General features: G+C 47.7%; 172 protein-coding genes, 7 tRNA genes, 1 other RNA gene and 1 pseudogene (1 of these 181 only partly in view). 84 read left to right on the top strand and 97 right to left on the bottom strand.

Annotation, left to right across the window (positions count from 1 at the left end; all coding sequences use genetic code 11):
* Positions 1-163: 163 nt before the first annotated feature.
* Positions 164-799, bottom strand: coding sequence for a VTT domain-containing protein (locus ACBP46_RS03835; RefSeq protein WP_371015396.1), 636 nt, complete (start codon positions 797-799; stop codon positions 164-166).
* A 116-nt stretch (positions 800-915) separates the two neighbouring features.
* Here ACBP46_RS03835 and mutL point away from each other — a divergent pair, with 116 nt between their 5' ends.
* Entirely contained in the window at positions 916-2,799 is a 1,884-nt protein-coding gene (gene mutL, locus ACBP46_RS03830) for a DNA mismatch repair endonuclease MutL (RefSeq protein ID WP_371015395.1), read from the top strand.
* Positions 2,799-3,731 carry a tRNA (adenosine(37)-N6)-dimethylallyltransferase MiaA gene (gene miaA / locus ACBP46_RS03825; protein WP_371015394.1) on the top strand — a complete coding sequence of 311 codons (933 nt, stop codon included), beginning with the start codon at positions 2,799-2,801 and terminating at the stop codon, positions 3,729-3,731. The genes mutL and miaA overlap by 1 nt, the downstream gene beginning before the upstream one ends.
* Positions 3,732-3,799: 68 nt before the next feature.
* On the opposite strand, the gene purM is transcribed toward miaA, so the two are convergent.
* Positions 3,800-4,849, bottom strand: coding sequence for a phosphoribosylformylglycinamidine cyclo-ligase (gene purM, locus ACBP46_RS03820; protein ID WP_371015393.1), 1,050 nt, complete (start codon positions 4,847-4,849; stop codon positions 3,800-3,802).
* A 226-nt stretch (positions 4,850-5,075) separates the two neighbouring features.
* On the opposite strand from purM, the gene ACBP46_RS03815 reads away from it, so the two are divergent.
* The 3 genes from ACBP46_RS03815 to folK are packed head-to-tail and all read left to right on the top strand — an operon-like array spanning position 5,076 to position 7,641.
* On the top strand, positions 5,076-5,774 hold the full coding sequence (locus tag ACBP46_RS03815) for an HAD family hydrolase (protein ID WP_371015420.1): 699 nt from the start codon (positions 5,076-5,078) through the stop codon (positions 5,772-5,774).
* A gap of 6 nt (positions 5,775-5,780) precedes the next feature.
* Entirely contained in the window at positions 5,781-7,160 is a 1,380-nt protein-coding gene (gene pcnB, locus ACBP46_RS03810) for a polynucleotide adenylyltransferase PcnB (RefSeq protein ID WP_371015392.1), read from the top strand.
* Positions 7,141-7,641 (top strand): 2-amino-4-hydroxy-6-hydroxymethyldihydropteridine diphosphokinase, encoded by a 501-nt coding sequence (gene folK, locus ACBP46_RS03805; protein WP_371015391.1) that lies wholly within the window; start codon positions 7,141-7,143, stop codon positions 7,639-7,641. Before pcnB ends, folK begins: the two co-directional genes overlap by 20 nt.
* 53 nt (positions 7,642-7,694) lie before the next feature.
* Here folK and ACBP46_RS03800 read toward each other — a convergent pair whose 3' ends face one another.
* The 7 genes from ACBP46_RS03800 to ACBP46_RS03770 all read right to left on the bottom strand — a co-directional run bounded on the left by ACBP46_RS03800 (position 7,695) and on the right by ACBP46_RS03770 (position 15,462).
* Complete coding sequence (locus tag ACBP46_RS03800) at positions 7,695-9,206, bottom strand: tripartite tricarboxylate transporter permease (protein WP_371015390.1); 1,512 nt, start codon at positions 9,204-9,206, stop codon at positions 7,695-7,697.
* A 2-nt stretch (positions 9,207-9,208) separates the two neighbouring features.
* On the bottom strand, positions 9,209-9,643 hold the full coding sequence (locus tag ACBP46_RS03795) for a tripartite tricarboxylate transporter TctB family protein (protein ID WP_371015389.1): 435 nt from the start codon (positions 9,641-9,643) through the stop codon (positions 9,209-9,211).
* Between the two features lie 57 nt (positions 9,644-9,700).
* Complete coding sequence (locus ACBP46_RS03790; RefSeq protein ID WP_371015388.1) at positions 9,701-10,702, bottom strand: Bug family tripartite tricarboxylate transporter substrate binding protein; 1,002 nt, start codon at positions 10,700-10,702, stop codon at positions 9,701-9,703.
* Between the two features lie 83 nt (positions 10,703-10,785).
* Positions 10,786-12,240, bottom strand: coding sequence for a sensor histidine kinase (locus tag ACBP46_RS03785; protein WP_371015387.1), 1,455 nt, complete (start codon positions 12,238-12,240; stop codon positions 10,786-10,788).
* Complete coding sequence (locus ACBP46_RS03780) at positions 12,212-12,889, bottom strand: response regulator (RefSeq protein ID WP_371015386.1); 678 nt, start codon at positions 12,887-12,889, stop codon at positions 12,212-12,214. The genes ACBP46_RS03785 and ACBP46_RS03780 overlap by 29 nt, the downstream gene beginning before the upstream one ends.
* 223 nt (positions 12,890-13,112) lie before the next feature.
* Positions 13,113-14,636, bottom strand: a complete 1,524-nt coding sequence (locus ACBP46_RS03775; protein WP_371015385.1) for a fumarate hydratase — start codon at positions 14,634-14,636, stop codon at positions 13,113-13,115.
* Between the two features lie 58 nt (positions 14,637-14,694).
* A complete protein-coding gene (locus tag ACBP46_RS03770) occupies positions 14,695-15,462 on the bottom strand; it encodes a crotonase/enoyl-CoA hydratase family protein (RefSeq protein WP_371015384.1) in 768 nt (255 codons plus the stop codon).
* Positions 15,463-15,698: 236 nt separating this feature from the next.
* Here ACBP46_RS03770 and glyQ point away from each other — a divergent pair, with 236 nt between their 5' ends.
* From glyQ to ACBP46_RS03735, 7 genes are all read left to right on the top strand, one after another.
* On the top strand, positions 15,699-16,607 hold the full coding sequence (glyQ, locus tag ACBP46_RS03765) for a glycine--tRNA ligase subunit alpha (RefSeq protein WP_371015383.1): 909 nt from the start codon (positions 15,699-15,701) through the stop codon (positions 16,605-16,607).
* Complete coding sequence (gene glyS, locus ACBP46_RS03760) at positions 16,607-18,742, top strand: glycine--tRNA ligase subunit beta (protein ID WP_371015382.1); 2,136 nt, start codon at positions 16,607-16,609, stop codon at positions 18,740-18,742. Before glyQ ends, glyS begins: the two co-directional genes overlap by 1 nt.
* Positions 18,742-19,278: a D-glycero-beta-D-manno-heptose 1,7-bisphosphate 7-phosphatase gene (gene gmhB, locus ACBP46_RS03755; protein WP_371015381.1), complete on the top strand. Its 537-nt coding sequence runs from the start codon at positions 18,742-18,744 to the stop codon at positions 19,276-19,278. Before glyS ends, gmhB begins: the two co-directional genes overlap by 1 nt.
* The gene (locus ACBP46_RS03750; RefSeq protein ID WP_371015380.1) at positions 19,278-20,012 is read left to right on the top strand and encodes a lysophospholipid acyltransferase family protein; all 735 of its coding nucleotides are present in this window, start codon (positions 19,278-19,280) and stop codon (positions 20,010-20,012) included. Before gmhB ends, ACBP46_RS03750 begins: the two co-directional genes overlap by 1 nt.
* Positions 19,993-20,781 carry a M48 family metallopeptidase gene (locus ACBP46_RS03745; protein ID WP_371015379.1) on the top strand — a complete coding sequence of 263 codons (789 nt, stop codon included), beginning with the start codon at positions 19,993-19,995 and terminating at the stop codon, positions 20,779-20,781. The genes ACBP46_RS03750 and ACBP46_RS03745 overlap by 20 nt, the downstream gene beginning before the upstream one ends.
* Positions 20,782-20,798: 17 nt before the next feature.
* Positions 20,799-21,194 carry a lactoylglutathione lyase gene (gloA, locus tag ACBP46_RS03740; RefSeq protein ID WP_371015378.1) on the top strand — a complete coding sequence of 132 codons (396 nt, stop codon included), beginning with the start codon at positions 20,799-20,801 and terminating at the stop codon, positions 21,192-21,194.
* A 74-nt stretch (positions 21,195-21,268) separates the two neighbouring features.
* Positions 21,269-22,498 carry a nucleoside recognition domain-containing protein gene (locus tag ACBP46_RS03735; protein ID WP_371015377.1) on the top strand — a complete coding sequence of 410 codons (1,230 nt, stop codon included), beginning with the start codon at positions 21,269-21,271 and terminating at the stop codon, positions 22,496-22,498.
* On the opposite strand, the gene rsmA is transcribed toward ACBP46_RS03735, so the two are convergent.
* The 3 genes from rsmA to ACBP46_RS03720 are packed head-to-tail and all read right to left on the bottom strand — an operon-like array spanning position 22,495 to position 27,058.
* Positions 22,495-23,283 (bottom strand): 16S rRNA (adenine(1518)-N(6)/adenine(1519)-N(6))-dimethyltransferase RsmA, encoded by a 789-nt coding sequence (gene rsmA, locus ACBP46_RS03730; RefSeq protein ID WP_371015376.1) that lies wholly within the window; start codon positions 23,281-23,283, stop codon positions 22,495-22,497. The genes ACBP46_RS03735 and rsmA overlap by 4 nt on opposite strands.
* A 7-nt stretch (positions 23,284-23,290) precedes the next feature.
* The gene (locus ACBP46_RS03725) at positions 23,291-24,676 is read right to left on the bottom strand and encodes a peptidylprolyl isomerase (RefSeq protein WP_371015375.1); all 1,386 of its coding nucleotides are present in this window, start codon (positions 24,674-24,676) and stop codon (positions 23,291-23,293) included.
* A complete protein-coding gene (locus tag ACBP46_RS03720) occupies positions 24,677-27,058 on the bottom strand; it encodes an LPS-assembly protein LptD (protein WP_371015374.1) in 2,382 nt (793 codons plus the stop codon).
* Positions 27,059-27,195: 137 nt separating this feature from the next.
* Between ACBP46_RS03720 and ACBP46_RS03715 the strand changes: the two genes are divergently transcribed.
* The 3 genes from ACBP46_RS03715 (at position 27,196) to ACBP46_RS03705 (ending at position 29,699) form a co-directional block, all read left to right on the top strand.
* Positions 27,196-28,230, top strand: a complete 1,035-nt coding sequence (locus ACBP46_RS03715) for an aminoglycoside phosphotransferase family protein (protein ID WP_371015373.1) — start codon at positions 27,196-27,198, stop codon at positions 28,228-28,230.
* Positions 28,230-28,925: an N-acetylmuramate alpha-1-phosphate uridylyltransferase MurU gene (murU, locus tag ACBP46_RS03710; protein ID WP_371015372.1), complete on the top strand. Its 696-nt coding sequence runs from the start codon at positions 28,230-28,232 to the stop codon at positions 28,923-28,925. Before ACBP46_RS03715 ends, murU begins: the two co-directional genes overlap by 1 nt.
* 72 nt (positions 28,926-28,997) lie before the next feature.
* Positions 28,998-29,699, top strand: coding sequence for a DUF6776 family protein (locus ACBP46_RS03705; protein ID WP_371015371.1), 702 nt, complete (start codon positions 28,998-29,000; stop codon positions 29,697-29,699).
* Between the two features lie 50 nt (positions 29,700-29,749).
* Here ACBP46_RS03705 and ACBP46_RS03700 read toward each other — a convergent pair whose 3' ends face one another.
* From ACBP46_RS03700 to ACBP46_RS03690, 3 genes are read right to left on the bottom strand one after another with little or no spacing between them, the layout of a single operon-like run.
* Positions 29,750-30,532 carry a MetQ/NlpA family ABC transporter substrate-binding protein gene (locus ACBP46_RS03700; RefSeq protein WP_371015370.1) on the bottom strand — a complete coding sequence of 261 codons (783 nt, stop codon included), beginning with the start codon at positions 30,530-30,532 and terminating at the stop codon, positions 29,750-29,752.
* Positions 30,533-30,564: 32 nt separating this feature from the next.
* Positions 30,565-31,230 carry a methionine ABC transporter permease gene (locus ACBP46_RS03695; RefSeq protein ID WP_371015369.1) on the bottom strand — a complete coding sequence of 222 codons (666 nt, stop codon included), beginning with the start codon at positions 31,228-31,230 and terminating at the stop codon, positions 30,565-30,567.
* Entirely contained in the window at positions 31,227-32,237 is a 1,011-nt protein-coding gene (locus tag ACBP46_RS03690; RefSeq protein WP_371015368.1) for a methionine ABC transporter ATP-binding protein, read from the bottom strand. Before ACBP46_RS03690 ends, ACBP46_RS03695 begins: the two co-directional genes overlap by 4 nt.
* Positions 32,238-32,477: 240 nt before the next feature.
* Here ACBP46_RS03690 and ACBP46_RS03685 point away from each other — a divergent pair, with 240 nt between their 5' ends.
* Together ACBP46_RS03685 and ACBP46_RS03680 are read left to right on the top strand one after the other, a co-directional pair.
* A complete protein-coding gene (locus tag ACBP46_RS03685) occupies positions 32,478-32,699 on the top strand; it encodes a hypothetical protein (RefSeq protein WP_371015367.1) in 222 nt (73 codons plus the stop codon).
* Between the two features lie 44 nt (positions 32,700-32,743).
* Positions 32,744-33,514: a hypothetical protein gene (locus ACBP46_RS03680; protein ID WP_371015366.1), complete on the top strand. Its 771-nt coding sequence runs from the start codon at positions 32,744-32,746 to the stop codon at positions 33,512-33,514.
* A gap of 93 nt (positions 33,515-33,607) precedes the next feature.
* On the opposite strand, the gene ACBP46_RS03675 is transcribed toward ACBP46_RS03680, so the two are convergent.
* The 3 genes from ACBP46_RS03675 to mnmD form a co-directional block, all read right to left on the bottom strand.
* Positions 33,608-33,683, bottom strand: a tRNA-Lys gene (locus tag ACBP46_RS03675).
* A gap of 165 nt (positions 33,684-33,848) precedes the next feature.
* The gene (locus ACBP46_RS03670; protein WP_371015365.1) at positions 33,849-36,032 is read right to left on the bottom strand and encodes a glycoside hydrolase family 31 protein; all 2,184 of its coding nucleotides are present in this window, start codon (positions 36,030-36,032) and stop codon (positions 33,849-33,851) included.
* Between the two features lie 103 nt (positions 36,033-36,135).
* Positions 36,136-37,962: a tRNA (5-methylaminomethyl-2-thiouridine)(34)-methyltransferase MnmD gene (mnmD, locus tag ACBP46_RS03665; protein WP_371015364.1), complete on the bottom strand. Its 1,827-nt coding sequence runs from the start codon at positions 37,960-37,962 to the stop codon at positions 36,136-36,138.
* Positions 37,963-37,999: 37 nt separating this feature from the next.
* Between mnmD and ACBP46_RS03660 the strand changes: the two genes are divergently transcribed.
* The 4 genes from ACBP46_RS03660 (at position 38,000) to mgtE (ending at position 42,094) form a co-directional block, all read left to right on the top strand.
* Positions 38,000-38,851, top strand: coding sequence for an inositol monophosphatase family protein (locus ACBP46_RS03660; RefSeq protein ID WP_371015363.1), 852 nt, complete (start codon positions 38,000-38,002; stop codon positions 38,849-38,851).
* Between the two features lie 84 nt (positions 38,852-38,935).
* Positions 38,936-40,147, top strand: coding sequence for a M20 aminoacylase family protein (locus ACBP46_RS03655; protein WP_371015362.1), 1,212 nt, complete (start codon positions 38,936-38,938; stop codon positions 40,145-40,147).
* Between the two features lie 77 nt (positions 40,148-40,224).
* Positions 40,225-40,626, top strand: a complete 402-nt coding sequence (locus tag ACBP46_RS03650; RefSeq protein WP_077734670.1) for an acyl-CoA thioesterase — start codon at positions 40,225-40,227, stop codon at positions 40,624-40,626.
* A 1-nt stretch (position 40,627) separates the two neighbouring features.
* Complete coding sequence (gene mgtE, locus ACBP46_RS03645; protein WP_371015361.1) at positions 40,628-42,094, top strand: magnesium transporter; 1,467 nt, start codon at positions 40,628-40,630, stop codon at positions 42,092-42,094.
* Here the strand turns inward: mgtE and ACBP46_RS03640 are convergent.
* From ACBP46_RS03640 to ACBP46_RS03620, 5 genes are all read right to left on the bottom strand, one after another.
* Positions 42,091-42,990, bottom strand: coding sequence for a CobW family GTP-binding protein (locus ACBP46_RS03640; protein WP_371015360.1), 900 nt, complete (start codon positions 42,988-42,990; stop codon positions 42,091-42,093). The two genes, mgtE and ACBP46_RS03640, sit on opposite strands and share 4 nt — an antisense overlap.
* Positions 42,977-44,608, bottom strand: coding sequence for an amidohydrolase (locus ACBP46_RS03635; RefSeq protein WP_371015359.1), 1,632 nt, complete (start codon positions 44,606-44,608; stop codon positions 42,977-42,979). The genes ACBP46_RS03640 and ACBP46_RS03635 overlap by 14 nt, the downstream gene beginning before the upstream one ends.
* Positions 44,605-46,014 carry a sodium/glutamate symporter gene (locus ACBP46_RS03630; protein ID WP_371015358.1) on the bottom strand — a complete coding sequence of 470 codons (1,410 nt, stop codon included), beginning with the start codon at positions 46,012-46,014 and terminating at the stop codon, positions 44,605-44,607. The genes ACBP46_RS03635 and ACBP46_RS03630 overlap by 4 nt, the downstream gene beginning before the upstream one ends.
* A 189-nt stretch (positions 46,015-46,203) precedes the next feature.
* The gene (secA, locus tag ACBP46_RS03625) at positions 46,204-48,933 is read right to left on the bottom strand and encodes a preprotein translocase subunit SecA (RefSeq protein ID WP_371015357.1); all 2,730 of its coding nucleotides are present in this window, start codon (positions 48,931-48,933) and stop codon (positions 46,204-46,206) included.
* Positions 48,934-49,059: 126 nt separating this feature from the next.
* Positions 49,060-49,956, bottom strand: coding sequence for a M23 family metallopeptidase (locus ACBP46_RS03620; RefSeq protein WP_371015356.1), 897 nt, complete (start codon positions 49,954-49,956; stop codon positions 49,060-49,062).
* A gap of 13 nt (positions 49,957-49,969) precedes the next feature.
* Here ACBP46_RS03620 and ACBP46_RS03615 point away from each other — a divergent pair, with 13 nt between their 5' ends.
* Positions 49,970-50,455, top strand: a complete 486-nt coding sequence (locus ACBP46_RS03615; protein ID WP_371015355.1) for a DciA family protein — start codon at positions 49,970-49,972, stop codon at positions 50,453-50,455.
* Between the two features lie 30 nt (positions 50,456-50,485).
* On the opposite strand, the gene lpxC is transcribed toward ACBP46_RS03615, so the two are convergent.
* From lpxC to rnpB, 16 genes are all read right to left on the bottom strand, one after another.
* Positions 50,486-51,412: a UDP-3-O-acyl-N-acetylglucosamine deacetylase gene (lpxC, locus tag ACBP46_RS03610; protein WP_371015354.1), complete on the bottom strand. Its 927-nt coding sequence runs from the start codon at positions 51,410-51,412 to the stop codon at positions 50,486-50,488.
* A 124-nt stretch (positions 51,413-51,536) separates the two neighbouring features.
* Positions 51,537-52,736, bottom strand: coding sequence for a cell division protein FtsZ (gene ftsZ / locus ACBP46_RS03605; RefSeq protein WP_371015353.1), 1,200 nt, complete (start codon positions 52,734-52,736; stop codon positions 51,537-51,539).
* A gap of 94 nt (positions 52,737-52,830) precedes the next feature.
* Positions 52,831-54,057 carry a cell division protein FtsA gene (gene ftsA / locus ACBP46_RS03600; RefSeq protein WP_371015352.1) on the bottom strand — a complete coding sequence of 409 codons (1,227 nt, stop codon included), beginning with the start codon at positions 54,055-54,057 and terminating at the stop codon, positions 52,831-52,833.
* A 13-nt stretch (positions 54,058-54,070) separates the two neighbouring features.
* Positions 54,071-54,880 carry a cell division protein FtsQ/DivIB gene (locus ACBP46_RS03595; protein ID WP_371015351.1) on the bottom strand — a complete coding sequence of 270 codons (810 nt, stop codon included), beginning with the start codon at positions 54,878-54,880 and terminating at the stop codon, positions 54,071-54,073.
* Positions 54,880-55,827, bottom strand: coding sequence for a D-alanine--D-alanine ligase (locus ACBP46_RS03590; RefSeq protein WP_371015350.1), 948 nt, complete (start codon positions 55,825-55,827; stop codon positions 54,880-54,882). Before ACBP46_RS03590 ends, ACBP46_RS03595 begins: the two co-directional genes overlap by 1 nt.
* The gene (gene murC, locus ACBP46_RS03585; protein ID WP_371015349.1) at positions 55,824-57,233 is read right to left on the bottom strand and encodes a UDP-N-acetylmuramate--L-alanine ligase; all 1,410 of its coding nucleotides are present in this window, start codon (positions 57,231-57,233) and stop codon (positions 55,824-55,826) included. The genes ACBP46_RS03590 and murC overlap by 4 nt, the downstream gene beginning before the upstream one ends.
* Complete coding sequence (murG, locus tag ACBP46_RS03580; RefSeq protein ID WP_371015348.1) at positions 57,230-58,300, bottom strand: undecaprenyldiphospho-muramoylpentapeptide beta-N-acetylglucosaminyltransferase; 1,071 nt, start codon at positions 58,298-58,300, stop codon at positions 57,230-57,232. Before murG ends, murC begins: the two co-directional genes overlap by 4 nt.
* Entirely contained in the window at positions 58,297-59,493 is a 1,197-nt protein-coding gene (ftsW, locus tag ACBP46_RS03575) for a putative lipid II flippase FtsW (RefSeq protein WP_371015347.1), read from the bottom strand. Before ftsW ends, murG begins: the two co-directional genes overlap by 4 nt.
* Positions 59,490-60,953: a UDP-N-acetylmuramoyl-L-alanine--D-glutamate ligase gene (murD, locus tag ACBP46_RS03570; protein WP_371015346.1), complete on the bottom strand. Its 1,464-nt coding sequence runs from the start codon at positions 60,951-60,953 to the stop codon at positions 59,490-59,492. Before murD ends, ftsW begins: the two co-directional genes overlap by 4 nt.
* Positions 60,950-62,122, bottom strand: a complete 1,173-nt coding sequence (gene mraY, locus ACBP46_RS03565) for a phospho-N-acetylmuramoyl-pentapeptide-transferase (protein WP_371015345.1) — start codon at positions 62,120-62,122, stop codon at positions 60,950-60,952. Before mraY ends, murD begins: the two co-directional genes overlap by 4 nt.
* Positions 62,112-64,880 (bottom strand): bifunctional UDP-N-acetylmuramoyl-L-alanyl-D-glutamate--2,6-diaminopimelate ligase MurE/UDP-N-acetylmuramoyl-tripeptide--D-alanyl-D-alanine ligase MurF, encoded by a 2,769-nt coding sequence (gene murF / locus ACBP46_RS03560; RefSeq protein ID WP_371015344.1) that lies wholly within the window; start codon positions 64,878-64,880, stop codon positions 62,112-62,114. The genes mraY and murF overlap by 11 nt, the downstream gene beginning before the upstream one ends.
* A 2-nt stretch (positions 64,881-64,882) precedes the next feature.
* A complete protein-coding gene (locus tag ACBP46_RS03555; protein ID WP_371015343.1) occupies positions 64,883-66,619 on the bottom strand; it encodes a peptidoglycan D,D-transpeptidase FtsI family protein in 1,737 nt (578 codons plus the stop codon).
* The gene (gene ftsL / locus ACBP46_RS03550; protein WP_371015342.1) at positions 66,616-66,915 is read right to left on the bottom strand and encodes a cell division protein FtsL; all 300 of its coding nucleotides are present in this window, start codon (positions 66,913-66,915) and stop codon (positions 66,616-66,618) included. The genes ACBP46_RS03555 and ftsL overlap by 4 nt, the downstream gene beginning before the upstream one ends.
* The gene (gene rsmH, locus ACBP46_RS03545) at positions 66,915-67,979 is read right to left on the bottom strand and encodes a 16S rRNA (cytosine(1402)-N(4))-methyltransferase RsmH (RefSeq protein ID WP_371015341.1); all 1,065 of its coding nucleotides are present in this window, start codon (positions 67,977-67,979) and stop codon (positions 66,915-66,917) included. Before rsmH ends, ftsL begins: the two co-directional genes overlap by 1 nt.
* Before the next feature lie 12 nt (positions 67,980-67,991).
* Positions 67,992-68,420: a division/cell wall cluster transcriptional repressor MraZ gene (mraZ, locus tag ACBP46_RS03540; protein ID WP_371015340.1), complete on the bottom strand. Its 429-nt coding sequence runs from the start codon at positions 68,418-68,420 to the stop codon at positions 67,992-67,994.
* 275 nt (positions 68,421-68,695) lie between these two features.
* An RNA gene (rnpB, locus tag ACBP46_RS03535) (RNase P RNA component class A) lies at positions 68,696-69,089 on the bottom strand.
* A 56-nt stretch (positions 69,090-69,145) separates the two neighbouring features.
* Here rnpB and ACBP46_RS03530 point away from each other — a divergent pair.
* The 7 genes from ACBP46_RS03530 to ACBP46_RS03500 all read left to right on the top strand — a co-directional run bounded on the left by ACBP46_RS03530 (position 69,146) and on the right by ACBP46_RS03500 (position 76,778).
* Complete coding sequence (locus tag ACBP46_RS03530) at positions 69,146-70,942, top strand: ATP-binding cassette domain-containing protein (protein WP_371015339.1); 1,797 nt, start codon at positions 69,146-69,148, stop codon at positions 70,940-70,942.
* 224 nt (positions 70,943-71,166) lie between these two features.
* The gene (locus ACBP46_RS03525) at positions 71,167-72,099 is read left to right on the top strand and encodes a siderophore ABC transporter substrate-binding protein (RefSeq protein ID WP_371015338.1); all 933 of its coding nucleotides are present in this window, start codon (positions 71,167-71,169) and stop codon (positions 72,097-72,099) included.
* Positions 72,100-73,098 (top strand): ABC transporter permease, encoded by a 999-nt coding sequence (locus ACBP46_RS03520; protein WP_371015337.1) that lies wholly within the window; start codon positions 72,100-72,102, stop codon positions 73,096-73,098.
* A complete protein-coding gene (locus ACBP46_RS03515) occupies positions 73,089-74,048 on the top strand; it encodes an iron chelate uptake ABC transporter family permease subunit (RefSeq protein WP_371015336.1) in 960 nt (319 codons plus the stop codon). The genes ACBP46_RS03520 and ACBP46_RS03515 overlap by 10 nt, the downstream gene beginning before the upstream one ends.
* A complete protein-coding gene (locus ACBP46_RS03510; RefSeq protein WP_371015335.1) occupies positions 74,045-74,803 on the top strand; it encodes an iron ABC transporter ATP-binding protein in 759 nt (252 codons plus the stop codon). Before ACBP46_RS03515 ends, ACBP46_RS03510 begins: the two co-directional genes overlap by 4 nt.
* Positions 74,804-74,891: 88 nt before the next feature.
* Positions 74,892-75,494 carry a TetR/AcrR family transcriptional regulator gene (locus ACBP46_RS03505; RefSeq protein ID WP_371015334.1) on the top strand — a complete coding sequence of 201 codons (603 nt, stop codon included), beginning with the start codon at positions 74,892-74,894 and terminating at the stop codon, positions 75,492-75,494.
* 129 nt (positions 75,495-75,623) lie between these two features.
* The gene (locus ACBP46_RS03500; protein WP_371015333.1) at positions 75,624-76,778 is read left to right on the top strand and encodes an MFS transporter; all 1,155 of its coding nucleotides are present in this window, start codon (positions 75,624-75,626) and stop codon (positions 76,776-76,778) included.
* 65 nt (positions 76,779-76,843) lie between these two features.
* Here ACBP46_RS03500 and pyrC read toward each other — a convergent pair whose 3' ends face one another.
* Entirely contained in the window at positions 76,844-77,908 is a 1,065-nt protein-coding gene (pyrC, locus tag ACBP46_RS03495; RefSeq protein ID WP_371015332.1) for a dihydroorotase, read from the bottom strand.
* A gap of 15 nt (positions 77,909-77,923) precedes the next feature.
* Positions 77,924-79,126 carry a M20 aminoacylase family protein gene (locus ACBP46_RS03490; protein ID WP_371015331.1) on the bottom strand — a complete coding sequence of 401 codons (1,203 nt, stop codon included), beginning with the start codon at positions 79,124-79,126 and terminating at the stop codon, positions 77,924-77,926.
* A gap of 142 nt (positions 79,127-79,268) precedes the next feature.
* On the opposite strand from ACBP46_RS03490, the gene ACBP46_RS03485 reads away from it, so the two are divergent.
* Positions 79,269-79,574 (top strand): SWIB/MDM2 domain-containing protein, encoded by a 306-nt coding sequence (locus ACBP46_RS03485; protein WP_371015330.1) that lies wholly within the window; start codon positions 79,269-79,271, stop codon positions 79,572-79,574.
* A gap of 68 nt (positions 79,575-79,642) precedes the next feature.
* The gene (locus ACBP46_RS03480; RefSeq protein WP_371015329.1) at positions 79,643-80,440 is read left to right on the top strand and encodes an alpha/beta fold hydrolase; all 798 of its coding nucleotides are present in this window, start codon (positions 79,643-79,645) and stop codon (positions 80,438-80,440) included.
* Between the two features lie 74 nt (positions 80,441-80,514).
* Here ACBP46_RS03480 and ACBP46_RS03475 read toward each other — a convergent pair whose 3' ends face one another.
* The 6 genes from ACBP46_RS03475 to mog all read right to left on the bottom strand — a co-directional run bounded on the left by ACBP46_RS03475 (position 80,515) and on the right by mog (position 85,897).
* On the bottom strand, positions 80,515-81,528 hold the full coding sequence (locus ACBP46_RS03475) for an L-threonylcarbamoyladenylate synthase (protein WP_371015328.1): 1,014 nt from the start codon (positions 81,526-81,528) through the stop codon (positions 80,515-80,517).
* On the bottom strand, positions 81,521-82,690 hold the full coding sequence (locus ACBP46_RS03470; RefSeq protein WP_371015327.1) for a 5-(carboxyamino)imidazole ribonucleotide synthase: 1,170 nt from the start codon (positions 82,688-82,690) through the stop codon (positions 81,521-81,523). Before ACBP46_RS03470 ends, ACBP46_RS03475 begins: the two co-directional genes overlap by 8 nt.
* On the bottom strand, positions 82,690-83,193 hold the full coding sequence (gene purE / locus ACBP46_RS03465) for a 5-(carboxyamino)imidazole ribonucleotide mutase (RefSeq protein WP_371015326.1): 504 nt from the start codon (positions 83,191-83,193) through the stop codon (positions 82,690-82,692). The genes ACBP46_RS03470 and purE overlap by 1 nt, the downstream gene beginning before the upstream one ends.
* A 4-nt stretch (positions 83,194-83,197) precedes the next feature.
* Positions 83,198-84,076 carry a phosphoribosylaminoimidazolesuccinocarboxamide synthase gene (locus ACBP46_RS03460; RefSeq protein ID WP_371015325.1) on the bottom strand — a complete coding sequence of 293 codons (879 nt, stop codon included), beginning with the start codon at positions 84,074-84,076 and terminating at the stop codon, positions 83,198-83,200.
* A gap of 54 nt (positions 84,077-84,130) precedes the next feature.
* Positions 84,131-85,195: a class II fructose-bisphosphate aldolase gene (gene fba / locus ACBP46_RS03455; protein WP_371015324.1), complete on the bottom strand. Its 1,065-nt coding sequence runs from the start codon at positions 85,193-85,195 to the stop codon at positions 84,131-84,133.
* 78 nt (positions 85,196-85,273) lie between these two features.
* On the bottom strand, positions 85,274-85,897 hold the full coding sequence (gene mog / locus ACBP46_RS03450) for a molybdopterin adenylyltransferase (protein ID WP_371015323.1): 624 nt from the start codon (positions 85,895-85,897) through the stop codon (positions 85,274-85,276).
* Positions 85,898-86,108: 211 nt separating this feature from the next.
* Between mog and ACBP46_RS03445 the strand changes: the two genes are divergently transcribed.
* Together ACBP46_RS03445 and ACBP46_RS03440 are read left to right on the top strand one after the other, a co-directional pair.
* Positions 86,109-86,957 (top strand): NAD-dependent epimerase/dehydratase family protein, encoded by an 849-nt coding sequence (locus ACBP46_RS03445; RefSeq protein ID WP_371015322.1) that lies wholly within the window; start codon positions 86,109-86,111, stop codon positions 86,955-86,957.
* Positions 86,947-88,308, top strand: coding sequence for an MATE family efflux transporter (locus ACBP46_RS03440; protein ID WP_371015321.1), 1,362 nt, complete (start codon positions 86,947-86,949; stop codon positions 88,306-88,308). The genes ACBP46_RS03445 and ACBP46_RS03440 overlap by 11 nt, the downstream gene beginning before the upstream one ends.
* Positions 88,309-88,359: 51 nt before the next feature.
* On the opposite strand, the gene ACBP46_RS03435 is transcribed toward ACBP46_RS03440, so the two are convergent.
* Genes ACBP46_RS03435 through tkt form a run of 3 tightly spaced genes read right to left on the bottom strand, consistent with a single transcriptional unit; the run spans position 88,360 to position 92,688 of the window.
* Positions 88,360-89,556 carry a phosphoglycerate kinase gene (locus ACBP46_RS03435; protein ID WP_371015320.1) on the bottom strand — a complete coding sequence of 399 codons (1,197 nt, stop codon included), beginning with the start codon at positions 89,554-89,556 and terminating at the stop codon, positions 88,360-88,362.
* Between the two features lie 56 nt (positions 89,557-89,612).
* Positions 89,613-90,629, bottom strand: coding sequence for a type I glyceraldehyde-3-phosphate dehydrogenase (gap, locus tag ACBP46_RS03430; protein WP_371015319.1), 1,017 nt, complete (start codon positions 90,627-90,629; stop codon positions 89,613-89,615).
* 13 nt (positions 90,630-90,642) lie between these two features.
* The gene (gene tkt / locus ACBP46_RS03425; RefSeq protein WP_371015318.1) at positions 90,643-92,688 is read right to left on the bottom strand and encodes a transketolase; all 2,046 of its coding nucleotides are present in this window, start codon (positions 92,686-92,688) and stop codon (positions 90,643-90,645) included.
* Positions 92,689-92,852: 164 nt separating this feature from the next.
* On the opposite strand from tkt, the gene ACBP46_RS03420 reads away from it, so the two are divergent.
* Complete coding sequence (locus ACBP46_RS03420; RefSeq protein ID WP_371015317.1) at positions 92,853-93,599, top strand: 16S rRNA (uracil(1498)-N(3))-methyltransferase; 747 nt, start codon at positions 92,853-92,855, stop codon at positions 93,597-93,599.
* Here ACBP46_RS03420 and ACBP46_RS03415 read toward each other — a convergent pair whose 3' ends face one another.
* From ACBP46_RS03415 to ACBP46_RS03405, 3 genes are all read right to left on the bottom strand, one after another.
* Positions 93,600-94,064 (bottom strand): barstar family protein, encoded by a 465-nt coding sequence (locus ACBP46_RS03415; RefSeq protein WP_371015316.1) that lies wholly within the window; start codon positions 94,062-94,064, stop codon positions 93,600-93,602.
* A 185-nt stretch (positions 94,065-94,249) separates the two neighbouring features.
* A complete protein-coding gene (locus ACBP46_RS03410) occupies positions 94,250-96,544 on the bottom strand; it encodes an NADP-dependent malic enzyme (RefSeq protein WP_371015315.1) in 2,295 nt (764 codons plus the stop codon).
* Positions 96,545-96,652: 108 nt separating this feature from the next.
* Positions 96,653-97,543 carry a hypothetical protein gene (locus tag ACBP46_RS03405; RefSeq protein WP_371015314.1) on the bottom strand — a complete coding sequence of 297 codons (891 nt, stop codon included), beginning with the start codon at positions 97,541-97,543 and terminating at the stop codon, positions 96,653-96,655.
* A gap of 53 nt (positions 97,544-97,596) precedes the next feature.
* Between ACBP46_RS03405 and ACBP46_RS03400 the strand changes: the two genes are divergently transcribed.
* A complete protein-coding gene (locus ACBP46_RS03400; RefSeq protein WP_371015313.1) occupies positions 97,597-98,754 on the top strand; it encodes a pyridoxal phosphate-dependent aminotransferase in 1,158 nt (385 codons plus the stop codon).
* Here the strand turns inward: ACBP46_RS03400 and ACBP46_RS03395 are convergent.
* Positions 98,751-99,584: a transglycosylase SLT domain-containing protein gene (locus ACBP46_RS03395; RefSeq protein WP_371015312.1), complete on the bottom strand. Its 834-nt coding sequence runs from the start codon at positions 99,582-99,584 to the stop codon at positions 98,751-98,753. The genes ACBP46_RS03400 and ACBP46_RS03395 overlap by 4 nt on opposite strands.
* A gap of 78 nt (positions 99,585-99,662) precedes the next feature.
* Here ACBP46_RS03395 and ACBP46_RS03390 point away from each other — a divergent pair, with 78 nt between their 5' ends.
* Positions 99,663-101,207, top strand: coding sequence for a UbiD family decarboxylase (locus tag ACBP46_RS03390; RefSeq protein ID WP_371015311.1), 1,545 nt, complete (start codon positions 99,663-99,665; stop codon positions 101,205-101,207).
* Between the two features lie 50 nt (positions 101,208-101,257).
* On the opposite strand, the gene ACBP46_RS03385 is transcribed toward ACBP46_RS03390, so the two are convergent.
* The 5 genes from ACBP46_RS03385 to dacB form a co-directional block, all read right to left on the bottom strand.
* The gene (locus ACBP46_RS03385; RefSeq protein ID WP_371015310.1) at positions 101,258-101,680 is read right to left on the bottom strand and encodes a hypothetical protein; all 423 of its coding nucleotides are present in this window, start codon (positions 101,678-101,680) and stop codon (positions 101,258-101,260) included.
* On the bottom strand, positions 101,680-102,066 hold the full coding sequence (locus tag ACBP46_RS03380; protein WP_371015309.1) for a phage holin family protein: 387 nt from the start codon (positions 102,064-102,066) through the stop codon (positions 101,680-101,682). The genes ACBP46_RS03385 and ACBP46_RS03380 overlap by 1 nt, the downstream gene beginning before the upstream one ends.
* 59 nt (positions 102,067-102,125) lie before the next feature.
* Positions 102,126-102,443, bottom strand: a complete 318-nt coding sequence (locus tag ACBP46_RS03375) for a DUF883 family protein (RefSeq protein WP_371015308.1) — start codon at positions 102,441-102,443, stop codon at positions 102,126-102,128.
* 175 nt (positions 102,444-102,618) lie between these two features.
* Complete coding sequence (upp, locus tag ACBP46_RS03370) at positions 102,619-103,260, bottom strand: uracil phosphoribosyltransferase (protein WP_371015307.1); 642 nt, start codon at positions 103,258-103,260, stop codon at positions 102,619-102,621.
* A gap of 78 nt (positions 103,261-103,338) precedes the next feature.
* A complete protein-coding gene (gene dacB, locus ACBP46_RS03365) occupies positions 103,339-104,772 on the bottom strand; it encodes a D-alanyl-D-alanine carboxypeptidase/D-alanyl-D-alanine endopeptidase (protein ID WP_371015306.1) in 1,434 nt (477 codons plus the stop codon).
* Positions 104,773-105,047: 275 nt separating this feature from the next.
* Between dacB and queA the strand changes: the two genes are divergently transcribed.
* The 10 genes from queA (at position 105,048) to lnt (ending at position 116,189) form a co-directional block, all read left to right on the top strand.
* Positions 105,048-106,112 (top strand): tRNA preQ1(34) S-adenosylmethionine ribosyltransferase-isomerase QueA, encoded by a 1,065-nt coding sequence (queA, locus tag ACBP46_RS03360; RefSeq protein ID WP_371015305.1) that lies wholly within the window; start codon positions 105,048-105,050, stop codon positions 106,110-106,112.
* Positions 106,109-107,245 carry a tRNA guanosine(34) transglycosylase Tgt gene (tgt, locus tag ACBP46_RS03355; protein WP_371015304.1) on the top strand — a complete coding sequence of 379 codons (1,137 nt, stop codon included), beginning with the start codon at positions 106,109-106,111 and terminating at the stop codon, positions 107,243-107,245. The genes queA and tgt overlap by 4 nt, the downstream gene beginning before the upstream one ends.
* 65 nt (positions 107,246-107,310) lie before the next feature.
* Positions 107,311-107,652, top strand: a complete 342-nt coding sequence (gene yajC / locus ACBP46_RS03350) for a preprotein translocase subunit YajC (RefSeq protein WP_371015303.1) — start codon at positions 107,311-107,313, stop codon at positions 107,650-107,652.
* A 65-nt stretch (positions 107,653-107,717) separates the two neighbouring features.
* On the top strand, positions 107,718-109,595 hold the full coding sequence (gene secD / locus ACBP46_RS03345; RefSeq protein WP_371015302.1) for a protein translocase subunit SecD: 1,878 nt from the start codon (positions 107,718-107,720) through the stop codon (positions 109,593-109,595).
* 2 nt (positions 109,596-109,597) lie between these two features.
* Positions 109,598-110,542 (top strand): protein translocase subunit SecF, encoded by a 945-nt coding sequence (secF, locus tag ACBP46_RS03340; RefSeq protein ID WP_371015301.1) that lies wholly within the window; start codon positions 109,598-109,600, stop codon positions 110,540-110,542.
* A 191-nt stretch (positions 110,543-110,733) separates the two neighbouring features.
* Positions 110,734-112,134, top strand: coding sequence for a tRNA (N6-isopentenyl adenosine(37)-C2)-methylthiotransferase MiaB (gene miaB / locus ACBP46_RS03335; protein WP_371015300.1), 1,401 nt, complete (start codon positions 110,734-110,736; stop codon positions 112,132-112,134).
* Positions 112,134-113,129: a PhoH family protein gene (locus ACBP46_RS03330; protein WP_371015299.1), complete on the top strand. Its 996-nt coding sequence runs from the start codon at positions 112,134-112,136 to the stop codon at positions 113,127-113,129. Before miaB ends, ACBP46_RS03330 begins: the two co-directional genes overlap by 1 nt.
* 5 nt (positions 113,130-113,134) lie before the next feature.
* Positions 113,135-113,617, top strand: coding sequence for an rRNA maturation RNase YbeY (gene ybeY / locus ACBP46_RS03325; protein ID WP_371015298.1), 483 nt, complete (start codon positions 113,135-113,137; stop codon positions 113,615-113,617).
* A 65-nt stretch (positions 113,618-113,682) separates the two neighbouring features.
* Positions 113,683-114,567, top strand: coding sequence for an HlyC/CorC family transporter (locus ACBP46_RS03320; RefSeq protein WP_371015297.1), 885 nt, complete (start codon positions 113,683-113,685; stop codon positions 114,565-114,567).
* Complete coding sequence (gene lnt / locus ACBP46_RS03315; RefSeq protein ID WP_371015419.1) at positions 114,567-116,189, top strand: apolipoprotein N-acyltransferase; 1,623 nt, start codon at positions 114,567-114,569, stop codon at positions 116,187-116,189. The genes ACBP46_RS03320 and lnt overlap by 1 nt, the downstream gene beginning before the upstream one ends.
* Here the strand turns inward: lnt and ACBP46_RS03310 are convergent.
* The gene (locus ACBP46_RS03310; protein WP_371015296.1) at positions 116,081-118,204 is read right to left on the bottom strand and encodes a putative bifunctional diguanylate cyclase/phosphodiesterase; all 2,124 of its coding nucleotides are present in this window, start codon (positions 118,202-118,204) and stop codon (positions 116,081-116,083) included. The genes lnt and ACBP46_RS03310 overlap by 109 nt on opposite strands.
* A 375-nt stretch (positions 118,205-118,579) precedes the next feature.
* Between ACBP46_RS03310 and ACBP46_RS03305 the strand changes: the two genes are divergently transcribed.
* The 7 genes from ACBP46_RS03305 to ACBP46_RS03275 all read left to right on the top strand — a co-directional run bounded on the left by ACBP46_RS03305 (position 118,580) and on the right by ACBP46_RS03275 (position 121,314).
* Positions 118,580-118,655: transfer RNA gene (locus ACBP46_RS03305), tRNA-Ala, on the top strand.
* A gap of 58 nt (positions 118,656-118,713) precedes the next feature.
* Positions 118,714-118,789, top strand: a tRNA-Glu gene (locus ACBP46_RS03300).
* Between the two features lie 26 nt (positions 118,790-118,815).
* Positions 118,816-118,892 (top strand) — tRNA-Asp (locus ACBP46_RS03295).
* Between the two features lie 59 nt (positions 118,893-118,951).
* Positions 118,952-119,027: transfer RNA gene (locus ACBP46_RS03290), tRNA-Glu, on the top strand.
* A gap of 26 nt (positions 119,028-119,053) precedes the next feature.
* Positions 119,054-119,130: transfer RNA gene (locus tag ACBP46_RS03285), tRNA-Asp, on the top strand.
* Positions 119,131-119,419: 289 nt separating this feature from the next.
* Positions 119,420-120,469, top strand: coding sequence for a biotin synthase BioB (gene bioB, locus ACBP46_RS03280; RefSeq protein ID WP_371015295.1), 1,050 nt, complete (start codon positions 119,420-119,422; stop codon positions 120,467-120,469).
* Positions 120,470-120,471: 2 nt separating this feature from the next.
* Entirely contained in the window at positions 120,472-121,314 is an 843-nt protein-coding gene (locus tag ACBP46_RS03275) for an EamA/RhaT family transporter (protein WP_371015294.1), read from the top strand.
* A 1-nt stretch (position 121,315) separates the two neighbouring features.
* Here ACBP46_RS03275 and ACBP46_RS03270 read toward each other — a convergent pair whose 3' ends face one another.
* Together ACBP46_RS03270 and ACBP46_RS03265 are read right to left on the bottom strand one after the other, a co-directional pair.
* Positions 121,316-122,662, bottom strand: a complete 1,347-nt coding sequence (locus ACBP46_RS03270; RefSeq protein ID WP_371015293.1) for an MFS transporter — start codon at positions 122,660-122,662, stop codon at positions 121,316-121,318.
* Between the two features lie 72 nt (positions 122,663-122,734).
* Positions 122,735-123,220: a peroxiredoxin gene (locus ACBP46_RS03265; RefSeq protein WP_371015292.1), complete on the bottom strand. Its 486-nt coding sequence runs from the start codon at positions 123,218-123,220 to the stop codon at positions 122,735-122,737.
* A gap of 250 nt (positions 123,221-123,470) precedes the next feature.
* Between ACBP46_RS03265 and moaC the strand changes: the two genes are divergently transcribed.
* Genes moaC through ACBP46_RS03240 form a run of 5 tightly spaced genes read left to right on the top strand, consistent with a single transcriptional unit; the run spans position 123,471 to position 126,448 of the window.
* On the top strand, positions 123,471-123,974 hold the full coding sequence (gene moaC / locus ACBP46_RS03260; protein WP_371015291.1) for a cyclic pyranopterin monophosphate synthase MoaC: 504 nt from the start codon (positions 123,471-123,473) through the stop codon (positions 123,972-123,974).
* Positions 123,975-124,011: 37 nt separating this feature from the next.
* The gene (locus ACBP46_RS03255) at positions 124,012-124,266 is read left to right on the top strand and encodes a MoaD/ThiS family protein (protein WP_371015290.1); all 255 of its coding nucleotides are present in this window, start codon (positions 124,012-124,014) and stop codon (positions 124,264-124,266) included.
* A gap of 1 nt (position 124,267) precedes the next feature.
* The gene (locus ACBP46_RS03250; RefSeq protein ID WP_371015289.1) at positions 124,268-124,729 is read left to right on the top strand and encodes a molybdenum cofactor biosynthesis protein MoaE; all 462 of its coding nucleotides are present in this window, start codon (positions 124,268-124,270) and stop codon (positions 124,727-124,729) included.
* Positions 124,707-125,219, top strand: coding sequence for a molybdenum cofactor biosynthesis protein B (gene moaB / locus ACBP46_RS03245; RefSeq protein WP_371015418.1), 513 nt, complete (start codon positions 124,707-124,709; stop codon positions 125,217-125,219). Before ACBP46_RS03250 ends, moaB begins: the two co-directional genes overlap by 23 nt.
* Before the next feature lie 23 nt (positions 125,220-125,242).
* Positions 125,243-126,448 (top strand): molybdopterin molybdotransferase MoeA, encoded by a 1,206-nt coding sequence (locus ACBP46_RS03240; protein ID WP_371015288.1) that lies wholly within the window; start codon positions 125,243-125,245, stop codon positions 126,446-126,448.
* On the opposite strand, the gene mobA is transcribed toward ACBP46_RS03240, so the two are convergent.
* The 3 genes from mobA to ACBP46_RS03225 are packed head-to-tail and all read right to left on the bottom strand — an operon-like array spanning position 126,445 to position 129,270.
* Complete coding sequence (mobA, locus tag ACBP46_RS03235; RefSeq protein ID WP_371015287.1) at positions 126,445-127,068, bottom strand: molybdenum cofactor guanylyltransferase; 624 nt, start codon at positions 127,066-127,068, stop codon at positions 126,445-126,447. The two genes, ACBP46_RS03240 and mobA, sit on opposite strands and share 4 nt — an antisense overlap.
* Entirely contained in the window at positions 127,068-128,165 is a 1,098-nt protein-coding gene (gene moaA, locus ACBP46_RS03230) for a GTP 3',8-cyclase MoaA (protein ID WP_371015286.1), read from the bottom strand. Before moaA ends, mobA begins: the two co-directional genes overlap by 1 nt.
* A complete protein-coding gene (locus ACBP46_RS03225; protein ID WP_371015285.1) occupies positions 128,146-129,270 on the bottom strand; it encodes a substrate-binding domain-containing protein in 1,125 nt (374 codons plus the stop codon). Before ACBP46_RS03225 ends, moaA begins: the two co-directional genes overlap by 20 nt.
* A 178-nt stretch (positions 129,271-129,448) precedes the next feature.
* On the opposite strand from ACBP46_RS03225, the gene ACBP46_RS03220 reads away from it, so the two are divergent.
* The 5 genes from ACBP46_RS03220 to ACBP46_RS03200 are packed head-to-tail and all read left to right on the top strand — an operon-like array spanning position 129,449 to position 135,534.
* Complete coding sequence (locus ACBP46_RS03220; RefSeq protein ID WP_371015284.1) at positions 129,449-129,943, top strand: NAD(P)H-dependent oxidoreductase subunit E; 495 nt, start codon at positions 129,449-129,451, stop codon at positions 129,941-129,943.
* On the top strand, positions 129,940-131,505 hold the full coding sequence (locus tag ACBP46_RS03215) for a formate dehydrogenase beta subunit (protein ID WP_371015283.1): 1,566 nt from the start codon (positions 129,940-129,942) through the stop codon (positions 131,503-131,505). The genes ACBP46_RS03220 and ACBP46_RS03215 overlap by 4 nt, the downstream gene beginning before the upstream one ends.
* A gap of 11 nt (positions 131,506-131,516) precedes the next feature.
* Positions 131,517-134,420 carry a formate dehydrogenase subunit alpha gene (fdhF, locus tag ACBP46_RS03210; protein WP_371015282.1) on the top strand — a complete coding sequence of 968 codons (2,904 nt, stop codon included), beginning with the start codon at positions 131,517-131,519 and terminating at the stop codon, positions 134,418-134,420.
* A gap of 3 nt (positions 134,421-134,423) precedes the next feature.
* Positions 134,424-135,275, top strand: a complete 852-nt coding sequence (gene fdhD, locus ACBP46_RS03205) for a formate dehydrogenase accessory sulfurtransferase FdhD (protein WP_371015281.1) — start codon at positions 134,424-134,426, stop codon at positions 135,273-135,275.
* Positions 135,276-135,279: 4 nt separating this feature from the next.
* Complete coding sequence (locus ACBP46_RS03200; protein ID WP_371015280.1) at positions 135,280-135,534, top strand: formate dehydrogenase subunit delta; 255 nt, start codon at positions 135,280-135,282, stop codon at positions 135,532-135,534.
* Here the strand turns inward: ACBP46_RS03200 and ACBP46_RS03195 are convergent.
* The 3 genes from ACBP46_RS03195 to ACBP46_RS03185 form a co-directional block, all read right to left on the bottom strand.
* Positions 135,523-136,602, bottom strand: coding sequence for an acyl-CoA thioesterase/BAAT N-terminal domain-containing protein (locus ACBP46_RS03195; protein WP_371015279.1), 1,080 nt, complete (start codon positions 136,600-136,602; stop codon positions 135,523-135,525). The genes ACBP46_RS03200 and ACBP46_RS03195 overlap by 12 nt on opposite strands.
* A 97-nt stretch (positions 136,603-136,699) precedes the next feature.
* Positions 136,700-137,161: a universal stress protein gene (locus tag ACBP46_RS03190; RefSeq protein WP_077734556.1), complete on the bottom strand. Its 462-nt coding sequence runs from the start codon at positions 137,159-137,161 to the stop codon at positions 136,700-136,702.
* Between the two features lie 84 nt (positions 137,162-137,245).
* Entirely contained in the window at positions 137,246-137,587 is a 342-nt protein-coding gene (locus ACBP46_RS03185) for a TIGR01244 family sulfur transferase (RefSeq protein WP_371015278.1), read from the bottom strand.
* Between the two features lie 137 nt (positions 137,588-137,724).
* On the opposite strand from ACBP46_RS03185, the gene ACBP46_RS03180 reads away from it, so the two are divergent.
* Positions 137,725-138,135, top strand: a complete 411-nt coding sequence (locus tag ACBP46_RS03180; RefSeq protein WP_371015277.1) for a group III truncated hemoglobin — start codon at positions 137,725-137,727, stop codon at positions 138,133-138,135.
* On the opposite strand, the gene ACBP46_RS03175 is transcribed toward ACBP46_RS03180, so the two are convergent.
* From ACBP46_RS03175 to ACBP46_RS03130, 10 genes are all read right to left on the bottom strand, one after another.
* Positions 138,132-139,139, bottom strand: a complete 1,008-nt coding sequence (locus ACBP46_RS03175; protein ID WP_371015276.1) for a cytochrome-c peroxidase — start codon at positions 139,137-139,139, stop codon at positions 138,132-138,134. The two genes, ACBP46_RS03180 and ACBP46_RS03175, sit on opposite strands and share 4 nt — an antisense overlap.
* Before the next feature lie 227 nt (positions 139,140-139,366).
* The gene (gene ychF / locus ACBP46_RS03170; RefSeq protein ID WP_371015275.1) at positions 139,367-140,458 is read right to left on the bottom strand and encodes a redox-regulated ATPase YchF; all 1,092 of its coding nucleotides are present in this window, start codon (positions 140,456-140,458) and stop codon (positions 139,367-139,369) included.
* Positions 140,459-140,510: 52 nt separating this feature from the next.
* The gene (locus ACBP46_RS03165) at positions 140,511-141,290 is read right to left on the bottom strand and encodes a CPBP family glutamic-type intramembrane protease (protein WP_371015274.1); all 780 of its coding nucleotides are present in this window, start codon (positions 141,288-141,290) and stop codon (positions 140,511-140,513) included.
* On the bottom strand, positions 141,287-141,880 hold the full coding sequence (gene pth / locus ACBP46_RS03160; RefSeq protein ID WP_371015273.1) for an aminoacyl-tRNA hydrolase: 594 nt from the start codon (positions 141,878-141,880) through the stop codon (positions 141,287-141,289). The genes ACBP46_RS03165 and pth overlap by 4 nt, the downstream gene beginning before the upstream one ends.
* An 88-nt stretch (positions 141,881-141,968) precedes the next feature.
* Entirely contained in the window at positions 141,969-142,598 is a 630-nt protein-coding gene (locus tag ACBP46_RS03155; protein WP_371015272.1) for a 50S ribosomal protein L25/general stress protein Ctc, read from the bottom strand.
* Between the two features lie 75 nt (positions 142,599-142,673).
* Positions 142,674-143,624: a ribose-phosphate pyrophosphokinase gene (locus ACBP46_RS03150; protein ID WP_371015271.1), complete on the bottom strand. Its 951-nt coding sequence runs from the start codon at positions 143,622-143,624 to the stop codon at positions 142,674-142,676.
* A 122-nt stretch (positions 143,625-143,746) separates the two neighbouring features.
* Positions 143,747-143,823, bottom strand: a tRNA-Gln gene (locus ACBP46_RS03145).
* Positions 143,814-144,752 (bottom strand): 4-(cytidine 5'-diphospho)-2-C-methyl-D-erythritol kinase, encoded by a 939-nt coding sequence (gene ispE, locus ACBP46_RS03140; RefSeq protein ID WP_371015270.1) that lies wholly within the window; start codon positions 144,750-144,752, stop codon positions 143,814-143,816. The genes ACBP46_RS03145 and ispE overlap by 10 nt, the downstream gene beginning before the upstream one ends.
* A 1-nt stretch (position 144,753) precedes the next feature.
* Positions 144,754-145,323 (bottom strand): lipoprotein insertase outer membrane protein LolB, encoded by a 570-nt coding sequence (gene lolB, locus ACBP46_RS03135; RefSeq protein WP_371015269.1) that lies wholly within the window; start codon positions 145,321-145,323, stop codon positions 144,754-144,756.
* Complete coding sequence (locus ACBP46_RS03130; protein ID WP_371015268.1) at positions 145,320-147,089, bottom strand: tetratricopeptide repeat protein; 1,770 nt, start codon at positions 147,087-147,089, stop codon at positions 145,320-145,322. The genes lolB and ACBP46_RS03130 overlap by 4 nt, the downstream gene beginning before the upstream one ends.
* 82 nt (positions 147,090-147,171) lie before the next feature.
* On the opposite strand from ACBP46_RS03130, the gene mutM reads away from it, so the two are divergent.
* From mutM to ACBP46_RS03110, 4 genes are all read left to right on the top strand, one after another.
* The gene (mutM, locus tag ACBP46_RS03125) at positions 147,172-148,005 is read left to right on the top strand and encodes a bifunctional DNA-formamidopyrimidine glycosylase/DNA-(apurinic or apyrimidinic site) lyase (protein WP_371015267.1); all 834 of its coding nucleotides are present in this window, start codon (positions 147,172-147,174) and stop codon (positions 148,003-148,005) included.
* 138 nt (positions 148,006-148,143) lie between these two features.
* A complete protein-coding gene (locus ACBP46_RS03120) occupies positions 148,144-149,103 on the top strand; it encodes an MBL fold metallo-hydrolase (protein ID WP_371015266.1) in 960 nt (319 codons plus the stop codon).
* A 60-nt stretch (positions 149,104-149,163) separates the two neighbouring features.
* Complete coding sequence (locus tag ACBP46_RS03115; protein ID WP_371015417.1) at positions 149,164-150,786, top strand: FAD-dependent oxidoreductase; 1,623 nt, start codon at positions 149,164-149,166, stop codon at positions 150,784-150,786.
* 15 nt (positions 150,787-150,801) lie between these two features.
* Positions 150,802-151,002 carry a DUF2783 domain-containing protein gene (locus ACBP46_RS03110; RefSeq protein ID WP_371015265.1) on the top strand — a complete coding sequence of 67 codons (201 nt, stop codon included), beginning with the start codon at positions 150,802-150,804 and terminating at the stop codon, positions 151,000-151,002.
* On the opposite strand, the gene ACBP46_RS03105 is transcribed toward ACBP46_RS03110, so the two are convergent.
* Positions 150,999-151,703: a phosphatase PAP2 family protein gene (locus ACBP46_RS03105; protein ID WP_371015264.1), complete on the bottom strand. Its 705-nt coding sequence runs from the start codon at positions 151,701-151,703 to the stop codon at positions 150,999-151,001. The two genes, ACBP46_RS03110 and ACBP46_RS03105, sit on opposite strands and share 4 nt — an antisense overlap.
* Positions 151,704-151,710: 7 nt before the next feature.
* Positions 151,711-153,132, bottom strand: coding sequence for an FAD-binding oxidoreductase (locus tag ACBP46_RS03100; RefSeq protein ID WP_371015263.1), 1,422 nt, complete (start codon positions 153,130-153,132; stop codon positions 151,711-151,713).
* 106 nt (positions 153,133-153,238) lie between these two features.
* On the opposite strand from ACBP46_RS03100, the gene ACBP46_RS03095 reads away from it, so the two are divergent.
* Complete coding sequence (locus tag ACBP46_RS03095; protein ID WP_371015262.1) at positions 153,239-154,621, top strand: phosphomannomutase/phosphoglucomutase; 1,383 nt, start codon at positions 153,239-153,241, stop codon at positions 154,619-154,621.
* Positions 154,622-154,671: 50 nt separating this feature from the next.
* Here the strand turns inward: ACBP46_RS03095 and ACBP46_RS03090 are convergent, their stop codons facing one another.
* The 8 genes and pseudogenes from ACBP46_RS03090 to ACBP46_RS03055 form a co-directional block, all read right to left on the bottom strand.
* Entirely contained in the window at positions 154,672-155,844 is a 1,173-nt protein-coding gene (locus ACBP46_RS03090; RefSeq protein WP_371015416.1) for a glycosyltransferase family 4 protein, read from the bottom strand.
* Between the two features lie 114 nt (positions 155,845-155,958).
* Positions 155,959-156,987: pseudogene (locus ACBP46_RS03085) on the bottom strand (glycosyltransferase); the annotation flags it as partial.
* A gap of 8 nt (positions 156,988-156,995) precedes the next feature.
* Positions 156,996-158,114 (bottom strand): glycosyltransferase family 4 protein, encoded by a 1,119-nt coding sequence (locus ACBP46_RS03080; RefSeq protein ID WP_371015261.1) that lies wholly within the window; start codon positions 158,112-158,114, stop codon positions 156,996-156,998.
* A gap of 7 nt (positions 158,115-158,121) precedes the next feature.
* Positions 158,122-159,270 carry a glycosyltransferase family 4 protein gene (locus tag ACBP46_RS03075; RefSeq protein ID WP_371015415.1) on the bottom strand — a complete coding sequence of 383 codons (1,149 nt, stop codon included), beginning with the start codon at positions 159,268-159,270 and terminating at the stop codon, positions 158,122-158,124.
* A gap of 15 nt (positions 159,271-159,285) precedes the next feature.
* On the bottom strand, positions 159,286-160,638 hold the full coding sequence (murJ, locus tag ACBP46_RS03070) for a murein biosynthesis integral membrane protein MurJ (RefSeq protein WP_371015260.1): 1,353 nt from the start codon (positions 160,636-160,638) through the stop codon (positions 159,286-159,288).
* Positions 160,629-161,675 carry an SDR family oxidoreductase gene (locus ACBP46_RS03065; protein ID WP_371015259.1) on the bottom strand — a complete coding sequence of 349 codons (1,047 nt, stop codon included), beginning with the start codon at positions 161,673-161,675 and terminating at the stop codon, positions 160,629-160,631. The genes murJ and ACBP46_RS03065 overlap by 10 nt, the downstream gene beginning before the upstream one ends.
* 9 nt (positions 161,676-161,684) lie before the next feature.
* Positions 161,685-162,959 (bottom strand): Vi polysaccharide biosynthesis UDP-N-acetylglucosamine C-6 dehydrogenase TviB, encoded by a 1,275-nt coding sequence (tviB, locus tag ACBP46_RS03060; RefSeq protein ID WP_371015258.1) that lies wholly within the window; start codon positions 162,957-162,959, stop codon positions 161,685-161,687.
* Positions 162,960-162,989: 30 nt separating this feature from the next.
* A complete protein-coding gene (locus tag ACBP46_RS03055) occupies positions 162,990-164,147 on the bottom strand; it encodes an MraY family glycosyltransferase (protein WP_371015257.1) in 1,158 nt (385 codons plus the stop codon).
* A gap of 345 nt (positions 164,148-164,492) precedes the next feature.
* Between ACBP46_RS03055 and ACBP46_RS03050 the strand changes: the two genes are divergently transcribed.
* Positions 164,493-164,681, top strand: a complete 189-nt coding sequence (locus tag ACBP46_RS03050) for a 4-oxalocrotonate tautomerase (RefSeq protein ID WP_371015256.1) — start codon at positions 164,493-164,495, stop codon at positions 164,679-164,681.
* A gap of 16 nt (positions 164,682-164,697) precedes the next feature.
* Here the strand turns inward: ACBP46_RS03050 and ACBP46_RS03045 are convergent, their stop codons facing one another.
* Positions 164,698-165,603: a LysR family transcriptional regulator gene (locus ACBP46_RS03045; protein ID WP_371015255.1), complete on the bottom strand. Its 906-nt coding sequence runs from the start codon at positions 165,601-165,603 to the stop codon at positions 164,698-164,700.
* A gap of 112 nt (positions 165,604-165,715) precedes the next feature.
* Between ACBP46_RS03045 and otnI the strand changes: the two genes are divergently transcribed.
* From otnI to ACBP46_RS03030, 3 genes are read left to right on the top strand one after another with little or no spacing between them, the layout of a single operon-like run.
* Complete coding sequence (gene otnI, locus ACBP46_RS03040) at positions 165,716-166,504, top strand: 2-oxo-tetronate isomerase (RefSeq protein WP_371015254.1); 789 nt, start codon at positions 165,716-165,718, stop codon at positions 166,502-166,504.
* A 9-nt stretch (positions 166,505-166,513) separates the two neighbouring features.
* Positions 166,514-167,404 (top strand): 2-hydroxy-3-oxopropionate reductase, encoded by an 891-nt coding sequence (locus ACBP46_RS03035; RefSeq protein WP_371015253.1) that lies wholly within the window; start codon positions 166,514-166,516, stop codon positions 167,402-167,404.
* The gene (locus ACBP46_RS03030; protein WP_371015252.1) at positions 167,397-168,674 is read left to right on the top strand and encodes a glycerate kinase type-2 family protein; all 1,278 of its coding nucleotides are present in this window, start codon (positions 167,397-167,399) and stop codon (positions 168,672-168,674) included. The genes ACBP46_RS03035 and ACBP46_RS03030 overlap by 8 nt, the downstream gene beginning before the upstream one ends.
* A gap of 298 nt (positions 168,675-168,972) precedes the next feature.
* On the opposite strand, the gene coq7 is transcribed toward ACBP46_RS03030, so the two are convergent.
* Positions 168,973-169,680 (bottom strand): 2-polyprenyl-3-methyl-6-methoxy-1,4-benzoquinone monooxygenase, encoded by a 708-nt coding sequence (coq7, locus tag ACBP46_RS03025; RefSeq protein WP_371015251.1) that lies wholly within the window; start codon positions 169,678-169,680, stop codon positions 168,973-168,975.
* A 114-nt stretch (positions 169,681-169,794) separates the two neighbouring features.
* Between coq7 and ACBP46_RS03020 the strand changes: the two genes are divergently transcribed.
* From ACBP46_RS03020 to ACBP46_RS02980, 9 genes are all read left to right on the top strand, one after another.
* Positions 169,795-170,217 (top strand): OsmC family protein, encoded by a 423-nt coding sequence (locus ACBP46_RS03020; RefSeq protein ID WP_371015250.1) that lies wholly within the window; start codon positions 169,795-169,797, stop codon positions 170,215-170,217.
* Entirely contained in the window at positions 170,217-171,020 is an 804-nt protein-coding gene (locus ACBP46_RS03015; RefSeq protein ID WP_371015249.1) for a thymidylate synthase, read from the top strand. Before ACBP46_RS03020 ends, ACBP46_RS03015 begins: the two co-directional genes overlap by 1 nt.
* Positions 171,021-171,023: 3 nt before the next feature.
* Positions 171,024-171,509, top strand: coding sequence for a dihydrofolate reductase (locus tag ACBP46_RS03010; RefSeq protein WP_371015248.1), 486 nt, complete (start codon positions 171,024-171,026; stop codon positions 171,507-171,509).
* A gap of 156 nt (positions 171,510-171,665) precedes the next feature.
* The gene (locus tag ACBP46_RS03005; protein WP_371015247.1) at positions 171,666-172,823 is read left to right on the top strand and encodes a methionine aminotransferase; all 1,158 of its coding nucleotides are present in this window, start codon (positions 171,666-171,668) and stop codon (positions 172,821-172,823) included.
* 199 nt (positions 172,824-173,022) lie between these two features.
* Entirely contained in the window at positions 173,023-173,772 is a 750-nt protein-coding gene (gene glnH, locus ACBP46_RS03000; RefSeq protein WP_371015246.1) for a glutamine ABC transporter substrate-binding protein GlnH, read from the top strand.
* Positions 173,773-173,820: 48 nt separating this feature from the next.
* Positions 173,821-174,477 carry a glutamine ABC transporter permease GlnP gene (gene glnP / locus ACBP46_RS02995; RefSeq protein WP_371015245.1) on the top strand — a complete coding sequence of 219 codons (657 nt, stop codon included), beginning with the start codon at positions 173,821-173,823 and terminating at the stop codon, positions 174,475-174,477.
* Entirely contained in the window at positions 174,474-175,214 is a 741-nt protein-coding gene (glnQ, locus tag ACBP46_RS02990; RefSeq protein ID WP_371015244.1) for a glutamine ABC transporter ATP-binding protein GlnQ, read from the top strand. The genes glnP and glnQ overlap by 4 nt, the downstream gene beginning before the upstream one ends.
* Complete coding sequence (locus ACBP46_RS02985) at positions 175,214-176,233, top strand: C45 family autoproteolytic acyltransferase/hydolase (RefSeq protein WP_371015243.1); 1,020 nt, start codon at positions 175,214-175,216, stop codon at positions 176,231-176,233. The genes glnQ and ACBP46_RS02985 overlap by 1 nt, the downstream gene beginning before the upstream one ends.
* Before the next feature lie 5 nt (positions 176,234-176,238).
* Entirely contained in the window at positions 176,239-177,171 is a 933-nt protein-coding gene (locus ACBP46_RS02980) for a MurR/RpiR family transcriptional regulator (RefSeq protein WP_371015242.1), read from the top strand.
* A gap of 23 nt (positions 177,172-177,194) precedes the next feature.
* On the opposite strand, the gene gcvH is transcribed toward ACBP46_RS02980, so the two are convergent.
* The 7 genes from gcvH to apbC all read right to left on the bottom strand — a co-directional run bounded on the left by gcvH (position 177,195) and on the right by apbC (position 188,231).
* A complete protein-coding gene (gcvH, locus tag ACBP46_RS02975) occupies positions 177,195-177,569 on the bottom strand; it encodes a glycine cleavage system protein GcvH (RefSeq protein ID WP_371015241.1) in 375 nt (124 codons plus the stop codon).
* Positions 177,570-177,578: 9 nt separating this feature from the next.
* Positions 177,579-178,790, bottom strand: coding sequence for an NAD(P)/FAD-dependent oxidoreductase (locus ACBP46_RS02970; RefSeq protein WP_371015240.1), 1,212 nt, complete (start codon positions 178,788-178,790; stop codon positions 177,579-177,581).
* Between the two features lie 6 nt (positions 178,791-178,796).
* Complete coding sequence (locus ACBP46_RS02965; protein WP_371015239.1) at positions 178,797-181,058, bottom strand: Orn/Lys/Arg decarboxylase N-terminal domain-containing protein; 2,262 nt, start codon at positions 181,056-181,058, stop codon at positions 178,797-178,799.
* Between the two features lie 12 nt (positions 181,059-181,070).
* On the bottom strand, positions 181,071-181,634 hold the full coding sequence (gene dcd, locus ACBP46_RS02960; protein WP_077734508.1) for a dCTP deaminase: 564 nt from the start codon (positions 181,632-181,634) through the stop codon (positions 181,071-181,073).
* Positions 181,635-181,724: 90 nt separating this feature from the next.
* Positions 181,725-185,336 carry a translocation/assembly module TamB domain-containing protein gene (locus ACBP46_RS02955; protein ID WP_371015238.1) on the bottom strand — a complete coding sequence of 1,204 codons (3,612 nt, stop codon included), beginning with the start codon at positions 185,334-185,336 and terminating at the stop codon, positions 181,725-181,727.
* Positions 185,336-187,123, bottom strand: a complete 1,788-nt coding sequence (locus ACBP46_RS02950; protein WP_371015237.1) for an autotransporter assembly complex protein TamA — start codon at positions 187,121-187,123, stop codon at positions 185,336-185,338. The genes ACBP46_RS02955 and ACBP46_RS02950 overlap by 1 nt, the downstream gene beginning before the upstream one ends.
* Positions 187,124-187,145: 22 nt before the next feature.
* The gene (gene apbC, locus ACBP46_RS02945; RefSeq protein ID WP_371015236.1) at positions 187,146-188,231 is read right to left on the bottom strand and encodes an iron-sulfur cluster carrier protein ApbC; all 1,086 of its coding nucleotides are present in this window, start codon (positions 188,229-188,231) and stop codon (positions 187,146-187,148) included.
* Positions 188,232-188,323: 92 nt separating this feature from the next.
* Here apbC and ACBP46_RS02940 point away from each other — a divergent pair, with 92 nt between their 5' ends.
* Both ACBP46_RS02940 and metG read left to right on the top strand, forming a co-directional pair.
* A complete protein-coding gene (locus ACBP46_RS02940; protein ID WP_371015235.1) occupies positions 188,324-188,608 on the top strand; it encodes a hypothetical protein in 285 nt (94 codons plus the stop codon).
* 118 nt (positions 188,609-188,726) lie between these two features.
* A protein-coding gene (gene metG, locus ACBP46_RS02935) for a methionine--tRNA ligase (RefSeq protein ID WP_371015234.1) crosses the window boundary here: on the top strand, positions 188,727-189,760 show its beginning. 1,039 nt of this gene lie beyond the right edge of the window; the window shows 1,034 of its 2,073 coding nt (coding positions 1-1,034); its start codon is at positions 188,727-188,729; its stop codon lies off the right edge, out of view.

The raw sequence follows: 189,760 nt of genomic DNA, 5'->3' as shown, positions 1-189,760 counted from the left end.
AAATTAGCACGGGCCATGCTTAGTGGCATCCAAGATTATTTTAAAAATGGTGCGGCCTTAGCTCAGCGTGGCTAATCACAGCACTTTCTCTGCATAAAAAAGACCCCAAAAAGTTAAGTAGCCCTGCAACTTTTTGGGGTCTTTTTATTAAAGCGGCGTTTTATTATTTGCGACGCGTTTTGATAAAGCGCCACCCTACTCCAAGCACCACTGGCACAACGGCTGCCGCTAAGCCAAGCAACACAATAGTGCTTAGGTGTTCTTTAATAATAGGCACATTACCAAAAAAGTAACCTAGAGTAATTAAGCCGAAAATCCACAAAGCCGCCCCAAGCACATTATAAAACTGGAACAGCCACACTGGCATACTGCCCACCCCCGCCACAAAGGGGGCAAACGTACGAAATACAGGTAAAAACCGCGATAGCACAATAGTAATGCCGCCGTATTTGGCATAAAAAGCCTGAGTCTTGATTAAGGCCTTTTTATCTAAAAAACGAGACTCCGTAGTAAACACCTTGGGGCCAATGTAACGACCCACATGATAGTTCACTGTATTGCCTAATACGGCCCCCACAAAGAGCAAACAAGCCAATAAAAATGGATTTAATGCGCCCGTAGCACCAAACGCACCGGCAATAAACAATAAGGAATCACCGGGTAAAAAAGGGAGAATAACAAGCCCAGTCTCACCAAAAATAATTAAAAACAATATGACATATATCCAAGCGCCATACTGCTCAACCCAAATACCTAAATACTGATCGATATGGAGCAGCATGGTTAAAATCTCTGGCATGATATCCCTTCAAGAGCACAAATCATTAAGGCAAGAACAAATACAGCAAGCATTGTACGTCAGTTTTAATACTGTGCATGCACTACAATGGTGACTAGATTTAATATTGTAAAACTATGACCTATCGCCCTATTCAACCTCTTCCTCCCGTCCTTGTTAGCCAAATTGCCGCTGGTGAAGTCATCGAGCGCCCAGCTTCTATTTTGAAAGAATTACTGGAAAATGCGCTAGATGCGCAAGCCAAAAATATAGAAATTCGTCTTGATGGCGGTGGCGTAAATCGTATTGCCGTGAATGACGATGGCACGGGTATTCCTAAAGCAGAACTACCCTTAGCCTTGACTCAACACGCCACCAGTAAAATTCGCTCTCTGGACGAGTTAGAAAACGTAGCGTCAATGGGGTTCAGAGGCGAAGCGCTCCCATCTATTGCCTCCATTGCAACGCTTAGCATACGGTCTCGCACGGCAGATCAAGATCATGCTTGGGAACTACAAGCAGGACAAACGGAACCCCAACCTAGCGCTGGTCCTCAAGGCACCCGTATTGATGTGCGCCAGGTTTTTGATCATATTCCTGCTCGTCGTAAGTTTTTGCGCAAAGAGGCCACTGAACTAGGGCATTGTATTACTGCCGCTGAGCGCATTGCTTTGGCTTATCCTCAGGTCAGTTTTCGTATTTTCCATAACAACAAGCCCAGTCGTCACTGGCCCGCTGGCACGATTCAAGACCGTGTTATGCAAATCTTAGGAACTGAGTTTGTAGAGCAAAGTGTAGGCCTAGAGGCCGAAGCCGGCTTAATTCGTCTAGAGGGGTTAATAATTCGCCCCGCTTTTGCTAAGCCCCGCACCGATCAAAACTACACCTTTGTGAATGGCCGCTTTGTGCGTGATCGCGTTATGACCGCAGCGATTCAAAGCGCTTACAAAGACGTATTGCATGGCGACCGCAAACCCGCTTATATTTTGTATTTATCCATTGACCCCCACGCCGTAGATGTCAACGTACACCCTGCTAAACATGAGGTTCGCTTCCGTGAATCCAATGCGGTGTTTGGCTTTATAAATAAAGCCCTCCAAGAAGCTTTAGCGGAAAACCAAGCCGAGCGCATCCAACACCTGACGGCTGCTGCCCCCCTTACCCCTGACGCTCAGAACAGTGCACCTTTTGCACCACCGGCTTCTGCGCCATCAACGGGGTTTCGTTCTACTAGCGGTGGCTACAGCAGCATGCCGCGCTATCAACAGCGCATTGATTTACACGAGCAGCCTGTACCCAAAGCCGAACAATGGCAACAGTTTTATGCGCCGGCGGATCAAAGAGTGAACTCAGAAATTGCGCCTGCGCTTGACCCCGTTGCTTTGCCTACGACCAACGCCCAAACCTTACCTCAACAGATTACTGAAGCAGGCACAGACTTACCTATGGGTATGGCCTTAGCCCAATTGCATGGGGTCTATATCTTATCCCAAGTTAAAAACGGTCTGATCTTAGTTGATATGCACGCTGCACACGAGCGCGTGGTGTATGAAAAACTTAAACAGCACATGAATGAGCGCGAGCTGCCTATGCAGGAACTGCTAGTACCCGTCGCATTTAACTGCTCCCAAACAGAAAGCGCTCTGGTCGAAGAGTACCAAGAGCAACTTGAAAGCCTAGGGCTTATTATGCGTCCCACCGGCCCCTCCTCTGTTTCCGTTCGAGCTGTTCCCGCATTATTAGCTCACGCCGATATCGAAGCCTTAGCACGAGGCGTATTAGCCGATTTAAATCGTTTTGGTAATTCGGCTAGACTCGAGGCCCAACGCAACGAGCTACTCTCTACCATGGCGTGTCACAGTTCAGTGCGTGCCAATCGGCAGTTAAGCATTACCGAAATGAATGCGCTGTTACGAGCTATGGAACAAACAGAGCGCGCCGACTTATGCAACCACGGCCGACCCACCTGGTTTTACTGGAGCATGGGCGATTTGGACAAACTTTTTCTACGAGGTCAGTAATGGCAGCGCCCACTGTAATTTGTTTAACAGGCCCGACTGCTGCCGGTAAAAGCGCATCAACCCTCGCTCTGGCACAGCGTTGGGATATAGAAATTATTGTCATGGACTCGGCCACCATCTACACAGGAATGGACATAGGCACGGCCAAACCATCCAAAGCCGAACAAGCCGCAATACCACATCATTTACTTGATATTCGTGACCCCGCTGAATCGTATTCAGCGGCTAGTTTTGTTCATGATACGGAACGCTTAATCGATGAGATTCATCAACGGCAACGGCATGTGTTGCTATGTGGGGGTACCTTGCTTTACTACAAAGCGTTGCGTGATGGCCTGAGTCAACTGCCCGAATCCACTCCCGCCATACGTGCCGAACTGGATGCCGAGGCGCTGTCAAAAGGATGGCCTGCGTTGCACGCTGAACTAGCAGCCATTGATGCCGCCACAGCAGCCCGTCTTGCTCCTAATGATGGGCAACGTATTCAACGAGCCTTAGAAATTTATCGGGTTAGCGGCAAGCCCATGTCAGTTTGGCTAAAAGAAAAACCACCTCGCCCTGTTCAGCAACGCGATTACGTTACAATTAGCCTAGAACCCACGGAACGACAACTGCTTAGTCCTCGTATTCAAGCGCGTTATCACCAAATGGTAGATGAAGGCCTTGTGGCTGAAGTAGAGCAACTGTATGCACGCCCTGACCTACACAGCGGCTTAGCTTCAATTCGTAGTGTAGGCTATAGGCAAATTTGGGATCACCTTGCGGGCGAACTATCACTAAATGAAGCGGTAGAGCGAGCAGTCAGTGCAACGCGTCAGCTAGCCAAACGCCAAATGACTTGGTTACGCTCCATGCCCGAACGAGAGCAAGTGGACTGCATGAACCCAGATCGTGCAGATCTCGTCGTAGATTTAGTCGCTAAACACTGGTAGTACGTTTTGTATGGACCCAAAAAAGCCTCTGCAAAGCAGAGGCTTTTTGACACGGTAACGCAGACTAATTAAGCAATAACTACGCTTGCCTCGTCCGCCTTGCGCTCGGTAATCTGGCCCAATGCAAAGACGGTTTCGCCTTGGGCTGTAAAAGCTGCTTGTATGGCTGCGGCCTGATCTGCCGGCACCACTACAATCATGCCAATACCACAGTTAAAGACGCGCCACATTTCCTCGTCGGCTACCCCTCCATTTTCCTGTAACCACTGAAACAAAGGAGGTAAGGTCCAAGCATTGCGATCAATATGCGCGGCGGTATGTTTAGGTAACACACGCGGTATATTTTCCAACAGACCACCACCAGTTACGTGCACTAAACCTTTAATTGCTGTAGTGAATTCGTTTAAAACGGCTAACACAGGCTTTACATACAAGCGTGTAGGAGCCATGACCAGATCAACAAAAGGCGTACCATCTAGTTCGTCGGTAGGCCGCACATTAGCATGTTTTAATATTTTACGAATTAAAGAATAACCGTTTGAATGCGCACCACTGGAGGCTAAGCCTAGCACCACATCGCCAGCAGCAATTGTTTCACCAGTAATAATTTTGGATTTTTCCACAGCGCCTACGGCAAAGCCTGCTAGATCGTACTCACCGTCGGGATACATGCCAGGCATTTCAGCCGTCTCACCACCAATAAGCGCGCAACCCGATAGCTCACAGCCTTTGGCTATGCCTGCTACTACATCGGTAGCGGTATCTAGGTCTAATTTGCCACAGGCAAAATAGTCTAAAAAGTATAAAGGCTCTGCACCTTGGACCAAGATGTCGTTAACGCTCATGGCTACCAAGTCTATGCCTACGGTATCGTGGCGCTGCCACTCGAAAGCTAAGCGCAATTTTGTACCTACGCCGTCGGTACCCGATACCAAAACTGGCTCTTTGAGGTCTTTGGGTAGCTCGAACATAGCACCGAAACCGCCTAGGCCTGCTAACACGCCAGGACGCATAGTCCGTGCAGCTAAAGGTTTAATACGAGAGACGAGCTCGTCGCCCGCTTCGATATCGACCCCAGCATCGCGGTAGGTCAAAGATACGGATTGATTGTTTGTCATGAATAACGCCGTGGGAGAGGTAAAATTACTAAACGTACAAATTGTACCTTAGCTATGGCACACTAGCCGTAGCCAAAAATTCTATTTTAATGTGTATTAACTAAGTCTGCAGCTTTTAAACACAGTCACTGCGGTTGCTTTGTATAATTAGCACACATAGGATAACTATTTTCTTTTCTTTATTTCGTCTCTAGGCCGTTGGGCCGTTGCTTTGTGAGCTCGCATGATATCCCCACAAAACCTCGCTTTGTTCGACTTAGATCATACCTTGTTACCCTTAGATAGCGATTATCAATGGGCCGACTTTTTAGCACGCACAGGGCGTATTGGTGACCCCATCGAAGCACAACGCCGCAATGACGAGCTGATGGATCGCTACAATGCCGGCAATCTTAGTGCTGAAGAATCCGCTGCTTTTATGCTGGGACTTATTGCCAACCAACCTCGTGAAACCCTGCTCGAGTGGCAACAGGTCTTTATGGAAGAAGTGATTGCACCGGCTTTGCTGCCCCAAGCTCATGCCTTAGTCCAACAGCATATGGCTCAGGGTGATCTCTGTGCCATTGTCACGGCAACGAATGAGTTTGTAACAGCTCCTATTGCCAAGGCGCTGGGGTTTGAACACTTAATCGCCACCATACCCGAAGCCCAAGAGGGGCTATTTACTGGTCGTATTGCAGGGGTTGCGTCGTATCAAGCCGGTAAAATTGTTCGTGTTGATCAGTGGCTACACGAGCTAGGCTTAAAGCGGGATCAATTTGAAAACGTGTGGTTTTACAGTGATTCACCTAACGATCTGCCGCTTATGGAGGTCGTGACTCACCCGGTAGCCACCAACCCTAGCGCCACACTACGACAAACTGCCCAAGAACGAAACTGGAAAATCATTGATCTCTTTGACGATCTACTGGATGCTAAATCGTAACTACGCATGTTAACTCAAACAATAAGAAACTTTGTTTCTCGACTTTTCTCCGCTGCGCCCCCTACACCTAAAGGGCCGCAACGCTTAGGTGTGGCACAACACCATATTGATCGTCGCCTCGTATCGCGTCATGCCATTAAGGTCTGCGAAGTGCTCCAAGACAAAGGCTATGAAGCCTATATCGTCGGTGGTGCTGTGCGTGACCTTATTGTTGGGCTAGAACCCAAAGACTTCGACGTGGCTACCAATGCCACCCCCGAGCAGGTGCGTGCCTTATTCAGACGTGCCCGTATTATTGGTCGCCGCTTCAAACTAGTGCACGTGGTCTTTGGCCGTGAAATTATTGAAACGTCCACCTTTCGTACCGATGCCAAAGAAACGGAAGTTGTCGATGCGCACGGCCGCATTCTTCAAGACAATGATTACGGCGAGCTCAAAGACGATGCATTACGGCGCGATTTCACCTTAAATGCGTTGTATTACGACCCCACCACAGAAACAGTCATCGACTACCACAATGGGGTGCACGACTTAACTCATCGCACAGTTCGTATTATTGGCGATGCTACCACACGCTATCGTGAAGATCCGGTACGTATGCTGCGTGCCATTCGTTTTGCAGCCAAGCTGGATGCCGTCATTGACCCCGCAACCCATGCCCCTATTACCCAGCTAGCAAACTTAATCAATCATGTTCCCGAGTCGCGCTTATTTGATGAAAGCATCAAGCTTCTTAGTTGCGGCAACGCGCTACAGTGTTTAACTCTTATCCATCAGGAAGGCCTGCATCAGCATTTATTTCCCCAGCTTGATGCGCTACTAAAAGACGAAGCAGCCCTCGCATTTATTGACCATGCTCTAGCACGTACCGATAGCCGTGTACGTACTGGGCGCACAGTAAGCCCTAGCTTTTTATTTGCTACCCTTTTATGGCCTACCGTAAAACAAAAATGGCTTGCTTATCAAAAACAAGGTCAACCTGCAGCCCAAGCCATTGCCCAAGCCAGTGACGATGCACTAGCCCTCCAAGCCAGAGCTATGCCCATCCAAAAACGCTTTCAAGCGGATATGCGTGAAATTTGGTTTACTCAAGCACGCTTTGATCGTGTCAATAACCGGGCTATTTGGCGCATGCTTGAGCAACCTCGGTTTCGTGCTTCCGTCGATTTTTTACAATTACGCGCTGCAGTGCGTGAGGTGGATAGCGTAGAAGCACAATGGTGGATGGACCTAGCTAATGCCGACACAGATCAACGTACCCTACTGATCTCTGAGCGCACCCCTCCATCACGCACAGGCACAGGAAAGCGCCCGCGCCGCCGCACACGTCGTCCTCGTCATAGTACCTCTACTGCACAGACCCATAATGACAAACTTAAACCCTAACCCAACCGTGGCTTATATAGGCATGGGTGCCAATCTTGGCGATGCCATTGGCACCTTACTCAATGCCTGTGATGCATTGCATCAGCTAGAGCACACCTCAGAAGTGCGTATCTCGGGCTTTTACCAAACTGCCCCAGTAGATGCTGATGGCCCCGATTACATTAATGCCGTGGCAGCACTTTCTACCCGCTTAACTGCTCCTGCATTATTAGAGGCCTTGTTTGCCATTGAAAATAAGTATGGCCGAGAACGTAGCTACCCCAATGCGCCTCGCACCTTAGACCTAGACTTATTGCTGTATGGAAACGAGCAGTTTGCGCTTCCAGAGCTAACAGTACCCCACCCTCGCTTGCATTTACGTGCTTTTGTTTTATATCCATTAGCCGAGTTAGCGCCCACATTACAGTTGGCTCAAGGCTCTATTAAAGATTTACTACAACGGGTTGCTGATCAACCCATTCGCCCCTTAGATCAAGACTAGCATGGGGTTTGCTTAAATAAAAAAGTCCACCTTTAGGTGGACTTTTTAATGGCTTAATTGTTTGATTTAAATTTACGCTTCAGTTTTAACAGTAAAGGCACACCCAAAACAGCTATTGCCGCAATCCAAAACCCTTTACTAATACCACTTTCTATCAAAATCGATAAGTCACCGTTAGTCATTGACAAAGCACGTCGCAAATTCTGCTCCATCAAATTGCCTAATACCACGCCCAAAATAAGGGGGGCCATAGGGATATTCACTTTACGTAAAAAATACCCGACTAAACCCAAGAGGCTAATGGCAACCAAATCAAAAGTAGTAGCATTGATAGCATATACACCAATAAAACTGATGCTAATAACCAAAGGTACTAGTAACCACACCGGCAAAGACAATACTTTAGAGAAATAACGTACCAAAGGGATATTTAAGATCACCAAAATAATATTGGCAACAAACAACGAAGCAATAAACCCCCATACCAACGCAGGCTGCTGCTCAAACAATACAGGACCAGGCGTAATGTTATAAAGCGTTAACGCCCCCATCATTACTGCTGTAGTGCCTGACCCAGGTACACCTAAGGTCAACATAGGAATAAATGAACCTGTAGCTGCGGCGTTATTTGCGGCTTCAGGTGCAGCCAAACCACGCAAGTCACCCTCACCAAAGCACGAGTTGGGGTCTTTAGCAGCTATTTTTTTCTCATTGGCATAGGTTAGCGCAGAAGCCACACTGGCACCTGCACCAGGCAATACACCTAAGCCAAACCCGGTCACAGCACTACGTAGTGTGGCAGGCAACGTGAACTTCAACTCTTGCAAATTAAATAATTTACGCTCGCTCTGTGGGTAGGTAATTTTTGCCCCAGTTAAGCTGTTTTCCAATAGTTGTAGCATTTCACTGACTGCAAATAGAGCAATCACCACCACAATAAAACTTAACCCATCAGCCAAATTAGGTAGATCAAACGTAAATCGGTACAAGCCAGAGTTCGAATCCACCCCTATAGTGGAAATAAGCAGCCCCAATAACGCGGCAATCAAGCCTTTGATAGGATCAGCCCCTAACAATCCTGTTAAACAACAAAAGGCAAACACCATCAACGCAAAATACTCTGCTGGACCAAAGGCCAGTGCCCAGTTTGCAAGCAAAGGAGCGAAAATGACAATACCAAAAAAAGCTAGCATTGAGCCTAAAAAAGACGCCCAAGCGGATAAAGACAACGCGACATTCGCTAGCCCTTTTTTTGTTAAAGGGTAGCCATCTAAAGTAGTCATAACAGCGGCTGCATCACCCGGCACATTAATCAGGATGGATGCAATGCGACCACCGTATTCTGTACCTACATAGACAGCAGCTAACAAAATTAAGGCTGACTCGGGGGGCATCTGTAAAGCAAATGCAATGGGAATGAGCATAGCCACCCCATTAATAGGCCCTAAACCCGGTAATAAGCCGATAACGGTTCCAAAGAAAGACCCTAATAAAGCAATGAGCAAATTGTATGGGCTAGTTGCGACCTCAAAACCCATTGCGAGATATTGCGTGATATTACCCATGGCTATACACCTAATAGACCTGCGGGCAACACTACATCCATTACCCGATCAAATAACCAATACAAACTACCTGCCATCAATACAGCGCTTAAAAGCAATGGACCTGTGCGCCCACCAAATAGTTTTCCTAATAAAAACACCATCAATATGGTTGCCACCACAAACCCTAGTGGTTGAAATAGCAAGGCATACACCAAAATATAAGCAAACAACAGTAGAATTTTTCTATGGGTACCTTGGGGTAAACGGGGTGCAATAAATTGATTTTTTACAACTAACACTAAGCCGCATAGTGCTAACAAGGCTCCTATTAACATAGGAAAAGCGCGTGGGCCCAATGGTTCATAGGAAAATGCCGGGACCATATCATAGGATTGCCAAAAAACCACTGCCGCAATCACTAAGCAAAACAGACCTAAAACTCTATCACTCATCATGTATTACCTTAATAGAGATAGAGCACCGCTCTACCTCTGTTTAACTCGGCAGTAACCTTATTTCACTAAGCCAAACTCACTGGCTAATTCCTCGTACTGATCAACTTGTTTATGGATATAGCTATCTAACTCTGCTCCGGTCATTGAAAAAGGAAATAATCCCAATTGCAGACGCAGTGCCTCATAGCCTTCTGCCGACATAGCATTATCAAAGGCTTCTACCCACCAGTTATAGGCTTCATCACTTACTTTAGGCCCTACATAAAACCCACGGATAATAGGCCACTCGATATCAAACCCTTGTTCTTTAGCAGTGGGTACATCCTCAAATATGCCGGGCAAACGTTCTTCACTATAAACAGCTAACAAACGGATAGGTGCCCCACCTTCGATAAGAGATAACACCTCTGCCGCATCACCCATAAACACTTGAATATGACCACCACGTAAAGCAGTTAGTCCTTCACCACCACCTTCAAAGGCAACAAAGCGCATGTTTTTATGATTCACATTTGCTGCTTTAGCAGTCAAGGCCGCTTTCATCCAGTCTTGACTACCCACTGTTCCTCCGGCACCAAATACTACTTTGGTGGGGTCTTCACTGAGGGCATTCATTAAATCATTTAAATTTTGAAATGATGAATCGTCACGTACTACTGCTACTCCGTAATCCGTACCAATAGCGGATAACCAACGTACAGCATCGCTGTCATAACGCCCAAATTTCTTTTGAGCTAAGTTCAATAGCGACCCGCTGGAATAGGCAACAATAGTGCCAGGCTCATTATTACGCTGCGTCACAATGGAGTTGTAGGCCACTGCCCCAATACCTCCAGGCATATACACAATACGCATGGGCGCTTTTAACTGCTCGGATTGCTCTAGCGCTTGCTTAGCTAAACGACACGTCAAATCAAAGCCACCACCAGGTTGAGCTGGCGCAATGCACTCGGGGCGTGTGGGCTCCTCAGCATGTGCACTGAAAATAGACAATGACAATACAGCTGCAGACGCAGCCAGGCCTATAAGTTTTGTTACTTTTCTTGTGCTTAGTTTCACGGTATGGTTCTCCTCAAACATACGTAGTATTACGTTTATCTGACCACACCTTACCTAACCAAAGCTTTCGATTAGCTTTCGGTTTACGATTCCGGCTTAATATCTAGGGTAAACACTAATGAGGCAGCTAAGCCGCTGTGTGTAGCTGAAGGTCCCAAAACTAGCCGCCCGCCATGTAATTCAACAATAGACTTAACTATTGCTAAACCCAAGCCCGCACCATTTTGATCCTTTCCTTGTGTGCCACGCCTAAAGCGATGTCCAGCGGTACGTAAGTCTCGCTCTGACATACCCACGCCTTCATCCTCAACACAAATTAGAATTTGTGCTGCATTAATACGTTTGAGGCTGATATATACCGTGGCCTGTATTGGACTATAGCGCAACGCATTATCCAGCAAATTCACAATCGCCTCTTGCAATAAAATGGGGTCGCCCTTTAATAAAAAGGGGCCAGTCTCCACTTCAAGCTGCACATCAATGTCTTTGGTTAAAGCGACTATTTCTAAATGATCAACGCTTTGCCGTAGCAAATAGTGCAAATCCACCATTTCTTTTAGAGCGTAATCTTGTGTGGTTGCAGTATGTTGTACGCGCGCTAAATTTAATAGTTGATTAGTTAAACGGGTAGCACGACGAATAGTATTTGCCATAGCCACTAACGCCTGTTTAACTTCGGTGGGATCAGGCTCACGCAAAGCAAAACTGACTTGAGTTTTTAAAATACTTAATGGCGTACGCAATTGATGTGAAGCATCATGCAAAAACTGATGTTGTCGTTTATTTTGATCAAGCACTCGCCCCATCAGATGATTGAGCTCAGTGACTAAAGGAACGATTTCCTTGGGTAGATCAGCTACCTCTAGTGGGCGTAAATCGCCCGCATTGCGTTTAGCCAAACGACGCCTCATCTGTTGCATTGGCACAAGCGCGCTCATGATGCCCAAGGCTAAAATAGATGCTGTCCAAATCAAAGCAAACACATCCCGCCAAATAGAACGCCAGACCAAACGCTCTAAGAAAGCTTGACGCTCTTCTAATGACTCCCCCACTTGTACAATTAGACGACGCGTGTCTTTAGGATCATCCGCCATCATAGGACGTAGCAGCGTAGCAGTACGCACCATCTGACCGCCTAAGTACTCCCCTGTATGGAAATAAATCTGATTTTCATTAGGAATATGAGCTGGGCGCGGTAATTCTGAAAAACCAATTTCAGCTAAGCCGTCATCTATGGCTACATGATAATAGGCTTGTCCATCTACCGCCATGTGAAAGAACTCCAATAACCGGTAGGGTTCCTCTAGGGCCAAGCCACCTTGCTCAGTAGAGATATTGGCATTAATCGATTGCAATACGCCCGCTAATGTTCGGTCGTAAGCACTTTCTGCTTGTTCTGCTAATAAATCCACTGAAAGCTGTAGACTAACCGCCATCCCAAAAAACAACGTAGGCAGCACCCAAAGAAAAAGAGTTTTACGTATACTTTTTGGACCGAACCATGGTTTTTTATTGCTGCTCAACCTCTGCCAAAACATAGCCAACTCCTCGCTGCGTCAAGATATGCACCCCACTATTTTGAATTTTTTTACGAATACGATGAATTAATACCTCGACCACCTCGAGATGAACCTCTTCATCATCAGTAAACACACGGTGTGCTATGTATTCCTTGTTCACTGGCTCATTACTGCGCTGCAATAACACCCTTAGCACAGCACGCTCACGGGGCGACAGTTCTAACAGTTGCTCATTTAAATAAAAAAGTTGACTACTGCTGTCAAAACATAATGGACCACATCGCAATAGGGTATGTTGCTGACCTCGGCTGCGACGGATTAAAGCAAACAGACGAGCCTCTAATTCCTCAAGTTCAAAGGGTTTGCTTAAAAAATCATCTGCCCCCAAATGCAACAAGCTAACCCGTTCATGCAAAGCACCTCGGGCTGTGAGTATTAATACCGGCGTGCGTACGTCTTGTTCACGCAACCGACGTAATACCTCCTCGCCACTCAGCGAAGGCAAGCCCAAATCCAACACAATGGCATCGAACTCTTCAACCTGCAAACGTTTTGAGGCGAGTAAGCCATCAGCAGCCCAATCCACAATAAAGCCCGCACGCTGCTCTAGAGCTCGAACTAACCAGTGCGCTAACTCTTTTTCATCTTCAATCAATAAAATTCGCATTTGCTTTCACTATGATGACGGGTTTTATTTTAGCCTTGACCACTGTGGACAGCGTGTAATAGCTCAAACCAAACGCATACGTTGGCTTTAAAGAAAAAACACTAGTGCTCTATAGCAAAGACCTACGAAATACGTGCACCACTCTACACGGTAGAAGCTATTATCCTATGCTAAACAGAGTAAAAAAACCCCGCCTAGGCGGGGTTTTCATGGTTGTCCCTAATTAAGACGCCACAATGGGAATTTCTTTAATCAGTTGACGCCAATGAGCTGGCCCGGTGTTATGTACCGATACACCTTGAGAATCCACCGCTACCGTTACCGGCATGTCTTTAACTTCAAACTCATAGATGGCTTCCATGCCAAGGTCTTCGAAGCCCACTACCTTTGCTGTTTGAATGGCTTTAGACACTAAATAAGCGGCTCCGCCCACAGCCATTAAAGAAGCTGATTTGTGTTTTTTAATGGCCTCGATGGCTTTAGGGCCGCGCTCGCCTTTACCAATCATGGAAATTAAACCTGTTTGACCTAGCATCATGTCAGTAAAACTATCCATACGGGTAGCGGTGGTAGGACCGGCAGGGCCTACCGCCTCGTCACGCACTGGATCTACAGGACCCACATAGTAAATAACACGGTTTGTAAAATCGACAGGCAACGGTTCACCCGCTGCCAATAAGGTTTGAATGCGTTTATGTGCTGCATCACGACCTGTTAAGACTTTACCAGATAATAGCAAGGTCTCGCCTGGCTTCCAGCTAGCCACCTCTTCGGCGGTAAGCGTGTCCAAATTGACTGGTTTGGATTTATTGTAATCGGGTGCCCATTCTACTTCAGGCCAAACATCCATGGAAGGTGGGGTTAACGTAGCAGGGCCTGAACCATCTAACACAAAGTCCACATGACGGGTTGCCGCACAGTTTGGAATCAGCGCCACAGGCTTAGAAGCAGCATGGGTGGGGAATGTATGAATCTTGACATCCAATACTGTAGTTAACCCCCCAAGACCTTGAGCCCCTATACCTAACTCATTCACACGGTTATAAATTTCAATGCGCATTTCTTCGAGTTTGTTTTGGGGGCCACGCTCTAGCAGCTCAAACATGTCAATGTCATCCATCAATGACTGTTTAGCCATCAGCATGGCTTTTTCCGCTGTGCCACCTACACCAATACCCAGCACACCAGGAGGACACCAACCTGCACCCATTTGAGGCAGTTGTTCTACCACCCAATCAACAATGGATTCGCTAGGGTTAAGCATCGCAAAACGACTTTTGTTCTCAGAGCCACCCCCTTTAGCCGCTACGCCCACCTCTATAGTGTTACCTGGCACCAACTCAACATTCACAATACAGGGGGTGTTATCACGTGTGTTTTTACGCGCGAAAATAGGATCGTCTAACACTGAGGCACGTAAAGGATTATCTGGATTGGTATAACCTTGGCGCACCCCTTCGTCACAGATTTCCTGTAAAGAACGCTCACTGTCAAAACGGACATTCATGCCCACTTTTAAAAATACGTTGACTACACCGGTATCCTGACACATAGGACGTTTGCCCAACGCTGACATACGTGAATTAGTCAAAATCTGCGCAATAGCGTCTTTAGCTGCTGGGCTTTGCTCTCGCTCGTAGGCGCGGGCCAAATGTTGAATATAGTCTTCAGGATGGTAAAAACTAATGAACTGCACTGCATCCGCCAGGGATTGGATTAAATCGCTTTCTTTAATGAGTGTTGTCATGATGTATTGTATTAATTAAACAAACGGCTTTGCGGTGACAAAGCCAAAACAAACAGGATTATTTTCCTTGCCAAATAGGTTTGCGTTTTTCTGCAAAAGCAGTAGCACCTTCTTTGGCGTCTGCTGAAACAAAAACGGCATCAATGCGGGGGCGCTGCAAATCAAACATATGTTCTTGGGGCCAGTCTTTAGACTGAGAAATCACTTGTTTAGCCACCTGCACCGCCATTGGGCCATTTTCCTTAATACGAGCCGCTAAGTCGAGTGCCCCTTGTAGAGCCTCGCCGTGGGGCACGACTCGGTTAATTAGCCCCCACGCCGCTGCTTGTTCCGCGCTGAACATATCACCGGTTAAGACCAGCTCCATGGCTACCACGTATGGAACGCGAGCAGGCAAACGCAACATGCCGCCTGACCCAGGCACAATACCGCGTTTGGTTTCAGGCAAACCAAATTTAGCGCTAGCCCCCGCTACAATCATGTCACAAGCCATGGCAATTTCTAAGCCCCCCGCTAACGCATAGCCTTCAATGGCTGCAATTAGCGGTTTACGTGGGGGTTGCTCACAAATGCCAGCAAAGCCACGACGACCCACATAAGGGCGCTGGCCGTCTTTAGCAAATGCTTTTAAATCCATCCCCGCACAAAATGTATTATTTGCGCCTGTTAAAATCCCAACAGTAAGATCTGGATTGGCGTCCAGCTCATCTAATGCTGCTGCTAACTGTACTGCCGTTTCGTAATTCACTGCATTACGAGCCTCAGGACGATTTAGCGTAATGATTAGCACTTGATCTTGAATGTCTACCTTTACCAATTCTGCCATGGTGCTCCCTTTTCATTCAGGTGTATTTGAAAAAAGCGACTTAATTTACTTTATCGATCAGTTCAATCTAAACTGTTTATCATACGATCTTTTTACTTCTTATTCGGCTTTTGCCCGCCTTGTGTCCGCAACACAGATCTCTAATCATGGCAAAATAGCGTAAAGCTATATCTCAGCCCGCACAAAAGGTAAAATTCTTTATTTTGCGGACACAACGTTTATTTGGCCTACTTGCAATGCTTACCTTTCAACAACTCATACTGCAACTCTCTCACTACTGGGATCAACAAGGTTGTACCTTGTTGCAACCCTTTGATATGGAAGTCGGCGCGGGTACCTCTCATACCGCTACTTTTTTGCGTGCTATAGGGCCCGAGCCGTGGTCTGCCGCCTATGTACAACCGTCCCGTCGCCCTACAGACGGACGCTATGGCGACAACCCAAACCGCTTACAGCATTATTACCAGTACCAAGTCGTCTTAAAACCTGCACCCGAAAACATTGTCGATCTATATATAGGCTCCTTAAAATCCATCGGCATTGATCCTAAAGTCCACGATATTCGCTTTGTAGAAGACGACTGGGAAAATCCAACCTTAGGTGCATGGGGCTTAGGTTGGGAGGTCTGGTTAAACGGTATGGAAGTCACCCAGTTTACGTACTTCCAACAAGTAGGCGGTCTAGACTGCGTGCCTGCTACTGGCGAGATCACTTACGGACTCGAACGTTTAGCCATGTACCTACAAGGCGTAGAGAGCGTGTATGACTTGGTCTGGACCAAAAACAATCAAGGCAAGGTTATTTATTATCGTGATGTGTTTCATCAAAACGAAGTGGAACAATCCACTTATAACTTTGAGCACGCTAATACCGATATGCTGTTTGCTCACTTTAATAACCACGAAGCTGAAGCCAAAAAACTGATTGATCTACCTTTAGCTCTACCTGCTTACGAACAAACCCTAAAAGCAGCCCATACGTTTAATATGCTAGATGCACGAGGCGCTATTAGTGTGACTGAACGCGCTGCTTATATTGGTCGTATCCGTAATCTAGCCCGTGGCGTAGCCCAAGCCTATTACACCTCTCGCGAAGAACTTGGTTTCCCCATGCTGCCTAAACAGCCAGCTCAGGAGAACCGCTAATGTCTGAACACACTATGTCTACACGCTCTCTACTTGTTGAACTGCAAACCGAAGAACTGCCCCCTAAAGCCTTAGAAAAAATGGGCGTAGCATTTGCCGATGGCATTGCAAAGGTATTGCGCGAGCGCCATCTTTTAGCTGACGACAGCCAGGTCACTGAATACGCCACCCCACGTCGTCTTGCTGTCCATATTACTAACGTCGCCCACCAAGCCGCAGATCAAGCCTTTAGCGAAAAGCTCATGCCAACCAAAGTCGGTATTGATGCCCAAGGCCAAATGACAATGCCGCTACAAAAACGTCTAGAGGGCAAAGGATTAGCTCATCTCAGCTTGGCCGACTTAGAAATTAAATCCGATGGTAAACAAGACTATTTGTATGCCAATGGCATGGCTACCGGTGCCTATTTATCAGATGTTATTAACGAAGCAATCGATTACGCTGTCACGCACCTTCCCATTCCCAAGGTTATGCGTTATCAACTGAATGACGGGGTCACCAGTGTACGTTTTGTGCGTCCTGCTCATGGGTTGGTTGTGTTGTGGGGTGATGACGTTTTACCTGCCCAAACCCTAGGTCTAGAGTCTGGTCGTCAAACGCTAGGACACCGCTTCATGACGGACGCTCCCCTAAGCCTCCACTCTGCAGACAGCTATGTAGAACAGCTTGAAAACGACGGCTGGGTCGTACCCTCGTTTGCCAAACGACGCGAACAAATTCGTCAACAACTGGACGCTGCTTGCGCCCACTACCACGCCAGCTTGGGCAACGACCCCGAGGTGCCCGCGTTACTCGAAGAGGTTACCGCTTTGGTCGAACACCCAACCGTCTATAAAGGCGAGTTTGACCCCGTGTTTCTCGAGGTTCCTAGCGAGTGTTTGATTTTAACCATGCGTTTAAATCAACGTTATTTCCCTCTTTTTAACCCTGACACCCAAGCATTAACGCATCAGTTCCTAATCGTTAGCAATATGCACGTCGATGACCCGACCCATATTATCGAAGGCAACCAGCGCGTTATCTTGCCTCGTTTAGCCGATGCGCGTTTTTTCTTTGAAACAGATCGCAAGCAGCAGTTGGCTGATCGCGTCCATAGCTTAGAAAACAGTGTCTATCACAACAAACTGGGTTCACAACGCGTGCGCGTAGAACGCTTGCGTCGTCTTGCTACCTATCTGGCCGACCAGCTCGGCGCTGATCGCAATTTAGCTGATCGTGCGGCTCTGTTAGCCAAAGCCGACCTAAACACCTTAATGGTAGGTGAATTCCCCGAGCTACAAGGTATTATGGGTGCCTACTATGCAGAGGCTGATGGTGAGGATGCGGCTATAGTTAATGCCTTAAAACATCAATACGAGCATCGTATTCATCAAGCTGTTAGCTCAGAAAACATAATCGCTACCTTATTGTTTCTAGCAGAGCGCGCTGAAACCCTTATCGGCATTTGGGGCATTGGTCTAGCACCTACCGGCGAGCGTGACCCCTATGCATTACGTCGTGCCGCGCTGGGCCTAATCAGTGCTTTTGAACAACTTAATCAAGGGGGCTATTTCGCTAACCACTCCTTAGATTTACGTCAGCTATTGGAATACAGCGCAGCGGGTTTTGAGCCGGGTGTCTTAGCCGATAATACCGTTGACGAGGTAATAAACTTTATCTACGAGCGTTATCGCAACCAATTAGTACAACACGCAGATCGCAAAGTCGTTGAGGCCGTATTAGCGTTGCAACCTCCTCTACAGCAGGTTCAAGCACGTGTACAAGCTTGTATTGCTTTTGCACAGCGCCCAGAGGCCGAGTCACTGGCTGCAGCCAACAAACGGGTTAGCAATCTATTACAGCGTCACACAGAGGCTATCCCCCCCTTAGATCCACAACTACTTCAAGAGTCCGCCGAGCAAGTCCTAACACAACAGTTAAACCAACTCGCTCCTGTAGCTCAACAGCAATTTAACCAAGGAGACTTTAGCGCCTCATTAGCCACTCTTGCCGCTGCTAAAGACCCCGTCGATCAGTTTTTTAATGATGTCATGGTAATGGCTGAGGACCCTGCCTTACGCAATAATCGCCTTGCTTTATTAAAACAGTTACACCAAGCCATGAATCAAGTGGCTGATCTTTCCTTGCTTGCCTAGTGAAAACCGCTATTTTAGATCGCGATGGAGTCATAAACTATGACTCCAGTGCTTTTGTGAAATCACCAGAAGAGTGGGTTGCCTTACCTGGCAGCCTAGAAGCCATCGCACGCCTTAACCATGCGGGTTGGCGTGTGGTTATTGCCACCAACCAATCCGGTTTAGCACGTGGTTTATTTGACATGGATACATTAAATGCCATGCATTTAAAATTACGTCGTGAGCTGGCAGCGGTTGGGGGGCACGTAGATGCTATTTTTATCTGCCCCCACGGCCCAAACGATGGGTGCTCATGTCGTAAACCTTTATCTGGGTTATTTACAGAAATACTGCATCGCTACGATTTAGATCCTAGCCATTGTGTTTCTGTAGGTGACTCATTGCGTGACTTACAGGCCGCTGCCCAGGTCGGCTGTCAAACAGCTTTGGTACTGACAGGCAATGGCTTAACAACTCAACAGCACTCCCTGCCTTCGGGCACAACGATCCATGCTGATCTAGCGGCTACGGTCAATTACTGGTTAACCTCTTTCTAATGCTGTATCTACGCGCTTTTATTTATCAGCTTTTCATGATCATTACGGTCATCCCGTATGCGTTTGCGTGTCTACTCTGGGCTCCCTTGCCGTTGCACTGGCGTTATACGCTGACTTCAGGCTGGCCCCGCTTAATGATTTGGGGAGCCAAGTGGATTCTTGGGCTACGTTGGCGCATGATCGGTACTGAGCATTTACCTGACGGTGCTGCTGTCATTCTCTCTAAGCACCAGTCAGCGTGGGAAACCTTATTTTTTACAGCACATATGCCGCGTGATGTCTGCTTTGTGTACAAACGTGAGCTCAACCGTGTTCCTTTCTTTGGCTGGGGCTTAGCCTTATTGCGTATGATTCCTATTAATCGCGCCAAAAGTCGAGATGCGTTTGAGCAAGTAGTGCAACTGGGACAGCTGCGTTTGAATGAAGGGCGTTGGCCTTTACTCTTTCCCGAGGGCACACGGGTAGCCCCTGGAAAAACCGTGCGCTATAAACAAGGCGGTGCGGCATTAGCGGTACGATGTCAGGCCCCTATTATTCCCATTGCTCACAACGCCGGTGAGTGTTGGCCACGCAACTCGTTTATTAAAAAACCGGGGCTTATTACCGTTTCTATAGGCCCATTAATTTCCACCGAAGGCCGTACCACCGCAGACGTTAACAAAGAAGTCGAAACCTGGATTGAAACAGAAATGCGGCGTCTTAACCCTGAACGCTATGACGCTACAACTACTTAAACCCGCTAAACTGCCGCCTCAAACGCAATGGCATCACACCGAGCTGAATACACAACGTATTGGTTATCTATTACGACGTTCAGCTCGCAAAAGTATTGGCTTACGTGTTAGTGATGAAGGTCTGATTATTACCGCCCCGCACTGGGCTGCTGACAGTCAAATCCACGAGGCATTACAGGCAAAAAAAGCATGGATTCTACGTAAGCTATCTGAACGCCAAGACCGTTTAGCTCAACAAGCCATGAGTCAAACTATCTGGCAAGACGGCGGACACCTGCCCTATTTAGGCATAGCAGTTCAGCTACAGCTCAACCCGCTATTGCGGCAAAGTGTATTTAGTGGTGAGCTACACGCACCCCAAAAAGGTGATAGGCTGTGTTTAAACATAGATCTAAACGCCGACAGCCAACGCATTCAAGACCTTTGTCATGTTTGGCTGCAACAACAGGCTAAAAGCTATCTAGAACAGCGTATCCAGCATTTTTTGCACCACTGCTCTTATGCTGATCGCTTTAGTCGTTTACGTTTGGCTAGCCCCCAAAAACGTTGGGGGTCTTGTTCAAGTGCTGGGGTCATCATGTTAAATTGGCGGCTTATTCACTTCGAGCCTCAGGTAATTGATTACGTGGTTGCTCACGAAATCGCTCACCTTAAACAAATGAATCATGGCCCGCTTTTTTGGCAAGAGGTCGAGCGCTTATTACCCGACTTTTACGCGGCTCGCCAGCAGCTAAAGCAGTTTGATCCTGCAAGCCTGCCTTTGTTTTAACTTATTCAAGGAAAATTATGCGCTTATTACATACCATGTTACGCGTAGGCAATTTAGAACGCTCTTTAGAATTTTACACAGACGTATTAGGCATGAAACTGTTACGTCAAAAAGACTATCCAGATGGCAAGTTCACACTGGCTTTTGTGGGCTACGGCGATGAAAGCAATACCACAGTATTAGAACTCACGCACAACTGGGATACCGAAAGCTATGATTTAGGTAACGGTTATGGTCATATTGCGATAGAAGTTGAAGACGCTTATAAAGCCTGTGATACCATCAAGGCCAAAGGGGGCAAAGTGGTCCGTGAAGCCGGCCCTATGATGCATGGCACCACCGTTATTGCATTTGTCGAAGACCCCGATGGCTATAAAATCGAACTTATCCAAGCCAAAGGCCGCAATGATTAAATCCTAACTGGATTTCAATTCAGAGGCGGGCTTAGGCCCGCTTTTTAGTGGACTTTTCTCACCGCAGCGCTCCTATGTTGAATACCCTCTGGTTACTTTTTTTCTTGTTTGCTGCCTTGAGCGGTGCTTACCATTGGCTCTTTTTAGATCAGCCTGAAATTTTCGGAGCCATGGTACAAAGCCTATTCACCATGGCTGAGTTGTCCGTACAAATTATGATTGTGCTGTTTGGCACCTTGACGCTGTGGATGGGTTTTCTGCGTATTGCTGAACAGGCTGGTATTATCGATCGTCTTGGTTATTGGCTTACCCCTCTTTTTAAGCGCCTTATGCCAGGTGTTCCTGCTGGTCATCCTGCTCTGGGTCTGATCACCTTGAATTTTGCGGCAAATGGCTTAGGCCTAGACAACGCCGCCACCCCCATCGGCTTACGTGCTATGCACGCACTTCAAGATCTAAACCCAGACCCTAAAACGGCCACCAATGCCCAAATTCTTTTTCTGGTATTAAACACCTCGTCGCTTACGCTGATTCCGGTCAGCATTTTTATGTACCGTCTACAGCAAGGTGCACCCGACCCTACCATGGTGTTTTTACCCATTTTGTTAGCCACTAGCGCATCTTCCTTAGTGGGATTAATCACGGTCTGCCTTGTGCAGCGCATCCGTCTTTGGGACCCTGTACTCTTACTTTGGTTAGGCACGCTGATGGCACTTTTTGCCTTTTTTATAGCAAGCCTAACCACCCTAAGTAGTGTTGCCTTAAACCAAGTCTCGTCTTTGCTTGGCAGCCTAAGCTTATTGCTAATTATTTTTTGTTTTTTATTTGTAGGTTGGCGCAAAAAAATCCCTGTCTACGACAGTTTTGTGGAAGGGGCTAAAGGGGGTTTTCAGGTTGGCAAAGAACTGCTGCCCTATTTAGTCGCTATGTTGTGTGCCATTGGTTTATTACGTAGCTCTGGTGCCCTAGACATAGTGCTTAGCGGTATACGCTGGGGGATTGACGGCTTAGGTTGGGACAATCGGTTTGTAGATGCTTTACCCACCGCACTGATGCGTCCTTTTTCGGGCGGCGCATCTCGAGCACTACTAATAGAAACCATGCAGCACTTTGGTGTAGACAGTTTTGCTGCATTGTTAGCAGCCACTTTCCAAGGCAGTACGGAAACCACTTTTTATGTACTGGCCGTGTATTTTGGGGCGGTTGGCATTCAACGCGCCCGTCATGCGGTACCATGCGCTCTATTAGCCGATGGTGCCGGCATGATCGCTGCTATTGCTGTAAGTTACTGGTTCTATGGCTAAGTCTGTGGTGCCAATACCGGTGTCAACGCATCGCTTAGGGCAATGTATTGGTGCAGGCTTAGGTGCTCGGCCCTATCCGTAGGATCAATGCCTACTTGTTCCCAATCAATATGTGGTGCCCATTGCGCTAAAGTACGACGCAACATTTTGCGACGCTGGCTAAAGGCTTGAGCCACGACTTTTTCAAAAACCATCGCATTTTTGGCTTGGGGACGATCAGCTTTCAGGGGCCGCATCCGCACAACGGCTGAGGTCACCTTGGGTGCTGGATCAAAAGCTTCAGGAGCCACATCAAAAAGCTTTTGCATCCGGTAGCGAGCCTGCAGCATGATTGATAAACGACCATACAACGCATCGCCTGGCTTGGCGACCATGCGCTCAATCACTTCTTTTTGCAGCATAAAGTGTTGGTCTATTATTTGATCGGCAAACTGCATCAAATGAAACAGTAGCGGACTAGAAATGTTATACGGTAGATTGCCGACAATACGTAACCCGGACCCAAACTGGGAAAAATCTACCGTCAACACATCAGCCGAAATAATACTTAATTGCTCTGCACTATAGCGTTTTTGTAGGTATTGAACGAGGTCTCTGTCAATTTCTATGACCTGTAAATGCTGCACCGCTAGCATTAATGGCTGAGTCAGCGCAGACATACCAGGCCCAATCTCAATCAGCTTATCTTGCGACTGCGGATCTATTGCACGCACGATTTGGTGTATAACCCCCTCATCGTGCAAAAAATTTTGACCAAAACGCTTTCGTGCCTGATGTTGCTGCATGGAATTCCTATCTACGATGGCCTGAACTGGCCTGTGGGTCTATACGATTATCAATAAATGTTTGGCTACGCACTTGGCTGAACCAATCATCAAAAGCGGGCTCAACACGCTGCTGAAGTAGCATTTGACGCGCTTGCATACGGCGGTACTCATTGCCCACGTTGCGCTCACGATGCTCATCAACTCGGATTAAGTGCCAACCGAACTGGCTGCGTACCGGAGCACTAATTTGTCCGGGAACCAGTGCATTCATGGCTTCCTCAAAGGGAGGAACAGTTTCGCCTGGATTTAACCAACCCAGATCACCCCCTTGTGGTGCAGACGCATCCTCGGAATAAGCACGAGCCAGGTCTTCGAAGGACTCACCTGCACGTATACGATCTGCTAATTGCTCAATACGCATCTTGGCTTGCTCATCTGAAGTAATTTGGTCGAGCTTAATTAAAATATGATGGGCTCGTGTTTGTGTAACCACCATCTCGTTTTCGGCTTCGCCTAAGCCTTGGCTTTGTCCACGCTGCAACACTTTTAAAATGTGATAGCCGGCCCCACTTTGAACTAGCTCAGCCACTTGACCTGTACTGGTGTTTTTTACTGCTGAAACAAATATATCAGGCCAGCCCTCGAGAGGACGAGCACCTAGTACTCCGCCCTGAAGCGCTTCTTGACCGTCTGAGTTGGCTGCAGCCAAACCAGAGAAGTCCGCCCCACTGCGTGCTTGACGTAATATATCCTCGGCCTTTTGACGTAGTTGGGCTTGAGTTTGTCGGTCTGCTCCGGCTGGAATGCGTATTAAAACTTGGGCTAGCTCAATCACCTCTTGTGCTGCAGGCGCACTGTCTGTACCACGGGGATCTATGCCTTGGCTTTTGAGCAGAGCATCCACTTCGGATTCAGATACATTAATGCGTGGATCAATCACGCGTTGGCGAATCTGATCCACTAAAACCTCTTGGCGTAAACCATCAAGATAACCGTCCCAAGTCATCCCACCTTTTTCTACCTCGTGACGTAACTGCTGGGAAGTGAGGTTATTACGTGAAGCCACCAACTCGACGGCCTCGTTAACATCGATGGCAGCAGGATCCACCCCCATTCGTTTGGCTTCTTGCGTTAAGATGTGCTCATCAATTAAACGCTGTAATACTTGTTTTTGTAAGGTTTCAGACTCAGGCAGCGGGATTTGTTGAGCGTTAAGGTTTTTCATCACCTGCGCCACTTCACTATTAAGTTGACGTAAGGTAATTACCTCGGTATTTACTACAGCTGCAATACCGTCTACTGCTTTATTGGTTTCAAAGTCAGACTCTACCGCATAAACCGTATTTACACTCCAAGCCCCGCTTACTGCCAGTGCTAACACCATTGAGCGTGTTAATTTCTGTACATCCATTTATTCGTACCTCTCAAAAATCGTTTTCTCTGGTAGGGAGGGGTTGACCGACTCATAACCTACAATGCGCTCTCTGAGCAAGCTCATTGGATCTGTGCCTAATGAGCCTAACCCTGACAACTCTAACTGTAAAAACACGGCGCTGTTGCTTTTTTGAGCAGATACGGCATAACGCTGCACTACAAAGCGTCCAGTCCAACAGCAATCACCCTTGTATTCAAAGCCTAATATCGTTTGCGTACTGCGTTTTTCTTGGAGCGAGTAATCCACTCTACCCAACGCATACACACGGTTTGTTAAAGGCCATTGTGTAGTCAAAGACAACTGTTCCTTTGTTTTATTGTCATCGGCATGCACAAACGTATAGTCGGGGTTATCAAAAGCACGCGGGTCGCGTTCGTAGCGATAGGCTGCTGATAACGTGGCTAAACGTTTAGGATGCCAGTTTACACTGGTATTTATGCGATTGCGACTAAAGCGATCCGCATTCATTTGCGCATCTAAGCGCACATTAAACTGATCGGTTAGGGCTGCATAGGCCCCAAACAAATAATCGGAGCGAGCTTGTTTGGGTGAGTGCTCATTTGGAGCAAAGGTATGCAAAAACACCCGTTGATCATCAAAATGAAAACGTTGTGCCAGTTCAAGGCGCACACGCTCAAACCCTGTATCGGCATCTAACCAGCGTGTGGTTAAGCCTGCAGTTAATTGGTTCGCATTGGCGATGCGGTCCCAACCACCACTGTAAATGTTTTCGCTAAAAGCTTGAGAAAAGTTAAACGTAGCAATACCAGTATCTAAGGTAGGTATAGCATTTTGATCGCGGTAAGGCACATATAAATAATATAAGCGAGGCTCTAGTGTTTGAATGGAGTCAATATCAAACAAGCGCGTCTCGCGTTCAAATGTCATACCCGCATCGACTGAGTACACAGGCACTGAGCGCATAACATTACGTTTTAAGTTACGTTGGGCGACATCGCTAACCGTGTCCCACGCAGTATCGTAATGGCTTAAATGCAAACCTACTTTAGGAGTCACATACCAACCGGGCTGCATGTAGGAGTACGCCACAGTAGTATAAGAGGCCACGCGGGTACTATTGGGCGCTAAACGTTCAGTTCTATATCTGTCAAAAGCAGATAAGCTACCGCTGTAGTAAGGCATCACAAAATGGGTTGCCGAGTTTTTGGAAACCACATCAAAACCACCCCAATTGTACCGAGCGCCTTGCAACTCTAGCTGTGGCAAACGATTGTATTGTGGACGGCTATATCCTGCGGCTTGGTCTTGTAGTGTTTGGTACTGTGAAGCCGACAACGCTGCAGAAAAGTATTTGGCTCCGGCCCAAGAAAAACGTGCATGGCTACGTAACTCTGTGATGGAGGCTTCATTTAAGCCAAACGTAGAAAAATTTCTGAAGTAATCGTCATCTGACACACGACTGTATTGATAATCAAACCCAAACCCATTCCCTAAATCATGGTTGTGCTCAGCATTAAAAGCCCAACGATCGGTTTTGGTTTCTTTGTCGTTATTTAAGTAGGAGCCTGTAATAGTACCTAGGGATCGTGGTGTCAAATAGCGGAACTCCCCTTGCAACTGCAAACCGCGTTTACTGAGATAACGCGGTGTTAATGTCGCATCGTAATTAGGCGCTAAATTAAAGTAATAAGGAACCGAGAGCTCAAGACCACTGTTTGATGAATACCCGTATGCGGGCACCAGCAAGCCACTTTTACGCTCTTCTCGTAAAGGAAAAGTTAAATATGGCGAGTAAAGAATAGGCACATTTTTAAAGTACAGCACCCCATGCTTTGCTACACCTGTATTCGTATCGTTATGCAAATCGACTTGGGGCGAACGAATAAACCATGCAGGTGCTGGACAGGGGCAACCACTGTATTCGACTGTGGTCATACGTAGGTGATCTTTAGAAAGTAGCTGTGCCTCGTCAGCCTGACCTGCCCCACCCGAGCCCCCAAAGTAAAAATGTGGGGCCGCTATGGTTCCTGTTTCATTTTGGATGTTGTAATCAATGGCTTCGCTACGAATAATCGTGCCATCGCGTAACAAACTGCCTTGGCCCCGAATAGCTAAGTCACCTGAGTTTTGGTTAAAACGGATCGTGTTACCTTTAGCAATCGAGTCTATACGACGCACCTGTGCCGAGCCGGTTAACAAGACCGAGCCCTCCTCAGTGCTTTCAATACGATCAGCGTTAAAATAGGCTGACATATTATCCTCGCTGACCTCGTGCAGGCGCAAATGCGTTGCTGCTTTAAATTGCGGCACTCGAGGTTCCGAAGAAAAAGCAGGCTGTAACGTACTATCTAGACCTAAACCCGCTAAAATAGTTAGGGCAAACCAAATCGTTCGCACAAGCTGTGTGTCCTTTGAAAATTCTTAACTAAGTCATTCTTGCCATACCGACTTAGAAATACAGTTGCCTATTATAGATAAGCCAGACGCTTCGCGGCACGTTAACACGTTAAATTTATTTGCTTGAGTCACTTTTTATGCAAAACACTGCTCATCCTCGCTTTCAACAGCTGGTTCACTGGCTTGGCACTTTACCGCCGTCCTTAGGGTTAAACATAGATCAGTTACAGCCTGCATCTAGCGATGCAAGCTTCAGACGTTATTACAGACTACCTGGTACTGATCAAAACTACATTATTATGGATGCGCCACCTGCCCAAGAAAACAATGCTGCTTTTATTGATGTGCAGGGTCGTTTAGCGCAAGTGGGTGCCAAAACCCCTACTATATTAGCTTACGAAGCCGAACAAGGCTTTATGCTTTTAAGCGACTTGGGTACCCAAAACTACTACCAAGCGTTACAAACTGACCTTAACCCCGCTGTATTACAAGGCTTGTATCGTTTAGCTATTGAGGAATTAGTACGGGTGCAGCAAGCAGACACCACTGGGCTCAAAGTCTATGATGCTGCCCGCATGCTTGAAGAGCTACAGCTATTTGACCAATGGTATATACAACAATACTGCAACACCACGCTTAGCCCTGATGAGCGAAAAAGCTTAGACCAGGTCTTTACTATTTTGGTTTCTGACAACGTCAAACACGGTTCGGTGCTTGTTTTACGCGATTTTCACTCCCCTAATTTAATGATGCCCACAGATGCCAGCTTGCAGCCTGGGCTTATCGATTTTCAGGATGCGGTGATCGGGCCTATTACCTATGATTTAGCCTCGTTGGTTATGGACGCACGCCATACATGGGATGAGGAACAGCAACTGGACTGGGCGATTCGCTATTGGCAAGCTGCACACCATGCTGGTTTACCTATTGCTACGGATTTTGCTGATTTTCACAAAGCCTATGAGTGGATGAGTGTGCAACGCAACCTACGTATTTTAGGGGTATTTAGCCGTTTATCAATTCGAGATGGCAAGCACCATTATCTCGAGCATATTCCTCGTGTAAATCAGTATTTGCGTCAGGTGTTTAGCCGCTACGAAGAATTTAATCCATTACGTCGTCTTTTTGATCGCCTTGAAAATAAACAAACTGTCTTAGGGTTAACGATTTAATGTCTTTACGTGCCATACTTTTAGCCGCCGGCCGAGGGGAGCGTATGCGTCCCCTAACAGATAGCACCCCTAAGCCCCTACTCAAAGTACAGGGCAAAGCCTTAATCGAATGGCATATTGAGCGTTTAGTGGCTGCCCACATCACGGAAATAGTGGTGAATCATGCGTGGCTAGGTGCCCAAATAGAAGACTACCTCGGAGACGGCTCCAAGTGGGGAGCCCGTATTAGTTACTCTGCCGAATCCTCTGCTCTTGAGACTGCCGGAGGCATTAAGCAAGCCCTACCTCTGTTGAGCTCAGCTCCTTTTTTAGTGATTAGTGCAGACATTTGGAGCGACTGGAACCCACAACTAGCGCATTATTTAGCCCAAAGCTTAGCTTCCCAAGCCGCCAAAGCCCATCTCGTACTGGTGCCCAATCCCCCTCATCATACTCAAGGCGATTTTAGTCTAGTCGCTGGACGCGTTCAGCCGCATGCTGGTGTGCAATCTTATACTTACAGCGGCATAGGCGTTTTTGACCCGTGCTTTTTCGACTCTGTGCCCTCCCATACTCCTATGCCTTTGCGTACGCCGTTGCAGCATGCCCTTGAGCAAAACCATGTACTCGGTAGCGTGTACACAGGCACATGGATGGATATAGGCACCCCAGAACGATTGAAACAAATAGAACAAAACTTGGCGGCAAAAGCGTAACACGCTATCATTTCTGACAGCTTTTGCGTTTTTTGCCATTCACCTATTTTATCTACAGGAACGATTTGCCTCATGCTAGGTTCCAAACGCCCTACATTTAAACCTACTGCTTATGGCTACACCCGTCGTAAACGCCGTATTCCTCGTTGGCTGGTTCTTATGATTACCGGCATGGTCTTGGGTGCAGGCGGCCTTTTATTTATTCAAAAAAGCTACGGTCCCCCTATGTTAACCGTAGAGCAATCTCAACAGCTGCACGATGAACTCAATGCAGCCAAGGCAGAAAATCAACGTTTACAATCGCGCATTAACCTTGCCGAACGTGAGCGTGACACTAGTCTAGCCCAAGTCTCTGAAGCCACGGAAAAACTAACTCATCACGACGCTATTGTTTCAGCTCTTGAAAAAGACTTAGTACTCTTTGCCGACGCTATGCCCGCTGACCCGCGTGGTACATCGCCCGGCATCCGCGCTGCTGACTTTACAAACAAAGACAATGAACTGGACTATTCTATCTTGCTAATGCAAGACAGCGACAAAGCTGACACCACATTTAAAGGCACACTCAGCCTAAATATCCAAGGTCGTTATCCAAATGGTCGCACTGGCTATTTTGATTCTGAGCCCGTCTCTGTCGAGCTTGGACGTTACACACACGTCCAAGGCGCTGTAGAGCTTCCCTCTGGCATGACTGCTCGTCAAGTCACCATTCAGGTTTATCCCCAAGACAACACACAACGCACAGCTGCTATGCGCATTATTAACGTGCGCTAACAAAAAAAGCCTGAGCTTATGAACTCAGGCTTTTTTGTAGGCATTTTTAATTAAAATGCAGGAACAATTGCGCCTTGGTATTTGTCTTCAATTTGCTGGCGCACAGCGTCAGAATGCAACGCTTCTATTAGTTTTTTCACGTCTTCTTGATCCGCTTTTTCGGCAGTGGTTACTACAATATTGGCATAAGGTGAGTCAGCACCTTCAATAAACAACGCATCTTTTAATGGGTTTAACCCAGCTTCAAGTGCATAGTTAGTATTGATCAAAGCCAAATCCACGTCGGCTAAAACACGGGGCAAGGTAGCTGCTTCGAGCTCTTTAAATTTAAGATTTTTTGGGTTTTTAGCTACATCACGAGAGGTGGCAAGAATATTGCTTGGGTCTTTTAACTCAATTAACCCCTCTTGTTGCAATAACAACAAAGCACGAGCACCGTTAGATGGGTCGTTAGGCAAAGCCACTAAAGCCCCGTCTTTTAGCTCGGACAAATCTTTAATTTTATTAGAGTATGCACCAAACGGCTCTACGTGAACCAAAGCAATAGACACTAACTCAGTTTTGTGCTCTTTGTTGAAAGTATCTAAGTAAGGCTTATGCTGAAAAAAGTTCACATCGATTTGATTATCAGCCACCTGTACATTGGGCTGCACATAATCCGTAAACACTTTAATATCTAAATCTACGCCCTGCTGAGACAGGGTAGGTTTCACAAACTCCAATAGCTCAGCATGAGGTACTGGCGTTGCTGCAATGGATAACTTGCCTGCATGGGCAGACCCCATAGCCAAGGCGGCAACAGACAAAGTCAAAAGAGGTAATATTTTTTTCATAACGTTGCTCCTGCGTAACAAAATAAAGAAGGTTACTGCGTTTTTCTTTGAATCTTAGCCGCTAGCTTATCGCCTATCATCTGCAACAATTGGACTAATACCACTAAAATTAAAACAGTAATCAACATCACATCGCTTTGATAGCGTTGATAACCAAAGCGCACGGCTAGATCACCTAGCCCACCGCCACCAATGACTCCTGACATAGCGGAATAACCTATTAAAGTAATAGCGGTCACAGTGATAGCAGCTAGAATACCTGTGGTGGCCTCGGGTAATAAGGCCATGGTAACGGTTTGACGCGAGTTAGCCCCCATCGCTCTGCAAGCCTCAGAGACACCAGGGTCCACCTCACGTAATACAGTTTCAATCAAGCGTGCAAAAAAAGGCGCTGCACTAGCTACCAATGGGGGGATTGCGCCTTGTACTCCTAGGGCGGTCCCAGCTATCGCACGCGAGAGAGGAATCATTACAATCAATAGAATTAGAAACGGCACCGAGCGCAACACATTTACTAAAAATGATAAGCCCTGATAAGTCCAGCGGTTTTCTAAAAGCTGCCCTTGCGCGGTTAAAAAAAGAATAACACCCAAAGGTAAACCAATAAGCACGGTAAATATCAAAGAGGCCCCTGTCATAACAAAGGTCTCTACGGTTGCACTCCAAATCAGTGCCCAATCCATATTGCTAAAGCTCATGCCCGTAACACCTCACATGTTACATTATGCTGATCAAGCACAGTTTTGACTTGTTCCCATTGGCTTAAATCGCCTTCAACGGCAACCACTAACTGCCCATAGGGTGTTTGTTTAATACGACTGACAGCACCCTGCAAAATACTAAAATCCAAATTAAACTCTCGACTAATCCGACTAAGAATAGGGGCAGATGTAGATTGCCCTTTAAAACTCAAACGCAATAAACGCCCCTGCACCTGCTCAGCGAGCTCGTGCCAACTGCCATCATCCATACCACTTTCAGATAACAGGCTTTGGGTTGTGGCATGCTGTGGATGCAGAAACACATCTAACACAGGACCACATTCGACTAATTCACCCATATCAATCACTGCCACTTGGTCGCAAATGGTGCGAATCACATCCATACTATGCGTAATTAATACAATAGTTAAACCTAGTTTTTGATTAATTTCCGCCAATAAACGCAAAATGGACTGCGTGGTTTCTGGGTCAAGCGCTGAGGTGGCCTCATCACATAACAATAACTGTGGCTGATTCGCTAACGCACGAGCAATACCTACCCGCTGTTGTTGCCCACCTGATAACTGGCGTGGGTATTTATGGACATGGTCCTGTAACCCTACTAGCTCTAATACCTCTAGAGCACGCGCTCGTTGTGCCTTGGGCTTTAACCCTGCAAGCCGTAAAGGAAAGCACACATTGTCCAAGACGGTACGCATTTGTAATAAATTAAAATGCTGAAATACCATACCAATTTTTTGACGCATTAAACGCAACTCAGACTCTGGCAGCGCGCTTAATTCAGTCTGCTGTAACCAAACACGCCCTTCAGAAGGCCGCTCTAAGAGATTTAATAAGCGAATTAAAGTGCTTTTCCCTGCCCCTGAACGCCCGATAATTCCATATACCTCACCAGCTGGTATATGCAGATTAATATCATTTAAAGCAATAATACTCTTATTGCCAGATGCGTATGTTTTATAGATATGCTCTAAACGAATCAAAGAAATTTCCTACCCATTTTCTTAGCCAAATTTCTGGCGACTTCTAGTAAGACCTAAACGCGTACTTTGTTCCAAAATGTAGAGGAATGTGATGTAGACGTATAAGCCTTAAAAAAATGTTAATATAACTACAAGCTTATAAAGAGTTATCACCCCTGGAAACTCATAATAAAAATGTCGACTTGTTGCAAAAACACACATTACTTTTGAGTGCGGCACTATTCTTTTTCAGGATCCACTATGCAAGCTATTGTTACCCGAACCCTTTGTGATCATTGTTTAGGTTTACCTGTAGCAAAAACCTCTACACAGCCTCATAATGGGCTGAAATTGGTGTCTCAGTACACCCCAACCCCAAATGGTGAGTCTGAAGCCAAGTTTGTCTGTCACACCTGTGATACGGTCTGGCTACATCGTAAAAACAAATGGGGTTCGTGCGAGGGCTTTAGGCTAAACCCCTAACTATGTTAGGCTTTATGCATCCCTAACTGTTAGCTAGGATTTGCATGTCTGACTTTACTCGCCCCTCACAAAGCCAAATAATCCACCAGGCCATGCGTGCTTTACAGCAAACATGGCTTGTTGCTGCTCAATTGCAAACACCTCTGCCACCGTTTCTGCTTCAACGCAGTGTTGCTATTCTAAAAGCTCTACAAAAATATACAACACATGAGCAAGTTCTACTGCTATTAGAGCACGCAAAACAACAGCTCACTCTACTTTTAAATGATACCGTCTCTACGCCAGCTCTGCTAAGCCAACCACCCCAAGCTCAGTATGTACCCTGGTTTGACACTTCATTCCCCTACCCCGCTACTCTAGCCGATCTCAGTTTAGGTGCTCAGTGGCATCAACAGATTAAATCCAGCCATGACGATCCGTTTAAACGTCTTGCATTGGCGTTAGCTAAACTACCCTATCGTTCCGCCTACCAGGAAGCCGTTATAGCACTTCGTGCTGTGATTCGCTCAGAGCCACAATATAAAAATGCGGCTCTTGAGCTATTGTATTGGCTTGCAGCCAGTGCTTCTTTTCTTGAGCACCCTCAACTGCGCCCCTCTGGGGAAAAAATTTTAGAAGCTTTAGCTGGGCACGAGCTCCAACAGCTCTCTGTTAACTACCAAGAGCTAGGTCTGGCTCAACTGCCCTTATTAAATCAAACTGACCAAAAACAGCTTATGCAGTATTTTGGTGCTCCTACCCAAGCCCGCACTTTGCGCGATGTACATAGCAACGCATGGCAAGCCTATGAAAAACGTCTACATAGCGCGGACTAAACAAAAAAAGCCCAATGGTTAAAAAAAACCATTGGGCTTTTGCATAAAGCAAAACGCCACTTATAAAATAAGTGGCGTTTTTGTATTCGTTCGTGGTGGGTCGTGCGCGACTCGAACGCGCGACCAACGGATTAAAAGTCCGCTGCTCTACCGACTGAGCTAACGACCCGACCGAAAGATGTAATTATTGCACCTATTCAAAATACTGTCAAGGGTTTTTTAATCAATTAAAAAACAAACGCAATAAAAACCGTCTTGGCCTAGGGCAAATACCTATATGCCCTGAACCAAAGACGTAACTATAACATGAAATTTAGCTTTGTACAGCTTTTTTTTAACGTGCCCGTGAAATTCGCACTTCAGCGCCGCGACGTTTAACCTCTAGGCCTTCAGATGGCAAGATTTTTAAACCCTCTAGCCCTTTGATGTAGCTAGAACCTTGCATTTGCATAACACGTATTTTATTACGCATTACAGCAGGACTATGCTCGGGCATACCAAACATCCAGACCTCTTCAAGCAAACGTGCAGAGTTGAACTCAGAGGTATTCAGTGCGGCAGGGCCTAAACACAACATATGACCCTCACGCCCAAAAACAGGTAATCGATCTAAACCTGCTTCGATTTCCCAACGCGTCCCCCCTTCGTAGCGCCATCCGGTGGAAAGATCCCACCAGTCGCTACCCTTGGGCAGATAAACCTCGGTTTTTGTACCGGGCTTAACAAAGGGTGCAACCAAAAGCGTAGAACCCAACATGTACTGATGCGGCCAGGCATTAACCTCGGGGTCGTCGGGAAACTCGAGCACTAAAGCGCGCTGTACAGGTAAACCGCACCGTACTGATTCCTCGATAATACCTAACACATAGGGCACCAAACGGTAGCGCCAACGTAACCAATGTGCCACGAGCTCTTGAGTTGCTGTATCAAAAGATTGTGGCATTAAGCCCGGTATCGATTGAAGATGAAAGTTGGCTGAAAACACAGCCATAGACAACCAACGTATAAATAGCTCGGGGGTCATGGTGTCTACAGGGTGATGCACCGAACCAATTTGATGGGTTTGCGCAGTTATACCGCTATTGCCCACAGCAAGAGCTGCCTGCAGAGTTTGGATTAAGCCTTCCCAGTCGTTGCTTACATCGGGACCGAGCTGCCAAGCAAAACGGTGCGCTGATGGATATAAAGCGCGACTAGCTACCAGACCTTCTTGGGGCGTTTTATGGCCTGCAAAGGCATCAAATAAAGCTTGACGCACCAATAATGGATACACCGTGCGTAACATAGCCCCGCACTCGTTACCACGAGCTGTAATGCCATCTGGAATCACAAAACTCGAGTCACTAATGACCGCCCCCAAGCCTTCATCAAAAGACTGGCGTAAACGCTCTACCCATAGTTTGTAGGCGTCTTTATGTGTTAGGTCGAGTAAACCAAAATCGACCCCGCCTGTGGTGGCGTTGCCTGCAAAAACATGTGCCGCACCATCGTCGTCATTTAATAAAAGCCAACCACGGTCTTCCCACTCGTCAAACATAGCCGTTCCGCTTAATACCCCCGGAAACAATGTAGCAGCTAGCTTGAATTGGGCCTCTTCGGTCTGGGTCATGGTTTCACGCAGTTCACCTATACGTGACTCGTCCCACTCGAATAACGGACGATCCGTACTGAAACCAAGCACAGCAGGCGCAGCAAAGTTGACTACGTCTATGCCTACATTTAGCTCTTTAAGCTGTTGAACCTGTTGATATGAGTCGGTTAAGTGTTGGCCGTCGGCCTGATCTAACCACACCCCCATCGGCCATAACCCAGGTTGACCGGCTCGCCCTGTGAGAGCGGTGTACTGATTAAGTATTTCTGTAGGAGCCCCAACAAAAATAAACATATCTAACACAGGGGCCTCGACACTAAGCACATAATGGTCTGCTTGTGTATGGGCTACATCATGCTGCACACGTTCGAAGGTGTTGACATACACCCCCCACCCTTTACAGCTCCAGGCTAAGGGCAGCACTCGGTCTTCGGCACGGTCGGAAACTAGCACACTGCCACGGCGGTTTAAATCTGCGGTGGTTTCACCTAGACCGTACACCCCTTCAGTTGGATCTAACTGGATATCGAATTGCCAGTGTTTGCCTGAAGTGAGGGATTGGCTTTGCAATAGCAGCTGGTCGCCACTATAAACTCGTAAGGCAAAACTGTCTTTATCTAACTCAACAACACAGTCTCCTTGTTCGACTCGCCAACCTTGGTCTTGGTCTATGACCTGGAGCTCGCCCACGGCATCTAGACGCGCTAGGAGCATTTCAGCATACTGCTGAGCACGTGGGGTTACACGTTCGGGCTGAATGTGTTTTAATGTGCCAAAGCGCAAACGAAACACCCCCGGAGCGTGGGCTTCGATACGCAATATTTGGTCGTCAGCAGCTGAAAAGTCAGCGCTGGATGATTTAGTAGATATTGAACTTAGAAGATTAAACAATTGCGTCACATCATCAGAGTGAGTTTTGGACGGCACAGTGCGATCCTCAAGGGCTAGGCCCAAAACAAAATTAAAATACTATTTTGACGTATATTTGCAAGACTGCAAAGCCACATCAAACCAATCTTTATCCTTGCTATTATCGCAGGTATAGCGCGCAGGATAAATCACGTTCTATTACAGCTGGCTCAGATGCCAAATTTGTGCTAATAAAATCAGCAGCCAATGCCGCCCAACTAAAGCCGTAGGAACCATAACCCACATTGAGCCACAGACCCGGCAGTGCTTGGGCAACCACTGGTAGATGGTCAACTAATGCCGCACGCTGCCCTTGCCACATAGATAATGCAGGGGCAGACGCCTCAACTGGCACCAGCTCTGATACCTTATTCATAATATGGGCATGCGCTTGGGACGCAGACATAAAAGAATCGTCCTCGTAAGTACTGCCTACCACATAGGTTTTCTCGTCCACAGGCAACACATAGCCCTGACCTGCCACAATACAAGAAACAGGCGTACCTAGCGCAGCTGCGCCCACTACACTGCTTTGACCATTTATCCTATCCATGGTTAGCAATCGCTCTGCCTGCGGCAATAACGGTGCTAGCAAGCCTGTAGACTGACCCGCATTAGCTATAACAAGGTGGTCGGTACAGATTTGACCATGCTGCCTTGTGTGCGCCACCCACCCGTGGGTTTCATCTGAATGCACGGCTGTTACGCAATCGGCTGTCAGAGTAATAAGCGGATGAGTCAACAGCTGGGATATTAGCCGCTCTGGATTCACCACTATCGCCTTAGGAAAAAAAGCGGCAGCATGCCGTAATGGATAGCGCATGTCTCCAATTTGTGAACCAGCTGCCCTATATTGTACCCAATCCGGATCAAAGGCTAAATTTTGTATAGTATGACGTAAATTTTCAGCCTCCGCTGAGTCTACGCTAAGTACGGCTGCACCTGTAGTAAAAAGGCTTTGCTCAAAAAACGGCTGCCACCGTTGTCGGGCACGCAATACTCCGGCCCGACTCAATCGAGCACGGGGCGCATCATCACTGGTTAACAAGGGCGTCATAGCCACAGCCTGATGTCCTAAATGAGCTGCACCAGCGCCCTGACTAAAATAAGGGTCCAGCACGTGTGACGCAATGCCTCGTTGCGCTAACGCGTAAGCTGTTGCGGCCCCCGCAATACCCCCGCCTACAATCACTACTGGCTGCAAGGGTTTAGGTAAATAGCGTCGCCCTAAATGAGGCCGCAAACGCGCTTTGATCATATGACGTTTAAAAGCAAAGCCAGGACACCGCTCTACAATAAAACCAGCATTTTGTAAGTCACGCCGTACCTGAGCCGCCGAACACCATGTTGCCGCCGTCGCATTGGGGGCTGCCATACGCACTAACTGACCAAATAGTTCGGGTGCCCACATGGCTGGATTTACGCGCGGAGCAAACCCATCTAAGAAAAAAGCATCTGCTTGGCACTCCATGCGCTTAGCTCCTTGACTGATCTCACCAAAGTACAAGGTCAGCGTGACTTGCCCACCCTCAAACTCTAAACGGTGAATACCAGGCACTAAAAGCGGCCATTGGGCTAATAACTGATCCGCTAAATGGCGATGGGTAGCGGGAGTTGGGCCTAGCATAAGCGCAAGATCGTGCGCATAAAATGGATGCGCTTCAAAGGAAACGAAGTGCAAGCGTTGGCTACGCTGCGGGTCGGCACGCCAAGCCGCCCATGTCGCAAGAAAGTTATTACCTAAGCCAAAGCCAGTTTCCAAGATGGTAAACTGCTCTTTTTGCTGCCACCGCTCGGGCAGCCCATTTCCAGCCAAAAACACATACTCTGCTTGGTTTAATGCCCCCGAAGCCGAATGATATAAATCATCGTAACGATCACTACATGCTAGCCCCTGCTCGGTAAAGCGTGGCGTAGCTGGAATTAAAGGCTGAAACGCACGTGTCATACAAATTCAAACAAATCCATTATCTAAACGACTAATTATGAAACTACCTCGAGATCTACAAAGCCATCTTGCTACGGCGATTACTGCCGCTCAAGCTGGAGCCGCTATTTTACAAGCCTATGCCGCAAACCGCAGCGAACTTGTTATTGATACAAAAATGCGTAACGATCTGGTCTCGCAAGCCGACCGAGAGGCCGAGCAAGCCGTCATTCTCGTGCTTCAAGAACAAACACCTGAGTTTGGCATTGTGGCTGAAGAAAGCGGCGGCACGGCTAGTCAGCTAGCAACGTGGTGCATTGACCCCTTGGATGGCACCACTAATTTTCTCCATGGAATTCCGCACTATGCGGTTTCAATTGCTCTGATTGGTCATGCTGGCACCGAAGTCAATGGGGTGGTGTTAGAGCAAGACACACCCATTGTGGGAGTGGTGTACGACCCCAATCGCGACGAAATGTTTAGCGCATTTCACCAAGGCGGCGCTTGGCTTAATGGGCAACCTATACGTTGCTCTCAGGCACAGAGTCTTGCTGATAGCGTCGTTGGTACCGGTTTCCCCTTTCGGGATTTCAGCTTTGCTGATCAATACATGCCGACCTTACATCAAGCCATTGAGTCCACTCGTGGATTGCGTCGCCTAGGCGCAGCAGCACTGGATTTGGCATGGGTGGCGTGTGGGCGTTTTGATGCTTATTGGGAAATGGGGCTGGCACCATGGGACGTTGCAGCAGGAACAGTTATTGTACGAGAAGCCGGCGGTATTAGCGACGATATGTATGAACAGCAGCCTTGGCCAGAGCGCGGTTACATCTATGCGGGCAATCACAAAACAGCGCCTGAACTCTTAGCTTTATTACAGCCTCATCTGGTTTATCCAAACCAAGCCTAAGCAAAGAGCAAACAAAAGATAAAAGTTGCTGCATAATAGACCTATGCAGCAATTTTTATATTGATATTTTTGATGCAGGTGCCCATGACAACTCTACCCCCTTTTACCTCTTGGCAAGACGAATTCACTGCCATTCGCCGCGATCTACACCAGTACCCAGAGCTTGGTTACACCGAATACCGTACTGCCGATAAAATTGCACAGTACCTTGAACAATGGCAAATTCCATTGCACAGAGGCTTAGGCGGCACAGGCGTTGTGGGTATTTTAAAAGGGGAAGCTGGCCCAGGGGCAGCAATTGGTTTACGCGCCGATATCGACGCCCTCCCTATGCCCGAGCAAAATACCTTTGCGCATAAAAGCCAACACGAAGGCATTATGCATGCTTGTGGTCACGATGGTCATACCACCATGCTTTTAGCGGCAGCCCGTTATCTATCCCAGCACCGCGACTTTAGCGGTACCATTTATTTTATTTTCCAGCCTGCCGAAGAAGGCCTAGGTGGCGCAAAGAAAATGATTGACGACGGTTTGTTCACGCTATTTCCTATGGATGCCGTGTTTGGTCTGCACAATTGGCCCGGCATGCCTGCTGGTCACTTTGGTTTACGCACCGGCGCTATCATGGCATCAAGCAGCACATTTAGTCTGCAAATCCAAGGCAAGGGCGCACACGGTGCTATGCCCAATCTAGGTGCAGACCCAGTCATAGCAGCCATCAGCATCGCACAAGGTCTACAAACCATTATCAGCCGCAACCTAGACCCGCTTGAGCAAGCGGTGCTTAGTATTACTCAAATTCATGCTGGCTCGGCAGATAACGTCATTCCGGATCACGCTGAATTACGCGGTACAGTACGCACATTTAGCAACGAGGCCTTGGATCTCATTGAAAAGCGCATCCACGAACTCAGTACTCAAACAGCTCTAGCTCTAGGTTGTACAGTACAGTTTGATTTCGATAGACGTTATCCCCCTACCATTAACCATCGCGAGCCCACCGAGTTTTGTGCTCAGTTACTTCAAGAGTGGCGCGGGGCTGACCAGGTAACCTACCCTGTACAGCCATCGATGGGTGCCGAAGATTTTTCTTTTATGCTCGAACAGGTGCCAGGTTGCTATTTATTTTTAGGCAATGGCGATGGCGATCATCGAACGCAGGGCCATGGGTTGGGGCCGTGCACTTTACATAACGGTAGCTATGACTTTAACGATCAACTTATACCTATCGGCGCTACTTATTGGGTGAAATTAGCCACCTCATGGCTCAACGCACACAGCGGCACCAAAACGTAAATACAATAAAACTTTCGCAGCAAGATGTGGGCTTCTAGGTACAATACTAGCATTTGTACTAATAAGAAGGAGCCTCTATGAGCACTGCTCTAATTTCTATTCCTAAAGACCAAGACCCTGTATTGCGTGTCATTCCTATGCCTGGCGATGCCAATATGCATGGTGATGTATTCGGCGGCTGGATAATGGCCCAAGTGGATATAGGGGGCTCAGTGCTTGCTTCACGTCGTGCTCAAGGACGAGTCGCAACCGTAGCGGTCAACTCTTTTACTTTCAAACAGCCCGTTTTTGTGGGTGACTTACTTAGCGTTTACGCCAAAATAATCAAGACTGGCACCACCTCCATCACCGTCGAGGTAGAAGTCTATGCCGAACGCAAGCTCTTGCCAGATGAAACAGTCAAAGTCACCGAAGCCACCTTAACCTATGTTGCCACTGATGACCAACGACGCAGCCGCCCTCTACCTCTAATCGAATAATATGACTCAAGCCACTGCGACCACAGCACCATCCAAAATACGCCGTTTAGACCCTGAAGACGCTCAGCTTGCTTTGCAGCGTTTGCACAGCATTTTAAAGCGCCAAGAAGTGGTCAACTTACTCTCCGAGGATGCCGAGCAAAATGAGCATTCTGAAGAGCTCACTCAGTTAACCCATCGCCATCACGAAGAAGAAATCCGGGCCATTATCAATAATCTGCACCCAGCAGATATTGCATTTATTCTGGAATCTTTGCCTGAGCCCGAGCGCCAGCTCGTTTGGGATCAAGTTTCAGACGAATACGATGCCGACGTGTTGTTAGAAATTGAGGACTGGGTTCGAGAGTCCTTAATTAAATCGATGGATACCGAGGAGCTTATCGCCGCAGCCTCAAACATGGATGCGGATGAAATTGCAGACCTCGCACCCGATCTACCTCCAGACGTTATTGCCGAAGTCCAAAAAGGGCTTACCGACGCCGAGCGGGCCCAGCTAATTGCCGCAATGGGTTACCCCGAAGACTCTGTGGGTGCCATCATGGACTTTGAAATGGTGCGGGTGCGCGAAGACGTTACTCTAGAAGTAGTACTGCGCTATTTACGTAGGCTTCAAGAGCTACCAGACCACACTGACCAAATTTTCGTTGTTGACCGCGGCGATCGCTTACAAGGTACCTTATCGCTGACCACTTTATTGGTTTCTGATCCAGAAAGCTTGGTTTCCAGCGTAATGAGTACCGACTATTTTTATTTACACCCTCTGAACCCAGACACGGATGCAGCCAATGCTTTTGAGCGCTATGACTTAGTTTCGGCTCCTGTTGTGGATGATTATGGTCGCCTCATTGGGCGTGTTCCCATTGATGAGGTCATTGACGTACTCCAAGAGGATTCTCAAGAGCAAGAGCTTTCACGTGCCGGTCTTCAAGAGGAAGACATTTTTGCTCCTGTGCTAAGCGCTTTACGCAACCGTGCGCCCTGGTTATTAATTAACCTATGTACTGCGGCGACCGCGTCTTTTGTGGCTTCGCGTTTTGAAGACACGGTTAGCCATATTGTGATCTTGGCCTTTTTAATGTCTATTGTGGCTGGTATTGGCGGCAACTCAGGCAATCAAACCATGACCATGATTATTCGGGCGATGGCTATGGGGCGCATTACCGGTGCCAATATTTGGCCCTTAGTAAAACGTGAGCTGTTGGTAACGTTTCTAGTGGGTGCCTGTGGCAGTCTAGTGACAGCAGGGTTTGCGTGGTTTATTTCGCGCTCAATTCCTATTGCACTGGTTATGATGGCGGCCATGATTGGCAATATGTTGGTAGGGGCTGCTTTAGGCGTATTAATCCCCACCCTGCGGAGCCGTTTTGGCAAAGACCCCGCAGTGGGCTCCTCTGTGTTATTAACTTTTGGTACAGACTCGCTAGGCTTTTTTATCTTTCTTGGCTTAGCAACAATCTTTTTGCTTTAAGCTACGGTTACCGTTTGGAGTGTGTTTAAGCGTTGCATTAACCGCTCCAAACCCGTCGCATCCATTCCAATAAACACCAATTGAGTTTGGGCTATGGGACGCGCGCTGGGTGTGATAGCACACTGCGTTTTGGTCCACTGCACCACCCATCCTCGCCCAGTTTCTGCCAGCAATACCCCTTTGGCTCGATACAATATCTCGGCAAACTCCTCTAACAGTGCACGCACCTCATCCACAGCAAGCACTTGATCTGACTCAAAGCTTATACTGTGCCAGCCGTTGGATTGGGCTAACACAGAACGAGTCTGTGATGGCGTCATAGCAGGGGCAGGCGTAACAGCACTAGCATAGTCGTAATGCTGTTGGGCTTGGCTTTGGCTAAGTAATTGTTGTAGGCAATCGGGCAAAGATTGGTCCACAGTCAGCCGGTTAAATACCAGCTGCGTGGCACTCAAAATTTGTTCTGCCCATACTGTATTGACTCGGGCATCCGCTGCATGCAAAGCGGCTAATGATACATCGACAAAACAGCGCACCTCTGCCAGCTCAAAACGCTGCGCCACACGTATCATGTCTGCTACACGTGCCGCATTTGCGACCCCACTTAGCTCTATAAATAATGCTGCAGGCGCGGGCTCTAGACGCCCTATTTCGGCTAGCTTCTCTGCCATGCTAGCGCCTAGAGTGCAACAAACACAGCCGTTATTTAAGCGAATCACATCGTCATCTTGATAAGCAATTAAGCTCGCATCGATATTAATCCGCCCAAAATCATTCACCAACACTATGCTTCGTGCTGGAATGTCGGATTGCAGCAATTGGTTTAAATAAGTGGTTTTACCCGAACCTAAAAAACCAGTTAATAGAGTTGTCGCAATAGCTTTAGGGCTTTTCATGACAATGGACCTCGCCCCCTAGCACCGTCGCTAAGACCTGTACCTCAAGCAAGTCATCAGTATCTATGGCGTATAAATCTCGGTCTAAGGCCACCATATCAGCAAACTTACCTACTTCCAAACTACCCACTTGATCGTCCATGTGCAAAGTATAAGCCGCACCCAATGTCATCAGCTCTAGCGCCTCGGGAATGGTTAAAGCCTCGTGCTCGCCCAACACGTGACCACTCGCGGTTTTACGTGCTACCGCACACCACATAGAAAACAAGGGCCCCAAAGGGGTAACAGGAGCATCACAATGCATAGCCACCGGTATACCTAGTTGTCGTGCGGAACGCAAAGGCTGCATACGACGAGAGCGCGTATAGCCTAAGGTTTTTTCTCTATGAATATCGCCCCAATAATAAATATGATTCACAAACATATTTAAACAAACCCCTAGCTTAGCCGCACGACGCATTTGTGCTTGGCTAATAAACTGGCAGTGCTGCAGGGTGTGGCGATGATCGGCTCGATACCAAAGCGATTGCGCTTCTTCAATGGCGTCTAACATAAGCTCAACGGCTTCATCGCCATTCGTATGAATATGCATTTGCAGGCCGGCCTGATGATAATCCAACACAATTTGTTTAAGCGTTTCAGGCGGTGCATTCCAAATGCCATTCTCATGCCCATTATGATAACCAGGCCACAACATACGCGCTGAAAATCCCTGTATAGAGCCGTCTGTCATCACTTTCACTAGACCAAAATGCAATTTCGTATTGTTTAGGTCTTGGCACGCGGCAATACGTTCTATACCTTGATGATTTTGCCAATCCAATGCACCCATAGCGGGCACCAAGCGCACTGGATATTGGGGTTGCTGACTGCTTTCCACTAAAGCAGCTACACCTTGATCCGATAAAGGATTATAAAGATCGGTAATAGTAGTAATACCAGTACGCTGCGCCGCTTTGCCATAGTTTTGCAACGTGGCTAGACTGGCAACCTCTTCAAACACACTGCGCCCCAAGGCCTCAAATACCGCATGCATGGCAGCCATTTCTCGTAGCTCACCATTCGGTTGGCCGTGTGCATCGCGCATTACCCCTTCCAAATCGGGACTATCTGCCAAGCGGGTCTGCGCCAACATGGCACTATTTACGGTCATCAAATGCAAATTGGCATGGAAAATAACCACAGGGCGATCAGGCACCACGGCATCAATAACCTGTTTATCCAGACGCTCACCGTCAAAATACACAGGATCAAAGCCCCATGCTACGAGTGGCTCTGCAGGCGCTAACGTTTGTGCGGCTTGTGCTAGGCGTTCTTGAATAGCTGCCAAGCTGGTGTTACCTGGGCAGAGCTCACCTTGGGGAGTATGACGAGGAAAATAGCCCAAATACACATAGTTCCACATTGCCCCCTCAAGTGCATGACTATGCCCTTCAACAAACCCAGGATACAAATAAGCATCCTCAAAACGGGTATCTAATACATACTCACCTATATCAGCGATGTCCTCTAAGGAACCGACTGCGAGTACCTTGCCATCCTGAACAGCCACATGGGTGGCGCTAGGCAAAGAAGGGTCTAAGGTAATAATACGTTTAGCAGAAAAAACGGTGATCACAACTTACCTCCTAGTACAGCACGCTGACTACTCTGCGCACCGCTTTTTTTCATCATTAATAAAGGAATGAGTACCAAGGGGATCACTGCCGTCGCAGCGAATGCCATTAAATAGGTGCTTGGGCTTAGTGATGGCGCAATAGGAGTCACAATAAAAAGCAACGGTGTATTAACCACCACAATGGCAAGATTAAAAAATGCCAACTCTTTAGCTACCGAGGTACTGAAGTCTGCATCTAACAAGCGCAACAACAAAAGCCCAGTACCAGTAGAACCAGTACAACAACCGAACGAGGTTAAAGCACGTTCAGGACCTAACTTGCCGCTCCAGTTACCCACATACCAGCACAAGACAAAGGTGGCGACGGTCACAGCTACCGTTACTAATAAAATCGGCACAATCAACGCATAAAGCACAGAAAATGAAATGCTCATGATAGTACCAACCACCATGAAATCTACCGAAGCCCCTGTTAAGCGTTTTAAGCTCTCATCATCAATAAAATGGCCCCATCCTTTGTAATCGATCACCCAACGCATCAATACACATATACCTAGGCCGTGCACAAAAAACATATTATGGCTAAAGAGTACGCCTAGGCTAATTCCTAGTGGCTCTTTACCTGCCACTACCCCTTGCATCATAACCAGCCAAAAATGAGTCAGCATATAGGCCAAGCCCAACAAACCAATATGCCACGCTAAGCTGTCCATATTGGCGCTATGGGTAACTAAGCGCGTTTCAGTCTTACCTGCACCATTGTGGAAATAGCCCAGCAAAAACTCATCATCAATCGTGGATTTTTTATTTAAATTTTTACCACTACGAATCACTTTGCGTGCAGCGGGCACACCCACAATAAACGCCACTAAAAAGCCCAGTGAAGCATAAATTAAGCCGACTTGTGTAGCATTGACCAAGCCATAATCTTTTTCCCAAATACCGCCATAGGTTAAGGCTTGACCAGGACCTTGAGTGAAACCATGGGTAATTAGCGCACCAAGCATAGGCCCAACTTGGCTGCCAGTGATTGCGTCATACGCATAAATAATGCCGTAACCGATAAGAGCTTGCATCCCTAAACTGGCCGTCCAAATTAGCGTTAGCCACAGGCCCCCTTTGACGATGCTATCCCCTGCTAACTTTTTATCCTTGCTGCTACCCGTTAAGCATAAGGACATAAAGCTCAGAGTAAAAAAATGAAAGGTTAGCGCGTTAAAGTCATCAGGACTATAACCAGGCAGTAAGTCAAAGCTCAGTAAGACAAAGCCTATACCGCCACCTAATATACTGGCTGGTACTAAAGAATTCTGAAGAAAAGGGATTTGGCGTCTAAACACGCCTCCGATCACCAACATAAGAGCCATCAGGGCAAATGCAATTACCCCCTGAAAAGTACCATCCATACCTACCCCTTTGTGAGACAAATTGTACTGATTAATGCAAAAAACATCAGCAAGCCTTAATAGTGCCTCTCTAAGGAAAGTAGCAGAATAGGCATATACCCCTAAATGAATCTCATTTTTTGAAAGAATAGGTCCCAAAAAAAACCGCCTACGGTTTCCCGTGGCGGTGTGATGTATGTAAAAATACCTTTAACTTAACTTGCCATGGCAATGTTTGTATTTTTTACCACTGCCACATGGGCAGTCATCGTTGCGACCTACCCGAGGCAAATCAGCGGCTGGCACCGCCGCCGTATCGGCCTGCGCAGCTTGATCAGCGCTGAGTGCCTCGTCATAGTCTGCAGCGTGTACACGTACATTTTCTAGCTCAACCGCAGGTGGTGGAGTGGCTTCCGCAGGTGCTTGGATTTGTACGGTAAGCAATGTGCGCACCACCTCGTCACGAATACGATCAAGTAGCTCGGCAAACAGCTCGAAGGCTTCGCGCTTGTATTCCTGTTTAGGGTCTTTTTGAGCATACCCACGCAAATGAATACCTTGGCGCAAGTGATCTAGAGCCTGAAGATGGGCTCGCCATTGGGTATCAATGGACTGCAACATAATGGCACGTTCAAAGCTACCCCATTGCTCTAGACCAACCAAGGCGACTTTTTCATCTAGTGCTAGCTTAGAGGCCTCGACAACGCGGTCTAATAGGTCTTCTTCGGAAAGATGGGTTTCTTTTTCCACCATTCCCAACACATCGACCTCTAGATGGAACTGACTGGCTAGAGCGGTTTGTAAGCCAGAGATATCCCACTGCTCTTCCATGCTTTCCTCGGGCACATACTGATGGAAGAAATCCGTTAGAGACGCTTCGCGCATATACGCAATATTGGCGCTAATATCGGTGGACTCCAGTACCTCGTTACGCTGTGCGTAAATGACTTTACGTTGATCGTTAGCCACGTCATCAAACTGCAGCAGCTGTTTGCGAATATCAAAGTTGCGAGCCTCAACCTTGCGTTGGGCTGATTCTATAGAACGCGTTACCATACGCGCCTCGATAGGCTCGCCCTCGGGTAAGCGCAAACGCTCCATAATATTGCGGACACGATCCCCAGCAAAAATGCGCATTAGCGAGTCATCAAGAGACAGATAAAAACGCGATGAACCGGGATCACCTTGGCGACCTGCCCGACCACGTAACTGATTATCAATACGACGTGACTCGTGGCGCTCGGTACCAATAATACGTAAACCACCCGCCGCCTTAACCTGCTCGTTAAGCGGACGCCATTCGGCACGGATGGCTTCGATTTGTTCGGCTTTTTGCTCGGGGCTTAGGTTTTCGTCGTCTTGAACTGCCGTCACAAAACGCTCTATAGAACCACCTAATACAATATCTGTGCCTCGGCCAGCCATATTCGTGGCGATGGTTACACTGCCCGGCTTGCCTGCGTCGGCAACAATTTGAGCCTCGCGTTCGTGCTGTTTGGCATTTAATACCTCGTGCGGTAGGCCTTCGGCTTGGAGTAAGCCAGCTAAGAGCTCAGAGTTTTCAATACTAGTAGTACCAACCAAAACAGGCTGACCACGCTCATAACAGTCTTTGATATCAGCCAAAATAGCCGCGTACTTTTCTTTGTCTGTTTTGAAAACCTGATCGTTTTGATCGACCCGAACCATAGGACGGTTGGTAGGAATGATGACCGTTTCCAAGCTGTAAATTTCTTGGAACTCAAAGGCCTCGGTATCAGCAGTACCTGTCATACCCCCTAACTTTTCGTACATACGGAAGTAGTTTTGGAAGGTAATAGAGGCCATGGTTTGGTTTTCGCTTTGAATGGCAACGCCTTCTTTGGCCTCGACAGCTTGGTGCAAGCCCTCGGACCAACGACGCCCTGACATCAAACGACCAGTGAACTCGTCAACAATGACAATCTCATCGTTTTGAACCACATAATGCTGATCACGGAAAAATAAATTGTGGGCACGCAAAGCCACCATAATATGGTGCATAAGCGAAATATGTCGTGGCTCGTATAAGGATTCACCTGCAGGCAATAACCCCAATTCGGTTAGAATCTTTTCGGCTTTTTCGTGCCCTGCTTCGGACATATGAATTTGCTGGGCTTTCTCATCAACCCAATAATCGCCCTCGGGCTCGGGCTCTTGGGGTTTGGGTTCTTCTTGCATGCGAGTCAGCATAGGCGGCACCACATTAATCGCTTGGTACAGCGCTGTGTTGTCGTCTGCTTGGCCTGAAATGATCAAAGGCGTACGCGCCTCGTCAATCAGGATGGAGTCAACCTCGTCCACAATAGCAAAATGCAAGCCGCGCTGACGACGCTCGGACGCATGGTATTCCATGTTATCGCGCAAGTAGTCAAACCCAAACTCGTTATTTGTACCGTAGGTAATATCGGATTGGTAAGCGGCTTTTTTTTCCTCGTTAGACTGGTTTGGCACCACTACGCCTACCGTTAGCCCAAGGAAATTATAGAGCTTGCCCATGGTTTCAGCATCGCGGCGTGCTAGGTAATCGTTGACCGTAACCACATGCACCCCTTTACTGGTTAGTGCATTGAGGTACACCGCTAGGGTTGCCATTAAGGTTTTACCCTCGCCCGTGCGCATTTCGGCAATCTTGCCATTGTGTAACGCAATGGAGCCAAGTAACTGCACATCAAAGTGACGCATGTTGTACACGCGTTTAGACCCTTCGCGCACTACAGCAAAGGCTTCAGGCAGCAAAGAGTTTAACGATTTACCATCGGCCAGGCGCTGACGAAACTCAGCTGTTTTTGCCCGCAATTCGTCATCGCTTAGGGCCTCGAAGGTGGGTTCAAGCGCGTTGATCTGTGCAACCTGCTTGCGGTACTGTTTAAGCAGCCTATCGTTGCGGCTACCGAAAAGCTTTCTGAGCAAAGAAACCATTCTTGTATCGTATTGGTAAGATTCACAGCATGTAATACTACATGCCTACTCCCATTCCTATTATTCGGGTTAAGGGAAAACTGGCAACATAACAATACAGTTTAACGCAGCTAGATGCCAAAAAGACTATTTTGTCGTATCGGATTGAACCAATAGCGTATCAGAATACTCTTTAGGTAGAAATAAAATTGGGTCTAAAGGCTGATCTTCAAGACGCACCTCGAAATGCAAATGCGCACCCGTGACCTGTCCGGTGGCCCCGACTCGGGCTATGAGCTGTCCTTTTTCGACCACATCCCCTAATCGCACTAAAATGGATGAGGCATGCGCATAACGCGTTATCAAACCATCGCCATGAGCAATTTCTACCGTCTTGCCATACCCACTACGATAACGCGCCTCTGTCACTATACCACCTGAGGCTGCCACAATAGGCGTGCCTACGGGCGCAGAAAAATCCATGCCTTCGTGTAAAGTGTGGCGTCCGGTAATGGGATGACGTCGCCACCCATAACCAGAGCTAACATAACTACGATGAACTGGGTGTATAGCTGGAAAACGCGCTTGATTACCTAAACGTTGGCTTAATACGGTATCAAGCATTGTGAACCAGTCTTGGCGCTCAGACAGACTATAATATAAAGTATCTAGCTCTCGGCCTAGATCCTGAGCACTGCTTAGTTTTGGGGCGAGGTCTTCCTGTTCCATTTGTTGCAATAGCTCGGGGTCTGTGTATTGAACACCCGCATGCTCAGCAATACGCCGGCCTAAACTTTCCATTTCAATGACCTTGGCTTGTAGGTCGCCTAAACGTTGGGCTAACTGCTGTACACTTTGTTGTACATATAAAGCATCACGTTCTTGAGCCTGGTTTAATAGCACCACTTGGGTAGGGTCCAACTGTTTTGTACCCATTTTTGATTGGACTAAAGCCCCCGCTACGGCGGAAACGCTAATTCCTAAACCAATGGCCAAAGTCCGCAGAGCTTTTAAGCGTAGCCGCGAATTCTTTAACTTATTCAAACAATTAATCCTTATGTCTAGGGCTTTTTTTAAACGCTTCAGTACTCGCTCTAGTGAACCAGCCAGCCCTATTGCTGGGTGGCTGAAACAAGATCCCAAACAGATCCTGTCTACAGCACAACATTATTTAGAGTTAGAGCAATTTATTCATAGCCAACTTCCGGCTGCAATGCGCAGCTGCAGAGTGGCTCATATAGATAGACAAACAGTGACCCTAGCAGTTCCCAGCGCTGCGCATGCCACCAAACTACGGCAAATGCTGCCTACGCTAATTGCTAAGCTAAACCAATCTGTTTGGAAGTGTAATCAAGTCCAACTACAGATCCAATCCGTACTTTTTACGGGTATGGAACCCTTAGGACAAGTACGTCAAGGTGGGGCGGGCATTGATGGCACAGGGCTTGCTGCATTTGAGCAGCTAAATCAATCTTTAGAAGAAGGCCCTTTAGCACAAGCGGTAGAACGCTTGTTAAATAGACATACCAAGCATAAAGGCTGAGCCTTGGCATCAGCCCTTAACCATGCGTGATTAATAAGCGTGTTTCCATTCGCGCACATACGGCACAGAGGCCGGTGCTTCTTCGGTATAGGTAACGAGTTCCCAGCTGTCAGACGCTGCTAGCAACGCACGCGCTAACTGGTTATTTAAACCGTGACCTGATTTACACGCTACATAACGTGCTACTAAAGGATGACCGATTAAGTATAAATCGCCAATAGCATCCAAAATTTTGTGTTTTACGAACTCGTCCTCGTAACGCAAACCATCTGCATTAAGAACTCGAAACTCGTCCATCACAATGGCATTATCTAAGCTTCCACCACGCGCTAAGCCCGCGGCACGCATAGCCTCGACTTCGCTGGCAAAACCAAAAGTACGCGCTCTGGCTACGGTTTTAACGTATGAGTCTTTTGCAAAATCGACCTCAGCAAAATTTGCTGTTGCATCAATCGCAGGATGCCGGAAATCGATAGAAAACTGTAAACAAAAACCGTCGTAAGGCTCGAGTCGGGCCCATTTGACCTGCTCGCCCTCGCCTTCTCGGACCTCGATGGGTTTTAACACACGTAAAAACTGTTTGGGTGCAGGTTGCTCTTGGAGCCCTGCTGAACGCAACAAGTACACAAATGTACCCGCACTGCCGTCCATAATAGGAACTTCTTCGGCAGAAATATCTATGTGCAAATTATCAATGCCTAAGCCAGCCAAAGCGGACATTAAGTGCTCTACAGTAGAAACACGTACACCGTCTTTTTGTAAAACAGAGGCCATTGTTGTCCCCCCCACATAGTGGGCTTGGGCGGGAATAGTCACTACAGGATCGAGATCAATACGATGAAACACAATACCAGTATTGGGCTTGGCAGGGCGTAAAGTAATTTCTACTAGACGACCCGAATGCAAGCCTATTCCTTTGGTGCTTACAACGGTGGCTAAAGTGCGCTGACGTAACATAGATAATGAAAATAAATACTATAACACCCGATATTATAAAACATACTAAACGAACCGGCTCAAAGGGTCAGTTAGATAATGTATCTAACTGACCTGCGAGAGCTCACCTATCGGGGTTAGGTGATTAATCGGCTTGCTTACGTAAGTACGTAGGAATGTCAAAACGATCCATGCCAGATGTTTCTAATGCCCGTACTTGCGAAGAGGCTTCAGTGTTGCGTGTACGCATAACTGATGGAATTGAAGGAGGTGTCACCTCGGCTTCGGGCTCTTGGGTAGTAACAGGCTCGGACACGGCAGGCTCATTGTCTGTTCCTGTGCGTAGCACTGGCTCTGCAACAGGAGTTTGAACTAACTGGGGACGAGCTTGTTGACGTCCTAAACCCGTTGCCACAACGGTTACGCGTAGGCTGTCGCCCATGCTGTCGTCATAAGCTGTACCAAAGATAACGTGCGCGTCTTCGGCTGCGTAACTTTGGATAATATCCATAATTTCACGCGTTTCACGCAGTTTAAGATCGCGACCTGCTGTGATGTTAACCAACACACCACGTGCACCATGCAAATCAACGCCTTCAAGCAATGGGCAGGCAATCGCGCGCTCTGCGGCTTCACGAGCACGACCTTCGCCAGAAGCGACGGCTATACCCATCATGGCCTGACCTTGCTCGCCCATAATAGTTTTCACGTCTTCAAAGTCAACGTTAACGTTACCTTCGACGTTAATAATTTCAGCAATACCCGCACACGCATTATGTAATACGTCATCGGCTACTTTAAAGCAGTCTTCTTGGGTTGCGTCATCATCCATTAAATCGTAGAGGTTTTCATTCAGCACTACAATTAATGAATGTACATGTTTTGATAACTCGGCAATGCCAGAGTTTGCGGTATCCATGCGGCGACGTCCTTCGAAGTGGAATGGCTTGGTCACCACACCCACTGTAAGGATGCCTAGCTCTTTGGCAACCTCAGCCACAATAGGGCTAGCGCCTGTACCGGTGCCTCCGCCCATACCTGCAGTGATAAACACCATATGAGCCCCGTCTAGGACCTTACGGATTTCATCACGCGCTGTTTCTGCTGCCGCCCGACCTTGGTCTGGCTTAGCACCTGCACCAAGGCCAGATCGACCTAGGGCAATTTGAATAGGTGCTTCGCTGCTAGCCAGTGCTTGTGCATCTGTATTAGCACAAATAAATTCAACGCCTTGCACACCTGAATGAATCATATGTGTGACTGCATTGCCACCTGCGCCACCTACACCGATTACCTTGATAACGGTTGAGTTACCGTTGGTATCTAGTATTTCAAAGTTCATCATTTAGATTCCCTCGCTTTAATATTGGCAAGAAAACGTCTTGCCTCCCCGATAAACCACATTGACTGCAATCATCCTTTGTAGCAAAGTCTGACCCTTAATTCATAAACCATTCTTTGGCTTTTGCAACCATATTTTTAAATCGGCCTTCTTTACGGGTGACTTTGCGGCCCTGACCGTGCTCTTGACGAGCCTGGCACAACAAGCCCATAGCGGTAGAAAAACGTGGATTGCGCATCATATCGGCCAAACTACCCTGATAGATGGGCATAGCCACCCGCACTGGCTTTAAAAACACATCCTCAGCTACTTCGGCAATACCTGGCAAAAGTGCTGTACCACCAGTAATCACTACCCCCGAAGCCAATAAATCCTCGTACCCGGACTCACGCACGCTTTGCTGCACCAACTGGAACAGCTCCTCTACGCGTGGCTCTATAACTGCGCCTAAAGCGTGGCGTTTGACTTGGCGATTAGGGCGATCGCCCAAACCCGGCACCTCAATCAACTCTTGGGGCCCAGCAATTTCCTCGCGGGCCAAACCATAACGTAACTTAATTTCCTCGGCATCAGGCATGGGGGTACGCAACATCGTTGCAATATCATTGGTAATTTGATCGCCTGCTATAGGAATAACATGAGTATGACGTATTGAGCCACCCGTATATATAGCTATATCAGTGGTCCCGCTGCCAATATCGATAAGTAAAACCCCTAATTCTTTTTCGTCTTCGGTTAAACACGCCAAACTGGAGGCTAATGGCGCAAGCATTAGCTCTTGCACTTCTAAGCCACATCGACGCACGCATCGCTCAATATTTTGGGTGGAGGACACAGTGGCTGTCACAATATGAACACGCACCTCAAGCCGGAACCCGCTCATTCCGATAGGGTCTTTAATGTCCTCTTGGGCGTCCACAATGAATTCTTGTTCCAGCACATGTAATACTTGCTGATCAAGCGGAATATTCACAGCCTGGGCTGTTTCAATAACTCGAGCTACATCGGTAGCAGTGACCTCTTTGTCTTTGACTGCAACCATGCCGCTGGAATTTAGACTTCGGATATGACTGCCTGAAATGCCCGCGTAAACACCCCCAATTTTACAATCGGCCATTAACTCAGCCTCTTCGAGTGCCCGCTGAATAGAGTTTACCGTGGCCTCAATATTCACGACCACGCCTTTACGCATTCCCATGGACTCGTGTTGACCTAAACCCAGAACCTCAAACCGCCCTTCTGGCAACACCTCGGCTACCACGGCAGCGACTTTGTTTGTGCCAATGTCTAATGCTACGATCAGATCCTTATTATCACGGGTCATAAAATTTTCTATTTCATTCAGTAGGTTTAAGAGGCGCTAAGCTAATGGCAAACCCGTTGCTATAGCGTAAGTCAGCAGTTTGGATGGTGCGACCATCTAAGCGCTCGTGCAATGTAGGCCACGCTTGCACAAAGCGCTCTAAACGCGCTGCAAAATCGATGGCTCCGGATGTACCATGCAAGTCGGCTATATCCGCGGCAGGATCACGCCCTAATTGCAAACGAATGCCATCGGACAGAACCACCTCCCACGCATAACGTGGACTTAAATTTAGCTGTTGGATACTGACCCCCAGCGGAGTTAGCCATTGCGTGACCTCAGCATAGCGTTGTACGACTAAGCGCTCTGAGTTTGCAGGGCCACGCAATTGTGGTAGGAAAGTACCCTCGACAATAACGGCCTCGTTTGCCGCAAATGGCTCACCCCATGTGTTAATCATATCGGACTCATTCCAATACGCTAAAGGCTGCTGCTCTTCTATTTTAACCTGTAAGGTGTTGGGCCACACGCGACGCACTTGCGCTCGACGCACCCAAGGCGCTTTTTCAAGTAGCGCTCTGGATTCATCTAAATTAATACTAAAAAAATTTCCTTTTAACTGCCCAGCAATAGTGGCGTGAACCGCATCTGGGGTGACATAAACTAAGGCCTCGTTATTGACCCCTTCGATTTTAAGCGTATCTACAACAAAATACGGTAAGCGCGTTAGCCACACCAACGCACTAGCCACCACAGCTAACACAGCCAGTACAGCAAGTGTATTAGCCAGTTGATTGAGCCAACGGTAATTTACCGAAAGAAGGGGCATAGAAAAACGCTGCATTATGCTGTTCTAGCCACCGCTTTCAATTTTAAACTAGCACTCTGGGCGATTTCCACACAAAGCTGCTCGTAACTTAGGCCTACGGCTTTAGCAGCCATGGGCACTAAAGAGTGACTAGTCATACCAGGCGAAGTATTTACCTCGAGCAACCACGGTTGACCCATTTGGTCAAGCATAAAATCCACACGTCCCCAGCCCTCGCAACCTACTGCCAAATACGCATCGCGTGCTAGGGTTTGAATCTGTGTGGTCAACTCGGGACTTAAATCGGCGGGACAGAAGTACTGAGTCTCATCACTGTAATACTTGTTTTCAAAGTCGTAGTTACCACCCGGGGCTACAATTTCAATTACAGGTAATGCACGCGCTTGATCTGCGCTACCTAATACAGGTACGGTTAACTCACGCCCCTGAATAAATCGCTCTGCTAACACTGAAGCATCAAAACGCTGGGCTAAAGCAAAAGCGGCTTCGACTTGATCGGCATGATCTAAGCGACTAAAACCAACGGTAGAGCCTTCGTGAGCAGGTTTCATAATAAAAGGCAAAGCCAAACGGTCGCATAGCCCTTTCAGGTCGCGCTGATTTTTTAATACAGCAAACTCAGGGGTGGGTAAGCCATGTTGCAACCAAATTCGTTTGGTCATGACTTTATCCATGGCTAGCGCTGATGCCATTGGCCCGCTGCCTGTATAAGGAATACCTAATAGCTCTAGGGCTCCTTGTAAGGTACCATCCTCGCCAAAACGGCCATGTAATGTAATAAAAACACGATCAAATTGCGCTTGAGCTAATTCAGCCAAACTTTGGGTTTGCGTATCAAACAGGTGTGCATCCACCCCTTTCGCTAGCAAAGCCTGATGAACACCTGTGCCAGACATGAGCGAAACCTCACGTTCTGCAGAAACTCCGCCATAAATAACGCCAACCTTACCTAGCTCTTTCATAGCCCTTCCTTAAGTTGCCCTGCCACACGACTAATTGAACCTGCACCCATTAAAACCACCACATCATCAGCACGCACAAAGCTCTGGATAGATTCGGCCAAATCGCTAATTTGCTCGACGAAAACGGGCTCTACACGACCTGCCACACGTATGGCACGTGCTAAAGCACGACCATCCGCAGCCACAATGCGCTCTTCACCAGCGGGATAGACCTCGCTCAGTAACACTGCATCGGCTTGACTCAACACACGGACAAAATCCTCGAAGCAGTCGCGGGTGCGCGTATAACGATGTGGTTGAAATGCCAATACCAAGCGTCTATTGGGCCAAGCGCCACGTGCTGCTTCTAGAGTCGCTTGCATTTCGTTGGGGTGATGACCGTAATCATCCACTAAGGTGTAATGCCCCCCGCCAGCCGCTTCAGAAACAGGTAGATCACCATACTGTGTGAAGCGCCGTCCGACTCCAGTAAAAGTATCCAATGCTGCAGCGATATCGGCATCACTTACCCCCAGCTCAGTCGCTACGGCTATGGCCGCTAAAGCATTGAGCACATTGTGCTTACCAGGTAGATTCAAACTGACGGAAAGCACAGGTAAAGCGCCAGCGCTACCTTGACGCTCTACTTCGAAATGCATTTTGGTCCCTACATGACGAATATCAACAGCTCGAACCTGAGCTTCGGTATTGTCTATGCCATAGGTGGTTACGGGACGCGATACAAAGGGAATGATCTCGCGTACATTGGGGTCGTCCACACAAAGCACTGCACTGCCATAAAAGGGTAAACGTTGGGTAAAATCGATAAAAGCACTTTTTAAACGTGCTACATCATGCCCATAGGTGTCCATATGGTCTACATCTATATTGGTGATGATTGCCATAACAGGAAGCAGATTTAAAAACGAAGCATCAGACTCATCGGCCTCTACGACAATGTACTCACCCTGACCTAAACGGGCATTCGCTCCAGCTGAATTCAAACGACCACCAATCACAAAAGTGGGGTCAAGCCCACCTGTAGCCAAAATACTGGCAACTAAACTAGTGGTTGTGGTTTTACCATGCGTACCTGCTACGGCAATACCCCGTTTTAAACGCATCAGCTCAGTCAACATCAAGGCACGAGGCACCACCGGAATCCGTAAAGCACGAGCGGCTAAAACCTCGGGGTTCTCGTTTCCTATAGCGGTAGACACTACAATAGCACCCATGCCTTTAACGTTATCAGCATGATGCCCAATAATAATTCGCGCGCCTAAGCTTTCCAAACGACGGGTTACCGCTGACTCTTGAATATCAGAACCACTAATGGCGTAGCCTAAATTAAGCAACACTTCGGCAATTCCGCTCATTCCAGAGCCACCTATGCCGACAAAATGAATGTGTTGAATACGATGTTTCATGAATTTCCTTTAGCTAAACGTATGCACGTATTCGCTATTTTTTCTGTTGCATCCACAAATGAATGCTCTTGCGCATGGATAGCTCGCTTTTGCAGCTCTGCTCGAGTAATAGTCTGTAGCCATTGAGCTAACCATTCCACCGTAAATTGAGCTTGAGGTTGTAACCACGCCGCATCACAGTCGCTTAGGTAGTTAGCATTGGCTGTCTGATGGTCATCGATGGCATGAGGCAAAGGCACAAAAAGTGCTGCCACACCTACAGCAGCCACTTCGGCTACGGTCATTGCCCCAGCTCGGCAAACCACTACATCTGCAGCCGCCATCGCAGACGCCACATCTGCAATAAACGGAACCACTTGAGCTTGTACCTGTAACGCATCATAGTTTTGCTGAACGGATTCTGTATGGGCCTCGCCCGTTTGATGCACCACCTGAGGGCGATGCTCGGCCGAAATGCGCGCTAACGCGGCGGGTATAATTTTATTCAAAGGAGCAGCACCTAAGCTGCCACCTAATACTAAGATTTGTAAAGTTTTTTTACGGGCCTGATAGCGTTCTAGAGGTGGTGCTTGGCGCGTAAAGGCTTTGCGCACCGGATTTCCAACCATGACCGCCCCTGGCAAGGCCCCAGGAAAACCTACTAAGCTTTGGCGAGCTATTTTAGCTAAATACCGGTTTGCTGTACCACCAATTGCATTTTGCTCGTGAACCACCAAAGGAATGCCCATCAGCTTAGCCATTAGGCCTCCCGGGAAAGCCACGTAGCCACCCATGCCTAACACAACCTGCGGCTGCGCTTCACGCAGCGCTTTGCGAGCCTCTAAACATGCAGCAAACAAGCGCAGAGGTAACTGAAACAAAGCGCTTAATCCTTTGCCTCGTACCCCAGAAAAATGCAAAGGCAATAAGGGAAAGCCGTGTTCTTTAACAAGACGCCCTTCCATGCGCTCTGGATTGCCAAGCCAATACACGCGCCACCCTTGGGCTCGTAGATGATGAGCCACCGCCAGCCCCGGCATAATATGCCCTCCTGTGCCTCCGGCCATAATCACAATTGAGCGACTCATTGACGTATACCTCGCATTAAATTTCGATTTTCATGATCGATACGCAATAAAAGTGCTAGCGCAATGAGGCTCATGATTGTGGCTGAGCCACCATAGCTAACCAGAGGTAGGGTCAAACCTTTGGTAGGTAACAAACCTAGACAAACCCCTATATTAATAAAGGTTTGCACCCCAAACCACACGCCAACACCTTGAGCAAACATGGCGTTAAATACACGCTCCATGGCAATGGCTTGACGCCCTATTTCAAAAGCACGCCAAATAACAAAAGCAAACGCCACAATAAGCAGGCTGACCCCTACAAAACCAAGCTCTTCGCCAATCACTGCCACAATAAAGTCTGTATGCGCTTCAGGTAAATAATGCAACTTTTCTACGCTTGACCCTAAGCCGACACCGGTCCATTCACCACGACCAAAGGCAATAAGTGAGTGTGACAACTGATACGCACTGCCATAAGCATTTTCCGGCTTCCAGGGATCTAAATACACAAACAAGCGTTCACGACGCCACGGTGCAAACCAGATCATAATGGCACCAATGCCACCAAATAAAGCCACCATGCCCACCATCCAACGCAGCGCAATCCCACCAATAAACACTACGCCCATGGCAATACAAGCAGTTACCACAAAAGCCCCTAAGTCAGGCTCTAAAATAAGCAAGCCACCTACTCCGCCCACCACAAGCATAATAGGCACAAAGCCACGCCAAAACTCAGAAATCGTTTCCTTTTTTCGCACTACGTATAAAGCAGCAAACATAAGCATTGCTACTTTCATCAATTCGGAAGGCTGAAAATTAACTACCCCTAAAGGAATCCACCGGCGTGCGCCATTGACCTCGCGCCCTATGCCAGGAATCAAGACCAATACCAAAAGCACAAGAGCAAGAATGAAAAGAGGCAGGGCTAGCTTTTCCCACACACGCATAGGAACCAAACATGCAGCGCCTGCTAGCACAGCCCCCAAAGTCAAAAACAAAGTGTGGCGAATAATAAAGTAGTAATGCCCGTAATTTCTATACTGCGGCCCATCAGCTAAGGCAATAGATGCTGAATACACCATAAGTAAGCCAAAAGCTGCCAACATACACACTACAGTCAGTAATGGCAGGTCTATGCTTGGCATTGCGGTACGTGCACGAGAGCGTTTTCCTAGGACACGCTGGTTTAACGAGGCTAAACGTGTCATGCCACTTCTCCTTTGTCCAGAGCTAACTCGACCACCGCATCCTCAAACTGATGACCACGCTCTATGTAGCTACTGAACATATCTAAGCTCGCACAAGCTGGCGATAACACCACGCTGTCACCGGCCTGACTAAATGCAAAAGCCTGTTGCACGGCGTGAGGTAAATCCACTGCCTGCACTACCGGAATAGGTAATGCTTCAAAAGCCTGCGCTAATAAGGAAGCATCGCGCCCGATAAGTACGACGGCACGACATGCACTTTGAGCCAACGCAGCAGCCAAAGGAGTAAAGTCTTGGCCCTTGCCCACACCGCCCGCTATAAGCACCATTGAACGCCCTAGCCCCTCGATGGCAGCTACAGTAGCACCCACATTGGTACCTTTACTGTCATTAATAAAGCTTACGCCCTGCACCACCCGCACAAACTGACAACGGTGCGGCTCGCCATAGTAATTACGTAGAACAGGAAGTAGTGGATCCCAATCTAGGTCCGTAGTCCGCAGTAAGCTTAGTGCAGCCAAAACATTACTTATATTATGTCGCCCAGTCATTGCTAATGCTGAAACAGGCAACAAATAATCTAGCGTGCCAGCTTGTGATGTAAGGCTCACAATCCATTCTTGTTCTTGGTTTGCTCCTAATCCCATATCGTGTGCTTCAACCGGCAGGTCTAACCCAAAGCTTTGCACCTGCATGCCAGGTTTAGGCATAGCCATAGTGACCGGATCGTCACGATTCACAATAACGTGTTGACACATACTGAACAAATGGGCTTTGGCAGCACTATAAGCCTGCATTGACCCGTGCCAATCGATATGGTCTTGACTGATGTTTAGTACTACACCGGCGTGCAAAGATAGGCTGTACGTGTGCTCAAGCTGAAAACTAGAAAGCTCAATAATCCAATAATCGGGCAATTGTTGATTGGCATAGGCTTCTGCTAAAGCAGAGAGGGCCGCTGGGCTGATATTACCTGCCGCCACTACCTGCTGCCCGGCTTCTTCTAGCATGTGCTTAGTAAGTTGCACTACTGTGGTTTTGCCATTTGTACCGGTTATACCAAACACCGTGGGGCGATAACCCGTGCGTGCTAGATCAGACAAAGCATGAGCAAACAGCTCTATTTCACTAATCACATGTATGTCTTGGTCTTTAGCTAAAGCTAGCAAAGATGCAACCAAAGGATCTGTAGGCGCTAAACCAGGACTGATAACTACAGTTTGCACACCTGTTAATACCGCAGGGGCTAAGGCCTGTGCGCCTAATACAACCTCTATTGCTACCCCTGCATACTGTTGCACTAAGGCATCCGTTTTAACCTGATATGACAAGCGAGTATCGGCCACGCGTATTGGCAAATGCTGTTGCAAATACCAATGTGCTGCGGCCAAGCCTGTTTCTCCTAAGCCTAGGATGAGGGTATAACCATTGGAAGACGTGGTAAATACAGGCTCTATCATCGTAATTTAAGCGTAGAGAGACCAACCAAAACAAGCATCATGGTAATAATCCAGAAGCGCACTACCACCTGTGTTTCTTTCCAACCGCTGACTTCAAAATGATGGTGTAACGGTGCCATTTTAAAAATGCGCCGCCCTTCTCCGTAGCGTTTTTTCGTGTATTTAAACCAAGTGACCTGCAGCATCACAGAAAGGGTTTCTACAACAAATACCCCACCCATAATGAAAAACACAATTTCTTGGCGCACAATGACTGCAATGGTACCCAGAGCCCCACCTAAAGCTAAGGCCCCTACATCCCCCATAAATACTTGGGCAGGGTAGGCATTGAACCAAAGAAAAGCTAAGCCTGCGCCCGCAATGGCTGCGCAAATTACCATCAGTTCTGAAGCACCCGGTATATATGGGAACAGCAAGTACTTGGAGTAATCCACCCTACCCACCACATACGCAAAAATACCTAATGCACTGCCCACCATAACAGTAGGCATAATGGCTAGCCCGTCTAGCCCATCGGTTAAATTAACGGCATTACTGGAACCAACAATCACAAACCAAGTTAAAGCGGCAAACCCTAATACCCCTAACGGATAACTAATGCTTTTAAAGAAAGGCACAATCAAATCTGCTTGAGTTGGCAACGGCATAGTAAAACCGCTTAGGACCCAGCTTTTGAATAAAGGCCACAGCTCAGCCGTATCTGGAGCGGAAACGGCAAAAGTTAAATACACTGACGCCACAAGACCTATTAATGCCTGCCAAAAAAACTTTTGACGTGAAGACATGCCTTCGGGGTCACGGTGCACTACTTTTTTATAGTCATCTGCCCAGCCAATCCAACCAAAGCCAAAGGTAACAAGCAAAACCACCCACACAAAGCGATTAGTCCAGTCTGCCCATAAAATAGTGCTGATGCCAATGGAAATAAGCACCAGAACTCCGCCCATAGTAGGCGTGCCATTTTTTTGTAGATGCGACTCTGGCCCATAAGTACGAACCGCCTGACCAATTTTTAGCTCGGTCAGGCGACGAATAACCCATGGGCCGCTCCATAAGCCAATAATTAATGAGGTTGCACAAGCTAATACAGCTCGTAAAGTAATGTACTCAAACACCCCAAAAGCGCGGATATGAGACTCAGCAAGCCACCGCGCTAACTCAAGAAGCATAATGATTCTCCGCGAAATGAGCCTCTAGCGCGGCTACCACACGCTCCATACGTGTGCTTCGTGAGCCTTTGACTAGCGTTTGCGCGGGCATTTCCTTTAAGAGCTGCTCGGTTAAGCTTTCCACTGAATCAAAACTAGTTGCGCCCTTGCCAAATGCTTCGGCAGCTTTGAGCGCCTCATGACCATGAACCAACAACACATCGATGCCTAGTTCACGTGCATACGCCCCCACCTCGGAATGCACTGCACCACTATTTATACCGACTTCTGCCATATTCCCTAAAACCAACACTTTTTTACCCTCTAGTTGCGCCAACACATCAATAGCGGCACGGACGGAATCAGGGTTGGCATTATAACTGTCATCAATGAGCAACACACCATTTGGTAAATGCTTTACTTGCATACGCCCCTCTACGGCTTGGAAGGACTCAAGACCTGTCACAATAGCAGCCAGTGGCGCACCAGCCGCAGCCGCACATGCAGCAGCAGCTAAAGCATTGCGTAAATTATGCACACCAGGCACAGGAAGATGCACATTGGCACTTTCCGTAGCGATCAGCAATTTAAACTGAGTCGCATTGGCATCGGCATGAATAGCATCCGCGCGTACTTGGGCCTCATCATTAAAACCAAAACATTGCGTAGAACGTGCACCAGCCAAGTCATGCCAAAACCCGGTATAGGTATCGTCTGCGGGAAAAACAGCAATGCCCTGATCGTCTAATGCGCTCAGTACAGTACCGTTTTCTGCTGCGACTGCATCGACCGATTGCATGAACTCTTGGTGCTCTCGTTGGGCGTTATTAATGAGTGCAATAGTAGGAGCTGCAATATGAGCCAAAGGTAGGATTTCGCCGGGATGATTCATCCCTAGCTCAAACACAGCAGCTTTATGCGCAGCTTGCAAACGCAGCACAGACAACGGCACACCAATTTGATTATTTAAATTGCCTGCAGTGGCTAAAAACTGATCGCTACCGCCTAACCAAGCCGTAAAAATAGCAGCAATCATTTCTTTGGTGGTGGTTTTACCATTGCTGCCGGTAACAGCCACCACAGGAATAGTAAAACGGCGACGCCATAAGGTAGCGGCTTTGGTTAATGCGGCCTGAGTGTCCCCCAAAATAAACTGCGGCACATCCACATCTACAGCATGGGCCACTACAGCTGCTACTGCGCCTTTTTCTTTAGCGGTTTGCACATAATCATGACCATCAAAACTTTCGCCTTGTAAGGCAACAAAAAGCTGTCCGGGCTGCACACTACGCGAGTCTGTAGAAATAGACAAGCCTCGTAGCCACGTCAAGGCAAAACTGGCCCAATGACGATCATCAAAAGCAGAACGCTGCCCATTAATTTCCTGATAGGTTTCATGACCTTTACCTGCAATCAGCACAATGTCATTCGGCTCGGCCCACCACAATGTCTGCAAAATAGCTTGGGCACGATCTAACTCCGTATGAGGTGGAGTGCTCATGCCAGCTGCAATTTGCTGAATAATATGTTGGGGGTCTTCGGAGCGCGGGTTATCAGTGGTGATCACGACCTCGTCAGCTAAGCGATCAGCAATAGCACCCATCAGAGGTCGCTTTGCCGTATCGCGATCGCCACCACACCCAAACACGCACCAGATCTTACCACCGCGCACCTCGGCTGTTTCACGCAATGAAAGCAGAGCGCGTTCTAAAGCATCGGGACTATGCGCATAATCAACCACAGCCAAAGGCGCTGGACGGTGCGTACCTACAGCTAATGGTTTAACAATTTCCAAGCGTCCAGGTACGGGGCCCAAGGTAGCCATTAAGCGGGCAATTTTAGAAATGGGCCACCCTAACTCTAGTAGTACAGCGGATACAAGCAGCAAATTAGATACATTATGCGCACCTAATAAGCGCGTCAAAATTTGTGCTGTGCCGTGGGCCTCGACTAAGCTGAAAACCTGGCCGTCAGCAGCGGTATGAATGTCTTCCGCGAATAAATCGGCCTGAGCATCTTGGGTGGAATAGCTGAGAACACGCTGGGCTTGAGCTTCACTTTTAAGCTGCGCACCAAAAGCGTCGTCCAAATTCACTACTGCCAAACGCAAATTAGGCCAACGGAATAACAACGCTTTGGCTGCGGCGTAATTCTCTGGGGTGTGATGATAATCCAGATGATCATGAGATAAATTGGTTAACGCTGCAATATCAATGTGAACATGATCAAGACGCCCTTGCTCTAAACCAATGGATGAGGCTTCTAGTGCAACCAAATTCGCACCCGCAGCATGTATAGCTGCCAAGCTGCGATGCATAGTCAGTACATCTGGAGTCGTCAGCACGCCCCCTAAGTTGGTGCCATCAGGCAAGGTCACACCAAGCGTTCCAATCGTGCCACATGACACACCCGAATTATTTAACATGGCGGCTAGCCACTGCACACTGGAAGTTTTGCCATTTGTGCCTGTTATTGCAATAACCGTCATGTGTTCAGAGGGCTTGCCGTACCATTCGTGAGCCACAGCGCCTAAATGCTGACGTAGCTGGGGCACCACCAGGGTAGGCACTGAGCTGTCAGAGGGTGCTGAGTCATCTTGTATGATCGCCGTCGCACCCGCTGCAATAGCCTGCTGCACATAATCATGACCATTACTAGCCAACCCAGCGCAAGCAAAAAACACATCCCCAGGCTGAATAGTGCGCGAGTCCAAACATAAATGGGCTGTTGCATTGACGTGATGTTCTTTTAACCAATCTACAATAGTTTTTGCATTCATTATTATCTTTTCTCCTGATCGGAGCCTAGGGCAACCAAGGCATCCACCGGCTCATCCGGCTCAATTTCAAGGCGTCTTAAGCTATTTGCCACAATGTCAGCAAACACAGGAGCAGCTATTCGACCACCAAAATAATGTCCTTTAGGCTCGTCTATGCTCACTGCCACCACAATACGAGGATTGGATACGGGAGCAAAGCCAACAAAAGAGCCTCTATATAATGATTTACTGTATTTACCATCAACGATTTTACGTGCCGTACCGCTTTTCCCTGCCACGCGATAGCCTTGTACCTGAGCCAAACGAGCCCCATCCGGACCTGCCGCCGCCTCTAGCATATGACGCACCGCCACCGCCACCTCGGGCCTAAACACTTGAATGGTGGTGGGCTGTGTCTCGCGCTTGATAAGACTGAGGGAAACCATATCGCCATTACGCGCAAACGCCGTATAGGCTTGCGCCATTTGCATTAATGACACGGATAAACCATAGCCATACGCCATGGTGGCTCGCTCGATAGGACGCCAACGGTCCCATGGACGTAGACGGCCTGCTACAGCCCCAGGAAAACCAATCTGCGGGGCACGACCAAAACCTAACATGGTAAAGCGCTGCCACATTTCCTCTGAGGTGAGGATCTCAGAAATCATGGTCATGCCAATGTTGCTGGAGCGACGTAGAATACCTGCCGCATCTAATACCCCATTATTACGACTAACATCCGTAATGGTGTGACCTTGGTAACGATACTGACCATTGCCGGTATTAAATTTGGTATTTAACCCGATGCGTTTAATATCTAAAGCCAATGCTACGGTAAACGGCTTCATAATAGAGCCCGGCTCGAAGGTGTCTGTTAAGGCACGATTACGCGTGAACTCGGGGCGAATTGTGTGACGTTTGGCTGGATCAAAAGTAGGCAGATTGACCAGAGCTAGAATTTCCCCTGTTTGCACATCAGCCACCACAGCACTGGCAGCGCCGGCATTGGTTTCCTGCATGGCTTTTTCTAATGCCATGTAGGTATCGTACTGCATGCCTGCATCTAGGGATAAATACAAGTCCTGCCCATGTACCGGCGGGATGACCTCTGCCACATCCTCTAGGACTCGGCCTAAACGATCTCGTAATACTTTACGGGAGCCGGCCTGCCCGGCAAGCTCGTTATTGAAGGTGAGTTCAACCCCTTCGGTGCCTTCACCATCGATGTCAGTAATGCCGACGATTTGCGATACGGTTTCCCCTTCGGGGTAGACCCGACGAACCTCATCACGCGTGTGTATACCAGGCACTTTTAATGCTAGGATGCGCTCCGCCTCGTCCATTTCAACCTGACGTTTAAGATACGCAAACTCACGCCCCCCTTTGGCAATTAGACGTTTTACATCCGCTAAAGAAAGATTAAGGATGGCACCCACTTGGGTGAGCTGTGCATCACTCGCTTTGGCGCTGTCTTGAGGGTTAGCCCAAACGGCTTTAACTAATACTGTGGACGCCAACACGACCTTGCCTGAACGGTCAAAGATCTTGCCCCGTATAGCTGGCAAACTAAGCTCTTGGTGGTAACGCTTTTCACCTTGGGCTTGTAAGAACTCCGTATTTAAACCCTGAAGCTGCAAAGCACGAGCAATAAGCAGCCCAAAAGCAAAAAGAATACAGACTAAAACGAATCTAGCCCGCCATAGAGGAACACTAGTAGCGGGCTGTTGTTTTCTGATTTTATGGTCTCGCGCACTCATGGCCGCCCCTCTCTTTGGACTAGCACAGAGGGCTTGCCTGGAATATACATCGTACGCGGCAGTTCAGCTGGCACTAAGCTGAGCTGATCTTTAGCTAACTGAGTAACACGAGCATGACGCGCAAGCTCGGCACGGTCGGACTGCAAGTGTCGCCATGCAATGTCTAGCTCTTGAGCTTGCAAGCTTAACTGCTCGCTTTTAATAAACAGCGAGCGCGAATGATAGCGTGTTTTTACTAAACTGACTGCGGAAATCATCACCGCTAAAACAAGTAAAGGCACAGCAATACGTAACATTAACGCCGCCCTCCTCGTTTAAAGCTGCCCGCATTAGCTAAGTAAGCAGTGGCTTCGTCAAGTTGGGTTTGCCACGTATCGGACAACGGAGCTGAGGTGCGTTCGGCCACCCGCAAAACGGCTGATCGCGACCGTGCATTACCATCGATTTCAATACTGTCCGGTAACACACGTCCTAAATTATCTAGCCAAGCGGCAGGTAAATCGTGAGGGGCCATAGGCAAACGCGCATAGGGTGCAGCGGGATTAGCAGCTGCTGCAATAAACTGCTTTACGATACGGTCTTCTAGGGAATGAAAACTGATGACGGCTAAGCGGCCACCCGGTTTAAGCAAATCTAGAGTGAGCGGGAGCGCATCCGTAAGCTCCTGGAGCTCGCGGTTGAGGTAAATCCGTATAGCCTGGAAGGTCCGAGTGGCTGGGTGATGATTCTTTTCCCGCGTGCGGACGGTGCCGGCGACCAACTCGGCGAGATCATGCGTGGTGTGTAGCGGACTGGATTCGCGGCGTGTTGTAATCGCCTTTGCAATCTGGAAAGCAAACCGTTCTTCGCCATAATCTGCGATGACCTCCTTAATATCATCTTGGTCGGCTGTGGCCAACCATTCGGCGGCCGTAGGGCCGGTTGAATTATTCATACGCATATCCAACGGACCATTGCGCATAAAAGAAAAACCACGTTCAGCGTCATCAAGCTGAGGCGATGACACGCCTAAATCCATCATGACGCCATCAATTTGATCTATACCCAGTTCGTTTAAACGGGAAGCCATGTTGGTAAAACCATCGTGACATACCACTACGCGGGGATCTTCTTGCTGTAAAGCCAGTGCAAACTCTATGGCTGTGGGGTCTTTATCAAAGACCACCAAACGAGCTGTAGGTGCTAAAAACTGTAATAAGTAACGACTATGACCACCTCGGCCAAAGGTTGCATCCACGAAGGTGCCCTCTACCAGAGGTAGAGTCGAATCGAATGCCGCCCAACGCTTTGCTTTAAAGCGTGGTGCAATCAATGCGGAAACGGTAGCTTCCAACAAAACGGAACGATGTTTGAGTTCCATAAACGAGCCGACTCAGAGTGAAAATTGTTCTAATGCCTCTGGAAGCCCATGTGCTAGATCTTCAGTTTGACGGATTTCTAGCAACTGAGCATCCCAGAGCTCAAAATGACCGCCCAAACCTAAAAGCATGGTGTTCTTTTGTAAGCCTGCAACCTGACGTAGCTCAGGGGCGATAAGAATACGCCCGGCTGAATCAATTTCTACGTCTTGAGCAGAACCCAACATTAAACGCTGTAAAGCACGCGCGCTCATGGGTAAAGCCGCTATTTGCTCGCGCTTTTGTTCCCAGACTGAACGGGGATAAAGAATTAAGCAGCCATCAGGATGTCGTGTAAGCGTAAGACAACCGTCCTCCTCGACCAATAAGGTCGTACGGTATCGCATAGGTATCGTCAGACGACCCTTAGCGTCAAGACTAAGAGCACTGCTTCCTTGGAACATGGCCCCATCCATTTACACTAAACCCCACTTTTTCCCACTCTAAGCCATGCATCAAAACTGGTCAAGGCTCAAAACCAAAGTTTTGCAATGACAACAACTACTTAGCTTGCATTGCTTAGGTATGAGCTCAATCAAAAAACTTGATAAATCAATGTATTGCCCCGAGGTTTTCAAGTGCATTATTAAAATAAAAACGCCGCGGTTATTCACGACGGCGATATGTTTATTACATTTATTAACACTTGATTTTTGCACAAAGGCAAACTGGTGGGGAAAAGTGGAACAGGTCTATAGGCCGGATTTTGTAAGCCCTAAGGCTGGCAATCATTCGTCTAGGCCCATAATTGCTTATGGGCTCGAGCCATCTACCCGCATGCTGAGACGAGCCGCCCTGTGGGGAGAACCCCGCGCATGCCTATTTGATGTTGCTCCAGATAGAGGTTACCGCGTTTCACCCTGCATTGTTATAGTTGAAAATCAACTAAGCAGTACGGAGATGGCCGTACCAGTGCATATATAATAGATATGCCCCCAACGCAGTCTCGTCTCTGTGGCCCTAGTCCTTGGCTTGTCTTTCGAGTCGCCAGACGGCTGTTAGCCGCTATCTTGCTCTATGGAGTCCGGACCTTCCTCGTTAAAATACATTAACGCGATTGCCCGACCTGCCCCACAGCACTATTGTACCCTGCGTGTAAACCTATTTCATTTTTTATTTTTGTGTGCCTATGTCTATTCATTTAGTGACCTTGAACCGCGTCCAACTCGCTTTTGGACACTATCCTCTCTTAGATAAAGCCGATCTAATCATTCACGATAATGAACGCTGCGGGTTAATTGGACGTAATGGCACGGGCAAATCTTCATTACTAAAGCTTATCGATCAACGCTTTCAGCCCGACGAAGGCGAAATTATGTTCAAAAGCGGCTTGCGTGTTGCTACCGTAGAGCAAGAGCCCGCTTTACCCCCTCAGATAAGTATTTACGACTACTTATGTGGTGATTATGCAGAAACTGAAGACTGGCAACGTGTAGGTCGTGTCGGTGCACTAATTGACCAGCTAGGGCTTGACGGCGAGGCACTAACTGACGCGCTCTCCGGAGGAACACGCAAACGTGTCGCTTTAGCCAAAGCCATGGCAGACGAGCCCGACCTATTACTGCTCGATGAGCCTACCAACCACCTCGACTTCGAGGGTATTTTGTGGCTAGAGCAACAGCTGAAACAATTCAGAGGAAGTGTAATTGTCATCACCCACGACCGAGCGTTTTTAGACGCAGTAGCAACCCGTATTATTGAGTTAGATCGAGGTCAACTATTCAGCTTCCCAGGCAATTTCACACGTTGGCAAGAGCGTAAAGCCGAGTGGCTCGAATCAGAGGCTCAACAAAATGCGAAGTTTGATAAGTTTTTAGCCCAAGAAGAAGTCTGGATTCGCACTGGGGTCCAAGCCCGGCGTACGCGCGATGAAGGCCGTGTACGTCGATTAGAGGCTTTACGACGCGAACGAGCGGCACGCCGTGAGCGCAGTGGTAACGTTAACTTTGCCATTGCCGAAGGACGTAAATCCGGTCGAATTGTGATTGAGGCTGAACATATCCGCCAACAGTTTGACGATCACCTCTTAATCGACGACTTTTCTACGGTGATCATGCGTGGGGATCGCATTGGTTTTATTGGGCCAAATGGGGCTGGTAAAACAACACTACTCCGCATTTTGCTGGGTTTACACACGCCAACCCAAGGCCATGTTAAACACGGCACTCAGCTTACCATTGGGTATTTTGATCAAATGCGCGCCAATCTGGATGAAAATGCTAGCCTAGTCGAAACCATTAGCCCGGGTACGGAATGGATTGAAATTGGTGATCAACGCAAACACGTCATGAGCTACTTAGAAGACTTTCTCTTCCCTGCTGCTCGTGCCCACTCCCCAGTCAAAACGCTATCTGGGGGGGAACGTGCCCGTTTAGCCTTGGCCCGTATGTTCGCTCAACCAACGAATGTTTTGGTTTTAGATGAGCCCACCAACGACCTAGATATTGAAACCCTAGAGCTACTTGAACAACTACTTACCGAATACACGGGTACTGTCATGTTAGTTAGTCATGATCGTGCTTTTTTAAATAATGTGGTGACTCAAGTCATCGCCGCTGAAGGGAATGGCAAATGGGGGGAGTATATAGGAGGTTATGACGACTGGTTGGCACAACGCCCCAAGCCGACTACTGTTTCAACCACACCTACAACTATAGAAAAGCCTAAGACAGATACCCCTAAAAACGCGGCTAAGCCTGCACCGACCAAAAATAAACTGGCCCCTTGGGAAGAACGCGAACTGGCTGAACTGCCCGAGAAAATTGCGGCCTTAGAAGCCAAGCAAACCGCATTAGCTGAACAGCTGGCCGACCCCTCTATTTATGCAGACGGTAATACCAAAGCCGAAGCTATACATGAGGAGCTAGCAACTTTAGAAACTCAACTACTCGAACTCTTTGAGCGTTGGGAAACCCTAGAGCAATAGCCACCTTAACAAAGCAGCTTCCAAGCACCCAAAAAACAGGATCCCAATCCAGTTTTTTGGGTTTTTTAGCTTATGGTGCTGATTAGCTTCCTTGCTCCCTCAAAAAAGCCCCTCAGCGCTGAGAACACCGCACTAAGCCATAAACCACAAATAAAAATCATTCTCATATAAAATAGCAACCCTATCATTTACAAATCGATTAATGGCTTAGACTGAGGTTCGCTATGCATATGCGTTTATCTGCTTTTTCCCCATTTCTTCCATTGGCTATTTTATTAGTTAGCAGTGCTCTTTCTACTGCACAGGCTCAAGAAACACTAAGCATTGAGCATGCTCAGGGTACAACTCAGGTACAAAAACAGCCCAAAACCGTTGCGGTACTCGACTGGTCAACCTTAGACACCATGGCTGCCTTAGGCGTACAAGCACAGGGGATTCCAAGCTCGGCAGTGGTTCCTCCTATGTTAAAAGAATACGCTGACAATCGTTTTGTTAAAGTCGGCACACTGTTTGAGCCCGACTTTGAAGCCTTAAAAAACCTCAAGCCCGATTTAATTATTCTAGGCCGTCGCGGAGCCGGCACTTACGAGGAAGTAACCCAATACGGGCCTACCTTAGACCTCACCCCAAACCCTAATGACATGTTAGGTAGTGTCATACGTAACACCGAAATCCTTGGGGAAATTTTCGACCGTCAAGAACAAGCCACTGCGCTAAGCACTCAATTAAAAACCTCGGTTGAGGCGTTGCAGCAGCAAAGCAAAGATCAAGGCACAGGCATCACGTTGCTGACCTCAGGTGGCAAAATGAGTGCTTTTGGTATTGGGACTCGTTTCGGCATGATTCATGATGTGTTTGGTGTAACACCCGCCGTTTCTGATTTAAAAGTAGGTCGTCATGGTCAGTCTGTATCTTATGAGTTTTTACTAGAGGCCAACCCCGACTGGATCTTTGTGATGGACCGGGATGCAGCGATTAACCGCGAAGGGGTTGCCGCTAAACAAATGATGGACAACGAGCTAATCAAAGCCACGAACGCTGGCTCTAAAGATCAAATTGTCTATTTAGAGCCCATCAGTTGGTATTTGCTTGATAACAGCGGCATACGTGTTATGCAAAACAGTGTAGATCACCTATTGAGCATTTTTGCCAAATAAATGTCTGCTCTCGCCCCCGCCCCCTCTCAGCCCCGCCTTTTTTGGTGGGGTCTGGGCTTAATTGCACTTATTATTACTCTGGCTATTACTAGTTTAAATGTGGGCGCAAGCAGCATGAAATTGCTGCACCTGTTTACACAGCCCGATGACAGAGTGACACAGTTATTGTTTGTTAGCCGATGGCCTCGTACTTTGGCTCTGATTTTAAGCGGAGCCGCTTTAGCGGTGTCTGGCTTGATATTGCAAATGCTGGCACGTAACCGTTTAGTAGACACCTCGTTGGTAGGAACCACAGAGGCAGCTACCTTAGGCCTAGTGGTGTGCAGCATTATCGCCCCGAGTATGGCTTTATGGCTAAAATTTAGCATCACTACTGTGTTTGCTCTGCTCGGAACAACGCTGTTTTTAAGCATCTTGCAACGCATCCCCTTGCGTTCTGCTCTGATCGTGCCTCTAGTGGGTTTGGTCTTAGCAGGTGTACTGTATGCAACTAGCTGTTTACTGGCCCATCAGTTTGAGCTTAGCCAAGCGTTGCGTAATTGGAGTAGCGGCGATTTCTCTACTATTTTACGTGGGCGTTACGAGCTGCTCTGGGCAGCCGCAGCAATGACGTTTTTAGCTATGGTATTGGCCGATAGATTCACCGTTATTGGAATGGGCCAAGACTTTGCCGCCAATGTAGGTGTGAATTATGGTCGGCTCATGGCCCTAGGTGTACTGCTAATCTCTATGGTGAGTGCCAGTGTTGTGATTACTGCTGGTATTTTGCCTTTTATTGGCCTTATCGTGCCCAATGGTGTGCGCTTAATCACCGGCGATAATTTAAGACGTGCTATTCCACTCGTAGCCGGTTCAGGTTCGGCCCTAATGCTAGGGGCAGACTTAGTCGGTCGATTGCTTATCCACCCCTATGAGGTCCCTTCCGCTACGCTACTTTCTATTGTAGGCAGTGCTGTTTTTTTAATTATTTTACTAAGAGGGCATAAACAATGGGCTTAACTCGACGAGGCCAAGTCCTTTTTAGTATGACCCTTTTATTTGCAGTGCTCAGCATAGTCAGTTTTATGACGATCAATGTGCAAACGGATTGGGAGTTTATTTTACAGCACCGAGGCAAACGGCTTTTAGCCATGCTCCTAGTGGCTATCGCCATGGGCTTAGCTACCATTGCTTTTCAAACCATTACCCATAGTCGAATTTTAACCCCCTCATTAATGGGTTTTGATGTGCTGTATATGTTGGTGCACTCCGTGGGATTAACATTATGGAGTGCTAAAAGCGGTTTAAATGGCGCTCCAGAGCTACGATTCCTACTAGAAGTGGTGACCATGGTGGCTATAGCGCTCATCCTATTTCAGCTACTTTTTAATCGATCTATACGCGGCTTACATGTGCTGATACTGCTGGGTTTAGTCGGGGGTATTTTTTTCCGTGAACTAGCAGAGCTGGCTCTGCGTATTACAGATCCGACTGAGTTTTCCATTCAATCAGCCAACAGTCTAGCCAACTTCAATCGCATTAATTTATCACTGTTATGGTTAGGATTTGGTGGTGTAATCCTCTGCGCTGCAGTGCTGGTTATATTACGACGCTCACTGGATGTTTTAAGCCTAGGCCGAGATGTGGCTATTAATTTGGGGGTGCCTTATAGCAAAATAGTCACCCTAGTTATGGCTGCTATTTGCGTGTTGATTTCTATTAGTACCGCTTTGGTCGGCCCCATGCTTTTCTTTGGGCTGGTCGTAGCTAATTTGGCTTACTGGCTAACAGGCACACATCTGCACCGCTGGACATTTCCTACTAGCATACTGGCTGGCATCATCTGTTTGGTCGGGGGCCAAGTTATATTTGAGCAAGTATTGCACTCTAGTCTACCTTTAGCGATGACAATTGAATTAGTCGGGGGAGTCTTATTTATTATGTTGTTATTACGTGGAGTTAAGCAGTGATCAGTACACAAAACCTCAGCAAAAAATACCATGACACACTCGTTGTGGATCAGGTGAGTGTACAGATCAGCAAAGGGGGGCTCACAGCCATTATTGGCCCAAATGGAGCAGGTAAATCTACGCTGTTATCCATGATCAGCCGTTTAACTCCCATGAGCACCGGTAGCGTGGCAATCGATGGTCTTGATATTAAGCACACCCCTAGTGTCGAACTTGCTAAACGTCTCTCCATATTGCGTCAACATAATGAATCCACTCTCAGGCTCACCGTACGGGACCTCGTCGCTTTTGGTCGCTTCCCCCACTCTGGAGGTCGCCTCACGGCCATAGATCAAGAGCGTATCGATGAAGCTATTCATTACCTTAATTTGGAACCCTACCAGTATCGCCATTTAGATGAGCTATCGGGTGGGCAACGTCAGCGTGCCTACGTAGCGATGGTGATGTGCCAAGACACAGACTATGTGCTGTTAGATGAACCGTTAAACAATATCGATATACACCATGCAGTTGGCATGATGCAATTATTACGCCGTGCGGCCGATGAAAAAGGCAAAACGGTCGTCGTTGTCTTGCATGATATTAACTTTGCTTCGTGTTATGCCGACCATATTATTGCTATGCGTCGTGGTCAATTAGCGTTTCAAGGCACTGCAGAGCAAATTATTACTAGCCAAGTGCTGACTGAGCTCTATGAAATCCCTATGCAAGTACATGAATTAAATGGTCAGCGTATTTGTGTTTATTTCCGCTAAACTAAGCCTTAATATTTGCACCAAAAGTTCTTGACTGATCGTTCCATAACCAGTATAATGGTATTCTTATTGAATTGAATGCAACACCATGAGCACCGATAAACCCACTACTCAAGGTAGACCACGACAATTCGAGGACGAAGCCGTCATTGATGCGGCCGTTGCGGTATTCAGTGAACATGGTTTTGCCGGGGCCTCTGCCCAAGACCTGTGCGACGGTACAGGCCTTGGCCGAGGCAGCCTCTACAATGCTTTTGGTAGCAAACAAGCCTTATACGAACAGGCTTTACTTCGCAGCCACGAGCAAACTATGGCAGCCCAACTCACCATTCTAAATCAACCGCTCTCCCCCAAAGAACGCTTAAAAAAGCTACTCATCTGGGGGCTCAATGAAAACTTTCAACAACCAGAGCAACACGAAGCCATGGTTCTGTTTTCTGCGCTAGAGCGTGGTAGCAAAGATCAGTTTGTTAATACACTCAATCACGAATACCGACAACGACTAGAACAGGCTTTAGCCGCTGTTTTTGCCGAGGGTCAAGCCACTAACGAGCTCAGCACTCATGCGCCAGCACTCACTTTAGCGCGTGGCTTTTTAGCAGGTTATTACGGTTTACGTGTCTTAAATAATAATATCTCTGATCCACAAGTACTTGATGATATCGTTACTGGCTTACTCGCCAGTCTCTGAAATAATCACAACCACTTTTTTTTACCATTAATTTTGTAACGACCGTTCCATTTGATGGTATGAGTCGCGTTAAATCTATCCGCTATTTTTGTAACGATTATTCAAATAACATTAAGGAAATGCCTCTTTATGCCTTTAGTTGTTTATATATTAGGCCTAGCTATATTTTCCATTGGCACCTCTGAGCTAATGGTAGCTGGCATGATGACCTCTTTATCTCACGCTTTTAATATTAGTATTGGTGAGGTCGGCCATCTTATTTCTTATTTTGCTTTAGGTGTAATGGTTGGTGGCCCCATACTTACCTATTTATTTTTGCGTTTTAAAAGCCCGTATAGACCAACGTTATTGGTTTTATTAAGCGCCTATGTCATTGTGCAGGGATTTAGCGCTTTTATTAATGACCACACTACGCTAATTGCCATCCGCATTATCACTGGCGTGCTCTGTGCAGGCTGTTTAAGTTTATCTTTAGCCACCAGTATGGCTTTAGTAGAACCGCATTTACGCCCCCGCGCCGCTTCAGTGATTATCGGTGGTTTTATGATCTCTAACGTTGTAGGGGTACCATTAGCAACCATTATGACGGAGTACTGGGGCTGGCGTCTCAGTTTTGGATCGGTAGCGATATTGGTATTTATGTGTCTTCTAGCTTTAATGCCTACCCTACCTAAACTCCAAGAACAAGGCTCATTAAATATAGCCAAAGAATTAGAGTCATTTAAAAGAGCAGCCTACTGGAAGGCCTGTTTAACAAGCTGTTTAATCTTGGGGGCTAGCTTTGCCGCTTTCAGTTATTTTGTACCTATTTTGACTCATATCAGTGGCTTTAGTATGCAAGTGGTGCCTCTGATTTTAATGCTGTACGGAGCCGCTAATATTATTGGCAACACGATCACTGGTCGTCTGGCTTATCGCTATAGCCGCGCTATTATGGTGACTGGTCTTAGTGTTTTAAGTCTGACCTTAATTTTAATGGGCTCGTTAGTACAATACCAATGGATTGCCATAGCCTGCGTTATCTTAATCGGTCTATCTGGGGTACCAATGAACCCGGCAATGATGGCTAGAGTTATTAGTGTGGCGCACCCAGGCCCTATGGTAAATGCCGTGCACACCTCCGTTATTAATATAGGCTTAGGTGGTGGGTCTTACTTGGGCGGCATGGCCATTGCAGCAGGCTATGACTACCGTTCAGCATTATGGATTGGTGCTACATTAGCATTGTTAGGCTTATTTTCAGTTTTACCTTATTTACGTCGTGGCAAACTCGGTTGGGGTTAAAATTTAAAAAAAATGCCTTACTCAAAAAGCCCAGTTCAATTAAGCTGGGCTTTTTAAATGCAGTGTTAGGCTTCTGTTGTTAAACGCCAAGCCAACTGCTCTCCTGCCGCCAAAGGCACTAACTCTCCGGCTTTTACATCCAACACCTGCGGAATGGTGTTTTGAACACGCTCCAAGATGACGTAATCGTTATTGACGGGCAAGTTATAAAAAGCAGGCCCATTCAAACTGGCAAAAGCCTCAAAACGATCTAGCCTTCCAACCGAGTCAAAAGCTTGGGCATATAGCTCAAGCGCATGTAAGGCAGAATAACAGCCCGCACAGCCACAATCCATTTCTTTGCGCCCCTTCACATGCGGTGCACTATCGGTACCTAAGAAAAACCGGTCACTGTCGCTAGTAGCAGCGGCTAAAAGAGCCTGGCGGTGCTTTTCACGCTTTAATACAGGTAAACAGTACCAATGCGGGCGCAACCCACCGCTAAAGAGTGCATTGCGGTTATACAGTAAATGCTGAGGCGTAATGGTTGCTGCTATAGGGCCTTCAGCTGTAGCTACATAGTCCGCCCCCTCTTTGGTAGTGATGTGCTCAAAAACCACTTTGAGCTCAGGAAAACGTTGACGCAGCGGCAACATCACCCGATCAATAAACACCGCCTCTCGATCAAAAACATCAATTGCAGGATCTGTTACTTCGCCATGTACCAATAGCGGCATTTGATGCGCTTGTAAGGCCTCAAGCACTGCACCACAGTGTTTAAGCAAGTCCGTAACGCCGGCATCAGAATTCGTGGTAGCACCTGCTGGGTACAGTTTTACTGCATGCACCACACCTGACGCCTTGGCTTTAGCTATTTCAGCAGCAGGCGTATTATCCGTTAAGTACAAGGTCATCAAAGGCGTAAATGCGGGGGCTTCAGGTGTAGCCTGCAACGCGGTCTCTATACGCGCTTTATAGGCTAGGGCTTGCTCGGTGGTGGTAATAGGAGGGGTTAAATTTGGCATGACAATAGCACGCGCAAACTGTTGAGCCGTATGCGCTACTACCGACTCCAACATATCGCCATCGCGTAAATGCACGTGCCAGTCATCGGGGCGTCGAAAACGTAATTGCTGTGGAGTTAGCGTCATAATCAATCCTAATGGTTATTCATTTGCTGTGTTTTGTGCCAAAAAGCATTGTGCTATGCGTATAAACATAGCGGCCCCTTGGCTTAGCACTGCATCATTAAAGTCAAAAGTAGCATTATGCAATACCCGTCCTTGGTCTGCACCCCCTTGCCCTAATCTAAAGTAGGCCCCTGGACGCTGCTCAAGCATAAAAGAAAAATCTTCCGCCCCCATTGAGGGAGTCAAGTTGTCTTCTACACACTCTGAACCAAATAGCTCTTGCGCCACCTCTGCTACTAGGTAGGCATGCTCTGGCGTATTAATAGTGGCTGGAAATAGCTCGTTATAATCCAGCTCAATACCCATAGCAAAAGTCTGAGCCATGCCCTGACAAATCTCGTCCATGCGCTGGCGAATCTGTTGTTGGGTGACCGTAGAAAAACTTCGCACCGTGCCGCAAAGCTGCACCTGATTTGGAATTACACTAAATGCATTTAAATTTCCGGCTTGCATTGCAGACACCGTGACAACGCCGGCTTCAAAGGGGTGTACATTACGAGCAACAATGCTTTGTAATGCCGTAATTAAATGAGCTGCAGTTACGATGGGGTCTTTAGATAAATAAGGGTGTGCTCCGTGCCCCCCATGACCCGTGATCGTCACAGTGAACGTATCAGCCGCTGCCATCATTGGTCCGGCATTAACACCAATATGACCGGGAGGCAGGCTTGGCCAATTGTGTAAAGCAAATACAGCATCACAGGGAAAACGGTTAAACAAACCATCGTTAATCATGGCTTGCGCCCCACCTAAGCCTTCTTCGGCAGGCTGAAAAATAAAATGGATTGTGCCGGTAAAGCCGCGATGTTGCGCTAGGTAAGCCGCCGCCATTAACAAAATAGCCGTATGCCCATCGTGACCACAGGCATGCATTTTTCCTGCAATGGTGGACTGGTAAGGCAACTGAGTTTTTTCTTGAATAGGCAATGCATCCATATCAGCACGCAACCCCACACATCGAGCTCCTGGCTGTTTTCCTTTAAGCACAGCTACGATGCCTGTGCCGCCAATGCCTTCATGCACCTCTAGCCCCCATTGTTTTAAATAGGTAGCAACCAAAGCGGCGGTACGGTGCTCCTCAAAACCAAGCTCGGGCTGTGCATGAATCTGCTGCCGTACTTGAGCAATAAAGGGCTGAAGGCTATCAAGTTCTGTCAATAGAGGTTTTTGTGGCGTCATTCTTACATTTATAGGGCTAAGATAAAGAAATACTGTGCTTAGATTGGCTAAACACAGACTAAACATTCATAGCATGATATGTTTTAGTGAGGCTGACAACTGCCCTTACTAACCTGTGCGACTTATTCAAGAGGAGCAAACCATGGCTAAAGCCACTAAAACCACTGCAGCAAAGAAAACCAATGCAACCAAAACCGCTAGCGCGGCTGGTACTGGTTTCATGAAACCCATGACCCCTAGCGCAGAACTGGCTGAAATTGTGGGGAAGAAACCGCTACCACGCACCGAAGTAACAAAAAAAATGTGGGAATACATTAAAAAGCATGATTTGCAGGCACCCGAAAATCGCCGTAATATCAATGCTGACGCCAAGCTCAAACCCATTTTTGGCAAAGAGCAAATCAGTATGTTTGAACTCAGCAAGTGCTTGAATGCTCACCTAAGCTAAACGCTATGGCACTTGCCCCACTCAGCGACTGCATGTGCAGTCGCTTTTTTTATGAAATGGTTTACGCTATGACAACTCGAAAAACCATCGATCTACATTGGAATGGTACGAACAAAACACTTGAATACCAGTGGGTAGGGGTTGAAGACCCCACAGCTCCGATTATGGTGTTTTTACATGAGGGACTCGGCTCGCTTACGCATTGGCAGCAGTGGCCAGATCAGCTTTGTCAGCATCTAGGCTATCGAGGGCTGGTCTACTCGCGTTATGCGTATGGGCACAGCTCTGCTCGCCCCTTAACCGAGATATGGCAAGGAGACTATTTGCACATAGAAGCGCAACAAGCCTTGCCCGCCTTACTCACTGCACTCGGAATCCACCAACCCATTACTCTTTTTGGTCATAGCGATGGGGCAACCATTGCGCTGTTGTATGCAGCTATGCCCAATAATCAAGCCCAACAAATCATCATTCTCGCACCCCATGTGTATGTGGAGCGAATGACTGTGGATGGCGTGCAAAAAGCAATTAAATGGTATGAGACGGGCGATTTAAAAACACGCTTAAAACGCTATCATGCTGACCCCGACTCGGCTTTTTGGGGGTGGGCAAGCGTTTGGGGCAGCGAGTACTACCTAGAACACTGGAATATAGAGAAGGATATTGCCTCTATACAATGCCCCGTGCTGGCTATTCAGGGGACGGATGACGAATACGCATCGTTAAATCAGCTCTATGACATTAAAAAACAGGTTCCACACACCGAGCTGTGTATTTTAGAGTTATGTAGACATTCACCTCATATTGAAATGCCAGAACGCGTGACCGAGGTCGTCTCACAATTTTTAGAAACATCAAAGGCTTAGTTAATATAAAGCCCTAAGAGCAACTAGTTGCTCTTAGGGCAAAGCCTACTCTTAATGGTGTTCCAAGCTGATACCTAGGCGTTGTTGCCCGTTGGGTCAAATGCTGCGGCGGCACGACCTATACGGTCGTTAATGGCTTCCCACTCGGATATCTGCGGGGGGCGCTCAAGGTAAATAGCGCTGTAATGCTGCTCGTCTAGTTGGCGTAACATTGCATAGAGTTGACTGGCATAGTGTTCGGCCAAGGACGGAGCCAAATACACATGGGCCTGCGTCTGCACGCGCTCATCAAACACCACAGCAACTGCATTACGGTCCGTTAGCGCTTCAATTTGGGCACGCGTTTTCAAGTACAGAGGGGTACGGGGTGCATAATGAGCTTTTAAAGACCCTGACACCCGAGGCGTTGTCGTCGTTTGGGCGCTGTGGCCTAAAGGCTGACCCAACACAGCCTCAATCTGCGCTGCTGTAATATGACCTGGGCGCAAAATTACGGGGGCTACCCCTTGGTCTAAGCGAGATACGTCAACAATGGTGGACTCAATACCTACATCGGCATTGCCGCCTGCCAAAACATACAATGCATCCGCGCCTAGATGGGGAAACTCATGCCGTACATGTTGTGCTTGGGTAGGTGAAACCTGACCAAAGCGATTGGCTGACGGAGCAGCCACCCCAGCGGGTTGATCTGGCCCTTTCAATTGAGCAAAGCGTTTTAACAAAGCCTGAGCGACAGGATGAGAGGGGCAACGCACTCCAATGGTGTCTTGGCCCCCAGAGACCGCAGCCGAGGCCTGAGATGCGCGAGGCAAAATAAGGGTAAGAGGACCAGGCCAAAAAGCATCTATTAGTTGCTGAGCCTCTGGTGGAACCTGAGCCACCCAATGCAGCAAATTTGCATCGGGTGCCACGTGCACAATAACGGGGTGGTTTGCCGGACGGCCTTTGGCGTGAAAAATAGCTGCCACAGCCTGAGGGTTTGATGCATCCGCCCCTAGGCCATAAACGGTCTCGGTAGGAAAAGCAACCAATTGGCCTTGAACCAATCGATGCGCCGCCTCGTTAATATGTGCAGCCAAATCATTCATACCAGTCAAACCCTAAAACCTGAGCCACCTGTTGTGCTTTGAGGTTAAGCTGCTCAGAGTCTGTTGCTAACAGCGTTACGTGCCCCATTTTTCGCCCCTTACGGGCTTCAGCCTTGCCATACAAATGCAAGTACACTCCAGGAATAGCCACTAACTGAGCCCATTGCGGCTCGCTATAGTTGTTGTTCTGATCAAACCACAAGTCACCCAGCAAATTAAACATCTTAGAGTGCTGCACCTCTGCGGTAGACCCCAGTGGTAATCCAGCCATTACTCGCACTTGTTGATCAAACTGACTGCTATAACAGGCCTCGATAGTAAAGTGACCACTGTTATGAGGGCGTGGCGCAATCTCGTTGGTTAACAAGGTGCCATCTGCCAACACAAAGAACTCTACACACAACACACCGTAATAATTTAACTCTGTCGCAATGGCAACCGCTGCCGCTTGGGCCTGAGCATAATAGGGTTGAGAACTGGCTGTGCTTGCTGCCGTGGATACCGCTAAAATTCCATCACGGTGCTGGTTGTGGGATGGCGCGTAGAGTGCTGTTGCGCCATCTAGCCCACGTGCCACCACTACCGACACCTCATCCACTAGAGGCTGTAGTGATTCAAGCACACAAGCCACTTGACCAAAGTTAGCAAAAGCCAACAAGGCCTCCTCTTTGGTTTGCACGCGTGCCTGACCTTTGCCATCGTAACCAAAGCGCGCCGCTTTTAAGATGCCTGGAAACAAGCTTGCATCGGCATGAAGGAGGTCTTCGATAGAGTGCACCGCACAATAGGGCGCAACGGGAACCCCAGCTTTAGTGATAAACTGCTTTTCACGAATACGGTCTTGAACCACTGCAACTGCATCACCACTGGGGGTAACACGACACTGCTCGGCCAAACGCGTTAAGCTTTGAGCGGGTACGTTTTCAAACTCTGTGGTAATAGCGGGACACAGCTCCGCCAACTCGAGCAGCGCCTGACCATCGTCATAAGAAGCACAAATGTGCTTATCCGCCACCGCTCCTGCTGGGCTAAATGGGTCGGGATCTAAGATAGCAACCTTGTATCCCATGCGTTGTGCACTAAAACAAAACATACGAGCGAGCTGACCGCCCCCCACCATACCCAACCACTGCCCAGGTAACAATATTTCAAACGCTGACATTAGTTTGACTCATCCACAGCAGGTAAAGACATAGCACGAGCTTGTTCCGTTTGCGCAGCACGAAATGCAATGAGCTGCTGTTTTAATGCTGCGTCATGAACAGCCAAGTTAGCAATCACATGCAAGGCCGCATTGGCGGCACCAGCCTCGCCAATAGCAAAAGTTGCCACCGGTACGCCTTTAGGCATTTGTACAATAGAAAGCAACGAGTCCTCGCCTTTTAAGTGGCGTGAAGGAACAGGTACACCAAACACGGGGACTTCGGTTAAAGCTGCTAGCATTCCCGGTAAATGCGCCGCCCCACCTGCCCCAGCGATAATGGCTTGATAGCCTTGGGAGCTGGCTTGAGCCGCATAATCGACCATGTCATTTGGCATACGATGCGCCGATACCACCTTGGCCTCAAACGGCACACCAAAATCAGTCAGAATTTTTGCAGCATGCTGCATCACAGGCCAATCGGATGAGGAGCCCATCACCACTCCCACTTTTATTTGAGTCATGGTATTAGGCTCCTAAACGAGTTACGGCATCTGCGTATTTTGCGGCAGTTTGATCAATAACGTCTTGGGGCAAGCGCGGTGCGGGGGCAGTTTTATCCCAGTCTTGGGTCTCTAGCCAATCACGCACAAACTGCTTGTCAAAAGAGGGAGGATTGCTGCCTACCGCATAGGTGCTTTGATCCCAAAAGCGAGAAGAATCTGGAGTAAGCACTTCATCCATAAGATGGAGCACGCCGTTCTCATCCAAACCAAACTCAAACTTAGTGTCGGCAATAATAATGCCTTTAGAGGCGGCATAATCTGCAGCAGCACTGTATAAAGCAAGCGTGGTGTCACGTAGTTGCTCGGCCAAGTCTTGACCTAGCTCGGCGACCACATAATCAAAGCTGACATTTTCATCGTGTTCACCGACCTCTGCTTTAGCAGCGGGTGTAAAAATGGGCTGATCCAGTTTTTGGGCTTGTTGCAAACCGGCAGGAAGCTCAATACCACAAATACTGCCTGTTGCTTGGTACTCGGCCCAACCAGAACCCACTACGTAACCACGGGCTACACACTCTACCATAATAGGCTTTAAGCGTTTTACCACCATAGAGCGATCTTTAACTAGAGCCTGTTCAGAGGTGTCTACCACTGATAAAGGATCGACTTGGGTAGAATGGTTAGGCACAATATGTGCTAATTTTTCTAACCAAAACTCCGTTAATGTCGTAAGTACAGCGCCTTTGCCTGGTATAGGGTCATCGAGTATCACATCAAAGGCAGACAGCCGATCTGAGGCCACAATTAACAACTTGTCATCACCGACAGCATACATGTCGCGTACCTTGCCACGACCAAGTAAAGGTAACGATTGCAGCGTGCTTTGGTATAGAGCTTGCACGGTATATCCTATAAAACAAAGGGCGGTGAAATCACCGCCACATCTATTAAAAACTTATTTAATGTGTTGTGCCAACGCACCCGAGGCGTATTTGGCAGCCATTTCTTGTAAAGGAATAGCTTTGATTTTTGATGCATTGCCCGCTGTGCCAAACTGCTGATAACGAGCGACACAAATCGCTTTAGCTGCTTCGCGTGCGGGTTTTAAAAACTCGCGTGGGTCAAACTTGCTGGGGTTTTCAAACATGAAGCGACGTACCGCGGCAGTCATAGCCAAGCGAATGTCTGTGTCAATGTTGACTTTAACCACACCGTGTTTAATGGCCTCTTGAATTTCCGCCACTGGTACACCGTAGGTTTCTTTCATGTCACCGCCAAACTGACGAATTTCAGCCAACAGTTCTTGGGGTACGCTAGAGCTACCGTGCATAACTAAATGCGTGTTGGGTAGACGTGCATGAATTTCCTTGACGCGCTCTATGGACAAGATATCGCCGGTGGGCTCGCGGGTGAACTTGTAAGCACCATGACTGGTACCAATTGCAATAGCCAACGCATCCACTTGGGTGCGGCGTACAAACTCGGCGGCTTCTTCGGGGCTAGTTAAAAGCTGATCCATGGTGAGGGTACCCTCGAAACCGTGGCCGTCTTCTTTATCGCCCTGCATGGTTTCCAACGAGCCCAAGCACCCTAGCTCGCCCTCTACACTAATGCCTAGCTTGTGAGCCATTTCAACGACTTGACGTGTCACGTCTACGTTATATTCGAAATCGGCAACCGTTTTACCATCCTCTTTCAAGGAACCATCCATCATCACACTAGTAAAGCCTAGATCAATCGCGCCCTGACATACTGCAGGTGACTGACCATGGTCTTGGTGCATGACCACAGGGATGTGGGGATAAGTTTCAACCGCTGCCTCGATCAGATGTTTTAGGAAAGCTTCGCCCGCATATTTACGCGCACCTGCTGAAGCTTGCATGATGACAGGACTATCTGTCTCATGGGCGGCTTCCATAATGGCCTGAACCTGCTCTAGGTTGTTAACGTTAAATGCCGGAATACCGTAACCATTTTCAGCTGCATGATCCAACAACTGACGCATGGAGACCAATGCCATGGTGAATTCTCCTAGAAAACAAATAATGAATAGATAATTTTAAGGTGGAATGAGTTTTTTTGCTTGTGTAGTTTGTATTTAAACGCTGCGACGCGCTGACTTTGGTCGGAAAGATGCAACAACCTGCTCGTGGGTTTCTGCATAGGGCCCACCAATTAGGTCAATGCAATAAGGCACTGCAGCAAAAATACCCGGTACCTGTGTGCTACCGTCTTTATTTTTTAACCCTTCAAGGGTTTCGGCAATGGCTTTAGGTTGACCAGGCAAATTAATAATTAAGGCGGCATGGGTGTCAGTTTCTCGGATAACAGCCACTTGACGCGATAAAATAGCCGTAGGCACAAACTGCAAACTAATTTGACGCATTTGTTCGCCAAAACCTGGCATTTCTTTGGTTGCTACGGCTAAAGTCGCCTCGGGCGTTACATCACGCCGCGCTGGCCCCGTGCCGCCGGTTGTTAACACCAAATCACAGCCTAGCTCGTCCACCAGCTCGATCAGCGTGTTGGAAATCAAAGTAGGCTCATCGGCAATTAAACGAGTCACATACTGTGATGGTTGAACTAATGCCTGATCAAGCCACGTGGTTAAAGCAGGAATGCCTTGGTCTTCGTAACCGCCAGAGGAAGCGCGGTCAGACACAGACACCAGCCCAATAATAAGCTGATCGGGGTGCTGACGAACTAAACGCGTTGAACTCATAATATCCCTAAAACGAAAACAAATAAGTCTATAACTAATCCTCTATTCTACACTGAGCACACAGTGTGCGCAGCGCGCCAAACACAGAGTTATAAAGCGTTGTCTCTTAGGGTTGATTTTTCCTTCCATCATCCAAGCTGTCATACTATGCCCTGAACACATTTTGTGGGTTTGGCCTAGCTTTGGCTGTTTTTTATTTCTTGAGGCTTTTATGCAAAATATCTTACTTTGGGTTGGTGCGGGTGATATTGCACAACGTTGTGTCGCTTCTCTAGCTAGCAGCACATGGCAGAGCACCGCCTTAAAGCGTCACGGTCACACTCACCCCGGTTTTGATCACGTGATCAATGCCGATATCACAAAGCCTGATCAACTTGTTGCCCTACCTCCAGCAAGCCATGTGGTTTATAGCGTCACCCCAACTGGATATACTCCTGATTCCTACCACGCCATTTACCAACAAGGACTAAAAAACCTTATCAACGCTTTGGATAAAGATGCCTTAAAACGCTTTGTTTTTATTTCAAGCACCTCTGTCTATGGCCCCGACCCGGTTCCTCAAAATGAATTTTCCCTGCTCAAACCCAACACCTTTTCGGGCCAAGCCATTCAAGCGGCCGAGCACTACCTAACCGAACAGTTAGGGGACAAACTGGTTATTCTACGATTTAGTGGATTATACGGACCAAATCGCAATACGATCTTTGAGCGATTAGCCACTCAAAAAATACGTATTAATCCAGCGCTGGACAATTATGCCAATCGGATTCATGTAGATGATGCAGCACGTGCTTGTGCTCATGTATTGCAATCTAGTGCGCCAGATTCTTGTTATATAGCTACTGACAGCACCCCTTTGCCGTTACGCCAACTTTACACACATATCTGCACGCGTTTAGGCATACCCACACCTGAATTTGATGCAAACGTAGCCTACGAATCCAAACATTTTTGTAATCAGCGTTTACTATTAAGCGGCTTTACCTTTACCTACCCGCAAACTCTGCTTGGGTATGACGTAGTCATCAATGCTTATTTAACGACTTCACATGACGGTTAAACCTTATTTTGATTTATTGCGGTTGGCTTGTCCTATTATTTTAGCCAATGCCGCCGTACCCATTCTGGGTCTAGTCGATACCGCCATGATCGGCCAAACGGGCACGGCCAGTGATTTAGGTGCTATAGCTCTGGCTTCATTGATTTTTAGTTTTGTGTACTGGGGCTTTGGTTTTTTGCGGATGGGCACGACTGGGTTTATTGCTCAGGCTGCTGGTGCTCAGCGCCATCAAGAACTGCATGCTTTGGTATTTAGAACCCTATTGATAGCTGTTGCTATTGGAGCCGTACTTATTCTATTGCAATGGCCTATAGGTTGGGTAGCCATGAAAGTATTAAGTGCTAGCAACGATGTCAACGAACGAGTACACAGTTATTTTTACTTACGTATTTGGGGCGCACCTGCAACGCTAACCACTTTTGCTTTGCTCGGCATTTTAATAGGTATGGGCTGGACCCGTACACTGCTGACGGTGCAATTAGTACTAAATGGTCTGAACATTTTATTTAATATCATTTTTGTCTTAGGTTTACACCTAGGGGTAAAAGGCATTGCTTTAGGTACGCTATGTGCAGAATGGATTACCGTCTTTTTTGCTTTGTATTGGGTCTTGAAAAAAATGGGTATAGATCACCCCAAAGCCCGTTTTTATGCACTAAAAAAACGTATTTTTAATCGAGCCAAATTTTGGGCCTTAGTGCATGTCAACAGCGATATTATGGTGCGTACTCTCGCTTTAATTAGCGGTTTTGCATGGTTTGCCCAACAAGGAGCACAGCTGGGCGATGAAACCTTGGCGGCCAACCACTTATTGCTGCAGTTCATCACTTTGTCCGCTTTTTTTCTAGATGGGTATGCCAACGTAGCCGAAATGCGTGCTGGGCAAGCCTATGGCGCTTTGAATAAACCACGCTTTCAAACCGAGGTACGGCACACCACTGTATTGGCAGGAATTACCGCCGTTTTGTTAGGGGCTGTTATTTATTTTAGCGGCTCACACACTATCCCCTGGCTTAGCCAAGACCATCAGGTTCAACAACTTGCCCTAACCCACTTACCGTATGCTGCGCTATATATCGTTTTGTCTTTTGGGGCATTTCAACTAGATGGTATTTTTATTGGGGCTACGCAAAGTCGAGCAATGCGTAATGCTACAGTGCTGGCTTTAGTGATTTTAATTGCCTTGGGGACTTGGTGGAGCACCGCGTATGGCAACAAAGGACTTTGGGTTGCTTTGGTGGTTTACATTAGCATGCGCGCCGTGGTGTTAGCTTGCTATTATCCTCGGCTATTGCAACGATTCACCTTGTCGTCATCTACGTCAGCGTCGGCGTATAACGCCAAAGGCTAAGCACATAGTGCTTAGCCTTGAGTCCACAGGGTGCTACTAAAAACCCGTTAGTTACGCTAAAGCGCGCTCCTCAAGTACTGCCACTGCCGGTAAACGCTTGCCTTCAAGAAACTCTAAAAAGGCCCCGCCACCAGTGGATATGTACCCTACTTTATCGGCTATACCAAACTTTGCAATGGCCGCCAAGGTATCACCCCCACCAGCAATAGAAAAAGCCTGGGAATCAGCTATAGCGTTGGCAATGGTACGAGTGCCACTGGCAAAAGCAGGGAACTCAAACACGCCTACAGGGCCATTCCATACAATGGTTCCTGCATTACGCAAAATATCAGCCAATTGGTGAGCGGACTCGGGACCAATATCTAATATCAAATCATCGTCCTCTACCTCTGCTGCAGATTTGGTTGTAGCGATTGCATCCGTAGAAAAGCTTTTAGCACACACCACATCAGTGGGTACAGGTACAGCAGCACCACGTGCAGCCATTTGCTTTAATACCGCTTTGGCTTCGTCGATTTGGTCAGTTTCAGCTAAGGACTTGCCAATAGGCAGACCCGTTGCAGCCATAAACGTATTGGCAATGCCACCACCAACAATTAACTGATCCACCTTATCCGCTAAGGCGCACAAAATAGATAGCTTGGTGGACACTTTAGCGCCCCCTACTATGGCTACCAAAGGGCGAGCAGGCTCTTTTAAGGTGCGACCTAAAGCTTCTAATTCCGCCGCTAAAAGTGGCCCTGCACAGACTAAGGGTGCAAAACGAGCGATGCCTTCGGTGGTTGCTTGGGCACGATGCGCAGTACCAAAAGCATCATTCACATATACGTCACACAAAGCCGCCATTTTTTTAGCCAGCTCAGTGTCGTTGGCTTTTTCACCCACATTACAACGGCAGTTTTCCAATAGCACCACTTGACCTGGTTCTACCTCGACCCCATCGACCCAATCACGACGCAAAGGAACCGACAAGGCCAACATTTTAGATAAACGTTCCGCCACAGGTGCCAAGGAGTCCTCAGACATCACTACCCCTTCTTTGGGACGCCCTAAATGCGACGTGACCATTACAGCAGCCCCCGCATCTAAGGCCATACGAATAGCAGGCAAAGAAGCTTTAATCCGTGTGTCTTCAGTAATTTCACCTTTGCTTAAAGGCACATTTAAATCAGAACGAATAAAAACACGTTTGCCTTTTAGTTGACCAGAAGCCGCTAACTCGGCCAATGTCGTAATGGATGTATTCATGATTGCTTTAGACAAAATAAAGGCGGGGCTGGCCCCGCCTAAAACAAATAAAAGAATTACTTAGCAGACATCATAGCTGCTGTGGTGTCGAGCATACGTACAGAAAATGCCCACTCGTTGTCGTACCAAGCTGCCACTTTAACCAAATTACCAGAAACCTTGGTGAGCAGGGAGTCAACAATGCTAGAAGGCGTGCTGTGGTTGTGATCAATAGAAACCAAAGGCTCATCACAATATGCCAACACACCTTTTAACGCGCCCTCAGCCGCTGATTTCAAAATACCGTTTACCTCGTCAACAGTAGTGGGACGAGCCGCTACAAAAGTGAGATCCACCATAGAAACATTGACTGTAGGCACGCGAACAGCATAACCGTCTAACTTGCCATTGAGCTCGGGCAACACCAAGCCTACCGCTGAAGCAGCTCCTGTCTTGGTGGGAATCAGGCTTTCCGCAGCAGCACGAGCACGACGTAAATCTTTATGAGCTACATCAATGAGCACTTGATCGTTGGTGTAAGCATGAATAGTGGTCATTAAACCATTTACCAAACCTAGCTCGTCATTCAAAGGCTTAACCAATGGTGCCAAGCAGTTTGTTGTGCAAGATGCATTAGAGACTACGGTATCAGTCGCTTTTAGAATGTGATGATTCACACCATACACGACTGTAGCATCAACGTCTTTGCCACCTGGAGCAGAGATCAAGACCTTTTTAGCTCCGGCTTGCAAGTGCGCGCTAGCGGCCTCTTTGGTGGTGAAACGACCTGTACAATCTAATACCACATCCACATCAAGCTCGCCCCACGGCAATTGAGTGGGATCACGCTCGGACAACAAGCGAATACGGTCACCATTGACGACCAAATACTGATTGTCTTCAGTTAACTCTACATCCGCATTAAAGCGTCCGTGTACCGAGTCGTAACGAGTAAGATGACGAGCGACGACATCTTGACCAGGGGCGTTAACGGCGACGATCTCAATACCGTGTTTTTTACCGTACTCGTAATGGGCACGTAATGTCATGCGGCCAATACGACCGTAACCGTTAATAGCGACACGAATGGTCATGTATGTATCTCCTTTACAGAACTTGCTCTGCGGCTTTAACTAACTGAGCCGCTGTAATACCAAAATGTTCAAATAATGCGCCAGCCGGAGCAGACTCCCCATAGGTGTCTAAACCAATAACGGCACCTTCTAAACCTACGTATTTATACCAACCAGTAGTAGAACCCGCCTCGATAGCTACGCGCGGTACGCCAGGTAATAATACGCTATTGCGCCACTCGGCATCTTGCTCATCGAACAAGTTAGTGCAAGGCATAGATACCACACGAGCCGCTATCCCTTTTTCAGAGAGTTGGGCTTGGGCGTCTAGGGCAATCTCTACTTCGGAACCAGTCGCAATTAGGATAACCTGAGGCTGATCCACATCAGCCAGCACGTAACCCCCTTTAGCAATAGCCGCTATAGTGGCCTCGTCGCGGGGAACAAAACGTAAGTTTTGACGTGAAAGTAATAACGCACTTGGCCCGCCCTGTTTCACGGCTAGCCCAACACTTTGAGGACGAGCTAAGGCTTGAACCCAAGCCACAGCCGTTTCAGTGGTATCGCAAGGACGCCACACGTGCAAGTTAGGAATTAGACGCAAGCTAGTTGCATGTTCAATGGACTGGTGGGTGGGGCCGTCTTCGCCCAAGCCAATCGAGTCGTGCGTAAACACATGGATAACACGCTGCTTCATAAGCGCAGCCATGCGAATTGCATTGCGCGAGTAGTCAGAAAAAGTCAGGAAGGTACCACCAAATGGCAAGTAGCCACCATGCAGAGCCATGCCATTCATCACAGCCGCCATACCAAACTCGCGCACGCCATAATTAATATGACGCCCAAACTGGATACCGTCTTTGGCTACGCGTAAAGGCTCTACACCAGGCCAGTTAGTTAGGTTAGAGCCGGTTAAGTCGGCAGACCCCCCTACCATTTCTGGTATTTCGGGTGCTAGTGCACTAATTGCTAGCTGCGAGGCCTTGCGTGTAGCCACCGTTTCAGCTTTGGCATTGGTCGCAGCAATAAAGTCTTTGGCTAGAGTATCAAAATTAGCGGGCAACTCGCCTGCCATACGGCGAATGAGCTCAGCAGCAAGCTCGGGATAAGCGGCTTGGTAGGCAGCAAATTGTTTATTCCACTCGGACTCAACCTGTTGACCTCGTGCTTTGGCATCCCACTGCTCGTAAACCTCTGAAGGGATTTCAAAGGGAGCATGAGGCCAATCAATAGCAGCGCGGGTAAGCGCAATTTCAGCATCGCCCAACGGAGCGCCATGTGATTTTTCAGAGCCAGCCAAGTTGGGCGAGCCTTTGCCAATAACTGTACGACAGCAAATTAAGGTAGGACCTTGGTTTTCAGCAGCATAGGCTTTGGCTTGGGTAATAGCAGCATTCACCGCCTCGGCATCGTGCCCATCTACTGCTGGGATGACATTCCAACCATAGCTACGGAAGCGGGTTGGGGTATCATCGCTGAACCATGGCTCGACTTGCCCATCGATAGAAATACCATTGTCATCGTAAAGGACAATCAGTTTTGACAGCTTGAGCGTGCCCGCTAAGGAGCAGGCCTCGTGGGAAATCCCTTCCATCAAGCAACCATCACCGGCAAAAACATAGGTAAAATGATCAATAACAGAATGGTTGGGACGATTGAACTCTTTAGCAAGTAGCGCCTCAGCTAAAGCCATACCCACTGCATTTGTTAGACCTTGGCCTAGTGGGCCTGTGGTTGTTTCTACCCCTGCCGTATAGCCTACCTCGGGATGACCGGGTGTACGTGAATGCAATTGACGGAAATTTTTTAGCTCTTCAATAGGTAAATCGTAGCCAGTCAGGTGCAGCAAAGCATAAATCAGCATAGAGCCATGGCCGTTAGACAAAACAAAGCGGTCACGGTCAAACCAGTTAGGGTTTTGAGGATTATGCTTGAGGTGACGGTTCCATACTACCTCGGCGATTTCAGCCATCCCCATCGGGGCGCCGGGATGACCGGATTTAGCACGTTGAACAGCATCCATAGCCAATGCACGAATTGCGTTAGCCATAGTCTTTGCGGTGGAAGGAGGAAGATCCATGAAATGCTCTCTAGGGGGTAGCAAGCGTATTGCCGAACCCATTAAATCAATCTGAAATTCTAAAGTCTCTGATTTTAGCATTATTGAGCAATACAAATCGCTCTCAACGAATCCACTTACGGTTCTGTTCCTTTTTTACCCTTTTACTTTGTATTTATACAACTATGAGTTTGCCCCGTTTTTTCTACCCTGACGTTATTGAGCCCCAAGCCATCCTTGATCTACCTAAAGAGCTTGCTCATTACATGCAGCGTGTTTTACGACTGACAGATCAAACGCACATTACGTTATTTAATGGTCAGGGTGGCGAGTTCACCGCACAAATCCATTATGAAGGCAAGCAAGTCCGCGCCCATATTTTGACTTTCATCTCCATCGAGCGCGAACTGCCTTTACGTTTAACCATTGCTCAAGGACTCGCTACGGGCGATAAAATGGACTGGATTTGTGAAAAGTCAGTAGAAATGGGCGCTTATGCCTTGCAACCTATTGCAGCTCAACACAGCACCTTAAAGCTTTCAGGTGAACGCTTAGAAAAACGACTGCAGCACTGGCAGCGTATTGCCCAATCGGCTAGTGAGCAGTGTGGCCGCAATCAGGTGTTACAGGTTCAACCTTTACGCACGCTGCATCAACTGTGCCAATCGTTAACCCCTGACGACTTACTACTATTTTGCGATCCTGATGCGCCCCATCACTTTCCTGACGCCATAGATCAAGCCATCTCACAACAACGTTCCCATTGGATTCTGTTAATTGGCCCTGAAGGCGGCTGGTCTGACGCAGAAAAGAAAATAGCGCTCAATGCAGGCGCTATCTCTATGCGGTTTGGGGCACGTGTATTACGTACCGAAACCGCTGCTATTGCCTTAGTAGGCGCAATACGCGGCCAACTTGGCTGGATTGAGTAATTACTCTTCGGACATACCCGAATATGGGGTAGGCGCAATGCCTGGATCTGGGTCGGGATGCTTGCCGGCATGAATCACGGTATAAGCAAAATAGCGGCCCTTGTTGCTGGCAAAATCTGCCACGTCATTGCACACGCTAATGATAGCTTGAGCATCATCAGCTAATGCTGGGTCGCCAGTATGTAATTTATTAAACCAGATATACAAACCCGCTTTTTGATCTACAACGGTATCGCACAAACAGTCGTACAAAGCATCTAAGTCGTTACCAAAAAACTCGGGAAAATCGACCGCTTTTACAATTGCACGAAGCACGGCAGAACGGCTACGAGCTCGGTCACATTCTACGGTTACAGAAGTAATATCGGCCGCTTGTGCCAAAGCAAAAATCCCTTCCTGCTGGGACTCGGTGGCCTCAATTAGACCTCCGTTCTGCAGTAAAGCTTGCAGCGTAGCTTGGCTCATTACTTTGCCTCCAGGTTAGTGTGAATAATAAGTTGTTTCATCATGGTGGTTGAATCCTGCTTGTTCATTCTATTGACTGATTAAAGTCGCTTTTTTAATCTATTTCCGCTGCTTTAGGCAAGCTCAGAACACTGAATCACCTAGAGTGCTGCTTTTTATGCACAGCACCCTAGGATTAGGGATCGTTAACCGCCGTATTTTGTGTTTGCCTCGAGTACAGTTAATGCTGTCATATTAATGATACGACGTACTGATGAGGTAGCTGTTAGGATGCTGACGGGAGCATTTGCGCCAAGCAAAAACGGTCCAATGGCAACGTTACCACCTCGATCTGTTTTCAACAGGTTATATGCAATATTTGCCGCATCTACGTTGGGGCAAACCAACAAATTAGCTGAGCCAGACAAGGTAGTATTAGGCAAGATGCTTTTGCGCATTTCCTCGTCTAACGCGCAATCGCCATGCATTTCCCCATCGACCTCTAGATCTGGCTCCCACTGGCGAATTAAACCCAAGGCCTCGCGCATTTTACTGCTAGATGGCGTCACCTCTGTGCCGAAATTAGAGCGCGATAACAAGGCGGCCTTGGGAACAAGGCTGAGTTCTTTCATGCGACGGGCAGAAGCAATAGTAATTTCTGCTACCTGCTCGGCGGTGGGGTTGTCATTAACATGCGTGTCGGCAATGGCTACGGTGCGCTCGCCCAGCACCAAAATATTCATAGCACCATAGGTTTTTGCGCCTGGCGCTTTACCTATAAGCTCATCCACATAGCGTAAATGGTTTGCATAGGTCCCGACCGTACCGCAAATCATGCCGTCTGCTTCGCCCAAATGAACCATCATGGCCCCAATCAAGGTAAAACGACGACGCATTTCTACCCGAGCCATTTCTTTGGTAACCCCATCACGATTACGCAATTCCCAATAGGCTTGCCAATACGTGTTAAAGCGGTCGTCTTGTTCAGGGTTGGTAATTTCCATATCAATGCCAGGACGTAAACGCAAACCATAACGCGCAATACGCTGCTCGATTACAGAAGGACGACCTACCAAAATAGGCTTGGCTAATTGCTCGTCTACCACCACCTGTACCGCACGTAATACACGCTCATCCTCACCCTCAGCAAATACAATGCGCGACTTGGCACCATCTTTAACTAAGCCTTTAGCAATACCATAAATAGGCTTCATAAACGCACCAGAACGATGCATAAACTGCTGTAGCTGATAGGTATAACTACCAAAATCATTAATAGGACGCGTAGCCACCCCTTCGAGCATGCCCGCCTGGGCCACAGCTGGGGCAATGCGGGAAATAAGACGCGAATCAAAAGGCTTGGGTATAAAGTAATTACGACCAAAGTCAACGTCTTCAAGCCCATAGGCTGCAGCCACTAATTCATCTTGCTCTTCGCGTGCTAGCTGACAAATAGCATGCACCGCGGCTTTTTCCATACCACGCGTAATCGTCGTTGCCCCAATGTCTAAAGCACCACGGAAAATATAGGGGAAACACAGAACGTTGTTGACTTGGTTAGGGTAGTCTGAACGACCTGTTGCCATGACCACATCATCACGCACGGCATGAGCAATTTCAGGCAAAATTTCAGGGGTTGGGTTTGCCAAAGCTAAAATCAAAGGACGCGGAGCCATTTGCGCAACCATTTCTGCTTTTAATACCCCGCCCGCTGATAAACCTAAAAATACATCAGCATCGGCAATCACATCAGACAATACACGGGCTTCGGTGGCTTGAGCATATTGTTCTTTTTTTTCATCCATCAAGACCGTACGACCTTGGAAAACCACCCCTTCGATATCGGTTAACCAGATATTATCGATAGGCAAACCTAGATCGACCATTAAGTCTAAGCAAGCCAAGGCCGCAGCACCTGCACCAGAGACCACCACTTTGACTTTTTTTAGGTCTTTTTCAACCACAGCCAAGCCATTTAAAAAGGCAGCCGCAACACAAATAGCCGTACCGTGCTGATCATCGTGAAACACCGGAATATTCATGCGTTCACGCAATTTACGCTCAACCTCGAAACACTCGGGAGCTTTGATGTCTTCGAGGTTAATACCACCAAAGGTTGGCTCTAGGCCTGCAATAATATCGACGAGTTTGTCTGGATCGGTTTCGTTGATCTCAATATCAAACACATCAATACCAGCAAAGTTTTTAAATAGTACGGCTTTGCCTTCCATTACAGGCTTGGAGGCTAAAGCACCAATGTTACCCAAGCCCAACACAGCGGTACCGTTTGTGATGACCCCTACTAAATTGCCCCGTCCTGTATAACGGTACGCATTTTGTGGGTCAGCCACAATTTCCTCGCAAGCAGCTGCCACACCGGGCGAATAGGCTAAAGCCAGATCGCGTTGGTTTGCTAATTGCTTGGTAGGCGTAACCGATAATTTACCGGGGCGCCCTTGTTCGTGATATTCCAGCGCGGCTTTACGCAGATTTTCATCCATGACGACAACTATCCTACAAGAGTAATGCTGATTGTTTAGAAAATTGAATAGCTATTCTACTCGCTGAGCGCCACATGTCCATGCTGCAGCACAGCATATAAAGTAAAATTATGAGCCAGCTAAAGTTATGAAAAGCGCATCGGGATCAAACACTTTTTTCACCGCTGCGTCTAGCTCTTGAGCATAAATCAACGTGTCAGTATCGACCTGAGACGGGGTTGAAACAAGCGGAGCTGCTTGCCAGTGCGTAAGATCCATAACTACCCACTCTAACAGACCTAGCCCCTGTCCTGCACCCAAAAGAAGATGAGCAAGATTTAATGAGGGATTGGCAGCATTAAATATATCAAGACGGTACGTAGCTGGCCAATGCGCTAACGGAAGCTGCTGCGCTAGCTCGGAGTTCGCTAGCTGAAATAGCTGCGGAACCACTCTACGTAATGTGGCGGTATTTAAAGGCTTGGTATTTTCAACACCAAAAGGCCCTAGACTGCCCACTGTTCCATCTGCCATTAATAACGAAGCATGCACCAGTCCACTTTGTTTTAAATGCTGCAGTGCATAAGACTGATAATGTGCCGTCCCTAACCATTGCGCCACCCATAAGGTCTCAGGTATTTCTGCAGGGATGGCAAAACCCACCTCACGCAGCTGAGCCACTGTCACGCCAGACTGTATAAACCATTGATTTTTTTTGTCATCTACCGGCTGCAGTTGGTTTAAACACGACAAATCCAAACCCAACGTGGGCGCTAAGAGCAAGTCCTCGGTAGTAAGCTCTGATCCAACATAGAGCTTAACTCCAAATGTCTGGCATAATTGACGAGCATGATGAATATCTGTGCTCAGCTGTGCGGTGCACAAAGCTTGCTTTACGTTCGGGCCCAAAGTTCGGATGCTACCCTGCGTTTTACGTTGCAGTTCCAACAAAAACTGATCCCAAAGCGGTAGCTCAGGCGCTTTGCCACCAAAAAAAGCGCGCCTAGATGGATTCTGCATGTATTCTCCACGGATCTATTTCATTCACAATTAAATAACGAGACTTGTTTAGTATGCCCCGCCTAGCCCATCGCACGGAGCTGGCTTTGCCATTCCATGCTGTAGAACTTTTTAAAGAAGCAAATACCTTAGCTGCCCAAGGCAACGATATTATTAGCCTTGGCATTGGTGAGCCTGATTTTACTGCGCCCCCATCCGTAGTTGAAGCACTAAACCGAGCGGCCTCAGCGGGCAAGGCACAATACACAGCGCCATCAGGTACCCCCGAATTAAAACAAGCTATCTGCGATTATTACCGCACTCATTTCAATGCCCCTGTTAAGCCAGAACAAGTAATGATCACAGCAGGGGCATCGGGCGCACTTAGTTTGGCTACCCTCGCCCTTATTAACCCAGGCGATGAAATTCTCATGCCCGACCCCTCGTACCCTGCGAACCAAAACTTTATCTTAGCCGCCGGGGGCGTATCCCGCTTAATTCCAACTACAGCTGAAAATCGCTTTCATCTTACCGCTGCAGATATAGCAGCCCACTGGAATGAAAAAACGCGAGGCGTACTGATTGCTTCCCCCAGTAACCCAACCGGTGCAACCATAGCCAAAGCCGATCTCGAGGCCCTGATTCAAGCCGTAAAAACTAGGGGCGGCTATGTCATTATGGATGAAATTTATCTGGGTCTTTACTACGAGGACAAGCCCGAGAGCGCTTTGTGTCTAGACCCAAACCTGATTGTTATTAACAGCTTCTCCAAATACTTTCATATGACGGGTTGGCGCTTGGGTTGGCTGATTGCACCAAGCACAATTATTCCTGCCATGGAAAAGCTTGCTGCCAGCTTATCCATTTGTGCGCCATCGCTAGCGCAGCATGCCGCTTTAGCTTGCTTTGAGCCCGAGGCTCTGGCCATTTACGAACAACGCCGCCTTGCTTTTAAGGTCCGCCGTGACTTTCTACTACCTGCTTTTGCCTCGTTAGGTTTACATGTGCCTGTGACCCCCGACGGTGCATTTTATATTTATGCTGATGTATCGGCTCATAGCCCCAATAGCCAGCTTTTTTCAGAGCAACTGCTACACCAAGCTCACGTTGCTGCCGTACCAGGCATGGACTTTGGCCCAACCTATGCACAGAAAATGCTGCGCTTTTCGTACTCGACCACAATGGAGCGTCTCGAAGAAGCCGTCGATAGGATGCGTAAATTTTTGGCTTAGTCTTTAACAGCAATACCGGATGCCAAAGCAATGCGGCGGCGTTCGGCTAATACTTTAGCCCCGTAGCCGCCATCGCTAGGCCCTGTTGCCCCCACATAACACGCTAAGGCACCCGTAATCGACCCGCGACGACGTTTACAGTCGTATAAAATTTGTGTGCCCGCGCGAATATTGGCTACAGGGCTAAAAACAGCTAAATTCCCTTCGGTATAGTCCTCGAGCTTGTCTTGGTGTACCCGTGTCATTACTTGCATTAAGCCTTGCGCCCCCGCGTGACTTTCTACAAACGGGTTGTAAGTGGACTCAATTGCTATTACAGCTAGGATTAATAACGGATCTAACTCTTTTTCGCGCCCATTTTCATAGGCCAGTTGAATAAGTGCGCCCGTGATCACATTTGATAGTTTATATTTACGTGAAATATAGCTGCGCAGCGCATGCAGTTGAGTACGACTCACCCCACTAATACTGATGCCACTGGACGACTGCTGTAAAACCTGCGCAAAACTGATGTAAGCCGACGGTGAAGGCCGAGTGACTTGAGTTTCGCCGTCTTTATCAATTACCACTCCTTCTGTTTCATCATCGTGCAATAGCCAGCCCAAAGTAACGTACTCGCCACGGCTCATGACCTCGGGACGCAATGCCTCTACCACGACCTCATAAATATGCTTGGCCTGATCACGGATAGTAGGAACCGCTGCACCTGCTGCGATAGTAACTAGCACCGCGATGCCTAAATAAATTGCACATAAGTGAATAAACTCACCGAGCCGTGAATGCACAAACTGCAAGCTACGAGTAATCCACGGATGGCCTACGTTAGACATAGCCCTTATTCCTCTATAATGAATTAAACTGATCATACCCCTAACGCCCCTTGTGTCAAACTGGAGCTTTCAATCCCTGTGAAATACCGTGACTTACGTGACTTTATCCAACAGCTAGAAAAAGCTGGTGAATTAAAACGCATCACTCAACCCATTTCCACCCATCTAGAAATGACGGAAATTGGAGATCGGGTCTTGCGAGCCGAAGGCCCTGCTTTATTATTTGAGCAGCCTATACACTTGAACCAACCCGCTAAAATGCCGGTGTTAGCCAACCTATTCGGCACCCCAAAACGGGTAGCTTGGGGGATGGGCGCTGATGACATCAGTGCTTTACGCGATGTCGGAGAGCTCTTAGCTAACTTGCGCGAACCTGAACCCCCACGCGGTTTAAAAGATGCTTTCTCAAAGATTTCCATGTTGAAATCAGCCTTGTGGGATATGGCACCTAAACAGGTTAAAAGCCCCCCATGTCAGGACATTGTCATTGAGGGGGCCGATGTAAATCTTGATGATATCCCATTGCAATACTGCTGGCCCGGTGATGCAGCCCCATTATTAACTTGGGGATTAGTCATTACCCAAGGCCTTAATGCCCGCCGTCAAAACCTAGGTATTTATCGCCAACAACAAATTGGGCGTAATAAACTTATTATGCGTTGGCTTTCACACCGAGGCGGTGCTCTTGATTTTAGAGATCACGCCTTGGCTAATCCCGGCAAGCCCTTTCCTATTGCGGTGGCATTAGGCTGTGACCCAGCCACTATCTTAGGCGCTGTTACTCCTGTACCCGATAGCCTTTCTGAATATCAGTTTGCTGGGTTATTGCGTGGCTCACGCACCGAGCTAGCCAAAGCCATTGGCAGTGATCTCTCCGTGCCAGCTTATGCAGAAATTGTACTCGAAGGTCATATTCTGCCTAGTAATCATCCGGATGCTATTCGTCCCGAGGTGCCCGAGGGCGTCAACCCTTTACCGGCTTCCGATTACGAAATGGCTTTAGAGGGCCCTTATGGCGATCATACCGGCTATTACAACGAACAAGACTGGTTCCCGGTGTTTACCGTAGAACGCATTACTATGCGTCGCAATCCTATTTATCACAGCACTTATACCGGCAAACCCCCTGATGAGCCTGCGGTATTGGGGGTGGCGCTTAATGAAGTCTTTGTTCCCCTACTTAAACGCCAGCTGCCTGAAATTGTTGATTTTTACTTACCTCCCGAAGGCTGTAGTTATCGGTTGGCGGTGGTGTCTATTCGCAAACAATACGCAGGACACGCTAAACGCGTTATGTTTGGGGTCTGGAGCATTTTGCGTCAATTCATGTACACCAAGTTTATTGTGGTAGTGGATGAGGACATTAACACCCGCGACTGGAAAGAGGTGGTGTGGGCAATGACTACCCGCATGGATCCTGTACGTGACACCGTATTAGTGGAAAACACTCCTATCGATTACTTGGACTTTGCCTCGCCCGTTTCAGGTTTAGGCGGCAAGATGGGTATGGATGCCACCAACAAATGGCCAGGTGAGACCCAACGCGAGTGGGGCCGAGTCATTAAAATGGACCCAGAAGTCGTTAAAAAAGTAGATCATCTCTGGAGCGATCTTGGTCTATAAAAAAACAGCCCTCTAAAACAGAGGGCTGTTTACTCTAAGACCTATACCACCTAAAACGGCCCGATCACATTTGAACTGGAACGGTTTTTAGGTTGTACATAGCGCTCTTGCTTTTGGGCCTGTAAATGTTGATATGCACCAAAAAGACGCCATGCGGTTAAGGCCATGGCCCCGAAACGCCATTTTCTTTTGCCAAAAAGCCCGCCCAATAAAGCGGATGCGCCTGAAAATAACAGGGGGTAGCGTCGTCCCGACGAAAAAACAAGATCAAGCCACGACCCCATACCGGCCCCTAAGCCAGAGCTTAGACCTTGGGTGAATTGATTTCGAGCCACATTAAATAACGCGCTAGGCTCGAGGCTTTGGCTGAGTTCGGAAACCTCTTTGCAGAGCTGACCTCGCTCTACCGCCGCTCGTGCCCGTAACACTTCGATACGAACTTTTCGCTCTAAGTAGGGATTGGCTTTGCCCATTATGAGTCCTTGTCTTCGGCACGTAACCGATCTAATAACTGAATATCACGCCCTAGCTCGTCAATGGTGACAGCAAAGGGCATGGGCTCTTGGGTTAAGCGCCGCACAATCCTAAGACTAAAAACAATAGCAAGCACCCCATACACGGCCATTAAGATACCTATTGCCCAATATCTATATTCCGTAGGCCAAAATAATAAAGCAATCCATAAGCTAAAAACCAAAATGGCTAAGGTAGCGAATAGCAATGCCCCAGCAAATAAAGCTAGCAACCGAATTAAACTGGCTTTTTGCTCACCGGCCTCTAGAGCAAAAATCTCTAGTCGAGTGCGTAAAATAGAAAGTGCGGTACTGCCTAGAGCACCAACACGGTGTCTTAATGACATGCTCTGCCCTTTTAGTGGTAAAAAAGCCCTTTACATGACGTAAAGGGCTTGGAGTGATTTTATTTGCGGCTGACTAGCATTCCAAATAACAAGCCCACTAATCCGGCAATACCAATGGCTTGCCAAGGATTATCATGAACATAGTGATCTGTTGCTTTGACCGCTTCACGACCGCGTTCCACTATGACCTCTTGGGTATCGTGCAAGGCCTCACGAGTACTACGTAGAGAGCTTAATGCTGCTTCGCGCATTTCATTCGCTTTATCTCCAGTGGCCTCTGCGGCATCACGCAACAAGCGCTCTGCATCGTCTAAGCTTTTTTTCACTTCATCGATTAGCTCATTTTCAGCCTTACGTGCATCTTTCTTTGTTACCATAACGAACTCCTAGGGTTAAGAGAAAACAGGATCAGCATCCATCCACTTTACCACTTGATGCAAAGCTCTAGTTTAGATTCTCTGCAAAGCGTGTAATTTAATTTTATGCTACTTGATTTCACTCTGGGTCGCTGCAAACTAAACACCCAGTTTGTAAGAATTTATCGCAAAAATTTTACGACTCAACTTTTTGACGGGTACCAAAAATACGATCGCCCGCATCGCCTAGACCGGGAACTATATAGCCGTGCTCGTCTAAATGGCTATCTATAGATGCCGTATAGATTTCTACATCTGGGTGTGCATCTTGGACTGCTTTAATGCCTTCGGGTGCGGCGACTAACACCAAAGCACGTATGGTTTTACAACCCGCTTTTTTCAGTAAATCTATAGTAGCGACTAAAGAGCCTCCGGTTGCCAACATGGGATCGATAATTAAAGCAAAGCGCTGGTCTAGTTCGCCAACTAAACGTTCTAAATAGGTTTGTGCCTCTAGGGTTTCTTCGTTGCGAGCAATACCTATAACCGAAACTTTAGCACCAGGGATAAGACTTAACACGCCGTCCAACATGCCAATACCAGCACGCAAAATAGGAACTACTGTTACTTTTTTGCCTGCGATTTTTTCTACATTTATGTTGCCGCACCACCCTTGAATTGAAGTGCTTTCCAAAGGCAAATCTTTAGTTGCTTCGTAGGTTAAAAGCGCCGCAATTTCTTGTGACATTTCTCTGAAATTTTTGGTGCTTAGGTCGGCTCGACGCATAAGGCCCAGTTTGTGACGAATCAGAGGGTGTTGAATTTCATGTATTGCCATGTCGTATTCTTTAAAAAGATCTCTGGAGCCCATTTAAACGGGCGAGTACAAAGCTATTTTAAGCTATTTGTGCTGAATTTACTGCTCGGCCAACCACCTTACTAAAGCATCATCAAAAGGGCGTACTGCTGCTGTGCCTTCGCCATTGACCATACTCACCATAATATAACGCTTGCCGCTGCTGCCCAGCACATAACCAGCTAACGCCCGAGCATCACGTAGAGTGCCTGTTTTTAAGTGCGCTCGGCCCTGAACCTCATCATCGCGCAAACGTCTACGCACCGTTCCATCGACCCCTGAAATAGCTAAAGACGAAATAAACTCTGGCATGTAATTGGATTTCCAAATCACATCTAGCATTTGTGCCATTCCATTTGCTGTCACACGGGCTTCGCGTGCCAAGCCAGAACCATTTGAAACACGCCAACCAGCTGTATTAATACCCTGTGTACGTAGTGTTTGAATCACTGCATTTTCCGCTGAAGCTACAGTAGCCCCATTGCCATGCATTTTGTTGCCTACACTTAATAACAATAACGTTGCCATAACGTTATTGCTTTGTTTGTTAATAACACGTATTTGATCGGCCAGGCTACGGGAATCATGCCAAACTAAAGCGTCTGCATTGCGAGGAACCGTGCCGGCGCTAATATCGTGCGCCAATGTGCCCCCTAGCTCTTTCCAAATCATTTTAAACACACCATCAAAAAAAGCCGTTTGACCCATAGTGAGACGATACACACTGAATTCGCCACATGAGCCAGCAGCCGTTCCTGAAGCTTGGACAGTAACCCCGCTAGGGCTGGACTGAATTCGGGTTCCCACTACGGGAGAACCGGGACAACGCTGGTCGCTCCATTGCATTTGATTTTCCAAACGCACCCCAGGAATTGGTGGGTCAATAAAACCAACCCATTTTTTATTTTTCGCATCAGGCTGGAAAACTAGGCGCGAAGCACCAAAACCGACCATCATGGCATCAGGGCTTGCGTTATAAGGCCGGTCTCCGGCTCCGTCAAACGCATAGGTATCTGTAGTTACCTGACCAAATACTTGGCGGTCAATAATCACTTGGCTGAGGTTTTTAATGCCACGCATACGCACATCGCGTAATAAATCCCAAAGATCTGGTACAGAAAACATGGGGTTGCCGGATGCTTTAATATAAAGCGGCCCCTGTAAGGTGCCCTGTTCATCAATACGTGCGTTAGGCTGAGTGTAGACCGTGGTGCGCCAAACATGCTCGGGCCCTAAAGCGGACAAACCCGCCCAGGTAGTTACCATTTTCATGACTGAAGCTGGATTGCGAGGCACGGTCGAGTTATATTGCACCAACATAGGCCCATCGACCTCTTTTACCACCAAAGACAAAGCAGCATCAGGCAGACGTGTATTTTTCCATACCTGCTGTAACTCGGCCGGTAATTGCTGAGCCCAAAGCTGAGCACTTATTACCCCTAACCCCACGAACATCACTGCTCGTCGTCGAATCGCTAAAGCGACAAAGCGCATACTAGATTCCCCATTAAATACAGTTAATAATCACAAGGTTGCGTTATGCAAAATCTCATTCTACACAGCAATACTCAGCTTGTGACACGGCTTTGCCCGTAAACTAAATGTATCTGCTCTAGGTAAAGGCTTCCTGGGTTTATACAGCCACAGTACTTACCGCTACGCTATCTTTTAAAAAGCCCAAATTCACACAAAGTAAAACCTAGTGTGCAAATGCTCAGAGTTGCTTAAAATACGACTCTGCGCTTTTTTACAGCTATTATTTATTATTTATGTCTGACTCAGCCTCGCTTTCGCTCTCTCTCTTTGACTATCATTTACCTGATGAGCTTATCGCTCAACACCCTGCCCAAACACGTACGGGCAGCCGCTTGCTTTATTTAGATGCCACAGGGCAGCATCACGATCACCGTTTTACCGATCTACCGCAATTTCTCCACGCGGGTGATTTACTTGTTTTTAACAATACACAAGTCATTAAAGCGCGCCTACAGGGACAAAAAGAGTCAGGGGGCAAGGTCGAGGTTTTAGTCGAGCGCATTCTAAACGAGCAATCTGCTCTTGCACATATTCGTGCCAGCAAAGCGCCCAAACCGGGCACTCGCTTGTTTTTCTCCGAGGGTGACTTAGTCTTGACAGTAACAGGACGCGATGACGCCCTATTCGAAGTCGAATTTAACCAGCCCGCCCTAGAAGCTTTAGAGCGTTTTGGTGCATTGCCCCTGCCCCCCTATATCACACACGATGCAGCACAAACTGATGAGGACCGTTATCAAACGGTATATGCTCAACATCCGGGTGCCGTTGCCGCGCCAACAGCCGGCTTACATTTTGATCAAGCCTTATTGCAACAACTCCAAGATCAAGGCGTCCGTATTGCTTTTGTTACGTTACATGTAGGTGCAGGCACATTTCAGCCGGTACGCGTTGAACAAATTGCCGATCACCAAATGCATGCTGAGCGCTATACTGTACCTGCTGCTACCCTCGAAGCCATCGCCCAAACACGTGCAGCGGGCAAGCGCGTAATTGCGGTGGGTACCACTAGTGTCAGAGCCCTCGAGTCAGCAGCCCAGCCTGAAAAAACTCAGGGTATTCAGCTAAGCAACGGTGATATCCAAGGCGATACCCGTATTTTTATTACGCCTGGTTATCAATTTCATTGCATTGATGCACTAATCACTAACTTTCATCTTCCCCAATCCACCTTATTAATGTTAGTGTCTGCTCTGGCAGGTATTGAGCCTATCCGTGCTGCGTATCATCATGCCGTGCAAATGCAATATCGCTTTTTTAGTTATGGCGATGCCATGTTTATAGAAAAATCTAATTCATGAGTGGACTTAATTTTCAATTAGTTAAAACCGATGGCAAAGCCCGTCGTGGCACAATTACCCTGAATCACGGTAAGGTGCAAACCCCTATTTTCATGCCGGTAGGCACCTATGGTAGTGTGAAATCCATGCTGCCCCACGAGCTCAAAGACATCGGTGCTCAAATTGTGTTGGGTAATACGTTTCATTTATGGCTCCGTCCCGGTACGCACACCATGGAAACACATGGTGGCTTGCACGCGTTTATGGGCTGGGATAAACCCATCCTGACTGACTCAGGAGGGTTTCAAGTTTTTAGCCTTAAAGGAATGCGCAAAATCACTGAAGAGGGCGTAACCTTTGCTTCTCCCATTAACGGCGACAAGCTGTTTTTAACCCCTGAAGAATCCATGCGCATTCAACGTAGTTTAAATTCCGACATTGCCATGGTGTTTGATGAGTGCACCCCTTACTTAATTGATGGCCGTCCAGCCACCCATGACGAGGCCGCTCAATCCATGCGCATGTCATTACGCTGGGCTAAACGCTCTAGACAAGCATTCAAAGACACAGAAAACCCCAATGCACTTTTTGGTATTGTGCAAGGCGGTATGTATGAAGATTTGCGCGACGAGTCATTGGCGGGATTAACAGACATAGGCTTTGAGGGTTACGCTATCGGGGGGTTGTCAGTCGGTGAACCCAAAGAGGACATGCTACGCATACTCGAGCACACCACCCCTTCCTTACCTGAGCACGCGCCACGCTACTTAATGGGCGTGGGCACACCCGAAGATTTGGTCGACGGCGTGGCAAATGGCATTGATATGTTTGATTGTGTTATGCCTACTCGCAATGCACGTAATGGTTGGCTATTTACCCGATTTGGGGATGTCAAAATCCGCAATGCACGTTATAAAGACGACACTAAACCTTTAGACCCCAGCTGTAGCTGCCATACCTGTCAACACTTTAGTCGCTCCTATTTACATCACTTGCAACGCGCTAATGAAATCACAGGGGCTCGATTAAATACCTTGCACAACCTACATTTTTATTTACAGATTATGCAAGAAATGCGCGATGCCATTGAGATGGGTCGCTTTGAGGCTTGGCGTAAGCAATTTGCCGCAGATCGTGCCCGCGGTATTGAATAAGCATTACAATAGCCCATTTATTACAACTTCCTGAACAACTTTTTTCCCTTTAGTGGAGCAAACTCATGTCCTTAACTCAAGTTCTTACCTTGATTCCAGCACAAGCTGCTGATGCACCCAGCGCCTTAGCCAGCATGTTGCCAATTATCTTAATGTTCGTGATTTTGTACTTCTTGATGATTCGTCCTCAGATGAAACGTCAAAAAGAACATCGCAACTTGGTAGCAAACCTAAGTAAAGGTGACGAGGTAATCACAGGTGGTGGTATTGCCGGTACAGTGACCAAACTAAACGACAACTTCATTACCATCACTGTGGCAGATATTGCTGACAAACCCGTTGAAATCATTGTGCAACGCCAAGCCGTTAGCTCCGTATTGCCTAAAGGCACCCTCAAATCACTGTAATTGGTACGTTCAGGTCCCTAGGGGTTGTGTACAACTAGGGACTATGTGCCGTTGCCGCTAAAACTATGAACCGTTACCCCCTTTGGAAATACCTCACCGTATTGGTGGCGCTCGTCATTGGCGTGCTCTACACCATTCCCAATCTTTTCGGTGAGTCCCCTGCTGTACAAGTTGCCAGCGCTAAATCCGTTGTAAAAGTCGATTTATCCACACTTAATCAAGTGGAGGATATTTTACGTCGCCATCAAATTGATATGGATGGGGCTTATTTCGAACAAAATGGACCTGCCGGCACGGTACGTATTCGTTTCAACTCAACCGACACCCAGCTCAAAGCCAAAGACCTGTTAGAAAAAGAACTCATCCGTAATCCCGATGATCCCGACTACACGGTAGCGCTTAATCTTATGTCATCGACCCCGCACTGGTTAACTTCAATTGGTGCTAAACCCATGCATTTAGGTTTGGACTTGCGCGGTGGTGTTCATTTCTTGCTCGAAGTAGACATGCAAGGAGCCTTAACCAGTCGTTACGACTCCTTAGCTTCTGAAGTACGTACTGTTTTACGCGAAGCCGACATCCGTGCCCAAAGCATCGAGCGTCAAGGCCAGTCGATTGTGATGAATTTTGCCTCGGCTACAGCTCGTGACGAAGCACAGACGCGTTTGCGTCGTCAAATTGCTGATTTGCAGTTCAACCCCACTGGCTCCGATACCGAACTTCAAGCAGTGCTTTCTGAGCTTTCAATTCAACAAACCCAAACGAATGCGCTACGCCAAAACATCACGACCTTACACAATCGTATTAACGAGCTAGGTGTTGCCGAACCCATTATTCAGCAACAAGGTGCCGACCGCATTGTGGTGCAACTGCCAGGCGTACAAGACGTAGCCAAAGCCAAAGAGATTCTAGGTCGTACTGCCACCTTAGAAATTCGTATGGTTGATGACTCGCCTACGGCTATGGCTGCCTTGGCTGCAGGTACGGTTCCATTCGGTCTAGAGCGCTATAAAGACCGCGATGGTCAAGAGCTGCTGTTGCGTCGTCAAGTAATTTTAACCGGTGAAAACCTCCAAGACGCTCAACCAGGTCGCGACTCCCAAACACAGCAGCCTACGGTTAACCTCACCTTAGATAGCAAAGGGGCTCGCATTTTCCGCGATGTTACCCGCAACAACATCAATAAACGCATGGCCATTGTTCTCTTTGAAAAAGGCCAAGGTGAGGTGGTGACTGCGCCGGTAATTCGCTCAGAAATCCCAGGTGGGCAGGTACAAATTTCAGGCAGTATGGGTGTACAAGAAGCCGCTGACGTGGCGTTACTCTTGCGAGCGGGCTCTTTAGCTGCTCCCATGACTATTATTGAAGAGCGCACCATTGGCCCAAGCCTAGGCGCAGAAAATATTAAACAAGGCTTTAACTCTACCTTATACGGTTTTATCGCCTTAGCTATTTTCATTATTGTTTACTACCATCTCTTTGGTATTTTCTCCACCCTTGGTCTTACGTTTAATATTTTGTTGTTGCTGGCGGTGCTGTCTATGCTCCAAGCCACTATGACCTTGCCTGGTATTGCTGCGTTAGCGTTAACACTGGGTATGGCTATTGATGCAAACGTACTCATTAATGAACGTATTCGCGAAGAACTCCGAAATGGTCTTAGCCCTCAGCAGGCTATTCATGCCGGTTTTGATCGCGCCTGGGCCACTATTTTTGACTCGAACCTAACTAGCTTAATTGTAGGTGTGGTCTTGTTATCCTTTGGTTCAGGTCCCGTAAGAGGCTTTGCCGTCGTACATACTATCGGTATTTTGACCTCTATGTTCTCCTCTGTGGTTGGTGTACGTGCCTTGGTAAACCTTTGGTACGGTGGCCGTCGCCGTCTTAAAACCATTGCGATTGGTCAGGTCTGGAAACCCACTGATTCAAACAAGGCTGACTAATTATGGAACTGTTTCGTATTTCTCGTGTTATCCCCTTCATGCGGCATGTGAAGGTGTTGAATTTAATTAGTTTTGCTGCCTTTATTGCTGCTGTGTTTTTTATTGTTATGCGCGGCTTTAACCTCTCCATCGAGTTCACTGGTGGGACGGTCATGGAAGTGCATTACGAGCAAACAGCACAGGTCGAGGAAATTCGCCATGCTCTATCTGAAATTGGCTACAACGATTTCCAAGTACAAAGTTTTGGTACGTCACAAGACGTACTCATTCGCTTACCAGCAACAGACACGAATGACACCAGTGCGCAAAGCGAGTCTGTTCTAGCTGCGCTCCAGGCCCAACATAGTGATGTAGAGCTACGCCGCGTCGAGTTTGTAGGCCCTCAGGTAGGCCAAGAACTCGTACACAACGGTTTGCTAGCTCTGCTCTTTGTGGTGGTTGGCATTATGGTGTATTTGGCTTTTCGCTTTGAGTGGAAGCTTGCCATTGCGTGTGCAATTGCCAACTTACATGACGTAGTCATTATTTTGGGGTTTTTCGCTTTATTTCAGTGGGAATTTTCATTACCGGTCTTAGCAGGTGTACTAGCCGTACTTGGGTACTCTGTGAACGAGTCCGTAGTGGTAATGGACCGTATTCGGGAAAACTTCCGTAAACAGCGGCGCATGCCTGTGCCTGAAATTATTAACCTCTCCATTACCCAGAACATTTCTCGTACCATCATTACCCATGGCTCGACGCAACTGATGGTGTTGTCTATGTTCTTTTTTGGCGGCCCCACTCTGCATTACTTTTCCCTAGCGTTAACGATCGGGATTTGGTTTGGTATTTACTCGTCTGTTTTTGTGGCTTCAGGTATTTCCCTTGCCCTAGGTTTAAAACGCGAAGACTTGATTCCAAAGCAAATTAATAAAGATGAAGAGCCGACCGCTGAAGTCTTAGATTAAAGACAATTCATTTTCTTTAAACTACACTTTGGTTAGCGTTAAGCAAAAAGCTGCTTGGTTTCAAGCAGCTTTTTGTGCTTTTTATACCGCACCCATAGGAATTAACTGCTTTTCATTAGCAGGGATCGTTATAATGCTTGGTTTAACTTTCACTTTGCCCACGGGGTCTACACCCGCTACGGCTTAATACTATGCAAAAAGATATCCTCTCTTCTGACACGGCTACGCCTGCTAGCCCAAACACCACTCGCAAATTGTTTATTCGCACATTTGGCTGTCAAATGAACGAATACGACTCCGAGAAAATGGCAGATGTACTGAACAAGTACGGTCCTGTGGAAATGACCACCAATCCGGACGAAGCAGACATTATTCTCTTTAATACCTGTTCGGTACGTGAAAAAGCGCAAGAAAAAGTGTTTTCTGATTTGGGTCGAGTGCGTCACCTTAAACAACAAAACCCAGAGCTTATTATTGGGGTGGGCGGTTGCGTCGCCAGTCAGGAAGGTAAAACCATTATCGAACGTGCTCCCTACGTAGATGTGGTGTTTGGCCCGCAAACTTTACATCGTTTGCCTGAGCTTATCGTAGAACGCAAGAAAAAAGGACGAGCTCAAGTCGATATTAGCTTTCCTGAGATTGAAAAATTCGACAATCTGCCTCCTGCGCGTATTGACGGCCCTACTGCTTTTGTTTCTATTATGGAAGGCTGTAGTAAATACTGTAGCTTTTGTGTGGTGCCTTACACTCGCGGCGCGGAAATATCACGCCCCTTCGAGGATGTATTAGTTGAGGTCGCCGACTTAGCCGACCAAGGCGTAAAAGAAGTCACGCTTTTAGGACAAAACGTAAACGCTTATCGCGGCTCCATGCCTGACAGCAACGAAATTGCTGACTTTGCTATGTTGCTCGAATACGTACATGAAATACCCGGTATTGAGCGCATACGCTACACCACCTCTCACCCTAAAGAAATGACCTCTCGCCTCATCGAGGCCCACGGCAAACTTCCCAAACTTGTACCGTTCTTGCATCTGCCTGTACAAGCCGGTAGTGATCGTGTGTTGAGCGCCATGAAACGTGGCTATACCTCATTGGAATTCAAGTCTATTGCACGCCGCTTACGTGCCGCGCGTCCAGGTCTAACCCTTTCCTCTGATTTCATTGTGGGCTTTCCAGGCGAGACCGAAGCCGACTTTGAAAAAACCATGCAGTTAATTCAAGACGTAGGTTTTGATACCTCTTTCTCTTTTGTGTATTCACGCCGTCCAGGTACACCTGCTGCTGACCTAGAGGATGACGTCACCAAAGAGGAAAAATTCAATCGCCTCCACCGTCTTCAAGCTTTAATTAACGAACAAGCCAATGCTATTGCTCAAAGCATGGTTGGTACCGAACAAGTCGTATTGGTCGAGCGCTTGTCTAGACGCGACGAAACAGAGATTATGGGACGTACCGAAAACAACCGTATTGTTAACTTCCCTGGGCAGTCACGACTGATTGGCCAACTAGTTAAAGTGCGCATTACTGAAGCCTTAACCAACACGCTACGCGGTGAAATTATTACCACCGACACTGTGAGTGGAGCCTAATGTCCAACCAGAAACAAACCGTACACCTCGAAGGGGATAATACCCACTTAGCCAACTTCTGTGGGCCGCTTGACGAAAATCTGCGTCAAATCGCCGTGGCTTACGATGTACAACTACGTCGTCGCGGCGAGCATGTAATCTTAGAGGGTGCCAAAGCCGAATTAGCAGCAGATGCCATTCGCTGGTTTCATGATCGTTCTGTTCACAAGGCTTTAAGTCTGGATGACATCCAGTTGGGATTGGTCGAACTACGCGCCAAAGAAAAGCCTGTGGACGCTGATCCCATTCGCGACTTTAGTGAGGAGTACATTCCGGTTGCGCCTGTGTTAAACGAAGGCGAGCTTAACCTTCGTACTCGCCGACGCGATCTTAGGCCACGCACGCCGCGCCAACGCGACTACTTGGCACAAATTCTTAACCATGACATCACGTTTGGCATAGGTCCTGCCGGTACCGGTAAAACATTTTTAGCTGTAGCATGTGCTATTGATGCACTGGAGCGCGAGGCCGTAGAACGCATTGTACTGACCCGGCCTGCCGTCGAGGCCGGTGAACGTTTGGGCTTTCTACCCGGCGATCTCAATCAAAAAGTCGACCCTTATCTACGCCCGCTTTATGATGCTCTGTATGACCTCATGGGCTTCGAGAAAGTACAGCGTTTATTTGAGAAACAAGTCATTGAAATCGCGCCGTTGGCTTATATGCGTGGACGTACACTCAATCACTCGTTCATTATTTTAGACGAGGCCCAAAATACCACCCCTTCTCAAATGAAGATGTTCTTAACGCGTACAGGCTTTGGCAGCAAAGCCGTCATTACTGGCGATCCATCTCAAATCGATTTACCTAAAGGCCAATCCAGTGGGTTGATGCATGCTGTTTCCATTTTAAAAGGGGTCAAAGGCATTGCGCTCTGTCAACTTACCAGTAAAGATGTGGTACGGCACCCCTTGGTAGGTCGAATTGTTGATGCTTACGAGTCACACGGACAATAATCTTTATGGTTCCAGTAGAGTTAGACATTCAGTTTATTGCGTCTCATCCCGAGCTCACCTCAGAGCGTATTACGCTCTGGGTGAACACAGCATTGGACGAAGCTACCTCGGTCTATGCCGAAGCCGGCTTGCCTGCTCCCTACACTCAAGCTCAATTTACTTTTCGCTTCTGTGATGCCGATGAGGCCAAAACGCTTAACCACCAATACCGTGCTAAAGACTACGCAACGAATGTGCTTACGTTTGAGTATGGCGTTGATGAAGCCGGTACAGTCAGTAGTGATATTATTATTTGTATTGCTGTCTTAGAGGCTGAAGCCCTCGAGCAAAAAAAAGCATTTTTAGATCATGCCGCTCATCTTTGTGTGCACGGCGTACTACATGCTCTTGGCTATGACCATCTAGACGATGAGCAAGCCGAGGAAATGGAGGGTCTAGAAATCGATATCTTGCAGCGCCTAGCTATAGCTAACCCTTATTTAAGTTAATTTCGCATAACAAAAGCTGCACTTTTAAGTTATGCTAAACCATTATCAATTCCGTCCTTTAGGGCATGTCAGAAAATACCAACCCCGAACCCGAGCCGCGTAGTAAAAAACGCTTATCTCCTATCACCCGTTTTTTTCAACGGCGCGCAGAGCCGACCGATCGTGAAGACATCAAGGTCATTCTTGAAGCGGCCTTAGAACGTCAGGTCATCAACCACGACTCCTACACCATGATTGTGGGCGCACTGGATCTAACCAGTAAAACAGTGTCCGATATCATGGTGCCGCGATCAAAAATAGACCTCCTTGATATTTCAAAGCCGGTATCAGAGCTTTTGCCTCTTATCGTAGAAACAGGTCGATCTCGTTTTCCCGTATATGAAGACGATCGCGATAACATAGTAGGCATTCTTTTAGCCAAAGATTTATTGCTTTCTATAGCAAACCCCAATATTGATTTACGTCCTTTAGTTCGGCCAGCTGTATTTATTCCAGAAACCAAAAAACTCAATGTGTTATTGCACGAGTTTCGCAGTAGTCGTAATCATATTGCTATTGTGATTGACGAGCATGGTGGCACAGCAGGTTTAGTGACTATGGAGGACGTACTCGAGCAAGTCGTAGGCGACATCGAAGACGAATACGATGAGGACACAGCTCAAACCATCTTTCAAGCCGGTGACAACAGCTGGCGCGTTATGGCATTAACAGAAATCGCCGATTTTAATGACGCTTTTGATACGCACTTACCTGATGACGACTACGATACCATCGGTGGTTGGTTAGCAGCAGAAATGGGCCACATTCCTAAACGTGGCGACACCACAACCATTCAAGGCATTCATATTACTGTACTGCGCGCCGACCCAAAACGAGCTTTATGGCTGCATGTACAACGCCATCTTCCCGCTGCACCTTCGCCTACTGAACACGAACCCGACACACCGTGATGTTGCAACGTTCCACTACCTTTAATGTGCTCCCACTGATTCTATTGGGGGCCATTCATGCTTTGAGCTTTGCCCCAGGGCCTGTGCCCAGTGTGTTGTTGCCCTATGTGCAACTACTTAGCTTTGCTGCGTTTATTTTTTATACGCTCAAGGCCCCTAGCACTCGCACTGCCTTATGGGGAGCTTGGTTATTTGGCACAACTCAATTTAGTGTAGGTTTATACTGGTTTTTTATCAGTATGCATGAGTACGGGGGGATAGCAGCTCCACTCGCCGGCGCAGCGGTATTTATTTTTGCCGCTTTAATGGCTTTGTATTATGTACTAGCCGTTGCATTGAGTCGTTTTTTTATACGGCGTAGCCACGCTATCGGTTGGAAAGAACAGTGTGCTGTAGCGGCCGTTTGGGCTAGCGCCTGGACCCTATTTGAATGGGTTCGCGGCACTTTTTTAACCGGTTTCCCTTGGTTAAATATTGCTTACGCCCATGTGGACGGGATGTTTGCTGGTTGGGCTACCGTAGCAGGTGCCTATGGTCTTAGTTGGGTTGTGGCTTATACCGCTAGTGCGTTGGCTTTATTCGCCCTTAACACCAGTAAAACAGCCCCCAAAAGCCACAACTTTCCGTTAGGAATTGCGTTTGCTTTTGCCGTTGGAGGCATTGTGCTGCACAGCATTACTTGGTCTAGCCCCCATGGCGAGCCTTTTTTTGTGCGCTTGGCTCAGGGAAACATTGATCAAGGCCAAAAATTTGATCGCCAATACATGAATGACGGGGTCGCGCTTTACCAAAAACTAGCCGCATTGCCTGCTAAAAGCCCCGATAGCCAGCCCAGTTTAATCGTACTCCCTGAGACCGTAATTCCATTGTTTCAGCATCAATGGCAAGCTCAGTTTTGGCAGCAGTGGATTGATATAGCTGCTCAACAACAAGCCACCCTTTTATTAGGGGCTCCTTTATACGCACAACACGGTGATCAGCCCCTTTATACCAACAGCGCTTTTACGATCACCGCAGAATCTACCCCCACCGCTATCCAGCAGCTGCAAATGGATCAACGTTACGACAAGCACCATCTGGTTCCTTTTGGCGAATTTGTACCGTTAGGATTCCGCTGGTTTGTGGATGCCATGGCCATTCCTTTAGGGGACTTCAATCGGGGCAGCACCCGACAGGCCAATTTTGCAATTGGTTCAGAATACGTAGGTCCCGATATTTGTTACGAGGACGTGTTTGGTGAGGAGATCATCCAAAGTGTGCGTGATCATCATGAATTAGGCCCTGGAGCAACGGTATTGGTTAATATCAGCAACCTAGGGTGGTTTGGTGATTCGTGGGCACTGCGCCAGCATCTACAAATAGCACGTTTACGTAGCATAGAAACAGCACGCCCCATGCTACGAGCAACAAATACAGGTATGACCGCTGCCATCAGCCCAACCGGAGAGCTCCAAGCCATGCTACCTGCTCATGCTGTTGGCGTACTAGATGTAGAAATTCAAGGGATGACGGGTCAAACTATATATGTCTTGGTCGGAAACGGCCCCGTCATAATTGGATCATTGGTATTGCTTTTAATAGCATTTCGTTTACCCTCTAAAACCCAACGATCTAAATCTTGAACCGTAACAGGACGACTATATAAATAACCCTGTCCGAAGGCACAACCGGCCTCTAACAAGAGTTTTTCCTGTTCGGGGCCCTCTACCCCTTCGGCAATTACCTCTAGGCCCAGCTTTTTCGCCATAACAATCATGGCTTCGCAAAGAGCAAGGTCTTCGGACTCGGAAGCCAAATTACGCACAAAAGACTGGTCAATCTTAATAATATCTATAGGGTAACGTTTTAAGTACGTGAGTGAGGAAAAGCCTGTACCAAAATCATCCAGAGCTATACGCAGACCTGCTTCGCGAAATTGTTGTAAGATCTGCGTAATAACAGGGTTATTTTCTAAGAGCAGGCGTTCTGTGATTTCAATCACAATCATCTGCGTCGGCACGCCGACTTCTTTGATTAAATTAATCCAGTCATCGGCCTGTACTCCATCAGCATAAAACTGAGCGGGCGAAACATTCAAACTGATAAATTGCTCACGCCCTTCTTCATACCAAATTTTGGCCTGCTCTAGCACTGCTTTAAAAACCCAATTGCCTATGCCTACAATTAGGCCGGAATCCTCGGCAAAAGGAATGTACTCTGAAGGGGGAACCAGACCTAACTCGGGGTGCTGCCAACGGATCAAGGCCTCGTACTTCACTACCTGTCCGGTACGCATATCCACAATAGGCTGGTAATACAAAATAAACTGATTTTCATCTATAGCACGTTGCAAGCTTTCCGAAAACATCATGCGGGCTTGTATGGCCTCGCTCATGGCGGGAATAAAATAACAATATTGATTGCGCCCCGAGTCTTTAGCACCATACATGGCCATATCTGCATTTTTAAGTAACTCGCTAGCATCGCTAGCATCTTCGGGGTACATAGTTATACCAATACTGGCCGAAACCGTAGCCATTCCGTCGCCTAAGTAGTAAGGCTGAGCAATGGCTTTAAGAATGTCCTCACAAATACGGTTTACTATTTTTTGATCAGTTACGTTAGTCACAATTACCGTAAACTCGTCCCCTCCGATACGGGCAACGGTATCTGAATCGTCACGTACACAGGATAGGAGTCGCTTTGCTGCCTCGCGCAACAGTAGATCGCCAACATCGTGCCCAAATGTATCGTTTACGTCTTTAAATAAATCCAAGTCAAGAAAAATGAGTGCAAACGCTTTATTGTTTTCGTCAGCATCTTGCATAGCTTGCTGTAACCGCGTTTGAAAAAGCTGACGGTTTGGAAGCTCGGTTAAGTGATCGTAATTTGCTTGACGCCAAATATCTTCTTCTCTTTCTTTGTGTGTGGTGACATCAAAAAACAAACCAATGCGTCTGTAGACAGAACCGTCGTCGTTATAACACGTACTGATATTTAAACGTTCAGCGTATTCCTCACCACTTTTACGTCTATTCCACAGATCGCCTTGCCAACGACCTGTGGTGCGAAGTTGCTGCCACATTTTGCGATAAAACGACGTACTGTGGCGTCCAGAAGACAAAATGTTCATTGAGCGCCCCACAATTTCAGGCAGCTCGTACCCTGTTATTTCAGAAAAAGCAGGGTTTACATCTACAACCAACCCATTTTCATCAGTCACTACAATTGCTTCGCCTGTGTTTTCATAAACTAAGCCTGCAATTTGTGCTGAGCGCTCGCTTTCTTTTCTTTGACTAATATCTAAAACGAACAGCACATGTACTAAGGTCTCATCATAATGGGTGCGAATAAAACAGACTTCCACATCGACTTTACGACCACTAAAGTGAGTAAACTGCTCTTCGATCAGCAACTCTTTTTGCCCTTGGGTAAACTGCTCTACTACCGTGTCATAAGCCCCAAAAACGCTGTGAACTTGCCCCATCTTTAAGAGCTGACTACGCTCATAGCCAACCAGCTGCGCAAACTGTCTGTTTACAAAGCTAAAACGATTGTTTTGTATAATCGCTACTCCCACCAAAGCATTATTTGCCAGGCTAGAAAACAGCTGTTGCTGATTAATAAATCGGGGGCGTTCTTTTGATTGTGCTGACATGTAATTTCCGTGATGAACTGAACCGCTATGGCTCAAACCGTAAGGCCACAGATAATGAACTAAATAATAAAAACGACATAGGTGGTAGCTATAGGCATAAATCGCCATCTATGTAACCTATAGTAACACCTCACACATAAAACTAGCTTTTAAAAATTTTAATGGTATACTTATAGCTTGTCATAAGTATGATGATCATTAAAGCAATCATAAGTTTAAGACAATCTCTTATGTTTAGTGCGCTTTAGGTCATCAAACAGAACAGTCTTTAGTAAGTTTACACATATTTGCAAAAAGACTTGCACAAATCGAAAAGTTAGTGCATAATTCTAATTCTTCGTTACAGCAGCCATGAATTGCATGGCAGCAACAAATGGGGGTATAGCTCAGCTGGGAGAGCGCTTGCATGGCATGCAAGAGGTCATCGGTTCGATCCCGTTTACCTCCACCAACGATTTATTGCTTGAACGCATAGTTAAACTAAAATATAGTTTTATTTGCGCAACTAGGTCCCCATCGTCTAGAGGCCTAGGACATCGCCCTTTCACGGCGGCAACCGGGGTTCGAATCCCCGTGGGGACGCCATCCATTCGATGGCAAACAAACTACTAGGAGTGGTAGTTCAGTTGGTTAGAATACCGGCCTGTCACGCCGGGGGTCGCGGGTTCGAGTCCCGTCCACTCCGCCAGATTTCATATGTTTTGTAGTACCTCAATTACAAAACGTATTTACCGCTTATTGCGCTAGGTCCCCATCGTCTAGAGGCCTAGGACATCGCCCTTTCACGGCGGCAACCGGGGTTCGAATCCCCGTGGGGACGCCATCCATTCGATGGCAAACAAACTACTAGGAGTGGTAGTTCAGTTGGTTAGAATACCGGCCTGTCACGCCGGGGGTCGCGGGTTCGAGTCCCGTCCACTCCGCCAAATATCAAAAGCCTTGTGATTTTCACAAGGCTTTTTTGTTTTCTGCTTTAGAGTCACGCCTCTACCACCTATCCCCCCCGCACGAAGCGCACAAGCACAGCAAACAGTAACTAAATACAACCGTTTTTAAAGCTAACTTCGTTTAAAACACACCAAATCCGCTCAAAATACCTTTTAAATATTTTACATCAGGCTTTTTTAGCCGTAAAAGCCGAGTATAAATTTGGCTTAATACTTCCTATTTTCTATAGTTTGTGCTGATTTCACTTAATGTTTTGAAGGTACTATTGTGAGCCAATCCTCTACTATTTCCTCATGGTCGGTTGCTGATGTGGTTGCTTTGTATGAACTGCCTTTTATGGATTTAATTTGGAAAGCTCAACAAGTGCACCGCCAACATCATGACCCGCATGCTATCCAACTGTCTAGTTTGCTTTCTATTAAAACGGGTGGCTGTCCCGAAGACTGCAGCTACTGCCCACAGTCATCCAAATACAATACTGATGTAGAAAATGAGCGTTTACTAGATGTGGAAACTGTTCTTGCTGCTGCAAAAGCAGCCAAAGACAATGGTGCCCAACGCTTTTGTATGGGGGCAGCTTGGCGCTCCCCTACAGAAAAACAAGTTGATCAAGTCATTGAGTTAGTCCAAGCAGTAAAAGGCTTAGGTATGGAAACTTGCGTCACACTGGGCATGCTTAAAGACGGCCAAGCAGAACGCCTCAAAGACGCTGGTCTTGATTATTACAATCACAACTTGGATACCTCTCCCGACTTTTATAAAGAAATCATCAGCACCCGTACCTACCAAGATCGCATAGATACATTAAATCGCGTACAAAAAGCGGGCCTAAAAAGCTGTGTGGGGGGTATTGTTGGTTTAGGAGAGTCTAGGGAACAACGCGCGCGGCTTATTACTCAGCTTGCTAACCGCAACCCCTACCCTGAATCAGTCCCCATTAACCAACTGGTACGTGTTCAAGGCACACCCTTAGCTAATAACAACGACTTTGACGAATTTGAGTTCATACGCACCATTGCTATTGCGCGCATTACAATGCCGCGTGCTGCCGTGCGGCTTTCAGCTGGGCGCAGCAGCATGAGCGATGCCAGCCAAGCGTTGTGTTTTATGGCTGGCGCTAATTCCATTTTCTATGGTGACCAGCTTTTAACTACTGGCAATCCTCAGTTTGCTGTAGACCAGTCTCTATTCCAACGTCTGAATTTACACTCTAGTCATCATGCTATGAATCCCAGCACATGCTCCGCTCAAGATGAAATAAGCGCTGCAACCGTTAAACGATGCGGCCAAGCCCGCGCTGTTGCTGAAGCGTTATAACCATGTGGCTACTTATTAGCAGCATTATTTGTAGTGTTGCCGTCTCAGTTTTACTTAAACTTGCACGAGCACGCCAAATTCAAGTGGCTCAAGCCATTGCTTTTAATTATGTGTCTGCCACTGCGCTCACGCTGGTGCTTTTACAGCCAAAGCCAAGCAGCTTATTAACGCCCCAGACCCCTTATTGGGTAGTAATAGCGTTAGGGTTACTGTTGCCCAGTATTTTTCTCGTCATGGCACAGGCTATTCGCCATGCTGGCATAGTACTCAGCGACGCAGCTCAACGCTTATCACTGGTTATCCCTTTAATTGCGGCGGCTGTTGTTTTTGGAGAAGTGCTAGCTGGTAGTAAATGGCTAGGCATTGCGCTAGGGTTAACAGCGCTTATTTGTTTAAGCTTTGGTTCTAAAAAGCTCCATCAACCCATTGCTACCTCTGCTGGACTCTGGCTTTTAGGGGTATGGGTTGGGTATGGCGCTATAGATGTGTTGTTTAAACAGCTCTCTAAAAGTGGTGCTGGGTTTAGCAGCAGCCTATTAGTGACTTTTGTTTTGGCAGCGTTGTTCTTATTTAGCTGGTTAGCTTGGCGAAAAACGCAGTGGCATAGTCGCTCTATTGCTGTTGGCTTGTTGCTGGGAGTAATAAATTTTGGGAATATTTATTTTTATATTCGAGCACACCAACACTTTCCCGAACAGCCCACCTTGGTATTTGCAACCATGAACATTGGGGTGATTAGTTTAGGAACTCTAGTAGGAGCGGGTTTTTTTAAAGAAAAGCTTAGCCCTATTAGCCTAGTTGGCATAGGGCTAGCTTTAAGCGCTGTGCTGGTTTTATTGCCCTAGCTTAATCCACACGCACAGTGGGCACAACTTGCTCTGTGGGGGTGGAATCTAAGCCACCCACCGAAGCTTCTGTTTCAGCATCAGCAGCAAGCTCATCAAAAACAGGGTCATGCGAAATATCGCTGGTGATATCGACCCGTGGGTCTAGCGCAGCCGAGCTATGTATATGAGGCATGGGCACAAAATCAGTGGGTGCATCTTGACTAAGGTGCGTACCTTTAATTTTAGTGGGACGCACTAAAAAGCTTAGACCTACCCCACAGGCACAGAAAAAGATGTAATACCAATTGCTGCCTAGCTTGTCCATTAACAAGCCTACCAACAGCGGGCCTATACAGGCCCCTACCCCATACACCATATACAAAATAGCACTTAAACCTACACGTCGGTCTGGGTCTACGTTATCATTTGCAAAAGCAGCACCCAAGGGATATAAAGTAAAAACTAAAATGCCAAACAGTGCAGAAAAGCCAAGCAACCAGTAATACGAAAATTCCAACCAACCTAATAACGGCAAAGCAAATAAAAACAGCAGCAAGGCATTAATACGTATGGTCGTGACACGTCCAATACGATCCGCCAACCAACCTACTGGCCATTGAGCCATTACCCCAGCCGCCACAGAAACAGCCACAAACACAGCCACTTGCTCGCTATTTAATTCGGCCCGTAATGCATACACTGGCCCCAAGGCATAAAATGCCCCTGTTAGCATGCCAGCGACTAACAGTACGCTAATTGACAACGGCACCCGTTCGACATAATAACGAGCGTGAATGGGCGCTGGAACCTGAAGCGCAGGGTGCAATCGACGTGTTAACGCAATAGGCACTAAACTTAGCACAGAACAAATGGCTACAAAAATAAGTGGCTCGTAGTTCATATCGGGAAAACGAGTGAGAGCAACCTGGCCTAACACTGTGCCCAAACTATTCATCACCATGTAAAACGCAAAAATAATACCCCGTCGCTCGTTGTCAGTTTGCTCATTAAGCCAACTTTCAATCGCGATAAACTGCGTTACCATGGCTGCCCCCGCCACAAAACGCAAGCCTAACCAAATCCAGAGGTTGTCCACCATGATTTGGATTAACACAGATACCGTTACAAAAGCGGCACTAGCGGCATAGGCCCGAATATGACCAATGCTAAGAATAAGCCGATGACCTACTCGGGCCCCAAAAACTAAGCCCAAGTAGAAGATAGCCAGCAAAGCCCCTACCCAAATTTCTGAAACAGAAAGCTGCGTAAGGCGCAAGCCCATATAGGTATTAAATAAACCGGACCCGGTTAACAACACCAGCGTGGCTAAATATAAAGAAGAGAAGGCACCAATTGAGTTGAGCATGTGTACACATTAAATGAGACAGCTGGCCTAGAGGCCAGCTGCACTATGAAAACAAAAATGCCATGCGACGTGTTAGAGCTGGTTTAATAAAGTTTGGGCATCGCTTTTCTCTAAAGCGCCACCCTCGTCTATAAACAGTGCCTTAACCACCCCATCATCTAGATAGGCCGAGAAACGTTGTGCCCGTTGCCCAAGACCTTTTGCACTCAAGTCTAACACCAAGCCTAGTTTTTTCATCCACTCTGCACTACCATCCGCCATCATGCGAATAGCACCATTGACCTGGCGATCCCGCCCCCACGCCTCCATAACAAACATATCATTCACTGCAACACACCAGACCTCGTCAATACCCTTGGCCTTAAAAGCGTCTACCTGTTCAAGATAGTCAGGCAAATGACGCTCAGTGCATGTCGGTGTAAAAGCGCCTGGCACAGAGAACAACACAATACGTTTATTTTTGACTAAATCATTGACCTCATGGCTTTGAGGCGATTGCCCTGTGACAAACTCTGCCAAGGTCGCATTGGGTACGGTATCACCTATTTTAATGGTCATAGTTCCTCCTAAATAAAATGAGCTTTGTCATGTCATACTAATGGATAGTACCCTCACACGGCAATGCACCCGAGCAGAAAAAGTAAAGACTGGTCAACGGCTTAAAAACTATGCAGTCCCATCATTGCATTACAAACTCGTTGGTGCCCTTAGGGGCTTTTATGTTGAACCGCCATGGCATGGGTATAATAGAGCAGCTATTGGCTTAGCCTAATTTGGCTAGTCTAGAACTCAACCTACAGAGAGACTCATGGGCTTCAAAATCACAGATTCCGATTTAACTCTGACCCACTTAGATCAGAGCGGCCAAGTCCGCATGGTGGATGTCAGCCACAAAACGCGCAGCGCTCGTGAGGCAATTGCTCGCAGCACCGTGCGCCTCAGCGCGGGGGCCTATCAATTACTCACCGCCCAAGACAACGCCAAAGGCGAGGTCTTAAACACAGCTCGTATTGCTGGCATTCAAGCCGCCAAACGCTGCGCCAACTTGATCCCCTTGTGCCATACCTTGGCCTTAGACTTTGTTGGCATCGATTTTGAACTCGACCCTGAGCACCATTTACTGCATATTTTCGCCACCTGTCGCTGCGCCTATACCACTGGTGTGGAAATGGAAGCCATGATGGCCGCCAGCGTTGCTGCACTCACCATTTACGATATGTGCAAAGCCGCTGACAAAGGTATTGTTATTGAAGACACGCGTTTATTGCGCAAGTCCGGGGGTAAATCAGGTATATGGGAAGCAAACGCCTAATCCCTAGATCATTCGGTTTATCTCTCAAGGAATTCTCATGCCCACTTCAACTATAGATGTTTTATATTTTGCTCAAGTTGCTGAGCTAACCCAAAAGCGCCAAGAAAGCTGGCCTCTAGAGCAGCCTATTGCGGTTAGCTCGTGGCTAGCACAGGTTGTTAGCACATATCCTGTGCTGGCTCCTTTACAATCGCGGTTAAAAATTGCTATTAACCAATATCATGTAGAGCATGATGCCACCATTAACCCCGGCGACGAAGTAGCCGTTTTTGAACCTGTTACCGGAGGCTAATATGGTTATCGTTCAAGAGCACGACTTTGACGCAGCCCAGCTCATTGCTGACTTGCATCAGGCCCACCAAGGCCATGCGGGTGCGTTATTAAGCTTTATGGGCTATGTACGCGATTTTAACCCAGACGCCCCCACCGAAACGCTATTTCTAGAGCACTACCCAGGTATGTGCGAGCGAGAGATCACCGATATTTGCGAATACGCTAAACAACGCTGGGATATTCTAGACTATTGCGTGGTTCATCGTGTGGGTGAAATGCATTTAGGTGAACAAATTGTGTTTGTTGGCGTCACAAGCATTCATCGTGGCGATGCTTTTGCAGCAGGTGAATACATTATTGATGCCCTTAAAACGCGCGCTCCTTTTTGGAAACGAGAAAAACTTCAATCAGGTGAAAAGTTTTGGGTACAACAACGCGAGGCGGATGCTCTCAAAACGGCTGAATGGGAATCCCATGATTAAACTAAATTGTGCTGTATTAACTATTTCTAATTCACGCACGGCTGCCAATGACACCTCTGGCGACTATTTAGTCGATCAACTACAACGTGCTGGTCACCTCTGTTTAGAGCGCACAGTTAGCCCCGCCAATATCTATGCACTACGCAAGATCATCAGTAGTTGGATCGCCGATCCTCGCATTCATGTCATTATCACCAATGGCGGCACAGGCTACGGCCCAGAAAAAAATACCATTGCCGCATTACAGCCACTTTTTGATCAAACCATTACTGGTTTTGGTGAGCATTTTCGTCAGTTGTCTTTCGAAGACATCGGCAGCTCAGCCATGCAGTCAGACGCTTGCGCGGGGTTAGCTAATCAAACTGTTATTTTTTGCTTGCCCGGATCCACCAATGCCTGCCGTTTGGCTTGGACCCGTCTTATCCGTGACCAACTAAACAGCCAGCATACCCCCTGTAATTTTGCTGATCACTGTGCTACCAAATCCTAAACTGCTTTCTAAAAAGGGTTATTATGCTCGACTTTGATACCGCTCAAGACCGCCTTATCCAAGCGGCTGTTCGTCCCACACGCACTGAGCGTATTCCGGTACATTCTGCTTTAGGACGTATAGTAGCCGATACGGTTCAGGCTTCTATTGACATCCCCCCAGCAGATAATAGCGCCATGGACGGCTATGCCATTCGGTTTGCAGACTACCAAGAAGGCGTAGGCTTAGCGATTCAGCAACGGTGCTATGCGGGCGATATCCCTGAACCACTCCAAGCCGGCAAGGCCATCCGTCTTTTTACTGGCAGCTTAATGCCTGCTGGCGCAGATACCGTGGTTATACAAGAAAACTGTACTGAGTCAGACGACGTGGTCCAGATTCAAACCGCTCCCGCCCAAGGCGTGAACGTGCGCTATCGTGGTGAGGACATGGGTCAAGGGAAAACGATCCTTCTCAAAGGCGAAACCATTAACAGTGGTCATATTGCTATGCTTGCCTCACAGGGCATTACTGAGATTGAGGTATACCCCATTCCTAAAATCGGCATTCTTACGACTGGCGATGAGCTCACTGAGCCAGGGCAGCCCCTCAAAGAAGGACAAATCTACAACTCTAACGCACCGATGCTAGCTGCCTTAGTGCAACAGCTTAACGCCAAAGTTCATCTTGTTTTGCACGCCAAAGACACCTTAGAAGCCATCCAAGCAGCATTAACTCAACTTAGCGAGGAGTGCGATTTGGTCTTAACCGTGGGCGGGGTTTCGGTTGGGGATAAAGACTTGGTGAAGCCAGCCATTGAGCAATTGGGCGGCGAAATGAACTTATGGAAAGTGCGCATGAAGCCAGGCAAACCCGTTGCTCTGGCTCATATTGGTCAAACTCCCATTGTAGGGCTACCAGGCAATCCCGTTTCTTCGTTTGCGGTGTTTACACTGATGGTCTCACCCATGATTCGTATTATTCAAGGTCGCCGTCATGCTATGCCACAGGTGCTCTATGGCAAACTAGACAGCAACACCGTATTTTATGGGTGGCGCGAAGAATTTATTCGGGTTCAAGCTCGTCCTGATGCGGATGGTTTTTTATACTTAACCCCCCATGCCCAACAAGGCTCGGCTATTATTAGCTCTTTAGCTTGGTCCACAGGCCTTGCACGCATTCCAGCAGAGCAAGAGGCTGGGCTAGGCACAACGGTAGCCTATTACGACCTAAAACACTGGGGCTATTAGTCCACTTTCATATCAAGCGCCCTTAATTGGGCGCTTTGTATATCAGCTGGGGTATTAATATTAAAAAAGTGCGAAGCCGCATACTGCTGCATAGTAACCGCTACTGCTTGATGCTTTTGTAACCACCCTTGCACGCGACGCTCGCCTGCCAACACATCGGCTTTTAATATTGCTAGTGACGAGCGATGAGCTAACAAGCATAACGGGTAAGAACGTTCATGCTGCATATAAAACAGAGTGCGCTTGGGCTCAGCTAGACGAGCATCCCAAAGTGTCTGTAATAAGGGCGGGCGTATAAAAGGAGTATCTACCGGTAGCACCATTAGCCACTCTGTTTCACATTGCTCTAATAACGCCCAAAGCCCAGCTAATGGCCCTTGATAAGGTTCAAGCATAGCTGGGTCAGCCACCACGGTGCCATAGGTGGCATAATCGGCTTGGTTTCGATTTGCACTAATTAAAAGAGGTGACTGACAAAATGCGGTTAAACAGTGGTGCACCCAAGCCACTAAAGGTTTGCCTTGTAACTCCACCAAACCTTTATCAATAGAGCCAAGCTCTTGGAGACGACGCGCTTGACCACCCGTCAAAATAGCACCTGTTAGCTCTTTTTTAGGCATTAGCCACCTATGTAGCTCATTTCTATTTTTTCTCGTGGGGCTTGGTTTTGACCGCGGAGCTCGGAATAACGATCGCCACGACCATGCCAGACCTCCATGAGGTGCGCGGCAATCTCGTTATCCGTTGCGTTACTGCGCAATAAGCTGCGAACGTCGTAACCGCGACTAGCAAATAAGCACAAAAAGAATTGCCCCTCGGGAGATAAACGCATCCGGGTACAGTCGCCACAGAAAGGATTGGAAACGCTAGTGATAATACCGAATTCGCCACTGCCGTCTACATAGCGATACCGGTCAGCCACTTCACCGTAATAATCGGCGGCCACCGCTTCGATATCAAACTCTTGCGCTAGTTGCTCTACAATTTGAGCGCCTGTGATGACCTCAGCCATATTCCAACCGTTGGTATTTCCTACATCCATGTATTCAATAAAACGTAGAGCATGACCACGACCTTTAAAGTAACGCGCCATGGGGACAATTTGATCATCGTTGATGCCTTTACGCACAACCATGTTGACCTTAACGGGCGCTAAGCCAACCTCGGCCGCTTTTTCTATGCCAGCCAAAACGCGCTCAACCGCGACTTGACTATCGCTAAGCTGCGTAAAACGAGCACTATCCAGCGCATCTAAACTGACTGTGACACGGTGCAAACCCGCCTCTTTCAATGCTTGGGCTTTTTGAGCTAACAAGGTCGCATTGGTTGTCATGGCGAGCTCTACAGGCTGACCATCTGGAGTGCGTAACTGCGCCAACAAAGCAATTAAATTTTCTATGTGTTTACGCAATAAGGGCTCGCCCCCAGTGAGACGAATTTTTTGTACCCCCATTTGTACTGCTATGCTGGCTACACGTACAATTTCCTCAAAGCTCAGTAATTGCTGTTGAGGTAAAAAAGCGTGATCCGCACCGAACACTTCGCGCGGCATACAATAAGTACAACGGAAATTACAACGGTCTGTTACGGAAATACGTAAATCACGTAAAGGACGCTGTAAACGGTCGCGCAGCCCCGTTCCCTCGTGAGCCACCACCGTGGGCTGACGAGCCGGAGCCAAAGAGGTCGAAGAAGTATTAAGTATGCGTCCAGTCATGTGTGTGCTGTAGAGTAGTCAAATCAAAATCATCACCAAAAGCATCGGCTAATGTATAAAGGGTACCGATGCCTGTGGCTTCATACCCAGCCAATTGCTGCATATAGTGATGGTAATCAGCGCTGCGTAGGCGCTGTAAAAACTGTTGTATGATGGCACTATTAACCATCTCTTGGTGAAACGCAAAGAAATACCGCTGTTTTGCTAGGGAAATAAAGTCTAAGCCACAACGCTGCGCTGCCGTTTCAATACCAAAGCCTACATCTGCCATGCCACTTGCTACATGGGCTGCTACCGCCATGTGGGTGAATTCAGTGGCACCATAATTCAAAATTAAATCGGCATCTAAGCCTTGTTCTGAAATCATTAATTCCATTAAGTTTCTGGAGCCAGAGCCTTTTTGGCGATTCACTACGCGAACCTCTGGACGCATTAAATCGGCGATGGAATGAATACCCAGAGGGTTATCTGCTTGTACAAACAACCCCACATTGCGCTGTGCTAAAAAAGCCAGCGCCAACGAGGTCTGAGAAAGCAGCGGTTTGTACATGGCTAAAGTGGGGGCTTGATAATGCCCAGTAGGAATTTCAAAACCAGCAACATCACATTCACCCCGCTGGAGGGCTTCGAGTGCCTCTATACCGGTGCGGTAATTAAGCTCTATAGACGGAACCTGCTCGTCTGGTTTTTGGCGCATTAACCCCTCTACCGCAAAACCATGACTTGCATAGAGACGCAGTAATACCTGCTGCTTTTTATAAAGATCGTGTAGACCTGCACTAAAGACCTGTTGCTGCTCTTGTAAAAATGCACGTATCTTTTGATCAGATAGGCGGTATTGATGCAAAAGCTGTCGTGCAAAATCGGTGAGTTTGCTGCCCTGCCGTCTAGAGGTTTCAATTAAGGTCACAGCTAGCACCTGCTCGGCTTGGCGTATAACACCCCAAGCATGACGATAGGATAATTGCGTGAGTTTGGCGGCAGCCGATAAGTTGCCCACTTTATCTAGGGCTGCCAACAGCTGCATTAATGCACTGAGGTCTAACGTAGACGTTGCAGCAATAGACCACTGTGCCTGCACAACGACTTTTGTGCTTTCATCCATGAAAATCCCCATTGGCCTTCTAATATGTTCTGAATAACATATTAACACAAGCTATTGTTGCCCGGGCAAGCTTATTGATTAATAAGCACTATATGGGTAAATTTAAGCATAATCACCCCCATAATAATATGTAATCTTAATCATATAGGAGACTGCCACTAGGCAGACCCAAACGCCTATGTCCATACCTGTCCCTGCTTTGACTGCTGAACAGCTAGCTACGGTACTGCAAAATGCGCTAGATCAACACGCCCACAAAGAAGGCAACTTATTGCCTTTGTTGCATAGTATCCAAGATCAATTACGCTACATACCGGCTGCCATCGTTCCCCTACTTAGCACAGCAATTAACCGCTCTCGTGCAGAAATACACGGTGTCATCAGTTTTTATACGCATTTTCGTACCCAGCCCCCCGCTCCTGTATTGCTTGAACTCTGTCGTGCTGAATCCTGTCAGGCGCGTGGTGCCAACCATCTAATTACCCAAGTTAAAGAACAATTGGGGTGTGATTTCCATCAGACCAGTTCAAACGGGCACGTTTCACTCGAGCCAGTCTATTGCTTGGGCTTATGCTCGCAAGGCCCTGCCGCCATGATTAATGGCACACCAGTGGCACATCTTAATCTGCAGACACTCAATCAAGAACTCCAAGAAAAAGGAGTGCAATCATGAACCCCATTCGTCTTTATATACCGCGCGACACGGCTGCTGTGGCAGCTGGCGTAGAAAGCTTGATTCCTCTTATCAAAGCCCAAGCCCAAGCTCAAAACCAAGCAATTGAAATCGTGCGCAATGGCACATTTGGTTTGCTGTGGCTTGAGCCCCTCATAGAGGTCCAAACTGCAAAGGGGCGTATCGCCTACGGTCCTGTTTATGCTAAAGACATAGCCAGCTTGTTTGAAGCCAACTGGCTTCATGGCGGCGACCATCCTTTATGTCATGGTCTTACCACCCAAATTCCCTATTTAAAAAATCAAGAACGTCTTACTTTTGGGCGTATTGGTCATATAGATCCTTTGTGTCTCGAAGACTATGCCGCCCATGGTGGCTGGCAAGGCTTATCCCAAGCCTTAACCCTCAGCCCTCAGGCCATCGTCGACGCCACCACCGAATCCGGCTTACGTGGGCGCGGCGGTGCTGCTTTTCCTACGGGCATTAAATGGAACACCGTATTGCACGCCGCAGCGTCCCAAAAATACATAGTTTGTAATGCCGACGAAGGTGACTCTGGCACGTTTTCAGACCGTATTTTAATGGAAGCTGACCCTTACAGCTTAATTGAAGGCATGATCATTGCCGGGTTGGGCGTTGGTGCAACCCGAGGCTATATTTACTTACGCTCAGAATACCCTCTGGCCTACGAGGTATTGCAACAAGCCATTAAAAACGCCTATGCCGCTAACTATTTAGGCAAGTCTATCCAAGGCTCTTCTTATCAGTTTGATCTCGAGGTTCGCCTAGGCGCGGGGGCCTATATTTGTGGCGAGGAAACCTCATTACTCGAAAGCCTTGAGGGCAAACGGGGAGTTATTCGTTTTAAACCGCCCCTACCGGCACTTCAGGGCTTTTTAGGCCAACCTACCGTTGTCAACAACGTGGTCACACTAGCCAGTATTCCTATTATTTTTGCTAAAGGCGCTGCCTACTATAAAGAATACGGCATGGGCCGTTCGCGCGGCACCCTAGCTTTTCAATTAACAGGCAACCTTAAACAGGGTGGCTTAGTCGAAAAAGCCTTTGGGGTAACCTTGCGGGAATTACTGTACGACTATGGTGCAGGCAGCGCTTCTGGTCTAGATTTACGCGCTGTCCAAGTCGGCGGCCCCCTGGGTGCTTATTTACCAGAGTCCGATTGGGACGTGCCCCTCGACTACGAAAGTTATGCCGCTATTTCCGCCATGGTGGGGCACGGAGGCATTGTGGCCTTTGATCAACAGGTAGATATGGCAGAAATGGCACAGTACGCCATGGAGTTCTGTGCGGTCGAGTCCTGTGGTAAGTGCACCCCCTGTCGTATTGGGTCCACTCGCGGGGTAGAAACCATTGCTAAAATCCGCCAAAAACAAGACGCCGAAGCCAATGTGGTTTTACTTCACGACTTATGCGATACCTTAACCCATGCCTCCCTATGCGCTTTGGGTAGCATGACGCCCTATCCTGTCTTGTCTGCGCTTAACCATTTTGCAGAAGACTTCGGCTTAGAGCCAAGCACCAGCACTAGCGCTACCGTATAAAGGAGACTCTTATGTTAGAAACCGTTATTATTCGCGAACGAGATTTCGGTACGCCCGCCTCCACGTCTTTAGAGCAAGTGACTCTAACCATTGACGGTCATCAGGTCACAGCGCCTGTAGGCACATCCATTATGCGTGCTGCGGCCGAAGCCGGTATACAAATTCCAAAATTGTGCGCAACAGACTCTCTAGAGCCGTTTGGCTCTTGCCGTTTATGTTTAGTGGAAATCGAAGGACGTCGGGGGCAACCAGCATCATGTACGACGCTAGTCGAAGAAGGTCTAGTCGTTACCACAGCCAACGAACGCTTACATAAAGTACGACGCAATGTGATGGAGCTTTATATCTCTGATCACCCTCTAGACTGTTTAACCTGCTCAGCCAATGGCAACTGCGAGCTACAAACCGCTGCAGGTCAAGTCGGCTTACGCGAGGTACGTTATGGCTACGATGGAGCCAATCATCGTGATGCCTGCGCAGATATCACCAACCCCTACTTCACCTTTGATCCCAAGCTTTGTATTGTATGTAACCGCTGTGTGCGTGCCTGTGAAGAAACCCAAGGCACTTTTGCTTTAACCATTGATGGACGCGGTTTTGCAGCCCAAGTCGCTGCTGGGCAAATGGAAACCTTTTTAGATAGTGATTGTGTTTCATGTGGGGCTTGTGTGTCAGCTTGTCCTACTGGCTCACTCATGGAAAAAAACGTGATTGAAATGGGCCAGCCCGATCAAGCTATCATCACAACCTGTGCCTATTGCGGCGTAGGGTGTGGTCTAAAGGCAGAAACCAAAGGAGAACAAATTATACGCATGACGCCGTGGAAAGATGGCAAAGCTAACCGCGGTCACGCTTGTGTAAAAGGCCGGTTTGCTTGGGGCTATACCACTCATGAGGACCGCATCACTACTCCCATGATTCGTCGTAGTATTAACGACCCCTGGCAACAGGTGTCGTGGCAAGAAGCCCTCGATTATGCAGCCAGCGAAATCAAACGAATTCAAGCTCAATACGGTACCCATTCCGTCGGTGGTATCACCTCGTCACGTTGCACTAACGAAGAAACCTATCTAGTGCAAAAATTAGTTCGGGCTGCATTTGGTACCAATAACGTAGATACCTGTGCTCGTGTGTGTCACTCGCCTACCGGCTATGGGCTTAAACAAACTCTAGGCGAATCTGCAGGTACTCAAACCTTTGATTCGGTTATGGCCAGTGATGTGATCTTAGTCATGGGAGCCAACCCCAGCGATGCTCACCCTGTGTTTGCTTCCCGTCTAAAACGACGTTTACGCCAAGGCGCTAAGCTGATTGTGATTGATCCCCGTGCTATTGATTTGGTGTCCTCACCGCACATCAAAGCGGACTATCACTTGGCCCTACGTCCTGGCACAAATACGGCTTTGCTCTCTGCTTTAGCCCACGTCATCGTAACGGAAAATCTCTGCAATGACGCCTATATCGCAGAGCGCTGCGAAACGGATTCTTTTGCAGCGTGGCAAGCCTTTGTTAGTCAGCCTGAAAATTCGCCCGAAGCCATGGCACCTATTACCGGAGTGCCTGCAGAAACCATTCGTGCCGCAGCACGCTTGTATGCCACCGGTGGCAATGCCGCCATTTACTATGGGCTAGGTGTCACCGAACACACCCAAGGTTCAACCACAGTCATGGCCATCGCAAACCTTGCCATGGCCACCGGCAACATCGGTTTCGAAGGCGTGGGAGTTAACCCATTGCGGGGGCAAAATAACGTCCAAGGTTCCTGCGATATGGGCTCCTTCCCCCATGAGCTACCCGGATATCGTCATATCTCTGATACCTTCACCCGCGAACTCTTTGAGGCAGAATGGGGGGTGAGACTCGAAGCTGAACCTGGTTTACGTATTCCTAATATGTTTGATGCAGCCCTAAGCGGCTCATTTAAAGCGCTGTATTGCCAAGGGGAGGACATCGTTCAGTCAGACCCTAATACCCAGCATGTCACCGCAGCGTTATCTTCAATGGAGTGCATTATTGTCCAGGATCTTTTCCTGAACGAAACCGCTAAATATGCCCATGTGTTTTTACCTGGCTCCTCTTTCTTAGAAAAAGACGGCACCTTTACCAACGCAGAACGTCGTATTTCACGGGTACGCAAAGTCATGGAACCAAAAAATGGGATGGCTGACTGGGAAATTACATGTGCGCTTTCTAAAGCACTAGGCTACCCCATGGACTACAGCCACCCAAGCCAAATCATGGACGAAATTGCCCGACTAACCCCAACCTTCCAAGGGGTTAGCTATAAGCGTATTGAAGAGCTAGGTGGTAGCGTACAGTGGCCCTGCAACGAGCAAAGCCCCGACGGCACCCCCATTATGCATATTGATGAGTTTGTCCGTGGCAAAGGTAAGTTTATGGTTACGCAATATGTGCCCACTACCGAGCGCGTCACCAAACGTTATCCACTACTACTCACTACAGGCCGAATTCTGTCACAATATAACGTAGGAGCCCAAACTCGCCGTACAGCTAATACCCTTTGGCATGCTGAAGACACCTTGGAAATCCATCCAATGGATGCAGAGGAACGACGTATCCAAACCGGGGATCTATTATCAGTTCGCAGCCGCAAAGGTGAAACCACCCTACGCGCCCTTGTTACTGAGCGCATGCAACCAGGTGTGGTCTATACCACGTTCCATTTCCCTGAATCTGGTGCTAACGTAGTCACCACTGATAATTCCGACTGGGCAACTAACTGTCCTGAGTACAAGGTAACAGCCGTCGAAGTCAGCCCAGTCACCCCCCAAGACAGCTCAACTTGGCAAGATCACTGGTCTCAGTTTAACCACGAGCAACAGCGTTTGCTAAAGGGAGAGGCTCCTCTTGATACCACGGAACCCATAGACTCACCTTCCTTAGAAACTCTTTAAGTTATGACACAAAGCACCGTCACCCCTTTTATTGCTGCTGATTCCGCCTTGGCTGCAGGGCAAAGTACACGCACCGTTTGGCGCCAAAAGCGCCACGGTTCGTCCATCGCCGAAGACGATCAACTCGCCACGGAAGTGCCTATTGCTTTGCAATACAACGGCATCAGCCACGCGGTGCTTTTGGCTACCCCCACCTTTCTGGAAGACCTAGCCATAGGGTTTTCTTTTACTGAAGGCATCATTCGTACCGCTGATGATATCTATGATGTGGTTGTAGAACACGATGAGCGGGGTTTTGTACTCAATATAGAAATTGCCTCGGCCTGTTTAAACCAGCTTAAACAACGACGACGTCAACTGGCCGGCAGAACAGGCTGCGGGCTTTGCGGTTTAGAAAGTTTAAATGAAGTACAACGAGACCTAGCTCCTGTCAGCCCTCCCGCTCAAGCGTATAACCCAACCGCTATTTTCAATGCTCTTGACCAGCTGCGTAACCAACAACCCTTACATCAAATCACTGGTGCCACGCACGCAGCAGGCTGGGCAGATCGCGAAGGAACCATACAGGTAGTTCGTGAAGATGTCGGACGCCACAATGCGCTCGACAAACTAATTGGCCATTTACTGACCCACCAAACTGATGTCAAAAGCGGCTTAGTTGTGGTGTCTAGCCGGGCCAGCTTTGAAATGGTACAAAAAACAGCAGCACTGGGGGCTTCAGCATTAGTGGCTGTGTCTGCCCCCACCACCTATGCGACTCAAGTGGCGGATGAGCTCGGCCTGTTACTGGTTGCTTTTGGTCGAGAAAAACAATTCAGCGCTTACAGTCACCCCGAATTTTTACTAGCGAGTTAAGACTATGCAAGTTGATCCGCTCATTCCCATGCTCAATCAAATAGGAGCTTTTTTTGAAGCTCAACCCGACCCCCAAGCCTCTACCAAAGCCGTAGCTGACCATGTACGGCTGTTTTGGGAACCACGAATGCGTGAGAGTATTCTTCAGTTTTTAGAACAACACCCTGAGGGTAAAAGCCCAGAACATGAGCTTTTACCTATTGTGGTTAATGCATTAACCACGTACCGGCACGAGCTAACCCCTAGCTCACGCGTGTAATTGTGCCGGGCGTGCAGCCTCGATAACGGCTTGGTGTAAAAAACCAATAATGGCAAACCATAGCTCTTTATTGGCTGCCGCCAAACGCAAGGCTTGATCCACGTCCTGATACAAATGAAGGGTAGGCACATGCGCAAAGCTTAGGCCTGCCCCCACCCCTTCAAAGTCATACCACTGAAAATTATAATCAAAGCCAAACTGCTCTAGACGCTGACCAATAGCATGGTGATACTGAGCCGAGGCATGCTCTTGACCAGAAGCTAATAAAATAGGTCCTAAGCAGTTTTCCACAGCTAAGGGATAAGGCGAACGCACAGCAGCAGTGGGCTCACAAGCAATAACAGCCGACACTTGGGGGGCTAACTGCACACCAAGTAGCAACGCTAATTCAGCCCCCTCTTTATATCCTGACACAGCCACAAAATTATTTTTGGGGCTCATTGTGGTACGTACCCAAGCTAAAGCGGCCTTAAAAGCAAGCAGTGCGTCTGGCTCAGCCTCTAAGGTTGGGGTTTGGTCGTAATCAATCGCTAGTGCTATATAGCCACGTGCCGCATATAACGCAGCATGTGCCTCGTCCAAAGGGGCTGCGCTTTGATTTTTTAATACCATTACAGCAGGTTTATCCCCCGCTGTGCTTGGTACAAACATAATGCCATGAAAATCAGGCTGATTGATTTCTACACGCTGCACGGTAGCGTGAGTTAACCGCTGGGTGAGTACCGTCTTGGCGACTTGACCTGCACAATGTGCTTCAAGCTCAGTATGTAGCGCATGATGTACCGAGACCGGAAACAAATCGTCAGAGGCCGCATTTTCAGCTAGCTGCGTATAGATAAGCCCCAGGGGTTGCGCCGTGGTATAACTACCAGCGGTAGGCGCTACCTTTGATAAATCTGCTTGGCCTTGCGCGTCGGTTTGCACCGTAATCTGGCTGCGCCACACTTGCCCTGCTCGTTCCGTTTTAGAATAAATAGTGAGCTCAGTATGCGCAGGAGCACCCTTTACGACGAGCTTTCTGTCTATATCAATCAACGCATCAGCAAAATCCAACTCAAACGCTAACATTCACTTATCCTTTTAATCATTTTCATTATTGTACTCGTTGGGGCATAAAAAAAGCCTGCTTTAGCAAAGCAGGCTGGGATTACTGCGCGAAAATAAACTAGGTAGCGTCTTTTACACGGTAAACCAATACAGCGCAAGGAGCCAAATTAAGCACTTTTGCCGTTACGCTGCCTAGCAACAACCGAGACAGACCGCTGCGACCATGGCTACCAATAAAGATCAAATCGCAGCCTTCTTCGAGGGCGGCAGTGGCAACCGCGTCAGCCACATTAAAATTAGAAATAGAGCGCGATGTGGCTTTTACACCTGCGGTTTCAGCACGGTCTAAAACAGCCTGCAAGTATTTTTGCGACTGTAATGACGCGTTTTTTTCATAGTCTTCGTCTGTAATAGCATAGGCAGCCGCCATACCATCAAAACCTACTGTTGCTGCAAAAGGTTGAGTAACATGCAAGGCCACGACTTCTGCCCCAATTTGACGCGCAAAGGAAACACCTTTGTTAGCCGCTTGTGCAGACAATGTGGATCCATCGGTAGGAATTAGAATCTTTTTGAACATAATTTGCCCCGTTATTGGAAGTTATTACGCGAAGTGCTTGTATTGACTATACGTCAATTAAACTGCTGTACCTATTGATTAATATCAATTTTGTTGTGCGTATTGAAATAAATTTGCACAACGGTTACCGCTACGACAGTAGGCCAAAATAGGTGTAGGGAGTTCGGCCAAAAGCTGTTTGAATTCCTGAACATTTTCCAAAGTAATAGAACCGCTTACTACGGGTTGGTAGCGTACATTTAAGCCGGCTTGCTGTGCTGCTGCGATCATGGTTTCTGAGCTAGGTTGATTAAACTCTAACTCGAAATCGGGACGATTAATAATGACACTTTTAAAGCCTGCCTCGGCTGCAGCCTGAAGGTCTTGAGGCTGCAATTGAGGGGCAACAGCAAAGGTCTTGGTAAGTTGGCGGAATTCAAAGCTCATTCACTTCTCCGTGGTATGCAAAATTAATTGCTTCTAGTGTAGATGATATTAGATAAATCAACCACCAAACTTGATTAAGACTAAAGACGTAATAAGAGGTATATTAAATATACCTTTAATGCTTGGAGATCACCAGAATGAAAACACCTATATCCTGCAGTCGCGAAGACATTTCTCAGCTCGTTCATGATTTTTATGACCAAATTCGTCTGCATCCGAATCTAGGGCCTATTTTTAATGAGCATATTCAGGACTGGCCTACACACTTAAACACCATGGTTAGCTTTTGGTCGTCGATATTATTGAAAACCGGCGATTTTTCGGGGTCGCCCATGATGAAACATGCTGCGCTACCCAATTTAAGTGCTGATTTATTTGAGCAATGGTTACAATTATTTCATCAAACTTGCCAACAACAAGCTAACCCAGAGTTAGCAGAAACCGCCTGGTTGTTTGCGCAGCGTATTGCACGCAGTTTGTGGATGGGTTATCAAATCCAACAGCAACCAGAGCGGTCTCCTATTGATTTAGCTATTCGTGCTGATTAGTCAAAAGGGATAGGACGTGGTGTTTTGTCATGAGACGGGGGCAAAATAGGCAATGTAATTTGCGGTTGTTCGCCCGTTAAGGTTTTTAAAAATGCCACAATATCTGCATTTTCTTGGTCACTAAAATGACGTCCAAGTTGTAAACGCCCCATAATATCCACAGCTTCAGTCAACGTATCTACAGCCCCATCATGAAAATACGGATAGGTTAACTCTACGTTGCGTAAGGTTGGCACTTTAAAACTAAACCGGTCAGCATCAGCCCCTGTCACCGCACTACGGCCCTCGGCGGGGTTATCGGTTTGGTATGGCTCGACCACACCCATTTTTTGATAAGAAGAACCACCTAAGTTCACGCCATTGTGACAGGCTACACACCCACTGTTTTTAAAGAGCATATACCCCGCTAGCTCTTGATCTGTCAGGGCTTTGTCATCGCCCTTCAGCCATAAATCGAAGGCCGCATTAGGGGTAACCAGACTTTCCTCAAACACCGCAATAGCGTCCGTGACTTCATCAATGCTGAAATCTGCTTTGCCATATACCTGCTTGAACTCTTCTACGTACTGGGGAATAGACTGTAAAACCTCTACAGCCAGCTCGTGGGTAAAGCCCATTTCTAAGGGGTTGGCAATAGGGCCGCCGGCTTGGGCTTTTAAGTTTTCTGCACGCCCATCCCAGAACTGGGCCAAGTTTAGGCTGGAGTTAAGCACTGTAGGCGAGTTGATAGGGCCCTGCTGCCAACGGTCTCCAATAGAGGTTTTGATGTTATCTGAACCACCCATGCTTAGGTTGTGACAGGAATTACAGGAAATAAAACCAGATTTAGATAAACGCGGGTCAAAAAAGAGCTTTTTGCCTAGCTCTACCTTGGCAGCATCCTCGACCTGATAGGGGCTTACTGGCTGAACAGGCTCGGGACGCAAAGTGGTGGTGGTAGCAGTGACTGCAGTGGCAGCCCCCAACGAAAGAACCAACGCAGATAATCGTAAGCGGAACATCATGACTCCTAGTAAAAGCAATGTAACATTTATTTACCTTGTTTTATCATGGTTACTACTAGGACTTAACGATATACCTGTTCTATATAAATTTCTTTTATTTATTTAAAACTTAAAGGAACAAAGCTCTCTGTACTTTTAGTGTAGAGAGAGCTTTGAGCTAAAGCAGCAGAGCTTATACAAGCCCCAATGAATACATGGCGCTTTAGTGGTTTTGGTGAAGCGTTGTTTTAGACATTAAAGAGGAAGTTCAACACGTCGCCGTCTTGGACCACGTAGTCTTTGCCCTCGGCTCGCATTTTGCCGGCTTCTTTTGCCCCTTGTTCACCTTTGTATTGCACAAAATCGTCATAGGCAATGGTTTGGGCACGAATAAAACCCCGCTCAAAGTCGGTATGAATCACACCAGCAGCCTGAGGAGCAGTAGCCCCTACTGCTATAGTCCAAGCACGCACCTCTTTAACGCCTGCAGTGAAATAGGTTTGTAAGCCCAAAAGCTTATAACCAGCACGAATCACTCGGTTTAGGCCTGGTTCATCCATGCCCATGTCCTCGAGAAACACAGATTTATCTTCATCATCAAGTTGTGCAATTTCGGCTTCTACGGCAGCACAAACAGCCACTACAGGAGAGTTTTCTTTGGCAGCGTAGTCTTCTACTAATTGTAGATAAGGGTTTTGCTCGAAACCGTCTTCTGTGACATTAGCCACATACATGGCCGGTTTAGCCGTAATAAAACAAAACTGTTTAATTGCGGCCTGCTCTGACTCATCAAAATCTAAAGCACGAACAGGCGTTCCCTCACCTAGTGCAGCAATAATACGCTCTAGCGCATTGCACAAACGAATCGCGTCTTTATCACCAGAGCGAGCTGTGCGCTGATTGCGCTGCAAAGCACGCTCTGCACTGGCTAAATCCGCTAGCGCTAATTCGGTATGAATAACCTCGATATCGGCAATTGGGTCCACTTTACCGGACACATGCACCACATTTTCATCATCAAAGCAACGCACCACATGCACAATAGCATCTGTTTCACGAATGTTCGCCAAGAACTGATTCCCTAGGCCTTCGCCCTCTGATGCACCAGCGACTAGGCCAGCAATATCCACAAACTCGACAACGGCGGGTAACACACGCTCGGGCTTGACGATGTCAGCCAATGGATTTAAACGAGGATCTGGGACTTCTACTACGCCCACATTAGGCTCAATAGTACAAAAAGGGTAATTCTCCGCTGCAATACCGGCTTTGGTGAGTGCATTAAACAAGGTAGATTTACCAACGTTGGGCAAGCCAACAATGCCGCATTGAAGTGACATGGCGTTCCTAGAAATAAAAAATCAAAAAAATTAAAGGTATTATAGCGGTTTACTATTGCCCTATAGGCATCATGCGCACTATCGCCATAATGACTAGAATAGGCCCAGCATTAAATACAGCATGTAAAATAATACTGGCACCGATGCCTCGACGTACCCGGAGCCAACCTAAAACTAAACCCGTCATAAACTGAGGCAAAATAAGCATGGGCAACATCCAAAAATCGATCTGCTCAAACTTGAAATTATAAAGGTGAAGCGCAGCAAAAAGCAGCGTAGCACCATAAAAGAACCAACCAAAATGTCGGCCATAAAACACATACCAGTGTCTAGGCCATGCCTTGCCTAAGCCCACCGCCGCAAATACCGATGGCCGCCCTGCCCCATACACTGGGCGCACATACAACAGCACCACCACAGCCAACACAAGGCTGATAGTAAGCATTTGCGGACCGTTAAATAAACACCATAACGTGACGGGCAACAACCACAAAAACTGTGAAGGCCGGCGCAACACATACCTAAAAACCATTTCCTCAATCAGGGGGGCCCACAAAATGGCCTGCTTCCAAGGGATATTGGAAAGGTCTAATCGATGCTGGGTGCCCGTCGACGTTGCTACACCAGCCGCCAATGGCCCAAACACGGTTAAGTTCACTAGCCACAGCACTAACGCCCATTGAAAAATGCGTTTAACGCCTAGGCCATTAGTCCAGTCAGTGTGCCAGCCATGACCTAGATCTTGGCCGCCTAAACGAGGGGCAAGGTTTGGTGCGCGTAAAAAACGAAAAAAATCGCGCAACTCTTCTTTGAAGCTAGGCGCTTGACTCACCCATTACCCCCATGCAGTTGTTGGATGGCTAGATCAAAATTTCCCTCTAGCAGCGGTGTCAATATCGCATCAGCACGCCAAAGCACATCTTCAATCGCTTCACGCTCCGCCGCTCTAGGAGGACTGAGTACAAAAGCAGCCACTTGTTGGGCTAAACCTAAACTGCGCGGATGCCCAATACCAATCCGCATACGCCAGTAATCAGGGCTAGAAAACACCTGCTGAATGTCACGCAAACCATTATGCCCTGCATGACCACCGCCTTTTTTAAGCTTAGCTTGACCAGGCAACAGATCCAGCTCGTCATGCAGCACCAAAACCTGCTCTGGCTTTAACTTGTAAAAGCGCATTAATGCTCCGGCGGCTTGACCAGAGCGATTCATAAAGGTGGTAGGCTTAGCAATAATAATAGGCTGGCCATCAAAACGACCTTTAGCAACCCAAGCAGCCATGTTTTTATCTAAGCTAAAGCTGGCATTCATCTTTTTGGCGTATTCATCAGCAAGCCAAAAGCCCGCATTATGACGCGTTTTTTCATAGTCTGCGCCCGGATTACCCAGGCCGATTATTAAACGAATTCCTTCTGTCATTTTTGGTATCCACATACTAAAAACCCCCGTCAGCCAAGCTAACAGGGGTTTTATTATAAGCAGGGCTTACAGCAACAAAATAAAATAATTATTCTGCGCTTTCTTCAGCTGCTGCGTCGTCTTCGGACTCATCACCATTATCGGCAGCTGCACCACCACCAACTTGTAGAGCAGTAGCTAAAGCTGGATCAGGATCGGTGCTAGCACCTGCGTACTCTACGCCTGCAGGTAAGGTTACTGCAGATAAAGTAATGGTTTCACCAGGTTCTAGTGCACCAAGCTCTACGTCTATAGAAGCAGGCAAATCACCAGGTAAGCATGTGACTTCTAGGTCAACCAATAGCTGACTGATAACCTGGCTGTGTAGTTTTACAGCTGGGGACTCATCGCCATTGAGGAAGTTAAGAGGTACACGAGTAGTAATAGCTTGATCAGCACGAACGCGCTGGAAATCAACGTGCATTACTTGTGGCTTGTAAGCATGCCACTGTACTGAACGCAAAATAACTTTTTCTGATTTACCATCGATATCCATATCTAAGATAGAAGCATGGAACACGTCTTTACGTAGATCGTGATAAATTTGGTTGTGGTCTAGGGCCACAATAACAGGCTCGGCGTTGCCACCGTAAACAATGGCAGGAACCTGGCCAGCGCGACGCAGGCGGCGGCTCGCACCCGAACCCTGTACATCACGTGCAAAGGCTTTGAATTTCATGGGAAAACTCCATAATTGCGACGGATCGCAAACAATAAAAACAACATACCGCGACCAGTATGTTGCGTTGGAAATCTAGTCAACAAACAACGAGCTAACTGACTCGGCGTTTGATATACGCAGCATCGTTTCCCCCCATAGGGCTGCACAGGAAAGCTGACGTATTTTTTCACACTCTCGGGCTTCGGCCGACAGTGGAATAGTATCTGTAACCACAAGCTCATTGAGCTCGGAATGCTTAATACGCTCGATGGCTTCGCCAGACAATACAGGGTGAGTACAGTAAGCATACACAGCAACTGCACCACGTTGCTTTAGGGCTTCGGCTGCTTTACACAAAGTGCCAGCAGTATCCACCATGTCATCCATTAAAATACATGTGCGCCCGTTCACATCGCCAATGATGTTCATGACTTCGGACACATTCGCACGAGGACGACGCTTGTCAATAATAGCTAAGTCGGCTTCAAGCTGTTTAGCCAAAGCACGAGCACGCACTACCCCACCAATATCGGGCGACACAACCACTAAATCTTTGTAGTTGCAACGCCAAATATCACCCAACAAAATGGGAGATGCATAGATATTGTCAACAGGAATATCAAAAAAGCCTTGGATTTGGTCGGCGTGTAAGTCCATAGTCATAACGCGGTCAACACCGGCGACCTGAAGCATATTTGCTACGACTTTAGCGGAAATCGCCACACGAGCAGAGCGTGGACGACGGTCTTGGCGTGCATAACCAAAATACGGTATGGCAGCAGTAATACGACCGGCAGAAGCTCGGCGCAATGCATCGACCATAACCATGACTTCCATTAAATTGTCATTGGTGGGAGCGCAGGTTGGCTGGAGCACAAAAACATCGCGACCGCGTACGTTTTCATTAATTTCGACCATAACTTCTCCGTCAGAGAAGCGACCTACGGTCATTTTGCCAAGAGACATGTCTAAGTGATTTGCAACATCTACAGCCAAACGTGGATTTGCTGTACCAGTGAAAATCATGAATCGGTCATGTGCCATGATGTGAGGGTCGTAGAGAGTATTGGATGCGTGGCGAAAAAATAAAGCCGTTGACCACTACCTATTTTAAGTAGTAGCTCAACAGCTTTATTATGACGCAGACCTGATGGTCTGTAAATGTATGGCTGGGGATAAAGGATTCGAACCTTTGCATGCCGGAATCAAAATCCGGTGCCTTAACCAGCTTGGCTAATCCCCAAATTCGTTTAGCCAGTTATAAAGTGGGTGGGTATTTACCCCACTAACAACCCACATCTGGGGTTGCTGTTGCACTGATAACTGCTCGTGCAAAACTATATCACATAAATAACTGCTTTGTCTACAGGCTGTCTCTTTATCCAAAAACGGTACAAAAAAACTTGAACCTGAGCCTGTCATTCTAGCATGCAGTTTTGCTTTATGCAAGACCTGAAACAAGGTATTTATTTCCGGCTCGAACTTACATGCTATAGGTTCTAGATTGTTTATGCCAAATAGAGACACCGAATCGTGGTATTTCGCATCGGGCTGTATCAAAGAACCTGTAAAGTCTGTAATTATGATGGGCTTTTGATTTCTTGTCAAGCCTTTATCGGAAAAAATCACAGGTGTTGGCACAAAAGCCTGCGGTGTTAGCACAATATAGTGCAAGTTAGGCAAAGTAATGGCTTGTAATTGCTCGCCCACACCCTCAGCAAAAGCATTTTGACCAAAGATAAAAACCGGCACATCTGCCCCAAGCTGCAAACCTAGTTGCATAAGCTGTGAACGGGTTAAGCGGGTTTGCCATAATTTATTTAATGCAATTAATGTGGTTGCCGCATCGCTAGAACCGCCACCTAAACCTGCCCCGGCAGGTATGTTTTTTTGACAGCGGATGCGAGCCCCATAGGTGACGCCGGTAGTGGCTTGCAACAAGCGAGCGGCTTTGATTATTAAATCTTGTTCTGGCTCTAGACCTGCCAGAGACTCACCGACTCGCTCAATCACGCCGTCTGTGCGCAGCTCAAAATCAAGGTAATCACATAGATCAATAAAAGTAAAAACCGACTGCAGCAAATGGTAGCCATCTGCGCGTCTGCCCACCACATGCAAAAAAAGATTGAGCTTAGCGGGAGCTGGTACAGCTGTTAATGCCTTGGTTGCCAATTTAGTAGTCCACCACAATACGCACTGAAAAACTCTGTGAGGGCTGTGTCCGATTCATCTGCAAAAGTCGGGGACCAAGTTCGTCGTAACGCTGCAACCGCACACGCCAGTTGTCTTGTTGAAAATACACAATTTGGTCTTGCTCACGTTTTAAATCGCTAACTGGCCGTGAGCCCGTTTGACCGTGAAGCCAATCTTTCATTCCTTCGACGGGGAGCTCATAGCCCAACAATTGGGCAACTAAAGCATCAGCAGACTGCGCATACTCAATGTCACCATTGGGGTAGTGCAGTTGAGCACCCTGCTCGTCAGCCACAACACGTGCTAATACACTTCCCATTGGGTTATTGAGATCGAGTTGAATGCGTTGCTGCTGCTCATTCCATACAAAGCCCCCTTGCACTGCATCTCGTTCACCTGTATTTTTCTCCACACTGAGAGCAAAACGCCCTGAGCGCTGAAACTGGTCTTGTACGGTATAACGAGTGTCTTGGTGAGGGGTCACACTGCACCCCACCACACCGCCTACAAGAATAGCGGCTACGGCAAACTGCTGAATTCTGTGTTTCATTTAGGACTCACCCCAAACTGCTGCATGGTACGCAATAGCTTGTAATTGGGATTTTCAGGTTTAAGGGCTTTTAGCCAAACATCTCGGGCTTCGTTTTGACGCCCTTTTGCCCACAACACCTCGCCTAAATGGGCTGCCACCTCGGCATCCGGTAGTAGCTCGTAGGCACGTACCAGATACTCCAGTGCTGCTTGGTAATCGCCAATACGGTAAAAATACCAGCCTACACTATCTAAGATATAAGGGTTATTGGGCTCAAGCTCTAGGGCTTGCTCGAGTAAGCCTTGGGCTTCATCAAGGTTTTCATTCTGATCCACAAAGGTATAACCCAAAGCATTGTATGCATTGGCATTATGCGGCTGTAAGTCAATCACCTGACGCAATAATGTCTCTAACTCTTCATAACGACCTTGGGTTGAATACAACATCGCCAGGTCGTATTTAATTTCTGGGGTATCGGGGAGCTCTTTGTCGGCACGCTCTAACACCGCTACTGCCTCATCGGTACGACCTGATTCGCGCAGAATAGAAGCACGCGTTAAATCAACCACGGCCTGATCACGTCGCCCTAGCACCCCTAAGGCATCCAAGGTACGGTTGGCTTTACGTATATCGCCGAGTCTGGCCTCAAGCACAGCCCGATGCACCTTTGCCTGAAACTGCAACGAGGACTCTTCAATTAAGTCTAATTGACGGATTGCCTCGTGTAAGTTGTTTTGTTTTTCCGCAATTTGAACCAACGACAAACGAGCATCTGAAATACTGCTTAGCGCTAGGGTGCGGTCATCGCTAATGCTTTTTCTACGTTGGTTTTGTACATTTATGTAGTCATTTAATAAACGTATTGCGGTGTCGTAACGCTCTGCACGTATGTTGATTTCAGCCTCGGTAAACTGCAAATCAAAATCCTCAGGATTGCGTTTTTGCATTAAAGCTAACTGATGCAGGGCTTGATCGTAGCGCTTCAGATCGACCAAACGATTAATTAGTAGCAAGGCAAGATCGCGCAGATCGGGATTGGCTTCAACGAACTGTTCAGCTTGTTGAATGACGGCTTGCTCTTCAATGCCCAAGCCATATTCGAGTACACGCTGCATAGCGAGCTCAGAGCTGGGCTCTTGGGCTAACGCCAAACGGGATTCCCGCAAGGCGCGTTCGGGCTGTTGTGCCGTCCAAGCCACGTCAGCCAAAGCTAAATGGCTAATCGTTAAATGCCGCACATCGTTGGGTAAAGCTTGCTCGAGCACATCCAGAGCTAAACGGCTATCTACCATTTTGCTGATAATGGTCATAGCCTGAATAATGGCTTGCTCTTTGTCGGGGGCTTGGCTAATACGTTGATGCAAGGTTTGCGCTAGCCCTGTGGTTTTACCAGCAGACGCTTCTAGAGCCAAAGCAGTGGCTTTGGCTTCGGGGTCGTTGGGCGCTAAAATAGACCATTCTTTAGCAGCGGCAATACCTCGGCTTAGGTTGTTATCAGCCATCGAAAACTGAAAAGCACGCTGGGCAAACCGAGGGTCAGCCGTATCCCTGGCTAGGCTTAAAAATGTTTGGCTAGCCGTATCAAAGTCTCCTTGTTGCACCGCCACTTCGCCCACCAAAATGCGATATAGAATATCAGGGCTTAGTGTCACCATAGGCACGCCATCACTGCGCAGCTGTATATGTTCGACGGGCTCTAACTCTATTACCTCAGAAGCCATCGTGGCCGAGCTTAGGCATGTAGATAAAACAACCGTACGAAAAAATAGAGATTTTAAATTCATCCAAAAACCGGCGTCGTAACGCGTGAAATTAAGCCAAATGCCCCAATTAACCTATAGAAGTCAATGATCTTAGCACCCCAATATGCCTGAATTACCTGAAGTTGAAACCACGCGTCGCGGAATTGCGACGCTGATGCCCCAACAGGTGTTGCGCCAATGCCTGGTGCATCAACCCAAAATGCGTTGGCCTATTCCTTCTGACATGAACGAGCTAGTACAAAATAAAACCGTACTTGCGTGTGAGCGTCGTGGCAAGTATTTATTGCTACGTTTTGAGCATGGCTACCAAATTATTCATTTGGGTATGTCTGGCTCGTTGCGTAGCGTGCCACTTGATGCCCCTCGGCTTAAACACGATCATGTGGAATGGGTGTTTGATCACGCTCGTTTTTTGTTGCACGACCCACGCCGTTTTGGCGCAGTGTTGTGGCACGATTTACGAGATGGTCCTATATTAAAGCACCCCCTCTTGGCTAAGCTAGGGGTAGAGCCACTTAATTCCGAGTTTAACCCAGACTATCTGTTTCAACAGTTCGCAAATCGTAGCGCCTCAATAAAATCCGTTCTCTTGGCTGGTCAAGCCGTAGTAGGTGTAGGTAACATTTATGCCTCTGAATCCTTATTCAAAGCGGCTATAGACCCAACTGCGCCAGCTAAATCATTGTCACTGGCACAGGTAACAAGCCTGCATCAAGCCATTGTGGAAACATTACAACAAGCCTTGGACTCAGGTGGTAGTACCCTACGCGACTACAAAAATGCTACCGGTGAGGCCGGAGCCTATTTTGATTTATTTGCACAAATTTATGCTAAAGCCGGTGAACCTTGTCCTCGTTGCGGTGATCCTATTCAGCGCATGGTACAAAATCAACGCGCAACGTATTTCTGTGCGCGCTGTCAAGGCGTGACTAATTAAAGACTGATAAAACTGCCGCTCTGCGCCTGTTGCAGAGCGGTTTTTTCACACTCATGGAATTCACCTATATCGAATAGATTGTATATAAACGAATATGCAGCTACTATTTAAGCATTGATAAACTCATGGAGAAATACGATGACCGCACCTAAACAGTTTGCTTCTCATGGTGATATGGAAGACAAAGTTGTCTCTTTTGAAAAACTATCTGACAACGCTTACGCTTATACCGCCGAAGGCGATCCCAATACTGGCATTATTATTGGGGACGATGCTGTCATGGTCATTGATACCCAAGCCACACCTGTCATGGCAGAAGACGTAATTCGTCGTGTACGCGAAGTCACTGACAAGCCCATCAAATACATCTTACTTTCGCACTACCATGCCGTACGCGTTTTGGGTGCCTCAGCCTACAACGCACAAGAAATCATTGCCAGTCGCGATACCTATGACCTCATTGTCGAGCGCGGCGAAGAGGACAAAGCCAGTGAAATCGGTCGCTTCCCCCGTTTATTTCGCAACGTTGAGTCCGTACCCGCAGGCCTAACTTGGCCTACCATGACCTTCGATGGCTTCATGACCGTGGACTTGGGCAACTTAGAAGTACACATCATGCAAGTAGGCCGCGGACACACCAAAGGCGACACCATTGCTTGGTTACCCGAGCAAAAAATTCTCTTTGCCGGCGACTTAGTTGAATACCAATCCACCCCTTATGCAGGCGATTGCTATTTCCGCGAATGGCCACATACTCTAGATAACTTAGCCGAGTTTGAGGCCGAGAAAATGGTTCCTGGTCGTGGCCCAGCATTGAAAAATGCCACCGAAGTACGTAAAGCGCTGGCTGGAACCCGTGCCTTTTTGACCGATCTCTATACCTGCGTTAATCAAGGCGTTGCCGAAGGCAAAGACCTCAAAACCATTTACCGTGAAACCTACGACTTTATGAAACCCCGCTACGCAGACTGGGTCATTTTCGACCACTGCATGCCGTTTGATGTATCTCGCGCGTACGACGAGGCCACGGGCCACGATGAGCCACGCATTTGGACGGCTGAACGCGATATCGAAATGTGGAAACAGCTCGAAGGCTAAAGCCCTCTTACAAGAACACAGGTGAAGGAGACAAGGGTGTTAGAGACCAACTATCAAACAATGCAGTTGCCTATCGCCCCCACCCCAAACCACGATGAGCACCATCCCATCGTGGTTGTTGGAGCGGGGCCAGTAGGTTTAGGGATGGCGATTGATCTTGCTTTGCGCGGCCAAAAAGTAATTGTAATTGATGATGATCATCATTTCTCGGCGGGTTCCCGCGCCATTTGCTTTGCCAAACGAACCCTCGATATCTGGGATCGTCTAGGCGTAGGCGAACGCATGGTACAAAAAGGCGTATCGTGGAATATAGGTAAAGTATTCTTTCGTGATGAAGAGGTTTGGAATTTCAACTTATTGCCCGAGCCGCAACATCGACGTCCTGCATTTATTAACCTGCAGCAGTATTACTGCGAGGGCTATTTATACGAACGCGCCATAGAGCTTGGCGTAGAAATTCGCTCAAAGCATAAAGTTACTGCGCTAGAAAATCACACGGATCATGCTCAGTTGGGCATCACCACCCCTGATGGCACTTACCAATTACGTGCCGACTGGCTTATTGCGTGTGATGGTGCTCGCTCCCCTTTACGTTCATTCTTAGGCCAATCTAGCCAAGGTCGTATTTTCCAAGACCGCTTTTTGATTGCTGATGTACGCATGAAAGCATCTTACCCAGCCGAACGCTGGTTTTGGTTTGACCCACCCTTTCATCCAAACCAATCCGTCCTACTCCATAGCCAACCTGATGACGTCTGGCGGATTGACTTCCAACTAGGCTGGGATGCAGACCCCATTGAGGAAGTAAAAGAAGAAAATGTGCGTCCTCGTGTTCAAGCTTTATTAGGTGAGGATAACGAGTTTGAGTTTGAGTGGATCAGTATTTATACCTTTGCCTGCGAGCGCATGGATAAGTTCCGCTTCAACCGCGTCTTGTTTGCTGGCGATGCCGCACACCGCGTTTCCCCCTTTGGCGCACGCGGAGCAAATAGTGGCATTCAAGATACAGACAATCTAGCATGGAAGTTAGATTTACATTTACGTGGTCTAGCACCTGAGTCCTTATTAGATAGCTACTGTAGCGAACGCCGCTATGCCGCAGATGAAAACCTAGCTCACTCCAGCCGCTCTACCGATTTCATTACTCCAAAAAGTGAGATCAGCTTACTTTTTAGAAACACGGTTTTGCGCTTAGCCAAAGAGTTAAGCTTTGCACGGAGCTTAGTCAACAGTGGGCGACTGTCTACTCCTAGCACCTATGAACACAGCAACCTAAACACGCCTGACCAAGATCTTTTTGTTGGCTCAGTAGCGCTTGGTGGGCCAGCAACGGATGCACCGCTAGAGCAGGCTCAACAGGACAAATGGTGGCTGAACGAATTAGGACAGGGGTTTAGCTTAGCGCTGTTCAACCCCTCAAACGACGACCTAAGCCAAATACAGGCACTCGAAACCTTAACGCCGTTATCTGTAGTGGTCATCCACACACCGGATCACCCATTGGCAGTTAATAACCAATCGTTAAATGTGCTTACCGACAACACAGGAACTTGGCAACAGCGATACGATGCGCAAGCAGGCTCCTGCTATTTGTTCCGCCCCGACCAGCACCTTACGGCGCGGTGGCGTCATATTAATGCCACATTAATTCAAGCGGCCTTGCACCGTGCGTGCGGTCATTAGTACCAAGGAGTTGCTATGTTAAATACCGAATTAAATATCGCCAAGGTGGATGACTTTTATGCGCACCTGATTGCCTCACACGAGGGTTTAAGCACCAGCCAAAGTCATGCCATGAACGCCGCCTTAGTGTTGATTCTTAGCAATCACCTTGGCGACATTCACGTAATCAAAGAAGCCATAGCGCATGCTCGGCGCACAGCAGAGCAAAGCGATTAAACACATGCGGGGCGTAATTGCCCCGCTTTTTTTAATTCGGGGACAAACCAAACACTGGCAAATAACCAAATGCAAGCTTGAGACCATAAGACTTGGCTTAAACTATGGTAACCCTGCATAATCCGCAAATACCCAAAACCAAACCCCAACACAAGCGCTAAGCCTAAACCTAGCCAACGCAAGTGCGCCTTGGCTTGTACCCACCCTAAGTAATACACGGCAATAAAAATAAATCCGCAGGTGGCATGCACACTAGGCAAAGCCCCACCGCCTTGAGCCCAGCCTTGGGCCCAAAAGCTAATCGGTAAAGCTTGATCACCGCCAAACTGTTCTAAATACATAGGGCGCGGCATAGCAGTGAACTGTTTAATAACCCCTATGACCAATGGCGAACCAAAGAAAAACAAAGCAATGCGTACATACATGCTGCGTAGCGCCAAAGGTGCCTTGACCATGCCATACGTCGCCCACACAAAGGCTCCCCCAAACGGAATTAACCAAATGGCGTACTTGCCAAAAAAATACACCAACGGCTGCCTAGCATAAATAAACTGTTGTGAGCTGGCTTCGAAATACTGGGCAGATAGCGCTAAGTCCAAAGGTTGGTACTGCCACCAACTGGCTAAGCCAGCCAACAATAAAAAAATCAATACCGTATGAAAACTATAATAACGACCTAATTCTGAATTAAAAAAGCACATACAACAGTTATTTGGGTAAGGAATCGGCTAATAATTTACCGGGGTTCATTAAATTTAAAGGATCTAAGGCTTGCTTGATTTGTCGCATTAGGGCGAGCTCGACCGGGTCTTGATACAGCACCAACCAATCGCGTTTTAATTGACCAATGCCGTGTTCGGCGCTTAGGGTACCCTGAACACGCTGCAATTGATCAAAAACAATCTTATAGATGGCTTTTTCAAAGCTCAGTACCTCGGCCTCGGTATAACTACCTTTGGCCACGTTGTAGTGCAAATTACCATCACCTAGATGACCAAAAATAACATGCTCCACGCCAGGGTACGCCTGTTGAATCAGTGCATTGGTTTGCGTAACAAAATTAGCTACCTCGGAAACAGGTACCCCAATATCGTGCTTTACGCTTTTACCTAAAACCTTTTCTGCCAAGGGAATACTTTCACGCAAATGCCATAGCTCTTGGCTTTGACGCGAATTTTCCGCAATGATCACGTCTAACGCTAGCTCTTGCTCTAAGGCTTGGCCTAATACGGTTTCAAGACGCTGTCGTGCATGAGCATCACTTTCATTATCTGACAGCTCTATAAGCACAAACCAAGCGGCTTGAGCTGCTGCCCCGCTGAATGCGAGCCGTTGCTCGGGAAAACATTCCACTACTGCTTGTAAACAGTTGTGGGCCATGACCTCGAACGCAGTTAAACCCGCATCAAACCCTTGACGCGCCAAACTCAGCAATTGCGCAGCAGCCTCTAGAGAATCCACCGCCACTAAAGCGGTGTTTTGCACTACAGGCACAGGATAAAGCTTTAGCGTCGCTGCCGTAATGATGCCAAGCGTACCCTCACTACCTATAAACAAACTGCATAAATCGTAACCAGTATTGTCTTTACGTAAACCGCGCAACCCATGCCAAATTTGACCATCCGCCGTAACTACCTCTAGACCTAAAGCTAAGTCCCGTGCATTTCCATAACGCAATACCTGAGTGCCCCCGGCATTAGTAGCTAGGTTGCCGCCGATTGTGCAACTGCCCTCGGCAGCTAGGCTTAAAGGAAATAAGCGTTGATGTGCAGCAGCATGGTCTTGGACTTGTTGCAAAATACAGCCTGCTTCCACCACGATGGTGTCATTAGCAGTATCAATACTTCGTATTTGGTTAAGGCGTAATAGAGATAAAATAAGCACTGGTTCTACACTAGGAGTGGCACCGCCGCATAAACTGGTGTTGCCCCCCTGAGGTAAAAGCGGCAAACGCTGCTCATTGGCCCAGCGCACCACCGCCGCTACTTCGTCCGTAGACCCAGGGCGCACCACAGCGACTGCTTCGCCACTAAACCGACCACGCCAATCCGTCACATACGGTGCAGTTTGCTCACCAACTAAGACGTGATCAGCCCCTACTATATCCACCAAGCCATCTAGCTTCATCATGGTTTTTCCTCTTTGCTGTGTGTTAGGTGTTGCCCTTTGCCACTGCAACCTATCAGTGAATCGGCGATAATACGAATTATTTCATTTTAATCATGGAGTCTGTTGCATGACCACTGTTTTACCCGCCTCAGTATTTAAAGCCTACGACATTCGGGGCATTGTTCCAGCTCAACTCAATGCCGATTTTGCATTTAAGTTAGGCTACGCGCTAGGCACTCAAGCCGCCTTGGCACTGGTGCCCGCTATTGTGGTGGGTTACGATGGGCGTCACAGCAGCCCCGAGCTGGCGGAGGCCTTAATGCAAGGTATTGAGCGTGCCGGTGTCAACACCATCCATATTGGTTTAGCACCTACACCTTTGGTGTATTACGCCGCGAATACCTTACATACGTTAAGCGCGGTTGCCATTACTGGCAGTCACAACCCGCCTGAATACAACGGCTTTAAAATGATGATAGCCGGCAAAACCCTGCATGGCGATGATATCCAACAACTCTACGAATTAATGCTTAACCCCGTTCCTGTTACCAATGAACCTGGTCAGCGCATTGAGCAAAGCATTACTCAAAACTACATCAATGAAGTGCAAAGCAGTATCCATCTAGCCCGCCCCATGCGCGTTGCGGTAGATTGCGGTAATGGGGTAGCTGGCGCTGTAGCTCGTCAACTATTCGATGCGCTCGGGTGTGAAACCGATATTTTGTTCGAAGAAGTCGATGGCAACTTCCCCAACCACCACCCCGATCCGGCCGACCCAGCTAACTTAGTTGATTTAATTCGCCACGTGCAAGAGCACGATTTTGAGCTGGGCTTGGCCTTTGACGGCGACGGCGACCGCTTAGGTGTAGTCACACGCAATGGTGAAATCATTTGGCCAGACCGCCAGCTTATCTTATATGCCCAAGACATTTTGACGCGTCGCCCCGGCGAAACCATTATTTTTGATGTAAAGTGCAGCCGTCATGTGGCGTTAGCGGTTAAAGAAGCGGGTGGTACACCGCTGATGTGGCAAACAGGCCATTCATTAATTAAAGCCAAGCTAGCAGAAACTAACGCCCCTTTAGCAGGGGAAATGAGCGGCCATACGTTCTTTAAAGAACGTTGGTATGGGTTTGATGATGGGTTATATACCGCCGCCCGCCTATTAGAGATTTTGTCGCGCTACGAGAACCCAAGCGCCGTACTTGAGGCCTTGCCTAAAGACGTATCCACCCCCGAGCTGAAGCTAGAAATGAACGAAGGCGAGCCTCATGCTTTTGTAGAGCGTCTTATTAATGAAGCCCAATTCCCAAGCGCTAAAGCGCATATCACCATTGACGGTATCCGCGCCGAGTACGAGGATGGCTTTGGTTTAGCGCGAGCCTCAAATACCACGCCTGTCGTCGTATTACGCTTTGAAGCCCAAAACGAGACCGCTTTGGCTCGTATTCAAGCCGAATTCAAAGCAGCCATTCATCAGCTCAGACCAGATTTAGAGCTACCGTTTTAATTTTTATATCTAAACAGGCGGAGCTATAAGATGTAGCACCGCCTGTTCGATTAATTATTTTTAGCTAGATACCCATATAAACGCAAATGGGTGTCTATAACGGTATTAATATCAAAAGCACGCTCGGCTAAATCGCGACCAGCACGTCCAAACTGATGGCGCATTACCTCATTTTTTGCCAGCCGTAGCGTGGCCTCATACAGTGCGTCAGCATCCTGTGCAGGCACCAAAAGGCCTGTCACATTAGGCTCAATAGCATCCCTACAACCAGGCACATCTGTGGTGACCACAGCGCGCCCACACGCTGCTGCCTCGATCAAGGATTTAGGCAGGCCCTCGCGATAGGACGGTAACACTGCTATATGCGACTTGTGGTAGAGCCCTGCAATATTTGTTTGCTCGCCCAACCACTGAATCACGCCCGATTGATGCCATTGCGTCATTTGCTCTGCGGTTACGGAGGCGGGATTGCCCTTGTCTGGGCTACCCGCTATTTGCCAAATTAATGACTCACCTTGGGCTTGGCTTTTTTGAGCCGCTGCAATGAACTCATGAATGCCCTTATCACGCAACAACCTTGAGACCATCAAAGCCACAGGGGGGCCATCAGGCTCGGGCACATAATTAAAAGCGTCTAGATCGACCCCTGAGCCACGAATTAGGACAGCTTGTTCACTGCGCACCACCCCAGCACTCAGCAACACATCTCGATCATTACTGTTTTGAAAAATAACGCGACTGTGTGGATGCTTTAAAGCAAGTCCATACAAACGTAATGCCACCCATCGCATCAGGCCGCCACGCTCATTAGTAAAAATATAACCCAGACCCGAAACAGCGGCTAAAAACCCAGGCACGCGTGCCAAGCGTGCAGCAATGCCTCCGTATAAGACGGGCTTGATAGTGACTGCATGCACTACCTGCGGCTGCACACGTTTAAACAAACGATAAATAGCCCAAATACTGCGCAACTCGGCCAGAGGATTTTTGCCGCTACGACTTAAAGGCAAACTATGATGAGTAAAGCCGAGCTCGCGGATCCGTGCAACGGCGGAGCCATCCATCGTAGCCACTTGTACAGTAAAGCCTGCATTTTTAGCTGCTATTGCCAAAGGCAAACGGTGCGACACAAAAAACGCAGGGTTATTCACCACATAAAGTAATACCGGCCCTTGACCCTTAGCGCTACCAAGCACTGGTGTGCCATCAGACTGCTCAACCATTTCATACCAAAGCTGTTCGTAATTTTGCACCATGGTCGCCAGACTATAACGCTGCGCCACTCGTTGCGCAGCCCGCTCAAGCTGCACCGTCACATCGGGGTGATTCATTAACTGCAACGCTTTTTCTATGCCAGCAGCCAATGCTTGCGCATTACGAGGCGGCACTATAATTCCTTCCTCTGCCACAATACGAGCCGCATCGCCCACGTCTGTTACTACGCAAAGGGTATGGGACACCATGGCCTCGCACACCACATTTGGAAAGCCTTCGGCTTTACTTGATAACACATGGATATCAGCGGCTGCCATGATTACAGCTACGTCATCGCGCCGACCTAATAAGGTAATACGGTCCTGAAGCCCTTCTTGGGCAATTAAGCGCATAAGCTCCGGATTGGACTCGTCTATGCCATCGCCTACTAGCACTGCATGCCATGAGCTACCCGCACGTTTTAGTTTACCTAGCGCAGATAATAAATTTGGGTGATCTTTTAAAGGATTCCAACGACCCACAGTTAATAGTAAAGGCGTCTCTGGTGCGATGTTTAGCTGTTGCCGTAATACCGCTGCTTGCTCGGGGTGTGGCTGCCATTTAGTTAAATCATAACCATTAGGTATGACACGCATTTTTTCGGCTTTATAGCCCCATTGCTTATGTCTACGCGCTGCGTTTTCAGCACAGGCTACAATCTGTTGTGGCAGCCAACCCGACACCTTGGCTGATAACGATGCCACAGCTCGAGCTTTAAGACTACTGTGATGTAGGTTTTCGCCCGAGTTTCGTATGCCCCACGCAATGGTTTTAATCCCCACACTGCGCGCTGCCAACCCGCCAAGCAAATCGGCGTGATACATCCAAGTTTGCACCACGTCGGGTTGTAACGCTTTTAGTAAACGCCGTAAAGCCCACCACCCTGTGACAAGCCTCATGCCCTTCATATGCAAGCAGTGCACTTCTATGTTTGCTTGCTGCAAGCGTTCACCAAACACACCAGCGTCACTCATTGACACCACGATGTGTTTAGTTTGTGTCTGACCGGCCGTGACTAGCCGATATAATACCGTCTCGGCACCACCTTGGCCTAAGCCGGAAATAATATGCACTACCACTAAGGGAGTCTGCGTTGTCACTTCAATTTTCATGAGGACTCCTATGACTGAACTTTCACACCGGCCTGCTGAAATATATGATCCCATTGCATAAGGATAGAGGGCATCCCATAACGTTCACGCACAGAAGTGCTAGCACGCATCCCCAATACGCCACGCAATCTGGAATCCGCCATTAGCTCGCTGAGTGCCTGTTCTAAAGCAGCCGGATCGTTCAGGGGAACTAAAACAGCATCTCTGCCCTGACTAGAGAGCTCTTTAGGCCCACTAGGACAATCTACCGTAACACAAGGCAAACCCAAGGTCATAGCCTCTAACAACACATTAGGAAAGCCCTCGTAAGCAGAAGTCAACGCAAACAGTTGGGCATGCTGCAACCGCTGCCACGGCTCAGGTGTTTTACCTGGCAAGAAAATTCGATCTTTCAAGCCCACTAGCTCAGCGCGCTGCTCAAGTCGGGCACGCTCTGGACCCTCGCCATAGATATGCAAGCTCCATTCAGGAAAGCGCTCTGCAATCATGCCAAATGCTTGAATTAACTGATCAAACTGCTTAGATGGTACCAGCCGCCCCATTGCCACTAATTGGCACTGTTTAGTTTTTTCTATCTGCTGAGCCATAGTCGTTAACGCCAACGCTTGCGCAATAGGATTCGGCACCACAGCAATATCACCTAATTGTGGCTCGGCTTTTTTAAACGCTTGTGCCGCGTCTTGGGTTTGGACGACCACCCGCGCTGCACGTGGGTATAAGCGCCGTCGTAATGCTTTTAATTGCTTGCCCGCGCTTTGGCTAACAACAGGGTTAGTTCGCTCACATACCACTACAGGCGTGGGTACCCCCCGCAGTGCAATCAGTACGTTCACATTAACGTTGGTTAGGAATGACACCACAACATCAGGCTTAAATGTGCGATAAACCCGTCGCATTGCTCGCCATTTACGCACAGGAGTAAGCCCTGGTGGGAACCAACCTAGTTCATGCCGTAACGGGGTAAATTGGACGCGCTCATCCAAAGGATAAAAACTGTCTGTGGTGCCTAGAAATGTAGGTACTAAACATACTTCGTCGCCACGCTGCACCCAAGCATTCGCTAATTCAGCTGCAACACGCTCGGCTCCACCGGCATTCATTGACCCCACAAAAAACAGTATTTTCATAATGTGCCTAGTTATTGCCAGAAGAAGTGGAACTGTTTGGGGGCGTTACCGCAGGGTTAGTTGCAGCATGCGGCAATAAGCGCTCCCATTGAGCCATCACCAAGGCTGCGGAAAAACGATCTTTGACATCCACCGCGCGACGGGCTAATGCAGCGCGTTTGAGAGGTCGAGCCATCAAATCAGACAAATGAGCCGCCAATGCCTCGGGCTCATCTGGCGGATTTACTAAAACCCCATCAATGCTGTCGCGGATGATTTCTCTGGGGCCGGTGTCACAATCCGTGGCGACCACGGGTAAGCCTGCAGCCATGGCCTCAAGTAAAGTATTAGAAAGCCCTTCGGTACGCGAGCTCAGCACGTACATATCGGCTTGTTGATACCACTCTGCCATATTGCCAACACGACCCATTAACTGAACCCGTTGGGTTAAATCGGCCTCTTGAATTTGCTGTTGCAGACGCGTGCGTTCGTCTCCATCCCCTAAAATGACTAAATCCCAGTCCGGAAAATACGGGGCAATTAAAGCAAAAGCCTGAATTAATAAATCAAAACCTTTAACAGGGTGCAAACGCCCTACCGCTAGTAAACGAAAACGTTGTTTTTTTTCTGGTACAGCAATGTGAGGCTCCTGATTTTTTAAGGGCCAGTTCACAGCGTTTGGGATAACAACCACTTTAGAGCCAGGAATATGGGTCTGAATCCACTGCGCGGTGCCTTTGGTAAGAGCCACTACTGCGTGAGCTCGTGGATATGCCCAACGTCGTAGTTTTTGCCAAGCCTCGGGCAAGGACTGCAAAGGGGGGTGAGTATGCTCAGTAACTAAAACTCGGCATGGCAGCCCTTTAGTCGCCATAACGGCTAATACCGAGGCCGTCGTCATCATACCCAACACACAATCGGGCTTGTGTTTTTTAATCAGTTTGCGCAATTTACGAACACGCTGCCAATTAGCCAAAGCCCCGCGTATGCCACCACCACTGGCATGGGCAGTACCCATCACATATCGTTGTACCCCCTCTGGCAGTGGGTAAGCATCCGCTGCCGTCCCCATTTGAGTCACTAAGCTGACTTGATAGCCTAAGCGTAACCAGTATGCGCTTAAATCAACGGCTACGCGTTCGGCACCTCCACCCCGTAATGAGTGGATCACAATCATAATATGCATAATGTTTTATTTAGACTCGGCGCTTTTTTGCACTAAGCCCGCAGGTTTTAAGGCCACAAGAAAATAACAAATAAAGGAAGCGGCATACATACAACTTGTCGCTAACATAATGCCATGCACCCCCATTTTAGGTGCCCAGTAAAAGTTCATCACGGCCTTCACCGCAAAGTTCGCTAAAGCAATGGCTGCCATAATACCGTAACGATGCTGACTGGCTAAGAGCTGCACTAATACCAGTACCCCGAAATAAAAGGGTAATTGTAACAAGCCCCAGCGCAAAACAGAGCTAACTCGTAGCGTGTCCTCGGTCGTAAACGCACCACGCTCGTACAAAAGGCTTACGCCCCAAGGCGCTAACCAAGCAGCAAGTGCAGCAATACATAGCCCTATAACAACCATGGAGCCCGACCATTTTAATGCAATAGTACGTGCTCGTATGGCATCGCCCCGGCGAGTCACATCCGCTAGCACAGGTAAAGCAGCACGCCCTACTGACGCAGCCCCAACCCCTAACATGAGAGAAATAAAACGGCTGGCATAACCGAGGGTGGCGTTAGCATTATCACCCAAGGTCGCAGCCGTGTATTGGTCCAACGGTCCCACAAAGCTCATGGCAACCTGACCAATCAACATTACCCCCACAGCATGAGCTAATGTAGGCCACTGCTCTGCAGTAAAACCAAGTCGTGGTGTCCCATAGAAACCATCAGCACGCTGCGCTAAATAATATAGGCTTGCACATTGCACCACATAACCAACCAATGTACCCCACAACAAAGGCGCTACACTTTGTGTAGGCCCTGCCAGCAGCACAAACAACAAAATACTAAATGCGGGCACACTATCGAGCAACGTATTAATATGGCGCTCGTGCGCACGTAACCGTGCCGCTTGCAACCCGGTAACCAGAGTTAATACGGCGGCTGGCGCAAAAGCCCACAAAAGCTCACTACTCATGCTCTTAACGGCAGGCGCTAAACCTTTACCAGCCCAAAGCAATACCCAAGGCCATATGACCCAAATCAGCGCAGCCAATACAAGCCCTAGCCCCATCACCGAGCCGGTCAGCTCGCTGACAAAACGTATGCGTTTTGGGCGTGTTTCATCTTTGGCATGAACTAAAACAGGGATCAGTACAATAGAGAGCACGCCCACCAGCGTCACAGGCAACCAATTCGCCATAACCATAGTGAACTGATACGCATCGACTACATCACTAATGCCATAGCGATACGCCACTGCCATTTCTTTAAATGCGCCTGCTGCTTTGCCCAAGAGCAAGAAAAAGGCGACTCTGAAAGCCGCCTTGGCGATGCGTTGGTGATCGCTATGCAGGCGCGTCACCCACTTTAATCGCATAATGTCTTTGATAAAAACTGCACATACCAAGGCATGGCTTCAGCTAAGCCTTCTGCAATGGTGTACTGCGGTGCATAACCTAATAGCTGCTGTGCTTTACTAATATCGGCCTGGGAATGGCGTACATCACCGGCTCTGAAGTCCCCATGTTGAGCCGCCAATGTATAGTGCACACCATTTTGCGCCAATTCGGCTTGTAATAAACTGAATAACTGATTCAAGTCTGTACGTGCATTCACGGCCACGTTATAGACTTGGTTACGTGCTTGGGGCTTGGCCAAGGCAGCTAGAATATTCATTTGCACTACATTTTGAATGTAGCAAAAGTCCCGACTGGTTGCCCCATCGCCGTTAATCACAACCGATTGGCCCCGCATCATAGCCCCAATCCATTTGGGGATGACCGCTGCATAAGCCCCGTCAGGCGTTTGGCGTTTACCAAATACATTGAAATACCGTAACCCAATGGTTTCAAAGCCATAAGTACCGGCAAAAACATGTGCATACAGCTCGTTGACGTACTTGGTCACCGCATAGGGTGAGAGCGGATTGCCAATGGTGTGTTCTACCTTGGGCAGAGCGGGATGATCCCCATACGTCGAGCTTGAGGCCGCATACACAAACGAGCTGACCTGCGCATCTCGTGCTGCTACCAGCATATTAAGATGCCCACTGATATTAACCGCATTGGTTGTAAGGGGGTCGTTAATAGAACGCGGAACTGACCCTAATGCGGCTTGATGCAACACATAATCCACGCCAGCACAAGCTTGTTGACAGACGGCCAAGTCCCGAATGTCCCCTTCGATAAAGCGAAAGCGCTGCCAGTTTTCTGGCCCAACACTGTGCTGTACTTCTGTAAGATTATGTGCAAACCCCGTTGCGAAGTTATCTAAGCCAACTACCGTTTGCCCTTGATTTAACAAGGCTTCGATTAGGTTTGAACCAATAAAGCCAGCGCAGCCCGTGACCAACCAGACTTTAGGTGTGGCATTAAGCGTGCGCCATGCATGATCTATAGCTAAAGAGCTAGACATAAATCCTCTTTATAAACGTAAGTCAGACTCAGAGCTGTCCAACACATACTTCAAGTCATACAACACATGCGGCTCTTTACCAAACGAGCGAATTGTGTCTACTCCCAACTGTTTAAACGCGTCATGGGCTACAGCTAAGACAATTCCGTCATACTGACCTACATCCGGTTGGCTAATGGGCACAATACCGTATTCTTTCTCTGTGGCCTCGACATCTAACCACGGGTCATACACGTCGACGTTAACATCGTACTCGGCTAACTCACGCACAATATCCACTACGCGTGTGTTGCGTAAATCGGGGCAGTTTTCTTTAAAAGTTAACCCCATTAAAAGCACACGAGAGCCCTGAACTTGGATGCGCTTTTTAGTCATGCTTTTCACAAGCTGCGATGCCACATAGGCCCCCATGCTGTCATTTAAGCGACGTCCAGCAAGAATAATTTCAGGGTGATAGCCAATAGACTGCGCTTTATGCGTTAAGTAATACGGGTCAACGCCAATACAATGCCCGCCCACTAAACCGGGACGGAAAGGCAAGAAATTCCACTTGGTGCCAGCTGCTTCCAGTACATCTAGGGTATCAATACCCAGTTTATTGAAAATCAAGGCCAGTTCGTTAATAAGCGCAATATTCACATCACGCTGTGTGTTTTCAATGACTTTAGCAGCCTCGGCCACGCGAATAGAAGGAGCCTTGTGTGTGCCAGCGGTAATAACCTCTGCATACAACGCATCGATTAAATCGGCGACTTCAGGAGTAGAGCCTGAGGTCACTTTGCGTATGGAAGGCAAACGGTGCACTTTATCGCCTGGATTAATACGCTCAGGGCTGTAACCAGCAAAAAAATCCTCATTAAAGCGCAACCCAGATACCCGCTCTAAGACTGGCACGCAGTCTTCTTCGGTCGCACCGGGATATACGGTGGATTCGTAAATGACGATATCACCTCGCTTTAAGACCTTGCCAATGGTTTCGCTGGCACGAATCAAAGGGGTTAAATCAGGGCGTTTGTACTCGTCAATCGGAGTCGGTACCGTCACAATAAACACATTCGCCTGAGCTAGCTCGGCGGCATCACTGCTATAACGCAGGTGCACAGCGGTTTTAAGCTCATCGGACTCTACCTCTAGTGTATGATCAACACCTTGGTTTAGTTCAGCAATACGGCGTGGGTTAATATCAAACCCCAATACCTCACGCTGCTTGCCAAACTCCACGGCTAGAGGCAAGCCTACGTAGCCCAGTCCGATCACAGCAAGTTTTACGTTTTGCAACTCCAAGACACTTCTCCAAAATAAAATAACTCGTGCTTATTTAGTCCGATCTCGTTTAGCACGACGCACCGATGGCAACAGTAACCAAACCGGACGACGCCAACGCACTAGACGCGCATAAAGCCAAGTATAACTACAAACAAAAACCACCAAGCTTGCACTTAAAATCCAGGCATTATCCCACCAAATAGTGGCTGGCACTAAACCAATTAAGACCAACCCCCATAGATAAGGGGAAGCCATCGCATTCGATGTAGGAGGCACATAGCGCCGTCCTTCGTTGAGCACACTAACTCGGACTAAACGACGAAAAATCAATTGATGTAAATGCAGTGAATCGGGTTCATCCACTGGTACACCACGTTTAAATTTACGCCGCCAAATAGAAAACAATGTTTCAAATACGGGGTAAAACAAAACCGCTAGCGCGTAAAAGGGTGACACGCTTGGGTTACGTACAACCAAGAGCACAGCGAGCTCAGCAAGCATGAAGCCTAGAAAATACGCCCCACCATCACCAAGAAAAACGCGGCCAAAGGGGAAGTTCCAAGCTAAAAACCCTAAGGTCGCTGAAGCCAACGCTGTGGCAATCAACACAATAGGGTAGTCTTGGACCTGCCACGCAACTAAAGCAATAGAAATCGCCATTAACACGGCCACCATGCCGGCTAAGCCATTGATACCATCAATGATGTTCAAAGCGTGGGTACAGCCCCCTACCGCAATCATGGTGAAAAACAAAGAAATAGGCCAAAACGCTAAGATCCAATCTGCCCAGCTGACACCTACACGAGACACCCCGCCAAGTAGCCACCAAGCAATTGCAGCGGAGGCAAAAGCCGCTAACAAACGTTTTAAAGAGCCAACGTCTTTGGTGATGTCCTCGACTAACCCGGCTACAAAAACAGGCATTGCCGCCACAAAAAGCACGGGCCACAACCAAGTTAAGGTCATATTGCTTGGGCCAAGCACCAACAACCCCGCAAGACTACCCGCTAAAATAGCTAAGCCACCTACACGTGGTGCTGGACGCAGATGCGTCGCCTGAGGTTTGGACATATCGGTATCGCCCGTTAGGCGACCGTGCCAACGCTCTGACCAAACAATAATGCCCCCCACCACAAACGCCACAATGGTGATTGAAAGCCAAGTTAGAAAATCCCAAGCAGATGCAGACTCCACTACAAGCCTCACTAAAAATCCAATTAATAATTATGAGACGCATTTGTAACAACGCGAAGACGCAGATCGATACAACTGCTACAAGACACATATTCCATCGGGGTAAATTGTAATGTAAATCGTTGCTGCCGATGCATTTTACGTAATGACCCCAAGCGGTTGTGCCATGTGCTTGTACAGACTTGTTAAACCTCATCTTTTATGATGCTGTGCTCTTGATCGAGCAAAGAGACTGTTACCATTAGACACAACCTTTTTGTGATAGAAGCACCTAGCCACTCAATTATTACCCATTGCTCCCCAAAGCGTAAGCAGGTAGGCTTAGCGTTTTCGTTGACTTAACTTGTGAGCATCACTATGCCATTAATTACCGTAGAGTTATTTGCTGGACGAGACACAGAAACCAAGCGTAAGTTTGTCGAGCGCGTTACCGCCGAAGCGTGCGAGGTCTTTGGTTGTAAGCCCGAGGCTGTGCATGTCATTTTTAAGGACATAAAACCTGAAGACTGGGCCACTGGTGGTGTGATGTGGTCAGATAAAAAATAACACTTCAAATTTGCATTCAGCCCTGCCAGTAGCCGGGCTGATTATAGATATCTTTCAAATACGCCGTAAAAACACGAACTTTAGCGGGCACATAGCGCTGCTGCTGATACACAGCCTGTATATCGTAATCCGGTATCGCGTAGTCATCTAACACCGTTATTAGCTCGCCTTTTTGCAGCTCTGCTTGAATTTCCCACGTCGAACGCCACCCAACCCCCCAGCCTTTTTTCACACAGTCATACAATAACTCGCCCTCGTTACTGTCTAAATCACCTTGAACACGCACGGAAAAAACCCGCCCATTACGAATAAACGTCCATCCATGTTGCTGCCCCCCTTGTAAATTAAAGGCTAAGCAATTGTGGTGCACAAGGTCTTCGGGTGTTTGAGGTATACCCTGTTTTTCAAAATACGCAGGCGTACCACACACAACGCGTTGATTAGGATATAGGCGTACCGCGACATAATTTGGGTCATACACTGCACCCACGCGTATACCCATGTCATAGCCTTCATTAACTAAATCAATCACGCTATCTGTGAAATTAAACGTTAAATGCAGCTCTGGATAACGTTGTTTGAATGCTAATACATGCGGTGCCACATGTTTACGCCCAAACGCAGCGGGGGCTGAAACCACTAAACGTCCACGCATGGTATTGTGCTGATCACTAATACTGGCTTCGGCCAGTGCAAAATCATGCAGCAAAAGCTTGCATTGCTCTAAAAACTGTTCGCCTAGATCAGTCAGAACCAAACCCCGTGTAGAGCGGTGCATCAACTTCACCCCCAGCCGTTTTTCTAACGCGTCCAAACGTCGCCCAAGCACCACTGGGGTGACGCCCTCTACCACCGCTGCAGCGGCAAAACTGCCCCGCTCTGCCACCAAAACAAAACTACGAATCTCGGTATATCGACTCATATTGACCTACGTTGAATTAATTATGCCAACTCAGGAATGCTCCCCCTAGCCTAACGCCTAAGCAGTGGCTATGATCAACTATACGTTTAAAGTTAATTTATAGGGAAAATGCATGCCCAGATTCGCCGCTAATCTTAGCTTATTATTTACTGAATACGATTTTCACAAACGGTTTGTGCATGCAGCGGCGGCAGGCTTCAAGGGGGTTGAATACCTTTTTCCTTACGACCAGTCTGCGACCACCTTACGCCAACTTCTGGCTGATAACCAACTAGAACAAGTGCTTTTTAACTTACCTGCTGGCAACTGGGGGGCAGGTGAACGTGGTTTAGCTTGTTTACCCGATCGGCGTCAAGAGTTTCAAGACTCTGTGCATCTGGCTCTTGAGTATGCCAATACGTTGGGCAACTCACTATTGCACTGCATGGCTGGGATTAAACCCGAAAGTGTATCCACAACGGCTGCCCTAGACTGTTATTTAGAAAATTTGCACTACGCGGCCCAGGCTGCAGCCAAACATGGGCGCATTATCTGCATTGAGCCCATTAACCATTTTGATATGCCCGGGTATTTTTTAAATTACAGCCAACAAGCTCTGGATATTGTGCACGAGCTCAATCTCGACAACATCAAGCTGCAATTCGATATCTACCATGCCCAACGCATGGAAGGTCATATTTGTTTTAGTTTAGAGCGCTTGCTGCCTGATATTGCCCACATACAAATTGCCAATACTCCAGGTCGCCACGAGCCGCATTTAGGCGAGCTGAACTACGATTATATTTTTCACTTTTTAAAACAATTACAGTATTCTGGTTGGATAGGTTGTGAATACATACCAGCACAACACACCGGTGCTGGATTAAGCTGGTTGCATCCCTACTTACATCACCCTCACTAAGGACGTTTCATGGAAAAAGTTGCATTTATTGGACTAGGCATCATGGGGATTCCCATGTGCTTAAATCTTATTAAAGGAGGACACCATGTCTATGCCAACACACGTAGTCAAGTCAGTACAGAAGTTATTGAAGCCGGTGCCACTATTTGCCCTACCCCTCGAAGCGCCACTGAGGCTGCAGACATCATCATTCTCATTGTTAACGACACCCCCAACGTCGAAGAGGTTTTATTTGGTACAGACGGAGTTGCCTCAGCTGATCTAAACGGCAAGCTCATCATTGATATGAGCACCATCTCGCCAGTAGCCACCACAGAGTTTGCAAAAAAAATAAAAGCACTGGGCGGCGATTATCTTGATGCACCCGTTTCAGGCGGAGACGTAGGCGCTAAAGCCGCAAGCCTAAGTATTATGGTGGGTGGCTCTAATACGGCCTTTGAGCGTGCCTTGCCTGTATTCCAACTAATGGGTAAAAACATTACGCATGTTGGAGACAATGGCTCTGGGCAAATTACCAAAATGGCTAATCAAGTCATTGTGGCCTTAACCATCCAAGCGGTAGCCGAAGGCCTAGTCTTAGCCTCTAAAGCCGGTGCCGACCCTGAAAAAGTTCGCCAAGCCTTAATGGGCGGTTTTGCTAATTCACGCATCCTAGAGGTGCATGGTCAGCGTATGACCTCGGGTCAATTTGAACCGGGTTTCAAAGTCAACTTGCACCAAAAAGACATCACTAGTGCTTTAAATACGGCTCGTGAACTCGGGGTGGCTTTACCCAGCACTGCTATTTTTCAACAACTGCTTAGTGGTTGCGTAGCACGCGGTGGTAGCGACTGGGATCACTCAGCTATTGTCAAAGTTCTAGAAGACATGTCGCAACATAGCTTGCGCGAGCATGAATAACACCACACGTTTGCTTTATGATGGCTTGCAAGCCGCTATCCAAGCGGCTCAAGCCAAATTTTGCCTACCAAACTATTTACCACAGCCTCCATCTGGACGTACTGTAGTAATTGGCATGGGTAAAGCCGGTGCAGCCATGGCTCAGGCTTTTGAAGCGCACTGGACTGGTCCATGGGATCGGCTTCAAGGTCTAGTCGCTGTGCCCTATCACAGTGTCCTACCTACCCAACACATCCGTTTAGTCGAATGTGCTCATCCAATTCCAGATACAGCTAGCGAAAATGCGGCTAAGCAAATGCTTGCTCTGGTCAGCGATCTAACTGAGCAAGACCTGGTTGTGTGTTTAATTTCAGGTGGCGGTTCCGCCTTAGTAAGCCTAGCAGCACCGGGCCTTAGCCTAGCAGACAAACAAGCACTCAATAACGCTCTGATTCGTTCTGGAGCCTCAATCCAAGAAATCAATCTTGTGCGACGCCATCTCTCGGCCATCAAAGGCGGACGTTTAGCAGCAGCTTGTGTCCCAGCTCGTATAGTCAATCTGCTTATTTCCGATGTGCCAGGCGACGACCCCACTTGCATTGCATCGGGGCCGACTGTAATAGACCCTAGCACCTGTGCTCAAGCACTTGAAATCCTAAAGCATTACGGTATTGATCTTCCTGCACTAGCCAAATCCTCTTTACAAAACGCCGCATGGGAAAGTGTTAAAGCCGACCACCCTATTGCCAATAAAATCCAAACCTATCTGATAGCAACTCCGCATCTCGCTCTAAACGCTGCCATAAAACAATTTGCTCAAGCAAACGTTCACACTATGTATTTAGGTGACACCATCGAAGGCGAGGCTAAAGACGTCGCAAAGGTGATGGCCGCCATTGCGCAAAATATTAGCCGACATGCTCAACCATGTGCTGCACCGTGTATTTTGCTTTCCGGTGGTGAAACCAGCGTCACCGTTAAAGGTACGGGGCAAGGGGGACGCAATGTGGAATTTCTGCTTGCATTATTGTGTGCAATAAAAAATCAATACCCCATTACCGCGTTGGCGGCCGATACTGACGGCGTAGATGGTGCTTTGCCTATTGCAGGAGCCTATATTACGCCCGAGTCGTGGAATAAAGCACTTGCTTTAGGTCTAGACCCTTTAGACTACTTACACCGTAACGATGCGCATACTTTTTTCCAACGATTAGAGCAATCCATTACCACCGGTCCCACTCAAACTAATGTCAATGATTTTCGGGCTATTTTTATTGACACAAATGATTAGGCAAAAAAAAACCCGAGATCAAAAGATCTCGGGCAAATCCACCAAAGGAGGAGGGTGGAGGAGACAACCGGGGCATGTTGGGCTACAAGGGGTTTTCCCGAGCCTGAGCAGTAATTTAGGGTTATTACCCTTGTGCTGCTACTCAACATCCAATAACTAAAGTTTAGCTACTTTCTTTGTGCAATGCAAGATAAAGCACTGCAATAAGACATATTCTGTGGTTTTGTCGCAAAAGACCGACAATTAAAAGCCAAAAGTCTTTAGGCATAAACCCTAGTCTTGGTATTAAGTACTAGTACTAAAGCCGATAAGCACTCGTCGTCATAACTTTAGACATACATTTCATCGCCAACCGTATAGGAGCAGGCAGGTGTGTGGCACCATGTTGCTCTGCTGTAGTACGGTGGGCGATTTCATCCTCTCGCATTTGCTCTACGATTTTTCGGGAACGCTCATCTTGTTCAGGCAGTGATGCCAAGTGCTGATCCAAATGTTGCTCTACTTGACGCTCCGTTTCCGCCATAAAGCCTAAGTTGTACGGCTTACCTGCTTTGCTAGCCACCACACCTAAACCTAATGAAGCCACATACCACACCGGATTTAAAAGACTGGGGCGACTATTTAATTCAGCCAAACGCTCATCACACCACACCAAATGGTCCACCTCCTCAGAAGCGGCTTGATGCAGTAACCCTTTTAGCTCTGGGTCGGTGACTAAAACAGCTTGGCCTCTATACAAGGCCTGAGCGCAAACTTCGCCTACATGATTGACTCGCATTAAGCCCGCGGCATGACGCTGCTGCTCGGGAGATAGGGTGGACTCGGAATTAAGCGCAGGTCGCCCAGCTGGATTGGGTCTGGAGGCTTGGGCAGATCGAGAAATAACCTGCAGCGCATGCCCTACCTCTGTTAAGACCGTATCAAAGAAGGTAGTACGGCGCTGCAGCTGCGGTACAAGCTCGGGCTCCACAACGATCAGGGCTGTGTTCTCACTCGTGTTTGACATAATTACTCTCTTTGTTTCAGCGGTTTGGATTCAGAAAAAAAGCTACAATAGAGCTATTGTAGGGCAAAGAATAACAAGTTTCTTGCCCTGAACTCCTCAATAAGGAACCCCACCATGGAATGTACAGTTAACTGGAACCATAACAACGGTATGCTTTTTGTGGCCAGTACAGGCAGTGGCCATGTCACCGTCATGGATGGCGCAGTCGAAGGTGGTGGTAGCGATTCCGCACCACGCCCTATGGAAATGCTATTAGCTGGCGCTGGCGGTTGTGCTGCATACGATGTCGTGCTTATTTTAAAACGGGGACGTCATGCCGTCACTGATTGTAAAGTTCACCTCAGCGGCGAGCGGGCTCAAACCGAACCCAAAATCTTCACCAAAATTCATTTTAATTTTGTGGTGTCTGGGCACGACCTTCCCGAGCAAGCCGTCGAGCGCGCAGTTAAGCTTTCTCACGAAAAATACTGCTCGGCCAGTGCTATGTTAGGCAAAGCTGCCGACATCACCTATTCAGTTGAAATACGGAAAAGCTAATGAGCATCTCCAATCAATACGAAACTCTGATGCGCCACGTTTACGAACAAGGTACCAAAAAAACGGATCGTACTGGCACAGGCACGCTGTCCACGTTTGGCTATCAAATGCGGTTTGACCTTTCCCAAGGTTTTCCGCTGATCACCACAAAAAAACTGCACACCCGCAGTATTTTTATTGAGTTATTGTGGTTTTTACGTGGCGACAACAATATCAAATGGCTTCAGGAAAACAACGTCACCATTTGGGATGAGTGGGCAGATAGCAATGGTGACTTAGGCCCCGTCTATGGCGTGCAGTGGCGTTCTTGGCCTACCCCTAGTGGCGAACCTATTGATCAAATAGCACAGTTACTAGAGCAAATTAAAACCAATCCTGACTCGCGTCGCTTGTTGGTTTCAGCGTGGAACGTGGCTGATATACGCAATATGGCACTCCCACCCTGCCATGCTCTTTTCCAGTTTTACGTAGCCGATGGCAAACTGTCGTGCCAATTGTACCAACGCAGCGCAGACATTTTTCTTGGCGTGCCATTTAATATTGCTAGCTATGCACTGCTTACTCATATGGTGGCTCAGCAATGCGACCTAGAGGTTGGTGATTTTATCTGGACAGGGGGCGATTGCCATTTGTACAGCAATCACATGGATCAAGTCGCACTCCAACTAAGCCGTGAGCCGCGCCCCTACCCCACGCTTCATATCAAACGCAAGCCAACCAGTTTATTTGACTATGAGCTGGCTGATTTTGAGATCGTTGATTATGATCCTCACCCACACATCAAAGCACCCGTAGCGGTTTAATGTATGAAAACAAAAATCAGAATGGTCGTGGCTTATACTCGCAATCGCTGCATTGGCAAAGATAACGCCATGCCTTGGCACCTACCCAAGGATTTAGCGCATTTCAAGGCAGCCACCATGGGTATGCCTATTATTATGGGTCGCAAAACATGGGAATCCATTGGCCGCCCCCTACCAGGACGCCCTAATTTCGTCATCAGTCGCAACCCCGACTTTCAACCCCAAGGGGCCACCGTCTTTCCCAGTTTAGACGAGGCCCTAGCGGCCTGCTCTGACTACGATAAAGCCTGTATTATTGGCGGCGAGCAAATCTTCACCCTAGGGTTAAGCGTAGCAGATGAAATTATCGCCACCGAGATTCATGCTGACATTCAAGGCGACACCTTTTTCCCCGAGCTACCTATAGGTTGGGTCGAAACAGAGCGCCTAGCTCAGCCCCAAGAAAACGGTTTTAGCTATGATTTTGTTACGTATACTAAACAAAGCTAATCGTTTCTCTATCTCATTTGCCATGCTTAAACGCATGGCATTTTTATCTCTGCAGCACCTCTATCGCTAAACCCTTCTACATTTATAACTAAAAACACTATAAATAAATTTAGACTGTGTTTCCCTCTTAACTCTTTTGTCTAGGTCGGCCTTTTCATGTTTTTAAGCTCTAAACTTCCGCAATTACGTCCTAATATTTTTTCGTATATTTCAGGCTTAGCAGCCCAACATAAAGCCATTAATTTGGCTCAAGGCTTTCCTGATTTCGGTTGCTCACCGCTCTTAGTTGAGCTCTTGCACAAATACAGCGCAAAAGGCATGAACCAATACGCGCCAGGCCAAGGCATACCAGCTTTGCGTAAACAAATTAGCGCTTACTTACAGCGCCGCGATGGCTATGGTTATGATCCTGACACAGAAATCACTATTAGCACAGGCGCAACAGAAGCCTTATTTTGTAGTTTTGCAGCTCTGATTCACCCTGGGGATGAGGTTATTATTCTTGAACCCGCTTATGACACCTACGAGCCTACCGTCGCGCTATTTGGTGGCGTTATTAAACGTGTGACGCTTAGCGCTCCTCATTTTACGGTAGACTGGGATGCCGTTCGGCACGCTCTGAGCCCTAAAACCAAAGCCATCGTCCTAAACTCGCCGCACAACCCAAGCGGTACTATTTTGAGTCAAGCCGATCTAGAGCAGTTAGGACAATTGCTTGATGGCACTCAGGTAGTGGTAATTAGCGACGAGGTCTACGCAGATATGGTTTTTAGCCCTCAGCGTCACATTAGTGTGTCACGCATTGCCTCTCTTCAAGATCGCAGCATAGTGATTGGTTCTTTTGGAAAAAGCTTTCATATTACTGGATGGAAAACAGGCTTTTTTGCTGCCCCCCAAGCCCTAAGTGAGGAGCTACGTAAAATTCATAGCTTGACCACATTTTCGGTACATACCCCCTCTCAATTTGCTTTAGCCGAGCTTATGGAAAACCCACAGCATATTGATGAGGTTGCGGCCATGTATGAACAAAAGAAAAAGTATTTTCTAGATGGCTTGATTGATTCTGCATGGCAGTTCCTACCTAGCCAAGGCAGTTACTTTTTAACGGCAGACTATCAACAACTTAGCCTTGACGATGATATGAGCTTCTGCCACACACTAATTGAAAAATACGGTGTAGCAACCATTCCCTATAGTGCGTTTTACTTGAACGCTCCGGCAGAGCAACGCTTGCTACGCTTTTGCTTTGCCAAAAAAGAGCAAACACTAGATCAAGCCATTGAGATTCTACGGCGTGTTCCTACTTTGTCATAACAAACCATAGCAACTCATTCTTCGTTTTAAGCGGCTTAAAGCCGCTTTTTTATATGTTTAAGGTATAACCCCAACTGTACATTTTCATCATAAAAACCTAATATGCAAATTAATTTGCAGTAAGTTATTTATGCAAATTAATTTGCATTATCTAACACACTTAGATAATGTTCCATGTTTGGCTCATACAGGAGAACACATGAACCACCCACTGCTCAAACTATTGACCACCACAGTTGCAGCATTCTGCTTTAGCGCTGCAGCTGTTAGTGCTAAACCTCTTGTGATTGCTGTTGATACGGCTTTTGTGCCTTTTGAATTCAAACAAGGTGATACCTATGTCGGCTTTGACATTGATATGTGGGACGCCATTGCTAAAGAGCTAAATCTTGAGTATCGCCTCCAACCCATGGACTTCAGCGGTATTTTGCCTGCGCTGCAAACCAAAAACGTTGACGTGGCTTTAGCTGGCATCACCATTACCGAAGAACGCCGCAAGGCCATTGATTTTTCAGACGGTTATTACGACAGTGGCTTTATTTTAATGGTGGGTAAAGACAGCCCCATTCAAAGCTTTGAAGACTTAAAAGGTAAAACACTTTCCCTTAAAACGGGCACCTCGGCTGCTGAATATGCACGAACCCACTTCAAAGACACTACCTTGCGTCTTTTTCCTAATATCGATAACGCCTATCTAGAGCTACAAACCGGTCGCGTTGATGCCGCCATGCACGATACGCCTAATGTACTCTATTACATCAAAGAGGCCGGTCAAGGCCGCGTTAAAACAGTAGGCGAACAAATGCTTGCTCATGAATACGGTATTGCTTTTCCAAAAGGCAGCGAGCTGATTCCTGATGTCAATGCCACACTAGCAAAAATGAAAGAAGATGGTCGATATGACGCCATTTATGAAAAATGGTTTGGTACCCAACCTCCTAAAAAGTAATACCTTAACCCCCACTTTGTGGGGTTTATTTCTCTTAGGATGGCTTGTATGAATTTTGATTGGTCTGTTATTTATAGCTCCCTGCCTTCACTACTCCAAGGCGCGAAGCTTACCCTTTACATCACCCTCAGCGGTTTAGTGGGTGGCATGACTGTAGGCTTACTTTTTGGCCTAATGCGTGCGTACGGCAATACTTTTATCCGTAGTTTGGCAACCCTATACATAGGCTTAGTACGCGGCACACCTATTGTTGTGCAAGTCATGTTTATTTATTTTGCATTACCCATGCTTATTGGCTTGCGCGTGGATCCGCTTACCGCCGCTATTGTCTCCATCATTGTGAACTCTGGGGCATACATAGCTGAAATTGTACGTGGTAGTTTTCAATCAGTAGCTAAAGGCTTGCATGAAGCCGGTTTAGCCTTAGGTCTACCTAAATGGCGTGTTTTAGCCTTTGTGGTGGGGCCTGTTGCCTTTCGCCGCATGGTACCACCGCTAGGCAACCAATTTATCGTGAGCCTAAAAGACACCTCTCTTTTTATTGTAATTGGCGTAGGAGAGCTAACACGTCAAGGTCAAGAAATCATGGCCTCTAACTTTCGTGCGGTCGAAGTATGGACCGCAGTAGCTATTCTTTACTTGCTCATGATAGGGGTGATGTCGTTAGGCTTACGCCTCATAGAGAAAAGGATGCATGTACTATGAGCTCAGTCACCAATATGGTTGAATTTCGCCAAGTTACTAAACGTTTTGGTCAAACCGTAGTGCTTGATCAAGTTGACCTCACTCTTAAAGCAGGTGAGGTCACCGTTTTAATTGGTCCTTCTGGGTCGGGGAAGTCCACTCTATTGCGCTGCATTAATGTGTTAGAGCGTATTGATGGCGGAGATTTAATTGTAGATGGACTCAGCGTGTTGGGCAGCGCAAGCCAAGTCCGAGAAATACGCCAAGAAGCCGGCATGGTATTTCAGCAGTTCAATCTATTCCCACAAATGACCGCTATAGAAAATGTGGCTTTTGGGCCGCGACAAGTTCGTGGCACAGCCAAAAAACAAGCCTTAGATGACGCTTTAGTGCTTTTAGAAAAAGTTGGCCTTAAAGAACGAGCCCATCATTACCCCAGTGAGCTTTCAGGCGGTCAGCAGCAACGCGTTGCTATCGCCCGTGCCTTAGCTATCAAGCCCAAACTGATGCTCTTTGATGAACCTACTTCAGCACTAGACCCAGAGCTACGTCACGAGGTATTGCGCGTTATGCAAGACTTAGCTGAAGAAGGCATGACCATGGTTGTGGTCACGCATGAAATGGCCTTTGCACGGCAGGTCGGTGATCGCATGATTTTTATGGAGCACGGCAAAATTGCCGCTGACGGACACCCTGAAGAGCTCATTAAAAACCCAGCCAACGCTCGTCTACAATCTTTTTTACAACACGTCGAATAATGTCCTCCTTACACTATCTACAATTAAGCGGCTCTCATCATGAGCTAGGTGTTCAACTAGGCCAGTTTGGTGCCACCGCATTTCACAAGCATTTGCTACCTAGTTCCGCATGGGCCGAACTGAGTCAATGGCGTGGTTCTGAAGCGATTAAAACCATACAAAACTTAGTGCAAAACCATTTTCCACAAATAGCCCAAGAAATCGAAGGCTTAGCAGAGGGCTTGGCGATTCCCCTTGAGGATGCGTATATTTGGAACAGTCGTGGTGATCTCTGGGCTATGGCACCAGACAGTTGCTCTAGTGTTTTACAGACCCAACCTGTGCCGCGCATTACCCACAATGAAGACGGCGACCCCGGTTTTTATGGACATTGTGGCGTGATCGAGTTTGCCCCTACTGCTGGCACACGATTTACGTCTTTTGTTTATCCTGGCTCTATTGCAGGTCATACTTTTGCTGCGAACGAGCATCAGCTATGCATGAGCGTCAACAATATTCGCGCGCTTTTCGCACGACCAGGTATGCCTCGTATGGTGCTGTGTAGAGCCATTTTAAATTGCAAAACTGTGGCTGAGGCCGTCGCATTATTGCGCGCACATAATCGCTCAGGGGCGTTTAACCTAAATTTAGGTGATGTTAGCGGGGCCATACACAGCGTGGAGTTTAACGAGGCAAATGTCTCTGATCTGCCTATTGCAGCGCCTTATTTTCATGCTAACCATGCGGTTCATGATGCCATGCGTAACTACCCTCAGATTATTACGGGTAGCTCAGGGTATAGGCAAATTCAAGGAGACGATCTCGTTAAGAATCACAACACAGTAGATGCTCTTGCCATATTAGGCGATAGCGCTCATAATCGCTTTCCTATTTATCGTCGTGACGCTGCCGATACAGATAATGAAAACACCATAGCTACTGCTGATTTTATTTACGGTGCTGCGGGTTTAGAGTGGCATGTCTATGACGGGCCGCAAACCCAACCACTGTTTAGCTTCCAAGGCCTTACTCGCATTTAAGCATTATGCAACACCCTCACCCAATCGATCTCGCCTCGTTAAAACAACTAACGGCTCAAATTGACCGTAAACAAAGCGCTATCCGTTTGGGTGAGAAAGCCCATGCAGCATTACTCGTGCTGTTAAAGCATCCTCAAAACACCGCATTGCTTTCTATTACTGAGCTGGCTCAGCAATTAAACGTAAATCCATCAACTCTGACTCGTTTGGCTAAACGCTTAGGCTTTAGTGGTTTTGCTGAGTTTCAACGCTTATTCAGAGATAGTCTTAGCCCAGTCAGCCCTACTTTTTATAGTCACCAAGCCAGACGCCACTTGCAGCAATGGTCTCACTCTCACCACCCAGACACTTTCACACAAGACAGTACACGCCAACGCCTGCAACAGTTGGTCTCTGAAAACATTAGCAATATCCAACAAAGCTTACACAATTTGCATACCGAGCACTTTGTGTCTGCCGCACACGCTATTGCTTACGCGAAGCGAGTGCGTATCCACGGTGTACGCCAATACTCTGCTCTAGCCCAATTTATGAGCTATGGTCTAAGTCTAATTCGCAATGATGTGGCTCGTTTAGAGGAAAATAGTTTGGGGCTTGCCGAGGGCCTTGCACAACTGGAAGCAGGAGACGTATTGATTTCAGTTAGCGTCACACCTTATACACAAGAGGTATTAAGCACGCACGCTCTGGCACGACATGAGCAACTGACTACGATTAGCTTAACAGACAACACGGCCTCTCCCTTGGCCCTCCACGCTGATTTTTCTTTTTTTATCCCCTACTGCAGTAGTTTTTTTAGCAATAGTATTAGTGCTTATTTTGTTTTTGCTGAAACCCTATTGAATCAAGTGGCATGGGAATTAGGCGATCAGGCTCTGGTAGCCATCAATAAGCGTGAACAGCTAATCGCGGCACTAAATATTGAAACCAAGCCATAAAAAACGCGGCTAAGCCGCGTTTTTTAATTGTTTTCTGCCTGATACTGTTCTGCAGTTAAAAGACTTTCCATATCTGCTAGATTATCGGGTTTAAGCTTAAATATCCAAGTGCTAAAAGGTGCCTCATTCAGTTGCTCTGGCACATCGTCAAGGCTTTGGTTGTATTCCACAACCGTACCGGCGATGGGGGCATAAATATCGGAAGCGGCTTTGACCGACTCAACAATACCCGCTACTGCGCCTGCATCTAAGTGAACTTGCGTAGTAAAATCGCCTACAAATACCAAATCACCCAATTGATCTTGAGCAAAGTCAGTGATGCCTACTAGCACCACATCCCCTTCGACTTGAACCCACTCATGGGTAGAGGCATATTTTCTATCGGTAGGTAACTGCATTTTTTTCCTTTATACGGCACGACCACAGGCAACACCTGATGCCCACGCCCACTGAAAGTTATAACCACCGAGCCAACCAGTGACATCGACTGACTCGCCAATAAAATAAAGATTTGGATGGGCACGAGTAGCCATGGTTTTTTGATTTAGCTCTCGCGTGTCCACTCCCCCCCTCATCACTTCTGCTTTTTTATATCCAGCTGTTCCCGTTGGTACTAAAGCCCACTGGCTTAACGCCTCGGCTAGTCGTCGCAACACGCTATCAGGCAGATCCGCCAGTCGTTTTTGTAATAGTGTCGGATCAAGCACACCGGTTGCAGCCAACCAAGGCTCAACTAAACGCTTGGGTAATAAGCCTGTTAAATAATTGCCTAGCTGCTGTTTGTTACCTTGCTTGGCTGCTAGTAACGTAGTCTGCAAATCAAGGTGAGGAGCCAAATTAATTCGTATGGTCTCTCCCGGGTTCCAATAGCTAGAAATTTGCAATATGCCAGGTCCCGATAAGCCCCGGTGCGTCCACAATAAATCCTCTAAGAAAGCCATTTTTTTCTTAGGAGCCAAAGCCACACTAAGCTCAACCTCGGCACTCACACCACTTAGGGCAACAAAATCTTGCCAAAATGCACCATCAAAGGTGAGTGGCACGAGCGCTGGACGCGGTTCAATAATCTTAATTCCAAACTGTCTAGCCAAACGCAACGCAAAGTCAGTGGCACCGACCTGCGGCAAAGCCATACCGCCTGTAGCAATAACTAATTGAGCGCAGCGAATTAGACCTTGATCCGTCGCTAGCTCATAGCCCAACTCGGTTTTTTGCACTGTTTGTACAGCACAAGGCATACGCCACGTAACACTGCCTTTTTCACACTCTTGGCGCAGTAGTTGAATAATGGATTCGCTGGAGTCATCACAAAACAATTGGCCTTTGTGTTTTTCATGCCAGCGAATGTCATAGCTCTCTACTAAACGTATGAAATCTGCAGGCGTATACGCCGCTAGAGCTGAACGACAAAAATTCGGATTTTGAGAAACAAAATTGTGTGAGGTAGTGCCGGTATTGGTAAAATTGCAACGACCACCCCCAGAGATGCGTATCTTTTCGCCTAGCTTTTTAGCGTGGTCAATTAAGACCACGCGACGACCACGCTGCCCAGCTACGCTGGCTGCCATCATACCAGCAGCCCCCGCACCAATTACAGCCACATCAAATGCAATTGTCATACGCAGTTAGCTTTCTCGTATGCAATCAACATAGTAGCGTGGCTCACCGTCAGGACCGATGTCTTGGGCTAAACCATGCACATAGGTCTCAAAGCCAGGGAACTCTGCATTAAACTCGCGAGCAAACTTCAAGTAATCCACAATCATGCGGTTAAAGCGCTCGCCTGGAATAAGTAGAGGAATACCTGGCGGATACGGTGTAAGCAGCACCCCTGTCACTCGACCTTCAAGCTCATCAATACTAACGCGCTCTACCTCGCGGTGCGCCATTTTAGCGTAAGCATCAGAAGGCTTCATGGCCGGCACCATATCACTGAGATACACCTCAGTCGTCAAGCGCGCTAAGTCATATTTTTTGTAGACTTCGTGAATCATCTGGCACAGGTCACGTAAACCAAGCCGGTCATAAGTAGGATGCGCTTTACAGAAGTCAGGCAAAATACGCCACAGTGGCTGATTACGGTCGTAATCGTCTTTGAACTGCTGCAATGCCGTTAACAGCGTATTCCAACGTCCTTTAGTAATACCAATGGTAAATAAAATAAAGAAGGAATACAGACCGGTTTTCTCAACCACTACACCGTGTTCAGCCAGGTATTTAGACACCAAGGCAGCAGGAATCCCTGTTTCTGCAAAGGTACCGGAAATATCCAGACCGGGCGTAACCACTGTGGCTTTAATGGGGTCTAGCATATTAAAACCATCTGCTAGCTCGCCGAAACCGTGCCATTTATCGCCTGACTTCAAAAGCCAGTCGTCACGGCTACCAATGCCTTCGCTAGTCAGTTTGTCTGGCCCCCAGACTTGGAACCACCAGTCATCTTTGCCGTACTCTGAGGCCACCTTGCGCATTGCACGACGGAACTCAAGCGCTTCTTTGATGCTTTCCTCAACCAAAGCGGTACCACCCGGGGGCTCCATCATAGCTGCCGCCACATCACACGACGCAATAATAGCGTACTGTGGTGAGGTGGATGTGTGCATTAAGTACGCTTCGTTAAAAATATTACGATCTAAGGCACGCTCTTCAGCATCTTGAACGGTAATTTGGGAAGCCTGAGACAAGCCCGCTAGTAATTTATGCGTTGAGTGCGTGGCATAGACCATGGTGTTTTTGCTGCGAGGACGGTTAGGCCCAATTGCATGCATGTCTTTATAAAAACCATGGAATGCAGCATGCGGCAGCCAAGCCTCGTCAAAGTGCAAGGTTTCAATCGTGTCACCCAAGGTCTCTTTGATTTGCTCAACGTTATAAATCACGCCATCGTAGGTGCTTTGCGTCAAGGTCAAAATACGAGGGGTTTTATTGGCAGCCTCGCGAGCAAATGGATTGGCTTCAATTTTGCGTTGAATGCTCTCAGGAGAGAACTCCTCGAGAGGAATGGGTCCGATAATACCTAAGTGATTGCGTGTAGGACGCAAAAACACAGGAATAGCACCGGTCATTGTAATTGCATGCAAAATGGACTTATGACAATTGCGGTCTACCACCACAATGTCATTGTTGGCTACGTTAGCATGCCACACAATTTTGTTAGACGTAGAGGTGCCGTTGGTCACAAAAAAACAATGGTCAGCATGAAAAATACGAGCCGCATTGGTCTCGGCCTCTGCTACTGGACCGGTATGGTCTAAAAGCTGACCTAATTCATCGACCGCGTTACAGACGTCCGCGCGCAGCATGTTTTCACCAAAAAACTGGTGAAACATTTGCCCTACAGGACTCTTCAAAAACGCCACGCCCCCAGAGTGACCAGGACAGTGCCAAGAATATGACCCATCAGAGGCGTATTTGACTAATTCACGGAAAAAGGGCGGCGCTAAGCCGTCAAGATAAGAGCGGGCCTCACGAATAATATGACGAGCAACGAACTCGGGCGTGTCTTCAAACATATGAATAAAGCCATGGAGCTCACGCAAAATATCATTGGGAATATGCTGTGAGGTACGCGTTTCACCATATAAATAAATAGGAATGTCTTCGTTACGAAAACGCAGCTCGCCAATAAAGGTACGTAAATTTTTAATGGCAGCGGCCACATCCTCTGGGGAGTCTTCATCAAACTCCTCATCATCAATGGACAAAATAAATGCGCTCGCTCGACTTTGCTGTTGTGCAAAAGAGCTTAAATCACCGTAACTAGTAACGCCGAGCACATCAAAGCCCTCGACCTTAATTGCATCGGCTAAAGCACGAATGCCTGAACCGGACGCATTCTCTGAACGGAAGTCCTCGTCAATAATAACGATAGGAAAACGAAATTTCATGCCGACTTGCTCCTAGGTGCGTGGCAAGGTGACGCCTAATTGGCCTTGATATTTACCGCCCCTGTCTTTGTAAGAGGTTTCACACACTTCATCACCGCCAATAAACAGCATTTGTGCGCAACCTTCGCCTGCATAAATTTTGGCGGGCAAAGGAGTAGTGTTTGAAAACTCGAGTGTGACATGGCCTTCCCACTCGGGCTCTAAGGGCGTCACATTCACAATAATGCCGCAACGTGCGTAGGTACTTTTGCCTAAACAAATCGTTAATACATCGCGCGGGATTCGAAAAAACTCGACGGTGCGTGCAAGCGCAAAGGAGTTAGGAGGAATAATACAGACATCTCCCACAAAATCCACAAATGATTTTTCATCAAAATGCTTGGGATCGACTATGGTGGAGTTGATGTTGGTAAAAATTTTAAATTCATTCGCACACCGTACATCGTAGCCATAACTGCTTGTGCCATAGCTCACAATACGCTGACCATTGATCTCGCGTACCTGACCGGCCTCGAAAGGCTCGATCATGCCTTTTTCTGCCTGTGCTCGTATCCAACGATCGCTTTTAATACTCATATTATCCTCTGTTAAGCGTGGAGACCGCAAATTATCTGTAATGGGTGGCGTTAAATAACTGATGCGCACAAGGCGCATCAGGCGTACAAATTATTCGGGAGTGTCGCGTGAAAACCATCGATACACCAAAGCCAAACCGCTTATAGTACCAATGCTGACCTCGGCTGTTAATCGTCTAGAGAGACGATAACTGACTCGTCCTACGGTACCAGTATCCGCCAAGGCTTGACGCACACTAAGCTTGATGCCGTTGCTTAACGTTTTACTGGCTTCAATGAAACGACGCTCTACAGCACTCACCTCATTTTCTGGGCTACTCGCTACACTGGTAGCAGGTAATATACTTCCTGCCCCTTCTAACTCGCCGGAACGCATACTAAGCTCATCAATACCGAAACGTCTATAAAATGGTTCCCCACCCCCTAGGAAAGACGTGCCCACAGAAAAGAGCAATGCAATATCGCCACCGTCATCTGGACCATGGCCGAACAAAAGCCACGACAGTTTTTCTAGCTCTGACACGTCAGGGATGGATATTAAGTCAATCTTTGGACGACGCGCTGTTCCCCCCACTTTTACCCCAGCCTGAACACTTAATCCAGTACGTAGCGCTTGGATATCCAAAATAGGATTGGCGATGTCGCCTTGGAAAGTGACTGTGCCTCGGCGCAACTGCAAACGCTGACCATAGACCTCGATCGCTCCGCCTCGGGTATTAAGTGCCCCTAATGCCGTAAGCTGATCGTTCAGCATTTGAATTTTCATGCTGCCGACTAAACCCGAGTTAACGCCATAACCCGTTAAATAAAAACGGGGGCCTAAATCAACCTCAAGATTCATCGTCATGTCTAAGGGTGCGCTTTGCTCTTCGTTTTCTTGAACTGGGTCGGTAGAGCGCACCACAACCACATCGCTATCAACCGTAGGAATGCCACCTAACATATCTAAGTTGAACCAACCCGCATCTGCAGTAATTTTACCGCTTAATGTGATGTGGGGTAAGCTGGCATCCAAATGAATGTCTCCTGAAACCATGGCATAGCGGTCAGCCCGTTGCAAAATAGGATAGCGATATAGCTCCACATCAAAATTACCCGTGCTTTGGTCAAGCTCCCAATAGCCTGTTACCGTAACGCCGCCCCCCTTAGCATCGGGGTTTTCATTGACCCATGTGGCAGTACGCCATTCTTTAGGCTCTACTCGTAATACGGCAGGAAAATATAACCGCTCTAATTCAAAACGATTGTTATTCAGCGAGGCTTTTAACGTACCATCTAATAACCGAACCCCATCATCTAAACGCACGACCTTTAGGTTTTTTCCTTCCATGGTTCCACTTGAGGTGAAACTACCATCTGGAGCGCTTTGAATGCGTAAATTTGCATCCAAAGCACCGCCTAATACGAGCTGATCCTGCAAAAACAAGCTGGTCCAGGCCAAATCATCCATGTGAGCATTTAGTACGAGTTCTTTACGGTCTGCATCACGTATATGAATCCCTTGGGCGGCAGTGTAATAAATAGGCGTATTACCCGTTGCTTTGATATAGCCTTTGTCTTGCGTTTGCACGTCAATATCAGCTTGAATCGCACTGCGTCCAGCACCACCTTGGGGAGTAATCGTAACCAACGCCTCTGTTTTTGTTAGGCCTAATAAAAACGGGGGCTCTGCCGGAATTAAGAGATCGCCCGCTAAACGCTTTAGCTGAATACGACCTTTAAGAGCGTCGTTAAGGCCCACATCCCAATCAAGCTGCAAATGTAAGTCTTGGCCTTTAAGCTCTTGTTCACGTTTATCGATAACTCCACCATGCATAGGCTCCGACTCTTCCAGCTTTAACAGCTTCATAACGCGTTGAACGCGCTCTTCAGATACCATGACATCCGGCGCACGTCCTTGTGTTTGAAAACCTTCTGGCCCCCACTGCGTCTTCTGATGCTGTAATTGCAGCAACGCATACTTATCAATTTCTGAGCGTAAAGTGAACGCCCCCACCTCTACATTTAACTGCTGCTCAGCCGTAGGCAACAGCACGTCAATAGGGATAGGGTCAGCGACTTGTACATGCAAACCAGCATGATCCACTTTTAATGGTTTAACTTGACCACGCCAGCTAGGGGTTTGAGAGTTCATATCCCAAACACCAGATAAGGCAAGCTCTGCCTCGACTGGCCCCACTCCGAGCTCATCACTGGTTTTTTCACCTTTTAATACGTGCTCTAATTTGGCTTGAAGCGCATGCTCATGCAAGGTACCTTTTAATTCCGCGTTTAGCTTGGTAGGCCCTACCGACTCTAAATCAGGCCAAATTTGAGCCATTTGAGGTATGTCTACATTAACGACTAAAGCATGCTCCTTGAGCCCAAAAGCGCCTTTTAAGCGCACGCTATTGGCACCCAGTTTTAGGTCTATATCGCTGTTTTCTACATAATACGCTTGCCAAAGCGCCGGCAAACTCTCGAGCTCTAGACTTCCTACATCTGCTATGACATGGCCGGTCAAGTCCTCATTATTCCACCGACTGCCAGGCTTAATGTCTAAATTAATTTTTGCAGCATCTAGCTGTTTTGCCCCATGGCTAAGTTGCACCTCGTAATTAGTATCAAAGCTCAATAAAGCAGGTAAAGATTGATTGGGGATCCATGCACCGACATCAAAGCGATTTACATTCAGTGTGCCTTTGATGTGGTCTTGATCGGGCTGCTCTGCCGATCGACTCCAGTCTAAGCGAGCCTGCACCCCTGACTCATCAGGTAAAACCAAATCGATTGAGGTATCGCGTAAAGGAAAAGCCTGATCAAGTTGCAACTCCGATTGCGCTTGTAAATGCAAGCCCTGCCCAGAGCCCTGCAAATTCAGTTGAGCCTGCTCTAGAGATCCATTCCAATCAGCAGTCAGCTCTACGCGACAATCTACAGGCATAACGGCCGTATCCGTCTCGGAAGAGCTTATGTTTGGTTGATTTTCAGCCGTGGTGGACGTGTGAGTTGTTTGCCAATGCGCAGGCAAATACTGGTTTAAACAAATTTGACTAGAGGCCTGATCACTATGCACTGTAGCTTGAAGTTGGGCTTGGCTTTGCCACGGCGCAGCAATAGGAGCCAGCTCGGCTTGCCCTTGCAAATCAAGCTGCAAGTCTTCGTAGTCAGCATGTGCTTGGTGTAATTGAATCTGGGCTTTTTGTTGGGTAAGAGTACCACTAGCTCGTAATTGCAACTGGCTTAAATCGACGGGCAATAGCTCGCCACGCTGAGAAAAAAACACACTGCCCACATAGAGCTCATCCAAGCGCACCGTTACAGGCAAGTCAGGCATCGCAAAAGCTTCTGTACTTGGCGGCTCGTCTTTAGGATCTGCATCCATCCATACCGCCACTTTTTCTGCTGCTAAACGCTCAATACGCAACTCGCGTTGATGCCAAATTCGGGGCCAATCAACATTAACAGCGGCCCCCTCTAGCTCGACGGTAAGTTGATCTGGCAGCTTGAAATAAAGACGCTCTGCCTCAAGACCATGCCAAAGACTACCGCGCACACCTTGGCTTTGTCCGTCTAGTTGTGACGCTACCGTATTCATTAACCAGCGCGTGCCAGTAGGAGTTGCAACTAACCAATACACAAAACCCGTTACGATGACTAGGATCGTTGCCACTATAGGAACTGCCCAAAACACCACCTGACGAAAAACTCGGCCCAGTTTCATTAAAAAGCAATCCCTAAAGAGAAATGCAAACGGATATCATGTGTTTTTTGCCCGTAGGCAAGATCTACATAAAATGGTCCCGCAGGGGTACGCATTGCCGCCCCTACACCATACCCCAAATGCGGCGACATAGCTTTAAAGCTTTCAGCGGCATCGCCCACATCCATAAATACACTCATACCAAATGTAGAATTAAAAAAATGCTGATACTCGGCACTGAGGACGGCCATCGCTGGTGCGCCTACAGTCGCAGATGCTCTAGATATACCTATACTTTGGTATTTATAACCGCGGATACTTCGCGCCCCACCCGTCCTAAAGCCAAACCCCATTGGGATACGCTCTGAATTAGGCCATACTTTGCCTGCCTCGGCTCGCAGCATAAAAACGTCTTCATTCCCTACAGGAAACCAGAACTGCGAACGTAAGCTAGCACGATACAAAGTGCTGTACTTTTTTTCGAGCGGATAATTTACGCCCAAGCCGAGTTCAACCAGATTCCCTTGACGCGGATCATACTTGTTATCTACATCACGGCGTAGTATTTGTCCTGTTAGCTCTAAAGAAGTGCTGCGTAAAGCCGAGGTTTCGCCACGCACCTTGCTTTCATCTAAAACCCCCATAAGACTAGCCTGACTTTCGTAATCAGCACGACCTGATGTAGCAAAGTCATATTTAGTCTTAACGCCTGCAGCCGCTCGAGTTTGTTTTAAACCCTCGAGATCTTGGTGATCGTACAAAACGCCCAAGCTGTTTCTAAAGCCTGATACCGTCGGTGGTAAATGCATATCAGCAAAGAGGCGTTGGCGATTTTTATCTAAACCCAGCCCTGTTTCTACCCAAACAGGTAAACCAAACACGATATTTTGCCGATACAGAGCCTCTAGGCGTGGGCCATTATCGCTATCGGCCCCAATAGAACCTGTAAATCGGCGAGCCGGTGCTTCGGTGACCCGCACCAAGACCGGTAACTCTACCTCGCCCTCATCATTGACTTCTTGCTCTGCCGAGCTTTCATCTAATGTAACAAATGCCCCACGAAAAAAGGTGGTGGACTGTAACGCCTGCTGCCAGTTGTCTAGCTTTTCTTGATCATAAGGCTCGCCAGGTGTGTAGGTCACATAACGATGAACTAAGGATTCAGGTACACGCTGTAAACCAGTGGTGTAAAGCTCTCCCATGCGCACGCGAGGACCACTTTTAATGTCTAGGTCTAAATCAGCTTGGGATAAATCAGCCGTAATCAGGGCTCGTGTATGGTTGTATCGTGCGTAATAAAAGTCTTTGGATTTAACCTTTTGAAGTAGGTCTGACTTGGCGTCAGACCACTCTTTATTTAAAAAGATCTCTCCTGGCTTTAAGGGCCAATGTTGGCGTAGGTTGGTAACGCGCTCATCGAACTCGGGTTCGGTAATTCGCCCCGAAAAATTAATAGTTACGGTTTTAACTAGCGTGCGCTCGCCAGGCTGAATCACAATATCCCACGTTTCACCCTGATAGTCCTCGCCGACCTCGAGATTAACAACAGCATCAAAATACCCTTGAGTTTCAAGTGCTGAAACCGTGGCATCATGCGCTCGTCGTCGTAGCCGTGAGACCTCTTCGAGGTCTTGATCTTCGGCAAGGCGTGTAATGGCATCCACAGCACCATGAATAGCTTTCAAGGCCTCTGGTGCCACCCCACCTGGATCAATAATAACTTCAGGCACCGCATTGTTTTCTGGCTCTTGAGCTTGAAGAGCAAAAGGCACTAGGCAACAAGCCATCAGAAAAGCGCGCACACGCATGCAAATCCTTTGTAAGAAGAAATTAAAGGGGTCTAGGCACTACTTTGGGGCGCTGCCATGACGCGTCGCCCGGTAACCCCGCAATACGTGCTACTACCTTGGTGGCGATATCGTGATAGAGCTGAGCTTCAGCACTATCAGGCGCAGCAGCAACCGTTGGATTACCCGAATCGGTTTGCTCTCGGATACTCATAGCCAATGGCAATGAGCCGAGCCAAGGTACGTTGTATTGCTCGGCCATTTCACGCCCGCCATGCTGCCCAAAAATAGCCTCAGCATGCCCGCAATTAGAACAAATATGCACAGACATATTTTCCACTATACCTAGCACAGGCACATTGACCTGCTGGAACATGCGCAAGCCTTTTTTAGCATCAGCAAGAGCCATGTCTTGGGGCGTGGTAACCACCACAGCACCGACTAAAGGTATTTTCTGTGCCATCGTTAACGCAATATCTCCTGTGCCCGGTGGCATATCGACGATAAGATAATCCAAATCATTCCATGCAGTTTGGGTAATTAATTGAGTTAAAGCCTGCGTTGCCATAGGACCACGCCAAATAGCTGGCGCGTCGTCTTGCATTAGAAACCCTAACGAATTGGTTTGTATGCCATGGGCTTCGATGGGACGCATGGATTTACCGTCAATTGAAGTAGGACGTTCGTTAATACCCAACATAATGGGCGCACTTGGCCCATAAATATCTGCATCTAAAAGCCCAACCTTAGCACCTTGTTGCGCTAAGGCTAAGGCCAAATTAACAGAAGTTGTACTTTTGCCAACCCCGCCTTTACCAGATGCCACGGCAATGATATTGCGTACATTGGGTAAAGGGCGCAAACTATCTTGTACCGCATGAGTTTTTACATTGGCTTTTACGGTAAACTGATTTAACTCTAGCCCTAAAGGCGTTAATGCCTCTTGAATTCTTTGCTTTAGCACCCCATCTTTATCTAAGAAAGGATAAGGCAGTGTTAGACTTAGGTTTAATTTGTAACCCTCAAGCTGCAAAGCACAGGTTTGCTCTGACACGTCGATTTTCTTGTGGGTATTGGGGTCTAGCACTGAAGCTAATGCAGTTAAAATTTGCTCGTTTGTTACACTCATATTTAAACTGGCCCTAAATTTAAATGACTAATACGCTATTTAATATAGCGAACTAGAGAAACTTATCTCTTTAATTCGTGTCATACAGAATTATGAATACATTTAACCAGATTCTACGCTCTTTGCTCTTCTTTGTACTGACTCTTGTAGGGATGTTAATGGCTGTGGTGTTTATGATTTCCACTGCCATTGCTATAGCTATACTCTACATCGTCGCAAAAATTAGCGGGCGTCCCTTTGCAATTAAATCCTACTGGGATCAGCGCCGCCGCAATCGCGTACGTCCTCATTTCACACGCTCGTCCTCTGCGGACCCTGCCTCGACTAAACGTAACACGCAAAACGTTACCGACATCGAGATGCGTGAAATACCGTAGAATAAGCACGGTATACTACGGCTTCTGCTATGCTTAGCAAGCCCTAGGCTTACTTTTTACTTATTGCTTTTTTAGGCTCGCCTTGCGCGGGCTATTGCCCTTTATAGGTTTTACATTTATGTCGCGCACGATATTCGTTACAACTGCACTTCCTTATGCTAACGGTTCTTTCCACATCGGCCACATCATGGAGTACATCCAGGCTGATATTTGGGTGCGCTCCATGCGAATGTCGGGCCATACTGTGCACTTTGTAGGAGCCGATGACGCACATGGTGCGCCCATCATGCTGAAAGCAGAAAGTGAAGGCATTAGTCCAGACGAGCTCGTAGCACGTGTAGCGGCTGAACGCCCGCAATACTTAAATGGTTTCCATGTCCAGTTCGATCACTGGCACCGTACCAACTCACCTGAAAACATCGAACTATCCCAAGGCATCTACAAGCAACTAAAAGCGGCTGGTTTTATTGATGTACGAGAAATTGAACAGTTCTACGATCCAGTAAAGGGCATGTTCTTGCCCGATCGCTATATCAAAGGCGAGTGCCCTTCATGTGGGGCTAAAGATCAGTACGGTGACAGCTGCGAGGCTTGCAGCTCGGTTTATTCCCCTACTGATCTTATTAACCCTTACTCCACGCTTAGCAACGCCAAGCCAGAATTACGCACATCTGAACACTTTTTCTTCCGTTTATCCGATCCGCGCTGTGTAGAGTTTCTGCAAAACTGGACCACAGGCCAAGATCACCAAGGCCGCCCTCGTTTGCAGTCCCAAGTATTAGCTAAAACACGCGAGTGGCTTAGCAACGAAGACGGCGAAGCCGCTTTATCGGATTGGGATATTTCACGCGACGAACCCTACTTTGGTATTCCTATTCCAGACGCGCCGGGTAAATATTTTTATGTGTGGCTAGATGCACCTGTGGGTTACTTAGCCTCTTTAAAAGCCTATTGTGCCAAAACAGGGCTCGACTTTGATGCGCTTATCGACCCTGACAGCGACACCGAACAGGTTCATTTCATTGGCAAAGACATCGTTTACTTCCACGCCTTATTCTGGCCTGCCATGTTGAAATTCTCAGGCCGCAAAACACCTGACTCTCTGCGTGTGCATGGGTTTATTACCCTTAGTGGCGAAAAGATGTCAAAAAG

Origin of the sequence: Paenalcaligenes hominis, assembly GCF_041359055.1 — a bacterium.
In the GTDB taxonomy this organism is placed as follows: Bacteria; Pseudomonadota; Gammaproteobacteria; order Burkholderiales; family Burkholderiaceae_B; genus Paenalcaligenes; species Paenalcaligenes hominis_A.
Note: the sequence above shows the minus strand (reverse complement) of the source record. Positions and strands in the feature narration are given on the sequence as shown.

Bases quoted from the DNA above. Each gene is read 5' to 3' on its own strand.
- ACBP46_RS03835 (WP_371015396.1), bottom strand. From the start codon at position 799: ATGCCAGAGATTTTAACCATGCTGCTCCATATCGATCAGTATTTAGGT.
- mutL (WP_371015395.1), top strand. From the start codon at position 916: ATGACCTATCGCCCTATTCAACCTCTTCCTCCCGTCCTTGTTAGCCAA.
- miaA (WP_371015394.1), top strand. From the start codon at position 2,799: ATGGCAGCGCCCACTGTAATTTGTTTAACAGGCCCGACTGCTGCCGGT.
- purM (WP_371015393.1), bottom strand. From the start codon at position 4,849: ATGACAAACAATCAATCCGTATCTTTGACCTACCGCGATGCTGGGGTC.
- pcnB (WP_371015392.1), top strand. From the start codon at position 5,781: ATGTTAACTCAAACAATAAGAAACTTTGTTTCTCGACTTTTCTCCGCT.
- folK (WP_371015391.1), top strand. From the start codon at position 7,141: ATGACAAACTTAAACCCTAACCCAACCGTGGCTTATATAGGCATGGGT.
- ACBP46_RS03800 (WP_371015390.1), bottom strand. From the start codon at position 9,206: ATGGGTAATATCACGCAATATCTCGCAATGGGTTTTGAGGTCGCAACT.
- ACBP46_RS03795 (WP_371015389.1), bottom strand. From the start codon at position 9,643: ATGATGAGTGATAGAGTTTTAGGTCTGTTTTGCTTAGTGATTGCGGCA.
- ACBP46_RS03785 (WP_371015387.1), bottom strand. From the start codon at position 12,240: ATGTTTTGGCAGAGGTTGAGCAGCAATAAAAAACCATGGTTCGGTCCA.
- ACBP46_RS03780 (WP_371015386.1), bottom strand. From the start codon at position 12,889: ATGCGAATTTTATTGATTGAAGATGAAAAAGAGTTAGCGCACTGGTTA.
- ACBP46_RS03775 (WP_371015385.1), bottom strand. From the start codon at position 14,636: ATGACAACACTCATTAAAGAAAGCGATTTAATCCAATCCCTGGCGGAT.
- ACBP46_RS03770 (WP_371015384.1), bottom strand. From the start codon at position 15,462: ATGGCAGAATTGGTAAAGGTAGACATTCAAGATCAAGTGCTAATCATT.
- glyQ (WP_371015383.1), top strand. From the start codon at position 15,699: ATGCTTACCTTTCAACAACTCATACTGCAACTCTCTCACTACTGGGAT.
- glyS (WP_371015382.1), top strand. From the start codon at position 16,607: ATGTCTGAACACACTATGTCTACACGCTCTCTACTTGTTGAACTGCAA.
- ACBP46_RS03750 (WP_371015380.1), top strand. From the start codon at position 19,278: ATGCTGTATCTACGCGCTTTTATTTATCAGCTTTTCATGATCATTACG.
- ACBP46_RS03745 (WP_371015379.1), top strand. From the start codon at position 19,993: ATGACGCTACAACTACTTAAACCCGCTAAACTGCCGCCTCAAACGCAA.
- gloA (WP_371015378.1), top strand. From the start codon at position 20,799: ATGCGCTTATTACATACCATGTTACGCGTAGGCAATTTAGAACGCTCT.
- ACBP46_RS03735 (WP_371015377.1), top strand. From the start codon at position 21,269: ATGTTGAATACCCTCTGGTTACTTTTTTTCTTGTTTGCTGCCTTGAGC.
- rsmA (WP_371015376.1), bottom strand. From the start codon at position 23,283: ATGCAGCAACATCAGGCACGAAAGCGTTTTGGTCAAAATTTTTTGCAC.
- ACBP46_RS03725 (WP_371015375.1), bottom strand. From the start codon at position 24,676: ATGGATGTACAGAAATTAACACGCTCAATGGTGTTAGCACTGGCAGTA.
- ACBP46_RS03715 (WP_371015373.1), top strand. From the start codon at position 27,196: ATGCAAAACACTGCTCATCCTCGCTTTCAACAGCTGGTTCACTGGCTT.
- murU (WP_371015372.1), top strand. From the start codon at position 28,230: ATGTCTTTACGTGCCATACTTTTAGCCGCCGGCCGAGGGGAGCGTATG.
- ACBP46_RS03705 (WP_371015371.1), top strand. From the start codon at position 28,998: ATGCTAGGTTCCAAACGCCCTACATTTAAACCTACTGCTTATGGCTAC.
- ACBP46_RS03700 (WP_371015370.1), bottom strand. From the start codon at position 30,532: ATGAAAAAAATATTACCTCTTTTGACTTTGTCTGTTGCCGCCTTGGCT.
- ACBP46_RS03695 (WP_371015369.1), bottom strand. From the start codon at position 31,230: ATGAGCTTTAGCAATATGGATTGGGCACTGATTTGGAGTGCAACCGTA.
- ACBP46_RS03685 (WP_371015367.1), top strand. From the start codon at position 32,478: ATGCAAGCTATTGTTACCCGAACCCTTTGTGATCATTGTTTAGGTTTA.
- ACBP46_RS03680 (WP_371015366.1), top strand. From the start codon at position 32,744: ATGTCTGACTTTACTCGCCCCTCACAAAGCCAAATAATCCACCAGGCC.
- mnmD (WP_371015364.1), bottom strand. From the start codon at position 37,962: ATGACACGTGCGTTTCAGCCTTTAATTCCAGCTACGCCACGCTTTACC.
- ACBP46_RS03660 (WP_371015363.1), top strand. From the start codon at position 38,000: ATGAAACTACCTCGAGATCTACAAAGCCATCTTGCTACGGCGATTACT.
- ACBP46_RS03655 (WP_371015362.1), top strand. From the start codon at position 38,936: ATGACAACTCTACCCCCTTTTACCTCTTGGCAAGACGAATTCACTGCC.
- ACBP46_RS03650 (WP_077734670.1), top strand. From the start codon at position 40,225: ATGAGCACTGCTCTAATTTCTATTCCTAAAGACCAAGACCCTGTATTG.
- mgtE (WP_371015361.1), top strand. From the start codon at position 40,628: ATGACTCAAGCCACTGCGACCACAGCACCATCCAAAATACGCCGTTTA.
- ACBP46_RS03640 (WP_371015360.1), bottom strand. From the start codon at position 42,990: ATGAAAAGCCCTAAAGCTATTGCGACAACTCTATTAACTGGTTTTTTA.
- ACBP46_RS03630 (WP_371015358.1), bottom strand. From the start codon at position 46,014: ATGGATGGTACTTTTCAGGGGGTAATTGCATTTGCCCTGATGGCTCTT.
- secA (WP_371015357.1), bottom strand. From the start codon at position 48,933: ATGGTTTCTTTGCTCAGAAAGCTTTTCGGTAGCCGCAACGATAGGCTG.
- ACBP46_RS03615 (WP_371015355.1), top strand. From the start codon at position 49,970: ATGTCTAGGGCTTTTTTTAAACGCTTCAGTACTCGCTCTAGTGAACCA.
- lpxC (WP_371015354.1), bottom strand. From the start codon at position 51,412: ATGTTACGTCAGCGCACTTTAGCCACCGTTGTAAGCACCAAAGGAATA.
- ftsZ (WP_371015353.1), bottom strand. From the start codon at position 52,736: ATGATGAACTTTGAAATACTAGATACCAACGGTAACTCAACCGTTATC.
- ftsA (WP_371015352.1), bottom strand. From the start codon at position 54,057: ATGACCCGTGATAATAAGGATCTGATCGTAGCATTAGACATTGGCACA.
- ACBP46_RS03595 (WP_371015351.1), bottom strand. From the start codon at position 54,880: ATGCAGCGTTTTTCTATGCCCCTTCTTTCGGTAAATTACCGTTGGCTC.
- ACBP46_RS03590 (WP_371015350.1), bottom strand. From the start codon at position 55,827: ATGAAAGAGCTAGGTAAGGTTGGCGTTATTTATGGCGGAGTTTCTGCA.
- murC (WP_371015349.1), bottom strand. From the start codon at position 57,233: ATGAAACATCGTATTCAACACATTCATTTTGTCGGCATAGGTGGCTCT.
- murG (WP_371015348.1), bottom strand. From the start codon at position 58,300: ATGAGTCGCTCAATTGTGATTATGGCCGGAGGCACAGGAGGGCATATT.
- ftsW (WP_371015347.1), bottom strand. From the start codon at position 59,493: ATGACACGTTTAGCCTCGTTAAACCAGCGTGTCCTAGGAAAACGCTCT.
- murD (WP_371015346.1), bottom strand. From the start codon at position 60,953: ATGATAGAGCCTGTATTTACCACGTCTTCCAATGGTTATACCCTCATC.
- mraY (WP_371015345.1), bottom strand. From the start codon at position 62,122: ATGCTTCTTGAGTTAGCGCGGTGGCTTGCTGAGTCTCATATCCGCGCT.
- murF (WP_371015344.1), bottom strand. From the start codon at position 64,880: ATGAATGCAAAAACTATTGTAGATTGGTTAAAAGAACATCACGTCAAT.
- ACBP46_RS03555 (WP_371015343.1), bottom strand. From the start codon at position 66,619: ATGAGTGCGCGAGACCATAAAATCAGAAAACAACAGCCCGCTACTAGT.
- ftsL (WP_371015342.1), bottom strand. From the start codon at position 66,915: ATGTTACGTATTGCTGTGCCTTTACTTGTTTTAGCGGTGATGATTTCC.
- rsmH (WP_371015341.1), bottom strand. From the start codon at position 67,979: ATGGAACTCAAACATCGTTCCGTTTTGTTGGAAGCTACCGTTTCCGCA.
- mraZ (WP_371015340.1), bottom strand. From the start codon at position 68,420: ATGTTCCAAGGAAGCAGTGCTCTTAGTCTTGACGCTAAGGGTCGTCTG.
- ACBP46_RS03530 (WP_371015339.1), top strand. From the start codon at position 69,146: ATGTCTATTCATTTAGTGACCTTGAACCGCGTCCAACTCGCTTTTGGA.
- ACBP46_RS03525 (WP_371015338.1), top strand. From the start codon at position 71,167: ATGCATATGCGTTTATCTGCTTTTTCCCCATTTCTTCCATTGGCTATT.
- ACBP46_RS03520 (WP_371015337.1), top strand. From the start codon at position 72,100: ATGTCTGCTCTCGCCCCCGCCCCCTCTCAGCCCCGCCTTTTTTGGTGG.
- ACBP46_RS03515 (WP_371015336.1), top strand. From the start codon at position 73,089: ATGGGCTTAACTCGACGAGGCCAAGTCCTTTTTAGTATGACCCTTTTA.
- ACBP46_RS03505 (WP_371015334.1), top strand. From the start codon at position 74,892: ATGAGCACCGATAAACCCACTACTCAAGGTAGACCACGACAATTCGAG.
- ACBP46_RS03500 (WP_371015333.1), top strand. From the start codon at position 75,624: ATGCCTTTAGTTGTTTATATATTAGGCCTAGCTATATTTTCCATTGGC.
- pyrC (WP_371015332.1), bottom strand. From the start codon at position 77,908: ATGACGCTAACTCCACAGCAATTACGTTTTCGACGCCCCGATGACTGG.
- ACBP46_RS03490 (WP_371015331.1), bottom strand. From the start codon at position 79,126: ATGACGCCACAAAAACCTCTATTGACAGAACTTGATAGCCTTCAGCCC.
- ACBP46_RS03485 (WP_371015330.1), top strand. From the start codon at position 79,269: ATGGCTAAAGCCACTAAAACCACTGCAGCAAAGAAAACCAATGCAACC.
- ACBP46_RS03480 (WP_371015329.1), top strand. From the start codon at position 79,643: ATGACAACTCGAAAAACCATCGATCTACATTGGAATGGTACGAACAAA.
- ACBP46_RS03475 (WP_371015328.1), bottom strand. From the start codon at position 81,528: ATGAATGATTTGGCTGCACATATTAACGAGGCGGCGCATCGATTGGTT.
- ACBP46_RS03470 (WP_371015327.1), bottom strand. From the start codon at position 82,690: ATGTCAGCGTTTGAAATATTGTTACCTGGGCAGTGGTTGGGTATGGTG.
- purE (WP_371015326.1), bottom strand. From the start codon at position 83,193: ATGACTCAAATAAAAGTGGGAGTGGTGATGGGCTCCTCATCCGATTGG.
- fba (WP_371015324.1), bottom strand. From the start codon at position 85,195: ATGGCATTGGTCTCCATGCGTCAGTTGTTGGATCATGCAGCTGAAAAT.
- mog (WP_371015323.1), bottom strand. From the start codon at position 85,897: ATGAGTTCAACGCGTTTAGTTCGTCAGCACCCCGATCAGCTTATTATT.
- ACBP46_RS03445 (WP_371015322.1), top strand. From the start codon at position 86,109: ATGCAAAATATCTTACTTTGGGTTGGTGCGGGTGATATTGCACAACGT.
- ACBP46_RS03440 (WP_371015321.1), top strand. From the start codon at position 86,947: ATGACGGTTAAACCTTATTTTGATTTATTGCGGTTGGCTTGTCCTATT.
- ACBP46_RS03435 (WP_371015320.1), bottom strand. From the start codon at position 89,556: ATGAATACATCCATTACGACATTGGCCGAGTTAGCGGCTTCTGGTCAA.
- gap (WP_371015319.1), bottom strand. From the start codon at position 90,629: ATGACCATTCGTGTCGCTATTAACGGTTACGGTCGTATTGGCCGCATG.
- tkt (WP_371015318.1), bottom strand. From the start codon at position 92,688: ATGGATCTTCCTCCTTCCACCGCAAAGACTATGGCTAACGCAATTCGT.
- ACBP46_RS03420 (WP_371015317.1), top strand. From the start codon at position 92,853: ATGAGTTTGCCCCGTTTTTTCTACCCTGACGTTATTGAGCCCCAAGCC.
- ACBP46_RS03415 (WP_371015316.1), bottom strand. From the start codon at position 94,064: ATGAGCCAAGCTACGCTGCAAGCTTTACTGCAGAACGGAGGTCTAATT.
- ACBP46_RS03410 (WP_371015315.1), bottom strand. From the start codon at position 96,544: ATGGATGAAAATCTGCGTAAAGCCGCGCTGGAATATCACGAACAAGGG.
- ACBP46_RS03405 (WP_371015314.1), bottom strand. From the start codon at position 97,543: ATGCAGAATCCATCTAGGCGCGCTTTTTTTGGTGGCAAAGCGCCTGAG.
- ACBP46_RS03400 (WP_371015313.1), top strand. From the start codon at position 97,597: ATGCCCCGCCTAGCCCATCGCACGGAGCTGGCTTTGCCATTCCATGCT.
- ACBP46_RS03395 (WP_371015312.1), bottom strand. From the start codon at position 99,584: ATGTCTAACGTAGGCCATCCGTGGATTACTCGTAGCTTGCAGTTTGTG.
- ACBP46_RS03385 (WP_371015310.1), bottom strand. From the start codon at position 101,680: ATGGGCAAAGCCAATCCCTACTTAGAGCGAAAAGTTCGTATCGAAGTG.
- ACBP46_RS03380 (WP_371015309.1), bottom strand. From the start codon at position 102,066: ATGTCATTAAGACACCGTGTTGGTGCTCTAGGCAGTACCGCACTTTCT.
- ACBP46_RS03375 (WP_371015308.1), bottom strand. From the start codon at position 102,443: ATGGTAACAAAGAAAGATGCACGTAAGGCTGAAAATGAGCTAATCGAT.
- upp (WP_371015307.1), bottom strand. From the start codon at position 103,260: ATGGCAATACATGAAATTCAACACCCTCTGATTCGTCACAAACTGGGC.
- dacB (WP_371015306.1), bottom strand. From the start codon at position 104,772: ATGCGCTTTGTCGCTTTAGCGATTCGACGACGAGCAGTGATGTTCGTG.
- queA (WP_371015305.1), top strand. From the start codon at position 105,048: ATGTCTGACTCAGCCTCGCTTTCGCTCTCTCTCTTTGACTATCATTTA.
- tgt (WP_371015304.1), top strand. From the start codon at position 106,109: ATGAGTGGACTTAATTTTCAATTAGTTAAAACCGATGGCAAAGCCCGT.
- yajC (WP_371015303.1), top strand. From the start codon at position 107,311: ATGTCCTTAACTCAAGTTCTTACCTTGATTCCAGCACAAGCTGCTGAT.
- secD (WP_371015302.1), top strand. From the start codon at position 107,718: ATGAACCGTTACCCCCTTTGGAAATACCTCACCGTATTGGTGGCGCTC.
- secF (WP_371015301.1), top strand. From the start codon at position 109,598: ATGGAACTGTTTCGTATTTCTCGTGTTATCCCCTTCATGCGGCATGTG.
- miaB (WP_371015300.1), top strand. From the start codon at position 110,734: ATGCAAAAAGATATCCTCTCTTCTGACACGGCTACGCCTGCTAGCCCA.
- ACBP46_RS03330 (WP_371015299.1), top strand. From the start codon at position 112,134: ATGTCCAACCAGAAACAAACCGTACACCTCGAAGGGGATAATACCCAC.
- ybeY (WP_371015298.1), top strand. From the start codon at position 113,135: ATGGTTCCAGTAGAGTTAGACATTCAGTTTATTGCGTCTCATCCCGAG.
- ACBP46_RS03320 (WP_371015297.1), top strand. From the start codon at position 113,683: ATGTCAGAAAATACCAACCCCGAACCCGAGCCGCGTAGTAAAAAACGC.
- lnt (WP_371015419.1), top strand. From the start codon at position 114,567: ATGTTGCAACGTTCCACTACCTTTAATGTGCTCCCACTGATTCTATTG.
- ACBP46_RS03310 (WP_371015296.1), bottom strand. From the start codon at position 118,204: ATGTCAGCACAATCAAAAGAACGCCCCCGATTTATTAATCAGCAACAG.
- ACBP46_RS03275 (WP_371015294.1), top strand. From the start codon at position 120,472: ATGTGGCTACTTATTAGCAGCATTATTTGTAGTGTTGCCGTCTCAGTT.
- ACBP46_RS03270 (WP_371015293.1), bottom strand. From the start codon at position 122,662: ATGCTCAACTCAATTGGTGCCTTCTCTTCTTTATATTTAGCCACGCTG.
- ACBP46_RS03265 (WP_371015292.1), bottom strand. From the start codon at position 123,220: ATGACCATTAAAATAGGTGATACCGTACCCAATGCGACCTTGGCAGAG.
- moaC (WP_371015291.1), top strand. From the start codon at position 123,471: ATGGGCTTCAAAATCACAGATTCCGATTTAACTCTGACCCACTTAGAT.
- ACBP46_RS03255 (WP_371015290.1), top strand. From the start codon at position 124,012: ATGCCCACTTCAACTATAGATGTTTTATATTTTGCTCAAGTTGCTGAG.
- ACBP46_RS03250 (WP_371015289.1), top strand. From the start codon at position 124,268: ATGGTTATCGTTCAAGAGCACGACTTTGACGCAGCCCAGCTCATTGCT.
- ACBP46_RS03240 (WP_371015288.1), top strand. From the start codon at position 125,243: ATGCTCGACTTTGATACCGCTCAAGACCGCCTTATCCAAGCGGCTGTT.
- mobA (WP_371015287.1), bottom strand. From the start codon at position 127,068: ATGCCTAAAAAAGAGCTAACAGGTGCTATTTTGACGGGTGGTCAAGCG.
- moaA (WP_371015286.1), bottom strand. From the start codon at position 128,165: ATGACTGGACGCATACTTAATACTTCTTCGACCTCTTTGGCTCCGGCT.
- ACBP46_RS03225 (WP_371015285.1), bottom strand. From the start codon at position 129,270: ATGGATGAAAGCACAAAAGTCGTTGTGCAGGCACAGTGGTCTATTGCT.
- ACBP46_RS03220 (WP_371015284.1), top strand. From the start codon at position 129,449: ATGTCCATACCTGTCCCTGCTTTGACTGCTGAACAGCTAGCTACGGTA.
- ACBP46_RS03215 (WP_371015283.1), top strand. From the start codon at position 129,940: ATGAACCCCATTCGTCTTTATATACCGCGCGACACGGCTGCTGTGGCA.
- fdhF (WP_371015282.1), top strand. From the start codon at position 131,517: ATGTTAGAAACCGTTATTATTCGCGAACGAGATTTCGGTACGCCCGCC.
- fdhD (WP_371015281.1), top strand. From the start codon at position 134,424: ATGACACAAAGCACCGTCACCCCTTTTATTGCTGCTGATTCCGCCTTG.
- ACBP46_RS03200 (WP_371015280.1), top strand. From the start codon at position 135,280: ATGCAAGTTGATCCGCTCATTCCCATGCTCAATCAAATAGGAGCTTTT.
- ACBP46_RS03195 (WP_371015279.1), bottom strand. From the start codon at position 136,602: ATGTTAGCGTTTGAGTTGGATTTTGCTGATGCGTTGATTGATATAGAC.
- ACBP46_RS03190 (WP_077734556.1), bottom strand. From the start codon at position 137,161: ATGTTCAAAAAGATTCTAATTCCTACCGATGGATCCACATTGTCTGCA.
- ACBP46_RS03185 (WP_371015278.1), bottom strand. From the start codon at position 137,587: ATGAGCTTTGAATTCCGCCAACTTACCAAGACCTTTGCTGTTGCCCCT.
- ACBP46_RS03180 (WP_371015277.1), top strand. From the start codon at position 137,725: ATGAAAACACCTATATCCTGCAGTCGCGAAGACATTTCTCAGCTCGTT.
- ACBP46_RS03175 (WP_371015276.1), bottom strand. From the start codon at position 139,139: ATGATGTTCCGCTTACGATTATCTGCGTTGGTTCTTTCGTTGGGGGCT.
- ychF (WP_371015275.1), bottom strand. From the start codon at position 140,458: ATGTCACTTCAATGCGGCATTGTTGGCTTGCCCAACGTTGGTAAATCT.
- pth (WP_371015273.1), bottom strand. From the start codon at position 141,880: ATGACAGAAGGAATTCGTTTAATAATCGGCCTGGGTAATCCGGGCGCA.
- ACBP46_RS03155 (WP_371015272.1), bottom strand. From the start codon at position 142,598: ATGAAATTCAAAGCCTTTGCACGTGATGTACAGGGTTCGGGTGCGAGC.
- ACBP46_RS03150 (WP_371015271.1), bottom strand. From the start codon at position 143,624: ATGGCACATGACCGATTCATGATTTTCACTGGTACAGCAAATCCACGT.
- lolB (WP_371015269.1), bottom strand. From the start codon at position 145,323: ATGAAACACAGAATTCAGCAGTTTGCCGTAGCCGCTATTCTTGTAGGC.
- ACBP46_RS03130 (WP_371015268.1), bottom strand. From the start codon at position 147,089: ATGAATTTAAAATCTCTATTTTTTCGTACGGTTGTTTTATCTACATGC.
- mutM (WP_371015267.1), top strand. From the start codon at position 147,172: ATGCCTGAATTACCTGAAGTTGAAACCACGCGTCGCGGAATTGCGACG.
- ACBP46_RS03120 (WP_371015266.1), top strand. From the start codon at position 148,144: ATGACCGCACCTAAACAGTTTGCTTCTCATGGTGATATGGAAGACAAA.
- ACBP46_RS03115 (WP_371015417.1), top strand. From the start codon at position 149,164: ATGCAGTTGCCTATCGCCCCCACCCCAAACCACGATGAGCACCATCCC.
- ACBP46_RS03110 (WP_371015265.1), top strand. From the start codon at position 150,802: ATGTTAAATACCGAATTAAATATCGCCAAGGTGGATGACTTTTATGCG.
- ACBP46_RS03105 (WP_371015264.1), bottom strand. From the start codon at position 151,703: ATGTGCTTTTTTAATTCAGAATTAGGTCGTTATTATAGTTTTCATACG.
- ACBP46_RS03100 (WP_371015263.1), bottom strand. From the start codon at position 153,132: ATGATGAAGCTAGATGGCTTGGTGGATATAGTAGGGGCTGATCACGTC.
- ACBP46_RS03095 (WP_371015262.1), top strand. From the start codon at position 153,239: ATGACCACTGTTTTACCCGCCTCAGTATTTAAAGCCTACGACATTCGG.
- ACBP46_RS03090 (WP_371015416.1), bottom strand. From the start codon at position 155,844: ATGGTTGAGCAGTCTGATGGCACACCAGTGCTTGGTAGCGCTAAGGGT.
- ACBP46_RS03080 (WP_371015261.1), bottom strand. From the start codon at position 158,114: ATGAAAATACTGTTTTTTGTGGGGTCAATGAATGCCGGTGGAGCCGAG.
- ACBP46_RS03075 (WP_371015415.1), bottom strand. From the start codon at position 159,270: ATGATTGTGATCCACTCATTACGGGGTGGAGGTGCCGAACGCGTAGCC.
- murJ (WP_371015260.1), bottom strand. From the start codon at position 160,638: ATGCGATTAAAGTGGGTGACGCGCCTGCATAGCGATCACCAACGCATC.
- ACBP46_RS03065 (WP_371015259.1), bottom strand. From the start codon at position 161,675: ATGTCTAGCTCTTTAGCTATAGATCATGCATGGCGCACGCTTAATGCC.
- ACBP46_RS03050 (WP_371015256.1), top strand. From the start codon at position 164,493: ATGCCATTAATTACCGTAGAGTTATTTGCTGGACGAGACACAGAAACC.
- ACBP46_RS03045 (WP_371015255.1), bottom strand. From the start codon at position 165,603: ATGAGTCGATATACCGAGATTCGTAGTTTTGTTTTGGTGGCAGAGCGG.
- otnI (WP_371015254.1), top strand. From the start codon at position 165,716: ATGCCCAGATTCGCCGCTAATCTTAGCTTATTATTTACTGAATACGAT.
- ACBP46_RS03035 (WP_371015253.1), top strand. From the start codon at position 166,514: ATGGAAAAAGTTGCATTTATTGGACTAGGCATCATGGGGATTCCCATG.
- ACBP46_RS03030 (WP_371015252.1), top strand. From the start codon at position 167,397: ATGAATAACACCACACGTTTGCTTTATGATGGCTTGCAAGCCGCTATC.
- coq7 (WP_371015251.1), bottom strand. From the start codon at position 169,680: ATGTCAAACACGAGTGAGAACACAGCCCTGATCGTTGTGGAGCCCGAG.
- ACBP46_RS03020 (WP_371015250.1), top strand. From the start codon at position 169,795: ATGGAATGTACAGTTAACTGGAACCATAACAACGGTATGCTTTTTGTG.
- ACBP46_RS03015 (WP_371015249.1), top strand. From the start codon at position 170,217: ATGAGCATCTCCAATCAATACGAAACTCTGATGCGCCACGTTTACGAA.
- ACBP46_RS03010 (WP_371015248.1), top strand. From the start codon at position 171,024: ATGAAAACAAAAATCAGAATGGTCGTGGCTTATACTCGCAATCGCTGC.
- ACBP46_RS03005 (WP_371015247.1), top strand. From the start codon at position 171,666: ATGTTTTTAAGCTCTAAACTTCCGCAATTACGTCCTAATATTTTTTCG.
- glnH (WP_371015246.1), top strand. From the start codon at position 173,023: ATGAACCACCCACTGCTCAAACTATTGACCACCACAGTTGCAGCATTC.
- glnP (WP_371015245.1), top strand. From the start codon at position 173,821: ATGAATTTTGATTGGTCTGTTATTTATAGCTCCCTGCCTTCACTACTC.
- glnQ (WP_371015244.1), top strand. From the start codon at position 174,474: ATGAGCTCAGTCACCAATATGGTTGAATTTCGCCAAGTTACTAAACGT.
- ACBP46_RS02985 (WP_371015243.1), top strand. From the start codon at position 175,214: ATGTCCTCCTTACACTATCTACAATTAAGCGGCTCTCATCATGAGCTA.
- ACBP46_RS02980 (WP_371015242.1), top strand. From the start codon at position 176,239: ATGCAACACCCTCACCCAATCGATCTCGCCTCGTTAAAACAACTAACG.
- gcvH (WP_371015241.1), bottom strand. From the start codon at position 177,569: ATGCAGTTACCTACCGATAGAAAATATGCCTCTACCCATGAGTGGGTT.
- ACBP46_RS02970 (WP_371015240.1), bottom strand. From the start codon at position 178,790: ATGACAATTGCATTTGATGTGGCTGTAATTGGTGCGGGGGCTGCTGGT.
- ACBP46_RS02965 (WP_371015239.1), bottom strand. From the start codon at position 181,058: ATGAAATTTCGTTTTCCTATCGTTATTATTGACGAGGACTTCCGTTCA.
- dcd (WP_077734508.1), bottom strand. From the start codon at position 181,634: ATGAGTATTAAAAGCGATCGTTGGATACGAGCACAGGCAGAAAAAGGC.
- ACBP46_RS02955 (WP_371015238.1), bottom strand. From the start codon at position 185,336: ATGAAACTGGGCCGAGTTTTTCGTCAGGTGGTGTTTTGGGCAGTTCCT.
- ACBP46_RS02950 (WP_371015237.1), bottom strand. From the start codon at position 187,123: ATGCGTGTGCGCGCTTTTCTGATGGCTTGTTGCCTAGTGCCTTTTGCT.
- apbC (WP_371015236.1), bottom strand. From the start codon at position 188,231: ATGAGTGTAACAAACGAGCAAATTTTAACTGCATTAGCTTCAGTGCTA.
- ACBP46_RS02940 (WP_371015235.1), top strand. From the start codon at position 188,324: ATGAATACATTTAACCAGATTCTACGCTCTTTGCTCTTCTTTGTACTG.